This is a genomic window from Vibrio sp. SCSIO 43135, from assembly GCF_023716665.1.
GTDB classification, from domain to species: Bacteria; Pseudomonadota; Gammaproteobacteria; order Enterobacterales; family Vibrionaceae; genus Vibrio; species Vibrio paucivorans.
Window position 1 is genome coordinate 342,581 of record NZ_CP071859.1, and the last position, 230,686, is coordinate 573,266.

At 44.7% G+C, this 230,686-nt stretch carries 198 protein-coding genes, 18 tRNA genes, 1 other RNA gene and 1 riboswitch (2 of these 218 cut by a window edge); of the genes, 153 read left to right on the forward strand and 64 right to left on the reverse strand.

All coding sequences use genetic code 11. The annotated features are described in order from the left end of the window. Together J4N42_RS01650 and J4N42_RS01655 are read right to left on the reverse strand one after the other, a co-directional pair. A protein-coding gene (locus tag J4N42_RS01650) for a KpsF/GutQ family sugar-phosphate isomerase (RefSeq protein WP_252029243.1) crosses the window boundary here: on the reverse strand, positions 1-246 show its start. The gene continues 726 nt to the left of window position 1, outside the view; only the first 246 of its 972 coding nucleotides appear in the window; it begins with the start codon at positions 244-246; its stop codon lies off the left edge, out of view. Between the two features lie 28 nt (positions 247-274). Next, positions 275-1,240, reverse strand: a complete 966-nt coding sequence (locus J4N42_RS01655; protein ID WP_252029245.1) for a calcium/sodium antiporter — start codon at positions 1,238-1,240, stop codon at positions 275-277. Between the two features lie 240 nt (positions 1,241-1,480). Here J4N42_RS01655 and mlaF point away from each other — a divergent pair, with 240 nt between their 5' ends. The 8 genes from mlaF to J4N42_RS01695 all read left to right on the forward strand — a co-directional run bounded on the left by mlaF (position 1,481) and on the right by J4N42_RS01695 (position 6,927). Further along, entirely contained in the window at positions 1,481-2,275 is a 795-nt protein-coding gene (gene mlaF / locus J4N42_RS01660) for a phospholipid ABC transporter ATP-binding protein MlaF (RefSeq protein WP_252029247.1), read from the forward strand. Then, a complete protein-coding gene (gene mlaE / locus J4N42_RS01665; protein ID WP_252029249.1) occupies positions 2,275-3,066 on the forward strand; it encodes a lipid asymmetry maintenance ABC transporter permease subunit MlaE in 792 nt (263 codons plus the stop codon). Before mlaF ends, mlaE begins: the two co-directional genes overlap by 1 nt. Before the next feature lie 2 nt (positions 3,067-3,068). Next, entirely contained in the window at positions 3,069-3,560 is a 492-nt protein-coding gene (gene mlaD, locus J4N42_RS01670; protein ID WP_252029251.1) for an outer membrane lipid asymmetry maintenance protein MlaD, read from the forward strand. Between the two features lie 16 nt (positions 3,561-3,576). Next, a complete protein-coding gene (mlaC, locus tag J4N42_RS01675; protein WP_252030764.1) occupies positions 3,577-4,224 on the forward strand; it encodes a phospholipid-binding protein MlaC in 648 nt (215 codons plus the stop codon). Further along, positions 4,224-4,532: an STAS domain-containing protein gene (locus J4N42_RS01680; RefSeq protein WP_252029253.1), complete on the forward strand. Its 309-nt coding sequence runs from the start codon at positions 4,224-4,226 to the stop codon at positions 4,530-4,532. The genes mlaC and J4N42_RS01680 overlap by 1 nt, the downstream gene beginning before the upstream one ends. A 13-nt stretch (positions 4,533-4,545) precedes the next feature. Next, entirely contained in the window at positions 4,546-4,800 is a 255-nt protein-coding gene (gene ibaG, locus J4N42_RS01685) for a BolA family iron metabolism protein IbaG (RefSeq protein ID WP_252029255.1), read from the forward strand. A gap of 9 nt (positions 4,801-4,809) precedes the next feature. Then, positions 4,810-6,075, forward strand: coding sequence for a UDP-N-acetylglucosamine 1-carboxyvinyltransferase (murA, locus tag J4N42_RS01690; RefSeq protein ID WP_252029257.1), 1,266 nt, complete (start codon positions 4,810-4,812; stop codon positions 6,073-6,075). A 111-nt stretch (positions 6,076-6,186) separates the two neighbouring features. Continuing rightward, complete coding sequence (locus J4N42_RS01695) at positions 6,187-6,927, forward strand: 1-acylglycerol-3-phosphate O-acyltransferase (RefSeq protein WP_252029260.1); 741 nt, start codon at positions 6,187-6,189, stop codon at positions 6,925-6,927. A gap of 300 nt (positions 6,928-7,227) precedes the next feature. Here J4N42_RS01695 and J4N42_RS01700 read toward each other — a convergent pair. From J4N42_RS01700 to mutY, 13 genes are all read right to left on the reverse strand, one after another. Beyond that, positions 7,228-7,303: transfer RNA gene (locus tag J4N42_RS01700), tRNA-Asn, on the reverse strand. Between the two features lie 4 nt (positions 7,304-7,307). After that, a tRNA-Thr gene (locus J4N42_RS01705) sits at positions 7,308-7,383 on the reverse strand. Positions 7,384-7,421: 38 nt separating this feature from the next. Then, positions 7,422-7,497: transfer RNA gene (locus tag J4N42_RS01710), tRNA-Asn, on the reverse strand. A gap of 22 nt (positions 7,498-7,519) precedes the next feature. Continuing rightward, positions 7,520-7,595: transfer RNA gene (locus J4N42_RS01715), tRNA-Thr, on the reverse strand. Positions 7,596-7,645: 50 nt separating this feature from the next. Beyond that, positions 7,646-7,721: transfer RNA gene (locus tag J4N42_RS01720), tRNA-Phe, on the reverse strand. Positions 7,722-7,963: 242 nt separating this feature from the next. After that, entirely contained in the window at positions 7,964-9,589 is a 1,626-nt protein-coding gene (locus tag J4N42_RS01725) for a methyl-accepting chemotaxis protein (RefSeq protein ID WP_252029262.1), read from the reverse strand. Between the two features lie 463 nt (positions 9,590-10,052). Further along, positions 10,053-10,128 (reverse strand) — tRNA-Asn (locus J4N42_RS01730). A gap of 37 nt (positions 10,129-10,165) precedes the next feature. Beyond that, positions 10,166-10,241: transfer RNA gene (locus tag J4N42_RS01735), tRNA-Phe, on the reverse strand. Between the two features lie 7 nt (positions 10,242-10,248). Then, a tRNA-Thr gene (locus J4N42_RS01740) sits at positions 10,249-10,324 on the reverse strand. Between the two features lie 50 nt (positions 10,325-10,374). Further along, positions 10,375-10,450: transfer RNA gene (locus tag J4N42_RS01745), tRNA-Phe, on the reverse strand. A gap of 103 nt (positions 10,451-10,553) precedes the next feature. Then, positions 10,554-11,690: a membrane-bound lytic murein transglycosylase MltC gene (gene mltC / locus J4N42_RS01750; protein WP_252029264.1), complete on the reverse strand. Its 1,137-nt coding sequence runs from the start codon at positions 11,688-11,690 to the stop codon at positions 10,554-10,556. Positions 11,691-11,826: 136 nt separating this feature from the next. Further along, positions 11,827-12,102 (reverse strand): oxidative damage protection protein, encoded by a 276-nt coding sequence (locus J4N42_RS01755; RefSeq protein WP_252029266.1) that lies wholly within the window; start codon positions 12,100-12,102, stop codon positions 11,827-11,829. An 18-nt stretch (positions 12,103-12,120) separates the two neighbouring features. Further along, on the reverse strand, positions 12,121-13,173 hold the full coding sequence (gene mutY / locus J4N42_RS01760) for an A/G-specific adenine glycosylase (protein ID WP_252029268.1): 1,053 nt from the start codon (positions 13,171-13,173) through the stop codon (positions 12,121-12,123). 171 nt (positions 13,174-13,344) lie between these two features. On the opposite strand from mutY, the gene trmB reads away from it, so the two are divergent. Together trmB and glsB are read left to right on the forward strand one after the other, a co-directional pair. Continuing rightward, positions 13,345-14,064 (forward strand): tRNA (guanosine(46)-N7)-methyltransferase TrmB, encoded by a 720-nt coding sequence (gene trmB, locus J4N42_RS01765; RefSeq protein ID WP_252029270.1) that lies wholly within the window; start codon positions 13,345-13,347, stop codon positions 14,062-14,064. A gap of 111 nt (positions 14,065-14,175) precedes the next feature. Further along, positions 14,176-15,096 (forward strand): glutaminase B, encoded by a 921-nt coding sequence (glsB, locus tag J4N42_RS01770; protein WP_252029272.1) that lies wholly within the window; start codon positions 14,176-14,178, stop codon positions 15,094-15,096. A gap of 90 nt (positions 15,097-15,186) precedes the next feature. Here the strand turns inward: glsB and lysC are convergent, their stop codons facing one another. Continuing rightward, positions 15,187-16,539: a lysine-sensitive aspartokinase 3 gene (lysC, locus tag J4N42_RS01775; protein WP_503033775.1), complete on the reverse strand. Its 1,353-nt coding sequence runs from the start codon at positions 16,537-16,539 to the stop codon at positions 15,187-15,189. Positions 16,540-16,655: 116 nt separating this feature from the next. Beyond that, a riboswitch (Lysine riboswitch) is annotated at positions 16,656-16,832 on the reverse strand. Positions 16,833-17,007: 175 nt separating this feature from the next. On the opposite strand from lysC, the gene J4N42_RS01780 reads away from it, so the two are divergent. Continuing rightward, positions 17,008-18,132: a pyridoxal-phosphate-dependent aminotransferase family protein gene (locus tag J4N42_RS01780; protein ID WP_252029274.1), complete on the forward strand. Its 1,125-nt coding sequence runs from the start codon at positions 17,008-17,010 to the stop codon at positions 18,130-18,132. A gap of 61 nt (positions 18,133-18,193) precedes the next feature. Here the strand turns inward: J4N42_RS01780 and J4N42_RS01785 are convergent, their stop codons facing one another. The 4 genes from J4N42_RS01785 to J4N42_RS01800 form a co-directional block, all read right to left on the reverse strand. Beyond that, a complete protein-coding gene (locus J4N42_RS01785) occupies positions 18,194-19,981 on the reverse strand; it encodes a PglL family O-oligosaccharyltransferase (RefSeq protein ID WP_286036658.1) in 1,788 nt (595 codons plus the stop codon). Positions 19,982-20,047: 66 nt separating this feature from the next. Next, positions 20,048-22,870: an excinuclease ABC subunit UvrA gene (gene uvrA, locus J4N42_RS01790; protein WP_252029275.1), complete on the reverse strand. Its 2,823-nt coding sequence runs from the start codon at positions 22,868-22,870 to the stop codon at positions 20,048-20,050. 143 nt (positions 22,871-23,013) lie between these two features. Beyond that, the gene (gene galU / locus J4N42_RS01795; protein ID WP_252029277.1) at positions 23,014-23,886 is read right to left on the reverse strand and encodes a UTP--glucose-1-phosphate uridylyltransferase GalU; all 873 of its coding nucleotides are present in this window, start codon (positions 23,884-23,886) and stop codon (positions 23,014-23,016) included. Positions 23,887-24,000: 114 nt separating this feature from the next. Beyond that, positions 24,001-24,648: a LuxR C-terminal-related transcriptional regulator gene (locus J4N42_RS01800; RefSeq protein WP_252029279.1), complete on the reverse strand. Its 648-nt coding sequence runs from the start codon at positions 24,646-24,648 to the stop codon at positions 24,001-24,003. Between the two features lie 286 nt (positions 24,649-24,934). Between J4N42_RS01800 and J4N42_RS01805 the strand changes: the two genes are divergently transcribed. The 26 genes from J4N42_RS01805 to tldD all read left to right on the forward strand — a co-directional run bounded on the left by J4N42_RS01805 (position 24,935) and on the right by tldD (position 55,662). Beyond that, positions 24,935-25,483 carry a single-stranded DNA-binding protein gene (locus J4N42_RS01805; protein ID WP_252029281.1) on the forward strand — a complete coding sequence of 183 codons (549 nt, stop codon included), beginning with the start codon at positions 24,935-24,937 and terminating at the stop codon, positions 25,481-25,483. A gap of 132 nt (positions 25,484-25,615) precedes the next feature. Then, on the forward strand, positions 25,616-27,622 hold the full coding sequence (csrD, locus tag J4N42_RS01810) for an RNase E specificity factor CsrD (RefSeq protein ID WP_252029283.1): 2,007 nt from the start codon (positions 25,616-25,618) through the stop codon (positions 27,620-27,622). A gap of 13 nt (positions 27,623-27,635) precedes the next feature. After that, positions 27,636-29,075 carry a type IV pilus biogenesis protein PilM gene (locus J4N42_RS01815; RefSeq protein WP_252029285.1) on the forward strand — a complete coding sequence of 480 codons (1,440 nt, stop codon included), beginning with the start codon at positions 27,636-27,638 and terminating at the stop codon, positions 29,073-29,075. After that, positions 29,072-29,716 (forward strand): type II secretion system protein M, encoded by a 645-nt coding sequence (locus tag J4N42_RS01820; protein WP_252029287.1) that lies wholly within the window; start codon positions 29,072-29,074, stop codon positions 29,714-29,716. Before J4N42_RS01815 ends, J4N42_RS01820 begins: the two co-directional genes overlap by 4 nt. Next, positions 29,709-30,035: an MSHA biogenesis protein MshK gene (locus J4N42_RS01825; protein ID WP_252029289.1), complete on the forward strand. Its 327-nt coding sequence runs from the start codon at positions 29,709-29,711 to the stop codon at positions 30,033-30,035. Before J4N42_RS01820 ends, J4N42_RS01825 begins: the two co-directional genes overlap by 8 nt. Positions 30,036-30,049: 14 nt before the next feature. Further along, on the forward strand, positions 30,050-31,696 hold the full coding sequence (gene mshL / locus J4N42_RS01830) for a pilus (MSHA type) biogenesis protein MshL (protein ID WP_252029291.1): 1,647 nt from the start codon (positions 30,050-30,052) through the stop codon (positions 31,694-31,696). Positions 31,697-31,701: 5 nt separating this feature from the next. Then, entirely contained in the window at positions 31,702-32,544 is an 843-nt protein-coding gene (locus J4N42_RS01835; RefSeq protein WP_252029293.1) for an ExeA family protein, read from the forward strand. Continuing rightward, entirely contained in the window at positions 32,544-33,626 is a 1,083-nt protein-coding gene (locus J4N42_RS01840) for a tetratricopeptide repeat protein (protein WP_252029295.1), read from the forward strand. Before J4N42_RS01835 ends, J4N42_RS01840 begins: the two co-directional genes overlap by 1 nt. Further along, the gene (mshE, locus tag J4N42_RS01845; protein ID WP_252029297.1) at positions 33,616-35,340 is read left to right on the forward strand and encodes an MSHA fimbrial ATPase MshE; all 1,725 of its coding nucleotides are present in this window, start codon (positions 33,616-33,618) and stop codon (positions 35,338-35,340) included. Before J4N42_RS01840 ends, mshE begins: the two co-directional genes overlap by 11 nt. 7 nt (positions 35,341-35,347) lie before the next feature. After that, entirely contained in the window at positions 35,348-36,571 is a 1,224-nt protein-coding gene (locus J4N42_RS01850) for a type II secretion system F family protein (RefSeq protein WP_252029299.1), read from the forward strand. A gap of 14 nt (positions 36,572-36,585) precedes the next feature. Continuing rightward, entirely contained in the window at positions 36,586-37,038 is a 453-nt protein-coding gene (locus tag J4N42_RS01855) for an MSHA biogenesis protein MshF (RefSeq protein ID WP_252029301.1), read from the forward strand. A gap of 80 nt (positions 37,039-37,118) precedes the next feature. Then, the gene (locus tag J4N42_RS01860; RefSeq protein ID WP_252029302.1) at positions 37,119-37,676 is read left to right on the forward strand and encodes a prepilin-type N-terminal cleavage/methylation domain-containing protein; all 558 of its coding nucleotides are present in this window, start codon (positions 37,119-37,121) and stop codon (positions 37,674-37,676) included. A 34-nt stretch (positions 37,677-37,710) separates the two neighbouring features. Then, complete coding sequence (locus J4N42_RS01865; RefSeq protein ID WP_252029305.1) at positions 37,711-38,178, forward strand: type II secretion system protein; 468 nt, start codon at positions 37,711-37,713, stop codon at positions 38,176-38,178. 135 nt (positions 38,179-38,313) lie between these two features. Then, positions 38,314-38,787, forward strand: a complete 474-nt coding sequence (locus tag J4N42_RS01870) for a type II secretion system protein (RefSeq protein WP_252029307.1) — start codon at positions 38,314-38,316, stop codon at positions 38,785-38,787. Continuing rightward, entirely contained in the window at positions 38,784-39,353 is a 570-nt protein-coding gene (locus tag J4N42_RS01875; protein WP_252029309.1) for a type II secretion system protein, read from the forward strand. The genes J4N42_RS01870 and J4N42_RS01875 overlap by 4 nt, the downstream gene beginning before the upstream one ends. After that, entirely contained in the window at positions 39,353-40,042 is a 690-nt protein-coding gene (locus J4N42_RS01880; RefSeq protein ID WP_252029311.1) for a PilW family protein, read from the forward strand. The genes J4N42_RS01875 and J4N42_RS01880 overlap by 1 nt, the downstream gene beginning before the upstream one ends. Further along, positions 40,032-40,475 carry an MSHA biogenesis protein MshP gene (locus J4N42_RS01885; RefSeq protein WP_252029313.1) on the forward strand — a complete coding sequence of 148 codons (444 nt, stop codon included), beginning with the start codon at positions 40,032-40,034 and terminating at the stop codon, positions 40,473-40,475. The genes J4N42_RS01880 and J4N42_RS01885 overlap by 11 nt, the downstream gene beginning before the upstream one ends. A gap of 1 nt (position 40,476) precedes the next feature. Continuing rightward, complete coding sequence (locus J4N42_RS01890) at positions 40,477-44,790, forward strand: DUF6701 domain-containing protein (protein ID WP_252029315.1); 4,314 nt, start codon at positions 40,477-40,479, stop codon at positions 44,788-44,790. 151 nt (positions 44,791-44,941) lie between these two features. Continuing rightward, complete coding sequence (locus J4N42_RS01895; RefSeq protein ID WP_047047440.1) at positions 44,942-45,985, forward strand: rod shape-determining protein; 1,044 nt, start codon at positions 44,942-44,944, stop codon at positions 45,983-45,985. Positions 45,986-46,052: 67 nt separating this feature from the next. Continuing rightward, positions 46,053-46,940 carry a rod shape-determining protein MreC gene (gene mreC / locus J4N42_RS01900; RefSeq protein ID WP_252029316.1) on the forward strand — a complete coding sequence of 296 codons (888 nt, stop codon included), beginning with the start codon at positions 46,053-46,055 and terminating at the stop codon, positions 46,938-46,940. Next, complete coding sequence (mreD, locus tag J4N42_RS01905) at positions 46,930-47,418, forward strand: rod shape-determining protein MreD (RefSeq protein ID WP_252029318.1); 489 nt, start codon at positions 46,930-46,932, stop codon at positions 47,416-47,418. The genes mreC and mreD overlap by 11 nt, the downstream gene beginning before the upstream one ends. 12 nt (positions 47,419-47,430) lie before the next feature. Then, positions 47,431-47,991 (forward strand): Maf family protein, encoded by a 561-nt coding sequence (locus J4N42_RS01910; protein ID WP_252029320.1) that lies wholly within the window; start codon positions 47,431-47,433, stop codon positions 47,989-47,991. Positions 47,992-48,011: 20 nt separating this feature from the next. Beyond that, a complete protein-coding gene (rng, locus tag J4N42_RS01915) occupies positions 48,012-49,481 on the forward strand; it encodes a ribonuclease G (RefSeq protein WP_252029322.1) in 1,470 nt (489 codons plus the stop codon). Between the two features lie 10 nt (positions 49,482-49,491). Continuing rightward, a complete protein-coding gene (locus tag J4N42_RS01920; RefSeq protein ID WP_252029324.1) occupies positions 49,492-53,367 on the forward strand; it encodes a YhdP family protein in 3,876 nt (1,291 codons plus the stop codon). 22 nt (positions 53,368-53,389) lie between these two features. Continuing rightward, positions 53,390-54,220 (forward strand): carbon-nitrogen hydrolase family protein, encoded by an 831-nt coding sequence (locus tag J4N42_RS01925; RefSeq protein WP_252029325.1) that lies wholly within the window; start codon positions 53,390-53,392, stop codon positions 54,218-54,220. Further along, positions 54,217-55,662, forward strand: coding sequence for a metalloprotease TldD (gene tldD, locus J4N42_RS01930; protein ID WP_252029327.1), 1,446 nt, complete (start codon positions 54,217-54,219; stop codon positions 55,660-55,662). Before J4N42_RS01925 ends, tldD begins: the two co-directional genes overlap by 4 nt. Positions 55,663-55,756: 94 nt before the next feature. Here tldD and arcA read toward each other — a convergent pair whose 3' ends face one another. Continuing rightward, on the reverse strand, positions 55,757-56,977 hold the full coding sequence (gene arcA / locus J4N42_RS01935) for an arginine deiminase (protein WP_252029329.1): 1,221 nt from the start codon (positions 56,975-56,977) through the stop codon (positions 55,757-55,759). Between the two features lie 571 nt (positions 56,978-57,548). Between arcA and rraB the strand changes: the two genes are divergently transcribed. The 5 genes from rraB (at position 57,549) to J4N42_RS01960 (ending at position 64,114) form a co-directional block, all read left to right on the forward strand. Continuing rightward, positions 57,549-57,971 (forward strand): ribonuclease E inhibitor RraB, encoded by a 423-nt coding sequence (gene rraB, locus J4N42_RS01940; RefSeq protein ID WP_252029331.1) that lies wholly within the window; start codon positions 57,549-57,551, stop codon positions 57,969-57,971. 140 nt (positions 57,972-58,111) lie between these two features. Then, on the forward strand, positions 58,112-59,737 hold the full coding sequence (locus J4N42_RS01945; RefSeq protein WP_252029333.1) for a site-specific integrase: 1,626 nt from the start codon (positions 58,112-58,114) through the stop codon (positions 59,735-59,737). An 8-nt stretch (positions 59,738-59,745) separates the two neighbouring features. Next, positions 59,746-61,590, forward strand: coding sequence for a hypothetical protein (locus tag J4N42_RS01950; RefSeq protein WP_252029335.1), 1,845 nt, complete (start codon positions 59,746-59,748; stop codon positions 61,588-61,590). 2 nt (positions 61,591-61,592) lie between these two features. After that, positions 61,593-63,605 carry a hypothetical protein gene (locus J4N42_RS01955; protein ID WP_252029337.1) on the forward strand — a complete coding sequence of 671 codons (2,013 nt, stop codon included), beginning with the start codon at positions 61,593-61,595 and terminating at the stop codon, positions 63,603-63,605. Between the two features lie 5 nt (positions 63,606-63,610). Further along, on the forward strand, positions 63,611-64,114 hold the full coding sequence (locus tag J4N42_RS01960) for a hypothetical protein (RefSeq protein WP_252029339.1): 504 nt from the start codon (positions 63,611-63,613) through the stop codon (positions 64,112-64,114). A gap of 81 nt (positions 64,115-64,195) precedes the next feature. On the opposite strand, the gene J4N42_RS01965 is transcribed toward J4N42_RS01960, so the two are convergent. Continuing rightward, complete coding sequence (locus J4N42_RS01965) at positions 64,196-64,513, reverse strand: hypothetical protein (protein ID WP_252029340.1); 318 nt, start codon at positions 64,511-64,513, stop codon at positions 64,196-64,198. Then, positions 64,510-65,682: a hypothetical protein gene (locus tag J4N42_RS01970; protein WP_252029342.1), complete on the reverse strand. Its 1,173-nt coding sequence runs from the start codon at positions 65,680-65,682 to the stop codon at positions 64,510-64,512. Before J4N42_RS01970 ends, J4N42_RS01965 begins: the two co-directional genes overlap by 4 nt. 767 nt (positions 65,683-66,449) lie before the next feature. On the opposite strand from J4N42_RS01970, the gene J4N42_RS01975 reads away from it, so the two are divergent. The 11 genes from J4N42_RS01975 to J4N42_RS22605 all read left to right on the forward strand — a co-directional run bounded on the left by J4N42_RS01975 (position 66,450) and on the right by J4N42_RS22605 (position 79,645). Beyond that, a complete protein-coding gene (locus J4N42_RS01975) occupies positions 66,450-66,956 on the forward strand; it encodes a hypothetical protein (protein ID WP_252029344.1) in 507 nt (168 codons plus the stop codon). A 170-nt stretch (positions 66,957-67,126) separates the two neighbouring features. Beyond that, positions 67,127-67,414 carry a hypothetical protein gene (locus J4N42_RS01980; protein ID WP_252029346.1) on the forward strand — a complete coding sequence of 96 codons (288 nt, stop codon included), beginning with the start codon at positions 67,127-67,129 and terminating at the stop codon, positions 67,412-67,414. A gap of 271 nt (positions 67,415-67,685) precedes the next feature. Beyond that, positions 67,686-71,441 carry an SIR2 family NAD-dependent protein deacylase gene (locus J4N42_RS01985; protein ID WP_252029347.1) on the forward strand — a complete coding sequence of 1,252 codons (3,756 nt, stop codon included), beginning with the start codon at positions 67,686-67,688 and terminating at the stop codon, positions 71,439-71,441. Between the two features lie 692 nt (positions 71,442-72,133). Then, a complete protein-coding gene (locus J4N42_RS01990; RefSeq protein ID WP_252029349.1) occupies positions 72,134-73,234 on the forward strand; it encodes a PD-(D/E)XK nuclease domain-containing protein in 1,101 nt (366 codons plus the stop codon). An 11-nt stretch (positions 73,235-73,245) separates the two neighbouring features. Next, the gene (locus J4N42_RS01995; RefSeq protein WP_252029350.1) at positions 73,246-74,457 is read left to right on the forward strand and encodes a hypothetical protein; all 1,212 of its coding nucleotides are present in this window, start codon (positions 73,246-73,248) and stop codon (positions 74,455-74,457) included. Beyond that, on the forward strand, positions 74,457-75,107 hold the full coding sequence (locus J4N42_RS02000; protein ID WP_252029352.1) for a hypothetical protein: 651 nt from the start codon (positions 74,457-74,459) through the stop codon (positions 75,105-75,107). Before J4N42_RS01995 ends, J4N42_RS02000 begins: the two co-directional genes overlap by 1 nt. Before the next feature lie 499 nt (positions 75,108-75,606). After that, positions 75,607-76,041 carry a hypothetical protein gene (locus tag J4N42_RS02005; protein WP_252029354.1) on the forward strand — a complete coding sequence of 145 codons (435 nt, stop codon included), beginning with the start codon at positions 75,607-75,609 and terminating at the stop codon, positions 76,039-76,041. Positions 76,042-76,123: 82 nt separating this feature from the next. After that, on the forward strand, positions 76,124-76,654 hold the full coding sequence (locus tag J4N42_RS02010; RefSeq protein ID WP_252029356.1) for a hypothetical protein: 531 nt from the start codon (positions 76,124-76,126) through the stop codon (positions 76,652-76,654). 199 nt (positions 76,655-76,853) lie between these two features. Then, a complete protein-coding gene (locus J4N42_RS02015; protein ID WP_252029358.1) occupies positions 76,854-78,419 on the forward strand; it encodes an ATP-dependent nuclease in 1,566 nt (521 codons plus the stop codon). Continuing rightward, positions 78,404-79,426, forward strand: coding sequence for a DEAD/DEAH box helicase family protein (locus tag J4N42_RS02020; protein ID WP_038140375.1), 1,023 nt, complete (start codon positions 78,404-78,406; stop codon positions 79,424-79,426). Before J4N42_RS02015 ends, J4N42_RS02020 begins: the two co-directional genes overlap by 16 nt. Positions 79,427-79,522: 96 nt before the next feature. After that, positions 79,523-79,645, forward strand: a complete 123-nt coding sequence (locus J4N42_RS22605; protein ID WP_286036659.1) for a hypothetical protein — start codon at positions 79,523-79,525, stop codon at positions 79,643-79,645. 66 nt (positions 79,646-79,711) lie between these two features. Here the strand turns inward: J4N42_RS22605 and J4N42_RS02025 are convergent, their stop codons facing one another. Further along, positions 79,712-79,942 (reverse strand): hypothetical protein, encoded by a 231-nt coding sequence (locus tag J4N42_RS02025; protein WP_252029360.1) that lies wholly within the window; start codon positions 79,940-79,942, stop codon positions 79,712-79,714. 210 nt (positions 79,943-80,152) lie between these two features. On the opposite strand from J4N42_RS02025, the gene epd reads away from it, so the two are divergent. From epd to mscS, 4 genes are all read left to right on the forward strand, one after another. Next, positions 80,153-81,199, forward strand: a complete 1,047-nt coding sequence (epd, locus tag J4N42_RS02030; RefSeq protein WP_252030767.1) for an erythrose-4-phosphate dehydrogenase — start codon at positions 80,153-80,155, stop codon at positions 81,197-81,199. A gap of 149 nt (positions 81,200-81,348) precedes the next feature. Next, the gene (locus J4N42_RS02035) at positions 81,349-82,509 is read left to right on the forward strand and encodes a phosphoglycerate kinase (protein WP_252029362.1); all 1,161 of its coding nucleotides are present in this window, start codon (positions 81,349-81,351) and stop codon (positions 82,507-82,509) included. Between the two features lie 170 nt (positions 82,510-82,679). Continuing rightward, positions 82,680-83,756, forward strand: coding sequence for a class II fructose-bisphosphate aldolase (gene fbaA, locus J4N42_RS02040; RefSeq protein WP_252029364.1), 1,077 nt, complete (start codon positions 82,680-82,682; stop codon positions 83,754-83,756). A gap of 324 nt (positions 83,757-84,080) precedes the next feature. After that, complete coding sequence (gene mscS / locus J4N42_RS02045; RefSeq protein WP_252029366.1) at positions 84,081-84,947, forward strand: small-conductance mechanosensitive channel MscS; 867 nt, start codon at positions 84,081-84,083, stop codon at positions 84,945-84,947. Between the two features lie 93 nt (positions 84,948-85,040). Here the strand turns inward: mscS and J4N42_RS02050 are convergent, their stop codons facing one another. After that, complete coding sequence (locus J4N42_RS02050) at positions 85,041-85,523, reverse strand: YbaK/EbsC family protein (RefSeq protein ID WP_252029368.1); 483 nt, start codon at positions 85,521-85,523, stop codon at positions 85,041-85,043. 6 nt (positions 85,524-85,529) lie between these two features. After that, a complete protein-coding gene (locus tag J4N42_RS02055; protein WP_252029370.1) occupies positions 85,530-86,159 on the reverse strand; it encodes a LysE/ArgO family amino acid transporter in 630 nt (209 codons plus the stop codon). A gap of 113 nt (positions 86,160-86,272) precedes the next feature. Here J4N42_RS02055 and J4N42_RS02060 point away from each other — a divergent pair, with 113 nt between their 5' ends. The 3 genes from J4N42_RS02060 (at position 86,273) to J4N42_RS02070 (ending at position 89,974) form a co-directional block, all read left to right on the forward strand. Further along, positions 86,273-87,169 carry a LysR family transcriptional regulator ArgP gene (locus tag J4N42_RS02060; protein ID WP_252029372.1) on the forward strand — a complete coding sequence of 299 codons (897 nt, stop codon included), beginning with the start codon at positions 86,273-86,275 and terminating at the stop codon, positions 87,167-87,169. A 118-nt stretch (positions 87,170-87,287) separates the two neighbouring features. Continuing rightward, a complete protein-coding gene (locus tag J4N42_RS02065; RefSeq protein ID WP_252029374.1) occupies positions 87,288-87,980 on the forward strand; it encodes an oxidative stress defense protein in 693 nt (230 codons plus the stop codon). A 113-nt stretch (positions 87,981-88,093) separates the two neighbouring features. Continuing rightward, a complete protein-coding gene (locus J4N42_RS02070; RefSeq protein WP_252029376.1) occupies positions 88,094-89,974 on the forward strand; it encodes a sensor domain-containing diguanylate cyclase in 1,881 nt (626 codons plus the stop codon). A 37-nt stretch (positions 89,975-90,011) separates the two neighbouring features. Here the strand turns inward: J4N42_RS02070 and J4N42_RS02075 are convergent, their stop codons facing one another. Continuing rightward, entirely contained in the window at positions 90,012-90,668 is a 657-nt protein-coding gene (locus J4N42_RS02075; RefSeq protein ID WP_252029378.1) for a GntR family transcriptional regulator, read from the reverse strand. 139 nt (positions 90,669-90,807) lie between these two features. Beyond that, complete coding sequence (gene pykF / locus J4N42_RS02080; protein WP_252029379.1) at positions 90,808-92,220, reverse strand: pyruvate kinase PykF; 1,413 nt, start codon at positions 92,218-92,220, stop codon at positions 90,808-90,810. 428 nt (positions 92,221-92,648) lie between these two features. On the opposite strand from pykF, the gene J4N42_RS02085 reads away from it, so the two are divergent. From J4N42_RS02085 to J4N42_RS02095, 3 genes are all read left to right on the forward strand, one after another. Next, positions 92,649-93,410 (forward strand): DeoR/GlpR family DNA-binding transcription regulator, encoded by a 762-nt coding sequence (locus J4N42_RS02085; RefSeq protein WP_252029381.1) that lies wholly within the window; start codon positions 92,649-92,651, stop codon positions 93,408-93,410. Positions 93,411-93,515: 105 nt separating this feature from the next. Continuing rightward, positions 93,516-95,348: a glutamine--fructose-6-phosphate transaminase (isomerizing) gene (gene glmS, locus J4N42_RS02090; RefSeq protein ID WP_252029383.1), complete on the forward strand. Its 1,833-nt coding sequence runs from the start codon at positions 93,516-93,518 to the stop codon at positions 95,346-95,348. Between the two features lie 499 nt (positions 95,349-95,847). After that, positions 95,848-98,652, forward strand: a complete 2,805-nt coding sequence (locus J4N42_RS02095) for a methyl-accepting chemotaxis protein (protein ID WP_252029385.1) — start codon at positions 95,848-95,850, stop codon at positions 98,650-98,652. 66 nt (positions 98,653-98,718) lie between these two features. Here J4N42_RS02095 and J4N42_RS02100 read toward each other — a convergent pair whose 3' ends face one another. The 10 genes from J4N42_RS02100 to rpsU form a co-directional block, all read right to left on the reverse strand. Next, positions 98,719-99,360 carry an HAD family hydrolase gene (locus J4N42_RS02100; protein ID WP_252029388.1) on the reverse strand — a complete coding sequence of 214 codons (642 nt, stop codon included), beginning with the start codon at positions 99,358-99,360 and terminating at the stop codon, positions 98,719-98,721. Positions 99,361-99,403: 43 nt separating this feature from the next. Continuing rightward, a complete protein-coding gene (locus J4N42_RS02105) occupies positions 99,404-99,934 on the reverse strand; it encodes an MltR family transcriptional regulator (RefSeq protein ID WP_252029390.1) in 531 nt (176 codons plus the stop codon). Positions 99,935-99,988: 54 nt separating this feature from the next. Further along, complete coding sequence (locus J4N42_RS02110) at positions 99,989-101,137, reverse strand: mannitol-1-phosphate 5-dehydrogenase (RefSeq protein ID WP_252029392.1); 1,149 nt, start codon at positions 101,135-101,137, stop codon at positions 99,989-99,991. 110 nt (positions 101,138-101,247) lie between these two features. Then, complete coding sequence (locus J4N42_RS02115; RefSeq protein WP_252029394.1) at positions 101,248-103,200, reverse strand: PTS mannitol transporter subunit IICBA; 1,953 nt, start codon at positions 103,198-103,200, stop codon at positions 101,248-101,250. 508 nt (positions 103,201-103,708) lie between these two features. After that, positions 103,709-105,466, reverse strand: a complete 1,758-nt coding sequence (locus tag J4N42_RS02120) for a bifunctional lysophospholipid acyltransferase family protein/GNAT family N-acetyltransferase (protein WP_252029396.1) — start codon at positions 105,464-105,466, stop codon at positions 103,709-103,711. Positions 105,467-105,858: 392 nt separating this feature from the next. Then, a tRNA-Ile gene (locus tag J4N42_RS02125) sits at positions 105,859-105,934 on the reverse strand. A gap of 154 nt (positions 105,935-106,088) precedes the next feature. Further along, the gene (gene rpoD / locus J4N42_RS02130; RefSeq protein WP_252029398.1) at positions 106,089-107,939 is read right to left on the reverse strand and encodes an RNA polymerase sigma factor RpoD; all 1,851 of its coding nucleotides are present in this window, start codon (positions 107,937-107,939) and stop codon (positions 106,089-106,091) included. A gap of 98 nt (positions 107,940-108,037) precedes the next feature. Continuing rightward, complete coding sequence (gene dnaG, locus J4N42_RS02135; protein ID WP_252029400.1) at positions 108,038-109,789, reverse strand: DNA primase; 1,752 nt, start codon at positions 109,787-109,789, stop codon at positions 108,038-108,040. 104 nt (positions 109,790-109,893) lie between these two features. Continuing rightward, entirely contained in the window at positions 109,894-110,337 is a 444-nt protein-coding gene (locus tag J4N42_RS02140; RefSeq protein ID WP_252029402.1) for a GatB/YqeY domain-containing protein, read from the reverse strand. Between the two features lie 27 nt (positions 110,338-110,364). Then, the gene (rpsU, locus tag J4N42_RS02145) at positions 110,365-110,580 is read right to left on the reverse strand and encodes a 30S ribosomal protein S21 (protein WP_001145625.1); all 216 of its coding nucleotides are present in this window, start codon (positions 110,578-110,580) and stop codon (positions 110,365-110,367) included. A 229-nt stretch (positions 110,581-110,809) separates the two neighbouring features. On the opposite strand from rpsU, the gene tsaD reads away from it, so the two are divergent. Both tsaD and J4N42_RS02155 read left to right on the forward strand, forming a co-directional pair. Then, a complete protein-coding gene (tsaD, locus tag J4N42_RS02150) occupies positions 110,810-111,826 on the forward strand; it encodes a tRNA (adenosine(37)-N6)-threonylcarbamoyltransferase complex transferase subunit TsaD (RefSeq protein WP_252029404.1) in 1,017 nt (338 codons plus the stop codon). Positions 111,827-111,927: 101 nt separating this feature from the next. After that, a complete protein-coding gene (locus tag J4N42_RS02155; protein ID WP_252029406.1) occupies positions 111,928-112,752 on the forward strand; it encodes an alpha/beta fold hydrolase in 825 nt (274 codons plus the stop codon). Positions 112,753-112,785: 33 nt separating this feature from the next. On the opposite strand, the gene plsY is transcribed toward J4N42_RS02155, so the two are convergent. Then, the gene (plsY, locus tag J4N42_RS02160) at positions 112,786-113,397 is read right to left on the reverse strand and encodes a glycerol-3-phosphate 1-O-acyltransferase PlsY (RefSeq protein WP_252029408.1); all 612 of its coding nucleotides are present in this window, start codon (positions 113,395-113,397) and stop codon (positions 112,786-112,788) included. 178 nt (positions 113,398-113,575) lie between these two features. Between plsY and folB the strand changes: the two genes are divergently transcribed. The 11 genes from folB (at position 113,576) to rpoS (ending at position 121,387) form a co-directional block, all read left to right on the forward strand. Further along, positions 113,576-113,929 carry a bifunctional dihydroneopterin aldolase/7,8-dihydroneopterin epimerase gene (gene folB / locus J4N42_RS02165; RefSeq protein ID WP_252029410.1) on the forward strand — a complete coding sequence of 118 codons (354 nt, stop codon included), beginning with the start codon at positions 113,576-113,578 and terminating at the stop codon, positions 113,927-113,929. Beyond that, positions 113,926-114,432: a 2-amino-4-hydroxy-6-hydroxymethyldihydropteridine diphosphokinase gene (gene folK, locus J4N42_RS02170; protein WP_252029413.1), complete on the forward strand. Its 507-nt coding sequence runs from the start codon at positions 113,926-113,928 to the stop codon at positions 114,430-114,432. Before folB ends, folK begins: the two co-directional genes overlap by 4 nt. Before the next feature lie 10 nt (positions 114,433-114,442). Then, positions 114,443-115,246: an undecaprenyl-diphosphate phosphatase gene (locus J4N42_RS02175; RefSeq protein WP_252029415.1), complete on the forward strand. Its 804-nt coding sequence runs from the start codon at positions 114,443-114,445 to the stop codon at positions 115,244-115,246. 111 nt (positions 115,247-115,357) lie between these two features. Then, on the forward strand, positions 115,358-115,639 hold the full coding sequence (gene ftsB, locus J4N42_RS02180; protein WP_252029417.1) for a cell division protein FtsB: 282 nt from the start codon (positions 115,358-115,360) through the stop codon (positions 115,637-115,639). Position 115,640: 1 nt separating this feature from the next. Continuing rightward, positions 115,641-116,381 (forward strand): 2-C-methyl-D-erythritol 4-phosphate cytidylyltransferase, encoded by a 741-nt coding sequence (ispD, locus tag J4N42_RS02185; RefSeq protein WP_252029419.1) that lies wholly within the window; start codon positions 115,641-115,643, stop codon positions 116,379-116,381. A 3-nt stretch (positions 116,382-116,384) separates the two neighbouring features. Then, positions 116,385-116,858, forward strand: coding sequence for a 2-C-methyl-D-erythritol 2,4-cyclodiphosphate synthase (ispF, locus tag J4N42_RS02190; RefSeq protein WP_252029420.1), 474 nt, complete (start codon positions 116,385-116,387; stop codon positions 116,856-116,858). Positions 116,859-116,979: 121 nt separating this feature from the next. Further along, on the forward strand, positions 116,980-118,023 hold the full coding sequence (gene truD, locus J4N42_RS02195; RefSeq protein ID WP_252029423.1) for a tRNA pseudouridine(13) synthase TruD: 1,044 nt from the start codon (positions 116,980-116,982) through the stop codon (positions 118,021-118,023). Beyond that, positions 118,024-118,785, forward strand: coding sequence for a 5'/3'-nucleotidase SurE (surE, locus tag J4N42_RS02200; protein ID WP_252029425.1), 762 nt, complete (start codon positions 118,024-118,026; stop codon positions 118,783-118,785). Next, a complete protein-coding gene (locus tag J4N42_RS02205; protein WP_252029427.1) occupies positions 118,782-119,408 on the forward strand; it encodes a protein-L-isoaspartate(D-aspartate) O-methyltransferase in 627 nt (208 codons plus the stop codon). Before surE ends, J4N42_RS02205 begins: the two co-directional genes overlap by 4 nt. A gap of 2 nt (positions 119,409-119,410) precedes the next feature. Then, complete coding sequence (gene nlpD, locus J4N42_RS02210) at positions 119,411-120,331, forward strand: murein hydrolase activator NlpD (protein WP_252029429.1); 921 nt, start codon at positions 119,411-119,413, stop codon at positions 120,329-120,331. Positions 120,332-120,406: 75 nt separating this feature from the next. After that, positions 120,407-121,387 carry an RNA polymerase sigma factor RpoS gene (gene rpoS / locus J4N42_RS02215; RefSeq protein WP_252029431.1) on the forward strand — a complete coding sequence of 327 codons (981 nt, stop codon included), beginning with the start codon at positions 120,407-120,409 and terminating at the stop codon, positions 121,385-121,387. 71 nt (positions 121,388-121,458) lie between these two features. On the opposite strand, the gene mutS is transcribed toward rpoS, so the two are convergent. Then, positions 121,459-124,023: a DNA mismatch repair protein MutS gene (gene mutS / locus J4N42_RS02220; protein ID WP_252029433.1), complete on the reverse strand. Its 2,565-nt coding sequence runs from the start codon at positions 124,021-124,023 to the stop codon at positions 121,459-121,461. Positions 124,024-124,108: 85 nt separating this feature from the next. Here mutS and pncC point away from each other — a divergent pair, with 85 nt between their 5' ends. The 23 genes from pncC to luxS all read left to right on the forward strand — a co-directional run bounded on the left by pncC (position 124,109) and on the right by luxS (position 142,936). Then, complete coding sequence (pncC, locus tag J4N42_RS02225; RefSeq protein ID WP_252029437.1) at positions 124,109-124,600, forward strand: nicotinamide-nucleotide amidase; 492 nt, start codon at positions 124,109-124,111, stop codon at positions 124,598-124,600. A 187-nt stretch (positions 124,601-124,787) separates the two neighbouring features. Next, positions 124,788-125,828 (forward strand): recombinase RecA, encoded by a 1,041-nt coding sequence (gene recA, locus J4N42_RS02230; RefSeq protein WP_252030768.1) that lies wholly within the window; start codon positions 124,788-124,790, stop codon positions 125,826-125,828. Positions 125,829-125,925: 97 nt separating this feature from the next. Then, positions 125,926-126,393 carry a recombination regulator RecX gene (gene recX / locus J4N42_RS02235; RefSeq protein WP_252029439.1) on the forward strand — a complete coding sequence of 156 codons (468 nt, stop codon included), beginning with the start codon at positions 125,926-125,928 and terminating at the stop codon, positions 126,391-126,393. Positions 126,394-126,562: 169 nt separating this feature from the next. Further along, on the forward strand, positions 126,563-129,145 hold the full coding sequence (gene alaS / locus J4N42_RS02240) for an alanine--tRNA ligase (protein WP_252029441.1): 2,583 nt from the start codon (positions 126,563-126,565) through the stop codon (positions 129,143-129,145). Positions 129,146-129,339: 194 nt separating this feature from the next. After that, the gene (locus J4N42_RS02245) at positions 129,340-130,527 is read left to right on the forward strand and encodes an aspartate kinase (protein ID WP_252029443.1); all 1,188 of its coding nucleotides are present in this window, start codon (positions 129,340-129,342) and stop codon (positions 130,525-130,527) included. Between the two features lie 91 nt (positions 130,528-130,618). Further along, a complete protein-coding gene (csrA, locus tag J4N42_RS02250; RefSeq protein ID WP_004415691.1) occupies positions 130,619-130,816 on the forward strand; it encodes a carbon storage regulator CsrA in 198 nt (65 codons plus the stop codon). 184 nt (positions 130,817-131,000) lie between these two features. Next, positions 131,001-131,093 (forward strand) — tRNA-Ser (locus J4N42_RS02255). A gap of 30 nt (positions 131,094-131,123) precedes the next feature. Continuing rightward, positions 131,124-131,200: transfer RNA gene (locus J4N42_RS02260), tRNA-Arg, on the forward strand. A gap of 28 nt (positions 131,201-131,228) precedes the next feature. Then, positions 131,229-131,321, forward strand: a tRNA-Ser gene (locus J4N42_RS02265). 81 nt (positions 131,322-131,402) lie between these two features. After that, positions 131,403-131,479: transfer RNA gene (locus J4N42_RS02270), tRNA-Arg, on the forward strand. A gap of 63 nt (positions 131,480-131,542) precedes the next feature. Continuing rightward, positions 131,543-131,619, forward strand: a tRNA-Arg gene (locus J4N42_RS02275). A 63-nt stretch (positions 131,620-131,682) separates the two neighbouring features. After that, positions 131,683-131,759 (forward strand) — tRNA-Arg (locus J4N42_RS02280). Between the two features lie 63 nt (positions 131,760-131,822). Next, positions 131,823-131,899 (forward strand) — tRNA-Arg (locus tag J4N42_RS02285). Between the two features lie 63 nt (positions 131,900-131,962). After that, positions 131,963-132,039 (forward strand) — tRNA-Arg (locus J4N42_RS02290). A 371-nt stretch (positions 132,040-132,410) separates the two neighbouring features. Next, entirely contained in the window at positions 132,411-132,674 is a 264-nt protein-coding gene (locus J4N42_RS02295; protein ID WP_252029445.1) for an oxaloacetate decarboxylase subunit gamma, read from the forward strand. Positions 132,675-132,704: 30 nt separating this feature from the next. Then, positions 132,705-134,489: a sodium-extruding oxaloacetate decarboxylase subunit alpha gene (gene oadA / locus J4N42_RS02300; RefSeq protein ID WP_252029447.1), complete on the forward strand. Its 1,785-nt coding sequence runs from the start codon at positions 132,705-132,707 to the stop codon at positions 134,487-134,489. 9 nt (positions 134,490-134,498) lie between these two features. Beyond that, positions 134,499-135,629, forward strand: a complete 1,131-nt coding sequence (locus J4N42_RS02305; RefSeq protein WP_252029449.1) for a sodium ion-translocating decarboxylase subunit beta — start codon at positions 134,499-134,501, stop codon at positions 135,627-135,629. A 155-nt stretch (positions 135,630-135,784) separates the two neighbouring features. Beyond that, positions 135,785-136,735: an NADP-dependent oxidoreductase gene (locus tag J4N42_RS02310; protein ID WP_252029451.1), complete on the forward strand. Its 951-nt coding sequence runs from the start codon at positions 135,785-135,787 to the stop codon at positions 136,733-136,735. After that, positions 136,729-137,190, forward strand: a complete 462-nt coding sequence (locus J4N42_RS02315) for a YqaA family protein (RefSeq protein ID WP_252029453.1) — start codon at positions 136,729-136,731, stop codon at positions 137,188-137,190. The genes J4N42_RS02310 and J4N42_RS02315 overlap by 7 nt, the downstream gene beginning before the upstream one ends. Positions 137,191-137,199: 9 nt before the next feature. Continuing rightward, complete coding sequence (locus J4N42_RS02320) at positions 137,200-140,058, forward strand: M16 family metallopeptidase (protein ID WP_252029455.1); 2,859 nt, start codon at positions 137,200-137,202, stop codon at positions 140,056-140,058. A gap of 133 nt (positions 140,059-140,191) precedes the next feature. Further along, positions 140,192-141,757 carry a glutamate--cysteine ligase gene (gene gshA / locus J4N42_RS02325; protein WP_252029457.1) on the forward strand — a complete coding sequence of 522 codons (1,566 nt, stop codon included), beginning with the start codon at positions 140,192-140,194 and terminating at the stop codon, positions 141,755-141,757. A gap of 13 nt (positions 141,758-141,770) precedes the next feature. Then, complete coding sequence (locus J4N42_RS02330; RefSeq protein ID WP_503034757.1) at positions 141,771-142,382, forward strand: transglycosylase SLT domain-containing protein; 612 nt, start codon at positions 141,771-141,773, stop codon at positions 142,380-142,382. 35 nt (positions 142,383-142,417) lie between these two features. Further along, positions 142,418-142,936, forward strand: a complete 519-nt coding sequence (luxS, locus tag J4N42_RS02335; RefSeq protein WP_252029461.1) for an S-ribosylhomocysteine lyase — start codon at positions 142,418-142,420, stop codon at positions 142,934-142,936. 67 nt (positions 142,937-143,003) lie between these two features. Here the strand turns inward: luxS and J4N42_RS02340 are convergent, their stop codons facing one another. Both J4N42_RS02340 and J4N42_RS02345 read right to left on the reverse strand, forming a co-directional pair. Next, positions 143,004-144,281: an HlyC/CorC family transporter gene (locus J4N42_RS02340; RefSeq protein ID WP_252029462.1), complete on the reverse strand. Its 1,278-nt coding sequence runs from the start codon at positions 144,279-144,281 to the stop codon at positions 143,004-143,006. A gap of 110 nt (positions 144,282-144,391) precedes the next feature. Further along, the gene (locus tag J4N42_RS02345; protein WP_252029464.1) at positions 144,392-145,186 is read right to left on the reverse strand and encodes a cytochrome C assembly family protein; all 795 of its coding nucleotides are present in this window, start codon (positions 145,184-145,186) and stop codon (positions 144,392-144,394) included. A gap of 191 nt (positions 145,187-145,377) precedes the next feature. On the opposite strand from J4N42_RS02345, the gene ffh reads away from it, so the two are divergent. From ffh to rplS, 5 genes are all read left to right on the forward strand, one after another. Further along, positions 145,378-146,763 carry a signal recognition particle protein gene (gene ffh / locus J4N42_RS02350; RefSeq protein WP_252029466.1) on the forward strand — a complete coding sequence of 462 codons (1,386 nt, stop codon included), beginning with the start codon at positions 145,378-145,380 and terminating at the stop codon, positions 146,761-146,763. Positions 146,764-147,051: 288 nt separating this feature from the next. After that, entirely contained in the window at positions 147,052-147,300 is a 249-nt protein-coding gene (gene rpsP / locus J4N42_RS02355) for a 30S ribosomal protein S16 (RefSeq protein WP_117233716.1), read from the forward strand. A 30-nt stretch (positions 147,301-147,330) separates the two neighbouring features. Continuing rightward, positions 147,331-147,885 carry a ribosome maturation factor RimM gene (gene rimM / locus J4N42_RS02360; protein WP_252029469.1) on the forward strand — a complete coding sequence of 185 codons (555 nt, stop codon included), beginning with the start codon at positions 147,331-147,333 and terminating at the stop codon, positions 147,883-147,885. Between the two features lie 27 nt (positions 147,886-147,912). After that, positions 147,913-148,662 (forward strand): tRNA (guanosine(37)-N1)-methyltransferase TrmD, encoded by a 750-nt coding sequence (gene trmD, locus J4N42_RS02365; protein ID WP_252029470.1) that lies wholly within the window; start codon positions 147,913-147,915, stop codon positions 148,660-148,662. Positions 148,663-148,703: 41 nt separating this feature from the next. Further along, positions 148,704-149,057 (forward strand): 50S ribosomal protein L19, encoded by a 354-nt coding sequence (gene rplS / locus J4N42_RS02370; RefSeq protein ID WP_252029472.1) that lies wholly within the window; start codon positions 148,704-148,706, stop codon positions 149,055-149,057. A 76-nt stretch (positions 149,058-149,133) separates the two neighbouring features. Here the strand turns inward: rplS and J4N42_RS02375 are convergent, their stop codons facing one another. Further along, positions 149,134-150,351 (reverse strand): multifunctional CCA addition/repair protein, encoded by a 1,218-nt coding sequence (locus tag J4N42_RS02375; RefSeq protein ID WP_252029474.1) that lies wholly within the window; start codon positions 150,349-150,351, stop codon positions 149,134-149,136. 89 nt (positions 150,352-150,440) lie between these two features. Between J4N42_RS02375 and J4N42_RS02380 the strand changes: the two genes are divergently transcribed. Continuing rightward, a complete protein-coding gene (locus J4N42_RS02380) occupies positions 150,441-152,081 on the forward strand; it encodes an ExeA family protein (protein ID WP_252029475.1) in 1,641 nt (546 codons plus the stop codon). Next, a complete protein-coding gene (locus tag J4N42_RS02385) occupies positions 152,081-152,893 on the forward strand; it encodes a general secretion pathway protein GspB (RefSeq protein ID WP_252029476.1) in 813 nt (270 codons plus the stop codon). Before J4N42_RS02380 ends, J4N42_RS02385 begins: the two co-directional genes overlap by 1 nt. Before the next feature lie 58 nt (positions 152,894-152,951). Here J4N42_RS02385 and J4N42_RS02390 read toward each other — a convergent pair whose 3' ends face one another. The 3 genes from J4N42_RS02390 to J4N42_RS02400 form a co-directional block, all read right to left on the reverse strand. After that, on the reverse strand, positions 152,952-153,563 hold the full coding sequence (locus tag J4N42_RS02390; protein ID WP_252029477.1) for a TIGR04211 family SH3 domain-containing protein: 612 nt from the start codon (positions 153,561-153,563) through the stop codon (positions 152,952-152,954). A 156-nt stretch (positions 153,564-153,719) separates the two neighbouring features. Beyond that, positions 153,720-154,982: an inorganic phosphate transporter gene (locus tag J4N42_RS02395; protein WP_252029478.1), complete on the reverse strand. Its 1,263-nt coding sequence runs from the start codon at positions 154,980-154,982 to the stop codon at positions 153,720-153,722. A 130-nt stretch (positions 154,983-155,112) separates the two neighbouring features. Beyond that, positions 155,113-155,793, reverse strand: a complete 681-nt coding sequence (locus J4N42_RS02400) for a TIGR00153 family protein (RefSeq protein WP_252029479.1) — start codon at positions 155,791-155,793, stop codon at positions 155,113-155,115. A 205-nt stretch (positions 155,794-155,998) separates the two neighbouring features. On the opposite strand from J4N42_RS02400, the gene J4N42_RS02405 reads away from it, so the two are divergent. Then, complete coding sequence (locus J4N42_RS02405) at positions 155,999-157,516, forward strand: CYTH and CHAD domain-containing protein (protein ID WP_252029480.1); 1,518 nt, start codon at positions 155,999-156,001, stop codon at positions 157,514-157,516. Here the strand turns inward: J4N42_RS02405 and J4N42_RS02410 are convergent. Continuing rightward, a complete protein-coding gene (locus J4N42_RS02410) occupies positions 157,513-158,307 on the reverse strand; it encodes a potassium channel family protein (protein WP_252029481.1) in 795 nt (264 codons plus the stop codon). The genes J4N42_RS02405 and J4N42_RS02410 overlap by 4 nt on opposite strands. A 141-nt stretch (positions 158,308-158,448) precedes the next feature. On the opposite strand from J4N42_RS02410, the gene J4N42_RS02415 reads away from it, so the two are divergent. The 3 genes from J4N42_RS02415 to hldE all read left to right on the forward strand — a co-directional run bounded on the left by J4N42_RS02415 (position 158,449) and on the right by hldE (position 164,162). After that, positions 158,449-159,705 carry a methyl-accepting chemotaxis protein gene (locus J4N42_RS02415; RefSeq protein WP_252029482.1) on the forward strand — a complete coding sequence of 419 codons (1,257 nt, stop codon included), beginning with the start codon at positions 158,449-158,451 and terminating at the stop codon, positions 159,703-159,705. 107 nt (positions 159,706-159,812) lie between these two features. Continuing rightward, complete coding sequence (glnE, locus tag J4N42_RS02420; RefSeq protein WP_252029483.1) at positions 159,813-162,659, forward strand: bifunctional [glutamate--ammonia ligase]-adenylyl-L-tyrosine phosphorylase/[glutamate--ammonia-ligase] adenylyltransferase; 2,847 nt, start codon at positions 159,813-159,815, stop codon at positions 162,657-162,659. 72 nt (positions 162,660-162,731) lie between these two features. Next, the gene (gene hldE / locus J4N42_RS02425) at positions 162,732-164,162 is read left to right on the forward strand and encodes a bifunctional D-glycero-beta-D-manno-heptose-7-phosphate kinase/D-glycero-beta-D-manno-heptose 1-phosphate adenylyltransferase HldE (RefSeq protein WP_252029484.1); all 1,431 of its coding nucleotides are present in this window, start codon (positions 162,732-162,734) and stop codon (positions 164,160-164,162) included. Between the two features lie 141 nt (positions 164,163-164,303). Here hldE and tolC read toward each other — a convergent pair whose 3' ends face one another. Next, a complete protein-coding gene (tolC, locus tag J4N42_RS02430; protein ID WP_252029485.1) occupies positions 164,304-165,620 on the reverse strand; it encodes an outer membrane channel protein TolC in 1,317 nt (438 codons plus the stop codon). Positions 165,621-165,852: 232 nt separating this feature from the next. On the opposite strand from tolC, the gene nudF reads away from it, so the two are divergent. The 6 genes from nudF to parC all read left to right on the forward strand — a co-directional run bounded on the left by nudF (position 165,853) and on the right by parC (position 173,062). Next, on the forward strand, positions 165,853-166,482 hold the full coding sequence (gene nudF / locus J4N42_RS02435) for an ADP-ribose diphosphatase (RefSeq protein ID WP_252029486.1): 630 nt from the start codon (positions 165,853-165,855) through the stop codon (positions 166,480-166,482). Then, complete coding sequence (locus tag J4N42_RS02440) at positions 166,470-166,919, forward strand: DUF1249 family protein (RefSeq protein WP_252029487.1); 450 nt, start codon at positions 166,470-166,472, stop codon at positions 166,917-166,919. The genes nudF and J4N42_RS02440 overlap by 13 nt, the downstream gene beginning before the upstream one ends. Before the next feature lie 22 nt (positions 166,920-166,941). After that, positions 166,942-167,763, forward strand: a complete 822-nt coding sequence (gene cpdA / locus J4N42_RS02445; RefSeq protein ID WP_252029488.1) for a 3',5'-cyclic-AMP phosphodiesterase — start codon at positions 166,942-166,944, stop codon at positions 167,761-167,763. Between the two features lie 268 nt (positions 167,764-168,031). Then, the gene (yqiA, locus tag J4N42_RS02450; RefSeq protein WP_252029489.1) at positions 168,032-168,616 is read left to right on the forward strand and encodes an esterase YqiA; all 585 of its coding nucleotides are present in this window, start codon (positions 168,032-168,034) and stop codon (positions 168,614-168,616) included. 288 nt (positions 168,617-168,904) lie between these two features. Next, positions 168,905-170,785, forward strand: a complete 1,881-nt coding sequence (parE, locus tag J4N42_RS02455; RefSeq protein ID WP_252029490.1) for a DNA topoisomerase IV subunit B — start codon at positions 168,905-168,907, stop codon at positions 170,783-170,785. 3 nt (positions 170,786-170,788) lie between these two features. Beyond that, positions 170,789-173,062, forward strand: coding sequence for a DNA topoisomerase IV subunit A (gene parC / locus J4N42_RS02460; RefSeq protein WP_252029491.1), 2,274 nt, complete (start codon positions 170,789-170,791; stop codon positions 173,060-173,062). Between the two features lie 58 nt (positions 173,063-173,120). On the opposite strand, the gene degS is transcribed toward parC, so the two are convergent. The 3 genes from degS to zapG form a co-directional block, all read right to left on the reverse strand. Next, complete coding sequence (gene degS, locus J4N42_RS02465) at positions 173,121-174,182, reverse strand: outer membrane-stress sensor serine endopeptidase DegS (protein WP_252030770.1); 1,062 nt, start codon at positions 174,180-174,182, stop codon at positions 173,121-173,123. A 142-nt stretch (positions 174,183-174,324) separates the two neighbouring features. Continuing rightward, on the reverse strand, positions 174,325-175,692 hold the full coding sequence (locus J4N42_RS02470; protein ID WP_252029492.1) for a DegQ family serine endoprotease: 1,368 nt from the start codon (positions 175,690-175,692) through the stop codon (positions 174,325-174,327). Positions 175,693-175,801: 109 nt separating this feature from the next. Continuing rightward, on the reverse strand, positions 175,802-176,248 hold the full coding sequence (zapG, locus tag J4N42_RS02475) for a Z-ring associated protein ZapG (RefSeq protein WP_252029493.1): 447 nt from the start codon (positions 176,246-176,248) through the stop codon (positions 175,802-175,804). A gap of 131 nt (positions 176,249-176,379) precedes the next feature. Between zapG and zapE the strand changes: the two genes are divergently transcribed. The 8 genes from zapE to sspB all read left to right on the forward strand — a co-directional run bounded on the left by zapE (position 176,380) and on the right by sspB (position 182,718). Continuing rightward, positions 176,380-177,483 carry a cell division protein ZapE gene (zapE, locus tag J4N42_RS02480; RefSeq protein WP_252029494.1) on the forward strand — a complete coding sequence of 368 codons (1,104 nt, stop codon included), beginning with the start codon at positions 176,380-176,382 and terminating at the stop codon, positions 177,481-177,483. 243 nt (positions 177,484-177,726) lie between these two features. Next, positions 177,727-178,155, forward strand: coding sequence for a 50S ribosomal protein L13 (gene rplM, locus J4N42_RS02485; RefSeq protein ID WP_252029495.1), 429 nt, complete (start codon positions 177,727-177,729; stop codon positions 178,153-178,155). A gap of 15 nt (positions 178,156-178,170) precedes the next feature. Next, a complete protein-coding gene (gene rpsI / locus J4N42_RS02490) occupies positions 178,171-178,563 on the forward strand; it encodes a 30S ribosomal protein S9 (protein ID WP_252029496.1) in 393 nt (130 codons plus the stop codon). A 326-nt stretch (positions 178,564-178,889) separates the two neighbouring features. After that, the gene (gene petA / locus J4N42_RS02495; RefSeq protein ID WP_252029497.1) at positions 178,890-179,483 is read left to right on the forward strand and encodes a ubiquinol-cytochrome c reductase iron-sulfur subunit; all 594 of its coding nucleotides are present in this window, start codon (positions 178,890-178,892) and stop codon (positions 179,481-179,483) included. After that, entirely contained in the window at positions 179,483-180,748 is a 1,266-nt protein-coding gene (locus J4N42_RS02500; RefSeq protein ID WP_252029498.1) for a cytochrome b, read from the forward strand. The genes petA and J4N42_RS02500 overlap by 1 nt, the downstream gene beginning before the upstream one ends. Further along, positions 180,745-181,482 carry a cytochrome c1 gene (locus J4N42_RS02505; protein WP_252029500.1) on the forward strand — a complete coding sequence of 246 codons (738 nt, stop codon included), beginning with the start codon at positions 180,745-180,747 and terminating at the stop codon, positions 181,480-181,482. The genes J4N42_RS02500 and J4N42_RS02505 overlap by 4 nt, the downstream gene beginning before the upstream one ends. 98 nt (positions 181,483-181,580) lie before the next feature. Then, on the forward strand, positions 181,581-182,216 hold the full coding sequence (gene sspA, locus J4N42_RS02510) for a stringent starvation protein SspA (RefSeq protein ID WP_252029502.1): 636 nt from the start codon (positions 181,581-181,583) through the stop codon (positions 182,214-182,216). A 10-nt stretch (positions 182,217-182,226) separates the two neighbouring features. Beyond that, a complete protein-coding gene (gene sspB, locus J4N42_RS02515; RefSeq protein ID WP_252029504.1) occupies positions 182,227-182,718 on the forward strand; it encodes a ClpXP protease specificity-enhancing factor in 492 nt (163 codons plus the stop codon). 46 nt (positions 182,719-182,764) lie between these two features. Here the strand turns inward: sspB and J4N42_RS02520 are convergent, their stop codons facing one another. From J4N42_RS02520 to J4N42_RS02535, 4 genes are read right to left on the reverse strand one after another with little or no spacing between them, the layout of a single operon-like run. Further along, positions 182,765-183,316 carry a BON domain-containing protein gene (locus J4N42_RS02520; RefSeq protein WP_252029506.1) on the reverse strand — a complete coding sequence of 184 codons (552 nt, stop codon included), beginning with the start codon at positions 183,314-183,316 and terminating at the stop codon, positions 182,765-182,767. A 2-nt stretch (positions 183,317-183,318) separates the two neighbouring features. Then, a complete protein-coding gene (locus tag J4N42_RS02525; protein WP_252029508.1) occupies positions 183,319-183,909 on the reverse strand; it encodes a phosphoheptose isomerase in 591 nt (196 codons plus the stop codon). 3 nt (positions 183,910-183,912) lie between these two features. After that, complete coding sequence (locus tag J4N42_RS02530) at positions 183,913-184,281, reverse strand: YraN family protein (RefSeq protein WP_252029509.1); 369 nt, start codon at positions 184,279-184,281, stop codon at positions 183,913-183,915. After that, positions 184,268-186,073 (reverse strand): penicillin-binding protein activator, encoded by a 1,806-nt coding sequence (locus tag J4N42_RS02535; RefSeq protein ID WP_252029511.1) that lies wholly within the window; start codon positions 186,071-186,073, stop codon positions 184,268-184,270. Before J4N42_RS02535 ends, J4N42_RS02530 begins: the two co-directional genes overlap by 14 nt. A gap of 68 nt (positions 186,074-186,141) precedes the next feature. Between J4N42_RS02535 and rsmI the strand changes: the two genes are divergently transcribed. The 16 genes from rsmI to lpxC all read left to right on the forward strand — a co-directional run bounded on the left by rsmI (position 186,142) and on the right by lpxC (position 204,296). Then, entirely contained in the window at positions 186,142-187,005 is an 864-nt protein-coding gene (rsmI, locus tag J4N42_RS02540; RefSeq protein ID WP_252029513.1) for a 16S rRNA (cytidine(1402)-2'-O)-methyltransferase, read from the forward strand. A 110-nt stretch (positions 187,006-187,115) separates the two neighbouring features. Further along, positions 187,116-187,521: RNase P RNA component class A (rnpB, locus tag J4N42_RS02545), an RNA gene on the forward strand. Positions 187,522-187,717: 196 nt separating this feature from the next. Next, on the forward strand, positions 187,718-188,668 hold the full coding sequence (rsmH, locus tag J4N42_RS02550) for a 16S rRNA (cytosine(1402)-N(4))-methyltransferase RsmH (RefSeq protein WP_252029515.1): 951 nt from the start codon (positions 187,718-187,720) through the stop codon (positions 188,666-188,668). 13 nt (positions 188,669-188,681) lie between these two features. After that, positions 188,682-188,999, forward strand: coding sequence for a cell division protein FtsL (gene ftsL, locus J4N42_RS02555; protein ID WP_252029518.1), 318 nt, complete (start codon positions 188,682-188,684; stop codon positions 188,997-188,999). Further along, positions 188,996-190,732, forward strand: coding sequence for a penicillin-binding transpeptidase domain-containing protein (locus J4N42_RS02560; protein ID WP_252029520.1), 1,737 nt, complete (start codon positions 188,996-188,998; stop codon positions 190,730-190,732). Before ftsL ends, J4N42_RS02560 begins: the two co-directional genes overlap by 4 nt. 16 nt (positions 190,733-190,748) lie before the next feature. Then, complete coding sequence (gene murE / locus J4N42_RS02565) at positions 190,749-192,236, forward strand: UDP-N-acetylmuramoyl-L-alanyl-D-glutamate--2,6-diaminopimelate ligase (protein ID WP_252029522.1); 1,488 nt, start codon at positions 190,749-190,751, stop codon at positions 192,234-192,236. Then, complete coding sequence (locus tag J4N42_RS02570) at positions 192,233-193,594, forward strand: UDP-N-acetylmuramoyl-tripeptide--D-alanyl-D-alanine ligase (protein WP_252029524.1); 1,362 nt, start codon at positions 192,233-192,235, stop codon at positions 193,592-193,594. The genes murE and J4N42_RS02570 overlap by 4 nt, the downstream gene beginning before the upstream one ends. Then, positions 193,591-194,673, forward strand: coding sequence for a phospho-N-acetylmuramoyl-pentapeptide-transferase (gene mraY, locus J4N42_RS02575; protein ID WP_252029526.1), 1,083 nt, complete (start codon positions 193,591-193,593; stop codon positions 194,671-194,673). Before J4N42_RS02570 ends, mraY begins: the two co-directional genes overlap by 4 nt. Positions 194,674-194,728: 55 nt before the next feature. Further along, positions 194,729-196,048: a UDP-N-acetylmuramoyl-L-alanine--D-glutamate ligase gene (gene murD / locus J4N42_RS02580; protein ID WP_252029528.1), complete on the forward strand. Its 1,320-nt coding sequence runs from the start codon at positions 194,729-194,731 to the stop codon at positions 196,046-196,048. Positions 196,049-196,060: 12 nt separating this feature from the next. Further along, positions 196,061-197,275, forward strand: a complete 1,215-nt coding sequence (ftsW, locus tag J4N42_RS02585; RefSeq protein ID WP_252029530.1) for a cell division protein FtsW — start codon at positions 196,061-196,063, stop codon at positions 197,273-197,275. After that, positions 197,262-198,323 (forward strand): undecaprenyldiphospho-muramoylpentapeptide beta-N-acetylglucosaminyltransferase, encoded by a 1,062-nt coding sequence (gene murG / locus J4N42_RS02590; protein WP_252029532.1) that lies wholly within the window; start codon positions 197,262-197,264, stop codon positions 198,321-198,323. Before ftsW ends, murG begins: the two co-directional genes overlap by 14 nt. A gap of 13 nt (positions 198,324-198,336) precedes the next feature. After that, positions 198,337-199,797: a UDP-N-acetylmuramate--L-alanine ligase gene (gene murC, locus J4N42_RS02595; protein ID WP_252029534.1), complete on the forward strand. Its 1,461-nt coding sequence runs from the start codon at positions 198,337-198,339 to the stop codon at positions 199,795-199,797. Between the two features lie 173 nt (positions 199,798-199,970). Next, on the forward strand, positions 199,971-200,753 hold the full coding sequence (locus tag J4N42_RS02600) for a cell division protein FtsQ/DivIB (RefSeq protein WP_252029536.1): 783 nt from the start codon (positions 199,971-199,973) through the stop codon (positions 200,751-200,753). Next, positions 200,746-202,008, forward strand: a complete 1,263-nt coding sequence (ftsA, locus tag J4N42_RS02605; protein ID WP_252029538.1) for a cell division protein FtsA — start codon at positions 200,746-200,748, stop codon at positions 202,006-202,008. The genes J4N42_RS02600 and ftsA overlap by 8 nt, the downstream gene beginning before the upstream one ends. Positions 202,009-202,038: 30 nt before the next feature. Continuing rightward, entirely contained in the window at positions 202,039-203,280 is a 1,242-nt protein-coding gene (ftsZ, locus tag J4N42_RS02610) for a cell division protein FtsZ (RefSeq protein WP_252029539.1), read from the forward strand. Positions 203,281-203,378: 98 nt separating this feature from the next. Further along, the gene (gene lpxC, locus J4N42_RS02615) at positions 203,379-204,296 is read left to right on the forward strand and encodes a UDP-3-O-acyl-N-acetylglucosamine deacetylase (protein ID WP_252029540.1); all 918 of its coding nucleotides are present in this window, start codon (positions 203,379-203,381) and stop codon (positions 204,294-204,296) included. Positions 204,297-204,370: 74 nt separating this feature from the next. On the opposite strand, the gene J4N42_RS02620 is transcribed toward lpxC, so the two are convergent. Then, positions 204,371-204,832, reverse strand: a complete 462-nt coding sequence (locus J4N42_RS02620; RefSeq protein ID WP_252029541.1) for a DUF721 domain-containing protein — start codon at positions 204,830-204,832, stop codon at positions 204,371-204,373. Positions 204,833-205,147: 315 nt separating this feature from the next. Here J4N42_RS02620 and secA point away from each other — a divergent pair, with 315 nt between their 5' ends. The 6 genes from secA (at position 205,148) to J4N42_RS02650 (ending at position 215,126) form a co-directional block, all read left to right on the forward strand. Further along, entirely contained in the window at positions 205,148-207,871 is a 2,724-nt protein-coding gene (gene secA, locus J4N42_RS02625; RefSeq protein ID WP_252029542.1) for a preprotein translocase subunit SecA, read from the forward strand. Positions 207,872-207,950: 79 nt separating this feature from the next. Further along, complete coding sequence (gene mutT, locus J4N42_RS02630) at positions 207,951-208,355, forward strand: 8-oxo-dGTP diphosphatase MutT (RefSeq protein WP_252029544.1); 405 nt, start codon at positions 207,951-207,953, stop codon at positions 208,353-208,355. A 111-nt stretch (positions 208,356-208,466) separates the two neighbouring features. Next, entirely contained in the window at positions 208,467-209,276 is an 810-nt protein-coding gene (gene dapB / locus J4N42_RS02635) for a 4-hydroxy-tetrahydrodipicolinate reductase (RefSeq protein WP_252029545.1), read from the forward strand. 480 nt (positions 209,277-209,756) lie between these two features. Further along, positions 209,757-210,896 carry a glutamine-hydrolyzing carbamoyl-phosphate synthase small subunit gene (carA, locus tag J4N42_RS02640; protein ID WP_252029547.1) on the forward strand — a complete coding sequence of 380 codons (1,140 nt, stop codon included), beginning with the start codon at positions 209,757-209,759 and terminating at the stop codon, positions 210,894-210,896. Between the two features lie 16 nt (positions 210,897-210,912). Continuing rightward, a complete protein-coding gene (gene carB, locus J4N42_RS02645; protein ID WP_252029549.1) occupies positions 210,913-214,143 on the forward strand; it encodes a carbamoyl-phosphate synthase large subunit in 3,231 nt (1,076 codons plus the stop codon). Between the two features lie 203 nt (positions 214,144-214,346). Continuing rightward, positions 214,347-215,126: a TSUP family transporter gene (locus J4N42_RS02650; RefSeq protein WP_252029550.1), complete on the forward strand. Its 780-nt coding sequence runs from the start codon at positions 214,347-214,349 to the stop codon at positions 215,124-215,126. Here J4N42_RS02650 and J4N42_RS02655 read toward each other — a convergent pair. The 5 genes from J4N42_RS02655 to mtnN form a co-directional block, all read right to left on the reverse strand. Further along, positions 215,077-215,922: a LysR family transcriptional regulator gene (locus tag J4N42_RS02655; protein WP_252029552.1), complete on the reverse strand. Its 846-nt coding sequence runs from the start codon at positions 215,920-215,922 to the stop codon at positions 215,077-215,079. The two genes, J4N42_RS02650 and J4N42_RS02655, sit on opposite strands and share 50 nt — an antisense overlap. Before the next feature lie 116 nt (positions 215,923-216,038). Beyond that, positions 216,039-216,659: a TRIC cation channel family protein gene (locus J4N42_RS02660; RefSeq protein WP_252029554.1), complete on the reverse strand. Its 621-nt coding sequence runs from the start codon at positions 216,657-216,659 to the stop codon at positions 216,039-216,041. Positions 216,660-216,730: 71 nt separating this feature from the next. After that, positions 216,731-217,549 (reverse strand): vitamin B12 ABC transporter substrate-binding protein BtuF, encoded by an 819-nt coding sequence (gene btuF / locus J4N42_RS02665; protein ID WP_252029556.1) that lies wholly within the window; start codon positions 217,547-217,549, stop codon positions 216,731-216,733. Beyond that, positions 217,550-218,503, reverse strand: coding sequence for a cobalamin biosynthesis family protein (locus tag J4N42_RS02670; protein ID WP_252029557.1), 954 nt, complete (start codon positions 218,501-218,503; stop codon positions 217,550-217,552). 11 nt (positions 218,504-218,514) lie between these two features. Further along, the gene (mtnN, locus tag J4N42_RS02675) at positions 218,515-219,213 is read right to left on the reverse strand and encodes a 5'-methylthioadenosine/S-adenosylhomocysteine nucleosidase (protein ID WP_252029559.1); all 699 of its coding nucleotides are present in this window, start codon (positions 219,211-219,213) and stop codon (positions 218,515-218,517) included. 231 nt (positions 219,214-219,444) lie between these two features. Between mtnN and rpsO the strand changes: the two genes are divergently transcribed. The 5 genes from rpsO (at position 219,445) to J4N42_RS02700 (ending at position 225,196) form a co-directional block, all read left to right on the forward strand. Beyond that, entirely contained in the window at positions 219,445-219,714 is a 270-nt protein-coding gene (gene rpsO, locus J4N42_RS02680) for a 30S ribosomal protein S15 (protein WP_010450057.1), read from the forward strand. Positions 219,715-220,038: 324 nt separating this feature from the next. Further along, complete coding sequence (gene pnp / locus J4N42_RS02685) at positions 220,039-222,171, forward strand: polyribonucleotide nucleotidyltransferase (protein ID WP_252029561.1); 2,133 nt, start codon at positions 220,039-220,041, stop codon at positions 222,169-222,171. 134 nt (positions 222,172-222,305) lie between these two features. Beyond that, entirely contained in the window at positions 222,306-223,223 is a 918-nt protein-coding gene (gene nlpI / locus J4N42_RS02690; RefSeq protein WP_252029563.1) for a lipoprotein NlpI, read from the forward strand. Positions 223,224-223,358: 135 nt separating this feature from the next. Beyond that, on the forward strand, positions 223,359-223,778 hold the full coding sequence (locus tag J4N42_RS02695) for a MarR family winged helix-turn-helix transcriptional regulator (protein ID WP_252029565.1): 420 nt from the start codon (positions 223,359-223,361) through the stop codon (positions 223,776-223,778). Positions 223,779-223,852: 74 nt separating this feature from the next. Beyond that, a complete protein-coding gene (locus J4N42_RS02700; protein WP_252029566.1) occupies positions 223,853-225,196 on the forward strand; it encodes an MATE family efflux transporter in 1,344 nt (447 codons plus the stop codon). 59 nt (positions 225,197-225,255) lie between these two features. On the opposite strand, the gene J4N42_RS02705 is transcribed toward J4N42_RS02700, so the two are convergent. The 3 genes from J4N42_RS02705 to J4N42_RS02715 all read right to left on the reverse strand — a co-directional run bounded on the left by J4N42_RS02705 (position 225,256) and on the right by J4N42_RS02715 (position 229,640). Beyond that, entirely contained in the window at positions 225,256-226,134 is an 879-nt protein-coding gene (locus J4N42_RS02705) for a U32 family peptidase (RefSeq protein WP_252030771.1), read from the reverse strand. A 34-nt stretch (positions 226,135-226,168) separates the two neighbouring features. After that, positions 226,169-227,182, reverse strand: coding sequence for a ubiquinone anaerobic biosynthesis protein UbiU (gene ubiU / locus J4N42_RS02710; RefSeq protein WP_252029567.1), 1,014 nt, complete (start codon positions 227,180-227,182; stop codon positions 226,169-226,171). A 418-nt stretch (positions 227,183-227,600) separates the two neighbouring features. After that, positions 227,601-229,640: a sensor domain-containing protein gene (locus tag J4N42_RS02715; RefSeq protein WP_252029568.1), complete on the reverse strand. Its 2,040-nt coding sequence runs from the start codon at positions 229,638-229,640 to the stop codon at positions 227,601-227,603. 196 nt (positions 229,641-229,836) lie between these two features. Between J4N42_RS02715 and ubiT the strand changes: the two genes are divergently transcribed. Next, positions 229,837-230,364, forward strand: a complete 528-nt coding sequence (ubiT, locus tag J4N42_RS02720) for a ubiquinone anaerobic biosynthesis accessory factor UbiT (RefSeq protein WP_252029569.1) — start codon at positions 229,837-229,839, stop codon at positions 230,362-230,364. Beyond that, positions 230,348-230,686: the 5' portion of a GNAT family N-acetyltransferase gene (locus tag J4N42_RS02725; RefSeq protein ID WP_252029570.1), read on the forward strand. 165 nt of this gene lie beyond the right edge of the window; the window shows 339 of its 504 coding nt (coding positions 1-339); the start codon lies at positions 230,348-230,350; its stop codon lies off the right edge, out of view. The genes ubiT and J4N42_RS02725 overlap by 17 nt, the downstream gene beginning before the upstream one ends.

The following is a 230,686-nucleotide window of genomic DNA, read 5'->3' on the forward strand; positions in this document are numbered from 1 at the left end:
CGCAGCTTCACCAGGGTGAACAAAGAATGCAGAAGTGCCAGTGCTTGCCAATGTCGCGGCAATTTTGTTACCGATGTGGCCTGACTTTCCCATCCCCATTACGACAACCTTGCCTTGGTTAGACAAAATCATTTCACAGGCTTTGGTAAAGTCTTGATTAAAATACTGGTCCAGTTGTACCAATGCAGCGACTTCGGTATCTAACACTCGTTTCGCTACGCTACGGAAATCAAACGTTGATGACATCAAAATACTCCACTAATGGGGAAAGGTGTTAAGCGCTCATGTTCATGATGAGATAGCCTTGGTAGGCGATGAAAGCGATGAACAATACGCCACCTTCTATACGGTTAATGCTGCGAGATTTGCCCAGAGCCATCGCAACTAGCAGTAGAGACACACCCAGCATAACCCAGAAGTCGCGTCCCATTGCGTATTCGCTCAGCATGGAAGGATTAAGGATGCCTGGAAGGCCCATTACAGCAAGAATGTTAAACACGTTTGAGCCGATAATATTACCAACGGCCATATCATCTTCGCCTTTAAGAACTCCGGCTAAAGAAGCAGCTAGCTCAGGTAAGCTAGTACCTACCGCGATAATAGTTAAACCAATAACCAGGTCACTCATACCGAAGTATTTAGCAATAACAACTGCGTTGTCTACTAATGTGCCAGCAGCAATAGGTAGAATAATTAAACCAATGACCACCCACATCGCGGCTTTGCCATTGCTTACACCGTCAGGAATCTCGGATTCTTGCTCCTCTAGCAGCACATCGCCGTTTTGCTTTTCTTTACGGCTGATGTGTAGCATCGCGAAAATGAAAGCAGCAAATAGAACAAACAGCAGTACGCCTTCGTAAAAACCTAGGTGGCTATCCCATAAGATGGCGCCAGCAACCAGTGTAACGACAATCATCAATGGCAATTCACGGCGCAATACCGCAGAGCTTATAGATAGTGGTTTGATGAGGGCGGTGATACCTAAAATTAAAGCAATGTTGGCAATGTTTGAACCTAACACGTTCCCCACGGCTGTGTCGGTTTTACCTTCAAGAGCCGCTGTCGCAGAGACCATCATCTCTGGTGCCGATGAGCCCATAGCTAGGATCGTCATACCGATAACCAATGGAGAGATACCGACATTACGCGCTAGAGCCGCAGCTCCGAATACTAACTTATCTGCACTCCAAACGAGAAAAACAAGGCCGACGATAAGTAACGCAACGGCTTCAAACATAGTGATTCCTAATTCATGAACAATTAATGATTTAACCGCTAATTTTGACGGTTTGGTAGGCAAAAGGGAAGCAGAACAGGTAACTATTTAACAATATTGACCTATTTTATAAGAATTCAGAATGGAGAAAACGTAAGGTCCGAATTAGATTTAATTGAACAGTGCTTTTAATCCCAAGTTAATGTGCTTATGATTGCCCATATAAAAGGATGTACTCGTTAGGAATGATACAGGTAGCTTATGCCAACGGCGGATCTTGTTACAATCAATAACTTATACTTTTCCCGAGGTGAGCGGACGATATTTGATGATGTCAGTCTGCATGTACCAAAAGGCAAGATTACTGCGATCATGGGGCCATCGGGGATTGGTAAGACTACCTTGTTGCGCTTGATAGGTGGGCAACTCGCGCCAGACGCGGGGGAGATATGGTTTGATGGTGACAACATACCCACTTTGAGCCGTAAAAGACTTTATCATGCGCGTAAAAAAATGAGCATGCTGTTTCAATCAGGTGCCTTGTTCACCGATCTCAATGTCTTCGACAATGTCGCTTTCCCGTTAAGAGAACATACACACCTCGATGAATCATTAATTCGCACTTTAGTGTTGCTCAAACTTGAAGCTGTGGGCTTGCGAGGAGCGGCTGAGTTAATGCCGAGTGAGTTATCTGGGGGAATGGCACGCCGTGCTGCTTTAGCGCGCTCTATCGCCCTGGACCCAGAGTTAATCATGTACGATGAACCTTTTGTTGGTCAGGACCCGATAACCATGGGGGTTCTAGTTGAGCTGATTCGTAAACTGAATGATGCACTAGGTGTCACTTCAGTGGTGGTTTCTCATGATGTGCCTGAAGTAATGAGCATTGCCGATTGGGTCTATTTACTCGCGGATGGAAAGATTATTGCCTCAGGTAAACCCAAACAACTCGAAGAAAACGATGATCCTCGAGTGCAGCAGTTTCTCTTAGGAACGGCTGATGGCCCTGTCCCATTTCGTTTTCCAGCTGATGATATTACAAAGGATTTGTTCTAATGGCTTCTGGTTTGTCCGACTTTGTCGTTAATACAGGTCGCAGGGCGTTAGCCATTTGCGAAGCTTTTGGTCGAGCCAGCTTAATGCTGCTAGGTGCGATAGCTAGCCGCCCAAGGCCAATTGAAAACCTCCCTTTGTTGATAAAACAACTCTACAGCGTTGGTGTTCAGTCGTTGGCTATCATTGTTGTATCTGGGCTTTTCATTGGTATGGTGCTCAGCTTACAAGGGTATGTCATTCTGGTTGATTACGGTGCGGAAGGCAGCCTTGGTCAGATGGTGGCACTGTCTTTGTTGAGAGAATTAGGCCCTGTTGTTACCGCTTTATTGTTTGCTGGCCGCGCAGGCTCTGCGTTGACTGCTGAGATTGGACTAATGAAGGCAACAGAACAGCTTTCGAGTCTCGAAATGATGGCAGTCGATCCACTTAAACGAGTGATTGCACCACGCTTGTGGGCGGGTCTTATTTCTATGCCTTTATTGGCGATGATTTTCATGACTGTTGGTATATGGGGCGGTCAATTGGTTGGTGTTGATTGGAAAGGTATCGACCATGGTAGTTTCTGGTCAGCGATGCAGTCGTCTGTAGAGCTCGGCAGAGACATCGGCAACAGCATGATTAAATGTTTAGTGTTTGCAGTCACAGTGACTTGGATAGCGTTATTCAATGGCTACGATGCTACGCCTACCTCTGAGGGGATAAGCCGAGCAACTACGCGCACTGTTGTGCACTCGTCTCTAGCTGTATTGGGGCTAGATTTTGTACTAACCGCATTGATGTTTGGGAATTAATCATGCAACAGACAAGAAAAACGGAATTTTGGGTTGGCACTTTTGTTATTGCGGGAATTTGCGCAATATTGGTAATGATTTTTCAAGTTGCTGACGTTAAAGGGCTCGGTTCTAACGATACTTACACCCTCAAAGCTGAGTTTGACAATATTGGCAGCTTAAAAGTACGTTCTCCTGTGAAAGTGGGCGGCGTCGTTATTGGGCGAGTTACTGATATTTCATTAGATCCTGAGAAGCTATTGCCTGTCGTTTCAATGGCAATCAACGCGCAATATCAGCAGTTTCCAGACACTTCTAGTGTACAAGTACTGACGTCAGGTTTAATTGGTGAGCAGTATATAGGCTTGGTACCGGGCTTTATCTTTGAAGATGAAGAAATGCTCTCTGACGGCGATTATATTGAAGATACCAAATCAGCATTAGTGCTTGAAGATTTGATTGGTCAAGTGCTTTACAGTGTGGGTGGTTCTGACGACACAGGAAGTGAGGAATAGTCGCATGATAAATAAAATGTTTTTCAAAAAATTGTGGCTTGTGTGTTTAGCGATACTGCCTTTATTTGCTAACGCAGCGGAAATTGATAAAACGCAACCCTATCAAATGATGCAGCATGTTGCGCAGCAAGCCTTTGAAAGGTTGAAGAACGAGCAAGCTGAAGTTCATCGAAATCCAGACCACTTGAAGGTTATCGTTGAAGAGGAGCTTATGCCTTACGTCAACGAAAAGTATGCGGCGTTAAAGTTGTTGGGGCCAAATTTGAAAGGCGCAGATAAGAAAGATGTTGAGACTTTCATTATCGCGTTTAGAAAATATTTGGTGGCATCATTTGCTCAGGTGTTAACTCAGTATACTGATCAGGTGATTGAATTTGGACCTGAGCCAAAGCTCGATCCCAAGAAGCGCATTACGGGTATTAAAGTAGAAATTGTTGATACACCGAGGCCGAACATCAAACTCGAATTTAAACTTCGTAAGAATAAGAATACTGGAGAGTGGGCTGCATTCGACATGATTGCTGAAGGGATTAGCTTATTGTCGAGTAAACAATCAGAGTGGAGCAGTAAGCTACGTCAAGAAGGGCTAGTGAGTGTCGCTCAGGATCTTGAAGAGTTGGCAAGCCGCCCAATACAGTTTGAATCCGCCGAGAGTGCTCAGTAATGAGTCACTCTCAATGGCAACAATCCCGACCAGAGCTCGTTAGCTTACTGGGCGCTCTCGATAGAGAAAATGTGCCGGCGCTTTGGGCGTTTATCAAAGCCTGGCAACCTAGCGAAGCGCAAGTCGAGTTTTCGCTTGAAAAGGTCGAAAGAATAGATTCGTCTGGCATGGTGATGTTAATTCACTTAATAGAGCATGCAAAAAAGCAAAACTGTCATATAATGCTCAGTTTCGTGCCAGACCAACTGAGCACTTTGTTTCAGCTAAGCAATGTCGAGTCTATGTTAGCTAAACATATAAAACACTAAGCAGAGGTGAATTGTGGATAGCGCAAAAGTACAACAGTTATTAGAAGAAGCACTCAACCTTCAAGAAGTGCATGTAAAAGGTGAAGGTAGCCACTATGAAGTGGTTGCTGTTGATGCTTGTTTCGAAGGAATGAGCCGCGTTAAGAAGCAACAAATGATTTACTCTCCTCTGATGGAGTACATTCAAAGAAACGACATTCATGCCGTTTCTATCAAAGCATTCACGCCCGACGAATGGGCTCGCGATAAGAAATTGATGTCGCTGTAAGGTTAATTAATGGAAAAGTTTCGAGTAATTGGATCGGACCAACCTCTAAGTGGTGAAGTAACGATCTCTGGTGCAAAAAATGCGGCTTTGCCAATTTTGTTTGCCTCAATACTGGCTGAAGAGCCTGTTGAAGTCACCAACGTACCTAAGTTACGCGACATCGATACAACGATGGAGCTATTAAAGCGTCTAGGTGCGAAGGTTGAACGTAACGGCTCTGTACATGTTGATGCTGGTGGTATTGATGAGTACTGTGCACCGTATGATTTAGTGAAAACGATGCGAGCGTCGATCTGGGCCCTTGGGCCTCTTGTAGCGCGCTTTGGTCAAGGCCAAGTATCACTACCAGGTGGATGTGCTATTGGTGCACGTCCAGTGGACCTACATATTCATGGTCTAGAGCAGCTGGGTGCAACGATCACTCTGGAAGATGGCTACGTAAAAGCGAACGTTGATGGACGCCTTAAAGGTGCTCATATCGTAATGGATAAAGTGAGCGTAGGTGCGACGATTACCATTATGTGTGCGGCAACGCTTGCGGAAGGTAAAACTGTGCTGGATAACGCGGCGCGTGAACCTGAAATCGTAGACACAGCTGACTTCCTAAACAAACTAGGCGCCAAAATCTCTGGTGCAGGTACAGATACTATCACCATTGAAGGTGTTGAACGTTTAGGTGGTGGTAAGCATGCTGTAGTTGCAGACCGAATTGAAACGGGGACTTTCCTAGTCGCTGCCGCAGTATCAGGCGGTAAAGTAGTCTGTCGTAACACTAGTCCTCATTTACTCGAAGCCGTGCTTGCTAAGCTAGAAGAAGCTGGGGCTTTGGTAGAATCCGGTGAAGATTGGATCAGCGTTGATATGACAGGCCGCGATCTGAAAGCGGTGACTGTGCGTACTGCACCTCACCCTGGATTCCCTACGGATATGCAGGCGCAATTCACACTACTGAACCTAATGGCGAAAGGCGGTGGTGTGATTACTGAAAATATTTTCGAAAATCGCTTTATGCACGTACCAGAGCTTATGCGTATGGGGGCTAAAGCTGAGATTGAAGGTAACACCGTTATCTGTGGTGATGTTGACCGCTTGAGCGGTGCTCAAGTAATGGCAACAGACCTACGTGCATCAGCTAGCTTGGTTATCGCTGGTTGTATTGCACAAGGTGAGACTATTGTTGATCGTATCTACCATATAGACCGTGGTTACGACAAAATTGAAGATAAGCTATCTGTATTAGGCGCTAATATTGAGCGTTTTAAAGAAGCAAACTAGTTTCAGCTAACGTTTGTAAGCCGAAACTTAGGTTTCGGCTTTTTTATGAGTAAGAGATCAGTTAAAGTCTGGGATTATTATTTCAGGGTTAGTTGTTCTGGAGAACAGAAAATGATTGCACTATTACGTGTATTGGCTGTAGCGATTTTTGCGATCGTCATGTTTGTATTCGGTTGTGGCTATTGCCTACTTAGCCCACGTAACCCGAAGCATGTATTTACTTTTGGACGCTACTTCGGTCGCATGTCCAAAGTCTTTGGTATCAAGCTAGATTTGAGAATACCAGAAGACGCATATAAGCGTGGTCAGCATGTGTACATTGCGAATCACCAAAATAACTGGGACTTGTTTACCGTTTCGTCGGCAGTCACACCTAAGGTTGTTACCGTAGGTAAGAAGAGCTTGGCGTGGATGCCACTGTTCGGTCAGCTGTATTGGCTAACCGGTAATATTCTTATTGACCGTGCTAACCGCTCTAAGGCGAAAGGCACTATTGATCAAGTAGTTGATAACCTAAATAACAGTGATGTGTCGGTTTGGATGTTCCCTGAAGGTACTCGCTCACGTGGCCGTGGGCTACTGCCATTTAAGACAGGAGCTTTTCACGCAGCGATTGGCGCTGGGCTACCTATCATCCCGATTGTATGTAGTTCGACACGTGGCATTAAGCTAAACCGCTGGAACAACGGTCATGTAATCGTAGAGATGATGCCAGCTATTGACATTGATGGTTACAGCAAAGAAAACGTTCGTGAACTTGCTAATGTTTGCCGTGAGCAAATGAAAGATAAGTTGGAAGCCTTGGATAACGAAGTCGCGATGCTAAACCAGCAAGAAGGTGTAAAAGCGTAATCCTGACTTTAACTTTATCTAAGCCTCAATCTAGCGATTGGGGCTTTTTTATTGCTCAAGTAAAAGCAGGGAGTTCTTACCTCAACTGATATAAATGACCAGGGATAGGGTAGGAGCGAGTAGAATGGGGGATGACTAAGAATGTGATTCTTACTACGCGCTTATCCATCAATGTGTTAAACCTCACTAGGAGCCTTGTAATACTACATAGTTCCATCAAGGTCTGAGACATTTACTTGGAGCAAGTAAGTCGCAGCTAAAACGAAAAAAGCCAAGTCTTCCGACTTGGCTTCTTAAATGTGGCTCCCCCTGCGGGACTCGAACCTGCGACATACGGATTAACAGTCCGCCGTTCTACCAACTGAACTAAGGGGGAAAAATGGTGCCGACTACCGGAATCGAACTGGTGACCTACTGATTACAAGTCAGTTGCTCTACCTACTGAGCTAAGTCGGCGCCTAAATTAATAAGCAATCGGCTTATCAATTTTAACATGGCTCCCCCTGCGGGACTCGAACCTGCGACATACGGATTAACAGTCCGCCGTTCTACCAACTGAACTAAGGGGGAATAAATCTTTGCAAGTAATAAATGGTGCCGACTACCGGAATCGAACTGGTGACCTACTGATTACAAGTCAGTTGCTCTACCTACTGAGCTAAGTCGGCACACTTTATTCTTTGCTTGTTGTTGTCATTAGACACCAACAAATAAATTGTGGTGCCCGGAGGCGGAATCGAACCACCGACACGAGGATTTTCAATCCTCTGCTCTACCGACTGAGCTATCCGGGCGACGAGGTGTATTAAACGGTTTTTCTCTTTTCAGGTCAACACTAAAATACAAAAAAAATGTCGTTTGTTGTTTTTCTATACTCAGTGGGGTGTTTTTGTTCATTTGAAAGGGAATAAAGCCCGTTTAGCTAAGTAGATATGGTGTTCTTTTACCAAATTGATACAACTAAAAAACAAAAAAGCGCGTAAAAATACGCGCTTTTCTATTCTCTAAAGTAGAAAAAGATTCGAATATAGAGAAGTTAGTGTTTGATAGTGAATTTACTCACCCACGATTCTAACTCGTTCGATAGTGAAGTTAGGGTTTGGCTGCTATCGTGGCTTTCGGATACGACACCACTTAACTGGTTTCCGCTTTCTTCGATCATATTAATGCGTTGAGAGATGTCATCGCTTACTTGCGTCTGCTCAGCTGCTGCAGTGGCAATTTGGTGGCTCATTGAAGAGATCGACTCGAGTGCCATTACAATTTGTTGTAGAGCTTGTGAAGCATTTTGAGATTCGGTTACTGTGCTCTGACTTGTTTCTGCACATACCTCCATCGTGTGTATCGCATTACGCGAACCCTCTTGAAGGTTATTGATCATTTGCTGAATCTCTTTTGTACTGTCTTGAGTTCGCCCTGCTAGATTGCGTACTTCATCTGCGACGACGGCAAATCCGCGTCCTTGCTCACCTGCACGAGCGGCCTCAATAGCGGCATTGAGAGCGAGTAGGTTAGTTTGCTCTGCAATGTCTCCAATCACATCGAGTACTTTGGCGATATTGTTTACATCGTTGTCTAGATCTGAGACCGCTTGGCTTGCTGTACCTAATTGATTCGCCAGCCCTTCAATATTCTCCACGGTATTATGGATTAATTGCTGGGTATGCTGGCTTTGCTTGTCTGCTTCGTCAGTGTTAGTGGCTGTATCTCGCGCGGAATCTGCAACATTGTTTGCAGAAGAGGCCATCTCGGTCATGGCGGTTGCGATCATAGCGGTAGATTGCTGTTGAGTCTCTGTCAATTGGGCGATGCTTCCAGCACGGCTTTCGACATTGCTTAGCTCGTTTCTCAATGCATGCATAGAAGAATCTAAATTTGTCACTAGCTGAGCGAGTGACTGGCTCATCTGCTGAACCGCTTGATAAATACTACCTTCTGGCGCACTCGTATCGAAAGAGTTCTGTATTTCGCCTCTTGCTACAGCTTGGACTGCTTCACGAACATCATTAGGTTCCCCGCCTAGTAGTGAGATTGTTTTTCGGATAGCGAATATAAGTACAGACAGAATGGCGAAAGCGATTACCAAGCAAAGTGCAACTTGCCATTGTGCGGTAGACCAGAAGCGCTGATTGACTTCATCAAAGCTTATCCCTGTTCCCACATACCAACCCCAACGAGGGCTCTTTTGAGCGATAGATAATTTGTTGTCGATAGTTCCGTCTGGGTAAGCAGAGGTCCACTCGTATTGAGCGATACCTGTCGGGTTCTTACGAATCGCGTTGATTAGGATCTCACCGATACTGTTGCCGTTGCCATCTTTAAAGTCATGGAAGCTAGTGTCATGAAGTTGAGGGTCTAGAGGGGCTGCCACAAACATCATGTTCTCATCAGCGACATAAACATACTCGTTGTCTTTATAGATGTTATTGCGTAGTAGGCGGGTAGCCAATGCTTTTGCTTCTTCTTCTGGAAGCGTGCCGTCAGCGGCCATCTTTTCGACTTCAGTCAGTATGCTGTAGGCGCTCTTAAAGATTTCAGTGACTCGAGCTTGGTTGTCTTGATCGCTGGCAACTCTAAGAGTCCATAGTCCAGTGGCGGTCAGCGCAAGTAGCGCGAACAAAATTATCGCCGATAAAAAATATGCTTGTGTTTTTAGCTTCATATTGCACCCACCGAAAAAAGGTCAGTTAAATATTCACAGTGATAAACCACACTGTGGTTTGTAATAATTAATTCATATTAGTGTAAGAAGTATAGCGGCGAATATCGTCATGAGATGAAAGTATGATGAGGATTAAATTTTTAGCGTAAAAAAAGTTTTTATTTGCTGTGTTGGATGAAAATAAGAGCGATGAACGCTGATTCAATAAGGGATTAGGTGAATAACAGGTGTGTGGGGCTGGGGAGAAGTTACCGTTCAGAAAGTCGTATTCGATGTCTTGTCGAGAGTGGAATGACATATGCGGCCATCAAATATGCAAAGGCCAAATTTTTCGGTTTAGTTTTTAAAAGTGATTCCCTGACAGATCGTAATATTGCTGACTAGGGTGAAGGTACGTACTGGGTACAGAACTGTTGTAGTTAAAACGAAAAAAGCCAAGTCTTTCGACTTGGCTTCTTAAATATGGCTCCCCCTGCGGGACTCGAACCTGCGACATACGGATTAACAGTCCGCCGTTCTACCAACTGAACTAAGGGGGAATTATTTGTGTATCTCTTCGAGATAAGCACCAAATAATGGTGCCTCGAGGCGGAATCGAACCACCGACACGAGGATTTTCAATCCTCTGCTCTACCGACTGAGCTATCGAGGCAAAAGAATGGTGCCGACTACCGGAATCGAACTGGTGACCTACTGATTACAAGTCAGTTGCTCTACCTACTGAGCTAAGTCGGCACACTTTATTCTTTGCTTGTTGTTGTCATTAGACACCAACAAATAAATTGTGGTGCCCGGAGGCGGAATCGAACCACCGACACGAGGATTTTCAATCCTCTGCTCTACCGACTGAGCTATCCGGGCGACGGAGCGCTATTAAACGGATTTTCCGCCTCCGCGTCAACTTGTTTTTAGAAAAAAATTCAAAAAAGTGGTTAACTGCTGCGAATTTAGACAATATTGCCCGTTAGCTTTTACCCGCATTAAAATCTTTCTTAAATTTGGTCACTTTTTCTAAGTATCGCCTGGCTTCTGCATTTGAGTGTTTTTTAGTCAGAGCCCAATAAACTTGATTTGGCTGTAAAGAATTGAGGTTGTTCATTGCCCGCGAGCGGCTATTGCGATCAAAGGTGTTTAGAACTCCGCCAGTGCCACCGTTGTAGGCAGAAATCATACTGTACTCGAGCGAAAGAGGGTGATTCACGTCTTTTAGATAGCGGTTCTTCAAGATGTAGAAATAGGCAGTGCCGGTATCAATGTTGTTTTCTGGGTTAAACAAATATTCCGGTGTCGGGTCTCCAGGCTTCTTTTTCACCAATTTAAATACGTCACGACCAGCTGTTTTCGGTACAACTTGCATCAGCCCGTAAGCATTGGCCCAACTAACCGCATACGGGTTAAAACTACTTTCGGTTTTTATGATCGCGTAGATGAGATCTTCTGGGATGTCGTAGCGTTTCGATGCTCTTCGAACAATATCTGCGTACTTATAACTTCGAATCTCAGCTTGTTCTTCCACCATAGTGATTTCAACGTAGTAGGCTTTTTTGAAATCGACCTCTTTGACTTTCAGTTGGTGTTCGATCAAGTAATCCGCGTAGCGACTTGCGCGCCACGACCATTGAATGGGCTTCTTATCCTGGTCTACGACTTGCTCATAAAGGAACGGTTGACCTTCAAGAGTGATGTCCTTAGAAGAAAATAGGTCGACACTTGCAGGATCGTCAGGAGTAAGCAAAGTCGTGACGATCGCGTTTTTTAGGTGCTTTTTCGGCTCAGTTGGCGAGACTGTTTCGATTGTGATCTTACCACTAGAGAAGTTAACTTCCGCACGACTGAGATAGTTGTCGATATACTTTACGTAGTTACTTTTACCAGCGACTTTGATTTCTCGGCTACCCCAACGCTTTTCAATGTTGCCGGAGAAGCTACTGATGAGAGCGTCAAGCGCTGCCGTGTCTTTGGCAAATTGGCCGGGCAACTCGGCAAGGTTGTTTGCAAAACGGTTGGTGGGCTCATAATTGACGTCGTAGATACTTTCAACGAATTCTCGGCTGCAGCCAACAAGCAGTAGTGTCGTTAAAAAATACGCTAGCTTTTTCATAGGGTCCTATTATTACGTTTTTGCAATGTCGCTTAATTTCAATGTCATCTTTTTCGATGACAAATTGGAGAGGAGCGGATAAAACAAAATGACATCACAGCAGGCTATGATGTCATTCGATTAACGGATGCGGTGGTTACTTCTCACTTGGTGGCGTATAGCCTTCAATGTGGACGTCTTTCCCTTCGAATAGGAAGTTAACCATTTCCGCTTCGAGTAGCTTACGGTGCTCTGGGTCCATCATGTTGAGTTTCTTTTCGTTAATAAGCATAGTTTGCTTACTTTGCCAAAGCCCCCAAGCTTCTTTAGAAATGTTATCAAAGATGCGCTTGCCTAGTTCGCCAGGGTAAAGTTGAAAATCTAGACCTTCAGCATCTTTCTGAAGTCGAGCACAAAATACGGTGCGGCTCATAATGTTTCCTCATAATGACTATTGAAGTTCAAACGGTAGGCTTTCCAGCAGCTGTTTTACTGGTGCGGCTAAACCGATCTCTTCAGGTTGGGATAAGTTATACCAAAGACCTTTAGAACCTTCCATTATCATGTCTGGCTGCTTTGATACATCCACCAAAATTGGCGTGATATCTAGGTGGTAATGGCTGAATGTGTGGCGGAACGCAATAAGCTGCGTTTGTTTGATAATGGAGTCGTCATTGACATTGCGGTTATCTAACAGCGGCTGAATATCGGCATTTGCAGTCTCAGGGAAGCAAAATAGTCCACCCCAAATGCCGCTTTGTGGGCGTTGTTCGAGCCAGACTTGGTTGTTGTGATGCAACATGGCAAACCAAGCTTGTTTTACGGGCTTGTCTTTCTTTGGCTTTTTGCCTGGGTAATCAAGAGGGTTACCCTGCTTTTTGGCTACGCAGAAGCTTTCTACAGGGCAAAGCGAGCACTTAGGATTGCTTCGTGTACACACCATGGCACCCATATCCATCATGGCTTGGTTATACTTATCGGTATCAATCTGTGGAGTATGCTGATCGGCAATTTCCCAAAGTGCGTTCTCGACTTTCTTTTGTCCCGGCCAACCAGCCACAGCAAAGCTGCGAGCCAAGGTGCGTTTAACATTCCCGTCTAGAATTGCGTGAGGTTTTTTATACACAGATGATAAGACCGCAGCCGCTGTCGAACGGCCTATCCCTGGTAGGGCATTCATTTGCTCTAAGTCGGTAGGAAACTCGCCATTATATTCTGCCGCGACAATTTGTGCTGCTTTATGCAGGTTGCGTGCTCTAGCGTAATAGCCGAGCCCAGTCCATAGATGAAGAACTTCGTCTTGATGCGCGTTAGCCAGATCGATGACGGTTGGAAAGCGTTCAAGGAAACGCTGGTAGTAGGGTATGACGGTGGCAACTTGAGTTTGTTGCAACATGATCTCAGACAGCCAAACACTGTAGGCTGTTTTATTTTGTTGCCACGGAAGGTCTTTACGTCCGTAGGCGTCATACCACTGTAATATGGCCTGTGCAAAAGGGGTCACGACTTACTCTAATATCTATTATAATTTGGGGCAAAATTGCACCACACTTAGCGCTGGATGTAAAACAGACAAATTGTGTGGGATTTGGGTAGATAAAACTTGCACCCAAGGCGATTCTTTGGATAATCACAAGCCCTTTGAGGCAAGTGCAAAATTTATACAGGCAGAGCAATGAGTGAAGTAACCACTAATGAATACACAGAAGACGGCAAACTGGTACGTAAAATACGTAGCTTTGTTCGTCGCGAAGGTCGTTTAACTAAAGGCCAAGAAAATGCGATGAATGAATGTTGGCCAACAATGGGTATTGATTACCAACCACAACGTTTGGATTGGCAACAGGTATTCGGCAACGATAACCCTGTGGTACTTGAAATTGGCTTTGGTATGGGTGCTTCTCTAGTCGAAATGGCAAAGAATGCCCCAGAGAAAAACTTCCTTGGTATTGAGGTACATAGCCCTGGTGTTGGCGCTTGCCTAGCTTCAGCTCGCGATGCTGGTGTTACAAACCTTCGCGTAATGTGCCACGATGCAGTCGAAGTGTTTGAGCACATGATCCCAGATAACAGCTTACATACATTACAGCTTTTCTTCCCAGATCCTTGGCATAAAGCGCGCCATCATAAACGTCGCATTGTGAAAGCCGAATTTGCAGAGATGGTGCGCCAGAAGCTGATTATGGAAACAGGTATTTTCCACATGGCGACTGATTGGGAAAACTATGCGGAGCATATGATTGAGGTGATGAACTCAGCACCAGGCTTCGAAAACATCGCGCAAGACGGTGACTTTATTCCTCGCCCAGAAGAGCGTCCACTGACTAAATTTGAAGCACGTGGACACCGCCTGGGCCACGGTGTGTGGGATATCAAATATAAGCGTACCGCGTAAGCTAAAAAGCACTGATATCTTGATTAGTTTTGAAAGCCGACATTTGCTAATGTTGGCTTTTTTGCCCTTTAGGGCAGTAGATACCGATAATAATAAAATGACAGGTCAAAGATGAAACCGACACCCGCAATATTGACTGAAATCCTACAAGAAGTACGACCGCTTATTGGTCAAGGTAAAGTAGCCGACTATATTCCGGCTCTGGCGAAAGTATCAAATCAAAAACTGGCTATTGCTGTTTATACCAATCAAGGTGAGGTGATTAAAGCTGGTGATGCGGACGAAGCCTTTTCTATCCAATCGATTTCTAAAGCATTAAGCCTTACGCTTGCGATGGTGCTATACAAACCTGAAGAGATTTGGCAAAGAGTGGGCAAAGAGCCTTCTGGTCAAGCGTTTAACTCGATGATCCAGCTAGAGATGGAGCAGGGGATACCGCGCAACCCATTCATTAATGCAGGGGCGATTGTAGTCGCAGATTTACTGCACAGCCGCTTATCTGCGCCTAGGCAGCGACTACTTGAGTTTGTGCGCCAGCTGTCCGGTGATACCCATATCACTTATGATAAAATCGTTGCGGCTTCAGAAATGTTACATAGTGATAGAAATGCGGCGATCGCCTATCTAATGCGTTCATTTGGCAACTTTAGCAACGATGTGATCCCTGTGCTGAATAATTATTTCCATGCCTGTGCATTGAAGATGAGCTGTGTTGACCTCGCTAAGACTTTTAGCTACCTAGCCAACAAGGGCACATCAGTTCAAACAGGCAAGCAAATCATTACTCCAACTCAAACCAAGCAACTTAATGCTTTGCTCGCAACGTGTGGGCTCTATGATGGAGCTGGTGAGTTTGCGTATCGAGTCGGAATGCCGGGGAAATCGGGTGTAGGTGGCGGAATTATCGCTGTCGTACCAGGAGAAATGACCATAGCGGTTTGGTCTCCAGAGCTCGACCCTTCGGGTAACTCGTTAGCGGGTACAAGAGCGTTAGAATTACTTGCAGAGCGAATTGGCCGTTCGATTTTCTAGCGTGCTTGTTCCTGTTAATAAGGGCAGATTGTGAAACGAAAAGAGCAGCGAAAGGCTGCTCTTTTTAGTTTAGTTACTATCGAGATGAGGCTATTGCTCGAACAATTCCAAGTGCAGCTTCTGAATTGCTGCTTTTGACTCTGACTCATCGAGTAAAAAACATAAGTTATGCGGGCTAGCACCGTAACAGATCATGCGTAAATTGAAGTCTTCTAGCGTTCCGAAGACTTGTTTTGCGTATCCTTTGCTTTCACTCATGTTGTTACCGATAAGAGCCACCAAGCAAAGGTTATGTTCAACATCGACTTTACATAGTTCTTCTAGCTCTTTTCGTACTGCTTCTGGAAGCTCTGGTGCGCCACCAGATGTGTCAGTTTGATCTAACGTGAGTGACACACTGATTTCAGAAGTGGTGATCAAATCGACCGAGATTTTATGTTTGGCTAGGATTTCAAACACTTTGGCTAGGAAGCCGTACGCATGGAACATGTTTGCACTGCGCAGCGTTACCATTGTTTGGTTACAGCGAAGCGCAAGGGCTCTAAATAGTGGTGAGCTTTCGACTTGATGACGAATCCAAGTGCCACCTTTCTCTGGTTCTTTTGAAGAACCGACAAACACAGGGATGTCATGGCGAAGAGCTGGAACGAGCGTAGAAGGGTGCAAGATCTTAGCACCGAAGTTAGCCATTTCAGAAGCTTCACTAAAGCTTATCTCGGGGATTGGTGAGGCTTTCGGTGCAATGCGTGGGTCAGTCGTATAAATACCTGGTACATCTGTCCAGATCTCTAGCCCTGCAGCTTGTACTGACTCTGCTATCAGCGCCGCACTGTAGTCACTACCACCTCGGCCTAGGGTTGTTGTGTTACCTTCGTTGTCACTGCCGATAAACCCTTGTGTAATAACGACATAGTTTTGGCAAAGCGGGACGAGTTTTTCCTGTGCCAAAGCAAAGATATCGGCTAATTGAGGCTCTGCCTTGCCGAAATTGCCATCTGTTCTTAACACATCTCGAATATCAAAGCGTACCGCGTTAATGCCCCTTTCCTTCATTAATTGAGTCAGCAAGTAAGTCGACATCAACTCACCACAGGCAACTAAGTGATCGGTCAGCTTTTTGCTGGATTGGAATGACGCAGCTTCAGCTGCGCTAGCCACGCTGTCCAAAATACTTTGTACTTGTTGCTTTGTTTCTTGTGGCTCTTTTAGCTGCGCAAGTACATCTTCATGAATTGCATTGATCTTTTCGAGCACTTGTTGGCGCTTACCCTGATCTTGAACTCCATTAGCGAGCTCGACCAGTAGATTTGTTACCCCTGAGCAGGCACTGCTGACCACAAGCTTAGTGTTTGGATTATTCTCAATAATAGAGGCACAACGGCTCATTGCTTCAAAGTTGGCTACACTGGTTCCACCAAATTTGGCGACATTGAATGCGCTCACAGCATTTCTCCCACGACTTCCTAAAAATAATTACAGTTGGTTATAAACAGATAACCTAACGTCCGATGTTGAAGAGAGTATTAGAGCAAAAAGAGAGGTATTAGATTTGAATTTGAAACCTCAGAAGCTCTTCACTAGACAGGGCTAGCGACAGTTAAGGGGATTCAGCCCTCTTAACCGACGATTCTAATCCGCAACTTAGAATTGTCTCGGCACGGCTCCCCATCAATGTTTTGTATTGGAGTTGTGGCTCCACAAAACACCTGCCTGGGCAGTGCTCCTCTTCTGCATAAAGCTCGTTCATTGAACGTGTTTGTGCGATCTTTGTCAATCGTTTATTGGCGAGGAGTGAAAGATTTTGTTAACAAATTTGTGACACTGGTTTGACCTCAAGACTAGAGTCGAATTGCCGTTGGGTTGATTCTCGATTAATGTGGTTGTTTACACCATTGTATGCAAGGAGCCCTTATGTCGATTCAAAGTTTTATTCCCCCACACCGTATTTTAATGGGGCCGGGGCCTTCAGATATTTCACCTCAGGTTCTACAAGCGCTAAGCAGACCGACAGTCGGGCATCTAGACCCGCTGTTTATCCAAATGATGGATGAACTCAAACAGCTACTAAAGTATGCCTTCCAAACGGATAATGATTTTACTATCGCTGTGTCTGCGCCGGGTAGTGCTGGTATGGAAGCGTGTTTCGTTAACTTGATTGAGCCTGGCGACAAGGTCATTGTTTGTCGTAATGGTGTATTTGGTGAACGTATGCGTGAGAATGTGGTGCGCGCTGGTGGTGAAGCGGTGATGGTTGATGACGAATGGGGTGCTCCTGTTAGTGTGGATAAAGTCAAACAGGCACTGAATGACAACCCTGATACTAAGATATTGGCATTTGTGCATGCAGAAACCTCGACAGGTGCGCTTTCTGATGCACAAGCGCTCGGCGCATTAGCCAAGCAGCACGACGTGCTAACCATTGTTGATGCGGTAACGTCATTGGGAGGAGTTCCACTCAAAGTGGATGAGTGGCAGCTCGACGCTGTCTACTCGGGCAGTCAAAAGTGTTTATCGTGTGTTCCAGGCTTATCGCCAGTGACTTTCTCTGCTAAAGCGATAGAGAAAATCCAGTCTAGAACGACACCGGTACAAAGCTGGTTCTTGGATCAAAGTTTAGTATTAGGGTATTGGAGTGGGGAGGGCAAACGTAGCTACCACCACACAGCTCCTGTGAATAGTTTATATGCATTGCATGAGTCTCTAGTGATTCTGCACAATGAAGGGCTAGAGAATGCGTGGGCGAGACACCAAGCTATGCACGATAAGTTGAAAGCTGGGCTCGAAAAAATGGGCTTCAAGTTTGTTGTTCAAGAAGGCAGTCGCTTACCGCAACTGAATGCGATCTATATTCCTGAAGGTATCGATGAAGCTAAGGTTCGCGCAGATTTACTTGAAAACTACAACCTTGAAATCGGTGCGGGACTTGGCGCGCTTGCTGGCAAGGCATGGAGAATTGGTTTAATGGGTTATGGCGCCCGCAATGAAAATGTGTCTTTGTGTTTACGAGCACTTGAAGAGTCACTCAGCGAGCAATAGAGCAATAGCTAGCCAATCAAAAGGGCGATTTACTTTATATAGTTCATCGCCCTTTTTCATTTTATTCTTTTTTCCCAGTGCTTTTCGCTGCATGCGTTTCCTTGGGGGCTGACTTAGCCTTCGAAGGTAGCACGTAGTTTAGTTTGGAAAAGTCTGTATCAGGGAATAAGAACTCAGCCTCGGCTTTAATTTGCTGAGCGCGGCTGTCATCCCCTAACCCTTGATAAGCGAGGATCAAATTGCTGTAGAACGCTGGGCGCGGCTTATGCTTAATTATTTCAAGTGACCAGTTGATATAAGGGATGATCAACTGAGGATCGCCTTTGTACAGCCCTATATTTAGGTACGTGCTGTAGACATCCCAGTCAAACCTATCTTTCCAAACCACTGGGTTGGTGACTTGATTTAAAATATCAGGGTTTTTAGGACGAGACTTTTCAAACTTGGTGAGAATGTAATTGGTGTGCAAAGCACTCAACATGTAAAACGCAGTCAATAGTGGCAGGATAAGTGTTGTCACTCTAAGTGCGCTTTTGCTAAATCGGCTGAACTTTACTTGCTTATAGTTAGCTACGCGCTGGTCTACCCAGAAAAGCAAAATAATGAAAATCAGCCAATGAATAGCCGAATGATAAAATGGGTACTCGAGTTGAGAGTGCAGTACTATTGGAACAAACAGCGAGAACATCGCCAATCGTGTTCCCTTTTTAGCATAGTAGATTCGGGCAAGTACCAGACCAGCAGCCAGTAAAATGCCAAGTACAGGAATCAGCCCTCCTTCAACAGCCCAAAAAAGTAACTCATTATGTGGGTGATCCATCGCTGGAAGCGCAGGTTTGTAATCACTATTTAATTGATGCTGACGAGCGGTATAAAGCACATATTCTGATTCGAAGTTACCGTAGCCATAACCAGTAAATGGTTTCTCTATCACCATATCCAGAGTTTGTGGAAAGGTATAACGACGAGGGCTGTCTAGATCCACTTTGCTGGATACTAGGCCTGCTCCATCTTGGGCTGAAACAGCTAAAAATCCCAAAAGGACTCCAGCCACCGCTGATAATGTCCATCCCCAGAAGCGCTTTTTGGTTGAAAACTTAAACAGATAGGGTAGCAGCAGCCCTGTTCCTACTATCGCCGCCAACCAGCCCGTTCTAGAACCAAGCGCAACCAACAGAGGGACGGTTAGCAACGGCATAATGTAGAGAACAGTAACATCACTAAATTGGTTATATTTGTTTGGTTGTCTGGCAAGTAAATATCCAGATACGACCAAACCTGTAGCTAGAAAACTTGCCATGACATTGGGTTGCTGAAAAATGCCGTAGGGGCGGTTTTTTATGGCGTCGTATCCAAACATATTGCCAGGCTGAAGGAAAAAATACTGGAAGTAGCCAATCAGTGCTTCGATAGCAACAGCAAGTACTATGAACCACAACAAGCGTTGTTTGTGTTTATTACTGAACTGAAATTGCTGCAATACAACAAAGAAAGTAAATCCAGCCCACAAACCGACTAATCGGCCAAGTGGTAGGTGTTGGCCGACATTGAGGTAAATCAACGGTAGCGTCATGAGCAAACAGCTAATCAGTAAACCAATGGTGAGTTTGGAGTAGCGCAATGCTTGGTTGTTTGCGAATTGATAAAGGCCAACAGACAGAGAAACACTAAAGAACAACCAAACGGCAGCGTTGAATGAAAGTGCTAAGCCAGAGCCTCCGGGATTAGGCATAAAGAAGTGCATGGCAGCTAAAAAGATAACAGCCAAAGACGCCATAAATGGCTTGTTCATTGGAACTTCAGGGGCCTTGGGTTCTAGTTGAGTACCGCTTACATGTAATGTCGCCATCGCTCTCACTTCATTATAAAAAGAAACCAGCAATGGATGCTGGTTTCTTCATTTTAACGCTTTTTACTATTTTAACATAGGCTTAAGGAAGCGTGCCGTGTGAGATCCCTCGACCTGAGCAACATCTTCTGGGGTACCTTGAGCAATGATTTCGCCACCACCTTGTCCGCCTTCTGGCCCCAAATCGACTATCCAATCTGCTGTTTTGATCACATCGAGGTTATGCTCAATGACGACCACAGTGTTGCCATGGTCTCGTAGGCGATGCAGTACGGTCAGTAGTTGTTGAATATCGTGGAAGTGCAGGCCGGTAGTAGGCTCATCCAGGATATAAAGCGTTTTCCCTGTATCACGTTTTGACAACTCTCTTGCCAATTTGACTCGCTGGGCTTCACCACCAGAAAGTGTGGTAGCTGCTTGACCCAGTCGAATATACGACAAACCAACATCAACTAAGGTCTTGAGTTTTCTAGCAATGACAGGAACTGGCGCAAAGAAATCGTGAGCATCTTCGACGGTCATCTCTAAGACTTCATCGATCGTTTTACCTTTGTATCGAACTTCAAGTGTTTCGCGGTTATAGCGTTTACCTTTACAGATATCACAAGGTACATACACGTCAGGAAGGAAGTGCATTTCGACTTTAATTACACCATCACCCTGACACGCTTCACATCGTCCTCCACGAACGTTGAAGCTAAATCGACCTGGTTTATAGCCGCGTGAGCGAGATTCTTGAGTACCGGCAAACAGCTCTCGGATTGGTGTAAAGATGCCCGTGTAAGTTGCTGGGTTGGAGCGTGGAGTACGGCCAATTGGGCTTTGATCAATGTCGATCACCTTATCGAAGTGTTCTAGCCCTTTTATTTTCTTGTATGGGGCAGGGACTGCTGTTGTTGCTCCGTTGAGTTGGGTATGAGCAATCTTAAAGAAGGTATCGTTGATCAGCGTCGATTTCCCTGAGCCCGAAACGCCGGTAATACAGCTGAACAAACCAACTGGCAGAGAAAGGGTGACATCTTTTAAGTTGTTTCCTGTTGCGCCTACCAGTTCAACGGTTTTTTTTGCATCCATTGGAGTGCGTTCAGCGGGCACTGAAATTTCTTTGGCACCGCTTAAATATTGCCCGGTTAAAGAGTTCGGATTAGCGATGATTTCATCCATGGTACCTTCTGCTACAACATTACCGCCGTGCACACCTGCTCCTGGGCCAATATCAATCACATGATCAGCGCATCGAATAGCGTCTTCATCATGCTCGACAACCAATACGGTGTTTCCCAAATCGCGAAGATGGGTAAGGGTTTTTAGTAGGCGCTCGTTATCACGTTGATGAAGTCCTATTGAAGGCTCATCAAGGACATACATAACGCCGACTAAGCCTGCACCAATTTGGCTAGCAAGACGAATCCTTTGCGCTTCACCGCCTGATAATGTTTCTGCACTACGCGATAAATTTAGGTAGTTCAAACCAACATTGACTAAGAAATTTAGCCTGTCGTTGATTTCCTTCATTACCTTCTCGGCAATTTGACCGCGCTGACCATCCAACTTTAGAGACTGGAAAAAAGCTAGAGCATCAGCAATGCTGAGTTCAACGATCTCCGGCAGTGTGGTGTCACCGATAAAGACATTTCGTGCTTCAAGGCGCAGGCGAGTGCCTGAACAGCTGGAACAAGATTTTGTTGAGATGTATTTAACTAAATCTTCTCGTACCGCGTTGGATTCAGTATCTCGGTAGCGCCTTTCTAGAGTATTCAAAATCCCTTCAAATGGATGGCGCTTTACGCGAATATCACCTCGGTCATTGATGTATTGGAATTCTACTTCGGTTCGCCCTGAGCCTTTTAAGATGATATCTCGTGTCTTTTTAGGCAGCTTATTGAATGGCGTATTGAGATCAAAGTCGTAGTGCTTAGCCAATGAGGTCAGCATTTGGAAATAGTAATAGCTTTTCTGGTCCCAGCCTCGAATAGCTCCTTCGGCTAAGCTGAGCTTTTCGTCTTGAATAACCCGGTCAGGGTCGAAGTATTGTTGCACGCCCAACCCATCACATGTACCACATGCTCCCGCAGGATTATTAAATGAGAATAAGCGTGGCTCTAACTCTTGCATACTGTAGCCACAGTGTGGACAGGCGAAATTGGCAGAGAAAACAATTTCTTCGCCATCACCATCCATTGGTGACACCACTGCAATACCACCAGACAGTTCCAATGTTGTCTCAAACGATTCGGCTAGACGCTGCTGTAGATCACTACGCACTTTAAATCGATCAACCACGACTTCTATGGTGTGTTTTTTGTGTAGCTCTAAGGTCGGCGGATCGGAAAGATCACAGGTTTCTCCATCGATACGAGCTCGGATAAAGCCTTGCGCTGCAAGGTTCTCTAGAGTTTTAACGTGTTCACCTTTACGCTCTTTGACGATAGGCGCCAGTAGCATCAGTTTCGAACCTTCTGGTAGCTCCAAAACTTTATCGACCATTTGGCTGATAGTTTGCGCTGCCAGTGGTGTTTTGTGTTCTGGACAGCGAGGCTCACCGACTCTTGCGTAAAGTAAACGCAGGTAGTCATAGACTTCAGTGATAGTACCAACAGTAGAGCGTGGGTTGTGCGATGTTGATTTTTGCTCGATAGAGATTGCTGGGGAAAGTCCTTCAATATGATCGACATCAGGCTTTTCCATTAGCGATAAGAATTGACGAGCATAAGCTGACAGTGACTCGACGTAACGACGTTGCCCTTCTGCATATAAAGTGTCGAAAGCCAGAGAAGATTTACCAGAGCCGGATAATCCAGTGACGACAATGAGTTTGTCGCGAGGAATAGTTAGGTTAATGTCTTTAAGATTGTGAGTGCGGGCACCGCGTACTTCTATTTTATCCATCTTCTCTGCTCTATGTAATCGCAAGTGTGCCAAGTATTACATAGTGTGAGAATTGTGCAAAGAAAATACTGGATAAAAAAACAGTAAAATAAAAGCTGCTCGAGAGCAGCTTTCGTATGAAGATATTAGGCGAGAGTCTAATATTAGCTTTCTTTCTGAGTTGCGTGTTTACCTAGCTCAGATTTTTTCTCGTCTTTTAAATACAGATTTTCAAAGCAGTAGTTTGTGGCTTCGATGTAGCCTTCTACGCTACCGCAGTCAAAGCGTTGGCCTTTGAATTTGTATGCCAAAACACAGCCTGACTTCGCTTGCTTTAATAGAGCATCGGTAATCTGGATCTCACCACCTTTACCTGGCTCAGTTTGCTCAATCAGGTCGAAAATATCAGGAGTGAGGATGTATCGGCCAATGATAGCGAGGTTGCTTGGTGCAGTGCCTTGCTCTGGTTTTTCTACCATATCGTCTACACGGTAAAGATCATCTTTGATCATTTCACCAGAGATAACACCGTACTTGTGGGTTTCGTCTTCTGGCACTTCTTGAACGGCAACGATAGAGCAGCGGAACTGCTTATACAGTGCGACCATTTGGGCTAAGACACCTTGTTGCTCATTCACGCACAAGTCATCGGCGAGTACTACTGCGAAAGGTTCATCACCAACCAGTTCTTTACCTGTCAAAATTGCATGGCCTAAGCCTTTCATTTCACGTTGACGAATATAGGTAAAGTTAGCGCTGTCGATAATTTCACGAATATCTACCAGTAACTCTTCTTTATTTGTACCGTTGATTTGGTGTTCAAGTTCGTAGTTTTTATCAAAGTGATCCATGATTGAGTGCTTACCACGCCCAGTCACAATACACATGCCATCCATACCGGCTTGAATTGCTTCTTCTACACCATATTCAATCAATGGTTTGTTAACAACTGGCATCATCTCTTTGGGCATTGATTTGGTAGCAGGTAGAAAGCGAGTACCGTAACCTGCAGCGGGAAAAAGACACTTCTTAATCATGTTAAAACCTATGTAATTCCATATAAAAAAATCCGTCGCCACCATAGCATTCTTTTGATGAATAAATGGTGTACGAACGGTGGAGTTATAGAGTATTTGGCATTTGTAGCAAATTTAAGACGCCAAATTTTGATTTGCCCATGCTATCGCTTGTACTCGGTTTTTAACAGAGAGTTTTTTGAAAATCTGATACAAATGGGATTTTACGGTAAATTCACTGATAAAAAGCCCTTCGGCGATTTGATTGTTCGATGCATTAGTCTGCAAGCAGCGAAGAATTTGCAGCTCCCTAGAGGTTAAATCAACAGTGACCGGAGCTGTATTGCTGTCGACGACGTGGCGATAGTAATGAAGCAGTTGGCTGGTGACTTTTCTTGGCAGCCAATTTTGACCATTGATGATCTCCCCACACCCACGTGCAATATCTACAATTTTATCGTAGCTGTAAAACAGGCCTTTCAAATTACCAAAAGTAATGAGTTCGTCCGTTGTTAGGCGTTTGTTCACATTGAAGATAATGGTCTCATAATTTTTGTCCTGTAAAGGTAAGTTACGTACTTGCTGGCGCAGTTCTTTATGGGTTTGATAATCGATGAGTAATATCTTGTGTTTGTGGCGTGGGTTCGCCTCCATGAGTTCATGGGGTTCAATTTTGGGAAGAGCAATCGCGAGCGCTTCCTCTATACGATTTAGTTCAGGGTAATCTAACCTCTTGTCTCTACATAAGAAATAGATTGTTCTGGTGTAGTCTGCTTTCCTCATAATGCCGTCCTTGCATCGTTATTCTATTAGTTGAGCAACAAAATGAAGCAATTCATTGCAAAGTGCTATTTAATACCAATGATTTGCGCCTAGTTTCATACTTGTAGGTAATCAAGTGATCTATCAGTGCGATAGAGTATTGTGGGCGCTCTAAAAAATTGTTGTGTAAGACGAGTGGACCTAGTGGAGTAAAATACAAAGCGGGAATCCGATTTGTGATGAGTACAAAGCGTGTTATTCTATTGCGCTGTTTAAGCAAGACTCAAAGATTAAGACGGAGCAAAACATGGCAAGCCGTGGAGTAAACAAAGTTATTTTAGTGGGTAACCTAGGTAACGACCCTGAAATTCGTTACATGCCAAGTGGCGGTGCTGTGGCAAATATCACCATTGCGACGTCGGAGTCATGGCGTGATAAAGCGACTGGCGAACAGCGTGAGAAAACGGAATGGCACCGTGTGGCATTATTCGGCAAACTTGCAGAAGTTGCTGGCGAATATCTGCGTAAAGGTTCTCAAGTTTATGTTGAAGGTCAGTTACAAACTCGTAAGTGGCAAGACCAAAGCGGTCAGGACCGTTACACAACAGAAGTCGTTGTTCAAGGTTTTAACGGCGTGATGCAGATGCTAGGTGGTCGTGGTCAAGGTGGAGGTCAACCACAAGGCATGGGCGGTCAACCTCAGCAACAAGGTGGTTGGGGACAGCCTCAGCAACCAGCGATGCAACATCAGCCAGCTCAACAGCATCAACAACCGGCTCAAAAGCAAGCTCCGCAACAAGCGCAGCCACAATACAATGAGCCACCAATGGATTTTGATGACGACATCCCGTTCTAAACTAATAAATGTCAAAAAAAGCCGCGGATTCCGCGGCTTTTTTATATAGTTTGTATATTGTGGTGATTTTATTGTTGCCACGGATTATCACGGTAAATTCTTGAAACATGTTGGAAAAGGAATTCTGATTCGATGAGGTATACCCCTACCTTAAAGCTAAGCACCCGTTTAGTTGCCTTTGTCACGATAATTGTGGTCAGCGCGACATTTATCTTATTTGTCGGCGGCACGCTTACCTTTAAGAGAATTGGTCAAGAATATCTTCATCATTACCTAGACGGTATAGTCGAAGTGGTTGATAAAGAAATGGAAGATCCAGATGCAGCCTATTCAATGCAGCGTTGGATGCCCAAGATGCTGCAAGCTTCCAACATTGTGGAAATGCGACTGTATTCTAATGCCGGCATGATCTATCGCTTTAAAGATACCTCTTCACGTGTAGACGCCACTCGGCTGTATGAAAAAGAATATTCTCTTGAGCGCAATAGTGGCTATCGAATCGTATTTAAAGCCGTTCCTCCCTATCTAGGATATAGCTACTCATTTGAAGCGCTATGGTCAATCACGCTCGCCTTTGCTTTGATCACCTTTTGCTTGGTGAGAGGGGTCAAGTGGCTGAAAGAGCAGCTGTTAGGCTCTGAATTGTTAGAGGAGCGAGGGCGAATGATCTTAGCTGGGCGGGTAGAGCAATATGCGAAAGGTGACTTAAAAGAGTGGCCTTATACCGCCAGTGAAGCGCTGGATGTTTTAATTGAAGAACTCCAAGATGCAAGGCAAGAGCGTAGTCGTTTTGATACCTTCATTCGCACTCAAACTTTCCTCGATAAATTAACTGGTACTGCTAACCGAGTGCTGTTTGACAGCAAGCTTGAATCGGTGCTGCACGAAAGCGGATCACATGGTGGTGTCTTGCTTATTCGGATTGATGATTGGGATGACATCAAAGATTCGAGCAGTTTGAAAGTCGCTAATGACTTCGTGGTCGAAGTCGGTGAAGCTTTATCCAACGTCATTCAACGTTATCCTGATGTGTTGCTCTCTCGCTATTACGAATCAGACTTTGCTGTATTTCTCCCGCATCAAAATAATAAAGAAGTGTCGCATATTGCATCCAGCTGTATGAAGCAGTTGGAGAAGCTAGATCCACCCGCTCCACTAGAGCGGGATAATTGGTGTCATATGGGAGTGACCATGTTCAGGGAAGGTGAACGCCAAGGCAAGATTATGGATGAAGCTGAGACCGCGGTAAAAAGTGCGCAGTTACAAAGGATCAATACTTGGACTAAATTTAATAAGGTAGATGTTGTTCAGGAAGATCGAGGAAGTGTTCGCTGGAGAACTTTATTTGATCAGGTGTTGACGGTCGAGAAGATCAGAATATTCGTTCAGTCATGCTACTTACTTGAAGATGGGAATCTAGATAAGCTTCACCTCGAAACATTCGTACGAATAGATGATCCTGAAAAGGGATTGCTAAAAGCGTCAAGATTTAATGCCGCGATAGAATCTGTCGGATATCAAAATATCGTTGATCGTTCTGTATTTTTGAAAATGGTGCAATATGTGAAGTTGTCCCAAGAAAAAATATGTTATTCTATAAACCTTCATGTTGAACCTTTTGATAGTAAAGAATATTTCAAATGGTTTAGAAATGAATTGTTACAACTGACCTCACAGCAGCGGGCCCGATTAACTATAGAATTCGCTGAGGGACGCCTAGTTAAACACTTAGATTACATGCGGCCAGTCGTCAAAATGTTGACTGGCTTAGGGTGTACGGTCATCGTTGGCCAAGCGGGAAGAACAATAGTTAGTACTCACTATCTAAAAGATTTGAAAGTGGGCTATTTGAAGTTACATCGCAGCCTGATAAAGCGTATCGATCAACGCGATGAAAATCAGTTATTTGTACGAAGTATCTTAGGAGCTTGCAGTGGCAGCAAGACCAAAGTTATTGCTGTTGGAGTTGAAACGAAAGCAGAGAAACAAACTCTCATTGATCTTGGTATACATGGTGTCCAAGGGCGTTTGTTTGAAGCTGAATATGACCTGTTTGAGCAACCGGTAGTCGAGGCTAAGCCAACAGCTACTGTAAGTCAGATTAAGCCAGGGCGACGAAATCGCTGGCGGAAGAAGTAAAGTAAATGGCCAAATGAACATAAAAGCATTCATTGAAAAATTAAAACCAGCCGCAGCCGCAGATACTAGTTTGTATGCGGTTATACAGCCTGACGCAATCTACTTTTCTCAATTTGGCGAAATCCAATTAGAGAGTGTTAAGCTAGAAAACGGTAATTGGCAATCTCTCCTTTTCGATGAACTTAAAAAGCATCATGTTTCAGGTGTTACGCTCAATATTGTTCTTAACTCCAACTTATATCAAACCTATCAATTAGATACGCCAAATCTACCTCAAGAAGAGTGGTCAGTAGGACTGCCTTTCCTGCTAAAAGATCTTGTTACTGAAAAAGTGACAGAGATAGTGGCTGATGCGTTTCATTTACCGGGTAACAATAAAATCCAAGCGCATGTGGTGAAAAAAGCGCTGGTTTTAGAGCTTGTTCAGGGCCTGTCGGCGATGAGCTGTAAGTTAGGCTCTATATTGGTTGAAGATGATGTTTGGGGTAATGCTGGGGAAACACCCCAGAGCTTTCTTCTATTGCAACGTAGTCGGCAGGGTAGCTATAAAATTAGTGCCTACCAAGATGGCAGAAGTGTTTTTCATCGTACGATTCGAAATGTAACCGCACCTTTAACCGGCGTTGCTAGCTCGGTTCTTCAGCTTGACGGTATGGCATTAGAGCTGCAACGTTCGGTGGATTATCTATCCTCTCAGCTCAAAGGAGCACCACTGCACATACTTAAAGTGTGTTGTGATGACGAAGAACAAAGCGAACTTGTTCAAGCGCTTGATGAACGTTTGAACGTAAAGGTGACGCCTTTAATTGAGGAGCCTTTGTTATCGGGTGAGATATTAGCCGCTGCAACACTCGACTTGCCAGATGGAAATATTAACTTATACCCAAGCCACCTTCGCCCTAAGAAAGATTATTTTACTTTCCAGAATGTTGCCGCTTGTTGGGGGATTTCCGCCACACTGCTTCTAGTGACTTCATTTTATTTCCAGTACCAATCTAGCCAGCTCTCAAGTGAATTGAAGGTATATCAGTCGCAGGCAAGCGAACTGAGTGGAGAGAAAGCCAAGTTACAAAAAGAGCTAGGGGCACATTTACCTTCACCAGATAAAGTGGCTGCGATCGCGCGACTCAAATTGGAAATACAGGCTAAGCAAGACTCGCTACAAGCGATTGGTGATTACGATCGTTCTTTACAGCAGGGATATTCCGGTGTGATGTCTTCATTGGCGAAACTGGGGCGTGAAGACATATCTCTCAGTAAAATTTATATCGGTGGCAACCAGCTAGACTTACAAGGATTAGCGCGTGACGCTAAAACAGTGCCGAATTGGATCAATCAGTTTAAGCGAGAACTTGATCTCGTTGGGCGCACTTTCGAAAAATTAAAGATAGGCCGAAATGAAAGCGATGTGGTTACTTTTGAATTATCGACTCGTGGAGATGTGAATCGATGAAGCAAGCTTGGCACCAACTTTGTGAGAAGTTCTCAGCGCTTTCTGAAAGAGAAAAGTGGCTGATTAGCTTATGTGGTTTAGTAGCGGTAGTACTTGGAGTGTTCACTTTGCTTCTTGAGCCAGCGATGCAATCTGTTGCTTCCCAAAAGCAACAAATTCAAGCAAAAAAACTGGAAGCGCAGAATTTACAAGGAGATATCCTCCTCTTAACCGCTAAGCTGAAAAAAGATCCTGATCAGGAAGTAAATACGGAATTGAAGAAGCTGCTCAGTGAAAGCCAGAAGCTATCAAAAGAGCTTTCTTCGGCCGTTGAAGGACTAATTTCACCCACCCAAATGAGTGAATTGCTGGAAAATGTATTGGCCAAAAGTGACAAGCTTCACTTGGTTTCACTTGAATCTTTAGGCGCTGAGTCGATAAGTAAGAACAACAGCACCAATGTTGGATACTTTGTTCACCCGGTTAGGATTGAATTAACAGGCAGGTACTTTGATATTTTGGAGTACCTCAAAGCGCTAGAGAGCCTACCATTAAAATACTACTGGCGTAGTTTCCAGTACCAAGTCGAGGAGTATCCTCAGGCTAGGCTTATTATGGAAGTGTATACATTAGGCGCACGTAAGGAGTTTATAGGTGGTTAGATATTTCGCCTTCGTATTAGCACTACTTGCACCTTTGGGGTATGCGTCCCAGGACCCTACAGCGCCACTGGGCTGGGAAAAACCTAACTCAACACAGCCTTCGGCGAAGAAGAAAGTGGTGTATCGACTACCAACTTTGAACAGTATTGTTTGTGTGAAACGTGACTCATGTTACGCGACATTGAACAATACTGTGGTGGAAAGTGGCGATAGAGTGAATGGTTATCAAGTTACTCGTATTACCGATGAAGTTGTCACAGTTGCTCGCGACAGTAAGCAATGGAATTTAGAACTTTTCTCGTTAGATATTAAAAATTAGGGTATTAGCAACTCATGCGTAAAATTGTATTGGCTATCACCATCGCCTCGCTAGCAGGTTGTTCTATGGGGCACCGTGATCCTGTAGAAGCGAAAGCAGCGTTAAATGAAGCGATTAACGAGACCAACAGCCGTAACTTACAAGAGTTACCGCCTTCTGTTGAAGCTGACCTTATGCCAGACATTGATGGTGTAAGCTTAAGTTCTACTCAAACCGTTAAGCGTTTTCGTATCCGGGCAGACGATGTAGATGCACGAGCCTTCTTTACTAGCTTAGTGAAAGGCACGGAGTTTAGTGTCGCCATTCATCCATCAGTACAAGGGCGTATCACAGTCAATTTGACCGATGTTACCTTGGATGAAGTGTTATCCGTTGTGCAAGATATGTACGGATATGATGTCGAGCGTAAAGGTAAAGTTATCCAAGTTTACCCTGCCGGGTTACGTACTGTGACGATTCCTGTCGACTATCTACAGCTTAAGCGCAGTGGGCGCTCACTCACTGCAATTACCACTGGCACTATTACCAATACGGATGACTCTTCAAATAATTCGTCATCTTCATCCAGCTCTTCTTCGAGTTCCTCTTCTAATAGCTCGTCAAACAGCTCCACGACTTCCAGAGGTGGTACTGAAATAGAGACCGTCAGCGAAAGTGATTTCTGGCCTCAATTGCAGACTGCTGTATCGCAGTTGGTGGGCCAAGGTGATGGGCGTAGTGTAGTCGTGACTCCTCAAGCAAGTGTAATTACGGTGCGTGCATATCCGAATGAAATTCGAGAAGTGAGAAACTTCTTGGGTATTTCTCAAGAAAGGCTACAGCGTCAGGTTGTCCTTGAGGCCAAAATTCTGGAAGTTACCCTAAGTGATGGCTATCAACAGGGGATTAATTGGTCCAATATTTCCATGGGAGATGGAAAAGTGGTCATTGACCGTTTGGGTGATACGACCTCGACCCTGCCAGGTTTAGATGCCATCGGGAGTTTATTGAATGGGCAGACGAACGTGACCATTTCCGATGGTAGTTTTAGTGCCGTGTTGAGCTTTATGGATACTCAAGGGGATTTGAATGTGCTGTCTAGCCCAAGAGTAACCGCGGCTAACAACCAAAAAGCGGTAATAAAAGTCGGTACTGATGAGTATTACGTAACAGATTTTTCTAGCGTTGTTGGCTCTGGTGATAACTCAGAACCTGCTCCTGATTTTGAACTGACACCTTTCTTCTCTGGCATTTCATTGGATGTAACACCTCAAATTGATGATGAGGGCAATGTCTTGCTGCATGTGCACCCTGCGGTCATCGAAGTTGAAGAGCAGATGAAAGAGATACGCTATGGCAGTGAAACCGATGTGATCACTCTACCGCTCGCACAAAGTTCAATCCGAGAATCAGATTCGGTTATCCGAGCTCGCGATGGCGATGTTGTGGTGATTGGCGGTTTGATGAAGTCGAGCACTTATGAGCAAGTGTCAAAAGTCCCGTTCTTTGGTGATATCCCTGCGCTTGGCCACTTATTCCGCAACACCACTGAACTAACTCAAAAAACAGAACTGGTTATTCTACTGAAGCCAACGGTTGTTGGGGTTAACACCTGGCAAAAAGAACTCGGCCGTTCACGTGATTTACTCCAAGAGTGGTTCCCTGAAGAAGAGTCTCAATAAGCTTTATGTACATAGAGCACTTTGGTTTTGATGGCTATCCATTTCATTTAACCCCAAATACCAGTTTATTTTTGGGGTTAGAGCCACACTATGAGGCAATTCAAACTGTCATCGCCGCGCTTGATATGGGCGAAGGTGTTATCAAAGTGACAGGTGAGGTTGGCGCTGGCAAAACGATGGTGTGTCGTATGCTGATCAATCAACTGAAACAAGACATTCAACTCGTTTATCTGCCCAACCCAGCCCTTTCTGGGCATGAGCTTCGCCAGTCCGTTGCTCGTGAGTTAGGTGTTGAAGTGCTCGATAGCACTTCCATTGTGGATGATATTCAAAGCCAACTGATTGCTCTGTCGCAAGCGGGTAAGAAAGTGGTTGTGATTGTAGATGAGGCTCAAGCGTTATCGGATGAAGCATTAGAAGTGCTTAGGTTGTTCGGCAACCTAGAAACAGAGCAAGCAAAGCTATTACATATCGTTTTGTTTGGTCAACCAGAGCTTGATGAGCGCCTAGAGCAACACCACCTAAGGCAATTTCGTCAGCGAATTACATTTAATGCCAAACTTCGTGCTCTGACGGTAGCGGAATGTGTGACTTACATTGATAGCCGACTGCATAAAAGTGCATGTCAAGTTAGCCTTTTCACGCTCAGCCAAAAAAAAGCCATCTGGCGTGCTAGCTTAGGCAACCCACGCTTAATCAATCAAATCTGTCACAAATCTTTGATTGCAGCGTTTAGTGCGCAAGCAAAAAACATCAACAACAACCATATTTATAGTGCAATTCACGACACTTTTGACTGTAGCAAACCCAAGTTTAAATCCCCGGTATTATGGGGTTGGAGTGATTAATGAGTGCGATAAATCAGGCGCTTTCTAAATTGGCGAATAAAGACAGTGAAGCCGCGGCAAGTATTGAAAAGGCGCAAGTGGCTAACATCAAGCAACGTTCAGTTTTGCCTTGGATCGTTGTTGGCTTTGCACTGAGCTTAGCTATGGGAGGTTGGGCGGTTTCACAGCAGGCCGAACAGGTTGTGGTTACTTCTGTTGATCTTGCTTCCTCGCAGGTCGTCACACCAAACGAAGTGACTACTCAGGTCACTCTGACAGACTCACCAACGTCGAAAATGATCACTGAACCGAGTGCGACGATTTTTACGCCTGAAGTAGTTAAGCCGGTTAAGCAAGCACCGACTAAAACGGATATTGTCGTTCAGCCAAAGTCGATTGCAGTTAAGAGTAATGAACTTCCAAAGGCTGAACCTCAAAAGTCGATATTAGTGGCTAAAGTATCGAGTCAGCAGCCGTCGTCGAATATGATTGTGGAACAAGTCGAACTCACTCCAAAGCAACTCGCTGCCAAGGCGCTAGAAAGAGCTAAAAAAGCCGTTGATAGCAATAATATTGATGAAGCGCTTCGCAATTACACCGAAGCGCTTCGCTATACTCCGTATGATGAAAATGCCCGCCAGCGTCTTGCTGCCTTGTATTACGGTAAAGGCAACGCACGCAAAGCATTCGATATTTTACAAACGGGCATTAAGCTCAACGAAGATGGGGAAACCTTACGTATTGCGCTGAGCAAAATGCTGGTGAAAGAGAGCCAGCAAGAAGCCGCTCTAACACCGCTGGTTCATTTACCAGATCACCCAAGCCTAGAGTATTTGTCTTTAAGAGCCGCGCTTGCCCAGCGTGCAAAGCAGGATGCAATTGCCCTAGAAACTTATCAGCAGTTGGTTTTGATCCAAGAAGACAATGCACGCTGGTGGTTAGGGCTTGCCATTCAACAAGAAAGAAATTTGGAAATGTCTCAGGCTAAAACCTCCTACCAGCAAGCATTGAGTAATGTAGGTTTATCGCGTCAGTCGCAAACTTTTGCCCAAGACCGTTTGAAACTTCTTCAGTCTTTAGAGGATACCAGTAGTGCAAATTAAACTTCGTAAACGCCTCGGGGACTTATTGGTTGAAGAGGGTATTATTACTGAAGCTCAGGTCGAGCAAGCCCTAGGTGCTCAGAAGAGCACTGGGCGAAAGCTCGGTGCGACTCTCATTGAGTTAGGTTTCTTATCTGAGCATCAGATGCTGAGCTTTCTTTCTCAGCAGCTTTCTCTACCGCTTATTGATCTTGGCCGTGCAGCTATTGACGTCGATGCGGTCCAAATACTCCCTGAAGTACATGCTCGTCGATTGAGAGCGTTAGTCATCGGCCGCAATGGTGACACGTTACGTATTGCAATGAGTGATCCTGCGGATCTATTTGCTCAAGAAGCATTATTAAGCCAGTTGCCACAATATGGCCTTGAATTTGTCATCGCACCAGAAAAGCAGTTGGTCGATGGGTTTGATCGTTACTATCGCCGCACTAAAGAAATCGCTTCATTTGCTGAGCAGTTGCAAGCAGAGCACCAAGTGAATGACGCGTTTGAATTGACTGCAACGGAAGAAGACAGCGACGAAGTCACGGTTGTAAAACTGATCAATTCTTTGTTTGAAGATGCTATTCAAGTCGGTGCGTCTGATATTCATATTGAGCCGGATGCCAACGTTCTGCGCTTGCGCCAACGTATTGATGGTGTCTTGCATGAAACCTTACTGAATGAAGTTAATATCGCCTCAGCCCTTGTTCTGCGTCTCAAACTCATGGCTAATTTGGATATCTCTGAAAAACGTTTACCACAAGATGGGCGTTTTAATATCCGAGCTAAAGGGCAGTCGGTTGATATTCGTATGTCGACTATGCCAGTTCAGTTTGGTGAATCTGTGGTAATGCGTTTGCTTAACCAGTCTTCAGGTATTCGTAAACTTGAAGAATCCGGCATACCGGACGACTTACTTGTGAAGCTCCGCCGTCAGTTAAGACGCCCACATGGGATGATTCTGGTCACCGGTCCAACAGGTTCGGGTAAAACTACCACTCTTTATGGTGCGTTGAGTGAATTGAACTCCCCAGGTAAAAAAATCATTACTGCTGAGGATCCGGTTGAGTACCGCCTACCACGTGTTAACCAAGTACAGGTTAATCCAAAGATCAACTTGGACTTTTCTAGCGTTTTAAGAACTTTCCTACGTCAAGATCCGGATATCATTCTTGTCGGTGAGATGCGAGATCAGGAAACTGTAGAGATTGGGCTACGGGCGGCATTAACTGGTCACTTAGTGCTGAGTACTTTGCATACTAACGATGCGGTAGACAGTGCGCTTCGTATGATGGACATGGGGGCGCCGGGTTATCTTGTTGCAAGTGCCGTCCGAGCGGTAGTGGCACAGCGTTTAGTGCGTAAAGTGTGCCCAGACTGTAAGACAAGCGACAATATTGATGATGCACGTAAGCAGTGGTTATCGGTACGTTTCCCAAACCAAACGGAGTCTGGTTTTGTGAAGGGTAGTGGTTGTCAAAACTGCAACTTAACCGGTTACAGAGGGCGTATCGGTGTGTTCGAGATGCTTGAATTAGAGCATGACATGATGGACGCATTACGGGCCAATGACGCGGTAGGGTTTGCTGAAGCAGCCCGTAACTGTAAAGACTATAAACCGTTATTGGCTTCTGCTATGGAGCTGGCTCTTCAGGGGGTTGTGAGTCTTGATGAAGTTATGAACCTTGGAGAAGGGGATTCGTCTGGCATAAGCCAAGCGATTCTGATGTAGGGACTGTATGCCAACGTTTCAATACCAAGGTCGCAATTTAGATGGCAGCAAAGCAACGGGGCAAGTTGATGCGCCTACGGAGGAGCTTGCTGCAGAAGCTCTAATGAATAAAGGCGTTATACCCACCTCCATTGTGGTGGGAGGAAAAGGCTTTTCGTTCGACCTTGACCTGAAAACTTTGATTACTCCTGCAGTTCCGCTCGAAGTGTTGGTGATATTTTGTCGCCAGTTGTTCAGCTTAACCAAAGCGGGTGTACCTTTACTGCGTTCGATGAAAGGGTTAACGCAAAACTGTGCTAATAAGCAGTTGAAAGAAGCGCTTGAAGAAGTCGTGACCGAGCTGACAAATGGTCGCAGTCTTTCTGGAGCAATGCAGCTCCATCCTAAGGTATTTAGCCCTTTATTTGTCTCTATGATCAACGTGGGTGAAAACACAGGTCGACTCGATGAAGCTTTGATGCAGTTGGCGAGCTATTACGAGCAGGAAGTGGAAACTCGTAAACGAATCAAAACGGCAATGCGTTACCCAACCTTTGTGATCAGCTTTATTGTCATCGCTTTGTTTATATTGAACGTGAAAGTGATTCCACAGTTCTCTAGTATGTTTGCCCGATTTGGGGTTGATTTACCGTTACCAACGCGAATTTTGATTGGTATGTCTGATTTCTTTGTGAATTATTGGACAGTTATGATCGGAGTAATTGTTGGGCTGATGTTTGCTTTTCGTGCTTGGGTGAATACAGCGAAAGGTAGGGAACGTTGGGACCGGTTTAGGCTACGAATGCCGATTGTGGGAGACATAGTCAATCGCGCTCAGCTATCTCGTTTTTCTCGCACTTTTGCATTGATGCTTAAAGCGGGGGTACCGCTAAATCAATCTCTTGCCCTGTCGGCGGAAGCTTTGGACAACAAGTTCTTAGAAGGCCGATTATTGGAAATGAAGGCAGCGATTGAAGCGGGTACAGCAATCTCATCGACGGCAATTAACAGTGAGATTTTTACACCGCTCGTGATTCAAATGATTTCGGTAGGTGAAGAAACCGGTCGGATAGATGAATTGTTGCTCGAAGTCGCTGATTTCTATGAGCGAGAAGTAGACTATGATCTTAAGACACTGACTGCTCGAATAGAGCCTATTTTATTAGTTATTGTTGCGGGCATGGTGTTGATTCTAGCGCTGGGTATTTTCCTACCAATGTGGGGAATGTTAGATGCGATAAAAGGTAGCTAGCATGGGAACATGGCGTGAACAGTGAACGAGCTCGATTTGTAGTTTGGCTGGTTTTAATTCTACTGCTAGTTATTGGCTTTATGAATCAGTTTAGAAAAGTGGAACAAGAAGCCACAGACACAGCATTTATTGTTGCGAGCAAACGTATTCTTGAAAGGGCGAGCAACATTAAACAAGAGTGGATTTTGCAAGGCCACCCAAGTGAACTGCATGTCGCTGGTGAACGATTGGCAATCAGCCAGAATGGCTGGGTGTTGCCTATAGTTAATAAAGGTCAGGTAGATTGTTCATATTGGTTGAGTGTCCTTTACCCTGAAAACCAAGAATTTGAACCGTATTCAACAAAAAACAATGATGTTGGTAGTGTTAAAGATTACACTTGTGAATATATATATGCAGAACAAAAAGTGCTCAGAATACAGCTAATTAATAAAAAGTTCTCGGTAAGTGTCAAATTTATTACTTAGCAGGATATTTGACGGAGAACAGGTAGCGAGTTACCAAATTTTACGTATAATACGCCATACGAAATCGTGAGTAGAACAGCATGAAAATGAAACAAAGTGGCTTTTCTTTAGTTGAGCTAGTAGTAGTGATAGTTGTTGTTGGGTTGTTAGCCGTTGCGGCGCTCCCTCGCTTTTTAGATGTCACGGATGAAGCTAAAAAAGCCAGTATTGAAGGTGTGGCTGGGGGCTTTGCTACTGGGGTATTGTCTGCACGAGCTCAGTGGGAAGCGGAAGCTCGACCACAAGACAGTACTAATACCTACAATACGGTAGACTACGACGGTGTGGATTTTTGGTTAACCAGTTCTGAATTAGACTCAGACTTTCGCGATGGTTACCCAATCGCTTTGAACAATACTGGCTCTGATTATCCCGATGCAGTGACGGATGGCGCGTGTATCGATCTGATGGAGAACCTGTTACAGAACCCGCCTCAGGTAGGCACTGTATCAGAAGCAGAATCGGATTCTAATATCAAATACTCAGCGCAAGCGAATGGGACGGACTCAACCTGTACTTACGTACAGAAAGAAGGGACGACTGACCATGAGTTTGTGTATGAAATTAAAACGGGTCGTGTGACCGTAACATTGCAGTAACCCTGCATGATTTAACCATAGAGAGAAATAGACTATGAAAAAACAAGGCGGTTTCACCCTAATCGAACTAGTGGTGGTAATTGTTATTCTAGGTATTTTGGCTGTAACGGCTGCACCTCGTTTCCTTAACTTCCAAAATGATGCCCGTAAATCATCGCTGCAAGGCTTGAAAGGTGCAATCGATGGTGGTGCTGGAATTACTTATGGTAAAGCTGCTTTAGAAGGTATTGAAACTTCTAGTTCAGCTACAAGTACCACCGAAGGTATTGCAACTATATACGGCTACCCGACAGCGACTAGTGCAGGCATTGGTGAAGCGGTGATTGGGCTGAATAGTGACTGGAATGCTCAAGAAAGTGGCACATCGTATCTTGTTACGTTTAAAGATGATGCAATATCAACGGCTGCAGGAGTGATTGCGACTGGCTGTTACGTTACATACACTGAAGCGTCTAGCTCTACGGATCCGTACAGTGCATCTGTTACCGATAATGGTTGTTAAAAATATTGCTTTATCTAGAAGGCCAGCGTTTGCTGGCCTTTTTATTAACTATTTCTCAATCAGTTAGCTATCCCCTAACTTTAACTTTTCGGTTGGTTTACACTGATACTTAGATGTTAATAAGGACTTTGGGGCATGCAGTCGTCGTCTTTCTATAGAGCTGGTTTTACTTTAGTTGAGTTGATCGTGGTTATTTTATTAGTCGCGATTGTCTCACTCTATGCTTCAAGCAGATATATCGGTGTGTCTAGCGTTTCAGCTTATGCCATTCAAGACCAAGTTATCTCTGTGATCCGTCAAGTTCAAGTTAATCGAATGCAGTCTAATATTGATTCTAGTGAGGATCACTTTGAGTTAGCCCTACAAACAAACTGCTTGGGCTCGGTTGAAGCTTGCTCGGGAACGACTGCTGGGCGAAGTGATGTGGTTGACAGCGATAACATAAGCTTTTCCTCAACACCTCCCACCTCCGTAGTGACCTTTGATTTGCTCGGTAATCCAGAGAATGCTGCTAGTGCAGGAGTCAGCATTTTAATTTCCGGTGGGCAAAGCCAAGCATCCGTTTGTATTAATGATCAAGGTTATGTGTACGCGGGAGCTTGCCAATGAAGACTTATCGCGGCTTTACTCTGGTTGAAAGTATTGTGGCAATGGTGGTTATTGGCTTAGCTATGGTGATGCTCGTGACGATTTTGTATCCGCAAGTTGAACGATCAGCAGCGCCACATTACCAAACTAGAGCCACTGCGCTAGGACAAAGTATGATGAGCCAGATCCTTGCTCGAGGGTTTGACCATAACAGCGACCTTGACGGTGGTACAGTGAGGTGCGGAGAACCTGATGACGGCAGCAATGATTGTACAACTGCGATGGGGACCGATAGTTCAGAGTCTTCCCCTGAAGACTTTAATGACGTGGATGACTACCTAGGCTGTTGGCAAGGGAGTAATAGCTCTGATTGTGAAGGCGTGACTCCCGCATATTCATTAGAAAATATTCTTGGCTCAGATGTGTCTAGCCAATATCAGAATTTCACTGTGTTAGTGGATGTCTTTTATGTTGATGGTGACTTTGAACAAAGTAGTTCTGTGACCTCACTGAAAAAAATTCATCTAACCGTCAAGGCTGGAAAGTGGGGTGATTACGAATATACAGCCTATAGAGGGAATTACTGATGAGACAGCTTGGATTCACTCTTATAGAAATGATTCTAACCATTATCGTAGGCTCGATAATTGTGCTGGGTATTGCTGGTTTTGTAGAGCTAGGTGCGAGTGGTTATGCCGATACGGTTGATAGGCAGCGCTTGCAAACCCAAGCACGCTTTGTGCTTGAGAAAATGTCGAGAGAAGTCCGCCACTCTGTGCCTAATAGTATTGAATCAGACAGTGACTGTTTGTCTTTTTATCCAATAGATTATTCTGGCTTTTACTCGGTCTCTGCAGCCGATAACTTAAGCCTTTCTTTTATTGTCGGTAATGAAACACCCCCTAGTGACTATTCAGGCTACTCCATGGTCATAAATCCAAGTCGACAGAGCGATCTCACCGATCATGGTATAGCGTTATCGGGGGCCAGCAGCACTATTACTTTAAGTGAGCCGCTAGATAGTGAGTCTATTGCTAATAGGCACTATATTTATAGTGAACTTGTTACCTATTGCTTTGATTCATCTGCAAGCCGCATTACCCGTGAAGTTAACAGTAATATCGTTCAAGTTGCAGATAGTGTTGAGTCTGCAGCGTTTAATTACTCGGAACCGACATTACAAAGAGGGGGTATTGTGCATATTGGGCTTACGCTTAGTAATAATGGTGAAAGCAGTAACTTCCAACAAGATGTGCAGGTGCTGAATGTTCCCTAGAAGAAAACGACAAGTAGGTAACTTGTACATTGTTAGCGTATTTGTATTGGTAGTGATGGGGTTCTTAGGCGCCAACCTTGCTCGAATTGAATGGTCGAATAGTGACAGCCTAACCCGTGATGCGCTTGGTACGCAAGCATGGTTCGCTGCGCACTCTGTGAATGAATTAGTACTGACAGATATGTACCCGCTAAATGCATCGGCTGCAGTATTAACGGTGTGCACCTCTATTCAAGGCGGTACGTATACCAAAGCTGGAGAGTTAGTCGCGACCTACCCTAATTGCGGAACGGTCACGGTCGAGTGTCATGGTGTAGACAATAGCAGCTCAGATTCGAATCTTGATGGCTATTATCGTATTAAAAGCGCCGTTGTTTGTGGTACTGGTATTAATCAAGTTCAAAGAACGCAAGAAATGTGGGTAAGGGAGTAGCATGAAAATTGTCAGTCGTATCCTGTTATTGTTCCTATGGGCTATCCCCTTTCTGAGTTATGCGGATTACTCTTCGGAGCAATGTGAAACTTTGCATGCCAACGATGATTTTTCTGTTTGGTTTAAGTTAGACCCTGCAAGTTTAGAAGAAACGGTTTTTGCGACAAAACGAAACGGGCGTGATCCGGTTCCAATATGGACTAATAACGATTCAGTTACAGGCGCGACTATTACCGATGATGAGACTGAAGATGGGCATTTCTACGATGTTTGGCTAACTTATGAAACCATAAGTAATAAATCAGGTCTGCTGACGTATTACTTATCTGAAAGTGGGACGTTTCGTGAAGTAGACAGCCAAATTGCGGACTTATCTGACTTATCTGCAGCCATTGCGGTCGATGGCGATGAAGTAGAAGAACTTAAGTGTGATGATGACCTTGAACAGCCTCCAATTGACCCTGGTTATTCACTTGATGCTCAGTATGAATTTGGCACTAAGCGATGCAGCAGTATGCCTTGTACGATTAACTTCAACAATAGCTATTCATATGCACCGCTCGTCTTCGTTATGCCGACAATAGATCCCTCAGAGCCGGATGATGACAAGCCTGCAACACTGGTGATTACGTCTGATTTATCAAGCAGTTCAACCTCCGTCACTATTGATCAAGATGTCGTTAATATTCGACAAATTCCCAATACCGTGCAGATGACTGAAGTCAGCTACTTAATTATTGAGCCTGGAGTTGCGGACTTTAATGGTCACACTGTTGTTGCCGGTTATGTAGAAACGGACGAGACAAGTGGTAAGTTTGGTGCCAATGGAAATGAAAGGGTGGATTACAGCGACTTTGGTTACAGCGGTTTTTCTAGTAACCCAGTCGTTCTGCATCAAATTCAAACCCGTAATAATGGCAATATATGGACGACGTCGGGAAAAGTTCGTCGAACGAATGAGCGAACGTTTGTCGATTTGTTTATAGAGCTTAGTGCGTCAAACAATAGTAACCGAGACTATGAAGACGAAAAAATTGCTTTTGTCTCGGCGTTAGCGACAAACACTCCGATTGAGGTCGATGATTACCAAGTACAATTTTTAAGAGGCTACGATACCCCTAGCCAAACAGGTTCAGATCCTATGCTTGATGGCTGTGAAGATAAATACGCTTTAACCAGTTTGGACTTAGTCGATGGTGTGATTGCGAACAAGCAAGAGCGTGCTGGAGGACATGGTGGGTGGGTGCGTCGTTGTAATATCGATAACAATAGAGTCAGCTTTGTCATCGATGAGGACTTTCGTGATAGAGGCCATATACCAGAAGAAGTAGGGTATTTCGCGTTTGATAAGAATGAACTAGAAATCGATTTGTGTCAGTACTTTCCTGAACCGGCCCAAAGCTGGAAAAATGGCAGTCTACTCAACATGCAAAATAGTGGGAGTGTGATTTCTGGATGGTCACAGACATTTATCGATAATAACTTAAGCAATGGTGCGTTGACCGTTGGTTTTGACAATGTGTCTTACCATGCTGGTTTGGACGGTGCCTGTGATGTCGGAAGTTGTGATTCTGGTGGTGATAAAGTTGATACACCATTTACTATATCTCCAAGCTTCGACAGTAATGTCACTTTGAGTATTGAAAAGTCTAACTATGAAAGCGTCTGTGATGGTACCTACTGCTCTTACACCGATAATGGTGGTAATGATGTCACTATCGATATTTTGTCCTCATTAAAGAACCTAACCGTTAATGCATACGGGATTAGTTTTACGGTCAGGTTTGAAGATCTCGGCGGAACATATGGGACAGAGGTTCAGAATTACAACGCGGGTGGTGATGTAGAAACCTACTTTACTCAAGGAGGTGTTTATACCTTTGGTGATATGACTTTCTCCGCTGGTGGTTCGATGAGTTTTGAGCAAGGTGTCACTATATTGGTCGAGAATTCATTTCAACAAAACAACTCCATGGAAATGAATGACGTTGAAGGTTTGAAAGATCTGATCATATATGGCCCGACAGCTGATTTCGTATTTAATACTCCAATCGGAGACTTTGCTGCTCAAATTCTTGGCGACAATATCACGTTTAGTAATGCAATTACGCTTCGAGGGGCTATCACCGCTAATAATCTCAATATGTTGACCAGTAATATCAATATTATTGGTGAGGGAGCTTGTTTAACGCCGGCGCCTTCTAATGACTATGAACTAAGTTTAACACCTGAAGTCGATATCGCATTGAGTTGTGAAGCGCAGCGTATTGAATTCCAAGTTCTCGATGAAAATGGTGATCCTGCAGATGACTATTCTGGGAACATTCTGGTTACCTATTCATCTTCCGCCTCTTTGTCTGTTGTGAGAGGGAGTGGTTCTAATGGAGTATATCAACCAAATAGTTCTGGTGAGCTCTGGTTTGACGTTACAAATCAAGGCGTGGGAGATATTGAGATCTCTGGAGAATTGAGCGACTCGAGTAATGACACCTTGGTTAGCGGAGATTACACGTTTGTTGCCAATAAATATCAACTTACTCCAGCGTCGGCCACTGCTATAGCTGGGAAATCATTTACTACGACTGTGCAACCTATGGAATGTAGAACTTCAGATAGTGGTTTAACCGTACCTGTAGTTTCAACAGATTATCTCGGAGACAAGACGCTCTCGGCTTCTGAGACCAATTATACTCAGCCTACTAGTGCTGATGTTATCAATAGTCAAGTTATTGAAATAAAGGACGAAAATGATACTAGCTATACTTCTATTCCTAGTGATTCCTTTGTGCTGAATTTTACTGCCAATGCCGACGGAGAAGCTGAGGCAACAATGGATGTGAGATATTTCGAGGCAGGACAAGTCTTCTACCGCTTATCGGGCACTGAGTGTGTGATAGACGAAGATGGTGACGAGCAGTGTAAAACGTACAGTGGCACGCAGGTGATTAATGCTAGGCCATGGACATTTGCTGTGTGCAGCGATGACAGTGTTGATGGTACAAGTAGCTCTGGCAGTGGCTACTTAGCAACTGGAAGTGCGTTTGGCGTCAAAGTTAAACCTATTATTTGGCAGTCTAATGGCAGTGAGACCGATGATATTGATACTACCAGTCTGTGTACCGTTGCGGTAACAGAGAACTTTTTTGCAGCTTCAGCTCCAACTGCAACGGTTGAAATTACTCACACCCTAGGTACACCTTCTAGTGGAAGGGATGGTAATTTAACTGGCACTGTTTCCAAGACTAATACTGATAATGACCAAGGAAATAACTATTTAGAGTTTGACGACCTTAGTTGGGATGAGGTCGGGAGTGTGTTGGTACAAGCAGACACAGCTTCTACTTACCTAGGGATGAATGTCAATTTGGGGTATCGCTCTGTAGGGCGCTTTTATCCAGCTCAATTTAGTGTAGTCGGGACCACGTGGGATTATGCCGACAGTCAAACATTTGAATATATGGGACAGCCATTTGATGGTTTGGAGTTTACTGTCGAGGCAATGGGACCGAATGGTGAGGCGTTGCAGAATTATGTAGGTTTTGCTGATGCTTATAAAGCTAGGTTTAACATTATTGAAAACAGCACAAATGCGAGTCGTTTCGCCTCCCCAGAGCTAGAGGCCGGAGACTGGGCGCTTGAGAATGAGCGATCGATCGGCACTTTTGATAACGATAAAGTGTCGGATTGCACAGATAGTATTTGCTGGAATAAGCGCACCGATTTTGAACCTGATGGTCCGTTTAATCAAAGTGGCAGTGATGAAACTAATATTATTTTAGATGCATTTGATAGCAATATAGATCCTGTTACTTATTCAACAGACGGTGAAGTACTCACTACACAACCTGATATCCGCTTTGGCCGAATTCGTCTGAGTGATGTGGGCGGTGAACAAGGCTCAGATATTACCGTCCCATTAGCTGTAGAATATTGGGATAGCTCCCAGTTTATTGCCAACTCAGATGACAATAGTACGGAGTTTGATGGGCTTCATTACTGTATGGAAGCGATTTGGCCAGACGATAGTGATAATGCATCTCTCGCGGGGAGTGAGCAAGTATCGAGTGGCGAGTCTCGCGAGCTTTATGCGACTCAAGATACATCGATTAGGGAGCAAGTGAGATTGTGGCTCACGCTTGATAGCGATGGCTTACATTGTACCGGAGGCAGCTCTAATGATTTGCCTTGGCTGAGGTACAATTGGGATACCGAAGACAATGCAGAGGAAGATCCTTCGGTTGTGGTTACATTTGGTGTTCACCGTGGTAACGACAAAGTGATCTACCGAGGGGAAACAGGGCTAACCGGACAGTGATTATGGTAAATTATTTGCCCTAAGTAAGGAAACTGTTAGAAATTGCGGGTTTTAGTCCATGTTTGCGCTTCAATGCCTTGCTGTGATGGCAAGGCATTGGTACATTTAGTGCAATTTTTATCTTCTAATTCTTGCAGGACGAGCGAAGAATATGTTTAAAAAACTTCGTGGCATGTTTTCAAATGACCTATCAATCGATTTAGGTACTGCCAACACACTTATTTACGTAAAAGGACAAGGTATTGTCCTCGACGAACCTTCAGTAGTTGCTATTCGCCAAGACCGTGCACGTGCCGGTAAAAGTGTTGCGGCTGTAGGCCATGCCGCTAAGCAAATGTTAGGTCGTACGCCTGGTAACATTTCTGCTATTCGTCCAATGAAAGACGGTGTTATCGCTGACTTCTACGTGACTGAAAAAATGCTTCAGCACTTCATCAAGCAAGTTCATGACAACAGTGTTCTGAAACCAAGCCCACGTGTTCTTGTTTGTGTTCCTTGTGGCTCTACTCAAGTTGAGCGACGTGCCATTCGTGAATCAGCACTAGGTGCTGGTGCTCGTGAAGTTTACCTCATTGATGAGCCGATGGCGGCAGCAATTGGTGCTGGCCTACGCGTTTCAGAGCCAACGGGTTCGATGGTTGTTGATATCGGTGGTGGTACTACTGAAGTCGCGGTTATCTCTTTGAACGGTGTGGTTTACTCTTCTTCTGTTCGTATCGGTGGCGACCGCTTTGATGAAGCGATCATCAACTATGTTCGTCGTAACTACGGCAGCTTGATCGGTGAAGCAACGGCAGAAAAGATCAAACACGAAATCGGCTCAGCTTACCCAGGTGATGAAGTTCAAGAGATTGAAGTTCGTGGTCGTAACCTAGCGGAAGGTGTGCCACGTAGCTTTAGCTTGAACTCAAATGAAATCCTTGAAGCACTGCAAGAGCCTTTAACGGGTATTGTATCGGCAGTGATGGTTGCGCTTGAGCAATGTCCACCAGAACTTGCTTCTGATATCTCTGAAAATGGCATGGTTCTGACTGGCGGTGGTGCGCTGCTGAAAGATCTTGATCGCCTTCTGACTGAAGAAACCGGTATCCCAGTGGTTGTGGCAGAAGATCCCCTAACGTGTGTTGCTCTTGGTGGCGGTAAAGCGTTAGAAATGATCGATATGCACGGCGGTGATCTGTTCAGCGAAGAATAATCACGCTTTTAGGTCTAGGCTTAATTCTAGCCTAGACTGAACAACCGAAAACTAGGATCTCTATAGAATGAAGCCGATATTTGGCAGAGGACCTTCACTTCAATTTCGCCTGTTTCTAGCGGTTATTTTATCAGCCAGCCTTATGCTGGCTGATAGTCGTTTAGGCGCGTTTTCAAATGTACGCTATTTTTTAAATAGCTTGGTCGCTCCTCTGCAGTATGCAGCTGATATGCCTCGTTTAATGTTCGATGGCTTTTACGAGAATTTTAATACTCGTAAAAACTTGCTGGAAACCAACCGTAACCTAAAGCGTGAAGTGCTGAGGCTGAAGAGCGACATGATCTTGCTCGAGCAGTATCAGGAAGAAAATAAGCGCTTTCGTAAGCTACTAGGCTCATCTTTTGTGCGTGATGAAAAGAAAGCAGTCACGGAAGTGATGGCTGTGGATACCACGCCATACCGCCGTCAAGTCGTGATCGATAAAGGCCGAATTGATGGAGTATATGAAGGGCAACCAGTTATCAATGAAAATGGTATTGTGGGCCAAGTGACCTTTGTCGCTGCACACAATAGTCGCGTGTTACTTCTTACCGATAGTAACAGCGCTATCCCTGTTCAGGTGATACGAAATGATATCCGAGTGATTGCATCCGGTAGCGGTAATATTGAAACCATTCAGTTAGAGCATATTCCTATCAGTACCGATATTCAGGAAGGCGATTTACTTGTGACCTCTGGCCTTGGTGGTGTGTACCCGGAAGGATACCCAGTGGCACATGTGTCCAAAGTAGATCGTGATACTCAACGTGAATTTGCAGACATCAGTGCGGATCCTGTGGTGGACTTTGAACGACTCAGATATCTACTGCTTGTTTGGCCGAATGAGTCTCGAGTAGAAAGGGCAATGCAGCCTTCCTCAGAAGAAAGTATAGAGGAGGTGCCAAGTGACCAATAATGTACTTAGAACCAAGCTGGTTATTGGCTGCTCGTTTTTAATTGCTCTTATCCTACAGACTATCCCATGGCCGGGAATGTTAGATCTGCTTCGCCCGTCATGGCTTCTATTGGTCGTTTGTTACTGGGTACTGGCCGTCCCTCACCGTGTTAACGTGGGAAGTGCGTTGATTCTCGGTCTTCTATGGGATCTGTTACTCGGTTCAACGCTAGGTATTCGCGGCATGATGATGTCGATAGTGGTGTATGTGGTCGCGCTCAATTTCCTTGTCCTGCGAAATATGGCGCTATGGCAGCAAGCCATCGTGATCGGTTTACTGTCGATGGCCTTAGAAGTGTTGATCTTCTTCGGTGAATACCTAATACAAGATGTCGCGTTTAATCCACTTTCTCTGTGGAGCGGATTGATCAACTGTATACTTTGGCCATGGATGTTCCTGCTTATGCGACGGGTTCGCCGTCATTGGCATGTGAAGTAGGGGCCATTGGTTATGACTAAATTAGTACTTGCTTCAGGCTCACCTCGTCGTAAAGAATTGCTTGCGCAATTAGGCTACACCTTTGACGTTGCGAGTAATGACGTTGAAGAACGACGAGAGCCGGCTGAGTCGCCATTCCAATATGTTAAGCGTTTATCGAAAGATAAAGCTCTAGCTGGGGTTGCGGCCCAAGATAATGACAGTGTGGTCATTGGCTCCGACACTATCGTGGTTCAAGACGATCAAGTTTTAGAAAAGCCAAAAGACTTTGCGGATGCAAAGCGAATGCTATTAGGCCTTTCTGGTAAACAGCATCAAGTAATGACCGCTGTTACGGTAGCAAACACACACACATTTCGCTCGGTAGTTGTGACTACCGACGTATGGTTTAAACCCTTGTCAGAAAAAGAGATCGAACAATATTGGCAAACAGGGGAACCATGCGATAAAGCTGGCAGTTATGGGATTCAAGGTTTAGGTGGACGATTTGTCACTAGAATCGAAGGCAGCTACTACGCTGTAGTAGGCTTGCCGTTATTTGAAACTGACCAGCTCTTGCAAGAATTCTTATAAATTATAATTGAGGTGCGCTCATGAGTGCAGAGTTGCTGTTAAACGTTACGCCGAGTGAAACTCGCGTGGCGATGATTGAAGGCGGGGTTCTTCAAGAGATTCATATTGAGCGCGAAGCCAAGCGTGGCATTGTTGGTAATATCTATAAAGGTAAAGTCAGCCGAGTGCTACCGGGGATGCAAGCAGCTTTCGTTGATATTGGCCTAGATAAGGCCGCTTTTCTGCATGCTTCCGATATTGTCCCTCACACTGAATGTGTGGCGGAAAACGAGAAACAGCAATTCCAGGTTCGTGATATTTCTGAATTGGTTAGACAAGGGCAAGACATTGTTGTGCAAGTGGTGAAAGACCCACTTGGAACAAAAGGCGCGCGCTTAACCACTGATATTACTCTTCCATCTCGCTACTTAGTTTTCATGCCTGGTGCTAGTCACGTTGGTGTATCGCAACGTATCGACAGCGAAGCCGAAAGAGATCGCCTCAAAAAAGTCGTAGCAGATTACTGTGACGAACACGGCGGCTTTATAATTCGTACCGCCGCAGAAGGGGCCGATGAAAAAGAGCTGTCTCAAGACGCTGCTTTCCTCAAGCGTTTGTGGTCTAAAGTGCTTGAGCGTCGCAGCAAATACAAAACTCGTGCAACGCTGTATGGTGAGTTAGGTCTATCTCAGCGAATCTTGCGTGATTTTGTGGGCACTGAATTGAACAAGATTTTAGTTGATTCACGTTTGGAGTTCGAAAACCTACGTGAATTTACCTCTGAATACGTTCCTGAGCTAACCGACAAGCTGGAGCTCTACGAAGGTGACAAACCTATCTTTGATATGTACGACACCGAAAATGAAATTCAGCGTTCATTGGAACGCAAAGTAGAGCTCAAGTCCGGTGGTTACTTAATCATTGATCAAACCGAAGCAATGACCACGGTAGATATCAATACTGGAGCATTTGTTGGCCGTCGAAATTTAGAAGAAACCATCTTCAATACCAATGTTGAAGCGACTCAGGCTATTGCTCGACAGCTCAGGTTGCGCAACCTAGGTGGTATCATCATTATTGATTTCATCGATATGATGTCCGAAGAGCATCGTAAACGTGTAATCACCTCTTTGGAGGCTGCACTGGACAAAGATCGCGTGAAAACCAACATCAATGGTTTCACTCAGCTTGGCCTGGTGGAAATGACGCGTAAGCGCACTCGCGAAAGTATTGAACATGTACTGTGTTCTAGCTGTCCAACTTGTGAAGGACGTGGCAGTGTGAAAACGGTGGAAACCGTATGTTTTGAGATCTTACGTGAAATCACGCGCGTGAATAGAGCTTACGACGCAGACAAGTTTGTTGTTTATGCAGCCCCAGCTGTTGCAGAAACGCTTGAAGGTGATGAATCACACGCTCTTGCTGAGCTGGAAGTCTTTATTGGCAAACAAGTTCGCATCCAAGCAGAGCCGCTATACGTCCAAGAGCAATTTGACGTCGTTATGATGTAATGGAAGTTTTGTGAGCCTAAGTTTTACTCGTATTTCACGCTTTATTCTTTGGTGTGTGGTGACATTTTTGGTGATTCTCGCCATTGCTGTCACCGCGCTGCGCGTGACGCTACCACAACTCAATCGCTTTCAAGGTGAGATACAAACGTGGGTCACCCAAGTCAGTAGCATTGATTTTAAAATCGAGAGCGTGACGGGGTTTTGGCGTAACACCCATCCTTCAATTTCACTTCAAGGCATAACTGCTCAGCTACCAGACAACTCTGAAATCCACTTTTCGACGGCAAAGCTGGATATTGAGTTTGATTTGATCCAATCACTCTTTCGCATGCAACCGGTTGTCGCCGACTTAACGATCCATCAGTTGAAGCTGGATGTGAGCTCGGTTGATCTTCTCAACTCTCAAAACGGCGAAGACAGCAGTACTGAGCAAGATAGCGATACGCTTACAAAGATTGATCGCTTATTCTTAAGGCAACTTGATGATTTCTCACTGCTAGACTCAAATATCATCTATAAAGCGTTGGATGGTGATACTCGTCAGTTAGATATCGAAAAACTTCGCTGGCAAAATGATGGTAGTAATCACCAAGCGGAAGGGGTGGTCAGCATCCCTGATACGACACTAAACTCTATCTTGGTTAGTGCAGACTTTACCGATCATGGCTCGTTGAATGATGTATCGGGTGATTTCTATGTATCAGCAGAAAATATTCTGATTACGCCTTGGTTAAGTGAGTACCTACAAACTGAAACGGGAATTGATAAAGGCCAGGTTAGTTTTAGCAGTTGGATAACCCTTTCGCATAACCAGCCGATAGATGCTTATGTTGAACTTCGTCCTTCTGAGCTTACTTGGACGGAAGGCTCACAGCACGAACTTATCATTGAATCAGGGGTTGTTAAGCTCCTTCCTGTTGAAAATGGTTGGGTAGTTAACGCCCATTCACTGAACCTTCGTACCGACGACACACAATGGCCTGAGCTAGATGCTGCGTTTGAATGGCAGCAGGGCGAATGGCGGCTCAATGTGTCCCAACTCGACATTGGCGCTATTACCCCGCTGGTTAAGCTTGCGCCGGACTCAAATAAAACCTCTGAGCTGCTCGATAAATTCCAGTTGGGCGGTTTACTTGAAGATTTAAGAATCTCACAAGGCAAGGCCGCAGATTCACTTCGCTACTCGGCGTCTATCTCGAATGGTGCAATGGCGCAGTGGGAGCTGTTACCAGAAGTGCATCATTTAGGCGCGAAAATTACAGGTAACACCGAACAAGCTAAAGCATCGGTTACTTTGATTGATGATGTATTGCCTTATGGTGATGTGTTCCAAGCACCACTGAACATCCGCCAAGCCCAGGTCGATATTGTGTGGCAAAACAATCAGGATGGCTGGTCGCTTTGGGCTGATAAGGTCACTGGTGCAACACCAGACTTACAAGTCTTAGGTGCATTTCGCTTAGATTTCCCTGAAGGTCGTAGCCCATTTCTATCTTTTTATGCGGAAGCGGATCTTTATAACGCAAGCCAAACGTGGCGTTACTTACCGACATTAGCGATGGGACAAAGCCTTACTGACTACCTTTCTACGGCTATTCAAGCCGGTAAAGTCGATACAGCAAAACTGCTTTGGTACGGCGAGTTAGGTGATTTCCCGTACAGCGATAATAACGGCATGTTCCAAGCTTGGGTTGGGTTAGAAAATGCCAAGTTCAGCTTCGATACTGCTTGGCCACCGATCACTGATTTACAGCTGGATCTGCTGTTTGAAAACGATGCGATGCATTTGGACTCACGTGATGCGACTTTGATGGATGTGAAAGCCAGTCGGATTACAGGGCGAATCCCAGTGTTGGAAGGCGGCGGGCATATTGAAATTGAAGCCAGTGCTGTCGCTCAAGGCAATGCTGTCCGAGATTATATGACAGCCTCACCGCTGGTGGATTCTGTGGGGGCTGCACTTACCGCGATTCAAGTTGGTGGGGAAGTGAGCTCTAGCTTTCAGCTGTATATCCCGTTTGATGGAGAACGAGAATCTAGAGCTTGGGGCTATGCTGACTTGCAAGATAATCATGTTGAGATTGATGCGCCGCCAATGACTTTAGAATCGGTGAGTGGCCGCGTTGAATTTGATAATGATGTCGTTAATGCCGCGGGGTTGTCTGCGAACCTATTAAGCCAACCTATCTCGATTGATTTTTCTAGTGAAAATGCTGGTTCTGGTTATGCGGTCGATATTGACGTGCTGGGTGATTGGGACATAAAACCACTTACACCCTATGTGGGTGAGCATCGACTAGGGTTATTGTCAGGACATGCGCCATGGCAAATGGACGTCAATATTCAGCTGAATGACGTGGGTTTTACTTATCAGATCGATTCGGTTGCCGATTTGAAAATGCTGAAAAGTGACTACCCTTATCCATTGACAAAATCAGTCAATGAAACAGGGCAGGCGCGATTACAAGCATCGGGTAACCAAGAGTCAATCACTGCTCGCCTGCAGCTACCCAATGCGAAATACCAAGCGGAAATTGATATTCGCCCGGAGACACCGGTTCTAACCGCATCTAACTTGGTGGTGGGCAAAGGTAACTTCCGAATTAGCCCTGTTGTTGGCCACCATGCTCAAGTGCGAACGGATAAGTTTAACCTTGATGATTGGCTGAGTATTTCGAACAGTAAATCTGAGCCTAAGCAAAAAGCCAAACTCGATGAACTGAATACCCCTACTATCCCGCTTCCGCAGCGAGTGAAGATGAATGTGGGAGAATTGACGCTCGCCAATATAGAGTGGCACGACGTGGACTTCTCTGCGCGAAAGAAAAACTTAGGCTGGTACTTTGAATTGCAAAGCCAGGAGGCATCGGGCGAAGCGAATTACATCGAACCGTATGACCTATCTGTGTCGCTCGATAACTTACACATCTATCTGCCTGCACTAGACCGTGAGCTAAAAGATAAATCTCTACTGAGTGCGCATACGCAAAAACCTGGAGCAATTTCGTCTTTTGACCGCGAGTTCCATGATGCTATGCCAAACTTAACCCTAGCTATCGATGATTTCTGGCTGCAGGGGTACAAAGTAGGCAAGGTCAATGTCGATTTGCAGCGCCAAGGCGATAAGCTCGAGTGGAAAAAATTCTCGGTACGAAGCGGCAGTAACGCCATTGATATTACAGGCGCTTGGGAATTAACTGATGAGCGTAGCCATACCAATTTTGATGTGACATTGAGTGGTGAAAACAACAGTGATTTGATGGAGCGCTTTGGTATCAGCTCAGGTATTCAAAAAGCCCCGTTTGATCTTGATGCGCAGCTTGAATGGGAGGGCGCCCCTTGGTCTATGAGTGTGTCGAGTTTATCCGGTACAGTGAAATCGAAGCTCGGCAAAGGCATTGTTTCTGATGTCAGCGGCGCGGCGCGCTTGTTAGGATTATTTAGTCTAGATTCTATTATCCGGAAAATGCAGCTCGACTTCTCTGATGTATTTGATGGTGGTATGGCGTTTAACTCGATTACAGGCAGTGGCGAAATTCGTAACGGTATATTCGTGACCAATGACATTACCATGGACGCCGTTGCTGGTGAGATGAACATTAAGGGTCTTGCTGATCTGAATACGAAAACCGTAGACGCATCGGTGAACTTTATTCCTGATGTCACATCCGGTATACCAATGCTGACGGCATTTGCGGTCGCACCGCAAACCGCGTTGTATGTTCTAGCGATTACTACCGTGATATCGCCAGTGGTTGAAGTCTTTACTCAGGTTAACTATGAAGTAAAAGGACCACTTGATAATCCTGTGGTGAGCGAACTTTCTCGTAGCAAAGGTGAGTTTAAACTTCCGGAAGAGTTACGTAAGGACGCACAAGAAAAGTAACGAAGGTAGAGTGGGTAATAACATGGAAAGTGTTGGTCTGATCCAAATGACCTCTGGCCCAGAGCCACTGCAAAACATAGCGTATATTGAACAAGAAGTGACACGATTGGCCGAGCAAGGAGCAAAGCTAATCGTGACACCAGAAAATGCACTGGTGTTTGGTAATAAACAAGATTACCACTTGTGCGCCGAACCTCTTGGTAGTGGAGAGCTGCAAGACCGGCTGAGCCAATTAGCTGCAAATAACAAAATATGGTTATTGGTTGGCAGTATGCCAATTGCCACACTAAACGGTGTGACAACAACGAGTCTGTTGTTTAATCCGGATGGCCGCCTTACTGCACATTACGATAAACTGCATATGTTTGATGTCGATGTCGAAGATGGCCATAAACGCTACCGAGAATCCGAAACTTTTTCTGCCGGTAATCAAGTGGTTACCGCTGAGACATCGCTAGGTATCTTAGGTTTATCCATTTGCTACGATGTACGTTTCCCACACCTTTACTCTGAATTGGTTCAGAAAGGGGCGCAGATCTTAATTGTGCCGGCGGCGTTTACTGCCGTTACGGGCAAAGCGCATTGGGAAACATTGCTGCGTGCTCGAGCAATTGAAACGCAAGCGTGGGTAATCGCTGTCAATCAAACCGGTGTTCACCCGTGTGGCAGAGAAACGTGGGGTCATTCAATGGTGATCTCTCCGTGGGGGGAGGTCATTTTAAGCTTAGCGGGAGAAACTGCGAGCGCCATTACTGAAATCGATTTAGCAATCGTCGAAGATATTCGTAAAAACATGCCAGTGGGTCAACACACTCGCTTTGAAAATACATTTAAAACTAAGAGCAGAATATGACAATTAATCGCATTGAAGATGCACTGCTAAGTCCAGCAGGTCTGACAGAGCAAGACATCGCAGATACTCTTGCCAGTATAGCTACCCGTCAGATTGATTATGCGGACATTTACTTTCAATCGAGCTGGCATGAGTCTTTGGTGCTGGAAGACAGCATCATTAAAGATGGTTCATTCAATATCGATCGTGGTGTCGGTGTTCGTGCTGTCACAGGAGAGAAGACAGGCTTTGCCTACTCAGATCAAATCCAATTGGAAGGCCTGAAACAGAGTGCAATCGCAGCTCGTGGTATTGCCCAACAGGGTCAAAATGGCAAAGTTCAAGCGTTTAAGCGCAACGAAAACCAGACTTACTATGATGCGGTTAACCCTCTAGATAGCTGGCAGAAGCAGCAAAAGACTGAACTGTTAAAAGAGCTGGATGCGTATATCCGAACCAAAGAGCCTTTGATTCAAGAAGTATCGGTGAGCCTGAGCGGTGTTCATGAACAAATGTTAGTGGCGGCGACCGACGGGACTTACGCAGGCGATATTAGGCCATTGGTTCGTCTTTCTATTAGCGTGTTAGCTCAGAAGGGCGATCGCCGTGAGCGTGGTAGCGCTGGTGGTGGTGGTCGATTTGGCTACGATTTCTTCTTAGGTAGCCAAGAAGGGACCCAGATTGCGTACCAGTTTGCCGATGAAGCGATTCGCCAAGCGCTAGTTAACTTGGAAGCGGTTGCTGCGCCAGCCGGAACAATGCCAGTCGTTCTAGGCTCTGGTTGGCCAGGTGTTCTACTGCATGAAGCAGTAGGTCATGGCTTAGAAGGCGATTTTAACCGTAAAGAGTCGTCGGTTTTCTCCGGTAAAGTGGGAGAAAAAGTGACTTCTGATCTTTGTACTATCGTTGATGATGGTACGCTAAAAGATTTGCGTGGTTCGCTTAACGTCGATGACGAGGGCGTGAATGGTCAATACAATACCTTGATTGAAAACGGGGTACTGAAAGGCTATATGCAAGACAAGCTCAATGCGCGTTTGATGGGAGTCAACCCGACTGGTAATGGCCGCCGTGAATCCTATGCACACCTGCCAATGCCACGTATGACCAACACTTATATGTTGCCTGGTCAGCATGCGCCTGAAGAAATCATCTCGACGGTGAAAAAAGGCCTTTATGCTCCAAACTTTGGTGGCGGCCAAGTGGATATTACTTCTGGTAAGTTTGTATTCTCTGCTTCGGAAGCATATCTAATCGAAGATGGTAAGATCACTCGCCCTGTTAAAGGTGCAACGCTAATTGGTTCTGGTATTGAAGCGATGCAGCAAGTGTCTATGGTGGGTAACGACCTGAGCATTGACCGCGGCGTCGGTGTGTGTGGAAAAGCAGGCCAAAGTGTCCCTGTTGGGGTTGGTCAGCCGACCTTGAAGTTGGATGCGCTCACTGTCGGTGGTACTGAGTAACGCCTATCTTTCAACGTACAGTAGATAGAAAAAAGCTGCGAGACGACCTTTCGCAGCTTTTTTATTAGGAGTTATTCTAGGTTACGTTAATTCACTAGATAGCATCACGTTCAATTGGGCAACTCATACAGCGTGCACCACCACGGCCACGGCCGAGTTCGTTACCTGGAATAGTCAGAACTTCAATCCCTGCCTTGTCGTATTTCTCATTGGTGTACACATTACGTTCATAGCCAATCACAACCCCTGGTTTCACAGTCAGTACGTTATTGGCGTCGTTCCATTGCTCACGCTCAGCTTCGTAGCTATCGCCACCGGTGGTAATGATCTTCAAATAATCTAAGCCAAGCGCTTCTTCAATTGCATGAATGTAGCTAGGTACTTTCTCCACCTTCATTTCGCCGTCGTCTTTTGGTGTTAGGCGCCAAGTATCAAGATCTTTACGCATGATCTCTGGGTAGACAGAGAAAGTGTCAATGTCCATATGAGTCATTACTGTATCAAGATGCATACAAGAACGGTGCTTCGGAAGATCTACCGCGATCACCTGCTTGGCCTGACCGTGTTTAAACAGGTTTGCGGCTAGGTTCTCTACACCTTGTGGCGTTGTGCGCTCAGAAATGCCGATCAAAACTGCATCTTTACCAATAACCAGTACATCACCGCCTTCAATGTTAGCGTTGTCGTAGTGAAGGTCTTCGTCACCGAAGTATTTAATGAAGTCTTGCCCTGCAAAAACCGGGTGCCAGCGATAAATGGCTCGCAGGTGGTTGGTTTCACGTTGACGCGCAGGCTTCATCATTGGGTTAAGTGATACACCACCATATACCCAACATGAGGTATCACGAGTGAAGAGGTGGTTTGGTAGCGGCTCAATGACAAAATCGAGTGGTCTATGCATTTTAGGCAGCATAGAAGAAGATTTCAGTTTCAATTCTGAATAGGCTAATCCACCCAGCAACACTGTCGCAAGGTGCTCGTTATCCATTTGCGATAAGTAATTACGTAGATCTCTCGCAAAGGTTGGCCCGTAGCGGAAATCGGAGATCTGTGTATTGAGTAGCCACTCACGAGCTTCTGTCACAGCCAATGTTTCCACCAATAGATCGTGCAGTAACAGCACTTCTACGCCTTGCTTGGTTAGCGTATCGGCAAATGCATCGTGTTCTTCACCTGCTGCTTCTACTGCCAATACGTCATCAAACAGAAGTTCGTGACAGTTTGATGGTGTTAAGTGGGTGAGGGCGCGTTCTGGTCGGTTTAACAGTACTCGTCTTAGCTGACCTACTTCAGATCCAACGTACAACTTACTCATTTTGTATCCTTACTTTTGTTCCTGAGCGTATTTATGACAAGCTTGTTATAAAGATGCAAGCCCCTTGTTTAGATTGAGATGCTAACAATCAGTAAACTTTTGGTGGAAAATTAGTCAAAATTATATTTTTTAGATTTTTAGTCTAATTTTAGGTGGGTTCTTCCTAGTGGTGTTTTCTGCGTTTCTATTCGTTTATCTCTAGCGGTTGGGAACATATCAATGGAGATAATTGCGCATAGTCATTCACATAAGCGCAAGATGTCCGAAAATGTTAACTGTTTATGCAATACCACTCTTGTATAAGCTATGCAGAGCAAATTCATATTCACTCACTTTTACTTGGTTACTATTGCGAGCAGGATAAATACAAAACTCTAAATAGTGGTCAGAGTATCGAATTGTTAAATTTCTGTTTCTGAGAGGTCGATCTGAGGGATTTCAGATTGATCCACTTGTTCCTAAGTAAAAAGATGACGACTTGTTGCGGTTGTTGGTGGCATTTCAACGCGATCCGTGCCATATTTCGCCTCAATTGAATTTGATCCTATGACCACTATCTGGAGCAGCACTTATGTCTCATGAAGATGAATATCTATCAGTCGAAGAATTAATTGAGATTCAAAAGGAAGAGACTCGCGACATCGTTCAAGCACTATTAGAAGATGGCAGTGATCCAGATGCGATGTACGAGATCGAACACCACCTGTTTGCAGAAGACTTTGATACGCTAGAAAAAGCGGTAGTCGAAGCGTTTAAGATGGGTTTTGAAGTACTAGAAGCGGAAGAAACGGAAGACGAAGATGGCAACAAGCTACTTTGCTGTGATGCGACTATGCAGTCAGTACTAAATGCAGAAACCATTGATGCTCAAGTTGAAAAACTTATCCACCTTGCTGAGAAGTACGACATCATCTATGACGGTTGGGGTACTTACTACGAACACCCCTACGATTCTGAAGGTGATGACGACCCCTACGATTCTGATGAAGAGTGAAAGTGAGAAATATTGAGAACCTCGCCACATGGTGAGGTTTTTTTTTACTCTAATTTCTCTTTTGAAATCCATACGACTTTTTAGGGTGAGAATGTGTGGTAGTTTTAATGTTAATTAGATAATGAGTTGGTGATATTCAAATGACCGAAATTATTTACGACATCAAGACAAAAACATTAAAGCCTTTCACTTATAGAAAGCCTTTGGTGTTCGCTGATGGCAATGGTGAGCTTCAATATGAATACTCTCGTAACCAAGAAAGTCACGTTCATATTAAGAAGGTTATCTTCTTGAACTTGGTTGGTTACGAGAAGCAGAAACGAGTTGATGAGAAGGGTAAGCCGATGAAAGATAAGTATGGCAACACTATTTTCACCAAGGGAAAACTGGTTTCATATGAGCCTCTGGATTGCGTTAATGAATTCATTCTTGCAAAGCATGTTGAGAGAGAGGCAGAAGAGTCTCAACAAACCTCTAAGGCACTAACTCACTATTTCAGGTTTATCTTGGATGCTCAAGCGAAGTGGGATAGTAAATATGACAATGAAGATTACGATCCTTTAATCGACCCTCCTCGTCCTGCTTGGGATAAGTTTGCTCGCAGGAAAAACCTACGCGCCACATTCATGTACAGAGATGCAGTCAAAAGGGCAACGCTAAATGGTACAGGGTTAGCTAAAACTACCGCAGTATCATATGTACGTTCAGTGGTAGAGTTTTATAAACATCACCTCAGACATGGGATGAAGTTTAACAACCCTCCGTTTGAGTTCGAAACACTTCTAATCAACATCGAAAACAGTGGTGCGCACATGCGTGCATATAGATGCAAAGAGATTCAATCTACTGATTTAAAACTAATTTTTGCAAAATCAAAGCAAAACGATGGTGGTAAACTGCCTAATGCAAGGCGTGACCTAAAGCCACTGACAAACAGTGAATGGAAAGAGGTTAAGAATATTCTGGTTCACACTAAGCGAGTCATTAAGAATGTCAATCGCGAAGAAAAGTTTGTTAGCCTACCTGAAGAGTATTGCTTGTTGATTCTCCTCTACCGCTACACAGGGCTTCGCAAGGAGGAAGGTGCAAGCTTGCATCTTGGGCAAGTTGTTCGTCCTGATATGAAAAGCACTATATTAAGGCTTGGTGTGGGCGACCAATATGGGTCACTCACAAAAGCCCCGAGTAGTGGTTACAACAATAAATCTCGACGCACCATCATTCCTAGTTCATTGATGCTCGAACTATACAACTACAGCAAATCCCCAAGGTACAAAAAACGCTTAGCGAAATTTAAAGAAAGGTGTAGGGCTGAGAGAGAGGCAGGTCACGATGCCTACTTTGATGGGGTTGATGGTGTTGATGAAAACAAACAATACCTTTTCATTAGTAACTCTGGCGTGCCGTTCTTTAAGAAACTGGAAGAAATTAATACCCGATGGAATGAAGTCAGAAAGACAGCCGCCGTTAATTTGCCGAATGAAATTGATGCTGTGGTTCACAACTTACGCTCTACCTTTGCGGTCTCGGCCTTTCGGACATTGATAAAGAAAATAGATGCGGACGAGGCTCTAAAAATAGTATCAGCATTTCTTGGTCATGAAGATTTATCCACCACACTGCTTTATCTGCAAATTGCTCAAGATAAGCCTACAGGGGACGAAATTTGGGAAGATGTGTTGGATTACGTTGGTATCTTCGATGAAGAAAGCGACTTGGATGATCTACCTGAGTTCGAAGAAGCGGCTAAAAAGCTTAGGGGGTAAAGGAAAAAATGAGTCGCAAAAATAGCTCAAAGCAAGTTCTTCTTGATGAGGATTTTTATGAGACACCAGACGCAATGGTTGAACCACTTCACTTGGATAAGTTGAAGCTGAAATGTAACGGCACTACAACTTATTTTATTCAGTTGTTATATAAAGGTGCTCCTAACTATTCTCAGCGAGGCGAAAAAATTGAGGGTGTAGATTATATACCTGTTGCGGGTAGAGGTGCTTTTGTCCGTGATGTCTATCGTATTCTAAAAACGGATTTCAACCGTTCAAAGCAAGGTTATTTTTTTGAGCTGAAAAAGTATATTCGCTGGATGGATAGCAATCACCTAGAGCCTATTGATGGAGACTACTTTTCCTCTGACCTATACATAGCTTTCATGAATTATCAACAAGAAAGATGTAGTCGAGGTGAGCAGAAGTTAGCCACGTGGAATAGCTCTAAAGGGATGCTTAGTTTTTTTCTTAGATTTAATAACCGTACAGCAGAGGCAAAGCAATTAAAATCAATAAAAGGTGTTAAAAAACAATGCACTTCACATGAAGGTATAGATGTTGATGGGGAGTTTAAGCCTCTTGTTCGGCGGTTTATTGCGGCATTTGCTAAATTTAGAGATCATTTTTTAGAAGGTACTAAGCTCGACATTCATCCACTTTGGAGTGAAGAACTTTTTAATCAACAGGCTGTGATAAATGAGTGGAGTCCCCGGGAAAAAGCAGCCTATAAACATAGTTTTAAATCAGCTATTAGAAGCGAGAATTCAGTGCGCAACCATTTTTCCCGATTGGCCGCGATGCTCGCATTTTGCTTCACAGGGCAAAACACAACGCCCCTTTTAAATCTTCGTTTTAGTGACATTCGGTTTACGACCATATCGAATGGCAAAGTCTACTTTGATATGACTAAGGCGCGTGCAAATTATTTGAACTTTGATACTTCGCTTGGTTTCCATAAAAAGACCCAAGAGTTTTTCCATCAATGGCTAGAAATCTCGATGGAATTTCAAAAAGATTCTGGAACTGAATGGTTGTTTCCTTATTTTAAGGAATCAGGTGACATTCAAGGGTGGGTTGAAGCAGGTCAGGGCTCCCCTCAAAAGCACATCAATATTCACACAAAGAAATTGGGGCTTGTACACGTAACACCTTCAAAACTTCGCCAAACAAAGATTGATACACTAATGAAAGTTACGCAAGACATCTGGGTAGTGTCGATGTCAGCGAATAACTCAATTGAAGTCATTGGACTTAATTATTCTGATGGCAACAAAAGCGATCATAGAACTAGCTTGGCGGCAAATGGTGAGGCGCTGTACGACTTTTCGAAAAATGGTACCGATCCTCATGAGGCTGCTAATAAATCGAAGTTTAATCATGCAAATGTACTGAGCAACTACGACTACAAAAGGTTGCGTAAGGAAGAAACAGCGAACGACACTCAAACCCCGCTTGGTGTTCGCTGCAAGGATTCCTCGCAAGGCCTTGCCACAAGGATTAAGAAAAACCTTGAAAACATGGGCGTCAAACAGCCAAAAAAGGAGCAACGCTGCACCGATTTCCTAGGATGCTTTGAATGTCCTTATCATCGATTAGTATCTGAGGTAGAGGATATTTGGTTAATGCTCTCTTTTAACGATACGCTAGAGGAAATGAAGGATTATCCCGCGATTAACAGCTTGCCAACGGATAAGTTTTATAAGCTATGTAACACCATAGAATCGATTTTAAAGGATTTTAAAGAGGTTGCGCCTGATAGTTACACCCAAGCGCTAGAAATGCACAGTGAAGCCCCTCACCCACTTTATAGCGATGGGTATAGCCTAATGGACTTACTGGAGACGTTTTAACAGTGAATGACAAACTCAATAAGCAAGATAACGCTGTTCCGTCCGTTCCCGTTCAGAAGTCCGAAACGGCATTCTTAATCGAGGGGCTAGGCAGGCTCGACGTAAAAGATAAGCCATACCATGTTAAGAAATGGGATTTTTCACCGCGGCATACTGTTGGTGTTCGTTATCCATTAACCGTGAGCTTTGATGCTACCAAGCCTGAATATGTCAATGATATACAAGATGCGTTATATAAGTTCTATCACCATTCCAAAAGACATGATTCATTACCTCTATCTGTCAATCAAATGAATATAATGAAAACAAGGCTACAGAACATTGCAGATAGCTTGGAGGGTACAGATTGGAGTCATTTAAATAACGCTAAAAAGTGGAAATCATTTACCCGTAGTCTTAAACGCAGAAAGTTTGGCGATTCAATCATAAATCAAATTCTTTCAGCATTAAATAAACTGACTGATGTTGGTTTGCTTAGCTCATATGTTGATGTCCAAGCATTAAAAAAATGTTCAATGGGGAAAGGTTTTAAACAGCACGTCGCTATTCCGCATAAGTTGTATCAACGCATCATGAACCATGCTTTAGAAACGATTGAAAAATATCACCCGTATCGTCATGATATTTCATTGGCGATGGGGGAAGCCTATGACATTCAGAGGCGAATTAAGGATGGTGAAAAATTCTCTAAAGATGGTCGTGGATCTGGCCGAGATTTATTAATGACCGAGCGATCCAAACGAGGCCGAACGACAAGGGCTTTAAAGAAGATCGACCACAGTATTCCTGATTTTAAGGTGGACCTTCACGCTACTGACTTGGCTGACATTCTGACTAGCTGTTTAGTAGTGATCCAAGGCTTCTCCGGTGTCAGAATTGGAGAGGCCGTATCCTTTAGCAAAGACAGCGTAGATACAATAATGGTTAACGGTAAGCCAGTGACCATACTTACAGGCGAAACAAGTAAGGGGCATAATGGAATACCTACGGTCACCACTTGGCAATCACACTATGTTGCAAGTATAGCGCTAGAGTTGGCTTATGACATGATGGAGTCAACTCGCGAGCTTTTTCACCATTGTGTTGATAAAAAAGAAGCCGAAGGTGAGTCTGCAAAAAGAGTTGAGCACATGAGAAAGCAATTGTGTTCAGCATTTTTGATACCTAGAGCTACACGACAATATGGTGATAATTACATATTTAACCCTTCCAAGTCATTGAAAAGATTGGTAAAAAACTTGTCCTACAAGGCGACGTTAGGGGATGTTGAAGAGTTTAATACGCTAAACCCTTCAATAGAAGGACAATTCAGAGTTGGCGGTACATACGATGGTTTGAGCTCTCATGACTTTAGAAGGACATTCGCCGTCTTTTTTGTGCGCTACGGGTTTGGTACCGCTTCGGGGATAAAATTTCAATTCAAACACCAAAACATCAATATGTCTGGTTACTACGCTAATAATGCGATACTTGCACAGTTCAATGACCTCCTAATGGATGATGAGACACTCAATGACTTGAAAGAGGCGGGTATTGATTTGGGAGTGGATATCTTCGATGAGATTTACAATGAAAGTGAGCATTTGAGCGGAGTCAAAGGTGAGGCAATTCTGCAAGAGCGATTAGAGAAATTGGAAACAGGTGAAAGTACCATCATGACTCGCACAGAAATTGAAGATAACATTCGTCGTGGTAACTTTCATATCATGCAACTGCCGAGCGGTGCCTATTGTACCAATGAATCGTGTGATCGTGTGTGTGGTTCACAGCTATTTCGAGCGGAAATCAAAGAGTGTGATCATAAAGTTGTGACCGATAAGGGAGCGAAAAAAATAGCTAGGCAAAGAGAGCGTTTGATTGCCAAATTTACGAACCTTAACAATGGTGACCCACTGAAAAGTTCAATCCTGATCGGCTTAAAGCAGAAGATTCAAGTGGAAGAGATGACGCTTGAAGCCCATGAAATACCTTACACGCCATTTACTGATGACATTCTTAGTCTTCCAAAGGAGTAACCTAAATGAATACAAAAGCTCTAAGGGAATTGGTGCAAGAAGAGAAAGCATGGTCGGCTGAAGAAAAGCTTCATAGGGCTCTCGCTCGACTCCAAAATGGTAAACCTCTGCGAACTAAGGCCACAGGACGCATGACTCTCAATAAAATCAACAATGAAGCGGGATTAGGGCGTAGCTACATTCATAAGTTCAAAGAGTTCGTTGGTAAGGTTGCTAATCCTGCGATTGAGACATACAACGCAATGCTAGATAACCCTGATTTGTCTGCATCAGCTTCGCTTCTCGAAGATGATTTGGACCAAATTGATAGACTCAAAAATGAGTTAAGCAAGCAAATCGAGCTTAAAGAAGGTTATAGGATTGAGAGAGATGAGGCGATAGCAATTAATAATAAACTTGAGACATTGAACAAATCGTTAATGTTCCGAGTGTATGAACTTCAGCAGGAGCTTACTGATAGTATTGCTGAGTATGAAGGTTATAAATGCGGTTTGGGTAAGAAGTGGTAAATCATTTACCACTTCTTACCCAAAATAGTAACCTAATGATTCAGTTGCTATTTTTGGTCTCTGTTATCGTGTGGTTAAGCACTACACCCCAAGTTGTTTAAGCGTGACTACTTCCACGCAGTAATGTGGAGGGGCAGAAGTGATGATCTTATCTAGGAGCACCTTATCACTAACCGGAATAATCCCTTCTAGGTTTAAATCTAGTTCATAGATTGAAGAGCTTTGTGGCCAAGAGATCGACCTTTCAGTTATGTGCTCAATGGTTTCAACGCTGTCAGCGCCACTACTCAACCGCCATTCCCCATTGCCCCACAACCCGAATATTCTATAGTGTGTGCCATGTTCATCCGAACTGACACGCAATGTAATCCAACCGACATTGGGCTTATGATGTCTCATGACAAGCCCTCCGTTTTTTTGAAATTGGGCCCTAATCCTTTGCTTAATTGTTCATCAACTTTCAAGATGGCGAGATCGAAAGAAGCTTCAAAGTAGCTCATTATTGAATCTAGAGTGCATCGAGCATCGATGTCATAGCCATCATCTAAAAATTGTTTCAAGTTAGCGCAAAATTCTTGCCCAAAGGTGCTGCAAGATGGAAAGGTATAATCTGTCATGCGTTCTTGTGACAATGTGCTTAGAACCCACTCTACTGATGAGTCAAGCATACACTCGTCGAGTAGAGTTATTCCCATAGGGGTACTGATACTCTCCAAAGTACTAAGGGCTTCAGCTTCTACTGAGGAATAAGGGGGCTCTATACTCTCTGAAAATTTCACTTTGAGCTGCTCAATAAACTCGTCTTTTAGAAAGCCTAGCTTGGACACAACAAATCTACACGACATATCAGCTAGCTCAAGTTGACTAAGTTTACGCTCTAGTGGAAAGGGAGTGGAGTGTGCATCTGATATGAGCGTCTGACAAACCTTGTAAAGCAGCTTATGTGTTTCTGACGTGAAGAATGAGTACTGGTACAAGTGATGATGTAGTGAAACCGGAGTGTAGTGACCTGTACTCGTTGAATTTTTGCTTCCAACTCTAAGCCCGGAAGAAAGTACATCTTTGTTTCTTATTCTTTCTTCATCGGCATACCACTCGCCGAAATCATACACTTTGAGGTCGCAACTTAACCTTGCTTGGAACTCAACCATAGCAAAAAAAGGATCTAGTTCAGTAATTATCGGACATAGTGTTTTGAAAATTACGTTACGAATCTGGCAAGGTGTTAAATCAACTTTTAGTTTCTTTCCAAGGTATAAGTGACTATCTAGATGTATTTCACGGAGCTGTTGTATAGCTTTGCTAAAGATACATAGGCCGCCATCTTCAAACACATAAAATTTCACACCAATGAAACCATTGGGTGTCTTATGAAAGAATTGCTCTATTTCGGCTCTTGTTTGACCGAAAAAAATATAGCAAGCCAAGTTTTTTCGACTGTCAAATCGGAGCTTTTGAGGGCCTTTTTTGTCTTCAGCTAGTTTAAGATAAGAAATCGTTACTTCGTAATCTAATGCTTGAGAGAAAGCATCGAGGAGACTTTTGAAAGATGTTTTATTTGCAAACATAACTCATTTCCTGAAGACCTTACGCTTTCTGCTGGCGAACGAGAGCGCATAGTCATTTCAAATAATGAATTATCTAGGATTAAATTGTAAATTTTACGACCTAGGTGGAACCGCCAGCAATCCCGTGTATGTCATCCAAAAATTATGCTAGATACAAAACGGATAAAAGCAAAATTTTATGGTCGAAAAAGCACGAATTGCTTCCAAGAATATAAAAAAGAGAGCATAGAACATGACAGAACTAGATGGGCAACCAAGCATCCGTTCACTTGAGGTGCATCTCGAAATCAATAGTGCTTTTGCAAATGAGTAGTCCTGTATATAAACTGTTTTTCTAAGCGCCAAGGGAGGTTCTCAATATGGCTCATAAAGCGAACTATGATGAAATGAGAAGAATGAAGCGTGAATCTCAAGAGCGCTTTTACGTGAGACTTTTTGCTTCACGTGATGACGGCAGCTATTCCATCGACAAAAGGTCTTTGCGCTCTGATCTAATTGACAAATCTAGGCTTCCTAAACTGTCCCTCAAGAATGCTCCATCCTTTGATTAATTTTTGAATGGATATTAGTTGGATTAGGCTGATTACAATCTGTCTATTTCGTAACCTTATCTGACCGGTTGACCTCAGTTGTTCCTACCCTACTTCTTGTTGAGAATGATTCAACATACTTCTATTGAATCGTTCAAAACTACTGATTAAGGTGTTCTTTGTTACCTAAATTCACATATGAAATATGAGAGTTCATTAACGATACGGGTGCTTTGCATGAGAATGTTCCTTGAAATGCGTTACCGCCGCACAGGGCAATTTATTTACACAAATAATGAGATCTGCTCGATTTTCCAAACTGACAATATTGAACAGATTTTGGCTAGAAGTCCTTATCTCGTGAATATTCAGTTTGAGTTGATTGTGTTTTTAGGCTCCCAAAGACCCTCAGGTGCCCTTGAGCAGATCGCGTTATCACTCCGTAAAGGCCAACAGTGCTATATATCATTTGAAGATGCTCTATCACGTTGGCATATAATCTCTCAGGTACCCATGATGTTAATTCTGGCAACAACAGGAGAATCAGGCCTGTACTCAACACCATTTGGTCGTATTGAGTTTGTACATGTTGAGCATACCAATAAAGAAATTTTAGAAAACACTGTCGAGTTTAAATATTCGCTCAGGCTCGCTAAAAAATGGAGGGCTTTTGAAGACTTAAAGTATATCGATCGTTGTATGGATTTAATCGACTATGCCGAGCTTTACACTGAAGATGAGTGACACACTTCTGCCCCGAAGTGTTTTAAGAAGCATGGTTTGCTTGATAAGCATTGGTAATGATTTTAGGCCCTAACTAGAATTTGCTAGACTTAGGTAAAGAGCACATCATGGTGGACAAATGAACTACTTTGCAGAGGACCCCTTCTAGGTAATGTAAACCTGGAGGGTAAATGAAAAAACTTAAGCAACAGTACCGAAGCCATATCAAGGCGCACGGCACTTATCTATGGGATGTGTACCCGAGCGTGCGTAGCGGAACACATAAGCATTTTTCAACTAAGCAGGAGAAGAGCTACTTTTTCCTACACAAAGTTGAGTGTCGTGGATATCCAATCAAATTGCGAGCAGCTAGAGGGAAAGCACTAGCTAACCCGTGGGATGATTATCCTGCATACGTATACCACGTTGCGAAGTGCTGGAAGCATAATTCGAGAAGACGCCGCCAGTACTACAAATAAACATCATTAAGCCTCGCTATTGCGGGGCTTCTTTATTGTGCGTCAGCTTATTCACGTTGAAGCTATTACAAGATTTTGCCCCAAAACGATTTAAAGCTACTTTCCTTTACGATAAGCAAATTTTATCTATATCGAGCTTTTTCTCAAATAAACTTAGCTTCCTGATATGACACAATAAGCATCCAGTATGTTATACGTGATATCCTCGGTTGAGGCTTCTCTGACCTATCGCTCACTTTTGTTCAACAAAGCTAAGTAAAAAGGAATATCGATGCGTTTTACAGTTAATGGCCCTTCAATTCCTGATGATCTTCTACTTGCAAGAGATCAAGGTCGTGTGATTTTTTTCTGTGGGGCTGGTGTTTCAAGAGCAAAAGCTGGTTTTGCTGACTTTTTTGGACTGGCTTCATCTGTAACAGCTAAGCTTGGTGTTCAAACAAATAGTGCAGCCTCTAAGCTCATCAATGTAGCACAGGAAATAACAGACAGCACGGGGGTGGAAGGTGTTGTCTCAGCTGATAAAATATTTGGATTATTAGAACGAGAATTTTTAACTCGTGATATCTATGAGGCAGTGGCGGAAGCATTAACACCGCAGTCTGATGTTGACTTAAGTGCTCACCGTACCATGCTGAAACTAGCCACCACAACTGATGGTGTAGTCCGCTTAGTTACTACAAACTTTGACCGCTTGTTCGACATTTGCAACCCTCAATTACCGACATTTACACCTCCAAAACTGCCTGACCTTTTGCATCCTAATGAGTTTGATGGTGTGGTCTACTTACACGGAAAAGTGAATGAGAGTGGAACGGGAGCTGAAAATAGTGGTTTCGTTCTTTCAAGTTCGGAGTTTGGTGAAGCCTATCTTGCCAATGGGTGGGCAACATCTTTTGTTAAGAGTATTCTGGAAAAATACGTTGTGGTATTTGTGGGTTATTCCGCTGACGATCCCCCAATTCAATACCTTCTAGAGGCATTAAACAAAAGTTCAAATACATTGAATGATATTTATGCTTTTCAGATTGGAAGCCAAAGCGAAGCCTCCGCAAAATGGGCGCATAAAGGTGTCAAAGCAATTCCATTTGATCGATTTGACGCAATGTGGAAAACATTGGAAATGTGGTCAGAAAGAGCGGAAAACCCAACTCAGTGGTATCAGAGTGTAATCGAAAAAGCCCAATTGGGGCCTCAACGAATGCAAGCATTTGAGCGTGGTCAGGTTGCACATATAGTTTCGCATGTAGAAGGTATGAAGAAACTACTCGAAGCTGATACCCTTCTTCCTGCGTCGTGGTTTCATGTGTTTGATCCTAAGTTGCGATATAAAAAACCGAAAGATGCAGTCGATCCGTTCGATTTATACTCATTAGACTCTGACCCTATTCCTCAGCGCATTGAGCCGAACGATTTCTATACTAAACGCGAGGTACCCATAAATGCTTGGAATGCTTTTGCTATAAGTAGCCATGACTTAAAGCAAACAACAGAAAGCCACTTAGATAGTTTTTTTGGGGTGACCCAGCGTTCAACTTTGCCACCGAGGTTGAACTTTCTTGCTAGTTGGTTAGGTAAAGTAGCAGAGCAACCAGAGGCGATTTGGTGGGCTGTACAGCAACCTAACTTACACCCTTGGGTAAAGAAAATTCTCAAGTCAGATCTGACTTTTGGTCCTCGCAATATCAATCCTGTCATATATAGTGCTTGGCTTTATTTGCTAGATTTTTTGGATAGCAATAAAGATAAAAGAAGTTACAGCGACTGGTTCGATTTGAAAAGAGAAGTGGATAAGACTGGATGGACAAATAGAGTTCTTGGTAATTTCTTTAAATGTTCTCAACCTTATATAAGCCTCTCCCTGCCATATACAACTAGAAGTTCATTGGTGACAGATGAACTGTGTTTAGAAGATTTAATCCGTCGCGAAGTCGTCTATCCTGATCTGCCAAGAGAAATAACTGTTCCTGAGGAGTGGCTTTATCAAGTAACTCGTGCCATTCGACGCAACCTGGAAACCGCTGTAGAGTTAGAGCTAGAAGTTGGGTCTCATTGCTTCGCAATGGATGCCTCCATTGTTCGAGAAGATGATAATGAGGATCGCTACTCAAGAACTCATGGTCTATTTTCATGGGTATTGCTCTACATAAAGTACTTGGAAAAATTGGCAAGAAGCTCCATATCCGTTGCTCAAAAAGAGATGTCGTTTTGGCCTATTGACGATACCACTGTGTTCGCGAAGCTAAGAATGTGGGCATTAGGGAAAAATGATTTAGTACCAAATAATAATTTTCATTTGGTGTTCTGTATGATTCCAAATGATGCGTTTTGGAAAAGCTCTTACCAACGTGACTTACTCCTTTCTATTGAGAATAGGTGGAAAGACTTAGAATCCAAAACTAGGCAGTGTATTGAAGAGCGGATCTTATTGGGTCCTCCTCGTTGGGAGAACGAGCCAGAAGAGCAATATAAAGAAAGAAAAGCCCGTTTGATTCTCGACAGAGCGGTATGGTTAAGCCAACGAGGTTGCGCACTTGAGGTCGATCTACAAGGTTTAATTGATAAGTTAACTCAAGATACACCCATGTGGGATTCAAGCTTTGCTAAAGATGCTGCAAGATCTTACGGAGCCCGTGGTGGGATAGTTACAACGGATGAAGATTTTTCAAGTCTTATCGGTATACCGCTAGAAGAAGTTCTGGTCAAGTCTAGAGAAATGTCGGGTAGACAATTTGATTTTCTTGTTGAATCAGATCCCTTTTTAGGACTGTCACGTGATAAACCTGTCCGGGCATTCTCAGCATTGAAACGAAGTCTCAACGCAGGTGAGATACCTGAGTGGGCTTGGGATAAATTCTTATGTGTTGATAGCCGTAAAAATGATAAGCCAAAGTTGATGGCGCTGATTGCTTCAACATTATCGCAATTCTCTAGCGAACAGATCGCGGAAGTTATGCGACCTATTTGTTATTGGTTAAGACAATCGAGCAAAGTTTTAGCTGAAAACTACTACGACATATTTGTTGGGCTTGTTCGTAAGACCATCAGTTCTATTAAGCAACATCCATCAAAAAGTATTTCTTCAATAGTAAGAGGGAGTGATAGCCCTGACTGGGCTATGGAATCAATCAATTCACCAATCGGGTACTTATTAGAGGCTATATTTCATGATCCTCATATAGCAAATCGCGAAGAGGGGAAAGGTTTACCTGAAAATTGGTTGTGCTTAATTGAAGAGCTACTTGGATTACCAAATGATTTACGTCGATATGCACTGGTTTTGCTTGCCAGAAAACTAAGCTGGTTTTTTTGGGTAGATTCAAACTGGACTAGAGTACACTTATTATCTGCTCTTGAGTCGCAAGAAGAAGATTATGACGCTCTTTGGGCCGGAGTGTTATGGGAGGGGGTGACAGGGAAGGAGCTTTTTTCTATCCTCAAGCCGTACCTACTAAAGTTGAGCTACTCAGGGAACTTTGAGCGTCATAGAAATTTAGAGTCTGTTGTTGGTCTAGTTTTTTCTGCTTGGAAGCTGATTGATGACGAGTCATCAGAAAGATGGGTATCAGACCTAGAATTGCGAGATGTTCTCATTAAAACAGATGATACGTTTCGATGCCAATTTCTATGGCGAGCACGGCATGGAGATGACATTGAATGGCTACCGGATTTAGAAAAATTACTTATCAATGTCTGGCCTAAGCACCTTGTTGCAAAGTCGTCTGAAGTTTCTTCTCGTTTGTGTGAGATCGCATTCTGGTCAGAGTCTGACTTTGTAAAGGTAGCTCAATTAATTTTGCCATTATTAACAAAGTTTGACCGCAATCATCATCTACACATTCATGGAAACGATCTCGCAAAAGAACATCCAGCAGAGTTTCTATCTATTCTAGATGCTGTACTACCAGATGATATCAATATCTGGCCATATGGCGTTGGTGATTACATAGAAGAACTGAGTGAAACCAATGCAGAGTTGAGAAAAGACGAGCGTCTTATTGAACTTCGCAGAAAATGGGATTCAAGGTAGATTTTACAGGGCATGTAGTTTAGGAATTCTTATGCTTTACAAGTGAGTTGAGGTGGTCGCCCCAACTCACTTTTGTCCAGAACCGTTTCACTCGGCATTTTCTAGAGCGACAGTGCCCCAATAAAACATAGGGTAGACACTCTTCACTAAACTAATGAGTTCGTCTAGATCTGCATTTGGGTAAGAATTGGTAAATGATTTACCAATTCTTACCCAAATGAGCGATCTAATAATTTAGCTACCCATTTAGTCATCTGTTTTTGGCCGGAAAACTCTATATCTCAAGCTGTTTCAACGTAACAACTTCCACGTTCTAGCGTGAAGGAGCAGAAGCTATGAATTTTATCTATAGATTACTTACAATTGGCACAACGCCTGCCAACCGAACTCTGGCTCATCTTTGCCCCAATATGAGTTAACGCAAACATTCATCATTATTCTCTCGGTGTGGATTTTTCATCCAAACGCTAATCTGAAGTCCAAATTGTTAGAAATGAGAGTTTCTTATTATTTGGTATCGAAAGGGATGGAAGGCTTTCTAACCTAGATGAAGTAAACGATTTTTCAATTTGGTGATCCAGAAGGCAAAAACCTTACTTAAAGTATGCAACTTCACGTAGTGACTCGTTGTTCATCTGTAGGAGTGTCGATAAAATAGGTGGATAACAATCAGGGAGTTATAGGTAAAGTCAGTGGCTGAAACTAAACATATCGGCGCAATTGCAGAAATCATTTCTAGTCAAATCTTTAATGAAATGAAGTGGCGTACAGGTGATGAAACAGACGTAAACTGGAAATGCTGCATGGATTCGCATTTAACCAAGGCGCAGCGTGAAGCAAAGAAACCAAAGGAAAAAACACATCCTACTGATATCGTTTTTTCTTATTCAGACCCGTATGACAGTGAAGTAACGATCTACGTTCAAACAGATCTTAAATCGTACAAGAAGTCTACAATTGAAAACTACAGGGGTATCCGTTCAACTATTAGTAGCCTTGCTCAACAGGTAGAGTGCTCGCAAAAAAGTCCTGAATGGCGTGGTAAATATTTGCTGAAACAACCTAGCAAATACAAAGTTCATGGCATGCTATTTATCTATAACCACGACAATGAATACGACGACGAACTATTTGATAAGCTAAGTGGTGTTCCTAATTCAGAATACAGCATGCCTGAAAACTCTATGATGGCAGTTTTCGACCCTAGGCTGATTCGTTTCTTGCTTAGTACTGTTGAAGAAATCAACAAGCGTAGAAATATTCCAGCTGATACTACTGCTCAAGAAATCTTATGGCAGAAGATTCCTGATCGAGAGAAATGTAGTTTTTTCTACCCTGACAAGCACAACAAGCTGTCCGTGAAGGGGGGGGGCTCTTCTGCGTCATTGGAAATGATTACATCTGGTATGTTGATGTTTTCTTACGAACATGATTTTTTTAAGCACATCGAAGGCGATAAAGTAATCACCGACCGTAAGAAGATTCTAAACATTTTTTGGGATGAAGATGTTAAGTCCAAAGAAGCATTTGTATTTGTTCTCGAATACATTTTTAACTATCAATTGCTGAATCAGTTTGATCGCATTTACATCAGCACACCATTTTCATCGACTTCAGGTACGTATCTAAAAGACGCAATTACTTACTACGCAGGAAAGTATTCGTTTAACAGCCAACAGCTTAAAACGGTTCGAGAGAACATCATTTCAATTCCAATCCATACCAAAACGGTATCGATTTATGATTTCCAAGTTGGTAGTGAACAGCACAATCGCATTTGTAACTTTGAGTAAGGCAGAAAATAATGAATAAGTACCAAGCAACACTATTCGCAAATGAAAGCGACATCTACACTGCCTTGCATTCAAACAAAGCGAAGATGGCTGAAGGCGCACTGCGAAAAATTGCTTTTGATCGAGGGTTAATTTTTCCAAAGAAGCTGGAACGTGAAGACCTAGTAGAAAAGATTTCCGATTTACCATTCTCTTACTCGCATGTAGAAAAGATTCAAAAGAAACTTGCTTCAAATTCCAGTCAGGATCTGTTTTCTGTAAAACGCATTTTTAATGATGTTGAAGGTTTCGATAACTTCAATATTGACGACCTATATGACGTTGTCGAGATTGTTAAGCAAGAGCGTCCACCAATGCTTGGTAGCGAAACGATTGAACACTTTGCCGCGCCCGGCATGTACGTGATATCAATCGAATATACGGAATTTGATTTCAAGCGCAGTAAGTTCCAACAACGTAAGATGTATGGTGGTGAAATTCGTTTCATTGTACATCCTAGCTATGTTTCGGTTCGTTTTAACTACACAAAGCGAATTAAAGAAATTCTTGGGAAAGTAATTGATAAGTACCAAGAAAAGCAGAAGTGCAAGATTTGCATTCGTGAAATTGATCTATCAAGTATTACTGAAGCTCAGCATCGCAACGCTTTTGCTGAAAACATGTACGACTTCGACTCTTTATACACGAGTAAATCAGGGTTTAGCTATGCTGGGCTAGAAAAAGTACGTGTAAGTAAGATCCACACTGCATTAGAACAGCCAACGTCTGTTGAATTGGATGATGACTCTGACGAAGAACGTGATGATTTTGAACTGGATGCAAAAGCCGATGATAAAGACAATAAGACATTTATCGATAATGCTTCATATGACGGAAAATCATTAGTGAATACCACACAGATCGAAGATCTATGTAAAGATGGTTTTTACCGTAGTCAGATCAAATGGAAGTCGAAAGCTACATTCTTAACGGGCGCACCTGTAATCACCTTTGAACTGGCTTTTGATGAGAAATACAAAGCACAAGATCTGAAGTTTAAAATCATTAGCAAAGAAACATCAGGCATGCCTGATACTAAAGAAAAGCTAAATGACGCAGAATTTGACCAAGTGATTGCACACCTAGAAGAGCATATCTTTGTGGTAAACGACATCATTCAAGAAGAATACGCACAACAATTTCAATCTGCAACACCAGAACCTGACAAGCAGGAGGCTAGTTGATGGTTAAGGTAAAACTATACAAGGTCGATCAGATACCTATAGAAAAGATTGTCCGTGCGAACCTCGCACATAGGCAGTACGATCATGACACAGGCTTTGGGTTTGAAGTAATTGATGACGATGAAGAATTCATCATCCAATTCACAGAACGCCAAATCCTTAAACAAGAAATCGAAACACTTGACGGTAGCGTTTCGACTATTGAATCGGTCTCTTACATTAAAGTGAAGTTCGGTATTCGATTTGGAACTAAGCATGCAGTCTACGTCATAGATCCACCTAGAAGCATGAAGCACCCATTTGAAATGATAAGGACACTGTTTGGTTCTGACTGTAACTTACAGCCCGCTGAATTCGATTTGAAAACGTTGTTGCTAATTTTTGATGCAAGCTACAAACATGTAATTAAATCTATGTCACTGTCCAACATCCATTGTGATGCTAACACTTTGGCTAAGACAAAGATTGTAAGCTCAAAGGACTTACATCCGTTCTATTTGAATAATTACAGTGATACTAAAGCTGTAATTGACATAATTCATATGGAAGTTGATGGCATTGATGTTGAATTATCTCGTACAGGGCGTTTTCGCTTGCATGAAGCCAAACTACCGAGATTTATGCTTATGCTTGAACATTCATTCCAGTAAGCCCTTAGAAAAGATCTAATGACTTTTTCGTTGTTATGCGCAGATAAAAGGCTTCAAGATACTCATCCTAATCTGACAGAGACGAATTTGGGTAATTAATCTAACTCGTTTCTGTCCAGAGGCTTCATAGGCTTGAAGTTTTACTGGTGGCACTTTCTCAAAAAGTGCCACTTAGCTCAGATCTGCCCCGAAATGAGTTGCGAGAGTTCAGCTACGCGGTTCTCTAAAGCATATTTTGACCTACTTTTCCTCATGTCTAGAACTTTAACTCTGTGGCTAAATTCACTATGCCACTACAAGGTCGGTTGCTCAGCGATAAGTTCTCGTACGTTCGTGCCCCGACCTAGTTCGGAGGTGATACTGCCGTTTTTGCGATACGTTTCAGAGAAGTGCCATTGGAAATAGAGATAAGCATTTTTAATACGTATAATTCAACTGAATATGCATTAAAAATCAGCTAGATAGGGTGAGCCGAAAATTGAAAATATCAGAGCTATTAATGTTTACGTGCTTAGCGTTTGTTGCAGGTGTCGTAGCATGTTTGGTTGGTGGCGGTATCTTAGCGGCAATTTGGGATATGGATTGGACAAAAGCAGAGAGCGTTTCTGCCATCAGTACTAGCCTAGGGGCAATAGGAACGGTCGGAACACTGCTATTCCTTATTATTCAAAATAGGGCGTTAAGGCATGAACAAAAAGAACAATTAAAACTAATCGCGTTCCAGAGGTACCAAGGCCATAAGGAGAGTTTTGTAAGCCTCCTCAAAAAGCTGGAAAATCAATACCGTGTTACATTCATTGATCCAGATGAGCTATATCGAAATATTTTCCCAAGTAACAGTTTCGAGTTCTGCACATTAAAAGCCTTCATTTCAGACAGTAGCTTTCTCTCTGAGGCGGTGGAAATATATAAACGCATAACGCATAACGCATGAAGAGAACCTGAGTGGTGACATCGGGTTAGGTCATAGGAATGTACACACTCATATCCATAACCAGCTAGAAATACAAAGAAAAATGTCGATTCGCTTTTCCAGTAATCCAGAACTGGGCGACTTGTTCAGTACTTCAAAGGTTGAAAACGTACTTGTTTTAAACATGTTTGGTGCATTTCAATATCAGAGGGCATTAAGGGGAATATTGTCAGAGCTTATAACTTTCTCCGGGCATTACATTGAAATTGGAAAGATTACCCCCCTAGCAAGGAAAGAAAACTACCTCGCTTTCATGACGTTCTTAAATTCCTTAACTAATGGTACTGCGCTAAAACTAGAGTCAAACATTGCCCTTGAGCTTTGGATGTCCATGTATATGGCTATTGAAAAGAATCACGAGAACAAGAACGAGAAGATGCAAGCGATGCTGGGTCACATGAGAAATATTGCCCTGTCTTCCGAAGACGCACAGAGAGTTCTCTCATCTAGAAATGAGATGGAGACCTTAATTGCTGACTTCAATAGCCTTCATAGCGAAGAACGAGCTTTTATTGAGAATACTGTTCCTGACGAAATATTCAGCCTTATAAATCGATTTAGATCTTCCAACTGAACCAGCAGTATTTCTATTGAAGGTCCATTTAGGCGTTTTTCCTAACTCAACTTATCCGAAAATAGTATCGCTGCATACCATCTATAACGCATTTCTGTCCCTTTCAAAGTTGTAACTCGTGAATGCAACAGTATTCTTATTACTATGAAGTCTATACAATATTCTCGCTAATAATTTCCATCGTTAGGCGAGCACTATAATGACGCATATTTTGAAGGCAAAAATCAAAAACTTTAAGAAATTCAGAGATTATGAGCTCTATTTTGATCCAAAAAGAAACATTCTGGTTGGGGATAATGAAGCAGGAAAGAGCACTATATTGACGGCTATTGAGCTTGTATTGAGTGGCAGTAGAAGCAAGGTAGAAAGCTTGGGGATTGAAGCTTTGCTTAATGCAAGTGCTGTTTCAGAGTTTCTAGCGGGTGAGAAAAATATAGACCGCCTCCCTAGTCTACATATTGAATTGTTTCTAAACGATGCAGGTAACCCAGACCTCAACGGCAGAAACAACAGTGATGGAACTTATGCTGACGGGCTTCAATTGATATGTGAGCCGAACGAAGAGTTAAGCACGGAGATACGGCAAGTTTTGGATACTGAAGGTGATAACTTTCCTTTCGAATTTTACGTCGCCAAGTTTATTACATTCAGTGGGGACACATACTCCAGTTATCGGAAGTTTTTGCGCTTTTTGTCTATTGACAGTACTCAAATAAACAACGAGTACGCAAACAGTCAGTATGTAAAAGCCATGTATGAAGCGACCGTGGATCAACCTGTCCGTTACAGTTTAATGAATGAATATAGACAGCAAAAAAATGCTTTCAGGGATGCTCAACTAAATGTGATTAATGATGATTTAGAAGGGTACGATTTTGCTATCCGCTCTGGCTCAAAGTTTAATTTGGAAACTGACCTCACCCTCACAGAAGAAGGGATACCCATTGAAAACCGTGGTAAGGGAAAACAATGCTTTATTAAGACCGCATTCGCATTGAGAAAGCGTGATGAAGACAAGACAATAGATGTCTTATTACTAGAAGAACCTGAGAACCACCTTAGCCACACTAGCATGTATAAGCTAATTGGTCAGGTAGAGAAGGCTCATGATAGTCAGGTCATAATTGCTACCCATAGCAGCCTAATCAGCTCAAGGTTAGACTTAAGAAAGTCGATCTTACTGAATAGTGCAGCAACCAAACCTGCTACCCTGACAGACCTCACTAGGGACACTGCTAAGTTTTTTGCTAAAGCTCCTAATCATAACATCCTAGAGCATGTCCTTTCTGAAAAAGTCATTCTTGTTGAGGGTGATGCGGAATATATTCTAATGGAGTGCTTATACGAGCGCACTAAAGGTCATCCACCAAGCGAGGATGGCGTCCATATCATCTCAGTCGGTGGTACTAGCTTTAAACGATATATGGAAGTTTCTAAGCTGCTGAACATTAGGACTGCGGTGATCCGCGACAATGACAGTGACTACCAGAAAAACTGTATAGATAATTATCATGATTATCAGGCAGATTGCATAGCTGTATGCGCTGACACAGATAACACCAGAACAACTTTTGAAATATGCATGTATCAAGATAATAAAGAAATCTGCGACGACTTGTTTTCAGGGGGAAAAATTCAATTAAAACCGCAAGAGTATATGCTGAAGAACAAAACTACCGCAGCATTTGGGTTACTTGATGAGAAGGCGAATGAAATCACGGTGCCTCCATACATTAGAGAGGCTATTGAATGGATAAGCGAGTAGTACTAGCTGTCGCAGGCTCTGGCAAAACACAACACATAATTGATAAATTGGAAATAAATAGTCGTGCGCTGATTGTTACTTACACAGTTAATAATACTACTAATCTTAAGAAACGAATTTTAAACAAATTTGGGGTCATGCCTAAAGGTGTACGTGTTTATACCTATTTCTCATTCCTCTTATCGTTTTGCGTGCGACCAATAGTTGGTAACGATATGAAGATAAAGGGGGTTAGCTATAGTGAACCACCTAGATTTGCGAAGCGTAACACTCATGAGCATTACGTTAGTCAAGGAGACCGACTTTACCATAACCGTATTGCGAAGATGATGATTGATTGTGATGGCGTGTCTGACATTGCTAGGCGTATTGAAAAGTACTTTGATTTCTTCTGCGTAGATGAAGTTCAAGATTTCGCAGCTAATGACTTCAACTTGCTTTGTCAGTTGTCGAAAATGGATGTGGAGGTATTACTTGTTGGTGACTTTTTCCAACATACTTTTGATACTAGCCGAGATGGTAATATTCAAAAGAATCTACATAACAACTATGAAGCGTATCTTACCAAGGTCAAAGATGCAGGATACACAATCGACTTAGATACACTTTCCCACAGTTATAGATGTAGTCCAACAGTTTGCAGATTTGTTACCGAGCAAGTCGGCATCACAATAAGCTCCCATCGACAAGATGAAGTCAATGTTGCTCTAATTGATGATCCTGAACATATTGAGAGGTTACTCTCCGACGATTCCATCGTTAAATTGTTTTTTAAAGAAAGCTACAAGTACGTTGGAAGGACTGACAACTGGGGAAATACAAAAGGCTTAGATGATTTTGCTGACATCTGCATAGTTCTAAACCCAACCACATTCACAGCTTATACAAAAGGACGATTGGCTACTTTAGCAGCATCGACTTTAAATAAGTTATACGTAGCTTGTACAAGAGCTAAAGGTAGTGTGTATTTTGTCTCACAACGTTTGTTAGACGAATACAAATGTTAAACCAGCGCTATCTTTTTACCTAAAGGTGAGAATTTTTTGGTTTGTAAATTCACATCTTTTTCTAACTTTTCGCATGATTATTGCAATAATGTATGAATGGTGAGAAAAGCCTTTGAGAATGTACCTTCTCACACCAATCTCATTGATAAAAGTGTAAGGGTGTTTGAAGGTGAAGACGCGTTATACAGCGACGAAGATATGGAAGAAGAAGAGCAGTAATAGCGCCTTCTACTTTTAAAAGACAAAATAAAACCGAGCATATGCTCGGTTTTTTTATGCCCGCAGTTATTCGAATTCGTCGCCTTTGTTATCAAGCTGCTTATGGCCACACACCTTACACTTCACGTATCGGTCCATGTTGTAGTAGTGCCCACCATTGATGAACTCTCTAATAAAAAGAAGAATTCGACCTGTCCAAGTAAATTGTGTGTCGTAACGACTAGGCTTACGAACTAACACTTCACTATGTACAGTTTCTTGTTGGCATTTCTCGCAAAACTGAGTGGCTGTAAACATAGATACCCCTTTCCTTTGGTTGACAAAACTAGGTAAAAAACAGCCGCAGGGTGAGGTTATCTACCACTCACTTGTTAATTATGCATAGGGTTTAATTATAAGTAGTGTGAATTTATTACTATTTTCGTGGCATATCACTCTATGGGTGCGAAGTAGCCGCCTATCAGTTACTATCTGTGACACGTAAATAGAGTAAAGGCGATGGGATCCATGCTAAAAGTCGCGATCAATGGATTTGGGCGTATCGGGCGTAATGTATTGCGAGCGGTATATGAAAGTGGCAAGCACCAACAGATTAAAGTGGTGGCTGTGAATGAACTGGCGCAGCCAGATGCCATGGCACACTTGCTCCAATACGACACCAGTCATGGCCGATTTGGTAAGAAGGTGACTAACGACCAAGAGCATATCTATATTCATCACGGCTTATGTGAGAAAGATAAGAGTGAGTTTGATTCGATTAGAATTTTGCACCTTAGCGATATTGAGCTATTGCCTTGGCGTGATCTTGAAGTGGATCTTGTGTTGGATTGTACTGGTGTTTTTGGTTCGCAAGCCGATGGGCAAGAGCACATCAAAGCCGGTGCGAAGAAAGTGTTGTTCTCTCACCCTGGTGCCAACGACCTTGATAACACCATCATATATGGTGTGAATCACGACACGCTGACTGCTGAGCATAAGATCGTATCGAACGGGTCTTGTACTACTAACTGTATTGTGCCGATCATCAAAGCGCTTGATGATGCGTTCGAAATCGAATCTGGCACCATCACTACCATTCACTCTTCTATGAACGATCAGCAGGTGATCGATGCCTACCATTCAGACCTGCGCAGGACTCGAGCAGCGAGTCAATCCATTATCCCAGTAGACACTAAGTTGCATAAAGGGATTGAAAGGATATTTCCGAAATTTTCCAACAAGTTTGAAGCAATTTCTGTAAGAGTACCGACGGTAAACGTCACTGCGATGGATTTAAGTGTCACAATTAATACAAATGTGAAAGTTAATGACGTAAATCAAACCATTGTTAACGCATCTCAGTGTACATTACAGGGCATTGTTGACTATACTGAAGCGCCGCTCGTTTCTATCGACTTTAATCATGATCCCCATAGCGCGATTGTCGATGGTACACAGACTCGAGTAAGTAACGGGCATTTAGTGAAAATGCTGGTTTGGTGTGATAACGAATGGGGCTTTGCGAATCGTATGCTGGATACGGCACTCGCAATGCAGGCATCTGAACCTAAGTAAGGAAAGATGCGTGGAGAAAACTTTATTTCAGACCTTGAAATAAATAAGCGGTATCTCCATATAAGTAACCAGTTTGAAGAATTATTAGGCTCGGCAGGGTTGCCGGGTTTCCAAAAACTTTATTTATTAAATATTTGAGAGGACAAACCATGTCTGTAATCAAGATGACTGACCTGGAACTTGCAGGTAAACGCGTATTTATCCGTGCTGACCTTAACGTGCCAGTAAAAGACGGCAAAGTAACTTCAGATGCTCGTATTCTTGCATCACTTCCAACTATCAAGCACTGTCTTGAAGCTGGCGCGAAAGTAATGGTTACTTCTCACCTAGGTCGTCCTACTGAAGGTGAATACGCTGAAGAGTTCTCTCTAGCTCCTGTTGTTAACTACCTAAACGACGCTCTAGATTGCGACGTTAAACTAGCGAAAGATTACCTAGATGGCCTAGAGCTAAACGCTGGTGAGCTTGTTGTTCTTGAAAACGTTCGCTTCAACAAAGGCGAGAAGAAGAACGAAGAAGAGCTTTCTAAGAAGTACGCTGCACTGTGTGACATCTTCGTAATGGATGCATTCGGTACTGCTCACCGTGCACAAGCGTCAACTCACGGTGTTGGCATGAACGCGCCTATCGCGTGTGCTGGTCCTCTTCTAGCTGCAGAGCTAGAAGCGCTAGGTAAAGCAATGGACAACCCAGAGCGTCCACTGGTTGCTATCGTTGGTGGTTCTAAAGTATCGACTAAGCTAACGGTTCTAGAGTCTCTATCTAAAGTTGCTGATCAACTGGTTGTTGGTGGTGGTATCGCGAACACATTCATTGCAGCAGAAGGCCACAACGTAGGTAAGTCTCTATACGAAGCAGACCTAGTAGAAACGGCTCAAAAGCTAATGAAAGAGTGTTCTATCCCAGTTGCAACTGACGTTGCATGTGCAAAAGCATTTGATGAGAACGCAGAAGCTGAAATCAAGAACGTTGCTGACGTTGCAGATGACGACATGATTTTCGACCTTGGTCCTGATTCAACTGCAGCACTAGCTGAAATCATCGGCAATGCTAAAACTATCCTTTGGAACGGCCCAGTTGGCGTATTCGAGTTCAAAAACTTCGAAGCGGGTACTGCAGGCATCTCTAAAGCAATCGCAGAATCAGCTGGTTTCTCAGTTGCAGGCGGTGGTGACACACTAGCAGCAATCGACAAGTTCGGTATCAAAGCTGATGTATCTTACATTTCAACGGGTGGCGGTGCTTTCCTTGAGTTTGTTGAAGGTAAAGTACTTCCAGCAGTAGCAATGCTAGAAGAGCGCGCTAAGTAAAACATTCAAAGCGGGGGAAGAGATTCTCCCGCTTTCTCGTTTGCTGCACTTCACATTTTTTTGCTAGAATAGCGCACGTTGTGAGCAAACGTTTGCCAAAATTTGAACTTAACAAGTTTTGTTATAAAAACGACACTTTTTCTAAATGACGGTTAAATAGGATTAAATCCATGTCTAAGATCTTCGATTTCGTAAAACCAGGTGTTATCTCTGGTGATGACGTACAGAAAGTATTTGAAGTAGCTAAGGAAAACAACTTCGCACTTCCTGCAGTAAACGTTGTAGGTACTGACTCTGTAAACGCAGTACTAGAAGCAGCAGCTAAAGTTAAATCTCCAGTTGTTGTTCAGTTCTCTAACGGCGGCGCAGCTTTCTTCGCTGGTAAAGGCGTTAAACTTGAAGGTCAAGGTGCTCAAATCCTTGGTGCTGTAGCTGGTGCTAAATACGTTCACGCTGTAGCTGAAGCTTACGGTGTTCCAGTTATCCTGCATACTGACCACGCTGCTAAGAAACTACTTCCTTGGATCGACGGTCTACTAGACGCTGGTGAAGAGTTCTTCGCTCAAACTGGTAAGCCTCTATTCTCTTCTCACATGCTAGACCTTTCTGAAGAGTCTCTAGAAGAGAACATCGAAACATGTGCTAAGTACCTAGAGCGCATGGCTAAAATGAACATGACAATCGAGATTGAACTTGGTTGTACTGGTGGTGAAGAAGACGGCGTAGATAACTCTCACATGGACGCATCTGAGCTTTACACTTCTCCAGAAGACGTTGCTTACGCATACGAGAAACTAAACGCTGTTAGCCCACGTTTCACTATCGCTGCATCTTTCGGTAACGTACACGGTGTATACAAGCCAGGTAACGTTGTACTAACTCCAACTATCCTACGTGACTCTCAAGCATACTGTGCAGAGAAGTTCGGTATTGCACCTAACGCTCTAAACTTTGTATTCCACGGTGGTTCTGGTTCTACTGAAGCAGAAATCCAAGAGTCTATCGGCTACGGTGTTATCAAAATGAACATCGATACTGATACACAGTGGGCTACTTGGGATGGTATCCGTGCATACGAAGCGGAAAACCGCGATTACCTACAAGGTCAAATCGGTAACCCAACTGGTGAAGATGCACCAAACAAGAAGTACTACGATCCACGCGTATGGCTACGTGCTGGTCAAGCTTCTATGGTTGCTCGTCTTGAGAAAGCATTCGCTGACCTTAACGCAGTAGACGTACTATAATTCGTCTTTACTAAGTTAACGAAAAGCCCGCTCTTCGAGCGGGCTTTTTTGTGCGTGTAACCCAAGCTTTATTCCTATCTTGTCTTATCTTTGTGGATGAATGGAAAAATCTCGCATAATCTAAAAGGTGGCGATGTAAGAATAGTCTGATAACTGATTGTTTTAACAGCTTTTGCAAAAACCTGACTTTGAAAAAAGTAACGATTGATATATCGTGCCGAAAAACTGACACATGTTCAGGAAATTGATATGCTCGTTACTGTTCATAGGACTTTGACGGCAGCTAGATTCATAGCAGCATTTATTTTTTAGAGGATACGCGTTATGGCAAACGAATCGACGACGATCGAAACACCATTGGTTGATGGGTTAGAACAAGCTGAACATTGGCTCAGCAATAATTCGGATCTATTGATTCAGTACGGTGTGAATATTTTATCTGCATTACTGATTCTATTTATCGGTAACATCATTGTAAAAGCAGTCGCTAACAGCGTTTCTAAAGTTCTTGAAAAGAAAAATATGGATAAAGCGGTTATCGAATTTATCCATGGTTTAGTGCGTTACCTGCTATTTGTTATTGTATTGATTGCCGCTCTAGGGCGTGTTGGTGTTCAGACTGCATCTGTGGTTGCGGTTATTGGTGCCGCTGGTTTAGCCGTTGGCTTGGCACTACAAGGTTCATTGTCTAACTTTGCAGCTGGTGTATTGATTGTGGCATTCCGCCCATTCAAATCAGGTGACTACGTAGAAATTGGCGGTGTTGCTGGTAGCGTAGAGTCTATTCAAATCTTCCAAACGGTCTTAACGACTCCTGATAACAAGATGGTCGTTGTACCGAATGGTAGTGTGATTGGTAGCCCAATTACTAACTACTCACGTCACGAGACGCGTCGTATTGATTTGATGATTGGCGTTTCTTACGGCGCTGATTTGCAGAAAACAAAAGAACTGTTAACTAAGATCTGTGAATCTGACGAGCGTGTTCTACAAGAGCCAGGAGTACAAGTTGGTGTGCATACCTTGGCAGACTCTTCGGTAAACTTTGTGGTTCGCCCTTGGGTGAAAACAGCGGATTACTGGGATACCTACTTTGACTTGATGCAGGCAATTAAAGAAGGCCTAGACAATGAAGGCATTGAAATCCCATTCCCACAAATGGATGTTCATTTAAATAAAGTTGAAGCGTAATCGAAGTATTATGCTGTGACAGAAAAAGCGAGGCATTTAGCCTCGCTTTTTTAATGTCTGCCACTATTCAATCTATTCGCACATAGGGGGCCGCTACATCTCGATAACCGGATTATCGATTTCAGCCAGTAGTGTAGGTAGTGCTTGTCCAGCAAAGCCAAAGGTAACTTCCGGATGCCCAGGTGTATAAAGGATTTCCTGGCAGGTGTATAACCTTGTATCTACAACGATAGGGATATCGCTTGATAGCGCAAAGGGGCTGACGGCTCCTGGTACGCAGCCTGTCTGCTCAATCATTTCGTCATCACTGCAAATTGATGGTCGCTTACCTAGCAACGTCTTCAGTGCTTTTGCATCAAAGCGAGTATCTTTGTCGGTTAAGTACAGCGCGTAACCAGTGCCTTTTAGTTTCAAGAATAGGCTTTTGCTGTGTGTTCCTGTCCAGCCAAGTCGCTCTGCCACCAACACATCAGTAGCGAAATCAAGGATTGGTTCATGTCGCCACTCTTGAAACGGCACTGATGTTTGCTCAAACAGGCAAATGTTTTTCTGATAAATATGCTCTAACTGGCTCATGATTCCTTACCAATATTGAGTGACGAGTTGATTGGTGAGCACCGCAGCAATGGTAAACATCATCAGTGCGACACCAATATCAATCGCTTGTTTTACTTTCGGTTTAGATAACGTTGGCCCAAGTTTCGCGGCGCCCATCGATAAACTATAGAACCAGACGAAAGACGCTAAGATGGTACCAATCGCGAACGAAATACGCTCTTCACCTTCAAACTGGCCGCCAATCGAACCCAAGATAACCACTGTATCCAAGTACAAATGCGGGTTCAATACCGTCACGGCGAGTGCGCCGAGAATCACGGTTCTCTTACCGCGGGCAATGACCTCGCTGTTGGATTCACTTGCATCAGCCCCCTTAAATGCACTGCGTAGAGATAATGCCCCGTAAACCGATAAAAATGCGATACCCCCTAAGGTAACGCCAGTAAGCAAGACTTCATTCTGCGACAGAATCGCGCCGCCACCAAATATGCCCAGAGAAATAAACAGTGTATCGAGCAAGCTACAAATAGTGGCTGTCGTAAGGTGATGATTACGTTTGATCCCCTGATTCAGAACATAGGCATTCTGCGCTCCGATTGGAATAATCATACTGGCACCTAAACCAAACCCTTGTAGCAAGACCCAAAAACTCACGATACACCTCAATGCTTTGTTCAAATAAGGGCTGAACGATATCGCTTAGTGGTAGATAAGTATAATTAATGATATTAATGTATCATAAGAGATTCTGATTTAAGGGCGGATGGATGAGAGGGTTAGACTACAAATGGTTGGAAGCGTTGGACTCAGTGTTGAGCCAAGGCAGCTTTGAGAAAGCGGCAGAAGAGTTGTTTATTTCGCAGTCTGCAGTGTCCCAACGAATCAAACAACTGGAAAAGTTTCTTGCTCAGCCAGTCCTTATCCGAGAGCAACCACCACGCCCGACTCCAGTCGGTAAAAAGCTGCTGGGTTTAAATCGCCGTGTTCGTTTATTGGAGAGCGAACTGGTACCTGAGCTAATGAACCAAGATACTGAGCGGCCTCTACAGATTTCGATAGCGACCAATGCAGACAGCCTAGCGACTTGGTTGCTCCCCGCTTTACAAGATCTAATGAAAGTGCGAAAGGTTGAACTGAGCTTAGCGGTGTATGGTGAGTCACGCACGATTGAAAAACTTAAAAGTGGTGAAGTTGCAGGGGCTATCAGCTTAGAATCCCAAGCTCTGCCCGGGTGCACGGCCGAGTACTTAGGTCGTATGGACTACATTTGTGTCGCCAGCCCAGAATTTGTCACGCGCTATTTCTCACAGGGTGTGAATGCGGAGTCTTTACGCAAAGCGCCAGCGGTTTCATTTGATCAGCATGATCAACTGCATCATCAATTTCTACGCGAGCGATTTGGTTTACCACGCAATAGCGTGATCAACCATAATTTGGGTAGTTCTGAAGCCTTTGTCAAAGTCGCCGAAGCCGGTGTGGCGTATTGCTTGATCCCCAAATTACAGATCGTTGATGAATTAAACGCTGGGACCTTAGTAGATGTACTTCCCAACTACATGATTTCTCATCAGATGTATTGGCATCACTGGCAGCTTGAAACGGGAGTTTTAAAAGAGATCACACAGTCAATTTTGAACTACGCCCACCAAGTGTTACCTCAGTAGTTCTTCAGTTGCAAAATAGCTATTCAGGTCAAAGTTATGTCAGATTGATCAGAAACTGCTAGTGAACGTAGCTTGGTTGCCTATTATGTACTGGAGTAGATGATTAAGGATGAATTTAATGAGAGCAGTAACCAAGTGGGCAATCGCATTATCGAGCGTTGCCTCATTCAGTGTATTCGCCAACCCATCATTCCCGCATATTGCCACGACAGGCTATGGTGAAGTAGTGGCAAAGCCAGATATGGCAGAGTTTTCAGTCAAGGTTGTAGAAACGACTCTGACCGCAGAGCAGGCAAAACAAACGGTCGATAAAGTGGTTGAAGACTTTCTAGCGAGCCTCAAGAGTAACGGGGTTGAAGCAGACAACTTTACCAGTTCCAACCTGTATCTAACGCCCCAGTATCACTACCCTAAAAAAGGTAAACCGGAACTGGTCGGTTACCGAGCGACGAGAAGTGTTACAGTTGTGGTTGAGGACCTGAGTCAACTGAATCAGTACTTAGATCTCGCGTTAGCTGATGGAATCAACCAAGTGAACAACATTCGCTTGAAAGTGAAAGACGAGGCGAGCTATCAGGAACAAGCTCGTATGGCGGCGATTAAAGATGCCAATCAGAAAGCGAAATCGTTAGCCGAAGGTTTTGAACAAGAGTTGGGGCCGGTGTGGCGAGTTAACTACAATATGCAGAATAACCAACCTGTTTTAATGCGCTCGATGGCCATGGATGCCAAGAGTGAAGCCAGCAGCTATCAGGACTCGACTATCGTAATTCGTGACCGAGTGGACGTAATTTATAAACTAGACAACTAGTTGTCTATCAATCGGTTTAATCCATAGGTAGTGTTGATGAATAAATCACCACTACCTATTTTATAACCGAATGAAGGTGGTATAATCGCCCCGATTTTTGTCTGGGCATATCAATGAAATTTTCTAAAATCCTCACATCGTTATTCATGATATGTCTGGTGTTTAGCTTGATTATTTTCGGCTACTATTATCAGCGCTACACGACTCTCAAACAAGAAAACATCCAACAAAGTGCTAAAGAAGCGTTATTTCAGCTCGCTTACAGTGAGCGAGAGTATCGCAGCTTACGCTCGCAAATGGTCTCTATTGCGAACCTGCTCTCCCACAGCCAAAGTATTTACGATTACTTAATCGCGCCGACTAATGCTAACAAACGCACCCTAGAAGAAGTCTGGTCTTCTATTGCTGTGAACCAGAAGTGGTATACCTCGGTGCGCTTTATTGACACCAAAGGCATGGAAAAGATCAAAGTTAACTATTCTGTGGCTCGTAACATTGCGACACCGGAAGTGATGTTAGAAGACATCAGCCATCGTGATTACTTTAAACATGCTCTGACGCTAGCGGATCGCGAGATAGGATCGTGGGGAATCGATCTTGAGCAAGATCTTGGTGAGTTTGTGATCCCTTATACGCCAACGCTCAGAGTGATGATCCCAGTGACTATGATGGGCCGACGTGCGGGTTATTTGATCATCAACTTAGATGTTTGGTATTTGTCTTCGCGCTTGAACTATTCACCCAACAATGACTTTAGACCTGAAGTGATCAATGAAGAGGGCTTCTATATCGCCAGCCACCACGGTGGCAAGTTGTTTGGTGACTTGATTGAGAGACGACGTGATTTCAATATCGTCAAGCAGTTTCCAGATGCTTGGTTAACCATGAACAATAAGAAAGTTGGCTACGTGGTCGAAGATGACACGCTGGTGGCATTTACTAAGCTTAAATTGTCTGAAAGCCAGTCGCTGCGTTTGATCATTCAAGTTTCTCAGCAGCAATTGAAACAGCGAGCAGCACGAGACGTTAACGACCTATACCAAGAAGCCATTTTCGTGTTCTTGTTAATGCTGTTATTTGCCGTACCGACTACTTCAATGTTGCTGCACTACCATAAACGAAATATCGAGAGTAAATTGGCTCGGGCGGCGCTCAACGGGATGTCAGCGGTGATGATTTCCGATAAGTCCCACCGAGTGGTGATGGTTAATGAAGAATTCTGCAACATGACCGGCTACCGCCCGAACCAAGTAACCAACCGTAATTTGCTCAAGATCTTGTTGGGCGAGCGTAAGATAGAAAAGCTTATCGATGTGCTCGATATCGTTTCTCAGCGTCGTCGTTGGGAAGGTGAACTACGGATTAAAAACGCCTCGGGTGGTGAGTTTACGGTTATTACACGTATTCAGGCGGTGCTGTCTGCTAACAACAAAGTGGATTATTACATTACCTCGTTTGTTGATATTTCTGCGCGAAAAGAACTGGAAGAGCGCTTACGTACGCTCAGTGAAAAAGATGAACTGACGGGGCTGTGGAACCGCAGAAAGTTCGAAAGTGAATTGGTTAAGTCTGCTCAATTAGTAGAGCGTTATGGGGCAGAGCAAGCGATGTGCCTTGCTCTGGTAGATATCGATCACTTCAAGCGCGTGAATGACGAGAAAGGCCACGATGAAGGCGATAGAGTTATCCGTGTGGTAGGTCATACCCTAGCAGAGACGTTACGTAATACTGACTTTATCGCTCGAATTGGTGGGGAAGAGTTCGCGATCATAATGCCTCACACCTCAGTGCAAGAAGCGGCCTTAGTGCTCAATAGAATACGCCAAGCGGTGGAGAAGCATAGTGATTTAACGGTTACTGTGAGCGCAGGCTTTACCGACTTAACTTCAAATAGCAATCGCTCTTATAAATGGGCCGATATCGCGCTGTATGAATCAAAAGACCTAGGGCGAAACTTAGTCTCGCTTCGATTGAGCCAAGAAGAAATTGTATAAAAAAGCCGGGATATCCCGGCTTTTTTACGACTTATATTCATGCAGCAGTAAGGGCTGACTCAATATAACGATGTGCTTTGTTGAGGTGTTTATCCAACAATGCTGTGGCTTGCTCAGTATCTCGTGCTAACACGAGCTTCATGATCATTTCGTGGTCACTGACATCGAATAGGGCCTCGTCGCTATGTCTGTTGATTGCATAATAACGATAGCGAGTGATTTGATTGATGATTTCGCTAAAGAAGCTGTACATATTATGTGCTTTTGCTCCTTCAAGTAGCGCGCAGTGAAATTGGTAGTGGCGCTGTTCCCATTCGCTCTTGTTAAGCTGTTCGGGCGTGTGAGCGACGCGCGCTAACTTATGGAATGAAGTGAGAACATCTAATTCCCAGTTTTCACATCCAGACTTCATCGCTTTGCGAAGTAAGACATCAGAGATTATTTTTAGACTATCAAACAGGTCGTCTAGCTCTTCTTTACACATAGGTGCCACCCAGCAGCCTTTCTGTGGCGCTAATTTGACATACTTAGTCCAAGATAATTGAACCAAAGCTTCACGCACTGGAGAAGCGCCTACGCTGTATCGCTTACTTAACTCTGCGACAACCAGCTTTTGTCCGGGGATGAGGTGACCTTCAAGAATATCTTGGCGGATAAGTTTTGAGACTTTATCAGTTAAGGTTGGGCTAGACACAATTACTGCTCACTTACACTTATTAATAAACGGTATGTTGTACTTTATTTTAAATAATACGCCATACTTATAATTTGAGCAATCAATATATAAAAAAAGAGGGCCGAAGCCCTCTTTTTATATTTAGCAAATGTATGTCTTATAGAACGTGTACAGACGCTGTGTTTGTAGTGCCTGAAGCAACAAGAGCACCAGAAACCATTACTACGATGTCGCCTTTGTTACCTAGGCCACACTCTAGTGCAAGCTCTTTACCTGCTACGTAGAATGCATCTGTGTTCTCGATAGAGTCAACAACCATTGGTGTAACACCTTTAGTAAGAACTAGCTGTGCAGCAGTCTTAGTGTTAGTTGTTAGCGCTAGGATGTTTGCAGTTGGGAAGTACTTACGTACTGAACGTGCAGACTTACCACCTTCAGTTGCAACAACGATAAGTGGAGCAGCTAGCTTTTCAGCAGTGTCTACAGCGCCTTTACATACTGCTTCAGTGATGCGTAGACGTGGGCTGTCTAGGCGAGAACCTAGCTCAGCTTTAAGCGCTGAATCAGTACGGTTCGCGATTTGAGCCATGATAGTTACTGCTTCAACTGGGTACTTACCTTTAGCAGTTTCACCAGAAAGCATTACTGCGTCAGTACCGTCCATTACAGCGTTAGCAACGTCGCCTGCTTCCGCACGAGTAGGACGTGGGTTGTTGATCATAGAATCAAGCATTTGAGTTGCAGTGATAACCATCTTACGTGCACGGTTACACTTCTCGATCATCATCTTCTGAGCGAAGATTACTTCTTCAGCTGGGATTTCAACACCTAGGTCACCACGAGCAACCATGATGCCGTCAGAAAGCTCTAGGATCTCGTCGAAGTTATCAACACCTTCTTGGTTTTCGATCTTAGAGATGATGTGGATGTTCTCGCCGCCGTTTGCTGTTAGCACTTCACGGATTTCTTGAACGTCAGAAGCTTTACGGATGAAAGAAGCGGCAACGAAGTCAACGCCTTGCTCACAGCCAAACTTAAGGTCGTTCTTATCTTTTTCAGATAGAGCAGGTAGGTTTACTGAAACGCCTGGTAGGTTAACACCTTTGTTTTCACCTAGTGCACCGTTGTTTAGAACTTTACATTTAACTTCAGTCTCAGAAGTTGCAAGAACTTCCATCTCGATTAGACCGTCGTCTACTAGGATAGTGTTGCCAACGTTAAGGTCAGCTGCAAAGCCTGCGTAAGTTACCGCTACTTTGTCTTTGTTACCTACAACTGAAATGTCAGTTGTGAAAGTGAATTCTTGACCTGCTACTAGATCAACGTCGTCGCCGTTTTCTAGTTTGATCGTACGGATCTCAGGACCTTTAGTATCTAGAAGGATAGCTAGTTGCTTGCCAGACTCTTCCATTACTTTGCGGAAGTTCGCGATACGAGTGCCGTGCTCTACGTAGTCACCGTGAGAGAAGTTCAGGCGCATTACGTTCATGCCTGCGTTTACTAGTTCAGTTAACTTCTCTACAGATTCAGTTTTAGGGCCAATCGTACATACGATTTTGGTCTTTTTCATGGAAGATACTCTCCGGTAAGTATTGTTACAATTTGAATTTAGTTTCGTTGCTGAAGCGATGTTTGTTGGCGGCATTTTGTGCCTGCCGTTTCACTCTTTAATGAGTCCAACTGCTTTCTTCAGACTTGTAAGTCTTTCATCAAGTTTAGTCATTTTATGACCAACTATTTGCCTGTGACTCTAGGCTTTTTGTGACTTTCACCACTTTAACCGCTGAAAGTTGCAAAAAAGTAACGGTCAATTCTGTAATTTTTTTTCTTTTCGGGGCCGAATTCTACCACCGAATCATTTCAATATCACTGTTTAAGAATTGTCTTAGGACAAGGTTTTAGCGCTAAATATTAATTTTTTGGATCGAAATAAATGGACAAATAAGTTTCGTTGTAACTATACTTTCTTTCGAAACGAAACTTTAAAAAGAAACTTAAATGTCGAAACGAAACACTCAGCTACGAAGACATGCCATTTCCCACCTAGTAAACGATAAAGGGGAAGTCAGCGTTGAAGAATTATCCAATCAATTCGAGACTTCAGAAGTCACAATTAGAAAGGATCTGGCTTCTCTCGAAAAAAATGGTCTGCTACTTCGACGCTATGGAGGCGCGATTGCTTTACCGAAAGAAGTGGTGAGTGATGAATTGGACAAAAAAGTTTCGACTCGAAAGATGTCGCTGGCAAAGACGGCTGCCGGGCTGATTCGCGATCATAACCGTATTGTGATCGATAGTGGCAGCACAACGGCCGCTTTGATCGAGCAGTTAAATCACAAGCGAGGGCTGGTGGTGATGACTAACTCTCTCAATGTCGCGAATGCTCTAAATGAACTTGAGAGTGAACCAACCTTATTGATGACTGGCGGTACATGGGATACGCATTCGGAGTCGTTTCAAGGCCAAGTCGCCGAATCGGTTTTACGATCCTACGACTTTGATCAACTGTTTATTGGTGCCGATGGGATCGATCTTGCTCGAGGAACGACTACATTTAATGAGTTAGTTGGTCTTAGCAAGGTGATGGCAGAAGTATCGCGTGAAGTGGTAGTGATGGTCGAGTCAGAAAAAGTCGGCAGAAAGATCCCGAACCTCGAATTGAGCTGGGATTGCATCGATGTTCTCGTGACTGATGGCGATCTCGCACCAGAATATGTCGAAGAAATTGAATCCAATAACGTCAAAGTGATTCAAGCCTAACGTGCTGTACTAGGTCGAAAGACACAAATCGAGCTCCCTAGCTTTATGGCCTTTGCTTGCTGCCTCTTTAGGGACGCTAAAAATATAATAATTGGAGTGAAAACTATGTGTGGAATCGTAGGTGCAGTTGCACAGCGTGATGTCGCGGAAATTTTAGTTGAAGGGCTACGTCGCCTTGAATATCGCGGCTATGACTCAGCAGGGGTTGCTGTTGTCGATCCGAATTCAAATCTGACCCGAGTGCGCCGTTTAGGTAAAGTTCAAGAGTTGGCAGATGCCGTCGAAGAGCAACATGTTATCGGTGGTACGGGCATTGCTCATACACGTTGGGCGACACACGGTGAGCCTTCAGAAGCCAACGCTCACCCACATATGTCCGGTGACATTGCGGTGGTGCACAATGGCATCATCGAAAACCACGAAGAACTGCGTGAAACGCTGCGTGAGCGTGGCTATGTGTTCCAGTCTCAAACGGATACTGAAGTCATTGCACACTTAGTTGAGTGGGAACTGCGCACGAGCGACTCGTTAGTTGAGGCATTGCAAAAAACGGCAAAGCAGCTTGAAGGTGCCTACGGTACGGTAGCGGTTGATCGCAAAGATCCTAGCCGAATCGTTGTTGCTCGTTCTGGTAGCCCGATCGTGATTGGTTTCGGTGTTGGGGAGAACTTCTTAGCATCGGATCAACTTGCACTGTTGAATGTAACGCGTCGCTTCATGTACCTAGAAGAAGGCGATGTAGCGGAAATCACTCGTCGTGAAGTGAATGTGTTTGACGCTTTGGGTGAGTCTGTAGAGCGTGAGATTATTGAATCAAACGCTGAGCATGACGCCGGTGACAAAGGTAAATACCGCCACTTCATGCAAAAAGAGATTTACGAGCAGCCAACCGCGCTTATCAACACTATGGAAGGGCGTATCAGTGATGATGCTGTGGTCACTGAGACCATTGGTGTTAACGCTGCAGATATCTTAAGCAAAGTAGAACACGTGCAGATTGTGGCGTGTGGTACTTCTTACAATGCAGGTATGACGGCACGTTACTGGTTTGAAGACATTGCTGGCGTGAGCTGTGATGTTGAGATTGCCTCTGAATTCCGCTACCGCAAGTTTGTTACTCGTCCAAACAGCCTGTTAATTACGCTTTCTCAGTCGGGTGAAACGGCCGATACATTAGCGGCGCTTCGCTTGGCAAAAGAAAAAGGCTATATGGCTGCGATGACGATTTGTAATGTCGCTGGCTCTTCGCTGGTTCGTGAATCTGATTTTGCCTTCATGACACGCGCAGGTGTCGAAATTGGTGTGGCATCAACAAAAGCCTTCACTACTCAGCTATCGGCACTTCTAATGCTAGTGACTGCGTTGGGCAAACAGCAAAATCGCGTTTCAGCAGAAAAAGAAAAAGAGATTGTTCAAGCCCTGCATGCGTTGCCAGCACAGATCAACGCTGCACTATCGTTTGAAAAAGACATCGAAGCATTAGCAGAAGACTTTGCCGATAAACACCATACTCTGTTCCTTGGACGTGGTGAGTTCTACCCAATCGCTATGGAAGCGTCGTTAAAACTCAAAGAGATCTCCTATATTCACGCCGAGGCATACGCTGCCGGTGAGCTTAAGCATGGCCCGTTGGCGTTAATTGATGCGGATATGCCTGTGGTTGTGGTGGCACCAAGTAATGAGCTGCTTGAGAAGCTGAAGTCCAACATCGAAGAAGTGCGTGCTCGTGGTGGACTACTGTATGTATTCGCGGACGAAGAAGCCGGCTTTGAAGCTGATGAAACAATGAAGATCATCACTATGCCTCATGTCAGCGATATTACTGCACCTATTTACTACACCATTCCAATGCAGTTGCTGTCTTACTATGTGGCGCTGATCAAAGGAACCGACGTGGATCAACCTCGTAACCTAGCGAAAGCGGTGACGGTTGAGTAATTCGCGATACGTGATAAAAAAGCGGCGCATCAGCGCCGCTTTTTTGTTTACAGGTGTTTATAGCGCTCTTTAGGTTAGCGCTCCCTTCTTAATACTTACGTAGCTGTTTTAGCTGTTTTAGCTGTGTCACTTTTGATTGCAGTTTATGACGTTTATCTGTAGTAGTGCTTACTAATTCAATTTATCTGGTTGATGCTTTGCTGTGTTACTCATAGTGATTTTGGATGTTATGAGAGCGGAATAGTTAGCCTTAATTGATATAAGTGTTTGTAAATTAGGGTGTACAAAAGTCATTTGTTAGAGATGTTACAAAATCTTACCTACGGTTGTTTTCAGCCACTAATCATTGTTTTCTTGACCACTGCTTTTTAGCGGAGTGACGCAAACTTTATTCTTTCTAATTTAGCTTTTTCACGTACTTTAGCGTCAAAAAGCTGAACATTGGAGAGATAAGGCGTCAATATTCCGAATATATAAAATAAAAAAGATAAGGATATGTATGGGCCAGTGGTTAGGTCGTCTCAAACTCTCTCAGTTAATTATTGGGGCGTTAGTTTTTATAGGAGTGGTTCCAGCGGTAATGCTGGGTTTGAATGCAGTGCTGTTAAGCCAGACTGCGCTTACAGAGCGATCTTATGATCAGCTCGATACGGTTCGAAGTATTAAATCGGCGCAGATCAATGCGTTTTTTGATGAGCGACAAGGGGATATGGATGTCCTAGTCGATGTCGCTAATACCCTTCAGCTAGAAGGGTTCCGAAAACTGGAAGCGATTAACCAGTCACAAGCGAATCAAGTGAACGAGTACATCAAGCAGCTAAAGCTTGGGCTGCGCTTATTTGCTGACTCTTACACCACTAAAATGGTGATTCAAGAGTTTGAACGAGCGTTTCAGGCGCAAGGTGGCAGCATAAGTGGACGTCAATGGAGCAGTGTTGCGGAGCGCTACGGTGAAGAAGTGGACCGTTTCCAGCAAAACTTCGGCTGGTACGACGCATTTTTGATTAATACTAATGGTGACATCATTTACACCACCACGCGTGAGCAGGACATCGGGAAAAATGTACGCTCGAGTAATATTGTCGGCACCGGCTTAGAAAAAGCCTTCAGCCGTGCAAAGCAGTCTTCCCAAGTTGAAAGCGTCTATTTTGGTGACTTTAGCCTTTATCACTATTCGAACAACGTGCCTGCGGGCTTTTTTGTCACACCTATTACCAATCAGCAGCAACAAGTGATTGGCTACGCAGCCCTTCAATTCCCAATAGATCGAGTCAATGCCATTACCGGCCAAACCCAAGGTATGGGCGAAACGGGCGAAACCTATCTGATTGGCAGTGATAAATTAATGCGCTCTGACTCTCGATTGGATCCGATTGGTCACTCGGTAGTGGCATCGTTTCAAAATACTACCCGTGTGGAGACAGAGGCAACGGATGAAGTCTTTAAACAGGCTGGGTCGGATATCATCACGGATTACAATGGCAACTTAGTGCTATCGGTATGGCAATCCATTGAGCTGGATGATCAGCACCAGTGGGGCATTATTTCTGAAAAGGACGTTACGGAAGCCTTTGTGCCTAAAGATGATCGAGGCGTTGAGTTCTACCAAAAATACATTGAAAGTTACGGTTACTACGATCTGTTTTTGATCGATCCAAGTGGCGAAGCGTTTTATACCGTGACTAAGGAAGCGGATTACCAAACCAATTTAGTCGATGGTCGCTTTTCATCCAGTAACTTGGGTGAACTAGTGCGAGAAGTACTGAATACAAAGCAGTACGGAATCGTGGATTTTGCACCTTATGCACCGTCTAATGATGCACCAGCGGCGTTTATTGGCAAGCCGATCCTGAATCCTCAGGGTGAGGTGATTATGGTGGTGGCATTGCAATTGTCATTGGATGCCATTAACGCGGTAATGCAGCTACGTGAAGGGATGGGAGAAAGCGGTGAGTCTTATCTTGTTGGTTCAGACTATCGTATGCGCTCTGACTCGTACTTGAGCCCTGAAGCACATTCTGTGACGGCTTCGTTCGGTGGAGATATAGAAAATAACGGCGTTAGAACCCAAGCTACACGTGAAGCATTGGCGGGTAAAACGGGGGCAAACATCATCACGGATTACAACGGAAATCAGGTTCTGTCTTCTTACGCACCGTTAGATATAGGTGACTTCCGTTGGGCTTTAGTGGCCGAAATCGATCAGAGTGAAGCGTTCGTCTCTGTTACCAAGATCCGTAGCAGCATCATCTATTTGATGCTTGGTACGTTGTTTGTCACGGTCGCTCTGGCACTTTATTTGGCCAAGGTGATCAAGAAACCACTCGGTGGTGAACCAAGAGAGATGATGCTATTGGCGCAGCAAGTGGCGAATGGCGATCTGACTTATCAGTTCGATAGTAAAGCGCCTGCTGATAGCTTGTATGGTGCATTGCGTGAAATGTCGGAAAACCTTAAACAGTTGATTGCACATATTTTAGAGGCGAGCCAAAGCCTTGCATCGACGGCGGAAGAAACTTCTGTAGCCAGTGAACAAACGACGCATGCAGTGACGACTCAGCATAGAGAGACCGAGTCTGTAGCTTCAGCAATCGAGCAAATGACGGTATCTATTCAGGAAGTCGCTCGTAGTACTCACGATGTCGCACAAGCATCGATTGTCGCCCGAGATACCAGTACATCGGGTCAGCAGACTTTAGAGAAGGGCGGTGTGGCGCTCAGTAGCTTAGTGCAAGAAGTGTTTGCGGCTAACCAAGACATGAAGACGCTGCAGAAAAAGAGTGACCAGATTGGTCATGTACTGGTAGTGATACAAGAAATTGCTGAGCAGACTAACTTGCTGGCGCTTAATGCTGCGATTGAAGCGGCGCGTGCGGGCGAAGCAGGGCGAGGTTTTGCGGTGGTAGCCGATGAAGTCAGAACTCTGGCACAGCGAACGCAAACGTCAGCGTCGGAAATTCAACAAATGATTTCTTCAGTTCAACAAGCGGCGAACTCGGCGAGCAACAACATGACCCGTTGTGAAGAGCAAGTGCAGATGACAGAGCAGCTGTCTGAACAAACTAAAGCTAACTTCGTCGGTATTCTGGACTCGATTAATCAAATTCACTCCATGATGGAGCAAGTCTCTACTGCTGCTGAAGAGCAGGCTAAGGTGACTGATACAGTGAGTAGCAGCATTACGACTATCAGTGAAATGTCAGTTCAAACCTCTGCCAGTGCAGAACAGCTAGCGGGCGCAAGCCATGAGGTGGCGCAATCAGCAGAAGAGCTGAATGCTCATACCTTACAATTTAAGGTGTAAGCGGAATTCAACCTCTCTAGAAGACAAACAGGCTGCCCACAAGGCAGCCTGTTTTTATTTGTTGAGCTAGCCATCGAGTAAATCGATGACCTTGTCTAGTGATGGCATTACTGTGATGTGTGGTTTGAGCTCTTCCAGTGGTGGAAGTAAATCGGGGATCATTACTGCTTGGCAGGCAGCGGCAAGTGCTGCTTTAATGCCATTGTTGGAGTCTTCCAGCACTAAGCAATGCTCAGCCTGTAAACCTAGCCTTTGATACGCCTGCTGGTAACAGTCCGGTTCGGGTTTTCCTCTATCCACATCTTCAGCGCTAATGACTAGGTCAAATTGGTCGAGATAAGGGGTGGGAGCAAAATTATGCTCAACTTCAGGCTTATGCGAGGAAGTGACAATCGCCGTGGTGAGCTTACGTTGTTTGATTGCGGTGAAAAGTGCATCAAAGCCAGGTTTTAACGCAATCCCTTGTTCACGCAGCTGGTGGAAGTGCTGATTGCGTACCGAGCAAAAGCGTTCCATATCAATTTTTTCGCCAAAGTGATTAGCAAGAATACGTTCACACTCAGGATCTTGCACACCAATAAATTGTTGATAGAACGAGTCTGAAATTGTTAGTCCTTGCTCTTTAGCGGCAAACTGCCAGCTGGTTTTGTAGATTGATTCGGTATCGAAAATTAGACCATCCATATCGAACAGAACGGCTTTAATCATAATGTGTAACTCCTAATTAAGTCAGGAGGCTAACGGACTTTCTTTAGAATGGGCTCTCTTTTGCAAGTTCATTGCAGATATCTACAATCGCCAATGAGAGCCCTGATTTTATTATTTGTTGTTGCCTTTGGAGCTGAAGTTGATAGAACTCAAGATCGGTATCGTCTTCAGGTTCTGTCACCTCCAGTTGCACCATCCCCATCTTTTTGACCAAGTTGAGCTGCTTGATCGGTTGTAAGATGCTTGGATCGGTAAACTCGTAGTCCTCGGCATCATTGGTGAGCTTATTTTTGAGTTTGATGATGCTTTCAATATCGTGATACACATCATCAGGTAAAACGCCTAAGCCATATAGCAGTTTTAATCGAACAGAAAGATCGCCTAGCGGCCCGGAATCTTGTAGCAGTGGACCGACAACAGATTGGACAGCAAAGTTATCCTTACGAAAGATTCTTTGGATAAGCGCATCGATGGATTCGTTGAATACGTCGACTGCCGCAATAAAGAAACCTCGTACCGAAGGTGCGCTGTTTAATCGCTCGATGATCTCGGTTTCGTTGATGTGATTTGCCATAAACTGATTCGAATATTCTTATTATTAACGGGGAGCTTAAGCTCCCCGCAGGTTTTATAGTTGGTTATAGATAGCTTCAATCTGGCTGACTTCTTTACTTTGTTGGTCAAGGCCAGTGTATTGTGCCAGCGTCTGTTTGATACCAGTGTCTTTTAGCGTTTGTTGTAATTCAATTGCTTGAGGATCCGTGGCATTGGTATATTTGAGTGCCGCTGCAATCCCTTTCAAAAGTGTTTTGTTTTCAGTGCCATATTCGATTGTACCTAGTAATGGCTTCACTAATCTATCATTAGCACCCAATTTTCGGATCGGCTGACGACCTACGCGATCAACCTCATCGACAAGATATGGATTAGCGAATCGACCTAGAATCTTATCGATGTACGCGTTGTGAAGGTCGCGATCGAAGCCATAGCGCTGAATCAATACTTCACCACTCTCCTGCATTGCCTGTTTTACTTCGGCGTAGATTTGCGGATCTTCGATAGCTTCACGAATGGTTCGATGGCCTTTCAGACAACCCAAATAAGCCGTAATGCAATGGCCTGTGTTAAGCGTGAACAGCTTACGCTCTACAAACGCCATTAGATTATCGGTTTTCTCCATTCCTGAAATGTCAGGCACTTCACCTTTAAATTGCTGCTCGTCGACAATCCACTCGCTAAAGCTTTCCACTGTGACTTCCAGTGGGTCATCGTTGGCAGCTTCCGCTGGTGGAACAATTCTGTCGACAGCGGAGTCAACGAAGCCAACTAGCTCATCGGCTTGGGCGTGCAAAGAGGCATCTAGGTGTTTGTAGACTTCACCTTTTAGGTGGGTAGTACCACGAACCATATTTTCACATGCGATGATATTCAGTGGTGCTTGGTTGTTTGCCGCGAAACGTTTGGTTATGCCTGTCGCGATGGTTTTCGCAATTAGATCTAATACATTCGGTCCCACTGCAGTGGTGACTAAATCGGTGTGAACAATGCGGTCGATGACGTCTTCACTGGCTGAATTAACAGCGGTGACGTGAGTAACTGTATCGATTTGGCAGTCGGTGCCAACGACTTTAACTTTGTATTCTTGCTTATGACTTAATTGGTCAATGAGTGGTGCATCAACATCGGCGAAAGTGACGGCGACATCTGCGTCTGCCAGTAGCTTACCGATAAAACCGCGGCCAATATTGCCGGCACCAAAGTGAACTGCGTTTTTCATAACTTACCTACCAAAAATATTTACCATTCATCATGGTCACTAACGACTTGAGGGTGAGGTCAACTGAATAGGGGGCTCAGTCGACCTCGGCTTTGCTCAGGAGCAAATAATTACGCGGCTTGGTGACCAGACAGAATGTTCAAAATCTCATTCACATCTTTGGTGCTTGTTAGCCTATCAATTGCTTCTGGCTCATCAAGTGCGTTAGTGATGGTAGTGATAACTTGGATATGTTCATCGTTCTTCGCGGCAATACCGATAACCAGTTTGGCGATGTCATCTTGATCATCAGTGAACTGAATTCCTGAAGGGTATTGGCAAATCACGATACCGGTTTTCTTAACACGATCTTTTGCTTCAACAGTACCGTGTGGAACTGCAATAGATTCACCTAGGTAAGTTGGAACTAACTTTTCACGTTCGAACATAGCGTCAACGTATTCAGGATCAGCGTAACCGAGTTCAACCAATTGGTTGCCTGCAAAGCGAATCGCTTCTTCTTTGTTTGCTGCTTGTAGACCTAAGTGGATGTTTTCAGCTTGAATTTGGAATACCGCGGGTTGCTGCGCTTCAAAGCTATCATCATTGGCTGCTAGAACAGACACTTTGGTGATTTGGTCGTCATTTGCAGCAGTTTGGTTTTGCGCAGCTATAAGCTTAGCGACGAACTGATTGTACATTTCGCTATCTAGGAAGTTAGTCAGTGAAATGTGGTGTGCGTTTGGTGCGTGCTTACGTGCACGGTCGGTTAAGTCTTTATGAGTAATCACGATATCTGCACTCTCTGGTAAGCTATTAATGGCAAGGTTAGTGACGTGGATGTTAAGTCCTGCGTCTTGGACTTTCTTACGTAGCATGCTGGCGCCCATTGCACTTGAGCCCATTCCCGCATCACAAGCGACGATAATGCTCTGTACGCTTGCTAAGTCGACGTGACCATTGTTTTCACTGCTTGTCGCAGCATTACCTTTAGAGCCAGACTTCATGTCTGTCATCTGTGCTTTAGCTTTATCTAGCGCTGCTTTATCACCATCTTCTTCTGTAGACGTTTGTGTTTTCATTAACAGAGCTGCCACGGTGAAAGACACCGCTGTTGCTGCTGCAATGGAAGCCAGTACGCCAACAATAGAGCCTTTCTGAGTCATAAGTAAAATCGCGAAGATTGAACCTGGAGACGCCGGAGACACAATACCTGCGTTGAACAGTACCAGTACGAATACACCAGCCATACCGCCTGCGATTGCCGCTAGGATCAAGCGTGGGTTCATCAGGATGTATGGGAAGTAAATCTCGTGGATACCACCGAAGAAGTGGATGATCGACGCGCCACCTGCTGTTTGGCGTGCAGTACCTTTGCCAAATACCATGTAAGCCAGAAGAATACCAAGACCAGGGCCAGGGTTAGCTTCAATCAGGAAGAAGATCGATTGACCCGTTTCTGATGCTTGTTGGATACCTAGTGGTGAGAAGATACCGTGGTTAATAGCATTGTTTAAGAACAGGATCTTCGCTGGTTCAACAAAAATCGAGGTGAGTGGCAATAGGTGGGCCGAAACAAGGAAGTTCACACCACCGGCGAGTACGCCTGAAACGACTTTCACGAACGGGCCGATAAACATGAATGCTAAAATAGCACACAGCATACCGATGATGCCTGCCGAGAAGTTGTTCACCAACATCTCAAAGCCGCTTTTCACTTTGCCATCGATGTAATTGTCGAATTTCTTGATTGCCCAACCACCAAGAGGGCCAACCATCATCGCGCCCATAAACATCGGGATGTCGGTACCGACAATTACACCCATTGTTGTAATTGCACCCACAACTGCGCCGCGCTCACCACCGACCAACTTACCGCCGGTATAGCCGATCAGTAGTGGCAGAAGGTAGGTGATCATTGGGCCAACCATTGCTGCCAGTGTTTCGTTTGGCAGCCATCCAGTTGGAATGAAAAGTGCGGTAATAAAGCCCCATGCGATAAAGGCACCAATATTTGGCATTACCATGTTTGATAGGAAGCGACCAAAATTTTGTATCTTGATCTTGGCATCTGGTGATATCATAAGGATTCCCCGTTCGATGTTCTGATGAATATTGTTGTTGTAAACGGTTCGCTAAAACCGCTGATTGCTTAGTACCCAATCAATTTACCACACAATCTTATATTAGAACTGACGACGGGTTTTTTGTGACCTGAGTAGACTTTTCTTCCGCTTCCAAATTATTTTAATGAGATCTTAATCACTATTTAGCATTGTAATTTTATTACCAATGCTATTATTTTTATTTGTCAATAAAAATAATAGTGATGAAAATCTCATTTATGTGATTTTGATTTTGATATTTAATGTGATCTAAATCTCTATTTTGATCTAATTTAAAACCGACATGATTTTTAGTGTGATCGATATCTCTGATTTAAGGCTTAATTCTCGTCGCGAACTAATTTGGGCTTGATTTTCGCGTTGTTATGAAAATTAATAACAGTGATTTATCTAAATCTAAAGTGGTAATAGCAGGCTTGATGTATGTTGAGCTTCATCTCAGTTTGAGATGAAGCGACAGGAATGCTCAGCGGTGCTGTTGTAGGTAGTTCTCAGCTTGTTTCGCTCCCATATATCGACCTAATGTTTTACTTGGAACACTACGCAGATCGACAACGATTAGCCCATCTAATGCGTTATTAAACGATGGATCAACGTTAAAACAGACTAACTTTCCATTGAGCGCAAGGTATTGGCGTAGCAATACTGGAACGCTCTTACCGCTGTCGATACGCGCAATGACTCGCGAGAGCAACTGAATATCTGCCAGAGCTGTCAGTAAGTTGGTGTTCCACGCCGTATCCGGCTGCGGCCTTGGATGAGAAGCCTTGACCAGCTGGGCACCGGTTTGGTCATAGTGATGGAACTGCATCGTTTCTGCCAATAAATGCCGAGCTTCTGGGCTGTAATCATTGCTGATACTGACAGGGCCAAAGAGGTGAGTAAATTGTGGGTTGCGATGAACGTACGTTGCAATCCCTTTCCATAGCAGTAATAGGGCACTCATGCTTTTCTGGTATCGAGCTGCAACCACTGAGCGTCCCATTTCTATTGATTTGGGCATGGTGTTTAGAAATGGTTGGTCATACTCAAACAAACTGCGTGAGTAGAGCCCGTTTAATCCATTCTGTTGACATATTTGCTCAACTACACCAAGTCGATAGGCACCGACTAAGCAGTGATTCTCCCTATCCCAAACAAAGAGATGCAAATAGTCTCGATCAAATTGATCGATATCGATCGCAAACCCGGTCCCTTCGCCTGCGGCTCGGAAGTTTTCTTCTCTGCAACGTCCAATCTCATGCAAGATAGCAGGAATGTGTTCGGCAGTAGTGCAATACACATCAAATTCATTGCTTGAAAGCAGGTGCGCCTCACTAGGAAGATTTTGTAGGTCGTGGGAAAAATCATTGATTGGCAGTGACTGCGCAATCGGTAGTAATGGTTCTTGTTGAGTGGAAGTTACTTCGCTAGCTTGTGGGGCTCTGTGCAATAGATAAGTATTGAGGCGTAAGTAATTCACCACCTGTTGGTCGGTAAGATTGGCTACCTCTTTATATTTTACCGGTTCTCCAATCGATATCTTGATTGGTAGAGAGTGTTTGTTGAGTAACTCTCGCCCAAGCATCATGGTGCGAAGCAGAGGGTGCACTTTTCCAGCCATATAAAAGCGTTTCGAGTTATGCCCATCGATGAAGACTGGCACTGAAACCGCCTTATGTTTACGCACGAAAGAGGCGATAGAGCGGCTCCATTCTTTGTCTTCTAGTTGCTGCTTCTGGGTAGGTTTATCGACCAAGTGTGAGACTTCACCTGCTGGAAATACCAGTAACAAACCGCCACTTTCTAGATGCTTGTTTGCCGTTCTAAGGGCTTTCATATTGGCGCGAGCAGCTTTACTTCCTTCAAAGACATCTACACCGATAAACAGCTCATCAAGCTCGGGAACGGTTTTTAAATAGTGATTTGCCAGAATTTGTACATCACTACGTATCATCAGTAGCAGCTCAGCGAGAATGACACCTTCGACACAACCGAGTGGATGATTTGCTACGACGAGAGTTGCCCCCTCTGCGGGAACGGAGTTGAGAGAACCTCGCTCGATGGTGTAGTCAATACCAAGGACATCTAGGGTATAGCGTAGAAAAGTATTGGTATCACACGCGAGTGGGCGCTGAGCATACAGTTTCTCTAGCTTGGATAAACCTGTTGCCCACTCAGTGATGTTTTCACCTAAACCAAAGGGCGTTTTGCGTGGTAAGCGGAAAGGGCTAGTGACGTCCATGAAAACCTCAATCGTGAATATCAGACCACTAAGAGGTTAATCAATGAAGATGACTGTTTTGCGAAGGAAATGTGTGTGGTTGATTGCGATAAGGTGACGTTACGATGAATGCAAAAATGAGATATGTATCATTGATAGTGATTTGTGTGTCACAAACTATTACAAATTCGTATTTAACTAGAGGTAAAGCTGCTAACGTTAAAAGTGCGGTTAACGCAATTATAAAAAATACGTCAATATACCTTTGTTTTGCTGATCTGGAAAAGACGGGAGCTAATGTGCTCCCGTCGTTGTATGTGTGGAAATTAGTATCAGCAGAATAGCAAAGGCCTGAGAAGTGAAATCACTCTCAGGCCTTTTTAAATTCTATTATGCACTTCTCGAAGAGAAAGTGGTGGCCCCTCGCAGACTTGAACTGCGGACCAATCGATTATGAGTCGACTGCTCTAACCACTGAGCTAAGGGGCCATGTAGGGCAATGATTATAGGGGATGAGGATCTAGCTGTCTAGCCAGTAACTAGGGTAAATGCGCTTAGATTTTATCCACTTAAATCATTTGACGATAAAAAAGGTGAGCTATTGCTCACCTTTTCATCAATTACTTCAAAACAATCGTTACGATTACTCGTCTAGGAAGCTGCGCAGAGTTTCTGAGCGGCTTGGGTGACGTAGTTTACGTAGTGCTTTTGCTTCGATCTGACGGATACGCTCACGAGTTACGTCGAACTGCTTACCTACCTCTTCTAGAGTGTGGTCAGTGTTCATATCGATACCGAAACGCATACGCAGTACTTTTGCTTCACGAGGAGTTAGGCCTGCAAGTACGTCTTTCGTTGCAACTTTTAGGCTACCTGAAGTCGCTGAGTCTAGCGGCAATTCAAGTGTTGTATCCTCGATGAAATCACCTAGATGCGAATCTTCGTCGTCACCAATTGGTGTCTCCATTGAGATTGGCTCTTTAGCAATTTTCAGTACTTTACGAATCTTGTCTTCTGGCATTTGCATGCGCTCTGCCAATTCTTCCGGTAATGGCTCGCGACCCATTTCTTGTAGCATTTGACGAGAAATACGGTTTAGCTTGTTGATCGTTTCGATCATGTGTACCGGAATACGAATCGTACGTGCTTGGTCTGCGATTGAACGAGTGATTGCCTGACGAATCCACCATGTTGCGTAAGTCGAGAACTTGTAACCACGACGGTATTCGAACTTATCTACCGCTTTCATCAGACCGATGTTACCTTCCTGGATCAGATCCAAGAACTGTAGGCCACGGTTGGTGTACTTCTTAGCGATAGAAATTACTAGACGTAAGTTCGCTTCAACCATCTCTTTCTTCGCACGGCGAGCTTTCGCTTCACCGATAGACATACGACGGCTGATTTCTTTGATGCTTTGCACTGACAGTGACGTTTCTTTCTCGATCATATCCAGCTTTTGGATTGAACGACGAATGTCATCTTCGCTGCGCTTAATTTTCTCAGCGTATGGTTTATCTGAAGCCAGCGCTTCATCTAACCATGCTTCGCTAGATTCGTTACCGGTGAATAGGGCGATGAACGATTTCTTCGGCATCTTTCCGTATTCAACAGTTTGACGCATGATCAAACGCTCTTGAGTACGCACACGATCCATTGAAGTACGTAGTTCATTAACTAGGTAATCAAATTGTTTTGGCGTTAGACGGAATTCAGCAAAAACCTCTTGTAGCAACTGCGTTGCTTGAGAAGCTTTAGAGCTGTCAGCGCCATGCTCGTTAATCGCTAGTTGAAGATTCTGGTAAGAGTTACGCAGGTCTGTGAACTTCTCAAGAGCAAGTTCTGGATCGATACCAGTATCTTCTTCCTCTTCCTCGTCATCTTCACTTTCGTCTGCGTCTTCTTTGTCTTCGTCTTCTAGATCAGATTCTGCAAGTTCCGAACCGATGTGGGTGGCAGTCGGTGCTGCTGTCTCTTCATCGTTAGGGTCTACAAAACCAGAAATTAGGTCAGTAAGGCGTAGCTCTTCCGCTTGAACTTTATCAAATTGCTCAAGAATGTATGGGATAGTGCCAGGGTATTCCGCTACCGCGTTTTGAACTTGGTTGATGCCGTCTTCAATACGTTTAGCGATGTCGATTTCGCCTTCACGAGTTAGAAGCTCTACAGTACCCATTTCACGCATGTACATGCGAACTGGGTCTGTTGTACGGCCAATCTCGTTCTCTACACTTGAAAGTGCAGCTGCCGCAGCTTCTGCAGCATCTTCATCTGTGATGGTGTTGTCATCGTTCAGAGCTAGATCATCGGCATCAGGTGCAGTTTCTACTACCTTAATACCCATGTCGTTAATCATCTGAATAATATCTTCTACCTGTTCAGAATCTACGATTTCTGCAGGTAGGTGGTCATTTACTTCGGCGTAGGTCAGATAGCCTTGCTCTTTGCCTTTAATAACAAGTAGTTTCAGCTGTGACTGCGGATTTTGATCCATAGACGGTATCCAACTTCGTATCTGGTGACGGATTTAGTATGCGAATTGCAAACCACGAATATTAACAAATTTATTCATTGCTGACTAATCAAACAGGGTTACGCTTTTAAATCTAGCATTAGGGCTAGCAGCTCCCTTTTCTCTTCGGCTGATAAACCGATACTTCTTGCTTTGGCCTGCAGGTTTTCAATTTGTTTTTCTACGCACTGGGCCAAAATTTTGTCCAGTGAGTCTAAAAATATATCTTCTTGATTGTCTTCATCGAGAGGGATCTCCCAGCTCGCAAGACGAGACAGAAGTGCCTCATTTTGCCTATTTCGCCAGCTTTCTAGCAATTGGCCGGTGTTGATATGGGGACGCGCTCGACAATAATCAAGGACTTCGACCAATAAACCTAATCCCGGTAGTGATAACTCTCTCACACTGGTGAGATCCGGTACCATATCAGCATAGCTCGGATTCTGGATAAGCAAAGCAATTACTTCGCGCATCGGAGTACGCTTGATCTCTTTATGTGGTTGAGGTCGCGTTTCATTTACATGTTTGCGCGCCTTGCGTAATTGGTTATCAAACCCGGTACGCTCATCCAGCAGTTTTTCCAATAGTTCTTGAAAATAGCTATCCGGAATTTTGTTGATTAATGCACTGGCGTGCGCACGTAATGCCGATTTACCTTCATTAGTACCCAAATTAATTTGGTGCAACTCAATAAGGTTCTCAAACAAGTAGGTCGACAGTGGTGTTGCGTTTTTAACCAATTGCTCAAAAGCATCTTTACCGTGTTGGCGGATATAGCTGTCGGGGTCTTCACCATCAGGTAAGAATAAAAATTTAAGGGTATTGCCTGTCTTTAAGTACTCCAATGAGTTCTCTAAGGCTCGCCATGCTGCTTCCTTACCTGCGCGGTCGCCATCGTAACAACACACTACAGTGTTCGTTTGGCGAAATAGCATTTGCACATGATCGCCGGTAGTAGAGGTGCCCAGTGATGCCACTGAGTAATCTACCCCATACTGTGCGAGTGCCACCACATCCATATAGCCTTCCACCACCAGAACTTGCGGTGGCTCTCGGTAGGCTTGCAGTACTTCATACAAGCCATATAGTTCTTTGCCTTTATGGAAAATCGGTGTTTCAGGTGAGTTAAGATACTTAGGCGTCCCGTCTCCTAACACTCGTCCACCAAAGCCAATCACTCGGCCACGACGGTCGCGAATTGGGAACATCACACGTCCGCGGAATCTGTCGTAGCGGTTGCCTTTGTCGTTCTCGATCAGCATGCCACCTGAGACAAGCATATCTTGCGCGTCTTTTTGCTGACCAAAGTTCTTACGAACTAAATCCCACTCATCGGCAACATAACCAATGCCAAATTTTTGGACAATTTCGCCGGAAAGTCCGCGTTCTTTCAAATAGTCGATAGCGACTTTGCTATTGGATGACTTAAGCTGTTTCCGGTAGAACTGAGCAATGCTACCCATCAAATCGTACAGATTGCGTTTTTGCTCTGTGTTGGCTCGAGGCTGGCTGGAGAAACTCCCGTTTCGCTGCTCTCTAGGGACATCAAGTCCAAGGAAAGAAGCGAGTTCTTCAATGGCTTCAACGAACTCTAATCGCTCGTATTCCATCATAAAGTCGATGGCATTGCCGTGAGCACCACAACCAAAGCAGTGGTAGAACTGTTTTTCTTGGCTAACGCTGAAAGACGGGGTTTTCTCGTTGTGGAATGGGCAACAAGCGCCGTAGTTTTTGCCTTTTTTCTTAAGTTTTACGCGTGCGTCAACGATATCGACAATATCGAGCCGAGCAAGGAGGTCATCAATGAAACTTCGAGGAATGTGTCCTGCCATAAAACCTTAGAAAAATGCACTAACAGTAAGAAACGACATTAGGTTAGATACAAACAAGCCGTGCGTCCAGAGGATAGCACGGCTTGTTGCAAATGGGGTTTGGGTTAAGCCAGTTTAGCGCGAACTAGACCGCTTACTTTACCCATATCTGCGCGCCCTTGAATTTGAGGCTTAAGCACGCCCATCACTTTACCCATGTCTTGCATGCCCGCTGCGCCAGATTCTGTTATTGCACTTTCAATCAGTGCTGCTACTTCATCTTCGCTCAGTGGTTGAGGCATAAAGTCCTCAAGTACAGCGATTTCTGCTTGCTCTGCATCTGCTAGATCTTGACGACCTGCTGATTCAAATTGAGCGACAGAGTCGCGACGTTGTTTAACCATCTTAGTCAGCACAGCTAGAATGTCGTCGTCGCCCAGAGTAATCTGTTCGTCAACTTCACGTTGCTTAATGGCTGATAGAGCTAAACGGATAGTGCCAAGGCGCAATTTGTCCTTGGCTTTCATCGCTAATTTTTGCTCTTCTTTGAGTTGTTCAATAAGAGCCATAACTGGAATCCTTTTGGGACCTAGTTATTAGTACAGGCGAACGCGACGAGCGTTTTCGCGAGCTAGCTTCTTAGCGTGACGCTTTTGAGCTGCTGCTTTAGCGCGTTTGCGAACTGTAGTTGGTTTTTCATAGTGCTCACGACGACGCACTTCAGAAAGGATACCTGCTTTTTCGCAAGAGCGCTTGAAACGACGTAGTGCAACGTCGAACGGTTCGTTTTCACGTACTTTAACTACTGGCATATGCCTTTCACCTCAGGGGTTATTCGTTAATGCTGGTATCAGTGGACGGAACGTGTTGTGTTCGGTCTATAACCAGCTTGATCAAAAATGGTGCGGAATTTTAATCCGATCACACAGCCTTTGTAAAGCCTTTTATTGTTTAGCCACTGTACAAAATTTGTTTGATGGAGCAAGGCAAGGTAAGATTGCGCCAATTTCCCATTCTAGATAGAAGCATACCGAGAAAAATATGCGCATTATTGGTATTGAAACCTCTTGTGATGAAACGGGTATCGCCATTTACGATGATGAGAAAGGACTCCTTTCACATCAGTTATATAGTCAGGTTAAATTACACGCTGACTATGGTGGTGTTGTCCCAGAACTGGCCTCTCGCGACCACGTTAAGAAAACCATTCCTCTTATTAAGGAAGCATTGAAAGATGCTAACTTAACGCCAAAAGATATTGATGGCATTGCTTATACCGCAGGACCTGGTTTGGTTGGGGCTTTATTAGTTGGGGCGACAATTGGTCGCAGTATTGCGTACGCTTGGGGTGTTCCCGCTGTTCCTGTCCATCATATGGAAGGGCACCTACTGGCGCCAATGCTGGAAGATAATCCACCACCTTTTCCATTTGTGGCGCTGCTTGTTTCTGGTGGCCATAGCATGATGGTAGAAGTAAAAGGGATTGGTGAGTATAAGATCCTAGGTGAGTCGATTGACGATGCCGCAGGTGAAGCCTTTGATAAAACGGCTAAGTTAATGGGGCTTGACTACCCTGGTGGTCCGTTACTGTCTCGCTTAGCTGAAAATGGCACGCCTGGGAGGTTTAAGTTCCCGCGCCCGATGACCGACCGCCCTGGTTTAGATATGAGCTTTTCTGGTCTAAAGACGTTCACTGCAAATACCATTGCGGCGAACGATAACGATGATCAAACACGCGCGGACATTGCCTATGCATTCCAAGAAGCGGTCTGTGACACATTGGTCATTAAGTGTAAACGTGCATTGCAGCAAACGGGTATGAAACGTATCGTGATCGCAGGTGGCGTGAGCGCCAACAAGCAATTACGTAAATCGCTGGAAGAATTAGCGGAAAAGATTGGTGGTGAGGTGTATTACCCACGCACTGAATTTTGTACCGACAACGGTGCCATGATCGCTTATGCAGGTATGCAGCGTCTTAAAAATGGTGAGGTTGCTGATCTTTCAGTTCAAGCAACACCTCGTTGGCCTATCGACCAACTTAAGCCAATCGCTTAATACGAGATGAATACATTAGAAAACGGTCGCCCTCGCGGCCGTTTTTGTCATATAGGGTACGTAAGTCCCTAGAACAACGGATAGAAAAAAGAGAGTAGAAAATGGATGCAATCAAAAAGACATTTTCGATAGACGGTCAAACAATGCATTACCTTGATCAAGGTGATGGCCCGGTACTGCTATTTGGTCACAGTTACCTTTGGGATAGCGCAATGTGGGCACCTCAAGTTGAAGCGTTGAGCCAAGCTTATCGCTGTATTGTGCCAGATTTATGGGCGCATGGGAGTTCAGAGGCTGCACCTGCTACGACTCGTTCGTTACGTGACTACGCTTCGCATATGGTGGCGTTGATGGACCATTTATCCATTGAAAAGTTTTCAATTGTTGGCCTTTCTGTTGGCGGTATGTGGGGAGGTGAGGTCGCCCTGCAAGTGCCGCAACGAGTCAAATCACTGGTTCTAATGGATACGTTTCTTGGCCTAGAGCCAGAAGTTACCCATCAGAAGTATTTTGGCATGTTAGATGCGGTTGCTGCGGCGAAGCAATTTCCTCAAACTATTGTTGATGCGGTTGTACCTTTGTTCTTTGCACAACATGCTGCGCAAGATACGCCAGAGTTAGTTGAGAAATTTTCGAACAGCCTAATTCAGGTTAGTGGCGAACGTGCTGAAGAGATAGCACGAGTCGGGCGAATGGTGTTTGGTCGTCGCGATTTAATGGAAGAGAGCGAAAAATTTGCGTTGCCAGTTTTAATTGCCGTGGGACAGGAGGACAAACCTCGTCCAGTGCTTGAGTCTTATTTGATGAATGATGCCATTACTGGAAGCCAACTCGTGCAAATCCCGAAAGCCGGCCATATTAGCAACCTTGAACAACCAGAGTTGGTGACCAAGATGTTGCAAGAGTTCTTTGCTACTGTTTACTAATGTTGGCAAGGATTGTAATAAGTAAAAGGCCTCTTACGAGGCCTTTTTTAATCCATCTTTTTTCTCGCCGACTTTTGGTTCGGTACCATCAAATAAGCGTTTAATGTTTTGATGGTGTCTCAGCACAATCAAACAACACAGCATGGCCACGGGCAAGGTGTATTGCGGTTTGATAATCCAAGTATAAAAAGGAGCAAGTAGTACACTGACGATTGCTGCTAATGAAGAGTAACGGAAGACCAAAGCAACGGCTAACCATGTGAGCATGATGATACTCGTTAGTCCAAGCCCAATTGGTGCAATGGCACCAAGTGCTGTAGCAACACCTTTGCCGCCTTTAAAGTGAAAGAAAATAGGGTACATGTGCCCAAGGCAGGCAGCGATGGCAACTACGCCAAGCATTATTGGGTCAATTTGTAGAAAATACCCACCCCAGACAGGAATGGTGCCTTTTAACATGTCACACAGTAGCACTGCAGCAGCTGCTTTCTTGCCACCGATACGCAGTACATTAGTGGCTCCAGGGTTATGTGAACCTACTCCGCGAGGATCAGGAAGGCGGAGCACGCGACATATCAGAACTGCACTCGATATCGAACCTAACAAATAGGCAGCGATGATCGTGATGAGTGCGAGTGGAGTCATGATGAGTGTAACGTCCTTGAAACGGGTGCTCTAACAGCAAGTAATTGGTATCATATCGCGATTCATACAGCCAAACTACCTCAATGTTCACAGCATGTGGAGACTGGCTTGTTAGGCGAATAGTAAGTTTTTTTCACCCGAATGGGTATCCGACCTCTAGAAAGGACAAGGCGCGAGCATGGATAAAGTGTTTATCGAACAGTTAGAAGTGATCACTACGATCGGTGTATACGACTGGGAGCAGGAAATTAAGCAAAAGCTAGTGCTCGATATTGAAATGGCGCATGACAACCGCCCTGCAGGGAAAAGCGATGATGTGGTAGACGCATTAGACTACTCTCAGGTAAGCCAAGCGGTACTCGATCATATTGAAGGTGGGCGCTTCCTACTAGTGGAGCGAGTTGCCGAAGAAGTAGCAGAGATCATCATGCAGAGATTTAGTGTGCCATGGATAAAGATCCGCTTAACTAAGCCTGGTGCTGTCCCACAAGCGAAAGGAGTGGGCGTTGTCATTGAGCGAGGTCAGCAATGATCACTGCTTATATTGGTGTTGGCACCAATATAGATCGCGAAAAACATGTTGAAGCAGCGGTAGCGGAGTTATCTCAAATTGGAGATAACTTGAAACTTTCAACCGTTTACGAGTGTCCTACTGTCGGTTTTGATAGTGCACCATTTTATAATTTAGTGATTGAACTCGAGACTTCTATGTCATTCACGCAATTTACACAGACCTTACGTAATATTGAGTTACGCTGGGGGCGTAGTGAATTTGCAAAGAAGTTTCAAGATCGCACTTTGGATCTCGACGTTCTTCTTTTTGGGGAACGAGTGTCTAGCGAAAAGCCAGAACTACCCCGTAGTGATATTTTTAAATACCCGTTTGTGATTCAACCTCTCTATGAGTTATGTCCTAACAGGATCGTGCCTCAAGATGGACGAACCATTGCTCAAATTTGGCATCAGTTTGGAGAGTTTGATTCTTTAACGCCAATTTCATTGTGGTTTGAACTAACAAGCGAACACCATATTTGATGAGAATCTAATGAGTTACTTTGAAGCATTTATTTTGGCTTTGATCCAAGGCCTGACTGAGTTTTTACCGATTTCGAGCTCTGCGCATTTAATTCTACCGTCAGCAATTTTAGGCTGGGAAGATCAAGGCTTAGCCTTTGATGTAGCAGTGCATGTCGGCACACTGGCAGCGGTGGTTATCTACTTCCGTAAAGAGGTCGTGACGTTATTAACAGCATTCTTTGCTTCTATCTTCAAAGGTGAACGTAGCAAAGAGTCTAAACTGGCTTGGATGATCGTATTAGCCACGATTCCAGCCTGTATCTTTGGCCTGTTAATGAAAGACATTATTGAGATTTACTTGCGCAGTGCGTGGGTTATTGCCACGACCACAATCGTGTTTGGCTTGTTGCTTTGGTATGTCGATAAGAATGCCAAGCTTGCCAGTGATGAGTATCAAGCCGATTGGAAAAAGTCATTGTTTATTGGCTTAGCTCAAGCGATGGCCATGATTCCAGGAACCTCTCGCTCTGGCGCAACCATTACAGCGGCACTGTACCTTGGCTTTACTCGTGAGGCAGCAGCACGTTTCTCCTTTCTGATGTCAATCCCGATTATACTGCTGGCTGGTGGGTATTTAGGTTTGAAGTTGGTGACTAGCGGTGAACCTATTCATGTTGGTTTTTTGGTGACGGGTATTATTACGTCTTTTATTAGTGCGTATATCTGTATTCACTTTTTCCTGAAGTTAATCACTCGAATGGGTATGACACCATTTGTGATTTACCGACTAATATTAGGTTTCGGTTTGATTGCGTTCCTAATGTTAGGCTAACGCTAAATCTACTTCCATTTGTGTAAGACCACATCGCTCAATCTCGCTTGATATGCGTGGTTGTGGTATATATGTGGTCTTTCTATATTCTCCTCAAATACATCACGACTTATGCGAATATTTGTTCTTACATTGACGCTACTATTTGGCTGGCTACAGTACACATTGTGGTTTGGCAAAAATGGAGTAGTTGAGTTCAACTCAGTGAACAGTGATATTCAAGCTCAACACCAAGTAAACAGTAATTTGCAAACTCGCAACGCAGAAATGTTTGCCGAGATTGACGATCTTCGCCAAGGGCTCGATGCCATTGAAGAGCGAGCTCGTCATGAGTTGGGGATGGTGAAAGAAGGAGAGACCTTCTACCGTTTGGTTGGAGAAGAGTCGAACTAATATGTCAGAATCTCAATCTATTGTTGCTATCGTCCCTGCTGCTGGTGTTGGTAGCCGTATGAAAGCCGACAGGCCAAAACAGTACCTCATGCTACAAGGCAAATCGGTTCTTGAGCACACTATCGAAAAGCTTCTTACTCATTCACACGTCGATCTGGTGGTCGTTGCGATTACTGATGGCGACCCTTACTTCCCCACTCTGCCGATATCTAAGCACCCTAAGGTAATTCGTGTTTCTGGTGGCAAAGAACGTGCAGATTCGGTGCTTTCAGCCTTGCAGTATATCAATAACGAGCTGAGTAGTGATTGGGTGATGGTGCACGATGCTGCTCGCCCTTGTGTAAACTTAGAAGATATCGATGCTTTAGTAACACGTGCATATCAGCATGAGGTAGGCGCTATTTTAGCTGCACCAGTCAGAGATACGATGAAACGATCAAATAACGAAAACAATATTGATCATACCGTTGAGCGTGAGGCGCTATGGCATGCCTTAACGCCGCAAATGTTCCCAACTCGAAAGTTATGTTCTGCACTTGAGCAAGCTTTACAGCAAGGTGTCACTATTACTGATGAAGCCTCAGCGTTTGAGTGGCTGGGACAACAACCTGCATTGGTAGCGGGTAGAGCAGATAACTTAAAAATTACTCAGCCGGAAGACTTGGACTTAGCGGATTTCTACCTCAGTCGACAAGCACCTCTAGCTGATGACCGAGATAATCACGGTCAAAACAAGGAATAGAATATGCGTATTGGTCACGGTTTTGATGTACATAAATTTGGTGGTGAAGGCCCAGTTATTATCGGTGGTGTGGCTGTTCCCTACGAACAAGGTTTAGTGGCTCACTCGGATGGTGATGTTGCGTTGCACGCGTTGTGTGATGCATTACTTGGCGCAATTGCTGCAGGAGACATAGGCAGGCACTTCCCAGATACTGATGACAAATGGAAAGGTGCTAACAGTCGCGACTTACTAAGAGATGTATATCGCCGAGTTAAAGAGCACGGTTACATTCTTGGTAATGCAGATGTCACAATCATGGCGCAAGCCCCTAAGATGGCACCTCACATTGAAGCTATGTGTGCTGCGATTGCTGAAGATCTCGAAACCGATATTCGCAATGTGAATGTAAAAGCGACGACCACTGAACGTTTAGGCTTTACCGGTCGAAAAGAGGGCATCGCATGTGAGGCAGTTGTCCTGCTACTTAATAAATAGCAATACCAAACGAAATCGACCAAGGTTTGTTAAAGCTAGGTCGTACACACTTTTTCAGTGAGCAGGGTTTCTCCTACTCATCACCACTCATTGCCGTGTAACGGCAACGGAATAATCAGATATGTCAGACATTTTATCGCCAATGGCTTACTTGCTTGGTCAGCCAACCGCAAAAGCAAAATTAAAAGCGAAGCCAGAACATTTTAAAGTAAATGAAGATTTAGGCTTTGAGTTTAGCGGTGAAGGTGAGCACCTAATGGTGCGAATCCGTAAAACTGGAGAGAATACCAGTTTTGTTGCGAATGAATTGGCGAAAGCGTGTGGCGTCAAATCGAAAGATGTTAGCTGGGCGGGGTTAAAAGATCGCCATGCGGTGACGGAACAATGGTTAAGTGTACATTTACCAAAAGGGGGGGCTCCTGATTTCAGCGCATTCCTAAATCAGTACCCTTCGATTGAAATTCTGGATACTGCTCGCCACAACAAAAAGCTACGTCCTGGTGACTTGGTTGGTAATGAATTTGAAATCACGTTGTCAGAAGTGACCAACGTTGATGATGTGTTAGCTCGATTGGAAAAAGTATCACTGTTAGGTGTACCCAACTATTTTGGTAGTCAACGCTTTGGTAATGATGGTAATAACTTACAAGAAGCGCGCCGATGGGGACGAGACAATGTTCGTACCCGCAATCAGAATAAGCGTAGTTTGTATTTATCTGCAGCACGTTCTTGGATTTTTAACCGTATTGTATCTGCACGAATTGAGCAGGGATTGTTTGAGCAAGTTGTTGAAGGTGACATCGTACTGAAGCATCAACAACAGTTGACTGTTGAAAGTGGCAACCAAGAAGAGCTGCAAAGCCTTGTTGAGCGGGGAGGTGTGGATATCACAGCTGCAATGGCCGGTGACAATGCACTTCCAACACAGTCTGATGCGTTGAATTTGGAGCAGCCTCACCTAGATGATGAGCCTGATCTAATGGCGTTAATTCGCGGTAATCGAATGAGACACGATCGCCGAGCGATTGCTTTGAAGCCTCAAAACCTTCGCTGGAAGAACTGTGAAGATCAGGTCACGCTCACTTTCTCATTAGATGCAGGTTGCTTTGCTACCGCAATTGTTCGAGAGTTAGTGGAAGAGAAAGCCGTAGAACGCGAGTACTAAATGCAGTCGAAATTAAAAATATTACTCAGCAATGATGATGGTGTGCATGCCCAAGGTATTCACGCATTAGCCGATGCGCTTAGAGATATTGCTGACATCACCATTGTGGCACCGGATAGAAATCGCTCGGGGGCGTCTAACTCTCTGACGTTAGAACAGCCGCTTCGAGTGGCTGAAATTGCACCTCATATATACTCAGTTCAGGGAACGCCAACCGATTGTGTCCACTTTGCGTTGAATGAGTTGATGAAAGATGACTTACCTGACTTAGTACTGTCTGGTATTAATCATGGCGCAAACCTTGGTGATGACGTACTGTATTCTGGCACAGTGGCTGCTGCGATGGAGGGACACTTTCTCGGCGTACAATCGATCGCATTCTCTTTAGTTGGGAAAGTGAACTTTACTGCTGCCGCTAAAGTTGCGCGTTCTATTGTGGAACAGCACATGGTGCAGCCTATCCCGACTAATCGTTTGCTGAATATCAATATTCCAGATGTTGATGAGTCGGAATACCTTGAACGTAAAATTACCCGTTTGGGTGCTCGGCACCATGCGGAAAATATGATTAAGCAAAAAGACCCGCGTGGTCACGATATCTATTGGTTAGGTCCTCCTGGTAAGGAGCAAGACGCTGGCGAAGGTACGGACTTTTTCGCGGTTGAGCAAAAGTTTGTTTCTATTACACCGCTTCAAGTTGACCTAACAGCGCACGAAGCGTTGCGAACGATTGATAATTGGTTAAAGGGAACTGCATTATGACCAACCCACATGCCGACAAGCTGATTGAGTTTCTTGTCGCGAGTGGAATTCAAGATCCGCGAGTGATTGATGCAATTCGTCATCTACCAAGAGAAAGCTTTGTTTCTCAGGCGATGATGCATCAGGCTTACGATAATAATGCTTTGCCAATCGGGCAAGGGCAGACTATCTCTCAGCCCTATATTGTGGCAAAGATGACCGAGCTGCTTGGGTTGAAACGAGACAGTAAGGTATTGGAAATTGGAACTGGGTCGGGATACCAAACTGCAGTGCTCGCTCAAATAGTGGACCATGTTTATTCTGTAGAGCGTATTAAAGCACTGCAGTGGGATGCGAAACGCCGCTTAAAGCAGTTAGATATTTACAACGTATCGACCAAACATGGTGATGGCTGGCAAGGCTGGGCGTCGAAAGGCCCTTTTGATGCGATTATTGTCACCGCCGCTGCAGAGTCAATTCCTCAAGAACTGTTGAACCAGTTGAGTGATAACGGTGTCATGGTCATCCCTGTTGGGGAAGATGAGCAACGTTTGATTAAAGTGACTCGGCACGGAGATAGCTTCCAGTCAGAGTTAATCGAAATGGTCCGGTTTGTACCTCTTATCGCAGGTGAACTTGCGTAGAAATGAAAGTTGTCATTAGAAGTATTTTGGTTTTGGTGTTTTTCAGCGTGCTTATTGGGTGTGCTGCAAGTACGCCTGCGCCGGTATCTAATGTCACTAAAGGGGCTTCAGGCTTAAAGAAAGATTATAACTCGGTGTCACGGGGTAGTTATCGTGGTAGCTACTATGAAGTTCAGAAAGGCGATACGCTGTACTTTATTTCATATGTCACAGATAGAGATGTAAAAGAGATAATACGTTACAACAACTTATCTGCTCCTTATACCATTCGACCAGGACAAAAGCTCATGCTTTGGCGTCCCGCTTATGTTGCTCCCAACTTTGGTGGTACAGGGGCGGGCGAGGCTCCAGCCGCAGTAGCAGCGACGACAACTCCACCTCCAAGTAAAAGCGCTACTCAAACAACAGCTTCAAAGAAAACTCCTCCACCTCAAACGGTGGCGAAAAAAGAACCACCAAAGAAGGTTGATCAATCGAAATCAAAGGAGTATGTTAAATCAACAAGTAAACAAAATGTTAACAAACCCACAAGCAGTAGCACTGCTAGTAATACCAAAGTTACTAAGTGGTTGTGGCCAACGAAAGGGAGAGTCATTAAAAACTTTTCTGCTGGAGATCAAGGGAATAAGGGCATAGACATCGCAGGACAGCGTGGTCAGTCCATCATTTCGACAGCAGGAGGAACCGTCGTTTATTCGGGAAATGCACTACGCGGTTACGGCAATCTTGTGATTGTAAAACATAACGACAACTACTTAAGTGCATACGCTCATAATGATCGGTTACTCGTACACGAAGGACAAAGTGTAAAAGCCGGCCAAAAAATAGCAACAATGGGCAGTTCTGGAACCAACAGTGTTCGTCTACACTTTGAAATTCGCTACCAAGGTAAGTCGGTGAATCCAAAACGCTACTTACCATAAAATTTACTTTGTAAAGGTAATATAGCGACATTAAAGAAGTAGTAATGTCTTGCTAGCTCGCCAGGGGGAGGCGCTATGAGTATCAGCAATGCAGCAACGAAAGTCGAAGAGTTCGATTTAGAACAAACGGATATCAGTTCTGAAGAGAGCCAAACTACATCAAAAACTTCTACAGCTGAAGAAAGCAAAGAAGAGTTTGAAGTTTCCGCCAAAAGCCTTGATGCCACTCAATTGTATTTGGGTGAAATCGGTTTTTCTCCACTCCTAACCGCAGAAGAAGAAGTCTTATACGCTCGTCGAGCGCTACGAGGCGATGAAGCCGCACGTAAGCGTATGATCGAGAGTAACCTTCGTCTTGTGGTGAAAATCTCACGTCGTTACAGCAATCGTGGTCTTGCGTTACTTGATCTAATTGAAGAAGGTAACTTAGGCTTGATTCGCGCAGTTGAAAAGTTTGATCCAGAAAGAGGTTTCCGATTCTCTACCTACGCAACATGGTGGATCAGACAGACCATCGAACGTGCACTAATGAATCAAACGCGTACTATTCGCCTACCTATTCATGTGGTTAAAGAGCTGAATATCTACCTGCGTACAGCACGTGAGTTATCGCAAAAACTTGACCATGAGCCTACCGCAGAAGAAATTGCAACTAAGCTAGATAAACCAGTTGATGATGTAAGTAAAATGCTGCGACTGAATGAGCGCGTGAGTTCTGTGGATACACCAATTGGTGGCGATGGTGAAAAAGCGCTATTGGATATTATTCCAGATATCAACAACTCAGACCCAGAGGTTTCCACTCAAGACAATGACATTAAAGACTCCCTAATCCATTGGCTTGATGAACTAAACCCTAAACAAAAAGAAGTGCTAGCACGTCGTTTTGGATTACTGGGCTATGAGCCTTCAACGCTTGAAGAAGTAGGGCGTGAAATCAACCTAACTCGTGAGCGTGTACGTCAAATCCAAGTGGAAGGTTTACGCCGCTTAAGAGAAATCTTGATCAAACAAGGCTTGAACATGGAAAACCTGTTCAGCGTTGAAGATGAATAAGCGAAAAGGGTAGTAAAAAAGGTACTGATTTCAGTACCTTTTTTGTTTCTATTTTGTTTTATTAGGAGCGACTAAAGCAGTTTCTTTAGTCGGTAGAGTTCTTCTAATGCCTGACGTGGAGTGAGGTCATCCGGGTCGATATTCGCCAAGGCTTCTTCTACTTCACTTGGTTCAGGAATCAAGCTCAGTTGGTTAGCAATATCAACGTTACTACTGGTTGATGACGCATTCGGTTGTTGGCTGAGTTGCTCAAGCTGAGTGAGCTTACCTCGTGCATTCTTGATAACCGTTTTCGGCACACCTGCAAGCCCCGCAACCGCGAGACCATAAGATTTACTTGCCGCTCCTTCTTGAACAGCATGCATGAAAGCAATGCTGTCGCCATGTTCAACCGCATCTAGGTGAACATTTGCTAAGCTTGGTAGCTGATTTGGCAACTCTGTAAGCTCAAAGTAGTGAGTGGCGAATAAAGTCATAGCACCGATTTGGGTTGCTAGCCACTCTGCACTTGCCCAAGCTAGTGAAAGACCATCATAGGTGCTGGTGCCTCGGCCGATCTCGTCCATCAGAACCAAGCTATTTTCGGTAGCATTGTGCAGGATATTCGCGGTTTCAGTCATTTCAACCATAAAGGTAGAGCGACCAGAGGCTAAATCATCCGATGCACCAATTCGAGTGAAAATCCGATCAACCGAACCAATTGTCGCCGCTTCTGCAGGAACATAACAGCCTATGTGAGCCATTAGTGCAATCAGGGCCGTTTGACGCATGTACGTTGACTTACCCCCCATGTTTGGACCAGTGATGATCAACATTTTCCTTTGGCTATTAAGCTCAATTGGATTGGCAATAAATGGCTCATCCATGACCTGTTCTACTACTGGGTGGCGGCCAGCTTGAATGTGGATGCCTACTGTGGAACCGAGCTGAGGACGGCAGTAGTCCAATGTTTCTGCACGCTCTGCAAAGTTTTGTAGAACATCTAGCTGAGAAACAGCAGAGGCGAGGTTTTGCAGCTTCTCAAGGTTGGGTAGCAGTAAATCAAATAGTTCATCCCACAGTTTCTTCTCTAGTGCGAGCGCTTTTGAGCGTGAGTTGAGAACTTTGTCTTCATGTTCTTTTAGCTCTGGAATGATGTAGCGTTCCGCATTTTTTAGTGTTTGACGACGCACATAATGCGGCGGAACGAGATGACTTTGCCCACGGCTGACTTGAATGAAGAACCCGTGGACATTGTTATAGCCTACTTTGAGAGAATCTATTCCGTGGTGCTCACGTTCATCCGCTTCCAGTTTGTCTAGGTACTCTGTTGCGCCATCGGCCAGTTTACGCCACTCATCAAGTTCTGCGTTGTAACCTTCTGCAATCACGCCGCCATCACGAATAACAACGGGCGGATTATCTTTAATAGCGCGTTCGAGTAACTCACATACATCTTCATTTGGTGCCGCATATTGGGCGAGCTTGGTTAAATACGGGTGCTGAATGCTAGATAATGTGGTTTCAAGATCAGGCAGTTGTTGCAAGGCCTGGCGCAAACGAGCCATATCTCTTGGTCTTGCTGAGCGCAGTGCTAATCGAGCGAGTATGCGTTCAATATCCCCAATTTGCTTAAGTACCGGCTGCAGTTCAACAAATAGTGATTGGTCTTTCAGTTCTGAAATCGCATCGAGTCGTTGATTTAGCGTGTCTGTGCAGCGCATTGGCTGATGGAGCCAGCGCTTTAGCATACGGCTACCCATTGCGGTAGCTGTCTTGTCGAGCACTTCGGCGAGCGTGTTGTCACTACCACCAGACAAGTTTTGTGTGATCTCTAGGTTGCGGCGAGTCGCGGCATCAAGAATGACAGAGTGATCTTGGCGATCGAACGTTAACGAACGAATATGAGGCAGTGCGGTTCGCTGAGTATCTTTAACATATTGGATCAAACATCCAGCGGCACATAAGCCTAGCTTCGCGTGCTCGACACCAAAACCGACCAAGTCTTTAGTACCAAACTGCTGATTAAGTTGTTGTTTAGCAGTATCAAGTTCGAATTCCCATACTGGACGGCGGCGATTGCCGCTTCGGCCATTCATTAGTTGTACTGGTTCAAAATCTTCCGGGAAAAGCAGTTCGCGTGGAGCTGTGCGCTGTAACTCGGCCGCCATTGCTTCTTCTGTTTCTGGCTCTGTAAGTTGGAAACGGCCAGATGTTACGTCGAGAGTGGCGTAACCAAACTTACCTTGGTGATGGTAGATAGCAGCGATTAAGTTATCGACTCGCTCAGACAGCAGCGCTTCATCAGTCACCGTGCCAGGGGTAACAATACGCACGACTTTTCGTTCAACAGGGCCTTTGCTGGTAGCAGGATCGCCCACCTGCTCGCAGATAGCGACAGATTCCCCAAGTTGAACCAATTTAGCTAAATAACCTTCGACAGCATGGAAAGGGACCCCGGCCATAGGAATAGGCTCGCCAGCTGAAGCACCACGTTTGGTTAAAGAGATATCAAGTAACTGGGACGCTCGTTTTGCGTCATCGTAGAAAAGCTCATAGAAATCCCCCATACGATAGAACAGCAATATTTCTGGGTTTTCAGCTTTTAGCTTCAAGTATTGCTGCATCATTGGAGTGTGTTTTTGGTCGGCTTTCACGGCTAATATCTTTCGTTTATTGCAATTGCGGCTTAGGATACGTGAATCACTGTCACGCGAAAAGGTTCAAAGAGGTTTTTCAGACATGGAATCACATACACAACTCAGCCAAGAACTTGGCATGTTGCTGCTTCAAAAATCACAGGTCCTCACCACCGCAGAGTCTTGTACTGGTGGCGGTATTGCAACAGCGGTTACCGATATTGCAGGTAGCTCAGCTTGGTTTGACCGCGCGTTCATCACCTACAGTAACCAAGCAAAAGTAGATATGGTCGGAGTGAAGGAATCAACACTCGAGCAAGTCGGTGCTGTTAGTGAAAAGGTCGTAATAGAAATGGCACAGGGAGCTTTGCTTCATTCCAATGCTACGATTTCAGTGGCGGTCAGCGGTATTGCTGGACCAAGTGGTGGAAGTGAAGAAAAGCCTGTTGGTACAGTGTGTTTTGCTTGGGCTGATAACCAAGGGTGGCTAAAGGTTGAAACGTACTGTTTTCCAGGGGACAGAGCACAAGTTCGAGCCCAGACAGTGCGCCATGCTTTGCAGCAGCTCTCTCAGCACTTATCGTCAAGTTCATAACTTCAAACACATTTTTTGGAGGGTGAGCACTTCTTGGCAAAAAAAGTTTATACAGGTATAGACACTGTATGAATCAACAGTATAATGACAACCAATTAAAGACAAAACTGCATGCCTAGATTGCAGCTTTGTACAAAGAACATAATTGACATTCATCGATAAGCAGATGAATACATCGGAGAAAGTGATGGACGAGAACAAACAGAAGGCTCTGGCCGCAGCTTTAGGTCAGATCGAAAAGCAATTCGGTAAAGGTTCAATCATGCGCCTTGGTGATAACCGCACCATGGATGTTGAAACCATTTCAACAGGTTCACTTTCTCTTGATATTGCACTGGGTGCTGGTGGCTTGCCAATGGGCCGTATTTGTGAAATCTACGGACCAGAATCGTCAGGTAAAACGACACTTACTCTAGAGCTTATTGCTGCTGCTCAACGCGCAGGCAAAACGTGTGCATTTATCGATGCAGAGCACGCACTTGACCCAATTTATGCGAAGAAGCTAGGCGTGGATATTGATGCACTTCTTGTTTCTCAGCCAGACACTGGTGAGCAAGCACTAGAAATCTGTGATGCATTGGCTCGCTCTGGTGCGATTGACGTTATGGTTGTCGACTCGGTAGCGGCTCTAACACCTAAAGCAGAGATCGAAGGCGAAATGGGTGATAGCCACATGGGTCTTCAAGCGCGTATGCTTTCACAAGCAATGCGTAAGCTAACAGGTAATCTAAAGCAGTCAAACTGTATGTGTATCTTCATCAACCAAATTCGTATGAAGATTGGTGTGATGTTTGGTAACCCTGAAACAACCACGGGTGGTAATGCACTTAAATTCTACGCTTCAGTTCGTCTAGATATCCGCCGTACAGGCTCTATCAAAGAAGGTGATGAGGTGGTTGGTAATGAAACTCGTATCAAGGTTGTGAAGAACAAGATTGCGGCACCATTTAAGCAAGCTGAAACTCAGATCCTATATGGACAAGGCTTTAACCGCGAGGGTGAGCTGATTGATTTAGGTGTTAAGCACAAGTTGGTAGAAAAAGCAGGTGCTTGGTACAGCTACAATGGTGACAAGATCGGTCAAGGTAAAGCAAACGCAGGTAAATACCTACGTGAGAACCCAGAAGTGGCACAAACGATTGATAGCAAACTTCGTGAGATGCTATTAACGCCAGCGGTTGCTGATGAGCCTGAAACAGGTGAGATGCCAAAAGAAGAAGAGTTCTAAACTTCGACTTTATCTGTTCGTTTCATAACGACTGAGTTGAAAGCCCTGCATTGCAGGGCTTTACTGTATCTATCTTCCAAGCAAATTGCGTCACATCATGTACTATCGAAATACTCCACCAACATTGTCATCCAAAGAAGCTGCAATACAACTTCTTAGCCGGCGAGATCATGGCGAATATGAATTACAGCAAAAATTGGCACTGAAGGGTTATGACGACGATGCCATAGAAGAAGCACTACGCTTTTGCGCCGACCATAACTATTTAGATGACTTGCGTTACGCAAAAAGCCAAATTCGACAACATGTATACAAAGGCCACGGTGAGCGAAGAATTCGCCAAGAGCTGAATCAAAAACGCGTTTCGGAGTCGACCATTGATGAAGCGTTTTCTGAAGAGCCGCAAGATTGGTTTGAGTTAGCAAAAGCAGCGGCAGAGAAAAAATTCAAAGGCATTAAAGCGCAAGATCAAAAGGAATACGCCAAACAGGTGCGGTTCCTCCAATATCGAGGGTATAGCTTTGATCAAATTAGCTATGCACTAAGTGATGACACCGAAAGCTAATCACTTCCTACTTAATCCAATCTCTTCATATTGAAAAGCAGGCTCTACAGTAAATCGTTCAGAAAAGCAGTTTTGCCTGAACAATACGGCTTATCCGGGTAGCATCTAGCCGTAGCTTGGGTATACAATACAGCAAAATTCTAACTCGACTATTTTCAGGAAGAGCTGCATGTACATGAGCACTGATGAGGTTCGTAACGCGTTCCTCAAGTTCTTTGAGAGCAAAGGACACCAAATCGTAGACAGTTCATCGTTGGTTCCACATAACGATCCAACCCTGCTATTTACTAACGCAGGTATGAACCAATTTAAAGATTGCTTCTTAGGCGCCGAAAAACGTGCCTACACTCGAGCGACTACGGCTCAACGCTGTGTACGTGCTGGTGGTAAACACAACGATCTAGAGAATGTTGGTTTTACTGCTCGCCACCATACTTTCTTTGAAATGCTTGGTAACTTCAGCTTCGGTGATTACTTCAAAGAAGACGCAATTGCGTTTGCTTGGGAGTTCCTGACTAAGACACTTGGTCTACCAGAAGAGAAATTACTGGTTACAGTATACGAAACCGATGACGAAGCGTTCGAGATCTGGAACAAGAAAGTTGGCGTTCCTGCCGACAAGATCGTTCGTATTGGCGACAAAGAAGGTGGTAAGAAGTTCGAATCAGATAACTTCTGGACAATGGGCGATACAGGTCCTTGTGGCCCATGTACTGAAATCTTCTACGATCACGGTGAGCACATTTGGGGTGGCCGCCCAGGTACGCCTGAAGAAGATGGTGATCGCTTCATCGAGATCTGGAACAACGTATTCATGCAGTTCAACCGTCATGCTGATGGCACGATGGAGCCACTACCTAAGCCTGCTGTTGATACAGGTATGGGTATCGAGCGGATCTCTGCAATCATGCAAGGCGTTCACTCAAACTACGAAATCGATGTATTCCAAAAGCTAATTAAAGCGACGGCTGAGGTTGTAGGTCACGACGATCTATCAAACCAGTCTCTACGCGTTATTGCTGACCACATCCGTTCTTGTTCATTCCTAATTGCTGATGGCGTTATGCCTTCAAACGAAGGTCGTGGTTACGTACTTCGTCGTATTATCCGTCGTGCAGTTCGCCACGGTAACAAGCTAGGTGCACAAGGCGTATTCTTTCACAAACTTGTGGGTGTATTGGCTGAAGTAATGGGCAGCGCTGCTGAGGAGCTCAAGAAGCAGCAAGCGGTTGTTGAAAAAGTACTTCGTATTGAAGAAGAGAACTTTGGCCGTACGTTAGAGCGTGGCATGGTCATTCTTAACGAAGCACTGGACGCACTTGAAGGTAAAGAGCTAGACGGCGAAACCGTTTTCAAGCTTTACGATACTTACGGCTTCCCTGCTGACTTAACTAACGATGTAGCGCGTGAGCGTGAGTTTACGATCGATGAAGCGGGCTTTGAAAAGGCGATGGAAGAGCAGCGTCAACGCGCTCGTGAAGCTGGGCAATTCGGTACTGATTACAACGCGACGATCAAATCTGACGTCGATTCTGATTTCTGTGGTTACACAGGTACAGAGGGCAAGAGCACTGTAGCGGAAATCTTTGTAGAAGGTGAAGCGGCTGAATCTCTATCTGCTGGTGATAAAGCGATTATCATCCTTGGGGAAACGCCATTCTATGCAGAGTCAGGTGGTCAGTGTGGTGACGCGGGTGTACTAAAAACTGAATCTGGTGTATTCAAAGTTGAAGACACTCAGAAGCTTGGTAACGCAATTGCGCACCACGGCGTTCTAGCTGAAGGTGTTTTAGCTAAAGGTGATGAAGTTGAAGCGGTTGTAGATGCAGAGCGTCGCGCTGCTATCTCTCTAAACCACTCTGCAACGCACTTACTTCACGCTGCTCTACGCCAAGTACTTGGTGAGCATGTTGCTCAGAAAGGTTCGCTTGTTAAACCAGAAAACCTACGTTTTGACTTCTCGAACCTAGAAGCGGTAACGCCAGCGGAACTGAAAGAAGTTGAGCGCCTAGTGAATGCTCAAGTTCGTCGCAACCACGTGATTGAAACTAACATCATGGACATCGAGTCTGCTAAGCAGAAAGGTGCAATGGCACTATTCGGTGAGAAATACGATGATGAAGTTCGCGTGCTGTCTATGGGCGAGTTCTCAACTGAGCTTTGTGGTGGCATCCACGCTTCAAACACGGGTGACATTGGCCTGTTCAAAATCACTTCTGAAGGTGGTATTGCTGCAGGTATTCGTCGTATTGAAGCTGTAACAGGTGAAGCTGCGCTCGATGCTATTGAACAACAACAAGCGAAGTACGAAGAAAAGCTTGTTGAATCTGCGCAAAAAGCGAAATCGCTAGAGAAAGAAATTCAGAAACTTAAAGACAAGATGGCTGCAGCAGAGAGTGCAAACATCTTGGGTAAAGTTCAGGAAATCAATGGTACGAAAGTGTTGGTTGCAGCTCTTGAAGGTGCAGATAACAAGAACCTACGTACTATGGTTGATGACATTAAGAATCAAGTGGGTAGCGGCGTAATTCTTCTTGCCAACATCAATGGTGACAAGATTGGCTTGATTGCCGGTGTAACTAAAGACCTAATTGGTAAAGTGAAAGCGGGTGACTTGGTTAAGATGGTTGCTGAGCAAGTCGGCGGTAAAGGCGGTGGCCGCCCAGATATGGCGCAAGCGGGCGGTACTGATGTTGCAGCTCTGCCAGATGCGATTCAATCTGTTCAGCCTTGGCTGGAAGAGCGTCTATAGCGCAGTAGCGAAGACTTAATGAAACTCGATGCCCAATCATTTTTGATTGGGCATAATTTATTTTAGTCTCGCAAATATTAGTTTTATTTCAGTAAATCTTGTGTCTACACAATGTTTGCAAAAAGTTTGGCGCGGCATAATGTGCCAAAAGAAACAATCAATGAAAGACTTTGGTCTTGGGAAGGTGAAGACTGGTGAAAAAGCCCCTTATCGTGCAAAAGTTCGGTGGAACGTCTGTAGGCTCAATAGAGCGTATTGAAAATGTCGCAGAACAGATCATTAAGGCGAAGAATGACGGTAATCAGGTCGTAGTTGTAGTCTCTGCGATGTCTGGAGAAACAAACAGATTAATGGACCTTGCAAAGCAGGTGGATGATGTACCGTGTGCAAGAGAGTTGGATGTACTGCTTTCTTCGGGCGAACAGGTATCTATGGCCTTATTGGCCATGATGCTTAGTAAGCTAGGACACCCGGCGCGTTCTTTGACCGGTGGCCAGGCCCATATCATTACCGACGGTCAGCATAATGATGCAACGATTAAACACATTGATACTAAAGTGATAAAAGACCTGCTGGCACAGGAGCAGATTGTCATTGTCGCTGGATTCCAAGGTATCAATGACAATGGGGATATCACCACTCTTGGTCGTGGTGGTTCAGATACTAGCGCTGTTGTCTTAGCTGGCGCTTTAGCCGCTGATGAGTGTCAGATTTTTACTGATGTTGATGGCGTTTACACTTCTGATCCGCGTGTTGTACCTTCGGCTCAAAAGATGGAAGTGATTGATTTCCCATCAATGACTGAAATGGCTCGTAAGGGGGCGAAAGTCCTGCACCTACCATGTGTTGAATTTGCTTGGTCAAACAACTTACCTCTGCGTGTATTATCTTCATTTACGCCGAGTCAAGGGACGTTAGTGACGGGAGAGGTAGGGGATAAGCCTGTCGTTGGGATTGCTATTCAACGCGAGATGTCATTGATTCACATAGATAATACTTATCTGTCCAGTATCCAAAAACAGTGTCAAATGCTTGGTATTGCGATTTGGAATGTGATCGAGCATCCAGAACGGGCAGGCATCGTGATAAAACGCGACGCAAACGCCAAGTTGTCACTGGTTTTCGGTGACAAAATCCGTAATAGTGAAGAGGTAAGCTTGTTAACAACTGTCGGGTTACAAGCGAAAGGACTTAAAGATCATGCTCATGAACTGCTTTGTCAGCAAGATGTCTCGGTGAGTCATATATCAACAACAGATCGAACGTTGGTATTTGTGGTGTTACCAAATTGTGTCGACAAAGCGGCTAACATACTGCATGATGCATACATTACTGAAAGCGAAGCATTCGATTGCCAGCAAAAACATGCGTTTTTGGGTTGATTTTGATCATTTAGGCAGTTTACGAAAATATAACTTTTGTTAGATAATGGCTTCGTAGCAGATAAAACAGAGATTACTCAAGGAGCAAAGAATGCTAATTTTGACTCGCCGTGTTGGCGAAACCCTTATGATCGGTGATGAAGTGACTGTGACAGTTCTTGGTGTTAAAGGTAACCAAGTACGCATCGGTGTGAACGCGCCAAAAGAGGTATCTGTTCACCGTGAAGAAATTTACATGCGCATTCAGGCTGAAAAAGGTAATGGTAACGTTGCATCAGGCAACTACTAATTACTCGAGAGAGGCTAGCGATTTGCTAGCCTTTTTTATGTCTGTAAGGCACAGAGAATGAACAAAAAGTGTGAATTCACACCGCTTTGATTAAATACCCAACGGTTAATAGTTTTTTTGTTATTTTTGCCAAGAAAGTGTTTGACATATTTTTGGTAAATCGTAATATGTGCCTCCGCAAGACGGTGAGGTGGCCGAGAGGCTGAAGGCGCTCCCCTGCTAAGGGAGTATACGGTTTGTAGCCGTATCGAGGGTTCGAATCCCTCCCTCACCGCCATTCTTGCAACGCTTAGAAATAAGCAAATGCGCGTCCTTAGCTCAGCTGGATAGAGTACCTGGCTACGAACCAGGCGGTCGGAGGTTCGAATCCTCCAGGACGCGCCATATTCTTTTTAGTACAGAATATGATTGCGGTGAGGTGGCCGAGAGGCTGAAGGCGCTCCCCTGCTAAGGGAGTATACGGTTTGTAGCCGTATCGAGGGTTCGAATCCCTCCCTCACCGCCATTCTTTATGAATGGTTAAGTTGACCTTTGGTCAATTTTTTTGTTCTAAAAGAAATTAAATGTGATATAGTTCACAACCCGTGCGTCCTTAGCTCAGCTGGATAGAGTACCTGGCTACGAACCAGGCGGTCGGAGGTTCGAATCCTCCAGGACGCGCCACTTATTCAAGGGTGAAAACCCTGATACTGACGATTGGTTTCAATCGTTGATATCGAAATCTGCGCGTCCTTAGCTCAGCTGGATAGAGTACCTGGCTACGAACCAGGCGGTCGGAGGTTCGAATCCTCCAGGACGCGCCACTTATTCAAGGGTGAAAACCCTGATACTGATGATTGGTTTCAATCGTTGATATCGAAATCTGCGCGTCCTTAGCTCAGCTGGATAGAGTACCTGGCTACGAACCAGGCGGTCGGAGGTTCGAATCCTCCAGGACGCGCCACTTATTCAAGGGTGAAAACCCTGATACTGATGATTGGTTTCAATCGTTGATATCGAAATCTGCGCGTCCTTAGCTCAGCTGGATAGAGTACCTGGCTACGAACCAGGCGGTCGGAGGTTCGAATCCTCCAGGACGCGCCACTTATTCAAGGGTGAAAACCCTGATACTGATGATTGGTTTCAATCGTTGATATCGAAATCTACGCGTCCTTAGCTCAGCTGGATAGAGTACCTGGCTACGAACCAGGCGGTCGGAGGTTCGAATCCTCCAGGACGCGCCACTATTACAAAGCCTCGCAATTGCGAGGCTTTTTTGTATTTAACATTTTATTATCATTTTTGTAACTTTAATATTACAACTTGTTGTTTTTTAAAGTATCTTTTCGATTTCCTATCCATCTCTCACTATTCATGTCAAATCTTCATTATCTTGGAGATATCACCTAGTTAATCTCTCTATATAGGCCGAATATTTCAGAGTTATGTGATTTCTGTGACGAAATTATCACCAGATCTGTGTTTTCTCCTTAAGACTCCCTTAAACAAAATTGACAAACTTTTACCAATCGAGATAATCCTAGACCACTTGCCTGGACATTTGAGGTCCAACTCTCGGCAAAGTGTTGTCAGGATGACAAAGAAAGGAAGCAACATGACAAATATTGGAAGCCTGCTAGGAGATGCAGCAACCCTTATGGTTACGGGGATGGCTGTCGTCTTTATTTTCCTCACAATTCTTGTATATCTCGTTCGGTTAATGTCAAAACTGGTACCAGAAGAAGTACCTGAACCGCTCAAGACAAATACACCCATTCAAAATAATAAAGTTCAATCAAACCCTTCTGCTGTTAGCCCAAAGGTAGTGGCGGCGATTTCCGCTGCGGTACATCAATATCGTACCTCTACTGCGAAATAGCATTTAAAGGATTAAAAGGAGTTAATGAGCATGTCTAAACCACTAGCTATTACAGATGTGGTCCTTCGTGATGCCCATCAATCACTGTTTGCTACGCGCATGCGTATCGAAGATATGTTGCCAATTGCGGCAGAACTGGACAAGGTCGGTTACTGGTCCCTTGAAACATGGGGCGGAGCAACATTCGATTCGTGTATCCGTTTCTTAGGCGAAGACCCTTGGGAGCGTCTACGTGAGCTAAAGAAAGCAATGCCAAATACGCCGATGCAGATGTTATTGCGCGGCCAGAATCTACTGGGCTACCGTCACTATGCTGATGATGTGGTCGAAAAGTTTGTCGAGCGTGCTCATGCTAATGGGATGGATGTGTTCCGTATCTTTGATGCGATGAATGATGTTCGCAATTTCCAAAAAGCAGTAAAAGCGGCTGTTGATGTTGGTGCTCATGCTCAAGGCACCTTGTCTTACACTACAAGTCCTGTACATAATTCTGATACCTGGGTGGACCTTGCTAAGCGTCTAGAAGATCTAGGCTGTCACTCGCTTTGTATCAAAGATATGTCTGGCCTTCTGAAGCCATATGAAGCAGAAGAGCTGATCACTCGTATTAAGGCTTCTTGTGATGTCCCACTGGCTCTTCATTGTCATGCGACGACAGGTCTATCAACGGCGACGGCGGTTAAGGCCGTTGAAGCTGGAATTGATATTCTTGATACCGCAATTTCTTCTATGAGCTGTACATACGGCCATACGCCAACAGAAACAGTGGTAGCAATGCTTGAAGGTACAGAGCGTGATACCAACCTGAAACTCGATCAAATTGAACCTATTGCTGCCTACTTCCGCGAGGTGCGTAAGAAGTATGCTAAGTGGGAAGGACAGCTAAAAGGGGTCGATTCACGCATCCTAATTGCTCAAGTCCCAGGTGGCATGTTGACGAACATGGAAGGTCAACTTAAGGAGCAAGGTGCTGCAGATCGCCTAGATGAAGTATTGGAAGAGATCCCACGCGTGCGCGAAGATTTAGGCTTTATTCCACTTGTTACTCCTACTTCTCAGATTGTTGGTACCCAAGCTGTGATAAACGTGCTAACTGGTGAGCGTTATAAGAGCATCACCAAAGAGACGGCGGGTCTATTAAAAGGCGAGTATGGTGCTGCACCTGCTGAACTCAATGCTGAGCTACAAGCAAAAGTACTTGATGGGGCGGAAGCGATCACTTGTCGTCCGGCCGATTTATTGGAGTCTGAATTAGATACTTTGACTACTGAGCTGTTAGAAAAAGCGAAGTCGGAAGGCATCTCTTTGGCGGAAGACACGGTAGATGATGTATTAACTTATGCCTTGTTCCCACAAGTTGGTTTGAAGTTCCTTAAGAATCGTCGTAACCCAGATGCATTCGAACCAGCTCCAGGAGTTGAAGACAAAGTGGAAGCAACTCCGGCTGCTGTGCCTGCTTCGGGTAGCATCGAAAGTTATAGCGTCAAGGTTGATGGTCAAGTTTATGATGTGGAAGTGGGCCCTCAAGGTCAATTGACGTCTGTTGCTCCAGCTGCGGCTAACCCAGCACAAGCTCCTGCTCCAGCTGCACCTGCTGGTAATGCAGAGGCGGTACCGGCACCTCTAGCAGGTAACATCTTTAAAGTGAACGTCCAAGCGGGCAATCAAGTTGCAGAAGGGGATGTGCTTTTGATCCTTGAAGCGATGAAGATGGAAACCGAAGTACGTGCCGCGCGTGGTGGCATTGTGCAAGATCTGCATGTTAAAGAAGGCGACTCCGTGACGGTGGGTGCGCCTCTGTTGAGCTTGGCGTAAGGAAGTACCATGGAAGGATTGATGACCTTATGGTCAGAAACAGGGATCGCCAACTTTGAATTCGGCCAGATCTGTATGATCTTGGTGGGATGTACTCTGCTGTTTTTGGCTATTCGTAAGGGTTTTGAACCCTTACTGCTTTTGCCTATAGGCTTTGGTGCTGTTTTAGCAAACATCCCTAATGCCGGTTTTACAGAGCCAGGTGGGTTGCTTTACTACGTTTATTATGTAGGTATCGAATCCGGTATCTTCCCACTGCTTATCTTTATGGGTGTTGGTGCGATGACGGACTTCGGAGCGCTTATCGCTAACCCTAAAACGTTATGGTTAGGCGCTGCAGCGCAGTTTGGTATTTTTGCGACCTTGTTTGGTGCGATTTTGCTTAACTATGTACCGGGTATGGAATTTAGTATGCCTGACGCTGCATCGATCGCTATTATTGGTGGTGCAGATGGTCCGACTGCTATCTTCTTAGCCAGCCAGTTATCTCCTGACTTGTTAGGGGCTATCGCGGTTGCTGCATACAGCTACATGGCATTAGTTCCTATCATTCAGCCACCAATTATGAAAGCGCTGACTTCACCAGAAGAACGCAAGATACAAATGGCGCAATTACGTCATGTGAGTAAAGGTGAAAAAATCCTTTTCCCACTAGCTGTATTGCTGATGACTATCTTGTTCTTACCGTCTGCGACACCGCTGGTTGGGATGTTCTGTCTGGGTAACCTAATGCGTGAAGCTGGTGTGGTTGATCGTTTATCGAAAACCGCTCAGAACGAGTTGATCAACATCGTTACTATTTTCTTGGGTCTTGGTGTGGGTTCAAAGCTACAAGCTGAAGAGTTTCTGAACGTTGAAACCTTGGGTATCTTGGCTCTGGGTGCGGTAGCGTTCAGTATTGGTACTGCTGGTGGTGTATTGATGGCTAAGCTACTCAATAAACTATCAAAAGAGGATATTAACCCACTCATTGGTGCAGCAGGTGTATCTGCAGTTCCTATGGCGGCTAGGGTTGTAAACAAGGTTGGGTTAGAGGCTAACCCGCAGAACTTCCTATTAATGCATGCAATGGGGCCAAATGTGGCAGGTGTACTTGGTTCAGCGGTTGCGGCAGGTATTTTGTTAGCCTTAGTCGGTTAGGGTATTAGCGGTTGGTAAGAGTATCTATTGGCTTCAATTTCAGTCAATTGATGGTTAAATTGCGAGCCAATAGTTAACTAAATCGAAAGAAATGTTATATATTCAAAGGGATGCTAGTGCATCCCTTTATTTTTTATCAATAGGGAAATATCGAAATGGAAAACAAGCAAATCGCTATTACCAAGTTTGGTGGACCAGAAGTCTTAGCTGTACAAAGTGCCTCAGTGCCAGAACCGAAAGCAGGCGAGGTTATTGTCAAAGTAGCGTTTTCAGGTGTTAACCCCATTGATGTAAAAACTCGAGCAGGCCTAGGGTGGGCTGCCTCTCAAAATAAAGATAAACTCCCTTGGGTTCCTGGCTACGATGTGTCAGGGCAAGTGGTGGCGTGCGGCGAGGCTGCTGAACGTTTTAATCAAGGCGATAATGTTGCAGGCTTTATCGGCTTCCCATTGCAAGGTGGTGGCTACAGCCAGTATGTTTCGGTACCCGAAAATGAGCTGAGCCTAGTACCCGATGCCGTGACTCTAGAAGCAGCTGCTGTGCTCCCTTTAGCTGGTCAAACTGCAGCGCAAGCCTTAAATAAGGCCGAAGTCAAAGAAGGCGATAGAGTGCTGATTCTTGCCGGTGCTGGTGGGGTTGGCCACCTTGCAGTGCAAATTGCGGTGGCGGCTAAAGCTGAGGTTTATACCACCTGCAGCGAGCGCAATTTAGATTACATGGCCACTCTTGGTGCCCATGCCATTAACTATCAATTTGCACCAGCCTCTGAACGAGTAGAGGAAGTGGATGTACTGATTGATTTAGTAGGTGGGGATGCCGCTCTGGATGCACTTAAGTGCCTCAAAGATGGCGCGCGCGTTGTGACTGTTCCAACCCTTTCTGCCGAGCTGATTTGCGAAAAAGCTAAGTTATTGGGCTTTGAAGCCACAGGAATGCTGGTAGACCCAAATCCTGAGCAACTCGACACAATGCTTTATATGGTGAGTGTTGGTTTGCTTAAAACTGAAATTCAAACCGTGTACCCTATGACGGATGTTGTGACTGCACATGAACAAGTCGAAACGGGGCACACCAGAGGCAAGGTACTACTTGATATGCAGTGTTAGAGTTTTTCAATTCTCTTTTCGAAAGTGTCGCACTATGGTTTTCCGATTCAGCATTATGGGTACTCTTTCTTAGCGGTTTCTTAAGTGCAACACTTCTTCCTGGGGGCTCAGAGGCAAGCTTAATCGCTACCCTGAGCCTTCAGCAGTTTTCTACGTTATCCATTATTTTAATAGCGACTATTGGTAATACCTTAGGTGGGATGACCAACTATTGGTTGGGCTTATGGCTACCAAATAGAACTCAATCAGAAAAGCATGGTCATAAAGCTTTGAAGTGGCTCAATAAGCATGGCTATTGGGCACTGTTTTTTAGTTGGTTGCCTGTCATCGGTGATCCACTTTGTTTAGCAGCTGGATGGCTAAGAATGAAATTCTTGCCATGTTTTGTCTTTATTTTGATTGGTAAACTGCTCCGGTATAGTTTACTAGCTGCAATATTTCACGGTTTTTTCTAAGGAGATGTCATGAGAAAAATTTGGCTAGGTACGTTTTCTCTTATTGCACTGTACGGGTGCTCGACTTCCAACGTACCCTCCGATTCGCTCTTCTCTTCACTTCCAGAGGGAGTGACCTTAGTTGAGGAAGTTAAGCCTCAGCCTGGTAAGGTCATGATCCCTTACTCTAAGTATCAACTTGCTAACGGGTTGACCGTTATCTTGTCTCCTGATCACTCAGATCCTTTAGTCCATGTTGATGTGACTTACCATGTAGGATCTGCACGCGAAGAAATAGGCCGTTCAGGCTTTGCTCACTTCTTTGAACACATGATGTTCCAAGGGAGTGAAAACGTGGGTGATCAAGAGCACTTCCGTATCATCACAGAAGCGGGAGGGACCTTAAATGGCACAACTAATCGAGACCGAACTAACTACTTTGAGACTGTACCGTCTAACCAACTAGAAAAAATGTTGTGGTTGGAATCGGATCGTATGGGCTTTTTGCTTGACGCAGTATCGCAACGAAAATTTGAGATACAGCGTGACACCGTGAAAAACGAGCGTGCGCAAAACTACGACAATCGACCATATGGCTTGATGTGGGAAAGAATGGGTGAGGCGATGTATCCAGAAGGTCACCCATATTCTTGGCAAACTATCGGGTATGTTGAGGATCTTGACCGAGTAGATGTTAACGACCTAAAAGACTTCTTCCTACGTTGGTATGGCCCTAACAATGCGGTCTTGACTATCGGTGGTGATATCGATGTTGATCAAACATTAGAGTGGATCAACAAGTACTTTGGCTCGATCCCGAAAGGGCCTGATGTCGAAAAAGCGCCTAAGCAGCCAGCGGTATTGCCAGAAGATCGCTATGTCACTTTAGAAGACCGTATTCAGCAACCTATGGTGCTGGTCGGTTGGCCAACAACATATCGTGGCCAAGAGCAGCAAGCGTCTATCGATGCCCTAGCCAATGTGCTGGGTAATGGTGCCAACAGCATGCTGTATCAAAACCTGGTAAAAACTCAGAAAGCCGTTGATGCGGGAGCATTCCAAGACTGTGCCGAGCTAGCGTGTACTTTCTATGTTTATGCTATGGCACCTTCTGGCGGAGAAGAGGGCTTAGAGCCTCTGTACCAAGAGTTAATGACAACCTTAGATGAATTCGCCAGCCAAGGTGTCGCTCAAGAGCGACTTGAGCAGATCAGTGGCATGGCAGAAGCTAATGCTGTGTTTGCCTTGCAAAGTGTTCGCGGGAAAGTGACTCAGTTAGCGTCGAATCAGACTTTCTATCAGCAACCAGATCGCATTCAAACTCAGTTGGAACAGCTACGTGCCGTATCTCCTGATTCGGTCATGCAGGCTTACCAAGATTTCATTAAAGGTAAAAACAAAGTTACCTTAAGCGTTGTCCCAAGAGGGCAAACTCAAATCGCAGTCAAAGAAGCCAACTTCGTTACTCCTGTGAGAGAGCTGCCTAAATATGACAAAATAACCGACGATCAACTCGTTGTTCGCCGTGCAGTAGATAATTTTGATCGTTCTGTGATGCCTCAAGTCGCGGAAGGGGTAAAGGCACAGATGCCTAAGCTGTACGAATTGTATTTCGATAATGGTATCGAGCTACTGGGCACCCAGACCTCAGAGACACCCACAGTACAAATCGAAATTCGCTTACCAGCTGGAGAACGTCAGGCACCTCGAGGAAAAGAAGGCCTTGCGAACTTAACGGCTTCATTGATGGAAGAAGGCAGCACTGAACGAAGCCTCGAAGAGCTTAAAGCAGAGCTCGATAAACTGGGGAGTTTAGTGAGTGTAGGTGCGGGTTCTTATACGACCAATATTAGTATCTCTACGTTAGAGAAAAACCTAACGCAAACATTAGCGATTGTTGAAGAGGTACTCTTTAAGCCAGCATTTGAGCAAAATGACTTTGATCGCCTAAAACGACAAATGTTGGAAGGGACGATTTACCAGCACCAAAAGCCAAGTTGGTTAGCTTCTCAAGCAACACGACAAGTACTATTTGGTAATTCGATTTTCTCTCGTTCAAGCGATGGAACCAAAGCATCGATCGAAAGCTTAACGTTGGACGATGTGAAAAACTTTTATGCGAAAAACTACACGCCTCACGGTGCGCAGGTTGTCGTTGTTGGAGACATCAACCGCAGCGCAATTAAACATGAGTTGGCGTTTCTAGAAGAGTGGAGGGGCGAAGCTGCACCCTTGCTGCGTCCACAAGTCGTAGCGCCACTAGGCGAACAGACAATCTACCTAGTCGATAAACCAAGTGCACCGCAAAGTGTGGTTCGTTTAGTTAGGCAAGGGTTGCCGTTTGATGCAACGGGTGAAACTTACCTTACTCAGCTGACAAACTTTAACTTAGCCGGCAATTTTAACAGTAGAATTAACCAGAACCTACGTGAAGACAAGGGTTACACCTATGGAGCCAGCGGTTATTTAGCAGCCAATAGAGAAGTGGGGGCGATTGTGTTCAGCGCTCAAGTGAGAGCTGATGCGACCATTCCTTCTATTATTGAGATGAAAAGTGAGATGGCTCAGTTTGCTCAAGAAGGGCTGACAGACGAAGAGGTGGACTTTATGCGTTTGGCAGTGGGTCAACAGGATGCATTGAAATACGAGACACCTTCTCAGAAGGCGTCGTTACTGAGCAGCATTTTGACCTACAATCTGGATGAAGACTATCTGCGTCAGAGAAATCGAATTGTGGATACTGTTTCTAAGTCAACGCTAGATAAGCTGGCCAGCAAATGGTTTAACCCAAATGACTATCAAATTATCGTAGTTGGTGACGCGAAGAGCTTAAAGCCACAATTGGAAAAACTGGATATTCCCGTTCAAGAGCTTGAAATCGAGCAGTAGTGAACACATCTATTAGAGGCGGCTAATGGTCGCCCTAATTTTATCCATTGTTTGTCTGTCATCTCTACTTGCTCTATGCGTACTTTAGAGCGAGTATTGACCCTCAAACACATAAATATAAGTGAACTTCATTTTGACTGACTTTGCTGCTCGGCTAAATTCATTAGCCCAAAAGAATGACGTGTTTAAGCAATATGGCCGTGGTGTAGAGCGTGAGACTTTGCGTTACCATCAAAATGGCAAGCTGGCGATGACGCCACACCCAGAAGGGCTAGGCTCAGCTTATTCAAATGAATGGATCACAACCGATTTCTCTGAATCTTTACTCGAATTCATCACACCGGTTTCCAACGATGTTGAGACTCTACTTGCTCAGTTGAAAGATGTGCACCACTTTACTCAAACGAAATTGGGCGAAGAAAAGCTCTGGCCAATGTCTATGCCTTGTTTTGTGAGTGCAGAAGATGACATCAACCTAGCTCAATATGGCAGCTCTAACTCAGCCAAAATGAAAACGCTGTATCGAGAAGGGCTAAAGCGTCGCTATGGTAGCCTGATGCAGATTATTTCGGGTGTTCACTTTAATTTTTCCTTCCCTGAGAGTTTTTGGGATGCGTTATTCGGAGAACAAGGGGAGCAAGACCGCCAAGAGAGTAAGTCAGAGGCCTATTTTGGTCTTATCCGAAACTACTACCGTTTTGGCTGGCTGATTCCATACTTTTTCGGTGCTTCTCCAGCATTATGTGGCTCATTTATTCAAGGTCGCGAAACTAAGCTACCATTTGAAAAAATCAATCAGACTTTATATTTACCAAAAGCAACATCGCTTCGCTTAAGTGATTTAGGCTATACCAACAGTGCGCAAAGTGTGCTGAAAATTGGTTTTAATAGCCTAGACCAGTACCTTGAAGGGCTTAATAAAGCGATCCGTACTCCGTCTGAAGAGTTTGCCAAAATTGGTGTGAAGGTTGATGGTGAGTATCGCCAGTTAAATAGCAATGTTCTTCAGATTGAAAATGAACTCTATGCACCTATCCGTCCTAAACGTGTTGCGAAGAATGGTGAAAAACCGTCTGAAGCTCTGGAGCGTGGCGGTGTGGAGTACATTGAAGTGCGTTCATTGGATGTTAACCCATTCAGCTCGATCGGTATAACTGATGAGCAAGTACGCTTCCTTGATCTATTTTTGACTTGGGCAACGTTAACCGACTCCGAGCCGATGGATGATTGTGAGTTAGAGTGCTGGCGTGATAATTGGAACAAAGTCATCGTCGAAGGGCGTGAAATTGGACTCGAGTTGAAGATAGGTTGTCATGGTGAGCGTTTATCGCTGCAAGCTTGGGCCAAAAGGGTATTCCAAGATCTTAGCCAAATTGCTGAAATGATGGATGCACAGCAAGGTGGAACCGCTTACCAAGATGTATGCGAAAAACTGAGCTCATGGATTGATAACCCAGAATTGACCATTTCTGGTCAATTGCTAGAACTAACCAAGCAGCATAATGGTTTGGGCCCAGTAGGCTGTGAACTAGGTAAACAATACCGAGATGAGCACCTGACACACCAGTATCAAGTGTATTCACAGCAGCAAATGGAAGATGAAGTTGTGCGCTCGCGCCTTGCCCAAACAGAGCAAGAGAATGCTGATACCATCGACTTTGATACCTTCTTAGACCAATATTTTGCGTACTTGAAGTAGAAGCAGAGTGAGTATCAACGTCAATTGGAAAAATGTGTCGCTTGCGACGGCTGGGCTACTGTTGTTGTCCGGCTGTGCGACAGCGCCCCCAAAGAATCAAGATAACATTTGTGAGATCTTTCGCGAACACTCGGGCTGGTACGAAGATGCGCTAGATATGCAAGAAGAGTGGGGAACCCCTATTCACGTTGCGATGGCGTTCATTAAGCAGGAAAGCAGCTTCCGACACGATGCTCGCCCACCGAAAGACTATATTTTAGGCTTTATACCTTGGGGGAGAGTGAGCAGCGCGTATGGTTATGCGCAGGCTCAAGATCCCGCTTGGGAAGATTTTCAAAAAGCGACTGACCAAGGTGGTTCTCGAACTAATTTTGATGACTCAATGATGTTTGTTGGTTGGTATACCAGTGAGACACAAAAGCAATTGGGGATATCGAAATGGGACCCTTACAATCAGTATCTGGCGTATCATGAAGGTCGCGGCGGTTATAAGCGTAAAAGCTACCAATCTAAGCCTTCATTGATCAAAATTGCTCGGAAAGTCGAGCAGCAAGCAAAAAACTACGGCTGGCAACTTAAACAATGTCAGCAAGAATTAGAAGACAATCGTAGTTGGTTCTTTTAAAGCCAACCAAATGTACTCAATCAGGGAGAAGAGCAATGCCACTATTAGATAGTTTTACCGTTGACCACACACGAATGAATGCTCCAGCGGTACGCGTTGCGAAAACAATGCAAACCCCTAAAGGCGACACTATCACTGTGTTCGACTTACGTTTCACTGCACCAAACAAAGATATTTTGTCTGAAAAAGGCATTCATACTTTAGAGCACTTGTATGCAGGCTTTATGCGTAACCACTTAAACGGTGACCAAGTAGAAATCATTGATATTTCTCCAATGGGGTGTCGTACGGGTTTCTACATGAGTTTGATTGGTACGCCGGGTGAAGATCAAGTAGCAGCTGCGTGGCTAGCGGCAATGGAAGACGTGCTGAAAGTAGAAAGCCAGAACAAGATCCCAGAGCTAAACGAATACCAATGTGGTACGGCGGCAATGCATTCACTTGAAGAAGCGAAAGCTATCGCTAAAGCCATCATTGAAGCAGGTATTTCTGTGAATCAAAATGATGAACTGGCGCTTCCTGAATCAATGCTGAAAGAGTTAAAAGTCGATTAATCTCAGTTTGCGTAGTGTGAATATTGAAAAGGCCTTGATGAAATCATCAAGGCCTTTTTTATTGAAATCAATGTTTGGTCTCACGCAAGCGAGGGAAGACTTTTACCAACTTAATACGGTTTTCTTCCAGTTCAACAATCTCCATAGGGTGCTTCGCTACCTGAACACTTAAATGACTCTCGGGAATGTCTTCTAGGTGCTCCAAGATCAAACCGTTAAGCGTTCTTGGACCATCGGTAGGCAACTTCCACTTCAGACCTTTGTTGATATCGCGAATGTTAGCACTGCCTTCGATCAAGAAGCTGCCGTCGCCTTGGGGGATAATTTCTTCGGAAAGGCTTGGAGCAATTGAAGTGGTAAATTCACCAACAATCTCTTCTAGAATATCTTCCAAAGTGACTAAGCCGTTAATGTCACCGTATTCATCGACAATCAGACCTATGCGCTCTTTGTTGCGTTGAAACTTCAGCAACTGAACGTTCAATGGTGTACTTTCTGGGATGAAGTACACTTCGTCTGCTGCTCGAAGTAACGTTTCTTTATTAAACTCGTTTTTCTCCAACATCAGACGATATGCTTCACGTAGCCTGAGCATTCCCACTACTTCATCGATTTGATCTCGGTACAGTACGATGCGGCCATGAGGTGAGTGAGTGAGCTGACGAACAATCGATTTCCAGTCGTCGTTGATATCGATACCTGTAATCTCATTGCGTGGCACCATGATGTCGTTAACCGTCACATGCTCTAAATCCAAAATCGACACCAACATATCTTGGTGGCGACGAGGGATTAAGCTACCTGCTTCATTTACAACGGTACGCAGCTCTTCTGAGCTGAGGTGATCATCATCGTCATGATTAGCTTTTACACCAATTAAGCGGATAAAACCGTTGGTGATGAAGTTAACCAGAAGAACCAGTGGCGATAGCAGTTTCATGAGAATGCCAAGCAGGATGCTGCTGGCGTAGGAAACGCGCTCTGGATATAAAGAAGCGATAGTTTTTGGTGTGACTTCGGCAAATACCAGTACGATTAAGGTGAGAGCACCGGTAGCAATAGCAACACCAAGGTCGCCGTATAAACGCATACCTAGAATGGTTGCGATAGCAGAGGCGAGAATGTTAACGAGGTTATTGCCAATTAGGATTAGGCCGATCAAGCGATCTGGGCGACGAAGGAGCTTTTCTACTCGTCGAGCTCCCTTGTGGCCAGTATTAGCTAAATGTTTTAGGCGGTAGCGGTTAAGAGACATCATCCCTGTCTCAGAACCCGAAAAGTATCCAGAAATTACGATTAAGCCGGCGAGTATAGCGAACAATAAACCCGTGGAAATGTCATCCAAAACTGTGCTTGTCCTTGTTATGTGTTGGTTAATATATGACCGATAATGGTCTTGATGTCAATGGATTAGCAAAATGAACAATAAGGAGCTTATGCTCCTTATTCTAGTGATCAAGTGAGAATGATTTCACGCACAAAGCGACTACCAAAGTAGGCCAATGTTAATAGGGTTGCGCCAGCAACGGCAAACCAAGTGACTTTACGCCCTCGCCAACCTTTACGGTAGTGTCCCCAAAGTAGTACCGAGTAAACAATCCAAGCGATCAGAGATAAAATTCCTTTGTGTGCCTTGCCTTGCGCAAACATATCTTGGACAAACACAAAACCGGTGAGCAACGTACCTGTCAAAAGTAGGTTACCGATAAGGATGATCTTGAAAAGCTGCCTTTCCACCATCATTAAGGGAGGTAGATTAGGATTAATCGCCAGCGCTTTCTTTGTTTTTAGTTTGTGGTCAAGCCAAGCAAGTTGCAAAGCGTAGAGTGCACCAATAGTCAGCGTTGAATATGAAAATAGCGCCAATGAGATGTGGAACAGTAGCTTAGGTGCATTTTCTAAATGGGTAATGAAAGTGCTTGGCAAAAACGCCGCGGCAATTAGGTTAATAGCCGCAAAGCTAAAGACGACAGGAAGTAAGAACCACAAACGCGTTTTTAGCATTGCAGTACTCATAACCAGTGAAATAATGAAGCTGATTAACGAGGCAACATTCAGGATACTTAAGTTTTGTCCGCTGCCATCCAAAATAAGATCGCTAAGCAACCAGCCGTGAAACGCCAATGCCAAAGCCGCACTAACCAAGACGGTTTTCGCGCGAATACCGGTTTGATGTACTAAGCCAGGAACTATGGTTGCGATAGCAAAGGTGTAAAGCATTGCTGCAGCAACGGCGAATAAGTTATCCATTTCTTTCACAAAGTTGTTAGTCTCGTGCTGGAATTATACCTTGCATCAAGCGCTTGGGCTATCTTAGATCCCGATCCAATTGCAAGAGATGAGAGATTAAAACTGTCGTTGCTTAGCAGAACGGGTATAACTGGCGGGTTGGCTATTGTATACTCACCGTAATTTATCGCCTTATAGCGAAGAGTAGAAAGATGTTTGAGAATTTAACGGATCGATTATCCAGTACGCTGAAAAATATCAGCGGCAAAGGTCGTCTGACCGAAGACAATATTAAAGATACCTTACGCGAAGTACGTATGGCTTTGTTAGAAGCCGACGTTGCACTGCCTGTTGTTCGCGATTTTGTTAAGCGCGTTAAAGAAGGCGCTGTTGGTGTTGAAGTATCTAAGTCGCTAACGCCGGGACAAGAGTTTATTAAGATTGTTCAAGCTGAGCTTGAAGCAGTGATGGGTGAGTCTAATGAAGCGCTCAACCTAGCGGCTCAGCCGCCTGCTGTTATCTTAATGGCTGGTCTGCAAGGTGCGGGTAAAACAACCAGTGTCGGTAAACTATCTAAGCTTCTTACAGAGCGTGATAAAAAGAAAGTGCTGGTGGTTTCTGCCGACGTATATCGCCCTGCAGCGATCAAACAGCTAGAAACGCTAGCGGCGGATGTGGGCGTTGATTTCTTCCCATCTTCTGCTAATCAAAAGCCAATCGATATCGCTAATGCAGCAATCGATCATGCTAAGAAAAAATTCTACGATGTTCTTCTTGTCGATACCGCAGGTCGTTTAGCGGTTGACGAAGAAATGATGGCAGAGATTCAAGATCTGCATAACGCAATTACTCCAGTAGAAACTCTGTTTGTTGTTGATGCAATGACAGGTCAAGATGCTGCCAATACCGCCAAAGCGTTTGGTGATGCACTGCCTTTGACTGGTGTTATCTTAACTAAAGTTGATGGTGATGCCCGTGGTGGTGCTGCACTTTCGGTTCGTCACATCACAGGTAAACCAATTAAGTTCTTGGGTGTGGGTGAAAAAACCGATGCACTAGAACCATTCCACCCTGATCGTGTCGCATCACGTATTCTTGGTATGGGTGACGTACTGTCGCTTATCGAAGATTTACAACGTAATGTTGATACTGAGAAAGCAGAAAAACTGGCGAAGAAGTTTAAAGAGAAGAAAGGCTTCGATCTAGAAGACTTCCGTGAGCAACTTGGCCAGATGCAGAACATGGGCGGCATGATGGGCATGATGGATAAGCTGCCAGGTATGAGCAACTTACCAGACAACGTCAAAGATAAAGTCGATGACAAGATGTTCAAGCAAATGGAAGCCATCATCAATTCAATGACGATGAAAGAGCGCCAACGCCCTGAACTTATCAAGGGTTCACGTAAAAAGCGTATTGCTGCAGGTTCCGGTACTCAGGTTCAAGATGTTAACCGCCTGCTGAAGCAGTTCACTCAGATGCAGAAGATGATGAAGAAAATGCAGAAGGGTGGCATGAAAGGCATGATGCGCAATATGCAAGGCATGATGGGTGGTATGGGCGGAATGGGTGGTGGTTTTAACCCGTTTGGTCGTTAATCCACGTATTCATCGCTGAGCTATCAGATGATAAAAGAGCGTAACTCTGCGGGAGTTACGCTCTTTGATTTTTTAAGGGCGGGTTGAGTCAATCTTTATTTTCAACCTGTTAGCTGAGTCACAAACTACAATCGCTATTTGTGGTGGTGAAAAAATAGCTAAAACCCTTGCAAAGACTTGGAATAAGAGTAAAATTCCGAGGCTTTATTTTGGCACGAGACCCCAAATCGACTATTTATAGACGGTTTCTGGGGTTAATTTTATTTTTGAGAAAGCAAAGAGGACGACATGGTAACCATTCGTTTGGCACGTCACGGCGCTAAGAAGCGTCCATTCTATCAAATCGTAGTAGCGGACAGCCGCAACGCTGCAACTGGCCGTTTCATCGAGAAAGTAGGTTTCTTTAACCCTACTGCAACTGGTCAAGAAGAAGGTCTACGTCTAGACCTAGACCGCGTTAACCACTGGGTTGGTCAAGGCGCGTCTCTATCTGACCGCGTTGCTAAGCTAGTTAAAGACGCTCAAAAAGCGGCTTAATTTTTACTGTTTAGTAGAAGAAATTAGCTTATGTCGATGAAAGGTAAAGAAACAATGAGCGAACAAAACGAAAAAATTGTTATGGGCAAGTTTGGTGCTACCTATGGCATTCGTGGTTGGCTTAAAGTTTTTTCCTATACAGACAATGCTGAGAGCATTTTCGATTACAGCCCTTGGTTTATTAAACAAAAGGGTGAGTGGGTTGAGTTCAACGTCGAAACTTGGAAACGCCATAACAAAGGTATGGTGGCTAAGCTGGAAGGCTTAGATGTTCGTGAAGACGCACATCTCCTAACGAACTTTGAAATCGCTGTTGACCCTGCATCATTGCCTGAATTGTCAGAAGATGAATTCTACTGGCGTGAATTGTTTGGCATGCAAGTAGTAACCGATAAAGGTTACGATCTAGGTGTTGTTTCTGACATCCTAGAAACTGGCTCAAACGATGTTCTCGTAGTGAAAGCAAATCTTAAAGATGCTTTCGGACAGAAGGAACGATTAATCCCGTTCCTTGAAGAGCAAGTGATCAAAAAAGTTGATCGCGAAGCTCAACGGATCGAAGTTGACTGGGATCCTGGATTCTAATTCCAAAATTACAGAGCGAGAGAACACATGTGGGTTGGCGTAATTAGCCTATTTCCTGAAATGTTCCGTTCTGTTACTGATTTTGGGGTAACAGGTCAAGCGGTTAAAAAAGGTCTTTTGTCGATTGAGACATGGAATCCTCGCGATTTCACTCATGACAAACATCGAACTGTCGATGATAGACCTTACGGTGGTGGTCCTGGCATGTTGATGATGGTTCAGCCTTTGCGCGATGCTATCACGACAGCAAAACAGGCTTCACCGGGTAAGACGAAGGTTATCTACCTTTCTCCTCAAGGTCGTAAGCTCGACCAGAAAGGAGTCGAAGAGCTGGCAACTAATGAGAATTTACTTCTTATTTGTGGCCGCTACGAAGGGGTAGATGAGCGTATCATTCAATCTGAGGTTGACGAAGAATGGTCAATCGGAGATTTTGTGATGACGGGTGGTGAAATACCAGCCATGACGTTAATCGACTCAGTATCTCGGTTTATTCCGGGGGTATTGGGAGATTTTGCGTCGGCAGAAGAAGATTCTTTTGCCAATGGCTTATTAGATTGCCCTCACTATACGCGTCCTGAAGTGTTAGATGGAAAAGAAGTACCATCGGTACTGATGTCCGGAAACCATAAGGATATTCGTCGCTGGCGACTCAAGCAGTCGTTAGGCCGTACTTGGCTAAGAAGACCAGAACTCCTGGAAAACCTAGCTCTGACTGACGAACAGGAACAATTACTTGCCGAGTTCATTAAAGAGCATCGAGTTAATAGCAAGTAACCTATTTTATTTAGTATCAGTTTATTCTAGGAATTTAAAAAATGAGTAACATCATCAAAGCTCTTGAGCAAGAGCAAATGAAATCAGACCTACCTAAATTTGCACCAGGTGACACTGTTGTTGTTCAAGTTAAGGTAAAAGAAGGTGACCGTGAGCGTCTACAGGCTTTCGAAGGCGTTGTAATCGCAATCCGTAACCGTGGTCTACACTCTGCATTCACAGTTCGTAAGATCTCGAACGGTGAAGGTGTTGAGCGTACGTTCCAAACTCACTCTCCAATGGTTGATAGCATTGAAGTTAAACGCCGCGGTGCAGTACGTCGTGCCAAACTGTACTACCTACGTGAGCGTTCTGGTAAGTCAGCTCGTATTAAAGAGAAGCTTGCTAAGAAGTAATGCTATAACTAGCGTTCTCATAAAAAAAGCGGAGCCATTTGGCTCCGCTTTTTTATTGTCTACATGGACAAACAGACTAGGCCGATAAGGCAGCAATAGCCGCAACGCGGCGTTTCTCCATTTCCTCGCGAATAGCGGCACCTTTAAAGCCATCCTTGATAATGTCTTGCACATTCACTCCAACTGCCGCTTGATAGGCCTGAAGAAAGGTGTCTTTCTGCGGGTAATCAATACCCTCAAAGCCAAGACGACCACGGCTATCGGCCATACAACACAGTAAAATGTCTGTCAGTCTGTCAGGTTTACGCCATACATCGAATTTGTTCAGCACCTTAAGCTTAGTGGCAGGCTTTAGTTCTGCAGCTCGGTGAATGTTTGAGTGTTGTTCACACACCATAAGTGCAAGATCTCTGAATTCATTCGGGACACGAACTCGTTCACATAGGCGCTTGATCAGCTTTAAACCGGTATGACAATGCATTTTGTGGCTTGGCCATTCAGATTCTGGTGTGATCCCTTTACCTAAGTCGTGGACTTGGGCGGCGAAGCGGACAGGCAGTGAGTCAGATAGCAGTGCGGCTTGATCTGCGACCATCAAAGTATGAATGCCAGTGTCAATTTCTGGGTGCCATTGCTCGGGTTGAGGGACGCCAAACAGTTGGGCTATCTCGGGCAATACGACCTCTAGTGCACCACATTGATGAAGTACAGACAGGAATACGGCGGGGCTTTGGGTCGCCAGAGATTTGTGCCACTCTTGCCAGACTCGTTCTGGGGTTAAGTGCTCCAGCTCGCCCGAGCGGCTTATTTGTGTCATTAAATCTAAAGTTTCGGGGGCGACCGTAAAGCCGAAGTGAGCAAGTTTAGCGGCAAAGCGTGCGACTCTTAAGACGCGCAATGGATCTTCGACAAATGCAGTTGAGACGTGGCGCAATACTCGATTTTTAAGATCTTGTTGACCATGATAAGGGTCGACTATGTTGCCATCGGGATCTTGCGCCATCGCGTTTATAGTGAGATCTCGGCGTTGCAGATCTTCTTCAAGGGTAACATCTTTTGCGAAGTAACATTCGAACCCAGTGTATCCTGATGCGGTCTTACGTTCCGTTCTGGCGAGCGCATACTCTTGCTTGCTGGCAGGGTGGAGAAAGACAGGAAAGTCTTTACCAACGGCGGTGAAACCTTGGCTTTGCATTTCTTGCGGTGAACTGCCCACCACAACCCAATCTTTGTCATGTACCGGAATATTGAGCAACTGATCTCGAACAGCTCCTCCAACTAGGTATACTTGCAATGGATTCCCTTATTTTAATGATTTGCCATTGGCGATTTGAAGTCTGCAATGGTACTTTTCTTATCAGTTAAATTATAGAGACGTGAGTGATGTACAAGGAATTTTTTGGTTTTGTCGAAGCCCCTTTCTCAATTGTGCCGAACTCGCGTTACTTGTTTCTTAGTCAAAGACACCGTGAAGCGATCACTCACCTTCAAGCTGGTTTAGGTGAGGGGGGCGGTTTTGCCATGCTCACCGGAGAGGTTGGTACGGGGAAAACGACTGTCGCGAAGGCTATGTTGGACTCGTTGGATACGCAGACTAAAGCGGGATTCATACTTAACCCTACATTTTCGGGTATTGAACTACTAGAGTCGATATGCGATGAATTCTCTATCAAGTATCCATCACAGGCGACCCTTAAACAGCTCAATCAATCCATTTATCAGTATTTGCTGTCTAACCATGCAGAAGGCTTTCAAACCTTACTGGTAATTGATGAAGCGCAGCATTTAGCCGCGGATGTTCTTGAACAGCTCAGGTTGTTGACCAACCTAGAAACAGACAGTCGAAAGTTGTTGAAAGTTTTACTGGTAGGGCAGCCTGAGCTTCAGCAGAAGTTGCAGATGCCGCAACTTCGCCAATTGGCGCAGCGTATTACTGGGCGCTATCACTTACTTCCGCTTGATGGTGTAGCAACCGCCAAGTATGTGCATTTTCGTTTGTCTTTGGCGGGTGGGCGAGATGATTTATTTCCGGCCAAAGCCTTGAAGATGATTGCTCATTCGACACAAGGAATCCCAAGGTTAGTGAACCTTGTTTGTGATGCCACGCTTAAACAGGCTTATCAACAAGGCGAACGTGAGATTAGCTTACCACTAGTTCAGCGAGCTTGTGACGAAGTAATGGCGTTTCAGACCTCTTCTGTCGCTATGCAACCCGCTGGAAAAACGAGCTGGTGGTTATCTTCTGGTGTCGCGATTAGCGCTAGCTTAGCGCTTGGGGTAATAAGTAGCATTGCTCTGACGACACTGAGTAAACCTTCTCTAGATGCTTTTGCGCTTCAGTATTGGTCAGGAAAACTACCTACTCCGCCAGCAGTTGAAACTCGCGCAGAAGTATTTGCTCCTGAACTTAAGCAAACCTTGTTAAATGACGCATTGCTTGAAAGCAGTATTGATAAGCTCTACCAAGTGTGGGGCTACAACGCGAGCGTACTTGATAGCTTTTGTTCTGCACAAACTAGAGAAGATGCCCTCTTTCGTTGTGAAAAAGCGGAAGGTGATTTACAGCGGTTAGCGCAACTTAATCAGCCAGTTGTGCTGTCGCTTGATATTGACGGTGTGATGGCTTACGCCGTGCTGTACAAGCTCTCTGATGACAACGTGACCTTACTCACTGGAGGTAAGCAGATTGAATTTGATAAGCGTTGGCTATCGACGATATGGCATGGTGAGTACCGATTCATCTGGCAGCCTTCATTTGACCGCACTTTAAGAGCAGGAATGAGTGGCATCCAAGTTGCTGAGCTCGATAAAAAATTGTCTAAGTTGCTAGGTGAGAGCGTGGGAAATAGCAGCAAATTTGATGCTCAATTACGCAGAAAAGTAGAAACATTTCAACAGTGGCAAGGTATGACGGTCGATGGCATCGCAGGAAGGCAAACACTGAAAGCGATTGATCTGATGAGTCAGGAAAATGCGCCTTCGTTATTGAATGTCACAGTTTTCGATGAAGAGGAGCAAGGCTGATGTCTAATGTACTCAACGCATTGAAAGCCTCAGAGCAAAGAAATAAGCAATACGGGGTAATGAGCGTTTCACCAAACTTCGAACCTGCACAAGCGGACACTCGTCAAGGAACTTCAAACTGGCGGCTATGTGTATTGGCTGCGGTTATGCCCTGTGTGGTTGGGTTGGGATTTGCTGGCTATCAGAGTTATCAGCAACAAAAAGAAGTGGCGTTGGCGTTATCTGTGGCGCAAAAAAGAGTGGTTGAAGTGCCAAACGAGTTCAGTGTTCACGATTCACCGCGTTTTGAGCCTCTTATGTCCACCTTTGTTGAGCCAACTGGGCTTGCTGGAAGGGCCACTGATGAAAACACACCAACGACGTCTGAGTCTCCCGTAGTTTCAAATCAGAGAACCCTAACCGTTGAGCCTGAAAAAGACTTGGTAAAACCAGAGCCTGATGACTTGTCACAGTTAGATTTGACTCAGTTGTCTCCAGAGTTAGCAAGGCGAGTCCAATCTGTGATGAATCAAAGTGGTCAAGCAAATGGTCGTTCTGATAACCCAAGAGGTGGAAAATTACAACAAAACGCAATCAAGCTTAACCATCATAGTAGCGATTTTATTGGCCAGTTACCGGCTATGAATTTTCAGACTCATGTCTATTCAAGCCAAGCAAATAAGCGTTGGGTGAAAATTAACGATGTGGAGTATATGGAAGGTGATTGGATTGACTCACGTGTTCAGTTGGTGAAGATCGAACCTCAATCGAGCATTGTTGAATTTGAGTCTCAGCGCCTGGAGATTCCTGCTTTGTATGATTGGCAGGGTTAGCTTTGAAAGTAACAGGCATAAAAAATGGTCACTGAAGTGACCATTTTTTGTATCAATCTTATGCCCAGCCTGATGGAGACTTCTTACGACGTGGGATAATGTGAGGAAGGATTAGGCCAAACAGTAAGCCACCGCCTGCAACACCACCACCATACATAAAGTACTTCAGCAGCAAATCTTCTTTTTGTGTATCCAGTCTTGCGCGTAATTCACGCACTTCAGTTTGAGATGCGGTCAGCTGAGAACTGATATCGCTGTAGTTCTGCTCAAGTTCAGAAATTTGTTGGTTACGTACTTCAAGTGAATCAACCAAGCCTGCCTTTTCGCTGTCAGCATTGTTACGAGCATTTGCCAGCTTTTCTTTTACCTCAGACAGTTCTTTTTCTAGTTTTGGTAAACGAACAGCCATGCTTTCTTGGCGTGTGATAAAGCGACTTTCTACCCAACCTTTACGGCCTTTTCCATCCAGGATTTGGCTATAACCGGTTTCTTTGTTAGAAGTCAGAAGTTTAATTTTATCACCAGCATCGATGCTGCCAATAATACGAAATTGATTACTTGGACCTGAGTGCATGTAAGTAAATAATTTATCTGCGATATAACGGTCTTGAGCAAATGCGGCAGGTACAGCCAGCATAGAGACTAAAACCATGCAAATCAGTTTTTTCACGGTAAATCCTTTAACAGTTTTAATACGTAAAGCGCTTTGTATTTGGCAAATAGTATGAACTTTCTAGGCTAGGTGCAACAAAGAAGGGAGGCAAAGCCTCCCTTTATGTGCGTTTGAGTCAATAATGACAGTGCGCTTACACAGTGCTGACGGTGTTTATCCGCCAAACATACCTTGGATAGCGTAGAAGAAGACTACTGCTAACAATGCGCCAGCTGGAAGCGTAACAATCCAAGACGCTACAATGTTACGAACTACGCCTAGGTTTAATGCTGCGATACCACGCGCAAAACCAACACCCAATACCGCACCAACCAGTGTTTGTGTGGTTGAGATAGGCAGACCAGTACCAGACGCCAGTACAACCGTACATGCAGTGGCTAGCTGAGCGGCGAAACCACGGCTCGGTGTTAGCTCGGTGATACCTGTACCAACCGTTGCCATTACTTTGTGACCAAGAGTGGCAAGACCGACAACGATACCAAAACCACCAAGTGGCAGAATCCACCAAGCGATAGTGCTCTTGCCGGTGATTTCACCCATGTGTTCAACAGTAGATACTACCGCTGATAGAGGGCCAATCGCGTTCGCTACATCGTTAGAACCATGTGCAAATGCCATCGCACATGCTGTGATAACCATTAGTACGCTGAAGATACCTTCTACGCCGGCAAATCCGTGGTCGTCTTCGCGGTTAGCAAACTTCTTCTGAATGTATAGGTAACCACCTACCATGATTAAGCCAGATACACCTGCAGACCATAACCAAGCTTCTGTATTGCTTAGGTGTAGGCCAACGTGCTTCAGACCTTTCTTGATGGTTACTAGAGCGATAACCATGGTGGTGATAAACATGTAAACAGGAACAAAGCGCTTTGCATTAAATAGCGGGTTCTCTGTGTCGAAGATCAGTCGTTGAGCACTAATGAAAATTACATATGCAAAGAAGCCTGAAATTACTGGTGTAATGATCCAGCTACCTACAATACCTTGTACGCTGCCCCAATCTACTGCTTCAGTGCCCACAGAAACACATGCGAAACCAATAATGGCACCGATGATAGAGTGAGTCGTAGAAACTGGCCAGCCCATGTACGAGGCGAGAAGCAGCCATGTACCTGCTGCCAAAAGCGCAGACATCATACCGAAGACCAGTACATCTGGTTGGTCGGCAAATAGAGATGTTTCGATTACACCTTTACGGATAGTGTCGGTTACTTCACCGCCTGCAAGATATGCACCCGCAAATTCAAAGATCATCGCAATGATGATCGCTTGTTTCACGGTAAGAGCTTTCGAGCCTACTGAGGTGCCCATTGCGTTCGCAACGTCATTCGCACCAATACCAATAGCCATCAGAAAACCGAAAGCTGCTGCAACAATAATCAGGACAGTGCCGTAGTTCGCAAGGATATCCATCGTAATACCTAGTTGTTTGATAACAAGCGGAGCAAAATTTTGCGCGAGTTGATCCCATCAGCGGTGAATATATTCACCGCCTAAGCTGACGCACTAAATAATACTCTTCGTTATTTGGTTAACTTATGATTTAAGAGCGAGAAAGCATCACTTCAAGACGAGCGCCAACACGCTGTGCTTGATCGGCAATGCCGCCTACCCATTCTAGAATTTTGTACAAGAACATGACGTCGATAGGGTTATGCTCTGATTCAATCGCCATAAGTTGTTGGCGAAGTTGGATCTGCATAGCATCGGTGTCATCTTCAATCACATCCAGTTGATGGATCATTTCAGCCACAAGTGTTACTTCACGGCCTTTAAATCCAGTTTCCAATAACTCGTCGAGCTCGTTGATCACTTTCTGCGCTTGGTCTGCTGCATCGAGACAACGTTTTACGTACGCGATGAAGTTCTCTTGTAGAGCTGTAGGAATGACTAGTTGACGGCCGTAGACACGACCAGAGATGTCTTTTGCTAGGTTGGCAAGTTTGTCCTGTTGAGTGAGTAGCTCAAGCATGTCAGTACGATCGACTGGCATGAACAAACCGCGAGGAAGTTTGAGGCGAATTTCGCGCTTTAATACGTCAGCTTCTTTCTCTAGGTGAGAAATCTGTGCACGAATCTCTGCTGCTTTTTCCCAGTCTCCTTGAGAGGACACTTCGAAAAAGTTAACTAGGTGCGAGCAACACTCGTTTACACACACTACGTGACGTTGCAAAGGCTTAATTGGGGACTTTGCAAATAACCCCATAATTGTATTCACTGGCATGGTCATTCAACCTAATAAATATAACCTTAAAAGAACATACACCATTTCGTGGCGAAATGTTGAACGATGGCTATAAAGGCGCGCATGTTAACGCATTAAATCCCTCTTTAAAACTGTTTTAGATCATCATTCGGGCGATATTTGTCACTTGCTCAGTAAAGAAATAGGCAATATCCTGTTCCTATCTGCTTTGAAAGGTAAAACTATGGAAACCGAGATAGAACTGAAGTTTTTTGTTTCTCCTGATTTTTCAGCAACATTGCGTGAAAAAATCGCTGAAACGAAAGTACTTCAGCACAGTTGTCGTGAGCTAGGAAATACTTACTTTGATACGCCGGACAATTGGCTGCGCCAGCATGACACAGGGCTTCGAATTCGACGCTTTGATGATGTGTTTGTTCAAACGGTAAAAACCTCTGGTCGCGTCGTCGCTGGGTTACACCAAAGACCTGAATACAATGCAGAGCACACCTGCAATGAACCACAACTCTCGCTTCACCCTGCAGATATTTGGCCATCAGGCCGAGATATCGATACGCTTCAATCTCAACTCATTGCCCTTTTTTCGACCAATTTCACTCGTGAGCAATGGCTGGTGGGTATGGCTGATGGTAGCCAAGTGGAAATTGCGTTCGACCAAGGTGCAGTGATAGCCGGTGACAAAGAAGAGCCCGTTTGCGAAGTCGAGTTTGAACTTAAGTCAGGCCAAACCGATGCACTGTTTACGTTAGCGCGCATGTTTAATGAAGACGGTGGTATGCGTTTAGGTAACCTAAGTAAGGCTGCGAAAGGGTATCGATTGGCTTATGACCACAAAGGTGATGATGTACAACCGCTTTCTCTTGTTGATACGGATAAAAATGACACGGTTGAATCGTGCTTTATTCACTCGCTAGAACATGCACTTTCACATTGGCATCGCCATGAGCAAATTTATACCGAGCAAGAGTCGGTGGCAGCACTGCACGAAATCAGCCACGCATTGAGCTTTATCCGCCAAACCTTAACTATTTATGGTGGGATAGTTCCACGTCGAGCGAGTGCGATATTGCGCCAAGAGCTTAAGTGGTTAGAGCAAGAATTAGTATGGTTGAAGTCATACGATTATCTTGAGGATTTGCTGGAAGATAAAGGCCACGTGCTGCGTAAACTTGATGCGAGAAAGTTCCTAGTGGGTGAACTGAAGCTGTTGAAAGAAGAACTTCCTACTCGGGAAGAGAATCTACAGCTGCTGTCGTCGGCTCGCTATACTGGTTTATTGCTTGATTTAAGTCGTTGGATTCTTACTCGAGGTTGGCAGCCGTTTTTGGACGATAAAGCTCGTGAACAAATGGCGCTCAACATTCAGCATTTTTCTGAGAAGCAGCTTGATAGAACATGGGCTGAACTGATGGAAGCTTTTCCACCAGAAAGGGTGTTGAGTAGTGATGAATATGTTGAGCAGCAATACCGCTTAATGCGCAATCTATATACGGGTGTTGGTTTCGCTAGCTTATACGATTCAGAAGAGCGTAATAGCTTTAGGCTTCCTTGGGCAGACTTAATGCAAGGGATTGATGACCTTCTGATGCTTAAGCCATTAGAGAAGCTAGTGGGTAAGCTAGAAGGAGAGGAGCAAGAGCAGCTACAACGTTGGCTAGTTCGTCAAGAGACCTCAATCTTGCACGCTATGGAGCAGACTCGCTTAATCAGCGTAGAAGCTGAACCGTACTGGCGAGATTAATCTTCAGAAATAGGACGCGATGACGTCCTATTTTTTTGTCCATCGTTTTGTTTTTCTTCAAGTGCTGATAAGCGCTGCAGAATCTCTTCTTGTTGGCTGACAAGTTTCAACAGCAGACGTTCTTTGTTTTCAGAACGTTCATTTTGCTGTTTGGTCGGTGAGGTGATCAGTGACGTGATCAAGCCCGAAATCATACCGAACAATCCCACCCCGCAAAGAATTAACCCTGAAGCCAGCACTTTACCAGCGTCGGTTACAGGGAAGTGATCACCGTACCCAACGGTAGAAATCGTGACCAGAGCCCACCACAATGCATCGCCTCCAGATTGGATGTTAGCGGCGGGGTTTTTGCCTTCGATAAACAACATCATGCTTGAGCCTATGGTTAGCAGCATAACCAACAGCAGTAATATAGAAGCTAGGGTGGTTTCTCGGCGATTTGTGATTAACTGCGAAATGATCAATTTACTGGATCGAATCACTAATACGACGCGCAGAATATGGAATAAGCGCGCGTAACGTAGCGGCTCGATCATGGGAATGCTGGCGAGAAAGTCTATCCAATGCCGTTGCATGAATTTCATACGATCTGTGGATCGGATCAAATCTATGCTCAGTTGTAAGATGAAAATACTACAGATAACGAAATCGAGGCCGATGAGAACTTGTCGAGCCTGATCGCTAATTGGAACAAACAGCAGGCCAGAGATCACAAATAGCGCCATGAATGACAGAATAAGTGACAGCAAGCTCATCGGTTTGGTGTTGTCTTTGATATCATCTTTATTCATACGAGGCTCGAAATAAATAGCAGACCTAATTTGAGTCGTTCAGGGCAGTCAGTGTTGTGGCGTAGATAATTTATATCACTAAGTAGCAGTAAGAGTGAAAAATTGTTGCTAGAAAGTGGGCAAACGAGTGGAGAAAGGATAATGGCAAAAATGGCATTTAAGCCATGGGAACGAGTGATTACGGATATTCGTCTCGTGCCTAAAATGGTGATGCTAATGGTGTTCAGTACGGTGCTGATCATTGCTAAGCAGTTATGGGATGCGAGTACGTTTTATGATTCATTGGTTGCCGCGACGCAAAATACAGAGGTCGCACAGCAACATTATGAAGCGTATTTAGTACAAGTGGCGTGGCAAACCGCGATAATGATCATCGTATTTGTGGTGTTATTGCTTGCAGCAGCGCGCATTATGCTTCGCCAAACCCAATACCTCAGCCAGTCCATTCAGCAGATGGCGAGCAAAGATCTGTCAGTTGAAATTTCGATGGATTGTAAAGATGAGTACGGTGACGTCGCTCGTGAGCTAGAAAAGACACGCCGTCAATTACAAGAAATGATTAAGATGCAGGTGGAGTCTTCGCAGGAACTCGCAACGCTGACGGAAGTCATGACTCTTAGCATGTCTGAAACTAAAGAATCGGCGCAAGAAGAATTCAATGAAATCGATCAGCTAGCAACGGCGATGAGCGAAATGAGTTCAACAGTTCAAACCGTTGCCGACCATGCGCAAAATGCATCTAGTTTGACGGAAAGTGCGTCTGGTCAAGCGCAGACAGGTCAACAATTTGTTCGCGGTACCATCACCAAAATGAGTGAGCTTTCAAGCGATATTTCTTCTTCAGCACAAGCTGTAAACGAGGTTGAAGAGCGCGTTGAATCGATTGGCAGCGTAGTAGGGACTATTCAAGGCATTTCTGAGCAGACAAACTTGCTGGCACTTAATGCTGCAATTGAAGCGGCACGCGCGGGTGAAGCTGGCCGAGGTTTTGCTGTCGTAGCCGATGAAGTGCGTAACTTAGCTCAACGTACTCAACAAGCAACAGTGGAGATCCAAGAAATGATTTCTCAGCTGCAAACAAGTGCGTCGTCAGCAGTTGAGCTGATGGAGAAAAGTGTTGTCGAAGCTGCTGAAGGTGTAGAACTTGTGACTAACGCTGGCAGTGAGTTAGATGGCATTGTGAGTCAAGTTACTCAAATTAATGATATGAACTTCCAAATTGCGACGGCTGCGGGTCAACAGAGTAGTGTAGCGGAAGAGATGAACCAGAATCTGACCAATGTTCGTGAGCTGGTGGAAGCGTCAGTGACTGTGGTGACAGAGCTGCTCGAAACGTCAGAAATCATGCAGAACAACGCAGAAGAGCTGGATCGTAAGATCACATCGTTCAAGGTCTAATTCCATACTATTAATGCAGTTAAAACGCCTACTTAGTGTTAAGTAGGCGTTTTTTATGCCCGTAAGTTTGATATAACTACGGTTATCACTTAGCACAAGGAAGAATCATGCAATTGCCTTCGGAGTTACAGTCTCATTCTCAAACCGCTGTTGAGTCTCTTTTGAACCAATTTCCAGATGCATTTCAATCATGGACTCAAACTCGTAAAGACGAGCTGAAGTACATCGCAGGGCTTAGCCAGTTTGTCGTTGAAGTTTTGTCTCGTGATGAACATTTGGCGCAGCAGTTGCCAGACATGTTATCCGAGAAACAGCGAAGTGAGCACTATCGAGAGCGTTTGGCCGCTTTGTTGGCTAATTGCAGTGATGAAATGAGTGGGCATCGTGTTCTGCGCCAATTCCGTAATCGTGAAATGGCCTATATTGCTTGGCGTGATTTCACTCAAATGTGGCCTCTAGAGCAAAGCCTTGAACATCTATCTAGCTTAGCTGAAGCAATGATCTTCGAAACTTATCGTTGGCAATATGAAGCGTGTTGTAAAGAGTGGGGTACGCCATGCAACGAGCAAGGCGAAGCTCAACCAATGCTGATTATCGGTATGGGCAAGCTGGGTGGTGGTGAGCTGAACTTTTCTTCTGATATCGACCTGATCTTTACCTACCCCGAGAACGGCGAAACTCAAGGTGCCCGCCGTAGCATTGCTAATGCTCAGTTTTTCACTCGCTTAGGACAGCGAGTGATTAAAGCGCTCGATCAACAGACCTTTGATGGCTTTTGCTATCGCGTCGACATGCGATTGCGTCCATTTGGCGAGAGTGGCCCGCTCGTAATGAGCTATGCAGCTTTGGAAGATTACTATCAAGAACAGGGTCGGGATTGGGAGCGTTACGCGATGATTAAAGCACGCGTAATGGGCAGTGAAATGTACCCTGAGTACCAAGAACTGCGTCAAATGCTAAGACCATTCGTGTTCCGTCGCTATATCGACTTTAGTGCTATTCAATCGCTGCGCCGTATGAAGTCAATGATCAGCAGTGAAGTTAGGCGCCGCGGTTTAAGCAATAATATTAAACTCGGAGCCGGTGGCATTCGAGAAATTGAGTTTATTGCTCAGGTGTTCCAGCTAATTCGCGGTGGTCGAGAGCCAAGTCTGCGTGGGCGAGGCCTATTACAAACCTTGCAAGCGATCAAAGAACTGCAGCAGCTTGAAGAGAAAGAAGTCGATAACCTGACGCAAAGCTACCTCTTTTTACGTCGTTTAGAAAACCTACTTCAGGCAATGGCCGACAAACAAACTCAGACCTTACCAGATTCTGAAGTAGAACAGTTGAAGTTAGCCGTCGCGATGGGCTATCAGGATTGGCCTTCGCTTGTTGAAGATGTGAAACGGTATATGGCCCAAGTCCATGTGGTGTTTGAACAATTAATCGGTGACGATGAGGAAGAAGCCGGTACTATTGAGCCTTTCTACCACGAGCTCTGGGATATGGCTCATAAGCCTGACGTGATAGAGCATATTCTGCAGACCGACATTACTAGCGACGAACCAAGCTCGCTGGCAAAGACCATTATTCAGTTTAAAAAAGACTTAGCAAAGAAAACCTTAGGGCCTAGAGGACGAGAAGTTCTGAATCGTCTTATGCCTAAGGTGTTTCACGCTATTTTCTCCCATAAGGATGCTAAATTTGGTCTAAGTCGTGTCCTCCATCTACTACATAAAATAGTTACTCGAACGACTTACCTTGAACTACTAGAAGAGCATCCTGCAGCCCTAGTGCAGTTAGTTCGACTCTGTACCGCAAGCCCTATGATTTCAGAGCAATTAGGTCGCTACCCAATTCTTCTGGATGAGCTTATCGATCCTCAGCAGCTATACAACCCTGTGCCATTAGAGTCTTACAAAACTGAACTACGAGACTATTTGGCTCGAATTCCGGAAGATGACATGGAGCAGCAAATGGAAGCGCTGCGTCAATTCAAACAAATTTGTATTCTCCGGATTGCTGCTGCTGACATTGCAGAAGTGTTGCCTGTAATGAAAGTGAGCGACCACCTGACTTATCTTGCTGAGGCGATTGTTGAGTCCGTGGTACATCAGGCGTGGCAGCAAATGGCAGAAAAATATGGTGAACCTACTCATATTAAAGATAGGGAAGGTAAAGGGTTCGCTGTGGTTGGGTACGGGAAAGTTGGTGGCTGGGAGCTAGGTTATAACTCTGATCTCGACATCGTATTTATGCATGATTGCCCTGTGAGTGCTTACACCGATGGCAAGAAAGAAATTGATGGCAGACAGTTTTACCTTCGATTAGCCCAGCGCATCATCCATATCTTTTCGACTCGTACAGCATCAGGCATTTTGTATGAAGTTGACACTCGTTTGAGACCTTCTGGTGCTTCTGGTTTATTGGTGAGTCCAACCGAAGCCTTTGACGAATATCAGCATAATGATGCATGGACATGGGAACATCAGGCGCTAGTCCGCGCCCGTATGATTTACGGAGATGCGCCACTACAACAAGCGTTTGCAAAAACGCGCAGTGACATCATGTGTTTAGAGCGTGATGAGGCTAAGTTGAAAAAAGACGTCGTGGACATGAGGCTCAAAATGCGTGATCACTTAGGGGGCAAGAAAGCGGGTCGTTTTATGCTCAAGCAGGACCCCGGTGGTATTACCGATGTTGAGTTCCTCGCTCAATATTTGGTTCTGAACTACAGTCATCAGAAACCGAAATTAACACGTTGGTCTGACAATGTTCGTATCTTTGAATCTATGATGGCTCAAGGAGTGCTTGAAGAAGAGCAAGCTATGGCATTAACTCACGCCTATACCACTTTGCGTGATGAAATCCACCACCGAAATTTACTCAACCTCGATGCTGATGTAGCGGAAGACAAGTATCAACGTGAGCGTCAGGTGGTCATTCAAGTTTGGAATCAGTGGTTAGGTTAATGCTAAGCAAACATTTAGTGACAAAAATCCCTGTGTTACACTTCGCCTTGTATTGAATTTTGGAGATCCACAATGAAACCAATCCTACCTGATTACAGCGAATCTGGTGTTCTGATCATCGGTGATGTGATGCTAGATAGATACTGGTATGGCCCAACGGGGCGCATTTCGCCAGAAGCTCCAGTACCTGTAGTGAAAGTAGAGAACAATGAAGAGCGTCCCGGTGGTGCGGCAAACGTTGCGATGAATATTGCTTCCCTGGGCGGACATGCACATATCGTTGGTTTGACCGGTATGGACGAACCTGCCAAGGTTCTGACTGAAACGCTAACTTCACTGAAAGTAACGTGTGATTTTGTGGCTCTACCAAATTACCCAACCATTACTAAGCTTCGTGTCCTCAGTCGAGGTCAGCAGCTGATTCGTTTGGATTTTGAAGATAAGTTTGAAAACACAGATGCTGAATTGATTTTGTCTCGCATGGAGCAAGCGCTACCAAAGGTAAAATCCGTGATTTTGTCGGATTATGCTAAAGGGGCTCTTGAACACGTGCAGCAGTTCATTCAAAAAGCACGTGCGGCGAACGTACCAGTTTTCATCGACCCTAAAGGCGCGGACTTTGAGCGTTATCGTGGTGCGACACTACTCACGCCAAACATGGCCGAGTTTGAACATGTAGTTGGTAAAGTGAAGTCGGATCAGGAGCTGGTTGAAAAAGGTTTAGCGCTGATTGATGAGTATGACTTTGAAGCGTTGCTTGTGACACGTAGTGAACATGGTATGACGTTGCTTCGTCGTGGTGAAGAACCGTTCCATCTACCGACTCAAGCGAAAGAAGTGTATGACGTGACTGGTGCGGGCGATACCGTTATCTCTGTACTAGCGGCTTCAGTCGCTGCGGGTAAGCCGCTCGACCAAGCGTGCGCATTAGCTAATGCAGCCGCTGGTGTGGTTGTCGGTAAACTAGGAACTTCTACGCTATCGACTATTGAACTGGCTGAAGCGATTCACGGTAGCCAAGATACCGATTATGGTGTGATTACCGAACCAGCGTTGATTGAAGCGGTGAAGCAGGCTCGCGCTAAAGGTGAAACGGTTGTTATGACCAACGGTTGTTTTGATATCTTGCATGCAGGCCATGTGTCTTACTTAAACCATGCGGCTCAACTTGGTGATAAGCTAATTGTTGCGGTTAATACTGATGAGTCAGTGAAACGATTGAAGGGACCTGGCCGACCAGTTAACCCAACCGATCGCCGCATGGCTGTATTGGCAGGTCTTGGCGCTGTCGATTGGGTTGTTCCATTTAGTGAAGATACACCACAGCGTTTGATCTCGGAAGTATTGCCAACCATGTTAGTGAAAGGTGGTGATTACAAGCCAGAAGAGATTGCAGGCGGTAAAGAAGTGATAGCTGCGGGCGGTGAAGTGAAAGTACTTAACTTCGAAGAAGGTTGCTCAACGACTGAAATTATCGATGCCATTAAAGGTGGCCGCGGCTAGTATCGCTGTTAACACTGCTTACTATGTAAGAACGTCAGCGATTCGCTGGCGTTTTTGTTTATGTTGATTGGTCGTATAAGACTCAAAACAAAAAAAGCCACTGAAGTTCAGTGGCTTTTTAACTATTGATTGCGACGACGTTTATTGAGCTGCAGCAGCTGCTTTTAGGCCGTCATTGATATCTAGGATATCTTGCTCGTTCAGTGAGCCGACTGCTTGACGTAACTGAAGTACGCTCAAGATGTAGTTGTAACGTGCATCAGACAAGTTCTTGTTCGCATCGTAAAGACGACGAGTTGAATCGAGTACGTCAACAATAGTACGAGTACCTACATCGAAACCAGCTTCTGTCGCTTCAAGTGCAGAGTTGGCAGAAACTACAGTTTGCTCGTAAGCACGTAGTGCACCAATAGATGCAGTGATGTTGTTGTTGAAAGCGCGAACGTCTTTTACAACGCTGCGGTAAGTCGCTTCTAGATCTTGGCTAGCAGCAACATAAGCAAATTCAGCTTGCTTAGTTTGCGATGTAATGTTGCCACCTGTATATAGAGGTACAACTAAGTTCACACCAATGTTGAAGTCGTTGTAATCACCCTGAGAGAAGTTTTGGTCGTTGCTTTCGTCGCCATAGTTATAACCACCATCTAAAGTCAGTGATGGTAGATGGCCTGAACTTGCAAGAGCAATGTTGTCTCGTGCCACATCTTGCGCGATACGTGCGGTCAGTAGGCTAAGATTTTTGGTTTGTGCTTCTTCCACTAAGGCTTCTGGAGAAGAGCTGCTCTTGCTTGCTGAAAAGCGGTCAGTATCAAGTACGTAAAGGTTGGAATGTTCTTGGCCTGTGATTTCACGCAGCGATTCGTAGCTGTTGACTAGATTGTTTTCAGCCAGTACTTCGTCAGCCAGTACGCCATCGTATTGAGCTTGTGCATCATGAACATCCGTGATCGCCGATAGGCCTACTTCAAAACGTTGTTTAGTTTGCTCAAGTTGACGGCCAACCGCAGCTTTCTCTGCGCGTACAAATTCGAGATTGTCTTGTGCACGTAGCACTTCGAAGTAAGCTTCAGAAACACGAAGAATTAGGCTTTGCTGCGCTGCTGCGTATGCAGAATCTGCTTGGCGAGCGGTTTTCTCTGCGGTGTCTAGAGTGACCCAACTTGAACGATTATATAGCTCTTGAGAGAAGTTGATGCCAGCTGTAAGTTTGTCGCTTTCACGAGTATCAACATCACTACGGTTGATGTTATAACCAGCAGTTAAGTTTATTTGTGGTAGTAGGTCACTACGGCTAGATGTTACTGCTTCAAAAGCGGCATCACGTTGTGCTGCGGCACTGAGTAACTGAGGGTCGTTGTCTTTTGCCTGATTGTAAATATCAGCCAGAGTATCTGCCCAAACTGATGTAGATAAGCTACCGAGCGCTGCGCTGATAAATAGTGGAAGCAGTTTTTTCATTAGTCCTATTCCTGCCTAATATATAAAGAGAATTACTGTTCAAGAGTTTAACTCATGTTGATGGCCTTTTACTCAAAACTTTGCGCTTTTTTACACATCAATAACGTTTTGAGTAATTATTCGTAAAAACGTTAAATTAAAAATATAAGTTTTATATAAAAAGTTGAGCCATGTCCTTGGTTGTTTAGGAAAACTCTGAGTAAACTATAAGATTCACTCAGAGAGGTGCCAAATGCAACAGTCTGACAACCAACAAACGCAGTTTACTGCGCAAGATGTAGAAATAATCTCAAAAGAAACACTGTTTAAGGGGTTCTTTAAGATGGTTAAGTATCGTTTCAAGCATCGGTTGTTCGCTGGTGGCTGGAGCTCTGCGATAGATCGAGAGATGTTTGAGCGCGGCCATGCTGCGGCAATACTGCCTTATGATCCTGTGCGTGACGAGGTGGTGATCATTGAGCAAATTCGTGTTGGTGCGTTAGAGCATAGCTCTCCATGGCAGCTTGAAATCGTCGCTGGAATTATTGATCCCGGTGAATCGGCTGAAGATGTCGTTAGGCGTGAATCTATTGAAGAAGCTGGTGTTGAAGTTGGGCGTATTGGCAAGATTACGTCTTATTATCCTTCATCTGGTGGTTGCTCGGAAATGTTGGATGTTTTCGTTGGAGAAGTGGATGCTTCCACTGCGAAAGGAATCCACGGGTTGGATTATGAAGGCGAAGATATTCGAGTGACAGTGATGAGCAGAGAAGAAGCTTATCAACAGGTCAAAAATGGCAAGATAGAAAATGGAGCTACCATCATTGCATTGCAATGGTTAGAGCTGAACTATTTGGAATTAAGAGAGCAATGGCTGAATTAGCAACTAAGCCGTATCACGTTGATTTATCTGAATTGATGCGTGTTTACGAGACAAACTATGCCAAACTTAACGCTTTGCTGCCTAGCCAGCCAAGTGTCGGGGATGTGCGATGCTATGAAGCGGCTTCCATGACTTATCAACTGCAAGTGGCAGAAGTCACAAAGTACACAACTTTAGTGGATATTTGTCAGAGTGATGACGTTCCAATATTTCCATTGCCAAAAATGTCTGTCAGGCTGTATCACGATGCTCGTGTGGCAGAAGTGTTTTCCAGTCATCATTTGAGCCGGGTTCAGGCGCGTTTTGACTACCCAAATAGTCAAATGGTGCAAAAGGATGAAAAAGCACAGGTAAATCGCTTTTTAGGTGATTGGCTAACCTTTTGTTTAAAGCATGGTATTAGTCGAGCACCCTTAGATCTTAGTAAAAAATCATAGTTCGAGTTATTAGGTTTTAGTTTTGAAATTGTCGTCGACTGCAGAAGACACAACTAGCATTAAGTTGCTACAAATAACTGACACTCACCTGTTTGCACCCGCAGACGGGAGTCTTTTGAGTGTCCGTACGTTGGACAGTTTTCAAGCTGTTGTACGTAACGTGGTTGAACGTAGTGTTCAGTTCGATGCGATTTTAGCGACGGGAGATATATCCCAAGATCACAGCAGTGAGTCTTATCAGCGTTTTGCTGATGGCATTGAAGAACTTCATAAGCCTTGTTTCTGGCTACCGGGAAACCATGATTTTAAGCCGAATATGGGCAGTGTTTTTCCTTCGCAGCAAATTCACCATATTGAACACGCATTGCTTGGCGAACACTGGCAAGTTGTGATGCTCGACTCTCAAGTCGTAGGTGTACCGCATGGTCGCCTTAGTGAGCAGCAGTTAGCACTGCTGGACACTAAACTCGCAGAGTACAGTGAGCGCCATACACTGGTGTTGTTGCACCATCACCCAGTATTAGTGGGGAGTGCTTGGTTAGATCAGCACTCATTGAAGGACAGTGAAGATTTTTGGCTGGTGGTTCGCAAACACTCGAATGTTAAAGCTGTGCTTTGTGGTCATGTTCATCAAGATATGGATGTGGATATTGAAGGGGTGAGAGTGATGGCAACACCTTCTACTTGTGTGCAGTTTAAGCCAAATTCAGATGACTTTGCGCTAGATAAGCAATCTCCTGGGTGGCGAGAGCTGGAGTTACGTTCAGACGGCGTACTTGAAACAAGTGTTGAAAGGTTACGCCCAGGTTCTTTCTTACCTGACTTTAGCGCAGATGGATACTAGGGTCTGTTGATCTTTCGAGCTGATTTTTGCAGCACTTTGTGGGAAGTTTATACAAGGCAGAGGCTTTGATGTGTAGCTAGCCTACATGAGAAGCCGATAACGCAGTAGAAATGAACCACAAATGCTGCCCGAAGGGTTCGGTTAAAATCGTTTTATGCTTCGTTGAAGACTCTTTACTTAGAATGACTAGGCTACACAGTCTTCGCCTCGCCTAAAATGATTTTATCTCGAACAAAATTTAACCACGAAAAATCAACAGACCCTAACTATGTCCAAACCTTCGCTATTGCTCTACATTCATGGTTTTAACAGCTCTCCTCAGTCACATAAAGCCAATGTTATGGCAAGCTACTGTGCTGAGTTTCGCTCAGATATCAAAGTCGTTATTCCCCAATTAGATTGTTTTCCTCAGCAAGCGGCGCAGCAGTTGCTGAAGATTGTTGAACAGCATCAAGAAAACTACAACATCGGCTTAGTGGGGAGCTCACTGGGCGGATACATGTCGACTTGGCTCAATGCTAAATTTGGTTTTCGTGCTGTGTTGGTCAACCCAGCAGTGAAGCCTTATGAATTATTGGTCGACTACCTTGGTGAGCAAGTTAATCCTTATACCAACACGCGCTATCAACTTGAAAGTAAACATATAGCTGAACTGAGGCAACTGGATGTACCGGAAATAAAATCGCCATCAGATTTTTGGTTGTTGCAGCAAACAGAAGATGAAGTTCTGGATTATCGTCAAGCGGTTGAAAAGTATTCGTTCTCTCTGCAGACAGTAGAACAAGGCGGTGACCATAGCTTTGTCGACTTTGAGCGATTTCCTGAGCAAATCATTCAATTCCTCAAGCTCTAGGCTGCTAATCTGTTTGTCACTTATGTCTCTTAGCGAGAACTGATCCAAATCATAATTAGGTTCAACATTCGCCAGTTCATTGAGGGTAGAGTCATAATTTTACTCGCAACTTACTTATCTCGCTTGACATAAGTGAGTCTGTTCCAGACTATGTTCCCCCTATAGCTTTCGCAGAAGCAAGCGTTGAAATGTTCAGCGTTTTTGTCACTTTTTAGTCTAAATTTCTAAAAGCTTTCATAAATCGTCTGCAAAGTTACAACTTAACTCTCTATTACAAATTTCCGTATTATGACTGAACAATATAATGCTGGAGCCATTGAGGTTCTTAATGGCTTAGAGCCAGTACGTCGCCGACCAGGGATGTATACGGATACAGCGCGACCGAACCACTTAGGTCAAGAAGTTATCGATAACAGTGTCGATGAAGCGCTAGCCGGACATGCCTCTAAGGTGCAAGTGATTCTCCACCCAGATCAATCTCTAGAAGTGATTGATGATGGTCGTGGTATGCCTGTCGATATTCACCCGGAAGAAAAAGTCTCGGGTGTTGAACTGATCCTTTGTAAGCTTCACGCTGGTGGTAAGTTCTCCAACAAGAATTATCAGTTTTCTGGTGGTCTACACGGGGTGGGGATTTCAGTTGTAAACGCCCTGTCCAAGCGTGTAGAAGTGACGGTTCGCCGTGATGGGCAAGTGTATGAAATTGCATTCGAACACGGTGATAAAGTTTCTGATTTAGCGGTTACTGGTACTTGCGGACGTCGTAATCGCGGTACCAGTGTCCATTTCTGGCCAGACGCAAAGTACTTCGACTCAGCTAATTTTTCTGTTACACGCTTAGTGAATAATCTGCGTGCGAAGGCGGTACTTTGTCCTGGACTTGAAATTACCTTTACCGACAAGGTGAATGGTAAGGACTATAAATGGCACTACGAAGATGGTCTGAAAGACTATCTTGCCGAAGGCGTAAAAGGCTATACCGTTATTCCTGAAGAACCGTTTACCGGTGAGTTTAGTGCAGAAACGGAAGCGGCTAACTGGGCTGTGATTTGGCAGCCAGAAGGCGGTGAGATGATCACCGAAAGCTACGTTAACTTAATCCCGACCGCACAAGGTGGTACGCACGTTAATGGTCTTCGCCAAGGCTTACTTGATGCTATGCGCGAATTCTGTGAGTTCCGCAATCTACTTCCTCGTGGAGTGAAGCTAACCGGTGACGATGTGTTTGACCGATGTTCATATGTTTTGTCGGTTAAAATTCAAGACCCTCAGTTTGCAGGCCAAACCAAAGAACGTTTATCGTCACGTCAAACCGCTGCGTTTGTCTCTGGTGTCGTGAAAGATTCGTTCAGCTTGTGGTTGAATGAAAAGCCACAACTGGCAGAGCAACTCGCTGAAGTGTGTATTGCCAATGCGCACCGTCGTATGCGTGCCAGCAAAAAAGTTGTGCGTAAGAAAGTGGCGTCAGGCCCAGCACTACCAGGCAAGTTAACCGACTGTTCCGTACAGGACTTAAACCGAACTGAAATCTTTTTTGTTGAGGGTGACTCGGCGGGTGGCAGTGCGAAGCAAGCGCGTGATCGTGAATTCCAAGCGGTTATGCCACTGCGTGGTAAAATCCTTAATACTTGGGAGGTGTCTGCAGACCAAGTACTTGCTTCACAGGAAGTTCACGACATTTCAGTTGCACTCGGTATCGATCCTGACAGCGATAATCTAGAAGGTCTACGTTACGGTAAGATCTGTATCCTTGCCGATGCGGACTCGGATGGTCTTCACATTGCGACTCTTCTGTGCGCGCTATTTACTCGTCACTTCAGTGCGTTGGTGGAAGCTGGGCACATTTATGTTGCAATGCCACCTCTATATCGTATCGATTGTGGTAAAGAAGTGTTCTATGCCCTTGATGACGATGAAAAAGAAGGCATTTTAGAGCGTCTCTCTAAGAAAAAAGCCAAAATCAACGTGCAACGATTCAAAGGTCTGGGTGAGATGAACCCACTGCAGTTGCGCGAAACTACCATGGACCCGAATACTCGCCGTTTGGTTCAGCTAACTATCGACGATAACGAAGCAACCATGGAAATGATGGACATGTTGTTAGGTAAGAAACGTGCGGATGATCGCCGTTCTTGGCTACAAAACAACGGTGATATGGCTGAGGTTTAACGAATGTCGACAGAAATTACCTATGATGGCGTTGAACAGCTGCCTATGCGCAGGTTCACCGAAGATGCCTACCTCAATTACTCTATGTACGTCATCATGGACCGTGCGTTGCCATATATTGGTGACGGTTTAAAGCCGGTTCAGCGACGTATTATTTATGCAATGTCGGAGCTTGGTCTTTCAGCCGCTGCGAAATACAAAAAATCTGCACGTACCGTTGGTGACGTTCTGGGTAAGTATCACCCACACGGTGACTCAGCGTGTTACGAAGCCATGGTATTAATGGCCCAGCCTTTCTCATATCGCTACCCATTGGTTGATGGCCAAGGTAACTGGGGTGCACCAGATGATCCTAAGTCATTTGCTGCGATGCGTTATACCGAAGCAAAACTATCTAAGTTTGCTGAGGTACTGCTCGGTGAATTAGGTCAAGGCACGGTTGAGTGGCAACCAAACTTTGATGGCACAATGAAAGAGCCACAAATGTTACCAGCTCGCTTACCTCATATCTTACTCAATGGTGTGACAGGTATTGCGGTTGGTATGGCAACGGATATTCCTCCACACAATGTGAGAGAAGTAGCCGATGCGACCATCCACTTAATCGATAATCCGAAATCAGAACTTCCAGATGTGATGGAATTTGTTCAAGGGCCGGATTATCCGACTGAAGCAGAAATCATTTCTCCAAAGTCGGACATTGAAAAGATTTATCGCACTGGCCGTGGCAGCATCAAGATGCGCGCAGTCTGGCATAAAGAAGGTTCTGACATCGTTATCACCTCGCTACCTCACCAAGTGTCTGGTGCGAAACTGCTAGAGCAAATTGCTAACCAAATGCGAGCCAAAAAGCTGCCAATGGTTGATGACTTGCGTGATGAATCTGATCACGAGAACCCGACTCGAATTGTGGTAGTGCCACGTTCGAATCGAATCGATTGCGATCAGTTGATGAACCACCTCTTTGCTTCTACTGATTTAGAGAAAAGCTTCCGCGTTAACTTGAACATGATCGGTCTAGACAACCGACCTCAAGTAAAAGGTTTAGTACAGATTCTATCGGAGTGGATTGAATTCCGTCGTACAACCGTTCGTCGTCGTTTACAGCACCGTTTAGATAAAGTGCTTGCTCGCCTACATATCTTAGAAGGCTTGTTGGTTGCTTACTTAAACCTTGATGAAGTCATTGAAATAATTCGTACTGAAGACGACCCTAAAGCTGTGCTTATGGAACGATTCGGTATTACTGATATTCAAGCTGATGCCATTTTGGATACTAAACTTCGTCATCTTGCTAAGTTAGAAGAGATGAAGATCCGTGGTGAGCAAGATGAGCTGGAAAAAGAGCGCGAAAAACTTGAATTGCTGCTTGGTTCTGAGCGTCGTTTAAATACGCTGCTGAAGAAAGAGATTAAAGCCGATGCAGAGAAGTATGGCGATGACCGTCGCTCTCCGTTAGTAGAAAGAGCGGAAGCGAAAGCGCTAACAGAGCGCGACTTGGTGCCAAGTGAACCTATTACGGTTGTGCTTTCTGAGAAAGGTTGGATTCGTCATGCTAAAGGGCATGAGGTTGATGCAGAAGGCTTGAACTACAAGTCGGGTGATAAGTATATGGCTCATGCTCGAGGTAAGAGCAATCAACAAGCTGTATTCCTTGGTAGTGATGGTCGAAGTTACTCACTTGAGTCTCATTCGTTGCCGTCGGCACGTAGTCAAGGTGAGCCTATTACTGGCCGTTTAAACATCAGTGCTGGAACCAGTATTCGCCAAGTGATTATGGGCGAAGAAGAGCAACTATGGTTAGTGGGTTCCGATGCGGGTTATGGCTTTGTATGTAAAGGCTCAGACTTACTGTCTAAAAACCGCAGTGGTAAAGCTCTAGTGAACCTACCTCAAAGCTCAGAGATCATGGCTCCAGATGCTATTACGGATTTAGATAGTGATGAAATCTTAGCGATTACTAACCAAGGTAGAATGTTGTTGTTCCCAATTAAAGACTTACCTCAATTAAGTAAAGGTAAGGGGAACAAGATCATTAATATCCCTGCAGCGAAAGCGAAAGAGCGTGAGGAATTTGTTTCTCACCTAATAGCGTTACCACAAGGTGTCTCAATTACGCTATATGCTGGTAAGAGAAAGTTAGGGTTAAAACCTGCAGACTTGGAGAACTTCCGTGGTGAGCGAGGACGTCGTGGTGCTTTATTACCGAGAGGGCTACAAAGAGTTACTCGCATTGAAATCGATGCTGATTCAGCGCCTGACGTTGAAGCAGAATAAACGCTAGATAAAAATAAACCCCGCTACATATAGCGGGGTTTATTTTTTGTGAAGAAGTTTAGCGTGTGTCTTCAGCAATCGTAACTGGGAGTGTCATCTCTTCTCCCTTACGTAGAACCAAAACATCGACGGTGGTACCAGGCCTTAGATTTGTGACAATATCTAATACACTTTGTCGACCATTCACTTTTTGTCCATCAATCTTCAAGATAATGTCTCTTTCCTCGAACCCTGCCTCTGCACCAGGGCCTTGTGGGTCGACACCTAGAACAATAATTCCGCCGACATGTTCACTACCGAGTAAGCGAGATGTTACTGAATTGATATCCTGTCCGTCTAAACCTATGTAACCACGAATCACTCGGCCATCTGCGATGATTTTTTCCATAATTTTATTGGCCAGAGGGAAAGGTATTGCAAAAGAGATCCCGTACGTTTCTAGTTCTGTTGCTTGCTGGAAAGACGCAGTATTAATACCAACAAGCTCACCTTGAGTGTTTACCAGAGCACCACCAGAGTTACCTTCGTTGATCGCTGCGTCAGTCTGAATGAAGGCTTGTCTGCCATCCATGCTGATAGAAGAGCGACCTGTCGCAGAGATAATTCCAAAGGTCGTGGTTTGTCCTAGGTTATATGGGTTACCAATAGCCAAAACAACGTCGCCAACTTTGGCACTATAGTTGGGGTTGAGCGGAATGACAGGTAGGTTATCACCTTCGACCCGTAAAATTGCAATGTCAGTACGGCGGTCTTTTCCGACTAATTGCGCGGCAGCGACTCGGCCATCTTGAAGTGCGACTACAATTTGATCTGCTTGAGCCACTACGTGGTAGTTCGTGATGATGTAGCCTTTCTCACTAACAATAACTCCAGAACCTAGGCCTTGTGTAGAAAGCTTGGAACGATCGCTCTGAGAGTACTTACGGCTATATATGTTGACGACCGCAGGAGCTGCTTTACGTACCGCATTATTAAATGAAATCTGTAAGGAAGCACCGTCGTTGACTGTACTTGTGGCCTCATTTGGCAAGATATTGGTGCGCAAGGAAGGTAGTGCGACGAGTAGTAGAGCCGCGGTGGCAAGCCCCAAGACTACTGAACGCAACAAGAATTTCAGCATAGTTTCCCCAAAGTCGACGACAAAGCTCATCCTTTAAGTGCTTAAAACTAAAGCACCAAAACCCGAAGCATAGCATTAGAGCTCAAAATAATAAAAGGGCAGCCTATAAACAGGTTGCCCTTTACTAACTCGCTCGCGTTTTTTAGCGGATAACGAGGTAGATGGTTCTGTCGCCACGTTGGATATTTAGTGCAAGTATGCCAGGCTTCTTATCAATTATAGCTCTGAAGTCGGCAAGGTTTTTCACACGTTTACGGTTAACGCCGATGATAATATCGTTAGCTTCAAGTTGGTATGCTTGAGCATTTGAACCGTCTTCCACTGATGTCACTTTTACCCCTTGTACTTTATCGCTGTCGGTAGTGTTAGTGAGTTCAGCTCCAGCAAGGCCCTCATGCAATTTGTCGGCTGAGGTTTTATTGGTAAGTTGTTCGCCAAGAGTGACGTCGAACGTTTTTGATTTACCATCGCGAATCACGCCTAAGGTGATTTCTTTACCTGCTCCTAAGGTCGCGACCTTGGCTCTTAACTCGCCAAAGGTATTTATTTTCTTACCGTTAATTGAAACGATAATATCTCCGGCTTCAAGGCCTGCTTCGTCAGCAGCACTGTCTGGAACTACTTGGCTAACAAAGGCCCCTTTACTTGATTCATAACCTAATGCTTCAGCTAGCTCCGAAGTGATTTCTCCACCTTGAACGCCAAGCATGCCGCGTTTTACTTCACCAAACTCTTTGATTTGCTCTGTGAGGTTCTTCATCATATTTGAAGGAATGGCAAAGCCAATACCAACGTTGCCGCCATTTGGACCTAAAATAGCGGTATTAATACCAATGAGTTCACCATTTAAGTTGACTAGTGCACCACCCGAGTTACCGCTGTTTATTGCGGCATCAGTTTGAATAAAGTTTTCGAAATTTTCTAAATTTAGTCCGCTGCGACCAAGTGCAGAAACTATGCCTGACGTTACGGTTTGGCCCAACCCAAATGGATTACCAATCGCTACGGTGAAATCACCGACACGTAATTTGTCAGAGTCCGCTACGCTGATTTGGGTAAGGTTCTTAGCGGTTTCAAGTTTGAGTAGTGCGATGTCCGAAAGCTGATCGCCACCGATCAGTTCAGCATCATATTCTCTGCCATCATGCAGTTTTACTCGGATTTTCTCAGCACCGTTTATTACGTGATAGTTTGTAACAATATGGCCTTTCTTCGCATCAATGATGACACCTGACCCCAACCCTCTAAACGGACGTTCTTGTACTTGCTCTGATGGAAAATCTGGACCAAAGAAGTAGCGAAACTGTTCTGGAAGTTGCTGGCGAGAAACCTGTGTGCCTTCCACTGCAATGCTAACAACGGCGGGCGTTACTTTCTCAAGCATTGGAGCAAGGCTAGGAAGCTGTTGGCCATCTACTGAAAGGGGGAGAGTAGCAGAGGCTTGAATGGGGGTGATGAGGCTACTTAAGCTTAACGATAGAACGGTTAAAGCAAGCAAAGGTTTTTTCATCGAATAACTCCTATGTGGTGTTTAACCGACCTAGGCGCATTGTTGAATGCTAAAAAGTCGGTGCCAGTGAGAGTTATGACTTAAAAACCTTTGCAAAGTTCCTAACTGGTTAGGATGCTTTCGCCGTTACGACTTCTGCGGAGTCGATAATTTCTTTCTGATGCTCTTTTAAAAGGCCAGTAGAACCGCTCGCATAATCTTTAGGTGCTTGTTCGATGCTATTCTCGACGGTGTCTTGAGATTCATCGATTTTTTGCGGGATCTTATTTGCAAAAGGATTATCTTGGTCGGGTAGGTTAGGTAAGAGCTCAGAAGAGGTCTTAGCCATATGTTGATAAAGCTTGGTGTAATCTTTACCAAGAGTTTCTAGCATTTCAGCAGTTTGAGCGAAGTGGTCGGTCAGCTCTTGACGTTGTTGTTCAAGAGAGTATTTTGCTGCGTCGAGTTCTTTTTGAACCGATTTTTGTTTCTTGTAGTCAGGAGTAGTTAGGCGACAAATAATCACTCCAAGCACAGCACCGATTAGTAAGCCAACAATGGCGTAAATCCAAGGCATAATTGCTCCTTATCGTTGTAATTTAACATGTGTGTTACCGAGTGGTTACACATGTTCAAGCCTCATGGTACTATGAGATTCTGAGTCAATAAAGAAAAATACGTCTGTTCTGTTTAGCGGGTAATGCTGTCGTGACACCTAAAGAAAAATATCAAAACGATCTACTCACACTTGGTTTCCAGCGCGATGAGGCACAAGCTAATGCAGTGAATGCGCTTGATAATCTATACCATCAATTGGTTGATTATTTTAATGCACCAGTTCCTAATGTAAGTCGTTGGAAAAAGTTGCTTGGTAAGAAGCCAGATATGCCAGTCGCACCAAAGGGGCTCTATTTTTGGGGGGGCGTAGGCAGGGGGAAAACCTACTTGATGGATTCTTTTTATGACGCACTGCCAACGCAAAAGAAAATGCGAGTGCATTTTCACCGCTTTATGTATCGAGTGCATGATGAACTCACGGCTTTAGGGGATGTGAGTGATCCACTGGAGTTAGTGGCGGACAAGTTCAAATCTGAAACAGAGATCATTTGCTTTGATGAGTTCTTTGTATCGGATATTACAGACGCCATGATCCTTGGGACTTTATTCCAAGCCTTGTTTGCTCGAGGGATTGTATTGGTCGCTACATCTAATATTCCACCTCACGACTTATATCGAAATGGTTTGCAGCGCGCTCGATTCTTGCCGGCTATTAAGCTCATCGAAACCAATTGTGTGGTGATGAACGTGGATAGTGGGGTTGATTACCGCCTTAGAACGCTAGAACAAGCTGAAATCTACCACTACCCATTAGACGAAGCGGCAACCAGTAATTTGTTCAGCTACTATTCCCAACTTGCTGGAGAGGGGAAAGCGAAAGAAACGTCGATCGAAATTAACCACCGCGAGATTGAAGTTGTCGAAGCATGTGACGGTGTTTTACATGCAACTTTTGAGCAGCTTTGTCAAAGTGCTCGCAGTCAAAATGATTACATTGAAATGTCGCGTATTTATCACACGGTTTTATTGGCAGACGTAAAGCAAATGAGTGGTGTCATCGACGATGCAGCAAGGCGATTTATCGCTTTGGTCGATGAATTTTATGAGCGTAACGTTAAGTTAATTATTTCTGCTGAGGTGGCGTTAGAAGCACTATATACCTCAGGGCAGTTAGAATTTGAATTTAAGCGATGCCAGTCACGTTTAATTGAAATGCAAAGTCATGATTACCTAGCGAAAGAGCACTTGGCTTAACCCTTTTTCCGACCTAGGAAGAGTTGAACGAAAAAAATCGTGATTTTGTTCAAAAAGAGGTGATTTTTTCTTCGCTCTTCTCTATAATCCTGCGACCTACCGTTACTGCTGGCCTCTAGTTATAGAGATTTTGTGTAACTATGCCGAGAGTTGCCAACACTCGAAGGGGTGATGAATGGGGCTCTTAGACAGTGGGAACTAACTGTTCCTTAAGTGTAAATTTTTTAATAGGTAATTATTAGCATGAAAACTTTCGTTGCTAAACCAGAAACTGTAAAACGCGACTGGTACGTTGTAGACGCTGAAGGTAAAACTCTAGGTCGTCTTGCAAGTGAAATCGCTTCTCGCCTACGCGGTAAGCACAAAGCTGAATACACTCCACACGTAGACACTGGTGATTACATCATCGTTGTTAACGCGGAGAAAGTTACTGTAACTGGTAACAAGGCTAAAGGTAAGATTTACTACCGTCACACTGAATTCCCTGGTGGTCTAAAATCAATCAGCTTCGAGAAGCTAATTGATCGTAAGCCAGAGATGGCGCTTGAACTAGCTGTTAAAGGTATGTTACCACGTGGTCCTCTTGGCCGTGCTATGTACCGTAAGCTAAAAGTTTACGCTGGTACTGAGCACAACCATGCTGCTCAACAACCAACTGTACTAGACATCTAATTGGGGATTATGAAAATGGCAGAGAATCAATACTACGGCACTGGCCGTCGCAAAAGCTCAGCAGCTCGTGTTTTCATCAAACCAGGCAGCGGTGAGATCGTAATCAACAAGCGTAGCCTTGATGTTTACTTCGGTCGTCCAACTTCTCGTATGGTTGTTAAGCAACCTCTAGAGCTAGTTGAACTAACTGAGAAACTAGACCTTTACATCACTGTTAAAGGTGGTGGTATTTCTGGTCAAGCAGGTGCTATCCGTCACGGTATCACTCGCGCACTAATGGAATACGATGAGTCTCTACGTCCTGCTCTACGTGCAGCTGGTTACGTTACTCGCGACGCTCGTTGCGTTGAGCGTAAGAAAGTTGGTCTACGTAAAGCACGTCGTCGTCCACAGTTCTCTAAGCGTTAATCTTCAATTCGAAGATTACGCTCCAGTTTCGACTGGATTGTGGTTCAAAAGCCTGGCAAATATGCCAGGCTTTTTTGTTTTCTACGGCAAACAAAATCCCGCCCCCATTAATATTTCGTAATCCTTTCTTTTAATTATGTCCCTTTTGTGACCTAACGAGCGAATTGCTTTATGGATGTTACAAAAAGGTAGCTTTATCTTGTCAAAAAGTAGGGTTTTATTTATCATTTGCCATCAAATAAATACAACTAAATTCGTATTTTGTTAGCCATGCTCTGTAAGCGGAATAACAATAATCCAAAAGGAGCAAATGGGAGAATGTTTGGATGAGCAATGCGCCTTTAAATAACGGTCGCAGACGTTTCTTAACCGCAACAACAGCTGTTGTTGGTGGTTTAGGTGCGGCTGCGGTTGCCGTGCCTTTTATTAAATCTTGGAACCCAAGTGAAAAAGCGAAAGCTGCCGGTGCCCCTGTTGAAGTTGACGTCAGTAAACTTGAAGAAGGGCAAATGGTTCGTGTTGAGTGGCGAGGTAAACCTGTATGGGTTGTACGTCGTGCTCAGTCTGTTGTTGATGGTCTTAAAGAGCTGGATGGAAAATTACGCGATCCGAGCTCTGGTGAAGAACAACAACCAGAATACGCACAAAACGCTTACCGCTCCATTAAGCCAGAGTACTTTGTAGCAGTTGGTATCTGTACTCACCTTGGCTGTTCCCCAACGTACTTACCAGATAGCTTTAGCGAGCAAGTTCAAGGTGTTAGGTCTGGTTTCTTCTGCCCTTGTCATGGCTCTAAGTTTGATATGGCTGGCCGTGTATTCCAAGGCGTTCCAGCTCCACTTAACCTAGTTGTTCCAAAACACATGTACTTGAGTGATACCAAGATCATCATCGGTGTTGACGAAACAGGGGAGGCATAATGCAAGCTGTACTTGATTGGGTAGAAAAACGTCTACCGGCAATGAACGCGTATAAGAAGCACCTTTCTGAGTACCCAATGCCAAAGAACTTTAACTTTTGGTATTTATTTGGCTCGCTAGCGATGCTTGTACTGGTTAACCAAATCCTAACGGGTATTTGGTTGACGATGAACTATGTTCCTTCTGGGGAAGGTGCGTTTGCATCTGTTGAATACATCATGCGTGATGTGGAATACGGGTGGTTACTGCGTTATATGCACTCAACAGGCGCATCTGCGTTTTTCGTTGTTGTTTACCTGCATATGTTCCGTGGTTTGATCTATGGTTCATACCAAAAGCCTCGTGAGTTACTGTGGGTTTTCGGTATGCTGATTTTCCTAGTGCTAATGGCTGAAGCATTCATGGGTTACCTATTACCTTGGGGACAAATGTCTTACTGGGGTGCTCAGGTAATCATTTCGCTGTTTGGTGCGATTCCTGTTATTGGTGATGACCTAACACTATGGATCCGTGGTGACTATGTTATCTCTGGTGCGACACTAAACCGTTTCTTTGCTCTTCACGTAATTGCACTACCAATCGTTCTACTGCTTCTTATTGTGCTGCACGTATTGGCACTACACGAAGTAGGCTCCAACAACCCAGACGGTATTGAAACTAAGCTACCGAAAGGCAAGATGGGCGACGATTACAAGACTCAATTTAAGTTCCACGATTACTACTCTAAGAAGTACGATATCATCGACTCAATTCCATTCCATCCGTACGGTACAGTTAAGGATATGGTAGGTGTTGCTGGCTTCTTGTTCTTCTTCTGTTATGTGCTGTTCTTTAACCCTGAGATGGGCGGCTACTTCCTTGAGCCACCTAACTTTGAAGCAGCGAACCCACTGAAAACACCAGAGCACATTGCTCCTGTTTGGTACTTCACTCCGTTCTACGCAATTCTACGTGCGGTTCCGGATAAGCTACTTGGTGTTGTTGCAATGGGCGCGTCGATTGCAGTGCTATTTATTCTACCGTGGTTAGATCGTTGTAAAGTGCGCTCTTACCGCTACCGTAGCAAATTCCATCTGTTTAACATTATTCAGTTCACCATCAGCTTTATCGCGTTGGGTATTCTTGGTGCGCTTCCAGCAACACCAACATACACACTACTAGCGCAGATCTTTAGCTTAGGTTATTTCATGTTCTTCGTACTACTGTACTTCTACAGTAAGAATGAAGCGACGAAACCATTACCAGAGAGGGTGACATTCAAATGAAAAAATGGATTGTAATTTTATTTGCAATGCTGCCATCTCTTGCAATGGCAGCCGGTGCTAACGTACCACTTGATAAAGCAAACAACGATTTGACTGACCAAGCATCACTTCAAAACGGCGCAAAGCTGTTTATGAACTACTGTTTCGCGTGTCACTCAACTCAGTACCAGCGTTACCAGCGTGTTGCTCGTGATATCGGTATCCCGGATGACCTACTTAAAGAGAACTTGATCTTCGATCCTGAAGCTAAAGTGGGTGATCTAATGGTTAACGCCATCCCGCAGGAATCTGCGGCGAAATGGTTTGGTGCTCCACCACCGGATCTAACATTGGTTGCTCGTGTTCGTGGTACAGACTGGTTGTACACTTACTTGCGCTCATTCTATGAAGATCCATCTCGTCCATTTGGTGTGAACAACGTAGTCTTCCCAAGTGTTGGTATGCCACATGTTCTAGAGGAACTACAAGGTATTCCAAAACCTATCTACGGCACTAAAGTTGTTGAGGGTGAAGAAGTTCAAGTGGTCGTTGGTGTAGAAGCTGACGGTACAGGTGAACTGAACGCAGAAGAATATGACAACGCTGTTCGCGACTTGGTTAACTTCCTTGAGTACTCAGGTGACCCAGTGAAGCTAGAGCGTCATGCACTAGGCTGGTGGGTAATGGCATTCTTAGTGCTATTCACTATTGTTGTTGTGTTGCTTAAGAAAGAGTATTGGCGTGATGTGCACTAATTGTGCTACCATACCGTGCTAATACCTAATTTTTAATGTTTACAATGGAGGCTTAGCCTCCATTGTTTTTTATATCTGTAAGTGTGCTGGAGGGCTCCATGGCTGTAGCTGCCAATAAACGTTCTGTAATGACTCTGTTTTCAAGTGCATCTGATATGTATAGCCATCAGGTTCGTATTGTACTAGCTGAAAAAGGCGTAAGCGTCGAAGTTGAGTTGGTTGATGAGGCAAACCTGCCTGCGGAACTGATTGAGCTAAACCCGTATAAGACAGTACCAACATTAGTTGATCGTGAGCTAGCGCTGTACGACTCAAAAATCATCATGGAATATCTCGATGAGCGTTTTCCTCATCCACCATTGATGCCTGTTTACCCTGTTGCTCGTGGTAACAGCCGCCTAATGATTTACCGTATTGAACGTAACTGGTACTCATTAGCCGAGAAAGTAGTAAAAGGTAACGCTGAAGAATCTGAAAATGCGCGTAACAAGCTTCGCAATGATTTACTAACACTTGCGCCAGTATTTGCTGAGTACGAGTACTTCATGAGTGAAGAGTTCAGTTTGATCGATTGTTACCTAGCTCCGTTACTGTGGCGTTTGCCTCAATTAGGTATCGAGCTGGTAGGCCCAGGTTCAAAAGAGCTTAAAGTTTACATGAACCGCGTATTTGAACGTGATTCATTCCTTGCTTCTTTGACTGAAGCTGAGCGTGAGATGCGCTTATCTCGTTAATGGTTGTTTGATGGATATTTCCAAAATGACACCTCGCCGACCATATATGCTACGTGCATTTTATGATTGGCTGGTTGATAACGATTTAACTCCGCACTTGGTTGTTGATGCAACTATGCCCGGTGTTCGAGTACCGCAAGAGTTCGTTCAGGACGGTCAAATTATCCTGAATGTTGCCCCACGAGCTGTAGGAAATTTAGAACTTGGTAATGAAGCGATTACGTTTAGTGCTCGCTTCAGTGGGCGCCCTCACTCTGTGATAGTTCCTTTGTATGCGGTTCAAGCTATTTACGCCCGTGAGAACGGTGCAGGTACTATGTTTGAACCTGAAGAAGCATATGTTGGTTCGATTGAAGAGGAAGAGCCAAACGAGTCGTTTGAAGAAGATGTGGCTGCTCACTCCCTTTCAAGTATTGAAGGAGAGCCAGAGTTAGAAACAGAAACTTCTGACGATGAGCCTCCAAGGCCTAAAGGCAAGCCGAGCTTACGCGTGGTTAAATAAAAAAAGCAGCGATATCGCTGCTTTTTTTGTGCTTGTTTGTGGCGTGTTAGTTGCTGTACTGGAATGCTCGAACCACTTTTTTTACACCAGATACGTTACGAGCAACCTCTGTCGCGATTTCGGCATGCTCTTGAGATACGTAGCCTAGTAGGAATACTTCACCATCTTCCGTAATTACCTTAACGTTCGCACCACTCAACTCGGATTTAGTCAGCAATGCGGATTTCACTTTAGTGGTTATCCAGCTGTCTTGACTAACGTTACCTACACTCAATGGCGCTTTAATTCGTACTTGATTATGGATGGTTTTGACACCTTTAACTTTACGCGCCTGAGTCTCAAACTCGGTTAGCAACTCTTGTGTTCTCGACTGCCCCATTAGAATCACCGTGCCTTCAAATGAGCTCGCTGTAATACTCACGTTACCACGGTAAGGTGGTTTATTACTTAAACCAGCGACTTCGAAGTCAATATTGTTATCGCTCCAAATTTGGTTCATGCTGCGCGGATCACTGGCTGTGTTTTCAGCGCTAGAGCCCGCACAACCGGCTAATGTTATGAAAATGAGCAGTAAGCTCGATAATTTAAGTATCTTCATAATTACTCTTCGTGGGCTGGAAACAAGACTTGGTCGATTAAATCACACAAGCAATGTAGCGTGACCATATGAACCTCATGAATGCGAGCGGTACGGTGTGATGGGATCCGGATTTCAACATCGTTCTCGCCAAGAAGCCCTGCCATCTCACCACCATCTTTACCGGTAAAGGCGATGATAGTCATATCACGTGTTACTGCCGCTTCCATCGCTTTGATGATGTTTTTACTGTTACCACTGGTGGAAATGGCTAACAGTATGTCACCTGGTTGGCCGAAAGCGCGTACTTGTTTCGAAAAAATCTCTTGGTAGTGGTAGTCGTTTGCGACGGCTGTGAGTGTGGTGTTGTCGGCTGTAAGAGCCATTGCTGGTAAACTTGGACGCTCGGTCTCAAAGCGATTTAAAAGACAAGAAACAAACTGTTGTGCATTGGACGAAGAGCCACCATTGCCGCAGCAAAGGATTTTATTGCCGTTGAGTAAACTGGCAACCATGGCTTGAGCAGCATGGGTAATAGCATCAGGAAGCGCTTCTGCTGCTGCGATTTGAATTTGAATGCTTTCTGTAAAACTGTCTTTAATGCTATCTAGCATTGTTTATCCTTGAGTTATCGCGTTTTTATACCATTCGATTTGTTCACCTTGTTGCTGGATAGCAACGATATCAAATCGGTAATCCGTTGAATGAACTGACAAGCCTTGTTTGAGTAACCATAAGGTCGCAGCTTTAATCAGCTTTTTCATTTTGCTAGCCGTGACGGTTTCTACGGCCAGTCCATGTGTTGTTCGCGCTCGATACTTAACTTCAACGAAGACGATGGTCTCTGCATCCGCCATGATGAGATCGATTTCACCTGCCTTAGTGTTGAAGTTTCTCTCAATAGGTCTAAGACCGCAACCCGTTAAATAGGTTTCGGCTACGGTCTCATAGTGATTGCCAGTACTACGTCGGCTAAATAGCCTCACGTTTCGCCCAGCTAATTTCACGTTGAACAACGCACTGTTCGTCAATACTCAGTACACCTGTTTGGCCTTGAACGGTGTAGTCGGCGACTACCTTCATTTGAGGTAACTCTTCCATCAGCTGATAGGCATCCATCCCTAGAGCTTGTAAGCGTTTCTCTGCGTTAGACCCTTTAGGCCAAAGTGTATCCATCTGAGCTTTTAATGCCATGTCTGGTTGAATCAGCAGAGGAATATCACTGTACTCAACGCCGGTTAGATCTTCGTACTGGGTAGCACTGCTGTTACTACGCGAGTTTGAAAATAGCTTAGGCGGTTGTGTGTCTGGGTTAATTGCGACTTCAATGAATGGTTTGATAAGAGTAAGATCCGAGCTTTTAGCAACAATGTAGACAGAGTCAATGTCACGGCGGCTGCGTGGCATGCTTTCTAGTGACATGTCCATTAAGCTATCCATTTGCGCGATACGTTGCTGGCTTTCTTGTAAACCAAACACCGAGTTGATGTTTCTCTGTAGTTGGCGTTTATCACCGAACAAATTTACGGCCACTTTATTGTCGCTGTGTTTTTTCCATTCCTTATCAAAGGACTCTACAACTCGTTCACCTAATCGTCCTTGTGGAGCGAGTATAAGTGGATACTCAAAACCTTGCTCTGCTAGGTGCTTAGCCGCTTGAGCTACCTCCTGCTCCGGTGATAGGGCTAGGTAACAGGTATTCGTGCCTTCTTCTACTGACTCTGGGATATTTAAAGCTAGTGTTGGAATTGGCTGAGAAAGGTCATCTTGTACCTCTTCAAGCATTTCAACATTTGCCTTGGTTAATGGACCAACCACAAAGTCGATGTTTTTCTCAAGTAACGTAAGCTTTAGCTGATCAGGTGTCAGCTGATTTGTGTCCAAAATAGTCAGCGTTGCTTCTGAGTCTTTTTCGTCATCGTTCATCATAGCCATGATGAACCCATCACGGATTAGCTGAGCTTGCTTAGCGAATTTTCCTGATAGAGGTAGTAGCAAAGCCGTATTGGTTGGCTTAGTGATCTCTAAAGCAAGAATATCTTGGATCGATTGCGGCGTATGTTGAGCGGCTGGGTGATCAGGGTTTTCTGCTAGCCAGTTCTCCAGAGCGTTTTTTAATTGGGGAACATTACTCGCAAGAGTTTTCATATAAACAGCCAGCTGTAACCAGCCATCAAGAATATCTTCTTCTGGTGCGGTATTTAGGGCGGTAATTTCAGATTCGTTGTAGAGGCTGAAATTATCCCATATGAGCGCGGCAGTATCATCTTGCAGTTCTTGGCCTTGGTATTGGCTAAGAGCGACTAGCTCTCGGTTGGCTGAAAAATAACGATGTAATTGAGTATACAGGTCAGCTCTCAACTGGTGATAGTCTTTCCACTGTTCATTTGGCAGGGTCCACTGTGGCTGAAAATTCAGCTGACCGAGTGCCTGGTCATATTGACCATCTAGTTGCAGTAACTCAGCTCGTGCTAACTGCCATTCTGCCTGCTGGATCTCAGATAAGGGTTGCTTAGCGATGCGCTGTGTCAGCCTTTGGGCTAGCTCAAAATCTTGGTTATCGACAGTGGCTTTCAGCGCCATAATCAGCCAATCAGTTTGTAAGCTTCCTTTACTGCTGTCAGCTTGCATTAGGTAAGATTGAGCCGATTTAACCGGATCGAGCGTGATATCTACGTAAGTCGGTGCTGCGGGTTTAGACGAACAAGCAGCCAATGTAATTGCGAGTGCAACAGGAGTTAGTAAGCGTGGTACACTGATTCTCTTATGGTTCTTCATAGCCATGAGTTCTTAACTTGTAAGTGTAAAATTGTCTCTATATTAATCGTTGAAGTGATGGTAAACAAATGACAGATAACAAAACATTGCCAGCAGAGATCCCAACTCTCTATATTGTTCCGACTCCTATTGGCAATTTAGGTGATATCACCCAACGTGCAATTGAAGTCTTATCGAGTGTGGATGTCATTGCTGCGGAAGATACTCGTCATACTGGCAAGTTGCTTGCTCACTTCAATATTCAAACTAAAACATTCCCTTTGCATGATCACAATGAACAGCAGAAAGCACAAGTATTAGTTGAGCGATTACTAGCAGGCCAATCTATTGCCTTGGTGTCCGATGCGGGGACACCGCTGATTAGCGATCCAGGGTACCACCTTGTCAATAAGTGTCGTCAAGCGGGTGTTAAAGTTGTGCCATTGCCAGGTGCTTGTGCGGTCATCACTGCGTTAAGCGCATCAGGTTTACCGTCGGATCGCTTCAGTTTTGAAGGTTTCCTTCCTGCCAAGAGCAAGGGGCGTAAAGATAAGTTTCTTGAAATTGCTAAAGCTGAGCGTACCTGTATTTTTTATGAATCGCCGCACCGAATTACGGATTCGCTTAAGGACATGTTGGAAATCCTTGGACCTGACCGAGAAGTCGTTTTGGCTCGGGAACTAACAAAAACCTTTGAAACTATTCAAGGCAAGCCATTAGGTGAGCTTATTGAGTGGGTACTAGCGGACGAAAACCAACAACGTGGTGAAATGGTACTTTTGATCCACGGTCATAGAGAGAGTGCCGAGGACTCTTTACCAGAAGAGGCAACACGTACTTTGGCAATTCTGACTAAAGAGTTGCCTCTGAAGAAAGCCGCCGCTATGGCCGCAGAAATATACAATCTCAAGAAGAACGCTTTATATAAGTGGGGGCTTGAGCACTTAGATTAATACAGCAATGCTGCTTGTTTAGTGTAAAAAAGCATCACTTAGTGCATGCCTTTCAGCATATTTGTGATCTTGCTAGACACTGTTAGCGCTTATCTATACAATCCGCCTTCGGAGTTGAACGGGTAATCGCTGCTTCATTGATGTCCTTAGGGAGACTGATGGAGGGGAGGAACGTCCGGGCTCCATAGAGCAGGGTGCCAGGTAACGCCTGGGGGGCGCGAGCCCACGACAAGTGCAGCAGAGAGAAGACCGCCGATGGCTCAATTTTCTTTTTCTTCGGAACTAGGAATGAGTACAGGTAAGGGTGAAAGGGTGCGGTAAGAGCGCACCGTGCGACTGGCAACAGTTCGTAGCAAGGTAAACTCCACCCGGAGCAAGATCAAATAGGCCCTCGCATAGCATTGCTCGTGTTTGGGGGCGGGTAGATTGCTTGAGCCTGTGAGCGATTGCAGGCCTAGACGAATGGTTACCACCGCGTAAGCGGGACAGAACCCGGCGTATGTGTCAACTCCACCCATTCGAGACCCATCATAACCTCCCGTTATGATGGGTTTTTTGCTTTTAATTGACGAAATAAATTTCGTAAGCACTAAACTTAGCGCAATATCACGAGAAGCCTGATTCGAAAGGTGGAGATATGGCGTTAAATCAGTACACTGATACCAATAGCTAGCGTTTTACGCGAATTCAGCACCAGCTTGATGAGATAACGATGACCGAATCATTCCAACACATATCTGTACTCCTTAATGAATCTATTGATGGGCTCGCTATCAAACCAGATGGCACCTACATTGATGGAACGTTTGGACGTGGCGGGCATAGCCGCACTATCTTATCTAAGCTAGGTGAAAATGGTCGCCTGTTCAGTATTGACCGTGATCCTCAAGCGATTGCCGAAGCACAAAAGATTGATGATCCTCGCTTTACCATTATTCACGGCCCATTTTCTGGTATGGCGGACTATGCCGAGCGATACGACTTGGTCGGTAAAGTTGATGGAGTGCTGCTGGATTTAGGCGTGTCATCCCCACAGTTGGACGATGCAGAGCGTGGCTTCAGCTTTATGAAAGATGGCCCGTTGGATATGCGCATGGATCCAACATCGGGTATCCCAGTGTCACAATGGCTATTAGAAGCTGACCTTGATGATATTACCTGGGTGATTCGCGAGTTTGGCGAAGATAAGCATGCTCGCCGAATTGCTAAAGCGATTGTCGCGCATCGTGACGATGAAGAAAAAGAACCACTGACTCGCACTAGCCAGTTAGCAAAGCTGATTTCAGAAGCGGCGCCGAAAAGCTTTAAAGAAAAGAAGCACCCTGCGACACGTGCATTCCAAGCGTTTCGTATTTACATCAACAGTGAATTAGAGGAAATTGATACCGCGCTTAAAGGTGCTGCCAGCATTCTAGCACCACAAGGTCGTTTATCTGTGATTAGCTTCCACTCGTTGGAAGACAGAATGGTGAAGCGATTTATCCGCAAAGAAAGCAAAGGGCCAGAAGTGCCACACGGTATCCCTCTGACAGAAGACCAAATCAAAGCGTTAGGTAGCGCCGACTTGAAGGCGGTAGGGAAAGCCATTAAGCCGTCAAAACAAGAGGTTGAGCTGAATACACGTTCAAGAAGCTCGGTATTACGCTTAGCTGAAAAACTGTAGTGAATCGATACCGATGAGTAGAAAAGCGCCTAACTTAGCAAAATTAATCGCACAGGATTTATTTACTGTTGGCCGAGTGCCGATGGTGTTGTTAGTGCTAATTTTTGCCAGTGCAATGGGCGTTGTGTTTGTCACTCATCATTCTCGCCAGGCCATTTCTGAAAAAGATCAGATGTTATTAGAGCGTGATCGATTGGGCAGTGAATGGCGCAACCTTATCCTCGAAGAAACCGCATTAGCCGATCACAGTCGGGTGCAAGCTCTTGCTAAACGAGAGCTTGAGATGAAGCGCCCAGATGCAGACAAAGAAGTGGTAATCAATCTGCAATGACCAAGAGTAAAGCCAAAACCAGTGTAAAAGCGAAAAAAACTCCAGCGAAAGAAACCCCTATTCTGATTCGTTGGCGCTTCCATTTAGTGCTGTTCTTTCTGTTTTTAGCCTTTGCTACGTTAGTCGCTAGAATTGGTTATATTCAAGTTATTGAACCTGACAACCTCATTCGTCAAGGTGATCTGCGCTCAATTCGCGCCAAAACACTTCACTCTGCACGAGGCATTATTTCAGATCGTAATGGCGAACCGCTTGCTGTTAGTGTGCCTGTTGAAGCGGTTTGGGCCGATCCTGCAACTATCTTCAAAGAAAATAGCTTGGAAGACCGCGACCGCTGGTACGCCTTGGCTGATGTACTTGGGCTTGAGCGGGATGCTTTGGTTGAGCGTATCGAAAATAATAGTAAGCGCCGCTTTATCTACCTTCAACGCCAAGTCAGCCCAGCCATGGCGAACTATATTCGTGAGCTGAAATTAAAAGGGGTAGGATTAAAATCAGAATCCCGCCGTTACTACCCCGCAGGGGAAGTCAGTGCTCACATTATTGGTGTAACCGGAATTGATGGCCATGGCCTTGAAGGCGTGGAGCGTAGCTATGACAAGTGGCTGACCGGAGAAGCGGGTAAACGCATTATTCGTAAAGACAGATACGGCAGAGTGGTTGAAAACATCTCGTTGGAAGAACGAGAAGAAGGTAAGCCTCTAGAGCTGACCATCGATCAGCGCCTGCAAGCCATTGCCTTCCGAGCCATAAAACAAGCTGTGGCGGATTTCCGTGCAACCTCTGGTTCAGCCGTACTGCTGGATGTCAAAACAGGCGCGGTCTTGGCGATGGTTAACGCCCCTTCATATAATCCAAATAATCGCTCAGATCTTCAATCGTTTAAGATGCGTAACCGAGTGATTACGGATGCTTTTGAGCCCGGTTCAACAGTGAAGCCATTTGTTGTACTCGCGGCGCTAGAGAATGGTGTGGTGGATGAAGATACTGTAATCGATACCGGCAATGGCATTATGCAGATTGGCGGTAGCCGAGTTCGTGATACCTCAAAGGTTGGCAAGGCTGACCTTACCACTATTTTGAAAAAGTCCAGTAACATCGGTGTGGCGAAAATGGCCTTGGACATGCCGCTTGAGGCTTTGTTGGGAATGTATAGCTCCGTGGGCTTTGGTGAAGTATCAGGCTTGAACTTGGTCGGTGAAACGACAGGTATTTTCCCTAATCGCCGTCGTTGGTCAAAGTTTGAAATCGCGACCTTAGCGTTTGGTTACGGCCTTACCATTACCCCACTCCAGCTTGCACACGCTTATGCGACATTAGGCAACTATGGTAAATATCAACCCGTCCATATAATCGAGAATAACCAACAAGACTTGTCGCGCCAGGTGATTGACCACAACATTGCTAAGCAAGTGCTGGAAATGCTGGAAACCGTGACTCAGCCGGGAGGCACTGCGACCAAAGCGGCGGTTCCTGGTTATCGGGTGGCGGCAAAAACCGGTACCTCCCGTAAAGCGATAGCTGGTGGTTACGGTGATGAATATTTTGCCTACACGGCAGGTGTAGCACCTGCAAGTAACCCGAGAGTTGCGCTGGTGGTGGTGGTCAATGAGCCGCAAGGTGACAACTACTATGGTGGTTCGGTTGCTGGGCCTGTTTTCTCTGAAATTATGAAAGGTGCATTGCAGATCATGAACATTGCACCTGACGAGAATAAATTTAAAAGCGAATGATTAAGCGAGAAGTAGCATGGCTTCTGAAATGACACTTGCGCAGCTGATTGCGCCTTGGTTAACGATTGACGACTCCTCTCTGGCACAAACTCAGATCACCAGTTTGGAGCTAGATAGCCGTAAGATACAAACAGGCGATACATTTGTCGCGGTTCCGGGGCATGCCGTAGATGGCCGCGATTTTATCAGCAAAGCAATCGAGCAAAACGCGAACTTAGTGCTAGCGCAAGCGTGTGAATTAAGCCCGCATGCGAGCATTACTTACCAAGACTCAACACCTGTTATTTATATAGACTCTCTTGAGCAGCGTTTGTCAGAGCTTGCTGGGCGCTTGTATCAAAGCCAAGGCAACCGAATTATTGGTGTCACGGGTACTAATGGCAAAACGACAATTTCTCAATTGATTACTCAGTGGATCGATTTGCTGGGGAAACGTGCAGCGGTAATGGGCACTACTGGAAATGGCTTCTTGTCCGATCTTAAGCAGGCTGCGAATACGACCGGTAGCCCAATTGAAATACAGAAAACACTAAGCGAATTGGCACAGCAAGGCGCTGAATATACTGCGCTCGAAGTTTCTTCTCATGGCTTGGTTCAAGGCCGCGTTAAAGCACTAAACTTTGAAATCGGCGCTTTTTCTAATTTGAGCCGCGACCATCTCGATTACCACGGCACGATGGAAGATTACGGTGAAGCGAAATTTTCACTATTTTCACAGCATAATTGCAAACGCGCCGTGATTAATGTTGATGATGAAGTCGGTGAGAAATGGTTGTCTCGATTACCTGATGCGCTAGCTGTCTCGTTGACGCCGAAGCTAAGTTTAACTCGTGCCGTATTTGCCCAAAGTGTCCGTTATTCGGAAAGTGGCATTGAGCTGAGCTTTGATGGTCAGTATGGCGAAGGGGTGTTATCAGCTCCGCTTATCGGCGAATTTAACGCTTCTAACCTGCTATTGTCTTTTGCTTGTTTACTGAGCTTGGGCTTTGATAAGCAGGCCTTGTTAGATGTCGCTCCTCAACTGACGCCGGTCATTGGCCGAATGGAGCTTTTTTCCTCTCAAGGTAAGGCGAAAGTAGTGGTTGATTATGCTCATACGCCGGATGCATTAGAAAAGGCGTTAATGGCGCTTCGTGTTCATTGCCAAGGGAAGTTATGGGCGATCTTTGGTTGCGGTGGTGACCGAGATACAGGTAAACGCCCAATGATGGCGGCGATTGCAGAGCAGTATGCCGATGAGAGTATTTTGACCGATGACAACCCACGCAGTGAGTCGCCGCAAGCTATTGTAGAAGACATGCTTAAAGGGCTCACTCAACCGGAAAAAGCACATGTTGAGCACAGCCGATATGAAGCGATAAGCTACGCACTTTCTAAAGCAGGGGAGCAGGATATTATCTTGCTAGCGGGTAAAGGCCATGAGGATTACCAAGTGATGGCGAATGAAACCGTCCACTACTCAGATCGCGAGTCTGCGCAACAATTGTTAGGTATTTTGTCATGATAAATGTTTCTCTGAGTCAACTGTCGTCAGTGCTGGGAGCTGAGTTAATTGGTAATGATGTTTCTATCGCTAGTGTCTCGACTGATACACGCAACATCGAATCGGGTGCTCTGTTTGTTGCATTGGCGGGTGAACGTTTTGATGCCCATGATTTTATTCACCAGGCTGAAAGTAATGGTGCTGGGGCGTTGTTGGTCCATAAGCGCTGTGAAACCTCGTTACCGCAATTGGTGGTGCAAAATACCAAACTTGCTCTAGGCTCTCTCGCTGCTTGGGTTCATCAGTTGTGCTCTACACCTACCGTCGCAATTACAGGTAGTTGTGGCAAAACCACCGTTAAAGAGATGCTGGCGAGTATTCTTTCGCGTCGAGGCCAGGTGTTGTTTACCGCTGGGAATTTCAATAATGAAATCGGAGTTCCGCTGACGCTGCTTCGTTCTACACCACAAGATGACTTCGCTGTGATTGAACTAGGAGCCAACCACATCGGTGAAATAGCCTATACCACTTCGCTGACCCAACCTGATATCGCACTGGTCAATAACGTGGCTGCTGCTCATCTTGAAGGTTTTGGTTCTATGGATGGAGTCAAGCAGGCGAAAGGTGAGATTTATTTGGGTCTCAAGCCTGGCTCAGTTGCGGTAGTCAACTTAGACAGTAATGGTGGTGAACTATGGCAAGAAGTTCTGGCAGATAAGCAGGTGCTTACTTTTTCGGCCAAGAACGGTTCGGCTGATGTGTTTGCTTCCGATGTTCAGCTTAATGAGCAAGGTGAGGCGAGCTTTAGTCTTCATACACCGATTGGTGTGTGTCAGGTTCAACTTGGCATTATAGGTGAGCATAATGTTGCGAATGCGCTTGCGGCAAGCTGCTTGGCGATTAAGCTAGGAGTTGGACTTGATGATATTCAACATGGCTTAAAGCATTTGATGAAAGTGAAAGGACGTGTGGAAGCCATTGAGCTTACGGACAGTATCAAATTGATCGATGACAGCTACAATGCCAGCGTTCCGGCCATGAAAGCTGCGGCTGACCTACTTGGCAGTTTTGGCGGTTGCCGTTGGTTAATTTTAGGTAATATGGCAGAGTTAGGCGCTGAAAGTCTTGCACTTCATCGTCAAGTCGGGGAACATGCTGCCCCGTTTAAATTTGAATATGTATTGACGTATGGGGATGACACGAAAGTGATCAGCGAAGTTTGCGGTGGCCGTCACTTTGAATCCCATGAAGATATGATCGTATATATAGAGCAACAGCTTACAAAACAGAGCGATAAACGCCATACCTTGCTTGTTAAAGGCGCAAATAGTGCTGGGATGAGCAAAATAGCGGTTGCTTTAAAGGAGACCCATTCATGATCATCTGGCTTGCTGAGTTATTACAGCCACATTTTTCTTTTTTCAGGTTGTTCGAGTACTTATCGTTTCGAGCCATTATTAGCATTCTCTCAGCACTAGCCATTTCATTGTGGATGGGGCCAAGGCTGATTAAACGCCTACAACTACTACAAATTGGTCAAGTTGTTCGTAATGACGGCCCTGAATCTCACTTCAGCAAGCGTGGTACGCCAACAATGGGTGGCGTTATGATTCTCGCTGCGATCGTGATTACCGTCTTTCTTTGGGCGGATTTATCGAACCCATATGTATGGGCGGTAATGGCTGTATTGATTGGTTATGGTGCGGTTGGCTTCGTTGATGACTACCGAAAAGTCGTTCGTAAAAATACCGATGGTTTGATAGCTCGCTGGAAATACTTTTGGCAATCCGCTATCGCATTAGTCGTGGCATTTGCTCTATATGCGCATGGTAAAGACACCGCAGCAACTCAATTAGTTGTACCGTTTTTTAAAGAAGTAATGCCTCAGCTCGGGCTGTTGTATATCGTATTAACTTACTTTGTCATCGTTGGCACCAGTAATGCGGTTAACTTAACCGACGGTCTAGATGGCCTAGCGATTATGCCTACAGTGTTGGTATCGGCTGGCTTTGCTGCGATTGCTTGGGCAACCGGCAATGTGAACTTCGCTAATTACCTACATATTCCTCACATTCCATTGGCGTCTGAATTAGTTATCGTATGTACGGCGATTGTGGGAGCTGGTCTTGGTTTCCTATGGTTTAACACCTACCCTGCACAAGTATTTATGGGTGACGTAGGCTCGTTAGCATTAGGCGGTGCTTTGGGCACGATTGCTGTTCTCGTCCGACAAGAATTTGTTCTTGTGATTATGGGCGGTGTATTTGTGATGGAAACCCTATCCGTTATTCTTCAAGTTGGATCCTACAAACTACGAGGCCAACGTATTTTCCGTATGGCGCCGATTCACCATCACTATGAGCTAAAGGGCTGGCCTGAACCGCGTGTTATCGTGCGTTTTTGGATCATTTCTATCGTGCTTGTTTTGGTAGGCTTGGCGACACTAAAAGTCCGATAATGATTTGCATGTTCTGTGCTGAGCGTGCAGATTCAACACCTTTGCAGGTTACTAAATGAATCAGTGGCAAAACATCAATCGTGTTGTCGTCGTAGGGCTCGGTATTACCGGGCTCTCTGTCGTTAAACACCTTGTGCAATTACCTCATAATCTAGACATTAAAGTCATTGATACACGAGCGAACCCTCCAGGACAGACTGAGCTTCCACAAGATGTTTCACTTCATGCTGGTGGATGGAATCTAGAGTGGCTGCACCAAGCAGATTTGTTGGTGGTGAACCCTGGAATTGCGCTTGCGACAGCTGAAATTCAGCAAGTCATTGCCAAAGGTATCCCTGTTGTTGGAGATATAGAATTATTTGCTTGGCAAGTGAACAAGCCTGTTATTGCTATTACAGGCTCGAACGGTAAGAGTACAGTTACTGATCTAACCGGTGTTGTTGCTGCTGGCTGTGGGCTGAAAGTCGGTGTAGGCGGTAACATAGGTGTTCCCGCCTTGGAACTTTTGAACCAAGATGCGGATTTATATGTCTTGGAGTTATCAAGCTTTCAGCTTGAAACGACTTCGAGTTTGTCTTTAGTTGCCGCTGCTTTCCTTAACCTGTCAGAAGACCACATGGATCGCTATGACGGCATGGAGGACTACCGACAAGCTAAATTAAGAATCTTTGCAAATGCACAAGCCTGCATCGTTAATAAGGAAGACGCTCAAACTTATCCAGATACGATGGATAAACGCTTGATAGAGTTTAGCCTAGGTAACCGAGGACAATTTAAACTAGACCTTCATCAGGGACAGGAATACTTGTTTGCCAATGATGCCCCCGTTTTGGCTAGTAGTGAACTGTCTCTAGTCGGTCGTCATAATGTCGCTAACGCTTTGGTTGTATTAGCATTACTTGCAGAGGCTGGCATCGATTTCACTAAAGGCCTGAGTGCGCTGAAATCTTACAATGGTTTGACGCATCGCTGCCAAGTTGTCGCAGATAATAACGGTATTAAGTGGGTGAATGATTCCAAAGCGACGAATGTTGCCAGTACATTGGCTGCGCTCTCGGGTTTAGAGTGTCGTGGCACTTTGTATCTGTTAGTCGGGGGGGATGGCAAAGGTGCCGACTTTAGTGAACTTAGCCCTGCGCTCGCTTCTCTTAATGTTGAATTGTGTTGCTTTGGGGCTGATGGTTCTGAGTTTCTGCCATTACATCACTCATCGAAACGCTATGAATCAATGGCTGAAATTGTGGAAAGCATTACTCCTAAGTTACAACCCGGTGATATGGTGATGCTATCGCCTGCGTGTGCAAGCTTTGATCAATTTAATAATTTTATGGCACGTGGCGAAGCCTTTACACAGCTTGCACGTCAATACGCCTGACTGAGGTAATTAATGCAGTTAAAAGGAAGCCTTTCAGGCGCGAAAGCATGGTTTAGCCACCCAGTACCAGACGCTCTATTTGACAGGCAATTGGTATGGATAGCGCTGGGCCTAATGCTGACGGGCCTAGTGATGGTAACATCCGCTTCGTTTCCTATTAGCTCACGCCTCACTGATCAGCCTTTTCACTTTATGTTTCGCCATGCAGTGTTTCTGATCTTGGCGCTCTCTACGTCTGCTGTTGTGTTGCAAGTGCCTTTGGAGCGTTGGCTGCGCTATAGCTCAGTATTGTTGGGTATATCGTTTTTCCTGTTGATTGTTGTGTTAGTAGCGGGGAAGTCGGTTAATGGTGCTTCCCGTTGGATCCCGCTTGGGTTATTCAATCTTCAGCCTGCAGAAGTTGCCAAACTATCGCTATTTATATTTATGGCAGGGTATTTGGTTCGTAAGCAAGAGGAAGTAAGAGCCACCTTTTTTGGCGGCTTCATGAAGCCGATCATGGTGTTTGGCACATTAGCGATATTACTATTGGGCCAGCCTGATTTAGGGACCGTTATTGTTATGTTGGTCACCTTGTTTGGCATGCTGTTCATTGCAGGAGCAAAACTGTCGCAATTTATCGCGTTAATGGTCGCCGGTATTATGGCCGTTATCGCGCTGATTGTTGCGGAGCCTTATCGAATGAGGCGGGTCACCTCTTTCCTTGATCCGTGGGAAGATCCATTTGGTAGCGGTTATCAGCTAACTCAATCGCTGATGGCATTTGGTCGAGGTGAGTGGTTTGGTCAAGGACTTGGAAACTCCATTCAAAAACTAGAGTATCTTCCTGAGGCACATACTGACTTTGTGTTTGCTGTTTTAGCAGAAGAGCTGGGGTTTGTCGGTGTTACCTTGGTGCTTATGTTGATCTTCAGTTTGGTATTTAAAGCTATTTTTATTGGCAAAAAAGCGTTTGATAACAACCAGCTATTTGGCGGTTACTTGGCTTTTGGTATTGGTATTTGGTTCGCGTTCCAAACGTTAGTTAACGTAGGGGCAGCGGCTGGTATTGTTCCAACCAAAGGCTTGACGCTACCTTTGATTAGTTACGGTGGCTCGAGTTTAATTATAATGTCTGTCGCTGTGTCGATCTTACTTCGAATCGACCATGAATGTCGGTTAATAGAAAGCCGCAGTACGCCTGAAAAGAATGTGGCGGAAGAAAAAGAATCTAATGAAAAAGAATAAACGTTTGATGGTAATGGCTGGCGGTACTGGTGGGCATGTATTCCCTGGGCTTGCCGTTGCTAAGAAGTTACAGCAACAAGGTTGGGAGATTCGCTGGTTAGGTACCGCGGACAGAATGGAAGCTGAATTGGTGCCAAAACATGGTATTGATATCGACTTTATCAAAGTGAAAGGGTTGAGAGGTCAAAGCCTGACTAAGTTGGTCAAAGCGCCATTCCAAATTATCAGTGCTATATTGCAAGCCAAGCGCCATATTAAAAATTGGCAGCCTGATGCGGTATTGGGCATGGGAGGTTATGTCAGTGGCCCTGGAGGTATTGCTGCTTGGCTTAGCGGTGTGCCTGTCGTTTTGCATGAGCAAAATGCGGTAGCAGGGCTGACGAACCAATGGCTGTCAAAAATTGCCAAAAAAGTGTTTCAGGCGTTTCCCGGTGCATTCCCAACTGCGGAAGTGGTCGGCAACCCTGTGCGTGAGGATGTAGTAGCTTTGCCGGAGCCTTCTATTCGTCTATCCGAGCGTGATGGTCCTATTCGTATTTTAGTAATGGGTGGTAGCCAAGGCGCTCAGATTTTGAATACCACGCTACCAGGAGTGATGCAGTCACTTGGTGGACACTATCAGGTGCTTCATCAGGCAGGGAAGAATAATCAAAGTTCGGTACAGGCCGCATACCAAGAAATGGGAGTGACTGAAGCTGAAACGGTAGAGTTTATCGATGATGTTGCTAAAGCTTATGACTGGGCAGATATCCTAGTTTGTCGCTCTGGAGCGTTGACTGTGTCAGAAGTATCTGCAGCAGGTGTAGGGGCGATATTTATTCCGTTTATGCATAAAGACCGTCAGCAAGCCTTGAATGCTGATCATTTAGTGGAGTGCGGTGCAGCCAAGATGATTGAGCAGCCAGACCTCACCCAAGACAAATTAACAACGATGATTGCCAGTTTAGATCGCTCTGCGTTGCTGACTATGGCGATAAAAGCACGTGAAGCCGCTAAGCTAGAAGCGGATCAAACGGTAGCGAACGCGATCATTGCTTTGACTAAATAACGAGACAAGATTCATGACCATAGAACATACACAAGATTTAGCTCAGATCCGTGCCATGGTGCCAGAGATGCGAAGAGTAAAATGCATCCACTTTATCGGTATTGGTGGAGCTGGTATGAGTGGTATTGCCGAAGTATTGTTAAATGAAGGCTACCAAATTACAGGGTCTGATCTTGCAGAAAACCCGGTAACCGAGCGCCTAACTGAAAAAGGTGCCACGGTTTATATTGGTCACCAAGAGAGCAATATTGAACAGGCGAGCGTGGTGGTGGTTTCTACCGCGATTAATGAAGAAAACCCAGAAATCATGGCAGCCAGAGAGCGTCGTATTCCGATAGTTCGCCGAGCAGAGATGCTGGCGGAGCTTATGCGTTTTCGTCATGGGATTGCTGTCGCGGGTACTCACGGTAAAACGACGACGACTGCATTAGTCACTCAGATTTACTCTGAGGCGGGATTAGATCCCACGTTTGTAAATGGCGGATTAGTAAAAAGTGCTGGAACCAATGCAAGATTAGGTTCAAGCCGTATTCTTATCGCTGAAGCAGACGAAAGTGATGCTTCTTTCTTGCACCTTCAGCCAATGGTTAGCATTGTGACTAACATTGAAGCGGATCATATGGATACATATGGCGGGGACTTTGAAACGCTAAAGCAGACGTTTATCGATTTCTTACACAATTTACCATTTTACGGTCAAGCTATTGTGTGTATCGATGATCCAGTCGTACGAGAATTGATTCCAAGAATCAGTCGTCAAGTTATCACGTACGGTTTTTCTGAAGATGCCGATGTTCGTATTGAAAACTACCGTCAGGACGGCCAACAAGGTAAGTTTACTGTGGTCCGTGAGGGTAAAGATAATTTGGATATTACGCTGAACATTCCTGGTCGTCATAATGCACTGAATGCGTCAGCAGCCATCGCGGTTGCGACAGAAGATGATGTGAGCGATGAAGCGATTCTGGCAGCAATGGCAGGAACACAAGGGACGGGACGCCGCTTTGACCACCTAGGTGAGTTTGATACTGGCAATGGTAGTGCAATGCTGGTGGATGATTATGGTCATCACCCAACCGAAGTAGACGTAACCATTCAAGCAGCTCGCAGCGGCTGGGAAGAAAAACGACTGGTCATGGTTTTCCAGCCCCACCGTTATAGCCGAACGCGCGACCTTTATGATGATTTTGCTAATGTACTCGAGCAAGTCGATGTACTTATCATGCTTGACGTCTACTCGGCCGGGGAAAAGCCAATAGCAGGCGCAGATGGGCGGGCGTTATGTCGAACTATCCGTAGTCGAGGTAAAATCGATCCAATATTTGTTGCGGAAACATCTGCTCTACCATCTGTTTTAGCTAATGTTTTACAAGATGGTGACCTCGTACTAACCCAAGGTGCTGGTGATGTTGGCAAAGTAGCTAAACAACTCGCAGCTTTTGAGTTAAATATTAATAAAATGCAGTCTGCATAATGCAAAAAGTAGAATTGAGTCATTTTATTGGTTTGGCTCAAATCTATACGCTAATTATCACTTTCTGTATTTGATACTTTCAGTTAGCTCAGTATAATCCCAAGGTTAAAGTAACTGCTTTACCTCTATAAAAATAGGGAATGTATTGAGAGCCATGTGTAGGGACAGCGACTTTGGTAAAAAGTGCTTTGAGAAAAAGCCGTCGTGTATCGCATTCACCACTAGTTAAACAACATGCCGTTGGCGGTGTGTTTTTGCTAGTGGTTTTGTTGTCCATAGGTTTTACCCTCTACTCAACATTGTCTTGGATGTGGGATGATCAAAGGCTTCCGCTTTCCAAAATAGTTCTTCAGGGCGATTTGAATTACGTTTCAGCCAACAATGTTCAACAGGCATTTTCTGAACTAGAGCATATTGGCACGTTTATGTCTCAGGACATCGACGAACTGCAAGAGGTGGTATCAACCATTCCATGGGTTGCTCACGCTTCTATTCGTAAACAGTGGCCAGATACCATAAAAGTTTTTCTGACTGAGTATCAAGCAGAGGCTATATGGAATGGAAACGCGTTACTGAATGAAAAAGGCAATGTCTTTGATGGAGATATTGGCCAGCTAAAAGGAGAGCGGGTTAAGCTTTATGGCCCGACAGGGAGTAGCCAAGAAGTATTGAATATTTGGCGAGAAATAACCCCTCTTTTTAAAGCGTTAGATCTAAATATTACATCGTTGGTTTTGAACGATCGCCGAGCATGGCAAATAATTCTAGATAATGGTATTCGTCTTGAATTAGGCAAAGAATCGTTAAACGAACGAATTGAGCGCTTCATTGCGCTGTATACGAGCTTAGGAAGTGACGCTGATAAAGTCAGTTATATCGACCTCAGATACGACACGGGAGCGGCAATTGGCTGGTTCCCTGAACAAGAGTTAGAACAAGAGAGTACAGATGACTAAGGCCGCTGATGACAACTTAATTGTTGGTCTTGATATAGGCACTGCAACCGTATCAGCTCTAGTAGGTGAGGTCTTGCCTGACGGCCAGATAAATATCATTGGGGCTGGAACAAGCCCATCGAGAGGTATGGACAAGGGTGGAGTTAACGACCTTGAATCTGTCGTTAAGTCTGTTCAGCGTGCGGTTGACCAAGCTGAGTTGATGGCAGAATGCCAGATCAGTAATGTTTTCATCTCTTTATCCGGCCGCCATATCGCTAGCCGTATTGAAAAGGGGATGGGAACCATTTCTGATGAGGAAGTGTCCCAAGAAGATATGGATAGAGCGATTCATACCGCTAAATCGATCAAAATTGGAGACGAGCAAAAAATCCTGCACGTCATTCCTCAAGAATTTACTATCGACTACCAAGAAGGGATTAAGAACCCACTTGGCCTTTCTGGTGTTCGAATGGAGGTGAGTGTTCACCTCATTTCTTGTCACAATGATATGGCAAGAAACATTATTAAAGCTGTAGAGCGTTGTGGCTTGAAAGTGGATCAGCTTGTCTATTCTGGCTTAGCTGCAAGTAATGCAGTTATCACTGATGATGAACGCGAACTAGGTGTTTGTGTGGTAGACATTGGCGCAGGTACAATGGATGTTTCCATTTGGACTGGTGGTGCGCTACGTCACACAGAAGTATTCTCTTACGCCGGAAACGCAGTGACTAGCGATATAGCATTTGCGTTTGGTACGCCAGTAAGCGATGCTGAAGAGATCAAGGTGAAATACGGCTGCGCACTTAGCGAATTGGTGAGTAAAGACGATACGGTTAACGTGCCTAGCGTGGGTGGGCGTCCATCGCGCAGTTTACAAAGGCAGACCTTGTCCGAGGTTATTGAGCCTCGTTACACTGAACTGATGGGATTGGTTAATCAGACAATTGATACAGTCCAATCAAAACTTCGTGAAGATGGCATCAAGCATCATTTAGCTGCCGGTGTTGTTCTTACCGGTGGTGCAGCACAGATTGAAGGATTGGTGGAATGTGCCGAGCGTGTATTCCGCAATCAAGTTAGAGTTGGTAAACCGCTAGAAGTTAGTGGTTTAACAGATTATGTAAAAGAGCCGTTTCATTCGACGGCTGTTGGCTTACTTCATTACGCAAAGGATAGTCAAGTGAGTGATGACATAGAATATAGCGAACCAAAGCGTCAATCTATGTCTGGCTTCGTTGGCCGTTTACGTAATTGGATACAAAAAGAGTTTTAACCTGAGTAGCAGGAAAAACGGAGATAACACATGTTTGAACCGATGATGGAAATGTCTGACGATGCGGTAATTAAAGTCGTTGGAGTGGGTGGTGGCGGCGGTAACGCTGTAGAACACATGGTGCGTGAGTCCATCGAAGGCGTGGAATTCATCAGTGTAAACACCGATGCTCAAGCGCTGCGTAAAACGAGTGTAAGCAGTGTCATTCAGATTGGTGGTGACATTACTAAAGGTCTAGGTGCTGGGGCTAACCCTCAAGTTGGCCGTGAAGCTGCACTTGAAGATCGAGAAAGAATTAAAGAAGTTCTAACTGGTGCCGATATGGTATTTATAGCCGCTGGTATGGGCGGTGGTACCGGTACTGGTGCTGCGCCTGTTATTGCTGAAGTGGCTAAAGAGCTTGGCGTGTTAACGGTTGCAGTAGTGACTAAGCCATTTAGCTTTGAAGGTAAGAAGCGTTTGGCGTTTGCGGAGCAAGGAATTGAAGAGCTGTCGAAGCACGTAGACTCGTTAATCACTATTCCGAATGAGAAGCTACTGAAAGTTTTAGGACGTGGTGTCACATTGCTTGAAGCGTTTGCGAGCGCAAACGATGTACTGAAAAATGCGGTACAAGGCATTGCTGAACTTATCACTCGTCCTGGTATGATCAACGTCGACTTTGCAGATGTGAGAACGGTCATGTCTGAAATGGGTCACGCAATGATGGGTAGCGGTGTCTCTAAGGGAGAAGATCGCGCGGAAGAAGCTGCTGAAACAGCAATTTCAAGCCCTCTACTTGAAGACATTGATCTTGCCGGTGCTCGTGGTGTACTTGTGAACATCACTGCTGGCCTAGACATGCGTCTTGATGAGTTCGAAACGGTGGGTAACACAGTTAAAGCGTTTGCATCTGATAACGCGACAGTGGTTATTGGTACTTCCCTTGACCCTGATATGACAGATGAGATTCGCGTTACAGTTGTTGCTACTGGTATTGGTAACGAGAAAAAGCCTGACATTACGCTAGTTGCGGGTGGCAAAGCGAAAGTAGCTCCAGTAGCTCAGCCGCAAACGCAAACTGCTCCGTCTACGCCTTCTGCTCCACAGCAGCCAGCTGCTAAAGTAGAAGAGAAGCCGGCACAGCCTTTGCAGGAAAAACCTCAGGTAACATCTCAACCAGCACCTACGGCACCTGTTTCGTCATCAAATGGCCAAAATGCAGCTGCTAAGACAGAAAAAGATGGTGGGTACTTGGATATTCCGGCATTTTTACGTCGCCAAGCTGATTAAGATATAAGCATAATTTGACACTGTTCAAAATTATGGTAGGATTTGCGGTCGGTGAACTCATCGACCGTGATTTGTAGCACTTTTATCGAGGCAAGTAGATGATCAGACAACGTACTCTGAAAGAAATAGTGAAAACTACTGGTGTGGGACTCCACTCTGGTCGTAAAGTGACACTTACTCTTCGCCCAGCCGCTGCAAATACGGGTATTGTTTACCGTCGTACTGACGTCAACCCACCGGTAGATTTTCCAGCCGACCCAGAGTCAGTGCGCGATACAATGCTATGTACCGCATTGGTGAACGATGAAGGCGTACGTATTTCTACGGTAGAACACTTGAACGCAGCACTTGCGGGCATGGGTATCGATAACATCATTATCGAAGTCGATGCGCCTGAAATTCCGATTATGGATGGTAGTGCAAGTCCGTTTGTATTCTTACTGCAACAAGCTGGTATTGAAACGCTTAACACACCTAAGCGCTTTATCCGCATTAAGAAACCAGTGCGTTTTGAAGACGGTGATAAGTGGGCTGAACTGGTACCGTACAATGGTTTCAGAATGGACTTCGAAATTGAGTTCGATCACCCAGCAATAGATGCAGACCAGCAACAACTGCGTTTTGATTTTTCTTCTCAAGGTTTTGTAAAAGAGATTTCTCGCGCACGTACTTTCGGTTTTATGCGTGATATTGAGTACTTACAATCTCAAAACTTGGTTCTAGGTGGTAGCTTTGATAACGCGATTGTGCTGGATGAGTACCGCATTCTAAATGAAGAAGGCCTTCGTTTTGAGAATGAATTTGTGACTCATAAAGTACTTGATGCAATCGGTGACCTATACATGTGTGGTCATGCTATTGTAGGTGAGTTCCGCGCATATAAATCTGGTCATGGTTTGAACAACCAATTGCTACGTGCAGTACTAGCCGATCAGGAAGCATGGGAATGGGCAACATTCGAAGAAGAAGTTGGTTCACCTGTTGCTTTTGCTGAACCTAACATGGTGCTTGCGTAAACACTGAAGATATAGATTTTAAAAGCCAGACCTTCGAGTCTGGCTTTTTTGCTTCTTATATTTGCTAAATAAAGTTACTCATCTCGTGCAAGTTGAGCGAGTTTCTCTAAGCGCTTTTTCACTTTAGGTGGAGCCCCCGACGCAATCATCAGTAGTGCACTTGCGGCATTATTGGACAATGGTGCGCGTTTCTTTGCTGGTTTGTCAGAGGTGAACTCGCCTGGTCGGCGCTGGTAGAGTCCTGGATTTATGCGAATTTCGACCGCCATTAACCGTGCGAACCCAGCGTTTCTTAATTGATTTAGGATATTGAGTCGATCGTAATCGAGCTTCATTTTTATTGCAGCACTGGCAACTTCAATGACGAGGTGGTTTGATCGCACGTTTGCCGCGCGGCAATGATCCACCACTCCTTTAGGTAAGATCTGGGATAGGGCTTGATTGATCTTGATGATCTCTCCAGCGTGTTGCTGGATCTGACCGAGTTTTGAGCCAGTAATCAATTCGTCAGTAAGAGTAGGGCGATGATCTCTCATAAAAGCCTCGATTGGTTTCTATCCCTAATAGTAGGCGATTGTACGGTAGCAAAACAGCCATTCTTAAACGAAATATCGCTGGAATTGGAGAAAAATTTAAGTGAGCTTCAAACAAATGCTCACACTATTGGTTGTTCGGGAGAAAATTCCTTAAACTATGCGGCACTAATTATAGATAGTGCCTTGAAATTCAGCCCACTCATCACAATATCACTGATACATGATTTATCTCAGTATCCTTAGTTTAAAACGGGTAGAGACTGAAGGCATTTAGAGTAGATCTGAACGATCTAAGCAAAGAGAGATTCACAACAAATGATAGCTAAGCTACTGACTAAAGTTATTGGTAGCCGTAATGACAGAACATTGCGCCGCCTAAGAAAAATAGTTAAAGAAATTAATAATTACGAACCAACGTTTGAAGCTTTTTCCGATGAAGAGTTAAAGGCAAAAACCGTTGAGTTCCGTCAGCGTTTAGAACAGGGTGAATCACTAGACAAGCTATTACCAGAAGCATTCGCGACCGTTCGTGAGGCATCTAAGCGTGTTTATGGTATGCGTCACTTTGACGTACAGCTCATCGGTGGCATGGTACTGAACTCTGGCCAAATTGCAGAAATGCGTACTGGTGAAGGTAAAACACTAACTGCAACTCTACCTGCATATTTGAACGCACTAAAAGGTGCGGTTCACGTAGTAACGGTGAACGACTACCTTGCAAAGCGTGACGCAGAAACAAACCGTGTTCTATTCGAATTCCTGGGCATGACAGTTGGCATCAATGTGCCTAATATGCCTCCGCAAGAGAAGAAAGAAGCTTACCAAGCCGATATTCTTTACGGTACAAATAACGAATTTGGTTTTGACTATCTACGTGACAACATGGCTTTCCGTGCGGAAGACCGTGTACAGCGTGAACGTTACTTTGCTATTGTCGATGAAGTCGATTCGATCCTTATCGATGAAGCTCGTACTCCTCTTATTATTTCTGGTCCTGCGGAAGATAGCTCAGAGCTTTACACGCGTATCAATGTTCTTATCCCTCACTTGCAACAGCAAGAGCAAGAAGACTCTGAAGAATACCGTGGTGATGGTCACTACACAGTCGATGAGAAATCTAAACAAGTACACTTGACGGAAACAGGTCAGGAATTTGTTGAAGAGTTAATGATAAAAAATGGTTTGATGGAAGAGGGCGATACTCTTTATTCACCAACAAACATTAGCCTTCTACATCACGTGAATGCTGCATTGCGTGCGCACGTGTTGTTTGAAAAGAATGTGGACTACATTGTCAATGAAGACGAAGAAGTGGTCATCGTTGATGAGCACACTGGTCGTACAATGCCGGGTCGTCGTTGGTCTGAAGGTCTTCATCAAGCAGTAGAAGCAAAAGAAGGCGTTAAGATCCAAAATGAGAACCAAACTCTCGCGTCTATCACCTTCCAAAACTTCTTCCGTCTTTACGAAAAACTGTCTGGTATGACAGGTACTGCCGATACAGAAGCATTTGAATTCCAGTCAATCTATGGATTGGAAACTGTCGTTATTCCTACGAACAAACCAATGATTCGTAACGATATGCCTGATGTGGTTTATCGTACTGAAGTTGAAAAATTCAATGCAATCATCGAAGACATTAAAGAGCGCGTAGAAAAAGGTCAGCCATCTCTAGTAGGTACAGTTTCGATTGAAAAATCGGAATTGCTATCGAATGCCCTTAAGCAAGCCAAGATCAAGCACAACGTTCTCAATGCTAAATTCCATGAACGTGAAGCGGAGATTGTAGCTGAAGCGGGTACACCAGGCGCGGTAACTATTGCAACTAACATGGCTGGTCGTGGTACCGATATCGTGTTGGGTGGTAGCTGGCAGATGAAAGTTGAACAACTAAACAATCCAACTCAAGAGCAGATCGATGAGATCAAGGCAGAGTGGAAAGTTGTTCACGATAAAGTACTTGAAGCAGGTGGCCTACATATTATTGGCACAGAGCGCCACGAGTCTCGTCGTATTGATAATCAGCTGCGTGGTCGTTCTGGTCGTCAGGGTGATGCGGGTTCTTCGCGCTTCTACCTTTCAATGGAAGATTCATTGCTGCGTATCTTTACTTCTGATCGTATGGCTAGCTTGATTCAAAGCGGTATGGATGAAGGTGAAGCGATTGAGTCTAAGATGCTTTCTCGCTCGATTGAAAAAGCTCAGCGTAAGGTGGAAGGCCGTAACTTCGATATTCGTAAACAGCTACTAGAGTACGATGACGTTGCCAACGACCAGCGTAAAGTGGTTTATGAGCTTCGCGATGAACTGATGAGCGTTGATGACATCAGCGAAATGCTAGAACAAAACCGTGCGGATGTATTCAGCTCGGTGATCGACGAATATATTCCGCCACAGTCACTAGAAGAAATGTGGGATATTGCCGGCCTTGAAGAACGCTTGAAAAACGACTTTGACCTTCATGTATCCATCCAAACTTGGTTGGATGAAGACGACAAGCTATACGAAGAAGCTCTACGCGAGAAGATCTTAGAAGAAGCGGTAACTGTCTACAAACAGAAAGAAGAAGCAGTTGGTGAGACAGTGCTTCGTAATTTTGAAAAGTCGGTTATGTTGCAAACACTGGACGGCCTTTGGAAAGAGCATTTGGCTGCGATGGATCACCTTCGCCAAGGTATTCACTTACGTGGCTATGCACAGAAGAACCCGAAACAAGAGTACAAGCGTGAATCGTTTGAACTGTTCGAAGGATTATTGGACTCACTCAAGTTTGATGTGATTGCCATCCTTTCTAAAGTTCGAGTTCAACAGCAAGAAGAAGTTGAGAAGATGGAAGCTCAACGTCGTGCTCAAGCCGAAGAAGCAGCTCGTCGTGCTCAAACCCAACATGCTGCAGCGGAAAATCAGTTATCTGATGGTGAAGAATCAGAAGAAGGCAATCAGCCTATGGTACGTGAAGAGCGTAAAGTAGGTCGAAATGAGCCATGCCCTTGTGGTAGTGGTAAGAAATACAAGCAGTGCCATGGTAAAATTGGCTAAGCTAAAATGTTGAGTAAAAGAGCCGCTTTAGCGGCTCTTTTTTATTATGGAAAACTTTCCTATTACGGATGGAATAGTGATGAAACGAATTCATATTGTTGCTGCGATCATTTTTAACCCTGAACAGTCGCAAGTGTTTATTACCAAACGCCCCGAGAAACTACATAAAGGTGGATTTTGGGAGTTTCCAGGAGGGAAAGTTGAGCAAGGTGAATCGCCCGAGCAAGCGATAGCTCGAGAGCTATTTGAAGAAATTGGTATTGAGGTAACGCAAGCGAAGCACTTTGAACATCTTGAGTATGATTACCCAGACAAATCTCTTAAGTTCGATTTCTTTACCGTGAATAGCTTTAAAAATACCCCTTATGGTAAAGAAGGCCAGCAGGGCGAGTGGGTTGATGTAGCGGCATTAAGCGATTACCAATTTCCAGAAGCGAACGTTCCTATTCTTGAGCGTGTAGTCGCAACTTATCGTGGCCAATAATTGGGTGGTAACCCAATTCATTTGTTGCTAGTTTATGTAGACAATTTCAATGAGAACTCGATAGACCCGTGTTATTAGGGGGAGAGTTCAATATCAACGGAGAACAACGCAGTGGTTAGAATTGCGATTGCAGGAGCAGCAGGCCGAATGGGCCGAAACCTCGTTAAAGCAACTTATCAAAATCAGGAGGCACTGATCGGTGCAGGCTCTGAGCGTCCAGAATCGTCACTAGTTGGCGTCGATATTGGTGAGCTATGTGGTGAGGGGAAAATCGAGGTAACACTAACCGATAATCTCGAAAAGTCCATTGCAGATTTTGATGTCATCATCGACTTCACGGCTCCTGTGAGCACACTTGCGAACATCGAGTTGTGTAAGAAACATGGTAAGAAAATTGTCATAGGTACAACTGGTTTCAGTGATGAAGAACGAGCTCAAATTGACGCTGCTGCTAAAGATATCGCAATTGTGATGGCACCCAACTACAGTGTTGGGGTAAACCTTGTCTTCAAGCTGTTAGAGAAAGCCGCTAAAGTGATGGGCGAGTACTGCGATATCGAGATTGTTGAAGCACACCACCGTCATAAGGTTGATGCACCGTCTGGTACAGCAATTGGTATGGGTGAAGCCATTGCGGGAGCTATGGGTAACCAGCTCAATGATGTTGCTGTATATGCTCGTGAAGGAATTACTGGTGAGCGTACCAAGGATGAGATTGGCTTTGCAACGATTCGAGCTGGCGATATTATTGGAGAGCATACTGCAATGTTTGCTGATATCGGTGAGCGTGTTGAAATTACCCATAAAGCGACAGATCGTATGACCTTTGCCAATGGTGCTGTGAAAGCGGCTGTCTGGCTGAACGGAAAGCAAAGTGGTTTCTTTACTATGACTGATGTTCTTGGATTGAACGAACTTTAATACATAATTATGCGCCAGCTTTTGCTGGCGTTTTTATTCTACCTTTCTATACTATTCGATATTTAGCAGAGCTACATTTCATTTATTTCCCTCCTTTACTTTTGTATTTTGCGTGTTCTGATGTGTTTTTTTATTAAAACCCTTAAAAGTGTAGTTAATCTTTGCTTGATTAACGTTTGCGCAAATTGACAAATAAATTTTGTGATCTTGGTTTTCCTAATCCTTGGCTAAAAATCCCAAATTGCAATTTGATGTAATTATACGGCCTGTAAAGTTACTGTTTTGGAGGCTTTGAGCTGTTTTTAATGTAGATCCCCTAAAGTTTAATTTTATTTATCGACAAATATTGACAGCAATCAAGACCATCATTAGAATACCGCCAATTTGTCTAATTTCCATAAACACGCAGTTTTGGGTGTTGCAGGAAGGTAGATTTGCAAATTAAATCAATTTTAATGCATTTTTATTCTGGAGGTTGTCTTGAGTAAGTCAGCACTGCTAGTCCTAGAAGATGGGACAGTATTCCACGGTGAATCCATTGGCGCGGAAGGTTTCGCAGTTGGAGAAGTCGTTTTTAATACCTCGATGACGGGGTACCAAGAAATCCTCACTGATCCTTCCTATTCTCAACAAATCGTTACTCTCACTTACCCTCACATTGGCAATACCGGAACCAATTCCGAAGACGAAGAATCCTCTTCCATTCATGCTCAAGCCCTTGTGATTCGCGATCTCCCTCTCATCGCTTCTAATTTCCGTAATGAACAATCCCTTTCTAATTACCTAAAATCGCAAAATGTTGTCGGCATTGCTGATATTGATACGCGTAAGCTAACTCGTATTCTGCGCGAGAAAGGTGCACAGAACGGTTGTATCGTAGCGGGCAATAACATTGACGAAGCTTTGGCTCTAGCTAAAGCAAAAGAATTCCCTGGCCTGAAAGGTATGGACCTTGCGAAAGAAGTTACAACAAAAGAAGCGTATCAATGGAAACAAGGTTCGTGGACGCTTACGGGTGGACTTCCTGAAGCGAAAGCAGACTCAGAATTGCCATATCACGTTGTTGCCTACGACTTCGGTGCAAAACGTAACATCTTGCGCATGCTTGTTGACCGCGGCTGCCGCCTAACAGTTGTTCCAGCTGAAACATCAGCGGAAGAAGTTCTAGCACTGAACCCAGACGGCGTATTCCTTTCAAATGGCCCTGGTGACCCAGAACCATGTACTTACGCGATTGAAGCGACAAAAGTATTCCTAGAGAAAGGTTTACCAATCTTCGGTATCTGTCTTGGTCACCAAATCCTAGCGCTAGCTTCTGGTGCGAAGACGGTGAAGATGAAGTTTGGTCACCACGGTGCAAACCACCCAGTTAAAGATTTAGATCGTGATGTTGTGATGATCACTTCACAAAACCACGGTTTTGCTGCAGATGAAGAGACGCTGCCTGAAAACCTACGTGCAACGCACAAGTCGCTATTTGATGGTTCTCTGCAAGGTATCCACCGCACAGATAAGCCAGCATTCAGCTTCCAAGGTCACCCAGAAGCGAGCCCAGGTCCAGAAGACGCGGCACCGCTATTCGACCACTTCATTGAACTAATTAAACAGCACACAGCGTAATTCGGAGTAGTAGACAATGCCAAAACGTACTGACATTAAAAGTATTCTAATTCTAGGTGCTGGCCCGATCGTTATCGGCCAAGCATGTGAGTTCGATTACTCTGGTGCTCAAGCTTGTAAAGCGCTTCGTGAAGAAGGTTACCGAGTTATTCTAGTAAACTCGAACCCAGCGACCATCATGACTGACCCAGATATGGCTGATGCAACTTACATCGAGCCAATCCAATGGGAAGTTGTTCGCAACATCATTGCGAAAGAGAAGCCAGACGCAGTTCTACCTACAATGGGTGGTCAAACGGCTCTTAACTGTGCACTAGACCTAGAGAAACACGGCGTTCTAGAAGAGTTCGGTGTAGAGATGATTGGTGCAACGGCTGACGCTATCGATAAAGCAGAAGACCGTTCTCGTTTCGATAAGGCGATGAAGTCTATCGGCCTTGAGTGTCCACGTGCTGACACTGCGAAAACCATGGAAGAAGCTTACGCGGTTCTAGATATGGTGGGCTTCCCTTGTATCATCCGTCCATCATTTACTATGGGTGGTACTGGCGGTGGTATCGCATACAACAAAGAAGAATTCGAAGAGATCTGTCGTCGCGGTTTAGACCTTTCTCCAACAAACGAACTTCTAATCGATGAATCTCTAATCGGTTGGAAGGAGTACGAGATGGAAGTGGTTCGTGACAAAGCGGACAACTGTATCATCGTATGTGCGATTGAAAACTTCGACCCAATGGGTATCCACACCGGTGACTCAATCACAGTTGCACCAGCACAAACGCTGACAGACAAAGAATACCAACTGATGCGTAACGCATCTCTAGCAGTACTGCGTGAGATTGGTGTTGAAACAGGTGGTTCAAACGTACAGTTTGGTATCAACCCGAAAGATGGCCGTATGGTTATCATCGAGATGAACCCACGTGTATCTCGCTCTTCTGCTCTAGCTTCAAAAGCAACAGGTTTCCCAATCGCTAAGATTGCAGCGAAACTGGCTGTGGGCTACACGTTAGATGAACTGCAAAATGACATCACTGGCGGCGCAACACCAGCATCATTCGAACCAACAATCGACTACGTAGTTACTAAGATTCCTCGTTTTAACTTCGAGAAATTTGCAGGTGCTAACGACCGTCTAACGACGCAAATGAAGTCTGTTGGTGAAGTTATGGCTATCGGCCGTAACCAACAAGAATCTCTACAAAAAGCACTTCGTGGCCTAGAAGTTGGCGCGACTGGCTTTGACGAAATGGTTGACCTAGATGCGCCAGACGCACTAACAACAATTCGTCACGAACTAAAAGAAGCGGGCGCAGAGCGTATTTGGTACATCGCGGATGCATTCCGTGCGGGTATGTCAGTAGATGGCGTATTCAACCTAACGCAAATCGATCGTTGGTTCCTAGTTCAAATCGAAGACATCGTTAAGCTTGAGCAAGAGCTTAAAGCGAAAGGCTTTGCAGGTCTGAACAAAGACGAGCTAAACAAGCTTAAGCGTAAAGGTTTTGCTGATGCACGCCTATCTAAGATTCTAGGTGTAGCGGAAAGCGAAATCCGTCGTCTACGTGACCAATACGATATCCACCCAGTGTACAAGCGCGTTGATACGTGTGCGGCTGAGTTCTCTTCAGATACAGCTTACATGTACTCATCTTACGATGACGAGTGTGAAGCAAACCCAACAGACAAAGACAAGATCATGATTCTTGGTGGCGGTCCAAACCGTATCGGCCAAGGTATTGAATTTGACTACTGTTGTGTACACGCATCTCTAGCGCTACGTGAAGATGGCTACGAAACTATCATGGTTAACTGTAACCCTGAGACTGTTTCTACGGACTACGATACATCTGACCGTTTGTACTTCGAACCAGTAACTCTGGAAGATGTACTAGCAATCGCTCGCGTTGAGAAGCCAAAAGGCGTTATCGTTCAGTACGGTGGTCAAACACCACTTAAACTGGCTCGTGCACTTGAGGCGGCTGGCGTGCCAATCATTGGTACTAGCCCAGATGCAATCGACCGTGCAGAAGACCGTGAGCGTTTCCAAGTGGCTGTTGACCGTCTAGGTCTTCTACAGCCAGAAAACGCGACAGTAACGACGATGGAGCAAGCGGTAGAGAAGTCACGTGAAATCGGTTACCCACTGGTTGTACGTCCTTCTTACGTACTGGGTGGTCGTGCGATGGAAATCGTATACGACGAGCAAGACCTACGTCGCTACTTCAACGAAGCAGTAAGCGTATCGAATGAATCTCCAGTACTACTAGATAGTTTCCTGGACGATGCAGTTGAAGTCGATATCGATGCTATCTGTGATGGTGAGCGCGTGGTTATCGGCGGTATCATGGAGCACATCGAACAAGCGGGTGTACACTCAGGTGACTCAGCATGTTCTCTTCCTGCTTACACGCTAAGCCAAGAAATCCAAGACGTAATGCGTGAACAAGTTGAAAAGCTGGCGTTCGAGTTGGGTGTTCGTGGTCTAATGAACACGCAGTTCGCTGTTAAGAATAACCAAGTATACCTAATCGAGGTTAACCCTCGTGCAGCACGAACGGTACCGTTCGTATCTAAAGCAACCGGCGCACCAATCGCTAAGATTGCGGCACGTGTAATGGCGGGTCAATCGCTAGAGTCTCAAGGCTTTACCAAAGAAATTATCCCACCTTACTACTCAGTGAAAGAAGTGGTACTTCCATTCAACAAGTTCCCAGGTGTTGACCCACTATTAGGCCCAGAAATGCGCTCTACTGGTGAGGTTATGGGTGTTGGTGCAACGTTCGCAGAAGCTTACTCTAAAGCTGAGCTAGGTTGTGGCAATGTTTACCCTGAAGGCGGCCGTGCACTTCTTTCTGTTCGCGAAGGCGACAAAGAGCGCGTTGTAGACCTAGCATCTAAGCTTTCTAAGCTTGGCTACCAGCTAGACGCAACACATGGTACAGCAGTGATTCTTGGCGAAGCAGGCATCAACCCACGTCTAGTAAACAAGGTACACGAAGGTCGCCCTCACATTCTTGACCGTATCAAGAACAACGAGTACACCTACATCGTGAACACTGCAGCTGGCCGTCAAGCGATTGAAGATTCTAAAGTTCTTCGTCGTGGTGCACTGGCTGAGAAAGTGAACTACACCACTACGCTAAACGCGGCATTCGCAACTTGTATGGCTCATACGGCTGACGCTAAAACGACAGTAACGTCTGTACAAGAATTGCATGCGCAAGTGAAAGCATCTGAAGCGTAATTCAGATTAACTTTGCTTAATAAAAGCCCGCTCTTTTGAGCGGGCTTTTTTGTTTCGCTGTAATAGAAATAAATTGATGAATAACGTGAACGATTTAATTGATGAAAATTTGGAATGAATTACTGTCTACGGTTTCGTTATTGCTCTAAGTGACATGGTGATACTGTAGCCCGAAATACACACTCATCGCATGGCACCCTCTGATGGAACTCACCTTAGAAATACTAACGATCTTATTCTTTGTAGCGACTGCAGCCGGGTTTATTGATGCGATGGCTGGGGGAGGCGGTTTATTGACCTTGCCAGCGTTGTTGGCAGCGGGTGTGCCGCCCACCCAAGCTCTTGCTACGAATAAACTACAAAGCTCTTTTGGTAGCTTTTCAGCCAGCTGGTACTTCGTGCGAAATGGCATCGTCAGTGTGAAAGAAATGCGCCTTGCCATAGTGTGTACTTTTGTTGGTTCAGCTGTTGGCGCCGAGTTGGTTCAGTATATTGATGCCAGTCTTCTCACTAGCATCATTCCCGTGTTACTTATCGCGATTTCGATGTACTTCTTATTGGCACCACAAACGATAGCACATAAGGGTAAACAGACGATCTCAGAAGCGACATTTGCTTTCTGTGTAGGTGGTGGTGTCGGATTCTATGATGGCTTTTTTGGCCCAGGAACAGGCTCGATATTTACAGTGTGTTTTGTTGCGATAGGTCACTTTTCGCTGGTGGATGCCACCGCTCGCACCAAGGTTTTGAACTTCACATCGAATATTGCAGCGCTACTGTTTTTTATCTTGGCTGGGCTACCTATTTGGGAGTTGGGTTTGGTCATGGCAGTAGGTGGGTTTATTGGCGCTCAACTCGGCGCTAAGGTTGTAGTGACAAAAGGACAGAAATGGATTCGTCCTCTTGTTATTGTCATGTCGATGCTAATGGCCATTAAACTGCTTTGGGAACAGCATCAGCAATGGCTTCTATCAATGTTTTGACCCTTGGTGACTGATAGCGACTGGGTCTCACGCATATATGAATAGGCCTGATAAGGTGCTCCAACTCCGAAAAGTAATGGCAGCATTGTGGTTCTATATTTAGTGTTTTGATGATGGAAAGCGGAATAAGTGCTGGCGCGGTTCCGCCTAATGCTAATTGGGCGGCTGCGGTATAAGCATCCATTTCCATAATGGGTTTTATGCCTAATTTTTCGAGTGTGCTGAGCTGATAGCTATTGGCTGGGTTGGTTAAATCATTAGTGATGATTGTTTTGGGCAGTTCGGTGAGTGGAGTGTGGCTTACGATGGCGAAAGGTTCGTCAAATAGGTGGAAAGTCATTAGTCCATGATGTGGTGGCAGCAAGCCTGCACAAAGCCCAAGTGTCGCTTTTCCCGATTGAACATGCTCGATGATTCTAGGCGTATGGTTGGTGGTGATTGACAGGTATTTATCGCGCTGAAGATAGTCACCGATGGTTTTTCCTAAATAACCTGCAATTAAAGACTTCGAGCTATCCAGTTTAATCAGCGAAGTATCTTCTAATTGCTGCTGCTCATATATCAACCCTCTCAATTCACTAAAAGTTGGGCCAATATTCTCAATCAGTGCCACTCCATCGGGCGTCAATTTTATCGAGCGACCTGAAGGCTCAATCAGCTTTTTACCTAGCTTCTTTTCAAGGTTCGCAATTCGCTTACTGACGGCTGACTGGCTGATGTATAACTGACTGCCTGTGCGGCTCATCGTTTTATACTTGCTTAATACCAGCAGTGTTTCAATCCCTTCTAAAAGCATGGTCTCTGATGAAAATTAGGAATGGATAATAGCAATGTAACCAATGTAATGGACGATTGCTAGAGTGGGGTATTTAGAGAGGAAAGAGGCTCTACCTTGAAGTAGAGCCCGAAGAACTATTTATTTATCGCAAATGTGGGCAGCGACAAATGCCAGCGGATCGCACCGAGGCGAATAATAAGTGTCGAAAATACACCCGCCATGAAAGCAGTGGAGTTGTCGTAACCCATGCTAAGTGCAGTGGTATGGAAAATACCACCGACAATACAGGCCGTAGCGTACACTTCACTTCGAAGTACCATTGGGACCTCACGTGCTAGTACGTCACGAATAATACCGCCGCCACAACCAGTAATAACACCCATGATAATGGCAACCAAAGCAGAGTCTTGGAATGTCAGCGATTTCTCTACACCAATGCCGACAAATACCGCTAAACCAATCGCATCACACACAGGAAGGATCCACCAGGCCAAGCGTTTTGGGCGGCGTATGATCACCATAGTAAGAAGACAAGTAGACAAAATAACCCACAAATACGTGGTGTCGGTTATCCAGAACACGGGAGTTGCGCCTAGGGCCATGTCGCGAATGGTTCCACCGCCGATAGCGGTTACACTTCCTAGTACAGCGACACCAAAAGGATCCATCTTTAGTCGACCTGCCAAGAGAACACCGGAAATGGCAAAAACAGCGGTTCCGAATAAGTCGATAATATAAAGCAGCATGGAGTCCATGTTACTGAGTACTCTTTGTTTATTTTCAGCGGAATTATGGCTCGAATTGTACGGATTTTTATCGCTGAGCGTTAGCTTTTTCGGCGGATGGATTCAAAGTGCTGACACACCTGCTCAATGGCTTTTAACGTACGTGGAGTCGGGCGGTTTATCCAGTCTGAGTTAAGTGTCCAAATGTGCTGTTCTTTTACCGCTGGGATCTGTTGCCAACTTGCCCACATGTTACCGTTTTCTAACGCATGCTGAGAGGTAAATATAGCTTCAGGTTTGGCTAACACAACTTGTTCGATACCCACTTGAGGGTAAGGTAGGGCGCTGTTCTGAAAGATGTTTTCTCCACCACAGAAAGAGAAAACCTCACTTGGCCACTTATCTTGTGCCAAAGTTATGATTGGCTTTTCACTCAATTGGTAAAAATAACGGATGGTTTGCTCGGTTTGGTAGCGAGACTTTATCTCAACCAGTTGCTGTCTAAACTGGTCGGCGTTTTGTTTCCCTATACTTGGGTCATCGCTGTATTGAGTCAGTTGCTCTATGTTTGTAGCGATGTCTTCGAGGCTGTTGGTTTGAGAGTAATAGATGTTGAAGCCGAATTGCTTGAGTTTTTCCAACTCCTTAGTCGGGTTTCCTGCTGGCCATGCGATGATCAGATCGGGTTGGAGCGCTATGATGCGCTCAAGCTTCATTCCTTGATAGTTTGCGACTCTTTCTAGTTGCTTTGCTTGTTCAGGAAAGTCACTTCTCTCACTCACCGCTACCAGTTTGTCGCCTAATCCCGCTGCGTAGGCTATCTCGGTTGCGTGAGGCGCTAGGGATATTATTTTTTCCACTGTCTGGGAATACGCAAAAGAAGTGAAGAGTAGAGTGATGAACGTTAGATGGCGTAGCATCTAGAAACCTCGATAAACGATAAAAAGAAGGATACTTTGCAGGGCAATCCAAGCAAACAGGCGCCATGCTAAAAGCTTTTGCAATTGAGCTAAGTGAATTGCCGCAGGGGCGATTCTTCCGCCGATTTTTGCTCTTACGGTTTTACGCTTTTCATAGATAGCGGGGCCGCCAAGCGCAAGCTCCAGTTTTCCACCGACAGCAGTCAGTAACCAAGCAGGCCCCGGTAATGGCCAGCTAGCACTTTGCGCCAGCATCAGCTTGAAACTATGAGAAGCGCGATTGCCAGCAACGATCATTAAAGAGAACAAACGCAGTGGTACGTAGTCGAGTACAGCCACTGCGCGAATAACTGGAATACCAAAAGGAGAATACTGCTGACGAGACGGGGACCAGGCTCTTGCTAATTCAGCTGTGAGCCGATAAACCAGAGCTCCGCTACCACCAGCAATTGCGTACCAGAATAACACGCAAACCACATTACGGCCGTAGCCCATAATGATGGTCTCTGCACCTGCTTTACCTAGTCCTAACGGAGATAGGCTTGAGGTTTCACGGTTGACGATTGGAGCAAGTAAGCTGCGGGCGAGTTTTTTATCGTCTTTAGCTAATGCTTGAGTGAGCTCACTGGCCAGTTTTTCAGTACTACGCCAATCAATGGCAAGCAACAGCAGCGCTAACTCAAACAGTTGAGGCTGCCAAACAAGTGGTTTGAGTGCCCATAAAACGAGCAAAGCAGGAATGGTCATGAGTAACCAAGCTAATGTCCCTGAGATGATGCTTTGTGAATAGCTTGTGTTGGTGTTGACTTTATCTGCGAGTTGTTCGGCGAACTTATGCCAAAGAGTGGCTGGGTGCGCTTGCCTTGGAATGGGTAAGATTAGGTGAAACAGCAATGCACCCCACATGACGAGGAGTGCACCATTTGCGTAAAACTGATTAAAAAATTCGTCCATGAATTGTTCGATTATGATTTAAGTATGTCGACCATTTTAATCACCATTTCTGACGAACTCTGTGCAGCCAGTGGCAAGAATTCTTCAAAGCTCATCGGTGACTCTTTATCTGCGACGTCTGAAATAGCGCGCACTACGACGAACGGTACATTAAACTGATGACAAGCTTGTGCAATGGCAGATGCTTCCATCTCAACGGCGATTACAGTTGGGAAGTGCTTGCGAATGAAGTCCTGGCGTTCTGCAGTGCATACAAAAGCATCACCTGTACAAATCAAACCACGAACGGCGTGCTTGTCTTCCATAAGTGTTAGTGCTTTTTCTGCTACATCCATGAGTTTGCTGTCTGCAATGAATGCTGCAGGTTGGCCGGCCATTTGACCCATCTCGTAGCCAAATGCAGTGACATCAGCGTCGTGGTGGCGAACTTCTGTTGAAATCACCACATCTCCAAGATTAAGCGAAGAATCAAATCCGCCTGCAGAGCCGGTATTGATAACCAGATCTGGCTGATATTCATCAAGCAAAATCGTCGTGCCAACAGCCGCTGCAACTTTACCGATACCAGATTGAAGCAATACAACCTCTACGCCGTTTAGTTGGCCTGCAAAAAAGGTACAGCCTGCTTTATTGACGGTTTCACAGTTCTCGATAGCTTGTTTAAGAATCTTCACTTCTTGTTCCATTGCACCGATGATGCCGATTTTCATACTCAATCCTGTTCATTGATAAATAGATGTTTAATGGCGGTAAGTGTAACAGAAAAGGCCAATAACGGAATATTTTGCCTATGGTTGACTAAGGTCGAGAGACCTTAAAATAGCGACTCAAATTACCTATTGCTTAAGCTATGTACATCCCCTATAATTCGCGCTTCTCGTGTCGGCTGAATCAGAGATTGGCTGGCACAAATATTAACCTACTCTTATTAGGAGAGAATTATGTCTCTGAATGCAGAAACTAAAGCAGCAATCGTTGCTGAATACGCTCAAGGTGAAGGCGATACTGGTTCACCAGAAGTTCAAGTAGCTCTACTTACAGCTTCTATCAACCACCTACAAGGTCACTTCAAAGCGCACAAAGGCGATCACCACAGCCGTCGTGGTCTTCTACGTATGGTTTCTCGCCGTCGTAAGCTTCTTGACTACTTGAAAGGCAAAAACCTTTCTCGTTACCAAGATCTAATCAAGCGTCTAGGTCTACGTCGCTAATCAGCGGCTGCATAGAACAGTTTGTCGAAAAAGGGGCTTTTAGCCCCTTTTTTGTTGCCTGCTACTTACTTTTGGTTGGTATGGCTTAGCCAAACCGAATTTATCCCGCTATAATACGCACGGTAAAATTCCAATCGGGATTTTACACGCAATTACTCATAGCATTACAGTCAACCAAGTCGACCAAAAGGTCGCGACTATTAAAAGTGAACTCACCCTATATCTGTAGTTTGTTTTTACTAGTCGCGATTTGTAATGCCTTGAGCTTTTATCAAAATCATCTGAGCCTTCTAAATAAGAATGGCTGAGACACAAGGAATAACAATGTTCGAAAAACCAGTTGTTAAAACGTTCCAGTACGGTAACCACACAGTTACTCTAGAGACTGGCGTTATCGCACGTCAAGCTACTGCAGCAGTTATGGTAACTATGGACGATACAGCAGTATTCGTTTCTGTAGTTGGTAAAAAAGAAGCAGTAGAAGGTCAAGACTTCTTCCCACTAACAGTGAACTACCAAGAGCGTACTTACGCTGCTGGTAAGATCCCTGGTGGTTTCTTCAAGCGTGAAGGTCGTCCTTCTGAAGGTGAGACTCTAACGGCTCGTCTAATCGACCGTCCAATCCGTCCACTTTTCCCAGACGCATTCAAAAACGAAGTACAAGTTATCGCAACTGTTGTTTCTGTTAACCCAGACGTACAGCCAGATATCCCAACAATGATTGGTACTTCTGCAGCTCTTGCTATCTCTGGTATCCCGTTCAACGGTCCTATCGGTGCAGCACGTGTTGGTCACGTTGATGGTCAACTAGTTCTTAACCCAAGCAACACTGAGCTAGAAACGTCTAAGCTTGATCTAGTTGTAGCGGGTACTGAAGGCGCTGTTCTTATGGTTGAGTCTGAAGCAGACAACCTAACAGAAGAAGAGATGCTATCAGCAGTTGTATTCGGTCACGATCAACAGCAAGTTGTTATCAACGCAATCAACGAGTTCAAAGCTGAAGTTGCTACTCCAGCTTGGGATTGGGTTGCTCCAGAAGAGAACACAGCTCTTAACACTCGTATCGCTGAACTAGCAGAAGCTAAGCTAGTTGACGCGTACAAGATCACTGAAAAAATGGCTCGTTACGACCGCATCCACGAGATTGCAGCAGAAGTTAACGAAGTACTAGTATCTGAAAACGAAGAAGTGAACCTAAAAGAAGTTCACACAATCTTCCACGATCTAGAGAAGACAGTTGTACGTCGCAGCATCATCGCTGGTAACCCACGTATCGACGGTCGTGAAAAAGACATGGTTCGTGCGCTAGACGTACGTACTGGTGTTCTTCCACGTACTCACGGTTCATCACTGTTCACTCGTGGTGAAACTCAGGCTCTAGTAACTGCGACTCTAGGTACGCAGCGCGATGCTCAAATCATCGACGAGCTAACTGGTGAGAAGAAAGACCACTTCCTTCTACACTACAACTTCCCTCCTTACTGTGTAGGTGAGACAGGTTTTGTTGGTTCTCCTAAGCGTCGTGAAATCGGCCACGGTAAACTGGCTAAGCGTGGTATTGCTGCAGTAATGCCATCTGTAGACGAGTTCCCATACACAGTACGTGTAGTATCAGAAATCACAGAATCTAACGGTTCTTCTTCAATGGCTTCTGTATGTGGTACGTCTCTAGCACTTATGGATGCTGGTGTTCCAATCAAGTCTTCTGTTGCGGGTATCGCAATGGGTCTTGTTAAAGAAGGCGACGACTTCGTTGTTCTTTCTGACATCCTTGGTGACGAAGACCACCTAGGCGACATGGACTTTAAAGTAGCAGGTACTAACACTGGTATCACTGCACTTCAGATGGATATCAAGATCGAAGGTATCACTAAAGAGATCATGCAAATTGCTCTTAACCAAGCGCAAGGTGCACGTAAGCACATCCTATCTGTAATGGATGAAGCTATCTCTGGTGCTCGTGAAGATATCTCTGAGTTCGCTCCACGTATCCACACAATGAAGATCAGCGCTGAGAAGATCAAAGACGTTATCGGTAAAGGTGGTGCAGTTATCCGTGCTCTAACGGAAGAGACTGGTACAACTATCGAAATCGAAGACGACGGTACAATCAAGATTGCTGCAACTGAAGGTACAGCTGCGAAAGAAGCTATCCGCCGTATCGAAGAGATCACTGCTGAAGTTGAAGTAGGCCGTATCTACACTGGTAAAGTTGCACGTCTAGCGGACTTCGGTGCGTTCGTTACTATTCTTCCTGGTAAGGATGGCCTAGTACACATTTCTCAAATCGCGGACAAGCGCATCGAGAAAGTGTCAGACTACCTATCTGAAGGCCAAGAAGTTCAAGTTAAAGTACTTGAAATCGACCGCCAAGGCCGTGTTCGTCTAAGCATGAAAGAAGCGGTAGAAAAGCCAGCTGAAGAAGCAGCAGACAACGCTGCACCAGAAGCTGAGTAAGCCTAGCGCGTAAATCAGTGGAGTGAGGGGATAGTTACCTATTTCACTGAAAGCATGTTATAAAGGGAGCATTATCGCTCCCTTTTTTTATGCGGATTTGTCAGTCAGATACTGACCAACAGGAGTATCAATTTGTGAAATGGTTTCGAACCGCAGCAGTTAGTGCTTTTTTATTGGTAACAGCAGGTTGTGCATCAACCTCGAGCTTAGATCAAAGTGAGCAGTGGGTATACCCTCCGATGGCGGTACCTCTTCAAGCAAGTGTGCAGCAGGAAGTACAAATAGCTCGCTTAACGCAATTACTTCAACGTACTGATTTAAATGATGAAGTGCGAGCGAAGATGTATTACGAACGTGGTAACTACTATGATAGCGTTGGTCTACGTGACTTAGCTCGTTTGGATTTCAATCAGTCACTTTCGCTCAATCCTGCTCAGCCAGATATCTTTAACTTGCTTGGTGTGTACTTTACTCAAGTTGGTGAATTTGATGCTGCGTATGAAGCATTCGATTCAACGTTAGAGTTAGATCCTGCAAACTCTTATGCGGAGCGTAACCGCGCGATCGCTCTGTATTATGGTGATCGTAATGAACTTGCGTTTGAGGATATGACGAAGCACTTTGAAGAAGATCCAAGCGATCCGTTCCGTGCATTATGGTTGTATATCATTCAGTCGGAACTTGATCCGGTACAAGCCAAGGCTGATCTTCTAAGTCGTTATGAAGAGCGCAATGAAGAGTGGGGCTGGGTGCTGGTGGCCCTGACTTTAGATCAAATTGATGAAGAGCAAGCATTTAAAGCGATTCTGACAGGAACCCGTGATAACACCTTGTTAGCACAGCGCTTAACTGAAGTGTACTTTTACTTAGGTAAGCGTTACCAAAGTGAAGGGGATTTCGCTAGTGCGGTGTCATTGTATAAGTTAGCGCTGGCCTCCAACGTATTTGAATATGTTGAGCATCGATACTCTTTCCTAGAGCTCAGCCGAATTTACAATGAGGTAAAGGCAGAGCAGGTAGCGAAAGCAAAGCAGCAAGCTGAACAAGAGTAAGCTAAGTCGGAATAGCCCGTAACCAATGTATAAAAAAGCCGCCTTACAGGCGGCTTTTTTATTTTTAGCTAGGTGACATTGGTTAAAAGTACCGCTAAAATAGTTAGCTTAACTAACTAAATCATTGAGTGGCGCATGGCACTGGAATCAAATTTAGAGAAGCTAGAACGTTTTTCTTCTAAAGTATGGCGTAAATACAGTAAAGAAGATCCTCTTTGCCACTTAAGCTTTAATGAATACGATTACCTTAAAGTCGTGCAATGTGCACCAGAGCCTATTCGTTTGACTGATTTAGCCAGTGAGATGGAGGTGTCTAAACCTTCTGCTTCAAATATGGTTAAGCGCCTTGAAAGGAAAGGTCTGGTCGCTCGAATCGACTGTGAGCAAGACGCTCGTTCAAAACGATTTGTGTTAACAAAAACCGCCTTGGAACATTTAAGTTACGAAACCAAGGTGTATCAAATTATCGCGGAAAAAGTATCTAAAGGATTAGAGAGTGCGGAAGTAGAGCAACTGAATACGTTGCTCAACAAAGTTCTGAAGCACTACAACTAACCAACTACGAATTGTGTAATGTTAGTGTTGAATAATAGTTAGCTATGCTAACCAATATTTTAAAGAGAAATTTCATGTCGCAATCTATTTACCGCCAGTTTTGGCGCTATACCATTCCAACCGTCGCGGCGATGTTGGTCAACGGCCTCTATCAGGTGGTTGATGGGATCTTTATCGGCCAATACGTTGGAGCTGATGGTTTAGCTGGCATCAACGTGGCGTGGCCAATCATTGGTACCATTTTAGGTATCGGTATGCTGGTGGGTGTGGGTACAGGAGCATTGGCTTCAATTAAGCAAGGGGAAGGAGATAACTCTTCTGCTAAGCAAATCCTCGCAACAGGTCTAATGCTGTTGTTAATTCTGACTCCTGTCGTTTCGATAACCTTGTACGCATTTGCCGATGATTTCTTGTTGTGGCAAGGCGCGCAAGGGCGAGTGTTTGAACTTGGTTTGCAATACTTACATATTCTGATTTTTGCCAGCGTGTTCACTTTGGGCTCGATTGCGATGCCATTTCTACTGCGTAACGACGACAGCCCTAACTTGGCGACATTGTTGATGGTGGTGGGCGCTGTGATCAATATTGCACTCGATTATGTGTTTATTGTCTGGTTGAACTGGGAGCTCACTGGTGCTGCACTCGCGACGGCATTTGCACAGTTTGTCGTGACGTTATTGGGAGTGGGCTATTTCTTCTCTTCTCGTGCAAAACTGCGATTGAGTCGCCGCTGTATTCGTTTACGTGCGGATTTTGTGCCTAAAATTGTAGCTATTGGTGCTTCGAGCTTTTTCATGTACGCCTATGGCTCGGTCATGATTGCGCTGCATAATGCATTGTTTGCTCAATATGGCAGCTCTATTCTGATTGGTGCTTATGCAATCCTTGGCTACATAGTAACGGTTTATTATCTGACAGCTGAAGGGATCGCAAATGGTATGCAGCCCTTGGTGAGTTATAACCACGGAGCCCGCAATCAAGATAACATTAACAAATTGCTAAAAGTGGCGATGAGCGCCGCTGTTCTGGGCGGTTTAGTATTCGTTGTAATACTAAATCTATTCCCATACCAGTTTGTTTCTGTCTTCAATTCAACCGATCAAGAACTAATCGATGGGGCTGTTTGGGGCATTCGCCTGCATATGTTTGCACTGTTTTTAGACGGATTTTTGGTGGTTGCAGCGGCTTATTATCAAGCTGTGAATAGAGGCAGCAAGGCGATGTTTGTGACAATAGGTAATATGCTTGTACAGTTACCGTTCTTATTTATTCTGCCAAAACTTTGGGGCATTACAGGGGTTTGGCTAGCCTTCCCATTGTCGAATATTGCACTGAGCTTGGTAGTACTCACTATGCTCTGGAAAGACATACAACGAGCGAACCAACAAAGTTATCAACCTGCGACTGTCGTAGGCTAAGAGAAAATAAAAAGGTCTGGCAATGCCAGACCTTTTTTCTATATGGAATAGAGGGGGCGTTAAATGTTTTTCACATCCAACCCTGCCAGTTGATGCCAGTAGCCATTACATTGTCTGTCTTCGATGACCTTCGGCTTCTGACCAGCTTCGTTGGCACGGAAGTCATCTAGCTCTGTGAAGGTGTTTAATCCAAGTGGACTCAAGCGCACCACATCGACTAAACCTCGCATACTTGGCAAGTCATTGACTAAGTTATAGCAGTAGCCTGATTGGGTTTGAATACCGTTCAGATTGAACACGGCTTGCCCTTCCTGGCTGTGCACTTGAATACCCGTCGGGTATTTAATACAGCAGGTTTCGCAATCATCTTTGGCTTTGTTTTCTGCACGCGCAGTAAAGCAACGCGCCGAATAAGCGAGCGGTAAATAGCCGTGGCTAAATACTTCGACTTCAAATTGGTTCTTGATGCCTAATTCGTCACATTGCGACAATACGTTGCTTAGCCAATCTCGCGACAATTCTACTGGCATACACCAACGAGTCATGCCTTGTTTGAGAAACAGTTTTAACGTGTGCGCATTATAGGTATTAACCGCAGGGCCTACGACAAAAGGTACTTTGCTGTCGCTGGCCAGTTGAATGGCAGACACATCGTTGGCTTCAATCGCAAAGTCGCCGTTATCAATGTACTTTTTCATCACATTGACTTCGCTAGGCGCTTCTAGCAGAGCCATGGTAGAGAGTACAACTTGCTTGCCTGTGGACGAGAGTTCTTTTGCGATATCAAACCAGTGTGCCGGCTTCATTTCGCGGCGCTTAGAGCAGACTGACTCACCTAAATAAATTATATCGGCACTGCTTTGTTTCGCTTGTTGGTAGAAGTGTTCGATGTCTTGTTTTGGCCAGAAATACAGAAGAGGGCCAAGTGCATATTTCATGTTGTTTTCCATGCTGTTCTCCACAACTGACGCGCTATTGCCATTTACGGTGATAAGCACCGAGAGTGGTTTGGGTGCCTTCAGAGACATTCGCTAATGCGGCATTCCAAGCGGCTTCAACTTGGTACGCTTCAGGGTTCGCTTGGTATCGATCAATTGCCGCGCGCCAAGTTTGTGTTACTTGCTCAACATAGGCTGGGCTGCGTTGTCGCCCCTCAATCTTCACAGACGCAACATTTGCCGCAAATAACTCTGGCAGCATTGATAGAGTATTGAGGCTGGTTGGCTCTTCTAACGCGTGGTAGCGTTTAGATACACCTTCAATATCAGCGGTGAAGCGGCCTTTACACAAGGTCGGGTAACCTGCGTTCTCACCTGCTTTGTAGCGGTCGATCAGGATGTTGTTCAGTCGAGACTCTAGCCCTGTTTCTGTTTCTTGCCAGCGAACGTACTTAGCTGGAGAACATGCACCTACAGTATTTGGTGATTCACCTGTCATATACGAAGAGAGGTAGCATCTCCCTTCCGCCATGATGCACAAACTGCCAAATGCAAAAACTTCTAGCTCAACTCCTTGCGGAATATTGCGTGATAGCTGCTTCACTTGATGGATAGAAAGCACTCTTGGTAATACAACGCGCTTAACATTAAAGTTCTGTTGATAAAAGTTGATAGCTGCGACGTTGGTAGCTGAGGCTTGAACGGATAAATGCAGCTCGAGATCTGGATATTTGTTAGCGGCGTATTCGAGTACCGCAATATCTGCGACGATCAAAGCATCGACACCCAGTTGAGCGGCATTGTCGACGGCGTTAGTCCAGCGTTCAAACCCATCAGGGTGAGCAAAGGTGTTCAATGCAACGTGAATTTTCTTATTACGGTCGTGTACATACTGAACCGCTTTGTCTAACTTCTTGCCTGTAAAGTTCAGGCCTGCAAAGTGGCGGGCGTTCGTATCATCTTTGAATCCGATGTAAACCGCGTCTGCTCCACAATCAATGGCTGTTTTGAGAGCAGGTAAGTTACCTGCTGGACATAAGAGTTCCATTGCTCAGTACCAATTTCTATCAAAAAAGTGACCGCATTTTATGAAGAATTATGAATGGCAAATTTGATGTAAGGCAGGTTTGAGTGAATAAAGCCGACAATTAACCAGATTGGGGTAGTGCTGAATTAGGGTCTGTTGAACTTTCGTGGTTAAATTTTGTTCGGATGGGGACGCCTAGTCAAAATCGTTTTAGGCGAGGCGAAGACTGTGTAGCCTAGTTATTCTAAGCAAATAGTCTTCAACAAAGCGTAAAACGATTTTAGTCCGGGGCGCGTAGCCGAACCCTTTGGGCTGCCTTTGTGGTTCATTTCTACTGCTTTATCGACTTCTCATGTAGGCTAACTACACATCAAAGCCTCTGCCTTGTATAAATTTTCCACAAAACGCAGCAAAAATCAGCTCAAAAGTTCAACAGACCCTAGTGTTTATGACGGCGGTTTTGAGCGAACAGCTCTTCAACTTCTTGTTTTGGTTGAGGGCGGTAAAAGTGGAAGCCTTGAATCGAGTTGCAATTCAAGTTAGACAAAAGCGTGGCTTGCTGCTGAGTTTCCACCCCTTCGGCGACAACAGATAAGTTGAGGGACTTACCTAAATTGATGATGTTTTCTATGACGGTGACTTGCTTAGGCAGGGTATCGAGATCGGTAATAAAGGCTCGGTCTATCTTGAGTTCATCGATTGGGAAGCGTGCCAAGTAAGACAGAGAAGAGTAGCCAGTTCCGAAATCATCAATTGAAAGCGCAAAACCGAGCTTTTTGATTGCATTAAGCATTTGCAGCGTGTGTTCGCTGTCGCTCATCACCGCACTTTCGGTGAGTTCGAAGGTAATACAGCTTGGGTCCAAATCGGTAGTACGGAGCAGCTTTTCCATATAGTCGATAAGCTTAGGGTTACCGAACTGCTCTGGAGATAAGTTGATTGCTACGCGACCCGGTAAAATACCTTGTAATTTCCAACGCTTAACGGTAGCAAATACTTCACGCATGACCACTCGGCCTAAGTGTTCTATCAAGCCAGCCTTCTCAGCAACGGGAATGAAAGCCGCAGGGCTGATGTAACCTTCGACTGGGTGTTTCCAGCGAATCAATGCTTCCGCACCGTTGATACTGAAATCACGGGCGTTAACTTTTGGTTGGTACCAGACTTCAAGCCCGTTTTGTTGCAGTGCTTTTTGCAGCTCGATCTCTAACCACAAACGCATGCGAGCTTCTTTGTTCATTTGGTCGTTGAACTTGATCAGGCGGTTACGGCCACGATCTTTTGCTTCGTACATTGCGGTATCGGCATTTTGCAGCAAAATTCGTGCATCGTTACCGTCGCCTGGGTAGGCCACACTACCGATAGAGCAGGCGAGGCGTTTGCTGAAGTGGTGCAGATCGAACGGTTGGTTGATGAGGGCAATAATACGTTCAGACAGCATTTCTGCCATTCGGTTGTTGTCTGGTTCTGGCAAGATCAAACCGAACTCATCACCACCTAGGTGTCCTAGAATAGCGTGTGGGGGCAATAGACGTTTTAAACGTGATGCCACTTCTTTGATCACTTTGTCACCGATGTGGTGACCAAGCGAATCATTAATGTTCTTAAAATTATCGATATCCAAGTAGAGCATGATCAGCGGTGTTTCGTTGTTGATCAGTTGCTCAAGCCGTTTGGTGAAACCAAATCGGTTATACGCACCGGTTAGACTGTCGATATGGATATCTTCTTGGTTCGATGCTGATAGGGCTTTAGGTGCATCATCGGCATCTTGAATCAGGATTATCTGAGATTGGCTGCCCAAAACCATGGTTGAGTCGGCATGCAGCTGAACTTTCCTCTCAAAGCCACAACGCGGTCCTGTTAAGCACACCACTGGTGCTTCTGCGACTAACAAGCTGAGTTTGGTGTTGAATACGGCTTTGGTACTTTGGTCAACGAACAGCCTTGTTAAATCTTCACCAAGTAAATCGCCCGAGTCATTAAAGCCAAGCATTCTAATTGCTGACGGGTTGGCTGAAATGATGCAGTCGTCTTCAACGAGCAAAAGGCCGTCAGGTAGCAAAGAGGCCAATGTCGAGAATTTGCTTTCGGACTCTTCGAGTGAGCGGATTAGAATCTGCTTTTCTGAAGTATCAATAGCATGAAAGATAACATGCTCAACTTGCTTGTTGTTGATGATAGGAGAAAGACTGAAATGCAGGCTGGTATCGAGGTCGATGTCGTTGAGGGTAACTTCTGCTTCCAGAGTTTCCCCTTTAAAGGCACGCTCGTAGTAAGGTTTTAGGTGTTGGTAGAAGTGTTCACCTAGCACTTGAGAGTCATTCATTCCTACTAACTCTGCAGTGCTAAGCCCAGCTACGTCACAATAACGTTCATTGACCATGCTGTAGTTATGCTGGTCGTCCAAGATTGCAAAAAAGAAAGGACTATTAGACGTTAATTTTGCAAACCAATGTTGTAACTGTTGCGAAGGCATCAAGTACTACCACTCTCCAAAGAGCATATTCATTCACAAGCCATGTGAAAGGTGCGCGATACATTAACTATACCTGTGAATGGCGCCATGTAAAAGGCTAGCGCGCATTGTATAGTTTTTTGATGCATAACAGGAATCCGCACAATCACTTCCATTATGATGAGAAATTCTCTTTACAAAGTAACGGATAAAGCTCGTGATAAACAAGATTCGTACCCAACTAGTTCAAAATGCCGCATCAATTTTGCGATCTCCAGTCCACTTATTGCCGCAAACTGTACAAAAAAAGGCCTTGCTAGAAGGTATGAAAACGGTGTTTAAAGAAGCCTTGGAAGATGGTGACTTTGAATTTCTTGAAGATAAGTGGCTGAAAGTTGAAGTAAAAGATATGAAACTGAGTTGGTATATCAGTTACGAAAACGAGAAAATTGTTGTTGCCGATAAGCCTGTTGATGAAGATGTCAGCTTCAGTGGCAACTTAAACGATTTGGTACTGATTGCAGGGCGTAAAGAAGACCCTGATACACTATTTTTCCAGCGCAGACTCTCTATTGAGGGAGATACAGAGCTAGGCTTAGAAGTGAAGAACCTGATGGATAGTGTCGATTTGGATCTTTTGCCAAAACCGTTACAAATTTTGCTAAACCAACTAGCTGATTTTGTGCAGAAGGGCGTACAATCCCCAGCGACACAAAATGAGGTAGTGAATGCTTATTCGAACTGAGGCACCCGCAGACATTTTGGCGATCGATCGCCTGCTCAAGTCTGCTTTTGAAACTGATGCTGAAGCCAACTTGGTGATGAAGCTAAGAGAAAATAGCCATCTGACCCTTTCTCTCGTTGCTTGTAACGATGAAGGCGAAGTGATTGGCCATGCGATGTTTAGCCCTGTATTACTAGAAGGCGAAGACTATAACTGGCAAGGGCTTGCGCCTGTCGCTGTGAAATCTGAATATCGTAAACAAGGCGTTGCGCAGAAACTTGTTACTGAAGGCCTAGAGTCTTTAGTGGAGTTTGGTTATCCGGTTTGTGTCGTGTTAGGCGAT

What these genes read in the sequence shown, in the direction of transcription:
- nlpD (WP_252029429.1), top strand. Translation starts at nt 119,411, where the DNA reads ATGAAAGTTGTCATTAGAAGTATTTTGGTTTTGGTGTTTTTCAGCGTG.
- J4N42_RS01965 (WP_252029340.1), bottom strand. Translation starts at nt 64,513, where the DNA reads ATGAGACATCATAAGCCCAATGTCGGTTGGATTACATTGCGTGTCAGT.
- J4N42_RS01815 (WP_252029285.1), top strand. Translation starts at nt 27,636, where the DNA reads ATGAACATAAAAGCATTCATTGAAAAATTAAAACCAGCCGCAGCCGCA.
- folB (WP_252029410.1), top strand. Translation starts at nt 113,576, where the DNA reads ATGGATAAAGTGTTTATCGAACAGTTAGAAGTGATCACTACGATCGGT.
- tolC (WP_252029485.1), bottom strand. Translation starts at nt 165,620, where the DNA reads ATGAAAAAACTGCTTCCACTATTTATCAGCGCAGCGCTCGGTAGCTTA.
- J4N42_RS02050 (WP_252029368.1), bottom strand. Translation starts at nt 85,523, where the DNA reads ATGAGCCAGTTAGAGCATATTTATCAGAAAAACATTTGCCTGTTTGAG.
- tldD (WP_252029327.1), top strand. Translation starts at nt 54,217, where the DNA reads ATGACAATTAATCGCATTGAAGATGCACTGCTAAGTCCAGCAGGTCTG.
- J4N42_RS01985 (WP_252029347.1), top strand. Translation starts at nt 67,686, where the DNA reads ATGCGTTTTACAGTTAATGGCCCTTCAATTCCTGATGATCTTCTACTT.
- J4N42_RS01850 (WP_252029299.1), top strand. Translation starts at nt 35,348, where the DNA reads ATGCCAACGTTTCAATACCAAGGTCGCAATTTAGATGGCAGCAAAGCA.
- arcA (WP_252029329.1), bottom strand. Translation starts at nt 56,977, where the DNA reads ATGAGTAAGTTGTACGTTGGATCTGAAGTAGGTCAGCTAAGACGAGTA.
- glsB (WP_252029272.1), top strand. Translation starts at nt 14,176, where the DNA reads ATGAAACCGACACCCGCAATATTGACTGAAATCCTACAAGAAGTACGA.
- J4N42_RS02085 (WP_252029381.1), top strand. Translation starts at nt 92,649, where the DNA reads ATGTCGAAACGAAACACTCAGCTACGAAGACATGCCATTTCCCACCTA.
- mraY (WP_252029526.1), top strand. Translation starts at nt 193,591, where the DNA reads ATGATCATCTGGCTTGCTGAGTTATTACAGCCACATTTTTCTTTTTTC.
- J4N42_RS02670 (WP_252029557.1), bottom strand. Translation starts at nt 218,503, where the DNA reads ATGGACGAATTTTTTAATCAGTTTTACGCAAATGGTGCACTCCTCGTC.
- J4N42_RS02655 (WP_252029552.1), bottom strand. Translation starts at nt 215,922, where the DNA reads ATGCTTTTAGAAGGGATTGAAACACTGCTGGTATTAAGCAAGTATAAA.
- rpsP (WP_117233716.1), top strand. Translation starts at nt 147,052, where the DNA reads ATGGTAACCATTCGTTTGGCACGTCACGGCGCTAAGAAGCGTCCATTC.
- plsY (WP_252029408.1), bottom strand. Translation starts at nt 113,397, where the DNA reads ATGACTCCACTCGCACTCATCACGATCATCGCTGCCTATTTGTTAGGT.
- mutT (WP_252029544.1), top strand. Translation starts at nt 207,951, where the DNA reads ATGAAACGAATTCATATTGTTGCTGCGATCATTTTTAACCCTGAACAG.
- J4N42_RS01865 (WP_252029305.1), top strand. Translation starts at nt 37,711, where the DNA reads ATGAAAAAACAAGGCGGTTTCACCCTAATCGAACTAGTGGTGGTAATT.
- J4N42_RS01890 (WP_252029315.1), top strand. Translation starts at nt 40,477, where the DNA reads ATGAAAATTGTCAGTCGTATCCTGTTATTGTTCCTATGGGCTATCCCC.
- J4N42_RS02385 (WP_252029476.1), top strand. Translation starts at nt 152,081, where the DNA reads ATGTCTAATGTACTCAACGCATTGAAAGCCTCAGAGCAAAGAAATAAG.
- recA (WP_252030768.1), top strand. Translation starts at nt 124,788, where the DNA reads ATGGACGAGAACAAACAGAAGGCTCTGGCCGCAGCTTTAGGTCAGATC.
- J4N42_RS01885 (WP_252029313.1), top strand. Translation starts at nt 40,032, where the DNA reads ATGTTCCCTAGAAGAAAACGACAAGTAGGTAACTTGTACATTGTTAGC.
- ftsA (WP_252029538.1), top strand. Translation starts at nt 200,746, where the DNA reads ATGACTAAGGCCGCTGATGACAACTTAATTGTTGGTCTTGATATAGGC.
- J4N42_RS02120 (WP_252029396.1), bottom strand. Translation starts at nt 105,466, where the DNA reads ATGGACGTCACTAGCCCTTTCCGCTTACCACGCAAAACGCCCTTTGGT.
- yqiA (WP_252029489.1), top strand. Translation starts at nt 168,032, where the DNA reads ATGTCCAAACCTTCGCTATTGCTCTACATTCATGGTTTTAACAGCTCT.
- btuF (WP_252029556.1), bottom strand. Translation starts at nt 217,549, where the DNA reads ATGCTACGCCATCTAACGTTCATCACTCTACTCTTCACTTCTTTTGCG.
- J4N42_RS02005 (WP_252029354.1), top strand. Translation starts at nt 75,607, where the DNA reads ATGTTTACGTGCTTAGCGTTTGTTGCAGGTGTCGTAGCATGTTTGGTT.
- J4N42_RS02410 (WP_252029481.1), bottom strand. Translation starts at nt 158,307, where the DNA reads ATGAATAAAGATGATATCAAAGACAACACCAAACCGATGAGCTTGCTG.
- J4N42_RS02620 (WP_252029541.1), bottom strand. Translation starts at nt 204,832, where the DNA reads ATGAGAGATCATCGCCCTACTCTTACTGACGAATTGATTACTGGCTCA.
- J4N42_RS01860 (WP_252029302.1), top strand. Translation starts at nt 37,119, where the DNA reads ATGAAAATGAAACAAAGTGGCTTTTCTTTAGTTGAGCTAGTAGTAGTG.
- carB (WP_252029549.1), top strand. Translation starts at nt 210,913, where the DNA reads ATGCCAAAACGTACTGACATTAAAAGTATTCTAATTCTAGGTGCTGGC.
- J4N42_RS02100 (WP_252029388.1), bottom strand. Translation starts at nt 99,360, where the DNA reads ATGATTAAAGCCGTTCTGTTCGATATGGATGGTCTAATTTTCGATACC.
- rplM (WP_252029495.1), top strand. Translation starts at nt 177,727, where the DNA reads ATGAAAACTTTCGTTGCTAAACCAGAAACTGTAAAACGCGACTGGTAC.
- trmD (WP_252029470.1), top strand. Translation starts at nt 147,913, where the DNA reads ATGTGGGTTGGCGTAATTAGCCTATTTCCTGAAATGTTCCGTTCTGTT.
- hldE (WP_252029484.1), top strand. Translation starts at nt 162,732, where the DNA reads ATGAAACCAATCCTACCTGATTACAGCGAATCTGGTGTTCTGATCATC.
- J4N42_RS01800 (WP_252029279.1), bottom strand. Translation starts at nt 24,648, where the DNA reads ATGAGGAAAGCAGACTACACCAGAACAATCTATTTCTTATGTAGAGAC.
- degS (WP_252030770.1), bottom strand. Translation starts at nt 174,182, where the DNA reads ATGCTGAAATTCTTGTTGCGTTCAGTAGTCTTGGGGCTTGCCACCGCG.
- J4N42_RS02695 (WP_252029565.1), top strand. Translation starts at nt 223,359, where the DNA reads ATGGCACTGGAATCAAATTTAGAGAAGCTAGAACGTTTTTCTTCTAAA.
- alaS (WP_252029441.1), top strand. Translation starts at nt 126,563, where the DNA reads ATGTACATGAGCACTGATGAGGTTCGTAACGCGTTCCTCAAGTTCTTT.
- folK (WP_252029413.1), top strand. Translation starts at nt 113,926, where the DNA reads ATGATCACTGCTTATATTGGTGTTGGCACCAATATAGATCGCGAAAAA.
- rpsI (WP_252029496.1), top strand. Translation starts at nt 178,171, where the DNA reads ATGGCAGAGAATCAATACTACGGCACTGGCCGTCGCAAAAGCTCAGCA.
- glmS (WP_252029383.1), top strand. Translation starts at nt 93,516, where the DNA reads ATGTGTGGAATCGTAGGTGCAGTTGCACAGCGTGATGTCGCGGAAATT.
- J4N42_RS02110 (WP_252029392.1), bottom strand. Translation starts at nt 101,137, where the DNA reads ATGAAAAACGCAGTTCACTTTGGTGCCGGCAATATTGGCCGCGGTTTT.
- murC (WP_252029534.1), top strand. Translation starts at nt 198,337, where the DNA reads ATGACCATAGAACATACACAAGATTTAGCTCAGATCCGTGCCATGGTG.
- rpsO (WP_010450057.1), top strand. Translation starts at nt 219,445, where the DNA reads ATGTCTCTGAATGCAGAAACTAAAGCAGCAATCGTTGCTGAATACGCT.
- J4N42_RS01725 (WP_252029262.1), bottom strand. Translation starts at nt 9,589, where the DNA reads ATGAAGCTAAAAACACAAGCATATTTTTTATCGGCGATAATTTTGTTC.
- pnp (WP_252029561.1), top strand. Translation starts at nt 220,039, where the DNA reads ATGTTCGAAAAACCAGTTGTTAAAACGTTCCAGTACGGTAACCACACA.
- J4N42_RS01680 (WP_252029253.1), top strand. Translation starts at nt 4,224, where the DNA reads ATGAGTCACTCTCAATGGCAACAATCCCGACCAGAGCTCGTTAGCTTA.
- J4N42_RS01875 (WP_252029309.1), top strand. Translation starts at nt 38,784, where the DNA reads ATGAAGACTTATCGCGGCTTTACTCTGGTTGAAAGTATTGTGGCAATG.
- J4N42_RS01980 (WP_252029346.1), top strand. Translation starts at nt 67,127, where the DNA reads ATGAAAAAACTTAAGCAACAGTACCGAAGCCATATCAAGGCGCACGGC.
- lpxC (WP_252029540.1), top strand. Translation starts at nt 203,379, where the DNA reads ATGATCAGACAACGTACTCTGAAAGAAATAGTGAAAACTACTGGTGTG.
- J4N42_RS02070 (WP_252029376.1), top strand. Translation starts at nt 88,094, where the DNA reads ATGAAATTTTCTAAAATCCTCACATCGTTATTCATGATATGTCTGGTG.
- J4N42_RS01895 (WP_047047440.1), top strand. Translation starts at nt 44,942, where the DNA reads ATGTTTAAAAAACTTCGTGGCATGTTTTCAAATGACCTATCAATCGAT.
- mlaF (WP_252029247.1), top strand. Translation starts at nt 1,481, where the DNA reads ATGCCAACGGCGGATCTTGTTACAATCAATAACTTATACTTTTCCCGA.
- glnE (WP_252029483.1), top strand. Translation starts at nt 159,813, where the DNA reads ATGCAATTGCCTTCGGAGTTACAGTCTCATTCTCAAACCGCTGTTGAG.
- J4N42_RS02295 (WP_252029445.1), top strand. Translation starts at nt 132,411, where the DNA reads ATGACAAATATTGGAAGCCTGCTAGGAGATGCAGCAACCCTTATGGTT.
- sspB (WP_252029504.1), top strand. Translation starts at nt 182,227, where the DNA reads ATGGATATTTCCAAAATGACACCTCGCCGACCATATATGCTACGTGCA.
- J4N42_RS01870 (WP_252029307.1), top strand. Translation starts at nt 38,314, where the DNA reads ATGCAGTCGTCGTCTTTCTATAGAGCTGGTTTTACTTTAGTTGAGTTG.
- murG (WP_252029532.1), top strand. Translation starts at nt 197,262, where the DNA reads ATGAAAAAGAATAAACGTTTGATGGTAATGGCTGGCGGTACTGGTGGG.
- ispF (WP_252029420.1), top strand. Translation starts at nt 116,385, where the DNA reads ATGCGTATTGGTCACGGTTTTGATGTACATAAATTTGGTGGTGAAGGC.
- J4N42_RS02470 (WP_252029492.1), bottom strand. Translation starts at nt 175,692, where the DNA reads ATGAAAAAACCTTTGCTTGCTTTAACCGTTCTATCGTTAAGCTTAAGT.
- J4N42_RS02175 (WP_252029415.1), top strand. Translation starts at nt 114,443, where the DNA reads ATGAGTTACTTTGAAGCATTTATTTTGGCTTTGATCCAAGGCCTGACT.
- ftsW (WP_252029530.1), top strand. Translation starts at nt 196,061, where the DNA reads ATGCAGTTAAAAGGAAGCCTTTCAGGCGCGAAAGCATGGTTTAGCCAC.
- J4N42_RS02560 (WP_252029520.1), top strand. Translation starts at nt 188,996, where the DNA reads ATGACCAAGAGTAAAGCCAAAACCAGTGTAAAAGCGAAAAAAACTCCA.
- surE (WP_252029425.1), top strand. Translation starts at nt 118,024, where the DNA reads ATGCAGTCGAAATTAAAAATATTACTCAGCAATGATGATGGTGTGCAT.
- uvrA (WP_252029275.1), bottom strand. Translation starts at nt 22,870, where the DNA reads ATGGATAAAATAGAAGTACGCGGTGCCCGCACTCACAATCTTAAAGAC.
- mscS (WP_252029366.1), top strand. Translation starts at nt 84,081, where the DNA reads ATGGCAAACGAATCGACGACGATCGAAACACCATTGGTTGATGGGTTA.
- J4N42_RS01755 (WP_252029266.1), bottom strand. Translation starts at nt 12,102, where the DNA reads ATGAGCCGCACCGTATTTTGTGCTCGACTTCAGAAAGATGCTGAAGGT.
- J4N42_RS02380 (WP_252029475.1), top strand. Translation starts at nt 150,441, where the DNA reads ATGTACAAGGAATTTTTTGGTTTTGTCGAAGCCCCTTTCTCAATTGTG.
- J4N42_RS02000 (WP_252029352.1), top strand. Translation starts at nt 74,457, where the DNA reads ATGGTTAAGGTAAAACTATACAAGGTCGATCAGATACCTATAGAAAAG.
- parC (WP_252029491.1), top strand. Translation starts at nt 170,789, where the DNA reads ATGTCGACAGAAATTACCTATGATGGCGTTGAACAGCTGCCTATGCGC.
- mlaD (WP_252029251.1), top strand. Translation starts at nt 3,069, where the DNA reads ATGCAACAGACAAGAAAAACGGAATTTTGGGTTGGCACTTTTGTTATT.
- J4N42_RS02405 (WP_252029480.1), top strand. Translation starts at nt 155,999, where the DNA reads ATGGAAACCGAGATAGAACTGAAGTTTTTTGTTTCTCCTGATTTTTCA.
- zapG (WP_252029493.1), bottom strand. Translation starts at nt 176,248, where the DNA reads ATGCCTTGGATTTACGCCATTGTTGGCTTACTAATCGGTGCTGTGCTT.
- J4N42_RS01970 (WP_252029342.1), bottom strand. Translation starts at nt 65,682, where the DNA reads ATGTTTGCAAATAAAACATCTTTCAAAAGTCTCCTCGATGCTTTCTCT.
- J4N42_RS01805 (WP_252029281.1), top strand. Translation starts at nt 24,935, where the DNA reads ATGGCAAGCCGTGGAGTAAACAAAGTTATTTTAGTGGGTAACCTAGGT.
- petA (WP_252029497.1), top strand. Translation starts at nt 178,890, where the DNA reads ATGAGCAATGCGCCTTTAAATAACGGTCGCAGACGTTTCTTAACCGCA.
- pncC (WP_252029437.1), top strand. Translation starts at nt 124,109, where the DNA reads ATGGAATCACATACACAACTCAGCCAAGAACTTGGCATGTTGCTGCTT.
- rng (WP_252029322.1), top strand. Translation starts at nt 48,012, where the DNA reads ATGAGTGCAGAGTTGCTGTTAAACGTTACGCCGAGTGAAACTCGCGTG.
- J4N42_RS02535 (WP_252029511.1), bottom strand. Translation starts at nt 186,073, where the DNA reads ATGAAGAACCATAAGAGAATCAGTGTACCACGCTTACTAACTCCTGTT.
- J4N42_RS02715 (WP_252029568.1), bottom strand. Translation starts at nt 229,640, where the DNA reads ATGCCTTCGCAACAGTTACAACATTGGTTTGCAAAATTAACGTCTAAT.
- rpsU (WP_001145625.1), bottom strand. Translation starts at nt 110,580, where the DNA reads ATGCCAGTAGTTAAAGTACGTGAAAACGAACCGTTCGACGTTGCACTA.
- J4N42_RS22605 (WP_286036659.1), top strand. Translation starts at nt 79,523, where the DNA reads ATGGTGAGAAAAGCCTTTGAGAATGTACCTTCTCACACCAATCTCATT.
- mlaE (WP_252029249.1), top strand. Translation starts at nt 2,275, where the DNA reads ATGGCTTCTGGTTTGTCCGACTTTGTCGTTAATACAGGTCGCAGGGCG.
- murE (WP_252029522.1), top strand. Translation starts at nt 190,749, where the DNA reads ATGGCTTCTGAAATGACACTTGCGCAGCTGATTGCGCCTTGGTTAACG.
- J4N42_RS02570 (WP_252029524.1), top strand. Translation starts at nt 192,233, where the DNA reads ATGATAAATGTTTCTCTGAGTCAACTGTCGTCAGTGCTGGGAGCTGAG.
- J4N42_RS01995 (WP_252029350.1), top strand. Translation starts at nt 73,246, where the DNA reads ATGAATAAGTACCAAGCAACACTATTCGCAAATGAAAGCGACATCTAC.
- J4N42_RS02660 (WP_252029554.1), bottom strand. Translation starts at nt 216,659, where the DNA reads ATGGACTCCATGCTGCTTTATATTATCGACTTATTCGGAACCGCTGTT.
- J4N42_RS02205 (WP_252029427.1), top strand. Translation starts at nt 118,782, where the DNA reads ATGACCAACCCACATGCCGACAAGCTGATTGAGTTTCTTGTCGCGAGT.
- ubiU (WP_252029567.1), bottom strand. Translation starts at nt 227,182, where the DNA reads ATGGAACTCTTATGTCCAGCAGGTAACTTACCTGCTCTCAAAACAGCC.
- J4N42_RS02155 (WP_252029406.1), top strand. Translation starts at nt 111,928, where the DNA reads ATGGATGCAATCAAAAAGACATTTTCGATAGACGGTCAAACAATGCAT.
- mshL (WP_252029291.1), top strand. Translation starts at nt 30,050, where the DNA reads ATGCGTAAAATTGTATTGGCTATCACCATCGCCTCGCTAGCAGGTTGT.
- murD (WP_252029528.1), top strand. Translation starts at nt 194,729, where the DNA reads ATGAATCAGTGGCAAAACATCAATCGTGTTGTCGTCGTAGGGCTCGGT.
- J4N42_RS02395 (WP_252029478.1), bottom strand. Translation starts at nt 154,982, where the DNA reads ATGGATATCCTTGCGAACTACGGCACTGTCCTGATTATTGTTGCAGCA.
- J4N42_RS02035 (WP_252029362.1), top strand. Translation starts at nt 81,349, where the DNA reads ATGTCTGTAATCAAGATGACTGACCTGGAACTTGCAGGTAAACGCGTA.
- J4N42_RS01945 (WP_252029333.1), top strand. Translation starts at nt 58,112, where the DNA reads ATGACCGAAATTATTTACGACATCAAGACAAAAACATTAAAGCCTTTC.
- csrD (WP_252029283.1), top strand. Translation starts at nt 25,616, where the DNA reads ATGAGGTATACCCCTACCTTAAAGCTAAGCACCCGTTTAGTTGCCTTT.
- fbaA (WP_252029364.1), top strand. Translation starts at nt 82,680, where the DNA reads ATGTCTAAGATCTTCGATTTCGTAAAACCAGGTGTTATCTCTGGTGAT.
- mreC (WP_252029316.1), top strand. Translation starts at nt 46,053, where the DNA reads ATGAAGCCGATATTTGGCAGAGGACCTTCACTTCAATTTCGCCTGTTT.
- J4N42_RS01695 (WP_252029260.1), top strand. Translation starts at nt 6,187, where the DNA reads ATGATTGCACTATTACGTGTATTGGCTGTAGCGATTTTTGCGATCGTC.
- J4N42_RS02440 (WP_252029487.1), top strand. Translation starts at nt 166,470, where the DNA reads ATGGCTGAATTAGCAACTAAGCCGTATCACGTTGATTTATCTGAATTG.
- pykF (WP_252029379.1), bottom strand. Translation starts at nt 92,220, where the DNA reads ATGAAAAAGACCAAAATCGTATGTACGATTGGCCCTAAAACTGAATCT.
- J4N42_RS02140 (WP_252029402.1), bottom strand. Translation starts at nt 110,337, where the DNA reads ATGGCTCTTATTGAACAACTCAAAGAAGAGCAAAAATTAGCGATGAAA.
- mlaC (WP_252030764.1), top strand. Translation starts at nt 3,577, where the DNA reads ATGTTTTTCAAAAAATTGTGGCTTGTGTGTTTAGCGATACTGCCTTTA.
- rimM (WP_252029469.1), top strand. Translation starts at nt 147,331, where the DNA reads ATGTCGATGAAAGGTAAAGAAACAATGAGCGAACAAAACGAAAAAATT.
- secA (WP_252029542.1), top strand. Translation starts at nt 205,148, where the DNA reads ATGATAGCTAAGCTACTGACTAAAGTTATTGGTAGCCGTAATGACAGA.
- truD (WP_252029423.1), top strand. Translation starts at nt 116,980, where the DNA reads ATGTCAGACATTTTATCGCCAATGGCTTACTTGCTTGGTCAGCCAACC.
- recX (WP_252029439.1), top strand. Translation starts at nt 125,926, where the DNA reads ATGTACTATCGAAATACTCCACCAACATTGTCATCCAAAGAAGCTGCA.
- J4N42_RS01655 (WP_252029245.1), bottom strand. Translation starts at nt 1,240, where the DNA reads ATGTTTGAAGCCGTTGCGTTACTTATCGTCGGCCTTGTTTTTCTCGTT.
- J4N42_RS02015 (WP_252029358.1), top strand. Translation starts at nt 76,854, where the DNA reads ATGACGCATATTTTGAAGGCAAAAATCAAAAACTTTAAGAAATTCAGA.
- J4N42_RS01975 (WP_252029344.1), top strand. Translation starts at nt 66,450, where the DNA reads ATGAGAATGTTCCTTGAAATGCGTTACCGCCGCACAGGGCAATTTATT.
- ftsB (WP_252029417.1), top strand. Translation starts at nt 115,358, where the DNA reads ATGCGAATATTTGTTCTTACATTGACGCTACTATTTGGCTGGCTACAG.
- J4N42_RS02305 (WP_252029449.1), top strand. Translation starts at nt 134,499, where the DNA reads ATGGAAGGATTGATGACCTTATGGTCAGAAACAGGGATCGCCAACTTT.
- J4N42_RS01835 (WP_252029293.1), top strand. Translation starts at nt 31,702, where the DNA reads ATGTACATAGAGCACTTTGGTTTTGATGGCTATCCATTTCATTTAACC.
- J4N42_RS02700 (WP_252029566.1), top strand. Translation starts at nt 223,853, where the DNA reads ATGTCGCAATCTATTTACCGCCAGTTTTGGCGCTATACCATTCCAACC.
- J4N42_RS02310 (WP_252029451.1), top strand. Translation starts at nt 135,785, where the DNA reads ATGGAAAACAAGCAAATCGCTATTACCAAGTTTGGTGGACCAGAAGTC.
- J4N42_RS02320 (WP_252029455.1), top strand. Translation starts at nt 137,200, where the DNA reads ATGAGAAAAATTTGGCTAGGTACGTTTTCTCTTATTGCACTGTACGGG.
- J4N42_RS02505 (WP_252029500.1), top strand. Translation starts at nt 180,745, where the DNA reads ATGAAAAAATGGATTGTAATTTTATTTGCAATGCTGCCATCTCTTGCA.
- J4N42_RS01910 (WP_252029320.1), top strand. Translation starts at nt 47,431, where the DNA reads ATGACTAAATTAGTACTTGCTTCAGGCTCACCTCGTCGTAAAGAATTG.
- J4N42_RS02650 (WP_252029550.1), top strand. Translation starts at nt 214,347, where the DNA reads ATGGAACTCACCTTAGAAATACTAACGATCTTATTCTTTGTAGCGACT.
- J4N42_RS02060 (WP_252029372.1), top strand. Translation starts at nt 86,273, where the DNA reads ATGAGAGGGTTAGACTACAAATGGTTGGAAGCGTTGGACTCAGTGTTG.
- J4N42_RS01785 (WP_286036658.1), bottom strand. Translation starts at nt 19,981, where the DNA reads ATGGCGACATTACATGTAAGCGGTACTCAACTAGAACCCAAGGCCCCT.
- trmB (WP_252029270.1), top strand. Translation starts at nt 13,345, where the DNA reads ATGAGTGAAGTAACCACTAATGAATACACAGAAGACGGCAAACTGGTA.
- J4N42_RS01925 (WP_252029325.1), top strand. Translation starts at nt 53,390, where the DNA reads ATGGAAAGTGTTGGTCTGATCCAAATGACCTCTGGCCCAGAGCCACTG.
- J4N42_RS02400 (WP_252029479.1), bottom strand. Translation starts at nt 155,793, where the DNA reads ATGCCAGTGAATACAATTATGGGGTTATTTGCAAAGTCCCCAATTAAG.
- J4N42_RS02065 (WP_252029374.1), top strand. Translation starts at nt 87,288, where the DNA reads ATGAGAGCAGTAACCAAGTGGGCAATCGCATTATCGAGCGTTGCCTCA.
- rpoD (WP_252029398.1), bottom strand. Translation starts at nt 107,939, where the DNA reads ATGGATCAAAATCCGCAGTCACAGCTGAAACTACTTGTTATTAAAGGC.
- J4N42_RS01780 (WP_252029274.1), top strand. Translation starts at nt 17,008, where the DNA reads ATGTCGATTCAAAGTTTTATTCCCCCACACCGTATTTTAATGGGGCCG.
- J4N42_RS02105 (WP_252029390.1), bottom strand. Translation starts at nt 99,934, where the DNA reads ATGGCAAATCACATCAACGAAACCGAGATCATCGAGCGATTAAACAGC.
- sspA (WP_252029502.1), top strand. Translation starts at nt 181,581, where the DNA reads ATGGCTGTAGCTGCCAATAAACGTTCTGTAATGACTCTGTTTTCAAGT.
- J4N42_RS02095 (WP_252029385.1), top strand. Translation starts at nt 95,848, where the DNA reads ATGGGCCAGTGGTTAGGTCGTCTCAAACTCTCTCAGTTAATTATTGGG.
- J4N42_RS02025 (WP_252029360.1), bottom strand. Translation starts at nt 79,942, where the DNA reads ATGTTTACAGCCACTCAGTTTTGCGAGAAATGCCAACAAGAAACTGTA.
- nudF (WP_252029486.1), top strand. Translation starts at nt 165,853, where the DNA reads ATGCAACAGTCTGACAACCAACAAACGCAGTTTACTGCGCAAGATGTA.
- galU (WP_252029277.1), bottom strand. Translation starts at nt 23,886, where the DNA reads ATGATTAAGAAGTGTCTTTTTCCCGCTGCAGGTTACGGTACTCGCTTT.
- J4N42_RS02010 (WP_252029356.1), top strand. Translation starts at nt 76,124, where the DNA reads ATGTCGATTCGCTTTTCCAGTAATCCAGAACTGGGCGACTTGTTCAGT.
- ftsZ (WP_252029539.1), top strand. Translation starts at nt 202,039, where the DNA reads ATGTTTGAACCGATGATGGAAATGTCTGACGATGCGGTAATTAAAGTC.
- tsaD (WP_252029404.1), top strand. Translation starts at nt 110,810, where the DNA reads ATGCGCATTATTGGTATTGAAACCTCTTGTGATGAAACGGGTATCGCC.
- murA (WP_252029257.1), top strand. Translation starts at nt 4,810, where the DNA reads ATGGAAAAGTTTCGAGTAATTGGATCGGACCAACCTCTAAGTGGTGAA.
- J4N42_RS01880 (WP_252029311.1), top strand. Translation starts at nt 39,353, where the DNA reads ATGAGACAGCTTGGATTCACTCTTATAGAAATGATTCTAACCATTATC.
- J4N42_RS01960 (WP_252029339.1), top strand. Translation starts at nt 63,611, where the DNA reads ATGAATACAAAAGCTCTAAGGGAATTGGTGCAAGAAGAGAAAGCATGG.
- csrA (WP_004415691.1), top strand. Translation starts at nt 130,619, where the DNA reads ATGCTAATTTTGACTCGCCGTGTTGGCGAAACCCTTATGATCGGTGAT.
- parE (WP_252029490.1), top strand. Translation starts at nt 168,905, where the DNA reads ATGACTGAACAATATAATGCTGGAGCCATTGAGGTTCTTAATGGCTTA.
- J4N42_RS02020 (WP_038140375.1), top strand. Translation starts at nt 78,404, where the DNA reads ATGGATAAGCGAGTAGTACTAGCTGTCGCAGGCTCTGGCAAAACACAA.
- luxS (WP_252029461.1), top strand. Translation starts at nt 142,418, where the DNA reads ATGCCACTATTAGATAGTTTTACCGTTGACCACACACGAATGAATGCT.
- J4N42_RS02520 (WP_252029506.1), bottom strand. Translation starts at nt 183,316, where the DNA reads ATGAAGATACTTAAATTATCGAGCTTACTGCTCATTTTCATAACATTA.
- rpoS (WP_252029431.1), top strand. Translation starts at nt 120,407, where the DNA reads ATGAGTATCAGCAATGCAGCAACGAAAGTCGAAGAGTTCGATTTAGAA.
- dnaG (WP_252029400.1), bottom strand. Translation starts at nt 109,789, where the DNA reads ATGGCAGGACACATTCCTCGAAGTTTCATTGATGACCTCCTTGCTCGG.
- J4N42_RS02115 (WP_252029394.1), bottom strand. Translation starts at nt 103,200, where the DNA reads ATGATATCACCAGATGCCAAGATCAAGATACAAAATTTTGGTCGCTTC.
- ispD (WP_252029419.1), top strand. Translation starts at nt 115,641, where the DNA reads ATGTCAGAATCTCAATCTATTGTTGCTATCGTCCCTGCTGCTGGTGTT.
- rsmI (WP_252029513.1), top strand. Translation starts at nt 186,142, where the DNA reads ATGACAGATAACAAAACATTGCCAGCAGAGATCCCAACTCTCTATATT.
- mltC (WP_252029264.1), bottom strand. Translation starts at nt 11,690, where the DNA reads ATGAAAAAGCTAGCGTATTTTTTAACGACACTACTGCTTGTTGGCTGC.
- rsmH (WP_252029515.1), top strand. Translation starts at nt 187,718, where the DNA reads ATGACCGAATCATTCCAACACATATCTGTACTCCTTAATGAATCTATT.
- J4N42_RS02525 (WP_252029508.1), bottom strand. Translation starts at nt 183,909, where the DNA reads ATGCTAGATAGCATTAAAGACAGTTTTACAGAAAGCATTCAAATTCAA.
- ftsL (WP_252029518.1), top strand. Translation starts at nt 188,682, where the DNA reads ATGAGTAGAAAAGCGCCTAACTTAGCAAAATTAATCGCACAGGATTTA.
- ffh (WP_252029466.1), top strand. Translation starts at nt 145,378, where the DNA reads ATGTTTGAGAATTTAACGGATCGATTATCCAGTACGCTGAAAAATATC.
- J4N42_RS02415 (WP_252029482.1), top strand. Translation starts at nt 158,449, where the DNA reads ATGGCAAAAATGGCATTTAAGCCATGGGAACGAGTGATTACGGATATT.
- J4N42_RS02705 (WP_252030771.1), bottom strand. Translation starts at nt 226,134, where the DNA reads ATGAAATATGCACTTGGCCCTCTTCTGTATTTCTGGCCAAAACAAGAC.
- J4N42_RS02500 (WP_252029498.1), top strand. Translation starts at nt 179,483, where the DNA reads ATGCAAGCTGTACTTGATTGGGTAGAAAAACGTCTACCGGCAATGAAC.
- mtnN (WP_252029559.1), bottom strand. Translation starts at nt 219,213, where the DNA reads ATGAAAATCGGCATCATCGGTGCAATGGAACAAGAAGTGAAGATTCTT.
- J4N42_RS01950 (WP_252029335.1), top strand. Translation starts at nt 59,746, where the DNA reads ATGAGTCGCAAAAATAGCTCAAAGCAAGTTCTTCTTGATGAGGATTTT.
- oadA (WP_252029447.1), top strand. Translation starts at nt 132,705, where the DNA reads ATGTCTAAACCACTAGCTATTACAGATGTGGTCCTTCGTGATGCCCAT.
- J4N42_RS01820 (WP_252029287.1), top strand. Translation starts at nt 29,072, where the DNA reads ATGAAGCAAGCTTGGCACCAACTTTGTGAGAAGTTCTCAGCGCTTTCT.
- J4N42_RS01840 (WP_252029295.1), top strand. Translation starts at nt 32,544, where the DNA reads ATGAGTGCGATAAATCAGGCGCTTTCTAAATTGGCGAATAAAGACAGT.
- rraB (WP_252029331.1), top strand. Translation starts at nt 57,549, where the DNA reads ATGTCTCATGAAGATGAATATCTATCAGTCGAAGAATTAATTGAGATT.
- J4N42_RS02345 (WP_252029464.1), bottom strand. Translation starts at nt 145,186, where the DNA reads ATGGATAACTTATTCGCCGTTGCTGCAGCAATGCTTTACACCTTTGCT.
- epd (WP_252030767.1), top strand. Translation starts at nt 80,153, where the DNA reads ATGCTAAAAGTCGCGATCAATGGATTTGGGCGTATCGGGCGTAATGTA.
- rplS (WP_252029472.1), top strand. Translation starts at nt 148,704, where the DNA reads ATGAGTAACATCATCAAAGCTCTTGAGCAAGAGCAAATGAAATCAGAC.